The following is a 222,766-nucleotide window of genomic DNA, read 5'->3' on the forward strand; positions in this document are numbered from 1 at the left end:
CGCAATAGGTAATGCTGCCGCCCTTCGGCGCGTCGGGGTTGACGTAGTTGAAATGCTTGTAGTCGGCCGGCAGCGCCGGCTCGCCCTGCATGGCAAGCGCGTGCTTCGGTTCCGACAGGGCCGGTTGCAGGGAAAGGCCGACAAACAACATTGTGGCGATCAGCCAAATGACAACGCGGCCCATGACCGTCCCCTTCCCGATTCGATGCGCAGCATACATGAGCCGGTCGTGCACCGGCCAACCCCCTGAGCCAATCCTTCGGCCAAGATTCGCGAGGCTCGGGCTGGATTCGGCATCGCTTGCAGTGTAACACGCCGTCCGAAGTCATTCTGTTGCCTCATTTCGGCAACAGGTAGCTGGACCACACGGCGCGAAAAAGCCGGTTCCGGGATCATTTGAGAGGAATGCACGACATGACCAGCCTGAACAGCAACGCGTACCGCCTGTCGGTCATGGCCGCTGGCGTGGTCGGCATTCTCGGCGCCGGGATTCCCGCTGCTTCCGCGCAGCAGCAACAGCAGATTCCGCAAGGCTGGTTCAAGGCCTGCACCAAGCAGGAAGACGTCGACATCTGCAATGTCCAGAACATCACCACCGCCGGCAACGGCCAGCTCATCACCGGCGTCAGCCTGATCGAATTGAAGGGCAAGGTGAACCGCAAGGTGTTCCAGGTGACGGTTCCGACCGGCCGGCTGGTTCCTCCCGGCATCGGCCTCCAGATCGACGGCGGCAAGGCGCAGAAGCTCGACTATGTGATCTGCTTCCCGGACCGCTGCGTGGCGGAAGTGCCGCTGACCGATCAGCTCGTCGCATCCTTCAAGAAGGGATCGGCGCTGACACTGACCTCGATCAATTTCCAGAACCAGCCGAATCCGATCAAGATTGCGCTGACCGGCTTCAGCGGCGCCTTCGACGGCCCGCCGCTGCAGCAGTCGGACATCGAGGACCGGCAGAAGAAGCTCCAGGAGTTCGTCGCCAAGAACAACCAGGATTTTGCCAAGAAGCTCAAGGAAGAGCAGGAAAAGGCGAAGGCCGCCAACTGATCGACTGCCGCCAACTGATCGACGGGTTTTCGAACAAACAAAAAGCGGGGTTCATGCCCCGCTTTTTTTGCTGAACCGGCTGATTGTCGGGTCCAGCCATGTCTCAAGCCGGCCAAGTCCTAGCTAAGTCATCAATGTCTCGATTGGTGCTTCGGTTCGTAGCGCCCGTCCGGCCTCTTCTCGAACATCTCACCTATCTGTGGATGCCGGACCGGTTCGCCCGACCGGTCCTCGAGCAAATTCTGCTCGGACACGTAGGCGATGTATTCCGTTTCCGAATTCTCGGCGAGCAGATGATAAAAGGGCTGGTCCTTGCGCGGCCGCACGTCAGCGGGGATCGCCTCGTACCATTCGTCGGTGTTGGCGAATTGCGGGTCGACATCGAAAATGACGCCGCGGAACGGAAACAGCCGGTGGCGAACCACCTGTCCGATCGAGAATTTGGCTGTCTTCATCGCACTCACCACTTGAACTTCTTGGACGCCACGCATCCTGGAACACGCAAGGAACGCTCCAAGACTTCAGACTCTAACGCATCGGTCCGGCAAAGATTGGTCCAGACCTTGCCGTCGACATGTTCGTTATTTGGCGCAGACTCTGCGTCAATTCAATCCCGAAGCGCGTGACGCCGGGTTGAGTTCGCAAGATGCGGAGCAAGGGCCGTACCCAAGATCGCTAGCTCTCAGCCGGTTTTCGCAATCCACCAAAAAATGCCGCAAAACCGCTGCCGGGTCGCAGACCCTCGCGCATAAAAAATGCCCGCAACGGCGCAAACCCTTCAAGCACGCCAAGACCAGCGCTGCGCGCCAACTGGGCCGGCAGCATGTCGGAAAGCAACGACATGTTGAGCAGGTTGACCGCGCTGCTGCGCGCCAGGATGTCCGGCCGCCGCTTGAAATCATAGGTCGCAAGCGCCTTGGCGGCGCCCGGGTCCGAGCGATTTCTGCTTGCGGTACCAATCAGGTCGTCGATGTCCCTGATGCCGAGATTAAGGCCTTGCGCGCCGATTGGGGGAAACACATGGGCGGCTTCGCCGACAAGCGCCACGCGGTGCTGCGCAAACCGCCACGGGCTCACCGCTGAAAGGGGGTAGACCTGTCGGCCGGGCTCAACCGACACGCGGCCCAGCATCGATTGCATCCGCTGTTCGACCCGCGTCGAAAGCTCGGCGTCGTCAAGTGCTGCAAGGTCCCTGGCGGTATCGGGCTCGAGCACCCAGACAAGGCTGGACCGGTTGCCGGGCAGGGGAACCTGTGTGAACGGACCGGTCTCGGTGTGGAATTCGGTCGAAGTAAAGGCATGGTCGCTGCGGTGACCGAAATTGAGCACCAGCGCCGCCTGCGGATAGGATCGGACCGATGTCCGGATGCCGGCTGCCTCGCGGGCCGGCGACTGACGGCCATCGGCGGCAACCGCCAACGACGCCTCAATCTCGCTGCCGTCGGCGAGAACGGCATGGGCATGGTCGGCATCGAGGCGCCATGCCTCCACCATCGACTTTCGCCACTCGATGCCCGCATGCGCGCCGACAGCCTCGGCTAGCGCGCGGTTGAGAACGCTGTTGGGCACGTTCAGTCCGAATTGCTCTTCGTCGATCTCGCTGGCGCGAAAGGTCACTGTCGGGCCGCGGATCAGCCGGCTTGTTGCATCGACGATGCGCATCACCTTGAGCGGCGCTGCGTGCGGCCTGATTCTATCCAGGATCCCGAGCCGTTCTAACATCTTCAGGGCAGGGTTCATCAAGGCTGTCGTCCGGGCATCGGGGCCGGCTGCCTCGGGTCCGACGAGCGTCACGGGAAAGCCGGTCTCGGCAAAGCCAAGCGCCGCGATCAGCCCTGCGGGGCCGCTGCCGGCAACGAGTATCCGTGCTGTTTCCCGATGATCCAAATTCGGCTTCCCGATTGCGAGGTGAGGCCTATCCGACCTGCCGGTCCATATAGGTCAGGTGATGTCGCTTGATCAACGCGGCGATTCGGCCCATTCGGTTGCCATGACCGGCCAACAAGACGATTTCAGCCACCTGGACGGTATCGGCCGTGCGATGGCGAGCGTTGCGCGCAGCCCTCGACTGACGGTGAGCGTTGTTGCTGGCATGGGCATCGCCCTTGCATGGCTCCTTCTCGGCGCAATTGCAGTTCGTGGTGCCGTAAGCCGGCTCCCGGGCACCGATGCACCCGGTGACACTATGCTGAGATATCTGCCGCAACTGCCGCTGCCGGATTTCCTTGCGCGTTTCTTCGCCCTTTGCCTTGCGCCGGCGCCGCTTCACGCAAGCCTAGGCGCGCAAGGCGGGGCACTCACCGCGATGTGGCTGTTGATGGCCATCGCGACCATGCTGCCCTCCGCGGCGCCGATGATCCGGACCTATTGCGAGATCGCAGATACCGCCAGGATCAAGAGGGAGCCGGTCGCCCATCCGTTGGTCCTCGTCGCTGGATATTTAAGCGTCTGGCTTGCCGCCTCGGCAATGTTCGCAGCCCTGACGCTAGCAGTCGATGCATTCGCGTCACCCGGGCAGATGCTCGATCCGGCGGTTGGAATTGCCGGAGCAGCCGCGCTGTCGATCGCTGGTCTCTATCAGTTCAGCTGGCTGAAGGAAGCCTGTCTGGAGAAGTGCAGAAATCCGTTCTCGGTCCTGTTCGCCAACTGGAGCGCCAGGCCCATTCGCATTTTCCGGCTCGGCATGGAGCAGGGCCTGTGGTGCCTTGGATGCTGCTGGGCGCTGATGCTGGTAATGTTTGCCGTCGGCGTGATGAACGTGTTCTGGATGGCGCTCATCGGCCTGTTTAGCCTGGTCGAAAAACAGGCGGCAGGCAATCTGCCGACGCGGCTGGCCGGCGCGATACTGCTTGTCTGGGCAGCCACGCTGCTAGTAGTCTCGACATGAGGGGGAGAATTCGATGACAGACCAAAACTGGGCAATGAAGGGAGAGCTCGTCCTCTCCTGCAATTGCACGGTTTTTTGCCCTTGCGTGCTGTCGCTCGGCAATCATCCGCCGACGGAAGGCTATTGCCAGACCTGGGCCGGATTCCGCATCGATGCCGGCCATTTCGGCGAGGTCGACCTGTCTGGTCTCAATCTTGGGCTGATCATGGAAATCCCCGGCTATATGAGCCGCGGCAACTGGACTGCCGGCCTGTTCATCGACAAGCGCGCCTCGGTCTACGCTGTGAAGGCACTGACGAAGATATTCACCGGCAAGGCCGGCGGAACCACATCGCTGCTCTCGATCCTGGTCGGACAGTTCCTCGGCGCCGAGCAGGTGCCGATCACCTACGAGACGCGTGAGAAAACGCGCATCTTTCAGATACCGAAGATCATCGATGGCGCGGTGACGCCGATCACCGGCAAGGATCGCGACAAGGATACGGTCATCACCAATTCGGAATACTGGATCGCGCCGGAGATCATCGTCGCCAAATCCGACAGGAGCAACATGCGGGCCTTTGGCCGCAACTGGAACTTTGCCGGCCGCTCGGCCGAAATCTGCAAGCTGGACTGGCGGGGACCGTGAGCAAGAAGACGACGGCCAGGAAAATCGCCGACCGGATTCCGCGGCCGAAGAAGAAAGTCACATGGCCGCAGGCGCGGGCGTTCTCGGTCCATCTCTTGACCGCGTCGGGCTCATTCCTGGCGTTTCTGTCGCTGGTCGCAGCAAGCGAGCAGCGCTGGACGGCGATGTTCTGGTGGCTAGGGCTGGCGCTGTTCGTCGACGGCATCGACGGGCCGATCGCCAGGAAGCTCGACGTCAAGGAAATCCTACCGACATGGTCGGGCGAACTCCTCGACAACATCATCGACTACGTGACCTACGTGCTGATTCCGGCCTTCGCGCTCTATCAGCGCGGCTTCATGGGCGAGCGCCTGTCGTTCCTGTCGGCGGCGATCATCGTGGTGTCGAGCGCAATCTACTATGCCGATACCGGCATGAAGACGAAGGAGAATTTCTTCAAGGGCTTTCCAGTCGTCTGGAACATGGTGGTGTTCACGCTGTTCGTCATCGAACCCGGACAATGGGTTTCCTTCGCCGTGGTCGTGGTGGCCGGCATTCTCACCTTCGTGCCGATCCATTTCATCCATCCGGTGCGGGTGAAGCGGCTGCGGCCAGTCAATCTCGGCATGACGCTGCTTTGGTGTGCTTTCGGCGCGCTGGCGCTGGCGCAGGCCGCGCTTGCCTCCTTCTATGACCAGATCGGCGTGCTGGGCGAGCAGGTCAGCGATTTCATCAAGATCGGAATTACGGTCACCGGGCTTTACCTCGCTTGCATCGGCGCTATCATGCAGTTCTTTCCAAATCTCGGCGCCAAGCCGGACAAGAAAGCCTGATCCCAAGAGAGCCGGAAAATGTCCAAAGCGATCCGCATCCACGCCAATGGCGGTCCGGAGGTCCTGACCTATGAGGATACCGATCCCGGGCGGCCGGGCTCGGGGCAGATTCTGGTCAGGCACACCGCGATCGGTCTCAATTTCATCGACGTCTATTACCGCTCGGGCCTTTATCCGCCGCAGGGCGGATTTCCGCTGATCCCCGGCGGTGAGGCGGCCGGCGTGGTTTTGGAGGTCGGCACAGATGTCGACTGGCTGGCGCCCGGGGATCGCGTCGCCTATGCGGTGACCACCGGCGCCTATGCCGGGCAGCGCGTGATCGCCGCCGACCGCGTGGTGAAGGTGCCTGACGGCATCAGCGACGAACAGGCTGCGGCTATGATGCTGAAGGGCATGACCGCCGAGTACCTGTTGCGCCGTACGTTCAAAGTGAAGGCGGGCGATACGATCCTGTTTCACGCGGCGGCCGGCGGTGTCGGGCTGATCCTCGGCCAATGGGCCAAGCATCTCGGCGCGACGGTGATCGGCACCGCAAGTTCGACCGACAAGATCGAGCTCGCCAAGGCGCACGGCTTCGACCACGTGATCAACTATCGCGAGCAGGATTTCGTCGCCGGTGTTGCCGCCATCACCGGTGGCAAGAAATGCGACGTTGTCTACGATTCGGTCGGCAACGATACGTTCCCGGCCTCGCTCGATTGCCTGCGGCCGCTCGGCACGTTCGTCAGCTTCGGTCAATCGTCTGGGCCGATCCCGCCCTTCAGCATCTCATTGCTGGCGCAGAAGGGCTCGTTGTTCGCAACGCGGCCGACGCTGTTCGTCTATAATGCCAAGCGCGAGGACCTCGAGGCTTCCGCCGCCGCCTTGTTCGATGTCGTGCTCAGCGGTGCCGTCAAGATCAAGATCAATCAGCGTTACGCGCTCAGCGATGCCGGCAAGGCGCATTCCGATCTCGAAGGGCGCAGGACGACCGGGACAACGATACTTATCCCCTGAGCGCCCGCAGTTTCGGCCCGCCGACGCCGCGGTTCTTGCGAACTGCGCTTTACCGCTTGAGTTTCCGCTGAAATTCTTGAAGCTCTTTCAAGTCGTGAGGCGCTTACCGTCGAGAGCAGGGCGCGCATACGATGTTTGCGGGAACACAGAACATATCTGGCAAACCAGATGGAGGCACTGTGAGTGCAGATCAAGACGGCGCAAACCTGCTGGAGGTTCGCGGCCTCACCAAGATATTCGGCACGCTGACGGCGTGCGACCATGTCGATCTCAACATCGCCAAGGGCGAGATCCATGCGTTGCTTGGCGAGAACGGCGCCGGCAAGTCGACGCTGGTGAAAATGTTGTTCGGATCGCTGGAACCGAATTCCGGCGAGATTTTCTGGAATGGCCAGGCAGTCCGGATCACCAGCCCCGGCACCGCAAAAAAGCTCGGCATCGGCATGGTTTTCCAGCATTTTTCGCTGTTCGAGGCGCTGACGGCGGCGGAGAACATCGCGCTGTCGCTGGATGACGGCTCGCCGATCAGCACGATCGCGGCCAAGGCGAGGGCGCTCTCCTACAGTTATGGCCTGCCTCTCGATCCGCTATCGCTGGTCGGTGATCTGTCGGTCGGCGAGCGTCAGCGTATCGAAATCATCCGCTGCCTGCTGCAGACGCCGCAACTCATCATCCTGGACGAGCCGACTTCGGTGCTGACGCCGCAGGAAGCCGATAAGCTGTTCGAGACGCTCGAGCGGCTGCGTTCGGAAGGAAAATCCATCCTCTACATTTCGCACCGGCTGGAAGAGGTCAAACGCATTTGCGACCGCGCCACCGTGCTGCGTCACGGCAAGGTGGTCGGCCATTGCAATCCGCGCCAGGAAACCGCGTCTTCGTTGGCGCGGATGATGGTGGGCAACGAGATTCAGGCTGTGGTGCGGGCGCCGGCCGAAGATATCGAGACCGCGCCGGTGCTGCTTCAAATCCGCGAACTCACCCGCAAGCCGGCGACCCCGTTCTCGATCCCGCTCAGGAACATCAATCTCGAGGTCCGCGCCGGCGAGGTGATCGGCATTGCCGGTGTGGCCGGCAACGGCCAGGGCGAATTCTTCGAGTCCGTTTCCGGCGAGGTGCTGCAGCAGGATGCCGGCTCGGTCCGCATCCGCGGCAAGGATGCCGGAGGCCTCACCATCACCGGCAGGCGCCTGATGGGCGCTGCCTTCGTCCCGGAAGAGCGGCTCGGCCATGGCGCAGCACCCCGCATGAAGCTTTCGGAGAACCTGCTCCTGTCGCGCCACGCCACCGACGGCAAGATGCTTGTCGGCGCCGGTGGAATGGTCAAGAGCGATGCAATCTATACCGCTGCCCAGCGCATCATAAAGGTGATGGACGTGCGCAAGAGCGCGCCGGATCCGGAGGCTGCGGCTCTTTCGGGCGGCAATCTGCAGAAATTCATCGTCGGCCGCGAACTCGACCGCCGGCCAAGCGTCCTGGTGGTCAATCAGCCGACCTGGGGGGTCGACGCGGGTGCGGCGGCCCATATCCGCCAGGCGCTGATCGAGCTAGCGCGCAGCGGCTCGGCGGTGCTGGTGATCAGCCAGGACCTCGACGAGCTGTTCGAGATTTCCGATGCGATCACGGTCATGCACAATGGCGAACTGTCGAAGCCGCTGCCGATAGCTGAAGCGACATTCGAGAAGATCGGACTGCTGATGGGCGGCGCCGAACCCGGGCATGCCGAACATACGTTGGAGACGGCTTGATGCGCCTCGAACTTGTAAAACGCCCGCAGCGCTCGATGCTGTTTTCAGCACTGTCGCCTTTCATCGCTTTCGTTTTGACGATCATTGCTGGCGCCATCATGTTCGCGCTGCTCGGCGTCAACCCGTTGACCGCGTTCCGCATCTACTTCATCGAACCGATCAGCCAAGTCTGGCAGCTGCATGAACTGGCGATCAAGGCCGCCCCCCTGATCCTGATCGCGGTCGGACTGTCGGTCTGCTACAAGGCCAACATCTGGAACATCGGCGCCGAAGGCCAGTTCATCCTGGGCGGCATTGTCGGCTCGATCTTCCCCGTGCTGTTTCCGCAGTTCGAAGGCCCATTGGTGCTGCCGTTGATGCTTCTTTTTGGCATGATCGGTGGGGCCGCCTATGCCGCAATCCCGGCACTGCTGAAGACGCGCTTCAACACCAACGAGATCCTGACCAGCCTGATGCTGGTCTATGTCGCCCAGCTCTTCCTCGATTGGCTGGTGCGCGGGCCGTGGCGCGATCCGCAGGGTCATGGTTTCCCGCAGACCATCCAGTTCAACGACTCGGCTATCCTTCCGGAACTCCTCCCGGAATCCGGCAGGGCGAACTGGGGATTTGTCTTCGCGCTGATCGCGGCAGTGCTGATCTGGATTCTGATGAGCCGTATGCTGAAAGGCTTCGAGGTCCGCGTACTCGGCTCGAGCCCGAGGGCAGGGCGCTTCGCCGGTTTTGGCCTCAGCCGCATGGTTTTCTTTGCCTTTCTGCTATCGGGCGCACTGGCCGGGCTTGCCGGCATTTCGGAGGTCTCTGGCGCCATCGGGCAGTTGCAGCCTGTGATCTCGCCCGGCTACGGATTTACCGCCATCATCGTGGCATTCCTCGGCCGGCTCAATCCGCTGGGCATCGTTGCCGCCGGCCTTGTGCTGGCGCTGACCTATCTCGGCGGCGAGGCGGTGCAAAGCGCGCTCGGCATCTCCGACAAGGTGGCGCGCGTGTTCCAGGGGATGCTTTTGTTCTTCGTGCTCGGCTGCGACACGCTCATTCACTATCGCATCCGCCTGACCGGCCTTTCCGCGCCGAAACTCGAGGCAGCACCGAAGCTGGAGGAAGCCCGCTGATGGACATCACCGTCAACATCCTCTTGACCATCGCCACGGCGGCGACGCCGCTGCTGATAGCGGCGATCGGCGAACTGGTGGTCGAACGTTCCGGCGTGCTCAATCTCGGCGTCGAAGGCATGATGATCATGGGCGCGGTCGGCGGTTTCGGCGCCGGCTATCTGACCGGCTCGCCGTGGATAGGGCTGTTGGCGGCAATTGCCATGGGGGCAGTGTTCTCGCTTCTGTTCGCGGTCATGACCCTGTCGCTGGCCACCAATCAAGTGGCCACCGGCCTGTCGCTGACGCTGCTTGGCCTCGGTCTTTCCGGCATGATGGGGACGAATTTTGTCGGCCAGCCCGGCGAGAGGTTGCCTAACCTCGATATTCCCGGCCTGACCGCAATCCCCATCGTCGGCAGGCTGCTGTTCGGTCAGGATCCGATCTTCTACATCTCGATCGCGCTGACCGCCGCCGTCATGTGGTTCCTGTTCAAGACCCGCACCGGGCTCACTCTGCGTTCGATCGGCGACAGTCATGCATCCGCCCATGCGCTTGGCATCCACGTCATCCGCTACCGCTATCTTTCGGTGATTTTCGGCGGCGCTTGTGCAGGCCTTGCCGGCGGCCACCTGTCGCTGGTCTATACACCGCAATGGGTGGAGAACATGACCGCCGGCCGCGGGTGGATCGCGCTGGCTCTGGTCGTCTTCGCCTCCTGGCGGCCATGGCGGGTGTTAGCCGGCGCCTATATTTTCGGCGCGGTCTGGATCGGCCAGCTTCATGCACAGGCATTTGGCATTCCGGTCCCCTCGCAACTGCTTTCTTCGCTGCCCTATCTGGCAACCGTCGTGGTTCTCGTTCTAATCTCGCGTAACAAGCGTCTGACGATGATGAACACGCCGGCTTCCCTGGGCCAGCCCTTCGTTCCGGATCGTTGACAACAAAAAGACGGAAGCTCCAAGGCTTAACTCAGAGAGGTAACACAATGAAAAAACTGCTTATTGCCCTGATGGCGACGACGGCCGCATTGTCACTGGCGGCGTCAGCCGAGGCGGCGGACAAGTTGAAGGCCTGCTGGGTCTATACCGGCCCGATAGGCGATTTCGGTTACTCCTACCAGCACGACCAAGGCCGCCTCGAGGTGGAAAAGGCACTCGGCGACAAGGTCGAGACCGCCTATCTCGAGAACGTCTCCGAAGGCCCCGACGCCGATCGCGCCTTCGAACGCCTGGCACGCGAAGGTTGCAAGATCATTTTCGGCACGTCCTTCGGTTTCATGGACCCGGAAGTGAAGATCGCCAAGAAATTCCCCAAGGTGATGTTCGAGCACGCCACCGGCTACAAGACGGCCGAAAATCTCGGCATCTACAATGCGCGTTTCTATGAAGGCCGCTACGTGCTTGGCCAGATCGCCGCCAAGCAATCGAAGTCGGGCGTCGCCGGCTACATCGTTTCCTTCCCGATCCCGGAAGTGGTGATGGGCATAAATTCCTTCATGCTCGGCGCGCAGTCGATCAACCCGAACTTCAAGGCGAAGATCGTCTGGGTGAACTCCTGGTTCGATCCGGGCAAGGAAGCCGACGCAGCCAAGGCATTGTTCGACCAAGGCGCCGACATCATCGTCCAGCACACCGACTCGACCGCTGCTTTGCAGGTGGCGGAGGAGCGCAAGCTGCACGGCTTCGGCCAGTCCTCCGACATGATCAAGTTCGCGCCGCACGCGCAGCTGACCTCGCTGACCGACGAGTGGGGCCCGTACTACATCAGCCGGGTCCAGGCGGCGCTCGACGGCACCTGGAAGCCCGACAATGTCTGGCTCGGCATCAAGGACGGCGCCGTCAAGCTGGCGCCGTTCACCAATATGCCCGACGACGTCAAGGTGATGGCCGAGGCCACCACCAAGAAGATAGCCGACGGCTGGAATCCCTTCACCGGGCCGATCGTCAAGCAGGACGGCACACCATGGCTGAAGGACGGCGAGGTCGCTGACGACGGCACGCTGCTTGGGATGAATTTCTACGTGAAGGGCGTCGACGACAAGCTGCCACAGTAAGCAACCGGAAACACATCGAACGAAAGGGCGCCACGCGGCGCCCTTTTTGTTTTGGATTGAACGATATCAGACCGCCGAGCCGTAGAGGTCGTAAGCGTCGGCACGATCGATCTTGACCGTGACGATGTCGCCGGCGCGCAACGGCCGCCGCGACTGGATATGGACCGAACCGTCGATTTCGGGCGCATCGTATTTGGTCCGGCCCTTGGCCGAATTGCCATGTGCTTCGTCGATCAGGACCGGCAGGCGCTTGCCGATTTTCTTGGTGAGTTGCGTTGCCGAGATCTTCTGCTGGCGCTGCATGAAGCGGTGCCAGCGGGCTTCCTTGACCTCCTGAGGCACTTGCTCGAGGCCGAGCTCGTTGGCACGGGCGCCTCTGACCGGCTCGTATTTGAAGCAGCCGGCACGATCGATCCTGGCCTCGTCCAGCCAGTCGAGCAGCATCTCGAAATCGTCGTCCGTCTCGCCGGGGAAACCGACGATGAAGGTGGAGCGAATGGCGAGATCCGGACAGATCTCGCGCCAGCCGCGAATGCGCTCGAGCGTCTTCTCGCCATGGGCGGGCCGGCGCATGTTCTTCAGCACCTGCGGCGAGGCGTGCTGGAACGGGATATCGAGATAAGGAAGGATAGTGCCTTCGGCCATCAGTGGGATGACGTCGGCGACATGCGGATAGGGATAGACATAGTGCATGCGCACCCAGACACCGAGCTTACCCAGCTCTTCCGACAGATCGAGGAATTTCGCCCGCACTTCGCGATCGCCGAACATGCTGGTCTGGTATTTGATGTCGATGCCGTAGGCGCTGGTGTCCTGCGAGATGACGAGGATCTCCTTGACCCCGGCCTTGGCCAGCTTCTCGGCCTCGCGCAACACGTCGGCGGCCGGCCGCGATACGAGATCGCCGCGCAGCGCCGGGATGATGCAGAAGGTGCAGCGGTTGTTGCAGCCTTCCGAAATCTTGAGATAGGCATAGTGGCGCGGCGTGAGCTTGACGCCCTGCGGCGGCAAAAGGTCGATATAGGGATCGTGGCTCGGGGGAGCGGCCTCATGCACTGCCGCCATCACGCTTTCATAAGCTTGCGGGCCGGTGATGGCGAGGACGTTGGGATGTCTTTCACGGATGACGTCCGGTTCGGCGCCGAGGCAGCCGGTGACGATGACCTTGCCATTCTCCGAAAGTGCCGAGCTGATGGCGTTGAGCGATTCGTCGCGGGCCGAATCGAGGAAGCCACAGGTGTTGACGACGACCAGGTCGGCGCCGTCGTGCTTGCGGGCGATCTCGTAGCCTTCGGCGCGCAGGCGCGTGATGATGCGTTCCGAATCCACAAGGGCTTTCGGGCATCCAAGACTGACGAAGCTGACACGAGGGGCGGACATCAAAGCTTTTCCGGATTTTCAGGATTGGCGGCGCAGTACCACAGTTGTTGCCGCATTGGTATGGGCAGCGGCTGCAGCGAAACGCAAGCGCCCCCGAAGGCTGGCCGAAGTCGAAGTGCCGGCCGATGCGAATTCGAGTCGATGCGTCAGCTCACCGCACTGCTGACATGCGGCAAGACTTCCACCGCGCCTCGATAGATCATATCGAGCGCGACATAGAAGATGATCAAAAGGCCGATATAGGCGATCCAGCGGTGGCGGTGCAGCAGCTTGGCGATGAAGCTCGCGGCAAGGCCCATCAGCGCGATCGACAGGACCAGGCCGATCACCAGCACCTGGAAGTGATCGCGCGCTGCGCCGGCGACTGCCAGTACGTTGTCGAGCGACATAGAGACGTCGGCGATGACGATCTGCAATGCAGCCTGACCCAGCGTCTTCTTACGCGCCTTCCCGGCCACCATATTATCGCTGTTGATATCGGAATTGGACAACGCCTCGGTCGCCTCCACTTCGTCGGCATGGGAGGTGCGCAGTTCGCGATACATCTTCCAGCACACCCACAGCAGCAGGATGCCGCCGGCCAGCAGCAGGCCGACAATCTGGAGCAGAGTGACAGTGATAGCTGCAAAACCGATGCGCAGCACCGTCGCCGCCACCACGCCGATAAGGATCGCTCTCTTGCGCTGCTCGACCGGCAGGCCGGCAGCGGCAAGGCCGATGACAATGGCGTTATCGCCTGCAAGCACGAGATCGATGGCGATGACCTGGAGCAGGGCAGAGAAGCCCGCGGCGGTGAAAATTTCCATCGACTGGGAGTTCCCTTGCTGGTTGGCCGGCCGTTCGGGTTGAATGCCTGGAGGCCCTAACGTGTATGGTTCCCGCGCGTCAAGGGACTGGTTGGAACAAGGTCGGCAAACCGCCCGTCACGGCGGCAACATACAGAGTTTGCGACGATCGGCCCGAAACACCGGCGAAAATGCGGCCAGAGGTCGCGAATGCTTAGTTGTAGAGATTGTATTTGGGCCAGTCGCTTTCGGGAATTTCGTCGCCGATCCGGTAGCGGAGTTGCAGGACTTCCATATGGTCCGGCGCTGTCTCGCATTTGAATTTCAGCCGGTACCATTGTCCCTTGCTGCGAAAGGCAGCGCCCGGGCTCCTGATCGCATCGGCGCCCATTTCGGGCGTCGCGAAGGCGTAAGCGACGACGCGATCGGCTCTGTATTTGTGGTCGTCGCGGGTAATCCGGTCGAGAATTTCGGCGTCGCATCTCTGCTCCAGCCGGGTTTGCGGATCGAGTTTCAGCAGGCCGGCGCGCAATGCGCTGTCCATGGCGCTGGCCGGCCAAGCCAGCATCAAGCATGCGAGGACCGCAAGTTTATTCATGGGCGGGAGAAGCACCATATTCGGGCGCGGAAATCAACCCGATGAGGCGTCGGCTGCCGGTGGACGCTGATCGATCATCCCGAACGAAGGTGGCTCTTTTGCTGGGCTGAGCGTGTGAAAAAGGTCGCGCGGCGGAGTGCCGAGGCTAGCAAACAGCTCGGCCGGGAGGTTCTCCACACCGTCAATGGGATTGCCGAGGGCTTTCGCGAAGACAGCGAAATCGGCGGGCGGCAAGCTCGTTAGAAGCTGATCTAGATCAGTGTCCCGTTCAACTTTGATCCGCTCGATCGATGACAGGGCTAGTGGAAGCATATCGCTCAGTAGTTTGGCGTCGTTCTGCTTGTAATTCGTCCGTTGACCATAATCGACCTGTGTGAACTGGCCGTCAGCCAACTGCACGAGGAGAAGCCGGTCCATCGCCCATGTCCCATCCGCGTAGTGATCGCCGTATCCGAAGTGCGCTACCACCTTGCGCCGTAGATCGAGGAGATGTCTGTGCTTTGCGCGCTGTTCGTCGGTCCAACCGTTAGTCAATGGCATCGCGCCGCGCTGGTCATTCGAAGTCGCAACCCTCGCATAAAGCAGCAAGGCGTGCTGGAACAGTGAGCCCCCAATCGATGCTCGCTCGTCATCCTGAAACTCGGTTTCGACAATAGCACTTTCGCGCCCCACAAGACGTGCGAGCATCGCCACCTTGTGGGAAGCGGACTTTAGATCGAGAAGAGCGGAGCCTGCCTCCACACGACGACGAATCGCCTTGCCGATAGCGCGAAACGGAGCGCGGTTGGGCAGACGCTCGGCAGCGCCGCCTATGTCGAACACCTGGAGAGAAGGGGGTTTGACAGAAACCATCATGGCACAGGGTACTATCACGTAATGGCATGGCGGAGGGAGTGGGATTCGAACCCACGGTGGGCTTGCACCCACGCCGGTTTTCAAGACCGGTGCCTTAAACCGCTCGGCCATCCCTCCAAGGTGATTTTTCAATCACTTAGGATATCGCGAGAGGGCGGGTTCGAGCAGTCGGTACCGGATTGGCACCAGGACATTCCCCGACCGGTTCGCGCTTCATTCCTGTAAAGCCGCATTCAACACCAAGTCAACCATGGTGACCGCACCTTTGGGCGCGATTCAGGACGGTGAGCAGCCCGGCATGGCGACCTGTGTTTTGTGCTGAGTGTGGAAAATCGTTTTTAAAACCCGCACAGACTATTAATCGTTGTGCGCCGATATGTTGGGCGCATTAAACACATGTAAGTAAATCGTATTCCGGAGTTGATTTTGGCCGTACTTGGCGCTCTCCCGCCCGGTCTTCGCTGTAGACCAATTCGAGAAGCCGACTGGGAGGGAGTGGTCGACTGTCTGTGCAGGGGCTTTCCGGCGCGTAACCGGAGTTACTGGATACAGGCTCTGACCCGTTTGTCGCAGCGGCCCGCAGTTGCCGAGTTCCCACAATATGGCTTTGTTTTGGAGCATGCCGGTCGGATCGTCGGCGTTGTGCTCACCCTTTATGCTCGCTACCAGGGGTCGGAGGGCGACGAAATCCGCTGCAATCTTTCAAGCTGGTCAGTCGACGCAGAATTCCGTCCCTACGGCGCCATGTTGGTTGCGGCGGTTCTCAAGCGAAGGGATGTGACCTACACGAACATTTCGCCGGCACAAGCGACATTGAAAGCCAACCGGGCGCTCGGCTTTCGGCTCTTCTCCAGCGGACAATTTACCTTCGTGCCGGCTTTAAGTTCGGCGCAGCGGTCATGTCGCGTGCTCGAAGCGCGTCCCGATCTTCCGGAATTGGCGATGCTGTCCGAGAGTGAGAGATACATACTCTCTGAACACTCCACGCTGGGCTGCCTGTCGTTGATCTGCATTTGCGACGGAGCAGCGTTTCCCTTGGTGTTGATGCCGCGCCGAATGTTGCACGGTCTTATCCGATGCCATCAGATCATCTATTGCCGCTCGCTCGCGGATTTAAGCCGGTGCGCCGGTGCCGTGGGGCGCTTTCTCTTGCGAAGGGGAATCCTGGTTTGCTTTGTCGACGCCAAGGAGCCGATTCCAGGTTTGTTGGGGTGGTACCGCGCCAACAAGGGGCTGAAATACTTCAAGGGCCCCAGACCACCCGCACTTGGAGATCTGACGTTCACCGAGCTTGTGATATTCGGTCCCTGAATCTGCGCTCGGAGACATGCCAACGCCGGGCAGCAAAGCGTGCGGGCACGAATGGCGCTGGTGATCGATACGCGATGATTTTCATGCCGATCGGCGAGACGGTCGTGCCACAATCTCGCCCGGTTCCGACCACAATCGGTTAATACGGTGATAAACAATTCCTGCGCACAAAAGGATTGGGGTTGGGAGTCGCCGGCGTTTCTGGAGTGGGTGCTTTGGCACCGCCAACGTTAAAGCTGCGGTGCCTTCGTCGAGACTGTAGGGGACAATCGAAAATGCAGACTACGGCGCGCCCGCGTCTTCGTCGCGCTTCCGCTTTCGCGCTGTTTGCCTTGTCGGCAGCCTTTCTTGCGGCATGTGCCGGGCCGCAGCAAAAGGCGATGGTCAACAAGAAACCACGCTCCAAGGAATATTTTTCCGAAGCCGAATACGGTGTGAAAGCCAGCCCGCGCGTGATGTTCAAGACGTCTCGCGGACGCGATCAGCTCGGCAGACCCTATCAGGTGCGCGGCAAGTGGTACTATCCAAAGGAAGACAAGCGTTACGCCAAGGTTGGCCTCGCATCCTGGTATGGTGAGGCCTTCCACGGCCGGTTGACCGCCAACGGCGAAGTCTACGACATGGCAGATCTGACGGCGGCGCATCCGACCATGCCGCTGCCGAGCTATGCGCGTGTCACCAACATGAAGACCGGCAGCTCGGTGATCGTGCGCGTCAACGATCGCGGACCCTATCATGATGGACGCATCATCGATGTGTCTAAGCGCGCTGCTGAAATGCTCGATTATGCCAATATCGGTACGGCCGAGGTGAAGGTCGAATATGTCGGCCGTGCGCCGCTCGAAGGCAATGACGGTCAATATCTGATGGCCTCGTACCATCCCGGCAACAGGGCACCGGATCCATCGGACGGTCTGCCCAGCGGTGTCATGGTCGCCATGAATGGGCCGTCGCCGAGCCTGCCGGTAAGCGCCGCGGTGGTGCCGTTCCCCGGTCAGCTGACGAATTCCGGGCAGGCATCGGAAGCTGTCGTTGCGACGCAGGCACCGGCCTCCGGCGATGTGACGCTGCCCGAATTTGGACCGATCGTGCCGGAGCGTCCGGAAATCAACCTGCCGGCGCAATCGCCATTCACTGTGGCGTCGCTGTCCTATGCCAATGAGCGCGTGCAGCGCGCCTCCAACGCCTTCGCCGCGCTGGATGGCGTCGGCATGTCGCCCGCCGAGATTCTTCAATCCTGGAAACGGCAAGCTCCTCCAGCCGGGTCGCCCACGGACTATGTCGCGGCGGGTTCGTTCGAGGATGCCGCCGAAGCCGAGCGGGTGGCGGCCAAACTTTCCAGCTTCGGCAAGACCGAGATCCAGCGCTCCGAACTCGACGGCAAAGGCTGGTACTCGGTCAACCTCTATGCCGACGGCCATGGCAGCCTGGACGAGATGCTGCAGGCCGCGTGGTCGCATGGTGCGCCGGATGCGCTTGCCGTACGCAACTGATGGCGGGTCGCCTGGCTTTCTCGTGCGCGATTGATCCGCCGTGGAAAAGCCTGCTAGCTTCGGCCAACTTGCAAAAGAGCGCCGGCTGACTGGTCGAACCCGATGAAATTTTTCCGTCCTTCCACCGGGCTCATGACGCTCGGCCTGCTGCTGCTCTCGCTTGTGCCGGTCTCAGCACAGCTTTTCGAGACCAAGGCCGCGCAGGCCTTCATGATCGACGCCGAAACCGGCACCGTGCTGTTTTCCAAGGATGCGGACAGGTTGATCCCGCCGGCCTCGCTGGCCAAGCTGATGACGATGGAAGTGGTCTTCGACGCCATCAAATCAGGGCGCATGACGCTCGACGACACTTTCGTGGTCAGCGAGAACGCCTGGCGCAAGGGCGGCGCTCCTTCGGGGACATCGACCATGTTCGCGAAACTCAAGTCGACGATCCGGCTGGAGGACCTGATCCAGGGCGTGACCGTGCAGGCGGCCAATGACGGCTGTATTGTCATCGCTGAAGGAATGGCCGGGTCCGAAGCGAATTTCGCGGCGCAGATAACCGAGCGCGCCCGCCAGATCGGCTTGCAGAAATCGACCTTCGTCAATTCCACCGGTCTGCCGGCCGACGGGCAGCAAACGAGCGTTCGCGAGCTTGCGCTTCTGGCCCTGCATATCTGGCGCAACTACCCGGATCTCTACCGCTATTATGGCCAGAAGGATTTTAGCTGGAACAAGATTTCCCAGAGGAACCGCAACCCGTTGCTGGCCATGGATATAGGCGCCGACGGCCTTGCAGTCGGCGCCAGCGAGCAATCCGGATTCGGCATAGTCGGCTCGGTCAGCCACAATGGAACAAGGATGATTGCGGCAATGAGCGGACTGGCAAACGACCGCGAGCGCGCCGAGGAAGCGCGAAAGCTGCTCGACTGGGGCGTTCGCTCGTTCGAGAAGACGGAGATATTCGCCGAGGACGAAGTGGTTGGCGAAGCCCAGGTCTTTGGCGGCTCCAAATCCGGCGTCGCGTTAAAGGCTAATGGACCCGTGGAGATCTTCCTACCGATCGCCAACCGCGACAAGCTCACCGCCAGGATTGTCTATGACGGACCGGTGGCAGCGCCGGTGGAGGAGGGGCAGCCGGTGGGTACGCTGCGCGTCTGGATCGGCGATACGCTGAGCCAGGAGACGCCGCTTTTTGCCGCCGAGTCGATCGGTGTCGGTTCGTTGCCGCAACGCGCGCTCGATGCCGCCAAGGAACTGGCCGTCGGCTGGCTGCGTTAGCACCGTCGCGGTGGACCTTTTTTCCCGCCGGGACTATACGGTCCCCGAAGTATGGACAAAGGCTTTGGCGCGCGGATTTTTCATCACTTTTGAAGGCGGCGAAGGAGCAGGCAAGTCGACGCAGATCGGGCGGCTGGCAAAGAAGATGCGCGCCAAGAAATACGATGTACTGGTGACGCGTGAGCCGGGTGGCTCGCCGGGCGCGGAGGCGGTCAGGCATGTCCTGCTTTCAGGCGCAGCCGAGCCGTTCGGCCCCAAGATGGAAGCGCTGCTTTTCGCCGCCGCGCGTTCCGACCATGTCGAACAGGTCATCCGGCCGGCAGTCGAGCGCGGCTCGGTCGTGCTTTGCGACCGCTTCATGGATTCCTCTCGCGTCTACCAGGGCGTCACCGGAGGCCTCGACCCGGCATTCATGGACGCGTTGGAGAAGGTCGCCATCAACGGCATGGTGCCGGACATGACGCTGATCTTCGACATCGACCCCGCCGAGGGACTGAGGCGCGCTACCGCCCGACGGGGCAGCAGTGACGGCCCGGACCGCTTCGAGAAGGAAACATTGGCCATCCACCAGCGCCGCCGCGAGGCGTTTCTGACCATCGCCGCGGCTGAACCCGAACGCTGCGTCGTCGTCGATGCATCAGCAGACCCGGACACGGTGGAGGATGTCGTTACCGCCACCGTCTTCGCGGCTCTCGAGAAGATGATGCCGGCGCAAAGCAGACAGGCGGCGCCGGCATGATTTTCGAACGCATCGCACCCGAACAGCACGATACGCTGGACGGGGTGCCGGAGCCATCCGAGACGCCGCGTCTCGTCGGACATCTTCAGGCCGCCGATATGCTTGCCGCCGCCTATCGCTCGGGAAAGCTGCCGCACGCGCTGATCTTTGCCGGGCCGGTCGGCATCGGCAAGGCGACGCTGGCCTTTCACCTGGCGCATCACCTGTTGAAGCACCCGGCCTTCGGGCAGGCGCCGGAAAGCCTTGCCGTTCCCGATCCGGCATCGTCGCTGTTTCGTCAGATCGCCACCGGCGCGCATCCTTCGGTGCTGCATCTTACGCGCCCCGCAAACGACAAGACCAAGAGCTTCAAGACCGTGGTCACCGTCGACGAGATCCGCAAGGTCAGCCGCTTTCTGTCGCTGACCTCGCATGACGGCAGCTACCGGGTGGTTATCGTCGATCCCGCCGACGACATGAACACCAATGCTGCCAATGCCTTGCTGAAGAATCTTGAAGAACCACCGGCGCGCACCTTGTTCATCCTCATCGTCCATGCGCCGGGCAGCCTGCTGCCGACGATCCGCTCGCGCTGCCAGATGGTGCGGTTGGCGCCGCTCGATGCCGAGAGCTTGATGACGGTTCTGGAGGGCATCGAGCCACCGCCACCGGAGGATCCTGCGGCGCGCGCGGCGCTGGCGGAACGGGCAGGGGGCAGCGCCCGCAATGCGATCCTGCTGACGCAATATGGCGGGCTGGAAATCGCCGCCACCCTCGACGCCCTGGTGATGGCCAAAAAGACAGATGTCGCCGGCGCCTACCGTCTTGCCGAGGCGGTCGCCGGCCGCGACCAGGCGATCCCGTTCGAGATATTCAATCGCCGCGCACTTGATCTTCTGTCGGCCGGCGCCAGCCAGGCCGCGCTGGCCGGCGATTTGGCGCGGGCCAAAACGCTGTCGGATACTTGGCACGAGGCTTTGAACGCTATATCTGAAACCGAGACCTACAATCTCGACAAGAAGCAGCACGCCCTGACCATGATCGACCGCCTGAATTCTGCAATGCGAATGTGACGGCCGCTGGCGTGGCTTTGAAGCCCCTGAGTTTTGATCCCAATCAATCGCAGGAACTTCGAAGCCACCACATTGGCGTCGGATGGCAATTGCCGTTTCGATGCGATATCTCACCGCGACATCTTTCATTCAGACATTCATGACGGCTCATCCATGGCACGCGAAAAATACTACGTCACGACGCCGATTTTCTATCCGAACGGCAAGCCGCATATCGGCCATGCCTACAATGTCATCGCCAGCGACACGCTGGCCCGCTTCCAGCGGCTCGACGGCAAGGACGTCTTCTTCGTCTCGGGAACCGACGAGCACGGTTTGAAGATGCAGCAGACGGCGGACGCCGAAGGCTTAGCGCCGAAAGCGCTTGCCGATCGCAACTCGGCGATCTTCCGCTCGATGCTCGAAGCGACCGGTTGCTCGAACGACGTTTTCATCCGCACCACCGAGGAGCGTCATTACAAGGCCTGCCAGGCGATCTGGACGCGCATGGCTGAGAATGGCGACATCTACCTCGACCGCTACAGCGGCTGGTATTCGGTGCGGCAGGAAGCCTATTTCGACGAGGCCGAAACCAAGGTCGGTGACGACGGCGTGCGCCGCGAACCACTCGGCTCGCCCGTCGAATGGACCGAGGAAGAGAGCTATTTCTTCCGCCTTTCCGCCTATCAGGACAGACTGCTCGCGCTCTACGAGAACAGCCCCGAATTCGTCGGACCGGCGGAGCGGCGCAACGAAATCATCAGCTTTGTCAAATCCGGCCTGAAGGATCTGTCGATCTCGCGCACCACATTCAAATGGGGCGTGCCGGTGCCCGGCGATGAGAAGCATGTGATGTATGTCTGGGTCGATGCACTAACCAACTACATCACCGCCGCCGGCTATCCGGATCCGGCCAATGAGAGATGGTCTTTCTGGCCGGCAAACGCCCACGTCATCGGCAAGGACATCATCCGCTTCCACGCGGTCTACTGGCCGGCATTCCTGATGTCGGCTGGCATCGAATTGCCGAAGCGCGTGTTCGCGCATGGTTTTCTGTTCAACCGTGGCGAGAAAATGTCGAAGTCGGTCGGCAATGTCGTCGATCCGTTCGCGATGATCGAGCACTACGGCCTTGACCAGGTGCGCTATTTCTTCATGCGCGAAGTGCCGTTTGGCCAGGACGGCAGCTACAGTCACGATGCCATCGTCAACCGCACCAATGCCGATCTTGCCAACGATCTCGGCAATCTGGCGCAGCGCTCGCTGTCGATGATCGCCAAGAACTGCGGCGGCGTGGTGCCTAAGCGCGGCGAATTGAGCAATGCCGACAAGGCGATCCTCGATCAGGCCAATGCCGCCCTTGTCACGGCGCGCAGGACGATGGCCGACCAGGGCATCCATCTGGCGCTGGCGGCGATCTTTGGCGTGGTGGCGGAAGCCAACCGCTATTTCGCCGGCCAGGAGCCATGGGCGCTGAAGAAGACCGATCCGGCACGCATGGAAACGGTGCTGTGGACGACGGCTGAAGTGATCCGGCGTGTCGGGTTGCTGTGCCAGCCCTTCATTCCGGAGTCGGCGGCAAAGCTGCTCGACCTATTGGCGGTGCCGGCGGACAGCCGCGATTTCGCGAATGTCGCCGAGGTTCACGCGCTGGTATCCGGTACGGCGCTGCCGGCGCCGGAACCGGTATTTCCACGCTATGTCGAGCAAACGGAAACAAGCGCCTGATGCTGGTCGACAGTCACTGCCATCTCGACTTTCCGGATTTCGCCGAGGAGCGGGCGGCCATCGTCGCCCGCGCCCTTGCGGCCGGTGTCGGCCGCATGGTGACGATCTCGACGCGGGTGAAGCGGTTTCAACAAGTGCTTGAGATTGCGGAGACTTTCGATGAGGTCTATTGCTCGGTCGGTACCCATCCGCACAATGCGGCCGAAGAGCTTGATGTGACTGTCGAGGATCTGGTGCGGCTGTCCGATCATCACAAGGTGGTGGCGATCGGCGAGGCCGGGCTCGATTATTTCTACGATCATGCGCCGCGCGATGCACAGGCGCAGGGCTTTCGCACCCACATCGCCGCGGCTCGTGAGACCGGTCTGCCGCTGGTCATCCATTCACGCGACGCCGACGACAACATGGCTGATATCCTCGAAGAAGAAACAGGGAAGGGCGCCTTCCCCTTCATCTTGCACTGTTTTTCATCGGGGCGCCGGCTGGCCGAGATCGGCGTGGCGCTCGGCGGCTACGTTTCGTTTTCCGGCATCCTGACTTTCAAGAACTCCGCCGAGCTGCGCGCCGTCGCCGCCGATGTGCCGCGCGACCGTCTGCTGGTCGAAACCGACGCGCCATACCTTGCGCCGATCCCGTTTCGCGGCAAGCGCAACGAGCCTGCCTATGTCGCGCATACAGCCAAGGTGCTGGCCGACACGATCGGCGTCAGCGAGGCCGAGATCGCTGCTATCACCACCGACAATTTCTTCCGGTTGTTCAGGAAAATGCCGCGCCCGAGCGCGCCGGGCGCCTGACGCATGAGCGATCGGTTGCGTCTTACCGTCCTCGGCTGCGGCTCATCGCCGGGCACGCCACGCATCACCGGCGACTGGGGTAATTGTGATCCGACCAACCCAAAGAACCGGCGCATGCGCACCGCAGCGCTCGTCGAGCGGATCGCGGCGAATGGCGCCAGGACCACGGTCGTCATCGACACCGGCCCGGATTTTCGCGAGCAGATGCTGCTGGCATCGGTCAGGCGCATCGATGCGGTCGTCTATACGCATCCGCATGCCGACCACATCCACGGCATCGACGATTTGCGCGGCTTCGTGCTCGAGCAGCGCCACCGGATCGACATCCATGCCGATCAGGTTACCATGCTGCGGCTGAGGGAAGCGTTCCGCTACTGTTTCGAAACACCGAAAGGCAGTTCGTATCCGCCGATCGTCAACGCCCATATCATCGACCACAACAGGCCGGTGGTGATCGAAGGCGAGGGCGGCGCCCTCACCATCGAACCGCTGCCGCAAATCCACGGCGACATCATCTCGCTGGGTTTTCGTATCGGCAATCTCGCTTATTGCCCTGACATCAGCGACTTTCCGGGAGCGACAGCCGAGCGTATGCGCGGGCTGGACATGCTGGTCATCGACGCGCTGCAATACACCTTCCATCCGAGCCATCTGTCGCTTGGCCAGGCGCTCGGCTGGATCGAAAGACTGGCGCCGAAGAACGCGGTGCTGACGCATATGCATGTGCCGCTCGACTACGCCACGGTAATGGCCGAGACGCCGGCCAACGTCGAGCCTGCCTATGACGGCATGACGATCGAAATCCCTTACAAATCAGCGTAAAGGACCAAGGTTTTCATAGCTGGGTTACAGAGTTCGCTCCAAACCGCCCAGCGGCTCGCTTATGCTATCTTCGCCACGTCCTATCGGCCATGTCAGTTCCATAATCTATCTTATGCGACTGAAGCCTGTAGCGTCCACTGAAGCCTGTAGCGTCCGTTGGCAGCGAGACAGCATTTGTGGGGCAACGGCGTGCTAGGGTTGCGAATCATGAACACACTGCTTGCAAGTCTTGCCCTCACCCTCGCCTGCGCATTCACTGACGCGCGAGCGCAGGACTTTGATCGTGCGCCAGGCGAGAATGACCTGGCTTTCGCGAAACGTGTGGTTAGGTTCGCGGACAACGTTGATCCGCACACCACAGCCGTGACCTGGAACGGCCTCCAGACACTGTTCGTCGATTACCAGACCACTGAGGAATATCCGGAACGCCCACTCGTCGCACTACAGCAGCAACCCGACGGGTACCGTACAATCCAGGTCACGCTTGGCGAACACGAAGGCGGCACGCCAGAGATTACAGCGCTCGGCCTCGTCAACGCCGATCACGATCCGGCAAAGGAACTGACTGTCATGCTTGCCTGGCCTGTTTCGCACTACGACGTTTCGGGGACGCTCTACGAAGTTCGCATCTTCGACGCCCCCAAACCGGGCCAGAAGGCGCTGACGCAATTGAAAGTGAGCCAAAAGTTCGACGCCACCTGCGACTGCGGATGGCGCGACGGCACGACGAAGCGTTTCCGTTTCAAGACGATCAGGGCGGTCAAGGCTGAATTGAAGCGCTTGGGCTATTAGCCGCCGGCGAGAGCTCGCTTGCCGGATGCTGCCCCCGCCTACCCGGTGACCGGCAATCGTCACGAGCGCCGGCACAGGCTGGGTCGCTCGTCAGAATTCCATATCCCCGAAGTCACCGCCATTATCGGAGCTGGCATCGTCTGCCTGGTCGGCTTCGTCCGGCTGCGGTGCCGGCCGTTCGGCTGCCTGCGCTTCGCTGCCGCCAAACATGCCGGCGATCGCATTGCCGAGCAGCACGCCGCCTGCCACCCCCATCGCGGTCTGCGCGGCGCCGGCAAGGAACCCGCCGCCGGCCCGCTGTGACTGGTCTGGTGGCTCCTCCGCGGCAGCAGAGGCGGTGCGCCCTACCCGCGGAACCGAGCCTGAGCGCCTGCCGCCGCTGCGGCCGAAGAAGCCACTGAGCGGTCCACCGCCGGCAGGCTGCCGCGCCTGCTCCTCCAGCTCTTCGATGCGCGCCTGCGCTGCGTTCAGGGCCCGCTCCTGCACCACGATCGTCTGTGCCATGTAGTATGGCGCCCCAGGCTGCTGGGTGATCTGGTCCTGGATCAAGCGTTCCGCTTCGGCATCGCGCGGCGGCGCCTGGCGCTCGACATTTGCGAGCTTCTCGAAGAGCTGTCCGATCGCCTGCTGGTCGTTTCTGTCCATGATGTACTATTCCGGTCTCGGTCCGACGCGGCTATTCGCGCTCGCCGGTGAAGTTCAGCAACAGCTGGAAGATGTTGACGAAGTTCAGATAGAGCGAGAATGCACCAAAAACGGCGAGCTTTTGCTGTGTTTCGGCGCCGAAGTTTTCGGCGTACTGCTCCTTGATCGTCTGCGTGTCCCAGGCCGTGAGCCCGACGAAGACGGCGATGCCGATCACCGAGATCGCAAACTGCAGCGCTGTCGAACCCAGGAAGATATTGACGATGCTGGCGATCACCACGCCGATCAGGCCCATGATCAGGAAGGACGAGAACTGCGTCAGGTCGCGACTGGTTGTATAGCCATAAAGGCTGGTGGCGCCGAACATGGTGGCGGCGATGAAGAAGGTGCGGGCGATGCTGGTGCCGGTAAAGACCAGGAACACGGAAGCCAGCGACAGACCCATGACCGCGCAGAACGCCCAGAACATTGCCTGGGCCCCGGCCGCCGACATCGTCTGCATACGGAACGAGAACAGCAGCACAAAGGCCAGCGGCGCCAGCATCACCACCCATTTCAGCGGGGTGGAGAAGATCGGCACGTAAAGGGCGGGCGTGGAGGCCACCACGAGGGCGATCACGCCCGTAACGACGAGGCCAAGGCCCATGTAGTTATAGACGCGCAGCATGTGCCGGCGCAGGCCTTCGTCGTAGACGGCTCCGGCTCGGGCTCTGGTCCCAATGTATCCCAGATTGTTCATTTGGTTCTCCTTCTTAGAGGTAGTCGATCAGTAGAGTGTTTTGGCGAGCGCTTCGGCCGTGCGATCGAGGCCGCGGACATCGCTACGTGCGACGACTGCGTAGGCGACCTCGCCGATCTGGAAATAGGCCGAGGAAACCTCGCCCGACGGAACGACAGTCGGCTTGACGACGTCGAATGTTCCGGGCCGGATGGCGAACAGCGAGAGCAGCCCCATCCCTTTTGTCTCGACAGCCATCTCGACGCTCGGGCCGAACTGCGATGGGTAGATCTGCACGTCACGGACCGTCCAGTCCGTTGGCAGCGATGGCATGACGATCGCCGTGGCGGCGCGGATTTCGTCGGCATTGTAGCCGGGCGCCTCGAGTTGTGACGACATCGCCTCGCGCACGAGCGTCGTCCGATGCGCCCGGACTGCGTCCTCCACATAGGCGGGCGGATGGGTCGAAGCGACGACTTCCGTCACCGATATCGGTCCGATGAGCCCGTTCGCAAGCCAGCCGGCGGCGACGAAAACAGCGACAGCCGCCGCGCGCTGCAAAGCACCAAGGACACGGCCGCGCGCTAACCCCCGCTCCAGCCGCCGTGCCGCATCAGCCGTCGCCGGCCGCGCCATGCCTTTCGATCCGGCAAGCGCCACGCGCAGCTCGTCACGCGTCCTCAGATCAGTCATCACCCGCGCGGCCGCTTCCGGGCGAGCCGAAAGGAACGCCTCGACCTCGATGCGACGAGCAACGTCCAGCTGATCGTCGACATAGGCGTCGAGATCGGTGTCGGTGACGGGATCGCGCAGTTGGTTCATGATCCACCTCCGACGATCTTCAGATGGCTTTTCGTGCGTGCCGGTGCCGCGTCCTCCATCTCGCGGAGTGCCGCACGCGCCCTGCCGATGCGCGACATCAGCGTGCCAAGCGGCACGCCGCTAACCTCGGCCGCCTCGCTGTAGCTAAGCCCCTCGATGGCGACGAGATGCAGCGCGCAACGTTGCTCTTCCGGCAATGTGAAAAAAGCGTCGCGCACCTGTGCCAGCCGGACGGAATGTTCCTGCGGAGCCTGGACGCTGGCCTCGGTGAGATGGCCGGCCTGTTCGATGCGCACCGCTTCGGATTTGCGGGATCGCAAGCCGTCGATGAACGCATTGTGGACGATTGACAGCAGCCATACGCGAAGATTTCCGCCTGAGCGGAAGCTGCCGCGTCGCTCATAGGCACGCACCAGCGCATCATGCACCAGATCCTCTGCATCGGCGCTGTCGCGCGTCAGCGAGCGTGCGTAGCGGCGCAGCGAACCGAGCTGTCCCAGAATATCGAAGCGTGGCATCGGCCGTTTCATGTCCTGTTTACGGAGCAGGTCGGGGTTTTAATCCCGCTCTCCCCGAATTTTTTCGGCTCGCCGCGCTCTCGTCCTGGGAGATCTCGGGCCTGCCCTCGACCGGCAGATAGTATCGGCCGCCCTCGAGGCAAACCGGCGCCGAGTTGGCGCATATGAAACCGCTGGCAAAGCACGGCCGGTTTGCGTATCACTCCGCCGCCAACGGAACCTTGTCGATGTTCGAAAATCTCCAGCCCGCGCCCGCCGACAAGATCCTTGCCTTGATCGGGCTCTATCGCGCCGACCCGCGTCCCGACAAGGTCGATCTTGGGGTCGGCGTCTATAAGGATCGCGACGGCAAGACGCCGGTGATGCGCGCGGTGCGCGAAGCCGAAAAGCGGCTGCTGCGAGGCCAGGACACGAAGACCTATCTCGGCCTTGCCGGCGATACCGCCTTCAACGCGGCAATGGCTAGGTTGGTGTTCGGCCCAACCGCCGACATGACGCGCATTCGTGCGGCACAGGCGCCCGGCGGCTCCGGCGCGCTGCGGCTGGTGGCAGAGCTGCTGAAAAGGACCCGCGCCGACGCGACGGTCTGGCTATCGGATCCGACATGGCCGAACCACATGCCGGTGATGCGCGCCGCTGGCCTGCAGATACGCGAGTACCCCTATTTCGACGTTGCTTCTGGTGCGGTTCGCTTCGACGACATGCTGGATGCGTTGAGAACCGCGAATCCCGGCGACGTCGTGCTGTTGCATGGCTGTTGCCATAACCCGACGGGCGCCAATCTAGACATCTCGCAATGGGCTGCCGTTGCCGATCTCGTCGTTGAGCGTGGTCTGCTGCCCTTTGTCGACATCGCCTATCAAGGCTTTGGCGAGGGGCTTGATGCGGATGCCGCCGGCTTGCGCCTGCTGGCGGCGAAAGTTCCGGAAATGGTCGTTGCCTCGAGCTGCTCGAAGAACTTTGCCGTCTATCGCGACCGCGTTGGTGCAGCGCTGATCATGGCGAAAGACGGTGCGCAGGCGGATATGGCGATGGGCCAGATGCTGTCGGCGGCGCGCGCCATGTATTCGATGCCGCCGGACCATGGCGCGGCTGCGGTGCGCATGGTGCTCGAGGACGCTACGTTGCGGGCCGACTGGGAAGCAGAGCTTGAAGAGATGCGCCTGCGCATGCTGCGGCTGCGCGTCCAGTTCGCCGAAGCGCTGCGGCGGCAGTCCAACTCCGACCGTTTCGATTTCGTCGCCAGCCATCGCGGCATGTTTTCCCGGCTTGGCCTGTCGGAAGCGCAAGTCGAGCGGCTGCGCGCCGAGCATGGCATCTACATGGTCGGCGACAGCCGCATCAACGTTGCCGGCCTGCCCGAGGACGGCATGGACGCGCTCGCCAAGGCGATTGTCTCCGTGCTCGACTGATACTTTTTGCTTGACCATGATCTTTTCCGAAAACCGGCTTCCACGATCATGGTCTGGCCGCCGATCTGTGGACAAGGCGCCCTCACCGGCTGAAGCCGTTGGCCGCACAGCCGTGTACAGGATAGCGTTTCCCAGATGAAACCCTCGAAAGACATTTCCCGGCTGATCGAGATCATGGCAGCGCTGCGGGCGCCGGAAACCGGCTGCCCGTGGGATATCGAGCAGGACTTTTCGACAATCGCGCCATACACGGTAGAGGAAGCCTACGAAGTGGCGGACGCCATCGCGCGGGGCGACCTGGACGATCTGCGCGATGAACTCGGCGATCTCCTGTTGCAAGTGGTCTACCACGCGCAAATGGCCGAGGAGGCCGGCGAATTCTCATTCGGCGATGTGGTCGAGGCCATCACCACAAAAATGATCCGCCGCCACCCGCATGTTTTCGGCGACGAAAAGGCGCGCAGCGCCGGCATGGCGAAGGGCATGTGGGAAAAGATCAAAGCGGAGGAAAAAGCGGAGAAGCGCAGCGCCCGCCTCGTCCGAGGGCTCGACCCCGAGGACCATGGCAAGGGCTTTCTCGACAGCGTGCCGGTCGCCCTGCCCGCGCTGACCCGGGCCCTCAAACTGCAGGAAAAGGCCGCCCGCGTCGGCTTCGACTGGAGCGAGGCGGCACCGATCCTCGAAAAGATCGAGGAGGAGATCGGCGAATTACGCGAAGCGCTGGCCAAAGGCGACAGCGCACCGATCAAGGACGAGTTCGGCGACATGCTGTTTGCGATCGTCAATCTCGGCCGGCACCTCAAAATCGATTCCGAAGCGGCACTCAGCGGCACCAACGAAAAATTCCGGTCGCGCTTCCACCATGTCGAGCAGGCGCTGCAAGCGTCGGGAAACAACCTCGAAGAGGCGACGCTGGACGAGATGGAAGCGCTCTGGCAGCAGGCAAAAAGCGCGAAATAAACGCCCTACCCATTGTTTTGACGTCGCAATCGGCTTTCTATCTCTTGTCGAGCACTGTGTGTGGCCTTGAGCGCGATGGTCACGCTGCCATCCTCATTGTCATCACGCGAGACGATGTCGCCGTTGCGGTAAAGCCAGTCGACGACGCCGAGTTGGTCGGCCTTGAGCGTGACCGTGAACGTCTCCAGTTCGCCCGACATCATCGTCTCGATGATCGCCTTCAGCGCATCGATGCCTTCGCCGGTAACCGCCGATATGGCGATAGGCGGCGCCTTCCTGCCGTCAGCACCATCGGCAAGCAGCCGCGCGCGGTTGCCCTCGTCGAGCCGGTCGATCTTGTTCCACACTTCGATGACGCGCTTGCTATCGCGGGCATCAACGCCGAGATCGGCAAGGATCCGCTCGACATCTTCGGCCTGTGCGGCCGTATAGGGGTCGGAGATATCGCGCAGATGAATGACGAGGTCTGCCTCGACCACTTCCTCCAGTGTCGCCCTGAAGGCCGCGACCAGATGCGTTGGCAGGTCGGAAATGAAGCCGACCGTATCGGAAAGGATGACCGGCGTTCCGTGCGGCAGGCGCACGCGGCGCAGCGTCGGGTCGAGCGTGGCAAACAGCATGTCTTCCGCCAGCACCCCTGCTCCGGTCAGCCGGTTGAACAGCGTCGACTTGCCGGCATTGGTGTAGCCGACGATCGCCACCACCGGAAACGGCACCTTCTTGCGCTTGGCGCGGTGCAGGTCGCGGGTGCGGCGCACCGTTTCGAGCTCATGCTTCAGCTTGGTGATCTTGTCCTGCAACACACGCCGATCCGACTCGATCTGCGTCTCGCCAGGGCCGCCGAGAAAGCCGGCGCCGCCGCGCTGGCGCTCAAGGTGGGTCCAGCTCCGCACAAGGCGGCCCTTCTGGTAGTTGAGATGGGCAAGGTCGACCTGCAGCGTGCCTTCCTTGGTGCGGGCGCGCTCGCCGAAAATCTCCAGGATCAGCCCGGTGCGGTCGAGCACCTTGGCGTTCAACTCTTTTTCGAGATTGCGCTGCTGTACCGGTGTCAGCGGATGATCGACAATGACCACTTCCGCGTGCCCCTCTTTGACGATCTCGGCGAACTCCGCGACCTTGCCGCTGCCGAGCAAGGTCGCCGGGCGTGGATCGTTGACGGTCACCACTGCCGTGTGGACCAGGTCAAGGTCGATGGCGCTGGCGAGGCCGACCGCCTCGTCGCGACGGGCCTCGGCGGAACGGGTCAGGCGCGGACGATTGGTGTCGTCGTTGCCACGCGGCTGCCGGGTAAGCACCGGCACGATGACCACCGCCCGGGTCGGACCGTTGGCCTCTGTCCCGGTCTGATGTGCTGGTTTTCCGCGAACGCTGCGGTCCGCGTCTTTCTCACGTGCCAATCAGGCGCCCTGGCTTTCCTCACCATCGAACATCTGAACCGGCTGGCTCGGCATGATCGTGGAAATGGCGTGCTTGTAGACGAGCTGGGAATGGCCGTCGCGACGCAGCAGAACGCAGAAATTGTCGAACGAAGTGACCACGCCGGTCAGCTTCACGCCGTTGATGAGAAAGATGGTGAGTGGGTTTTTGCTCTTGCGAACTGAATTCAGGAACAGGTCCTGAAGATTTTGCGATCGTTCCGCCATTGTTCTTGTCTTTCGCCGATCCCCTTCGGTTTGCAAGCCAATGCGCCAAATTAGCTGGCACATGTCAAGCACGCAAACACCATCTTGCCGTCAGTAACGACAAGCAGAACGAGATATATTGATGTTCATTCCATCTGTGCGGTTATCAGGCTGGACTTTTTTCCGCAACGTCAAAAAAGGCCCGCCGTAGTGAAACTGTTATCGAGCCCGGGTGGCCGTTGGCGACGGGAGCGCCATCGATTGCCACCACCGGCATGGCGATCGTGGTCGCGGAGCTGATGAAAACCTCGCGCGCGGCCTTGGCCTCGGCAACCGAAAAGCCGCGCTCCTCGATCTTCAGGCCGAGCTTGGCGGCGACATCGAACAGTGTCGTGCGGGTGATACCGCGCAGGATGCCATGCTCGGCCGGCCGCGTCACCAGCACGCCGTCCCTGGTGATGATCCAGGCGTTCGACGATCCACCTTCCTTGACGGTGCCGTCAACATCGACGAACCACGCCTCCTGGGCGCCTGCTTCCTTGGCTTTCTGTTTGGCCAGCACGTTCGGCAACAGGCCGACCGACTTGATATCGACCCGATCCCACCGGTTCTCCGGCACCGTGATAACCCGGATCCCGCTCTCGGCCCGCTTCGCGGCAGCTGCAGGATCGGCTTTTTTGGCGGTCACCACCAGCGACGGCTTCGTGCCCGCCGGCGGGAAGAAAAACTCACGGCTGGCGACACCGCGTGTCACCTGGACATAGACCAGGCCGTCGACGACATGGTTGCGGCGCACCACCTCGCCCATGACGAGCGGCAGCACGCCGCGCGTGATCGGCCAGTCGATCGAGAGTTCGGTGAGCGAGCGGTTCAATCGGGCGAGATGGCGCGGCATGTCGACGATGAAGCCCCGCGCCACCTCGCAGACCTCGTAGACGCCGTCGGCGAATTGATAGCCACGGTCCTCGATGTGCACGGAAGCTTCGGCGTGAGCGACATAGCGTCCGTTCACATAGGCAATGCGCGGCATGGATAACCCCTGGAGAAGTCAGCGCATGAGCCCGAAAATCGGAATCGATTTCGGAAAGGATCATGCGCAAAAATCAAAATGCTACAGCCTCCTTTATGCGTCCCAAAGACGCGCGGCGCTGCAGTGCTCTTATGCGATTCCACGACCGCCGTAACCGGTAATTGCGTGGGCCACGGCTGGTTTGGCTCTCAGACGCCCAGCGACTTCAGCTTGCGGTGCAGTGCAGAGCGTTCCATGCCGATAAACTCTGCCGTCTTCGAGATGTTGCCGCCAAAACGGTTGATCTGGGCGATCAGATAGTCCTTCTCGAATTGTTCGCGTGCTTCACGCAGCGGCAGTGCCATTATGTGCTGATCGGACTTGGTTGGAGTGCGCGGCATGACGTCGCCGATCTCGGCTGGCAGGAGGTCGGCGGTGATCGGCGCATCGACATCGTCGCCGCGCGCCAGGATCATCAGGCGCTCGACATTGTTGCGCAACTGCCGAACGTTGCCCGGCCAGTTGTGCGCCTGCAGCACCGCCAGCGCGTCGTCGCCGATGCGGCGCGGCTTGATGCCGGCCTGGCGAGCGATCTGCTTCATGAAATTGTCGACCAGATAAGGAATGTCCTCGCGACGCTCGGCCAGTCCCGGCACCATGACCGGAACCACGGCCAGGCGATGATAAAGGTCCTCACGGAAACGGCCGTCGGCGATCATGGCTTCCAGGTTCTGCGAGGTCGACGAGATGATGCGTACGTCGACCTTGACCCGCTTGGTGCCCCCTACCCGCTCGAACTGCTGTTCGACCAGCACGCGCAGGATCTTGTTTTGCGTCTCACGCGGCATGTCGGCCACTTCATCGATGTAGAGAATGCCGCGATGGGCCTCCTCCAGCGCACCGACCTTGCGTTCGACGCCGTTCGATTCGGTGCCGAACAACTCGATCTCCATACGCTCAGGCGTGATGTTGGCGGCACTCAGCGTCACAAACGGTGCACTCTTGCGCGCCGACAGTGCGTGGATGGCGCGCGCCGCCAGTTCCTTGCCCGAGCCGGAGGGGCCGATAATCATGACGCGGCTGTTGGTCGGCGCGACGCGCTCGATGGTCTGGCGCAATTGGCTCATTGCCGACGACATGCCGATGAGGTCGAAAGTCTCGCCGCTGCGCAGCTTGAGATCCGAAACCTCGCGTCTCAATTTGGACGTTTCAAGCGCCCGTTCGGCAATAAGGATCAGCCTGTCGGCCTTGAACGGCTTTTCGATAAAATCATAGGCGCCGCGGCGGATGGCCGAGACTGCCGTTTCGATATTGCCGTGGCCCGAGATCATCACCACCGGCAGGTTCGGGTGCATCGTCTTGATCTCGTCTAGCAAAGCGAGGCCATCGAGCCGCGAACCCTGCAGCCAGATGTCGAGGAAGATCAGCCTGGGTGCCCGGTCGGCAACCACCGCCAGCGCGCTGTCGGCGTCAAACGCCGTGCGGGTTTCGTGACCTTCGTCGCTCAGGATACCGGCGACGAGTTCGCGGATGTCTTCCTCGTCGTCGACGATGAGAATATCAGACGCCATTACCGACCTTTTCAGTTTCTTTTTCGTGTTCCGTCTTGCTTTCGCCGCGTATCGGAACGGTGGCGGCAACCGGCAGGATGATGCTGATCATCGCACCCCGCCCATCGTGGAATTCCGCTGGTGCATCGTGCAATTCGAGTCGCCCGCCATGGTCCTCCACGATCTTCTTGACGATAGCGAGGCCAAGCCCGGTGCCTTTCTCGCGTGTCGTCATGTAAGGCTCGAGCAAGCGCTGCCGGTTTTCGCGCGGCAAGCCCCTGCCGTTGTCGATGACGTCGATTCGAATCGCGCCATTCTGACGCCCGGCTTGAATCCGGATTATGCCGTGCGGACGATCCTCTGCATCAAGTCCGTCGATAGCTTCGGCAGCATTCTTGATGACGTTGCCGAAAGCCTGCGCCATCAGGCGGCTGTCGAACGTGCCTTTGAGCGGCTCATTGCCGAAGACGCGCTCGAAGGTGATGTCGGCGCGGCTCACTTCGACCAGGAACGAGGCCTCGCGCAACGAATCGCGCAGATCGATGGCCTTCATTTCTGGTTTCGGCATGCGGGCGAACGCTGAGAACTCGTCGACCATGCGGCCGATGTCCTCCACTTGCCGGATGATGGTGTCGGTGCATTGATCGAAAACCTCACGGTCCTCGGTGATGACCTTGCCGTAACGGCGCTTGATACGCTCGGCCGAAAGCTGGATCGGCGTCAGCGGGTTCTTGATCTCGTGGGCGATGCGCCGCGCCACGTCGGCCCATGCAGAGGAACGCTGTGCCTGGACCAGATCGGTAATGTCGTCGACTGTCACGACGTAGGATTTATCCTCCGAACCGTCGTCGCCGGCTTCAATCGTGATCTGCACGTTGAAGGTCCGTTCGGTGCCGGCACGATAGAAGGTGACCTGTTCGCGATAGACCGGCTTGCCCGACTTGCGGCCGATCTCGAAGACGCGGCCGACATGCGGTAGCACGGCGGAAAGGTTCTGCCCAAGCGCCGCGGTGGCGGATATGGCCAGCATCGTTTCGGCCGAACGATTGACGATGGTGACGATGCCATATGGATCGACGCCGATGACCCCGGCGGTGACGCCGGCAAGCACAGCCTCCGAAAAGCGCCGCCGCTCGTCGATCAGATCCTTGGCCGACAGGATCTCGTTGCGCTGCGATTTCAGCTCCATCAGCATCTTGTTGAAGGTGTCGCCGAGCGAGGCGACGTCGCCATCGGAGGGGCGGACTGGCACGGCCACATCGAGATTGCCGGTAGCGACCTCGTCGGCCGCGCCGATGAGCTGACGAATCGGCCGCACCAGGCGGTCGGCCACCGCAATGCCGGTCCAGATGGCGGACAGGATAATGATCAGCGTCAGCGACAGATAGGGAAGCGCGAAAGCCACTTGCGAGGTGCGGCGATTGTCTTCGAGACCGCGATATTCTGCGGTGTTGGATTTGACGATCTGTCGTGCCTTGATCACCTCGGGATCGACGAGGCGAATGGTGTAGAGATAGAGCCCGTCGATCTCGCGCAGCTTGACGATGGCCCCCATAATGTTACGGGTGCGCGGCTCGATCAGCACCGGCTTGCCGTTGGCAGCGCTTGCCACAGCGCCCTCCGGCGGCTCCGGCATGGCAAAGTCCGCGTCGGTCTTGGCGCTCATGACGAAGGAACCATCGGGCTTGATGAGTGCTGCGTGTGCCAGGGAGCGTCCAACCGCCTCCTTGTTCATGAGGTCAAGGAAGCCGGTCCGATCGAGGCCGTAAAGCGTGCGCGAAGCGTCGAGGTCGTAAGCCATCGACAACGTCGTGCCCTGAAGATTTCGTGCGTTTTCCTGCACATAGGCGTCGGCGATCGACAACGACGAATTGACGATCGTCTTGGTGCGGATCTCGAACCAGCGGTCGAGGCCGATGTCGAGCGTGATCGACGCGATGATCGCCACCATGATCGCGGGGATGGCGGCGACCAGCGCAAACATCGCCACGATGCGCACATGCAGGCGCGACGCAGCCTTGCCGTGCCGGCGTGCCATCAGGATGCGATGCACTTCGCGGCCGACCAGCAAGATCAGAAACAGCACGAACGCGGCGTTAAGCGCGATCAGCGCCAGCGTCGTCCGCGCGTCGGGCGTGATCGGCGTGGCGCCAACCAGAATGGCGAAGGAGATCGCCGCCGTCACCAGCGCACCGGCAATGGCGACCACGCCGGGCAGCGCAAGCAGCCGGCGACCGTCTCGCGCGCCGGAAGTGCTGAAAAGCGGTTTGCTCAGTGTCGGTGCGTGCAGAGCCATGTCGCCGTCTAGAGCCAGTGATTGCGTCGGATGTATGCAACGCATTGTGGCGATTATGCAACAAGTGTGGCCGAGACGGAAATCTTTCGGCGATCGATCCCCCGGAAAGCGCTCGTAAGGGGTTCGTCTAGACCTGCCTGGAGGATTTGTAGACGTTGACGCCGAGTTCGCGAATCTTCTTGCGCAGCGTGTTGCGGTTGAGTCCTAGCAGTTCGGCGGCCTTGATCTGGTTGCCGCGCGTTGCAGTCATAGAGGCGAGGACCAGTGGATACTCGACCTCGGAGAGGATTCGCTGATAGAGGCCGGCCGGCGGCAAGTCGCCGGCAAACGAGGCAAAATAGCGCTGCAGGAAATGCTCCACCGCCTGGCCGATGGAAAGGTCGTCGGGAATGAGGTTGCCGCCACCTGGAACGACAGGCCTTTCGCCAGTCTTCAACTCCGCCTCGATGATCTCGGCGGATATCTCGTCCTGCGAATACAGTGCAGCCAGCCTGCGGATGAGGTTTTCGAGTTCGCGCACGTTGCCAGGCCATGGGTAGCGCTTCATCAGCTCGATGCCGCCGGTGGAAATGCGCTTGGTCTGCAGGCCTTCACTGGCGCCGAGCTTGAAGAAGTGCCGGACGAGGTCCGGAATGTCCTCCGATCGCTCGCGCAGCGCCGGCAGCCTGAGCGGCACAACGTTCAAGCGGTAGAACAGGTCCTCGCGGAAAAGCCCCTGATTGATCAGCGTGCGCAGGTCCTTGTTGGTGGCAGCGACGATGCGCACGTCGGTCTTGATCGGCGTGCGGCCGCCGACCGTGGTGTATTCGCCCTGCTGCAACACACGCAGAAGCCGCGTCTGCGCTTCCATCGGCATATCGCCGATCTCGTCGAGGAACAGCGTGCCGCCTTCGGCCTGCTCGAAACGGCCAGTGGAGCGGCTCTGTGCGCCGGTAAAGGCGCCCTTCTCGTGCCCGAATAGTTCCGATTCGATCAGGTCGCGCGGGATCGCCGCCATGTTGATCGCGACGAAGGGGCCACCACGACGACGGCCATATTCATGCAGCGCGCGCGCCACCAGTTCCTTGCCGGTACCCGATTCGCCTGAGATCATTACCGTCAGGTCGGTCTGCATCATCCGCGCCAGCATGCGGTAGATGTCCTGCATGGCCGCCGAGCGGCCGACCAGCGGCATCGTTTCAGGCGGCTCGTCGGCACGCGTATCGATCTTGGGCCGCCGCGGCTCGGAAAGCGCCCGATTGACGATGTTGAGCAGCTCCGTCAGGTCGAACGGTTTTGGCAGATATTCATAGGCTCCGGTTTCGGAGGCCCGGATCGCCGTCATGAACGTGTTCTGCGCACTCATGACGATGACCGGCAGTTCCGGTCGCGCCTTCTTGATGCGCGGTAGCATGTCGAAGGCGTTCTCGTCAGGCATGACAACGTCGGTGATGACCAGATCCCCCTCGCCCGCGGCCACCCAGCGCCACAGCGTCGAGGCATTGGAGGTGACGCGCACGTCGTGACCGACGCGCGAAAGCGCCTGGTTGAGGACAGTGCGGATGGCCGCATCGTCGTCGGCGACGAGAATATTGCCGCGAATGGTCATTTGCGGTCTCCTTCACCGTCGTCGTCGGCAAACTGGGTTTCTTTCCACGCCGGCATCAGGATGCGGAAGGTGGTCCCGCGCGGCGTCGATTCGCATTCAATGATGCCGCCATGCTCGCCGACGATCTTTGCGACCAGCGCCAGACCGAGACCGGAGCCGTTCGGCTTGGTGGTGATGAAGGGATCGAACAGGATCGGCAGGATATCCTCGGAGACACCCGAACCGTTGTCGCGCACGCAGAATTCCAATGGCAGCGACACCCGGTCCTGCGTTCCGGGCACGGAAACACGGATGCCCGGGCGGAAGGCAGTCGACAGCATGATCTCGCCCTGCGGATCGCTGCCGATCGCCTCGGCGGCATTTTTTACCAGATTGAGGAACACCTGGATGAGCTGGTCGCGATTGGCAAAAACCGGAGGCAATGATGGATCATAGTCCTCTAATATCTTGATCCGCTTGGCAAAACCGTTCTTGGCGATTGCTTTGACATGGTCGAGCACGACATGGATGTTGACGGGGTAGCGGTCGATCGGCCGCTCGTCCGAAAACACCTCCATGCGGTCGACCAGCGAGACAATGCGGTCGGTCTCGTCGGTGATCAAACGCGTCAGCGCGCGATCCTCATCGGACGCCGACAGTTCTAGCAGCTGCGCGGCGCCACGAATGCCGGACAGCGGGTTCTTGATCTCATGGGCAAGCATCGCGGCAAGGCCGGTGACCGAGCGCGCCGCACCGCGATGCGTCATCTGCCGGTCGATCTTGTCGGCCATTGAGCGTTCCTGGAACATCACCACGACGGAGCCTGGAAATTCCGTCACCGGCGCGACGTAGAGATCGACCACCTTCTCGATGCCGAGACGCGGCGACGACACGTCCACCCGGTATTCGTTCACCGGCGCACGGCGCTCGCGCACCTGGTCGACAAGCGTCAGCAGCGGACTGCCGAAAGGAATGAGCTTGTGCAGCGTGTTGCGGGCGAGCATCGTGGCGCTCGAGCGGAAAAAATCCTCGGCATCGGCATTGGCGAAGGTGATGAAGCCTTGCGGATCGACCATGATCACCGGCCGACGAATTGTGTTGAGCACAATATGCGCGGCGTCCGCCATGTCCGTGCTCTGTGTGACGGTGGCGTTCATGCCGCACTCCGCAGATTCGGCGCTTCGGGAGCGCTTGAAAACATGTCGCGCAGCAAGGCAATGACCCGCCCAGGCTCGAAAGACGTGAGGATGGCCTTGCGCCAGTCATCGCTTGTGACGGCATGGCGGTCGAGATACCAGCCGAGATGCTTGCGCGCCTTGCGCAATCCGCTTTCGACGCCATAGAGCGTCAGCATGTCTTCGTAATGGGCAATGACGTAGTCGGTCAGCGCTTGCGGGCTGTCCGGCATGCCGGATACTGGCTTGGCCAGCGCGGCCGCTACAATGCTGCCGGCAGTCCACGGCGCGCCATAGTGCGCACGGCCGATCATCACCGCGTCGGCGCCGGACTGGTCGAGGATCAAGGCTGCCTCTGCCGGCGAGCCGACATCGCCATTGGCAACCACAGGGATGGAGACGGCCTGCTTGACGCGTGCGATGGCACGCCAGTCGGCCTTGCCCTGATAGAACTGGCAACGTGTTCGGCCGTGCACCGTCACCATCCTGACGCCGGCCTGCTCGGCGCGTCGCGCCAGCATCGGCGCGTTGAGCGCGCTCTCGTCCCAGCCAAGCCGCATCTTGACCGTGACCGGCACGTCGACCGCGCCGACTACCGCTTCGATCAGCGACAGCGCGTGGTCGAGGTCTCGCATCAGTGCCGAACCGGCATAGCCGCCCGTCACCTTCTTGGCCGGACAGCCCATGTTGATGTCGATGATGTCGGCGCCTTCGCCGGCTGCGATTCGTGCGCCCTCGGCCATGTGCACCGCGTCGCGGCCGGCAAGCTGGACCATGTGGACAGGCAGCCCGGAATGACGGATGCGCAGGCCCGAGCCAGCCCTGCCCTTTGCAAGCTCGCCGCTCGCCACCATTTCCGATACAACCAGCCCGGCGCCATGCGCATGGGCGCGCTGCCGGAACGGTTCGTCGGTAATGCCCGACATCGGCGCGAGAAACACGCGGTTGCGGATTCTCACGCCACCCACCTCCAGCGGCGAAGCCAATTTGGTCACATCAGGCATGCACAAAAACCAAGCACCTTCGATTGCTGCACATTCTCTAGCCAGAACGACGGCAATGTGCAACGCGCAATGTCGTGACATTAAGGCGCATTTGGGAAAAATATGGATCGCCGGACGGCATCAATCCTAGGTCTTGTGAAAGCGATACCACTTTTCAGGATCATGCGCTAAGCGTCTCGGCATGAGACATGTCAGCGAAAAGCCAGCTGCCGACGACAAGGTCGCCGTGGTCATCGTTGCTGCCGGGCGCGGCGCGCGCGCGGGGCAGGCCAATGGGCCGAAGCAGTACCAGCAGATTGGCGGCGGCGCCGTTATCGCACGCACGCTCGACGCCTTTCTGACGCATCCGAAAATTGGACCTGTCGTCGTTGCTATCCATGCCGAAGACGGCGCGCTTTTCCGCCGCGCCGCCGGCGCGAACGCCGACCGTGTCGTCGCTGTGATCGGCGGTACGTCACGGCAGGAGTCCGTCCGGCTTGGACTGCTGGCGTTGAGAAGCCATGCGCCGGGCCGGGTCCTGATCCATGATGCGGCTCGGCCGTTTGTCGATGCGGAACTGATAGATCGCACGATCGCCGCCATTGAAGAGCGCCAGGGAGCGCTGCCTGCTTTGCCCGTTGCCGATACGCTGAAGCGCGAAACGGCCGAAGGCATGAGCGGCGAAACAGTGTCCAGGGCCGGGCTCCATGCCGCACAGACACCACAAGGCTTTCCGTTCTGGCCGATCCTGGCCGCGCACGAAAAGGCTCATCAATTGGGCAAGGCGGATTTCACCGACGATGCGGCAATCGCCGAATGGGCGCATATTCCGGTGAAGATCGTTCCCGGCTCGCCGGACAATGTCAAACTGACCTGGGCACGGGATATTGCGATGGCGGATCAGCGGCTTTCCAGCGCCTCACGTTTTCCGGACATCCGAACCGGCAACGGCTACGACGTCCATGCCTTCGAGCCCGGCGACCATGTCACCCTGTGCGGTGTCGCTATTCCGCACGACAGGAAATTGTCCGGCCATTCGGATGCCGATGTCGGTCTCCACGCCTTGACCGACGCCCTGCTCGCCACCTGCGGCGCCGGTGACATCGGCACGCATTTCCCGCCCTCCGACCCGCAGTGGAAAGGGGCCGCTTCACGCATCTTCGTCGAACACGCGGCGAAGCTGGTGCGCGAGCGCGGCGGGCGCATCGCCAACGCCGACATCACATTGGTTTGCGAGGCGCCGCGCGTCGGCCCGCATCGCGAGGCCATGACCGAAACGCTTTCCGCAATGTTGCGAATTTCGCGCGACCGCATCTCGATCAAGGCGACAACCAATGAGAAGCTCGGCTTCGTCGGCCGTGAGGAAGGCATAGCGGCCATCGCGACCGCCAGCGTTGTGTTTCCAGGGGATGTCCCCGAATGAGCAATAGCGATCTCGCAGATGCCCTGCTTCAGGCCTGCCAGCAGCGCGGCATCATGCTGGCGACGGCCGAGAGCTGCACCGGCGGCATGATCATCGCCACGCTGACCGACATTGCCGGCTCTTCCACTGTGGTCGATCGCGGCTTCATCACCTATTCCAACCAGGCCAAGACCGAGATGCTCGGCGTCTCGGCCGCTACACTCGAGGCGAACGGCGCAGTCTCGCGCGAGACTGCGGTGGAGATGGCGGCCGGCGCCTTGGCCCATTCGCGCGCCGGTCTTGCGCTCGCGGTGACCGGCATCGCCGGTCCGGGCGGTGGCTCAGCGGAAAAACCTGTCGGCCTGGTCTGGTTCGGCGTTGCCGTGGCTGGCCGACCGGTGGTCAGCGAATGCCAGCTGTTCGGCGACAAGGGCCGTGATTTCATCCGCCGGGAGACGGTCCGGCATGCGCTTGAACTGGGTCTGCGCGCGCTCGCTGCGGATCAGGCCGCCGATGGCGTGCCGTAGATGATTTCGGCGCGTTTCTCGAACGCCTCGGAGAACATGCGGAAGGCGCGGTCGAACATGGTTCCCATGAGCGCACCCAAAATGCGGCTCTTGAACTCATAGTCGATAAAGAAGCAGACGTTGCAACCACCACCGTCCGCCGGGTCGAAGCGCCAGACATTGCTCAGATATTTGAACGGGCCGTCGATATATTTGACGTCGATGGCGTTCTCGTCAGGCTTCAGCAGCACCTGCGTGGTGAAAGTCTCGCGGATCGCCTTGTAGCCAATGCTCATGTCGGCGATGAGCAGCGTGCGTCCGTCGCGTTCCTTGCGCGAACGAACCGTAAGTGCCTCGCAAAGCGGCAGGAATTGCGGATAGGATTCGATATCCGCGACCAGAGCGAACATCTGTTCAGGCGTATGCGCGACGCGGCGATGGGCTTCGAATTGTGGCATGAAACCAGTTTGTTAGGCGGACTTCCTGAGAAACGCTTCGCGCGCCGCGCGCAACCTGGCGAAATCGTCGCCGGCATGGTGCGACGAGCGCGTCAGCGGGCTCGACGCCACCAGCAGGAAGCCCTTGGTCCGGCCGATCGTCTCGAAAGACTTGAACTCCTCCGGTGTGACAAAGCGGATCACCGGATGGTGCTTCTTCGACGGCTGAAGATATTGGCCGATGGTCATGAAGTCGACATTGGCCGAACGCAGATCGTCCATCAGTTGCAGGATTTCGTTCCGCTCCTCGCCAAGGCCAACCATGATGCCGGACTTGGTGAAGATCGAGGGGTCGAGTTCCTTGACTCGCTGCAAGAGCCTGATCGAGTGGAAATAGCGCGCACCCGGCCGAACCGTCAGATAGTTCGACGGCACGGTCTCGAGATTATGGTTGAAAACGTCGGGCTTGGCCGCCACGACGATCTCCAGTGCGCCGTCCTTGCGCAGGAAGTCGGGCGTCAGGATTTCGATCGTCGTCAGAGGCGTTGCCGCCCGGATGGTGCGGATGACCTCGGCAAAGTGCTGAGCTCCGCCATCGGCGAGATCGTCGCGGTCGACTGAGGTGATGACGACATGGCTTAGGCCCATTTGCTTGACGGCGTGTGCGACGCGCGCCGGCTCGTCGGGATCGAGTGCGGTCGGTATACCGGTAGCCACGTTGCAGAACGCGCAGGCGCGCGTGCAGATCTCGCCCATGATCATGAAGGTGGCGTGCTTCTTTTCCCAGCACTCGCCGATGTTGGGGCAACCGGCCTCTTCGCACACCGTCACCAGCTTATGCGACTTCACGATCTCGCGCGTCTCGGCATAGCCTTTCGACATCGGCGCCTTGACGCGGATCCAGTCGGGCTTGCGCAGCACATCCTGGTCGGGCTTGTGCGCCTTTTCGGGATGCCGCAGGCGCGGCGCATTGGCGATCGTGTCGAGGACGGTGACCATATGAAATCCGGTTCATTCGCGATCGCCTGTCCGACGTTCGCTTTCCCAAGTCATCTAGGACTTTTCGCTGCAAAGAAAAAGGCCGCGGCGGCGCATGCCGCCACAGCCGTTTTCGCATGGCATGAGTTCAGCAATTAACGGCGCACCATGCGTCCTACCCAGATCAGCAGGCAGGCACCAATGAAACCGGTGATCAGATAGGCGATCCAGCCGGCGCCGAAGGCGCCGATGTTGAGCGCCTGCAGGATGGCATTCAGCACGATCGCGCCGACGATGCCAAGAATGATGTTCATCAAGATGCCGGTGTTGCTCTTCATGAACATCTCGGCAAACCAGCCTGCCAAACCGCCGATGATGATGGCTGCTACCCAGCCCACGCCGTTCACGTCCATATGCCCTCTCCTGTGGTGATGAATGCATCCGGAAACGAATTACCTTGCCGTCGAGTTCCTTGACATACATGTGTGAGTCTCGCGCAGCCAATTTATCATGCGTTCAGCGCACGGCCATAGGCGTCGAGAACACTCTCCTTCATCATCTCCGACAGCGTCGGGTGCGGGAAGATTGTGTGCATCAGCTCTTCCTCGGTGGTTTCCAGGTTCATAGCCACGACGAAGCCCTGGATCAGTTCGGTTACTTCTGCGCCAACCATGTGGGCACCCAGCAACTGGCCGGTCTTCTTGTCGAAAATGGTCTTGACGAAGCCTTGGTCTTCGCCCAGCGCAATCGCCTTGCCGTTTGCGGCGAACTGGAAGCGGCCGACGCGGATGTCCTTGCCATCGGCTTTCGCTTTGGCTTCCGTCAGTCCGACCGAGGCGACTTGCGGATTGCAATAGGTGCAGCCCGGGATCTTCAGCTTGTCGATGGCATGCACGCCGGCGAAATTGGCAATCTTTTCCACACACACCACGCCCTCATGCTCGGCCTTGTGGGCGAGCATCGGCGGTCCGGCGACATCGCCGATGGCATAGATGCCGGGCACGTTGGTCTTGCCGTAGCCGTCGACGACGATGCAACCGCGTTCGGTCTTCACGCCGAGCGCCTCGAGGCCGAGATTTTCGATATTGCCCTGTACCCCGACGGCTGAAATCATGCGGTCGGCGGTGATCTTCTCGACCTTGCCGTCCTTCATCTCGACATGCGCGGTGACCGAATTGGCGCCCTTCTCGACCTTGGTCACCTTGGCATCGAGGATGATCTTCATGCCCTGCTTCTCGAACTGCTTTTGCGCAAACTTCGACACTTCGGCGTCCTCGACCGGCATCACGGCCGGCAGCAGTTCGACCACCGTCACCTCCGCGCCCATGGTGCGGTAGAACGAGGCGAACTCGATGCCGATGGCGCCCGAGCCCATCACCAGCAGCGATTTCGGCATCTCTTTTGGCACCATCGCCTCGAAATAGGTCCAGATCAACTTGCCGTCCGGCTCGATGCCGGGCAGTGCGCGCGGCCTGGCTCCGGTCGCCAGGATGATGTGCTTGGCGGTGTAGGTGCCCTCGCCCTTGACGCCCTTTGGCGCCGGCGGCTGCGGCTCCATCGGCTTCTTCGACGATTTCGACACGACGATCTCGCCGGGTTTCGTCAGTTTGGCTTCGCCCCAGATGACGTCGACCTTGTTCTTCTTCATCAGGAAGCCGACGCCGCCGTTGAGCCGCAGCGAGACCTTTCGCGAGCGATCGACGACGGCGGCGGTGTCGACGCTGACCTTGCCGTCGATCTTCAGGCCGTAATCCTTCAGATGATCCGAATAGTGCATGATCTCGGCCGAGCGCAGCAGCGCTTTGGTCGGAATGCAGCCCCAGTTGAGGCAGATGCCGCCCAAGTGCTCGCGCTCGACAATCGCCGTCTTGAAGCCAAGCTGCGCCGAACGCACTGCAGTGACATAGCCGCCGGGGCCGGAGCCGATGATGATGACGTCGTAGTTCTCAGCCACGGCTTTTCTCCTTCACAATTCCAGCATGACACGCACGAGCGGCGCCAGCGCCTGCCCGATATTCCGCGTGTTTTCCGCGTCGAGGTGGACGCCGTCGAGCGGCGTCGTTTCGGCCACCGCGCCCGCATTGAAGAAGCCGCAGCCGGCCTCGTCGGCAAGGGCGGAATATTGCGGCGCCAGCCGCTTTGACGCGTCATCTCCGCCGGCGAACATTTCTTTGAACTCGGCGTTTTCCGTGCGGCTGACTACGGGCGGCGCGACGATCAGGATCTGCGGCGCCGGCCAATCGAACGGGTAATCATGACCGCGCACAATATCGATCAGGCGTTGCACGCCTTGTTTGGCCGCGACCGGATTGCCGTGAATCCACGGCTTCATATCGTTGGCGCCGAGCATGATGACGATCAAATCGATCGGCGCATGAGTCGTCAGGATCGTTGGCAACAGCCTTGCGCCATTGCGGTCCGCTCCGGCCAAGTGATCGTCGAAGGCGGTGGTTCGGCCATTCAGGCCTTCGGCGATGACCTCGACGCCGCTGCCCAATGCCGCCTGCAGCACGCTCGGCCAGCGATCTTCCAGCGGATGTCGGCCGAGGTTTGCCGCGTCATAGCCCCAAGTAAGCGAATCGCCGTAGCAGAGGACCGTCTTCATGTGCCTGCCCCGCCGAAACCTGGTTGCGAGCGCGCCAATCGCCAGCGCACGAAAAGCCACTGGACCAGCACCGTAGCGATGCCCGGCAGGACGAGACCCGCGACTATGGGAAGATCGCCCGACCATTGGCTCTTGCCTGGGGGCTGGGAGAAAGTCCAGCCGATCAGGGAAACTCCAACGAGCACAAAAAACGCTACCCCTATGGTCGCCGTCAGCTTTGTTGCCCGTCGTGGGTCCGACATGAATTGTGCGATGAAGAACGCGACCGTCACGAGGACGGTGACGAGAGCCGAGATCATAAACACAAGGATGTACTCTACGTCGGCATTGGTTGCGACGGCGAGCCACTGCGCCACCAATCCGCCGGCCAAACCGGAAAGAAAGAAGGCAAAAAGGCTGGTGAAGAATTTCCGCACCGCCCTGTTCCCTTCTCTTAGACCAGCATGCCCATCGGGTTTTCGACCATGCGTTTGAAGGCGACGAGCAGCTCGGCGCCGAGCGCACCGTCGACGGCGCGGTGATCGGTCGACAACGTCACCGACATGATCGTGGCGATCTTGATCTCGCCGTTCTTGACCACCGCGCGTTGCTCTCCGGCGCCGACCGCCAGGATCGTCGCATGCGGTGGGTTGATGACGGCAGAAAAATCCTTGATGCCGAACATGCCGAGATTGGACACTGCCGTGGTGCCGCCCTGATATTCTTCCGGCTTCAGCTTGCGGCTGCGGGCGCGGCCGGCAAGATCCTTCATCTCGTTGGAGATAACGGACAGCGTCTTTTCGTCGGCACGCCGGATGATTGGCGTGATCAAGCCGCCGGGGATCGACACTGCAACACCGACATCGGCATGCTTGTGCTTGACCATGGCGTTTTCTGTCCACGACGCATTGGCATCCGGCACCGCCATCAGCGCCATGGCCAGAGCCTTGATGACCATGTCATTGACGGAAAGCTTATAGGCCGGCGTTTCCCCCTTCTCGGTCTTCTTCACCGGGGCGGCCGCATTGATCTGCGTGCGCAGGGCCAGAAGTGCGTCGAGCTCGCAGTCGAGCGTCAGATAGAAATGCGGGATGGTGGTCTTGGCCTCGACCAGCCGCCGCGCAATTGTCTTGCGCATATTGTCGTGGGGGACCAGCTCGTAGGAGCCTTCGGCAAACAGTTTGAGCACCTGCTCGTCGGACATTGGCTTGGGTGCTGCTGCCGCAGGTGCCGGAGCACCGGCGGCCGCTGCTTTTGCTGCTGGTGCCGCCTTGGCGCCGCCACTGGAAATTGCGGCCTCGACATCGGCCCTGACCACGCGACCATGCGGGCCGGAGCCCGTCACCGCCGACACATCGACACCGGCTTCCTTGGCGATGCGGCGGGCCAGCGGCGAGGCGAAGATGCGGCCGTTCGCGGATTGGCTGATCTCCCCCCGTGTGGGGGAGATGGCCGGCAGGCCAGAGGGGGGCGCCTCGCTCCCTGCGGCAGGAGGGACAGCGCCCCCCTCTGTCGACTTCGTCGACATCTCCCCCACGGGTGGGGAGATTGGCGCTTTTTCCTGCTTCGCCTCAGCCTTTGCCGGCGCAGCGCCATCACCGCTTTTGGCGGCAGAAGCAGCATCCTCGCCCTCCGCCGCCAGCACCGCGATCAGCGCATTGACCTTGACGCCTTCAGTGCCGGCCGGAACCACCAGCTTGGCAACCGTGCCTTCGTCGACGGCTTCGACTTCCATCGTTGCCTTGTCGGTCTCGATTTCGGCAATCACGTCGCCCGGCGAAACCTTGTCGCCTTCCTTGACCAACCACTTGGAAAGATTGCCCTCTTCCATCGTGGGCGACAGCGCCGGCATGGTGATGTTGATCGGCATTTTGTCCTCCCGCCCTGCTCAGCGATACGTGACGGCTTTGACCGCCTCGACGACCTCGCCGACATTGGGCAGCGCCAGCTTTTCGAGGTTCGCCGCATAGGGCATCGGCACGTCCTTGCCGGCAATGGTAATGACCGGTGCGTCGAGGAAATCGAAGGCGCGCTGTGAGACCTGATTGGCGATATGGTCGCCGACCGAGTTCTGCGGAAAGCCTTCCTCGACCACCACCAGGCGATTGGTCTTTTTGACCGAGGCGATGATCGTGTCGAAGTCGAGCGGGCGGATAGTGCGCAAGTCGATGATCTCGGCATCGATGCCCATGCCGCGCAACTCCGCCTCCGCCTTGATCGCGTAGGTCATGCCGATGCCGAACGAGACGATGGTCACGTCCTTGCCGGATTTGTGAATGCGCGCCTTGCCGATCGGCAACACGAAATCGTCCATCTTCGGCACGTCGAAGGAGTGGCCGTAAAGGATTTCGTTTTCGAGGAAGATGACCGGGTTCGGATCGCGGATCGCCGCCTTGAGCAGACCCTTGGCGTCGGCGGCGGTATAAGGCATCACCACCTTCAATCCAGGAATATGGCTGTACCAGGCGGCATAGCACTGCGAATGCTGCGCGGCGACGCGGGCAGCAGCGCCGTTCGGGCCGCGAAAGACGATCGGGGCGCCCATCTGGCCGCCGGACATGTAGAGCGTCTTGGCGGCTGAATTGATGATCTGGTCGATCGCCTGCATGGCGAAGTTGAAGGTCATGAATTCGACGATCGGCTTCAGGCCGGCCATCGCCGCGCCAACACCAACGCCGGCAAAGCCGTGCTCGGTGATCGGCGTGTCGACCACGCGTCTCGGACCGAATTCCTGCAACAGGCCTTGTGTGATCTTGTAGGCGCCCTGGTACTCGGCGACTTCCTCGCCCATGACGAAGACGTCGCCGTCGCGGCGCATTTCCTCCGCCATTGCGTCGCGCAACGCTTCACGCACCGTGGTCGAGACCATTTCGGTGCCGGCCGGGATGTCCGGATCGGCGGCAATTTCCAGCTTGGGCGCGGCGGCAACAGGTGTTGCCGCTTCGCTCTTGGCCGGAGCAGCAGCGGGGGCCGGAGCAGCCGCGGGGGCCGGAGCAGCCGCGGGCGCTGCCGCTTGCGACTCGACAGCCTCCTCGCCAATGCCTTCGCCCGCCTCGTCGATGTCTTCGCCATCGAGGGCCAGCACAGCGATCAGCGTGTTGACCTTGACGCCTTCGGTGCCGGCAGGAACCACGATCTTGGCAAGTGTGCCTTCATCGACGGCTTCGACTTCCATCGTTGCCTTGTCGGTTTCGATCTCGGCAATGGCGTCACCGGCTGCGACTTTGTCGCCTTCTTTCTTCAACCACTTGGAAACATTACCCTCTTCCATGGTCGGCGAGAGGGCGGGCATGAGAATTTCGATCGGCATGTCCTTGCCCTCTCGTTAAAGTACGATATCGGTCCAGAGCTCGGACGGATCCGGCTCCGCGTCGTTCTGGGCAAATTCTGCAGCGTCGGCGACAACGTCGCGGACTTCCTTGTCGATGGCCTTGAGCTCGTCCTCGCTTGCCCATTTCTTGTCGAGCAACCGTGCCTTGACCTGTTCGATCGGGTCACGTTCGGAGCGCATTTTCTGCACTTCTTCCTTGGAGCGGTATTTTGCTGGATCCGACATCGAATGGCCGCGGTAGCGGTAGGTCTGCATTTCGAGAATGAGCGGCCCGTTGCCGGCGCGGCACCATTCGGCGGCGAGGTCGCCGGCGGCCTTGACGGCGCGCACATCCATGCCGTCGACCTGGATGCCTGGAATCTTGAAGGAGGCGCCGCGATGCGAAAAATCCGTCTCGGCCGACGAGCGCGAGACCGAGGTGCCCATGGCGTAGCGGTTGTTCTCGATGATGTAGACCACCGGAAGCTTCCATAGCGAGGCCATATTGAAGCTTTCGTAGACCTGGCCCTGATTCGCGGCGCCATCGCCGAAATAGGTCAGCGTCATATTGTTGTTGCCGCGATAGCGGTTGGCGAAGGCAATGCCGGTGCCGAGCGACACTTGCGCGCCGACGATACCGTGGCCGCCGTAAAAATGCTTCTCCTTGGAGAACATGTGCATGGAGCCGCCCTTGCCTCTCGACAGGCCGCTACGGCGCCCGGTCAGTTCGGCCATGACGCCGCGCGGCGACAACTCCATGGCCAGCATATGGCCATGGTCGCGATAGGCGGTGATCATCTGGTCGCCATCGATCAGCGCCATCTTCATGCCGGTAACGACCGCCTCCTGGCCGATGTAGAGATGGCAGAAACCGCCGATGAAGCCCATGCCGTAAAGCTGGCCGGCCTTTTCCTCGAAGCGGCGGATGAGCAGCATGTGCCGGTAGGCGGCAAGCTCCTGGTCTTTGGTGAATTCAACAGGCTTTGGGGTGGAAAGGCCCATCGTTTTGCCGTCGGATTTGGATTTGGCAGGCGCTTTTCTGGCGGCGGTGGCCATGCATCACTCCCTGTTGGCGTCTCTTGGCGGACAGCGAGGGAGATCAGTTCTCCCACCGATTTGAGGCAGGCTAACATGCAGGGAAGGCTTTCGCCATGCCGAAAACGCATGGCTGTCATGCATCTAAGCGCCTAAAATCATTGCAAATATCGCCGATTAACTGAAATTGCGTTATCTTGCGACCGGCAGCATGATGGTGATCTCGTCGGCATGGGACAGATTGAGCGCCTTGCGCGCCTGCTCGTCCAGCATGTCCTTCTCGAGCGTGCCCTCATGCATCAGCTGGACGCGGCGCTCCAGGTCGATCCGGCGTGCCTTGACGGCATCAAGCCTGCCCTGCAATTCGACAGTCTCGGCTTCGAGCCGATACTTGGAATAGATGCCGAACTCGCCATGATAGGCATGGAAGCCGAAATAGGTCAGGAACACCACGCAGAGGGAGGGGATGATCAGCCGGCCGGTGTTTCTTTGCTTGTGCTGGCGTGTCCACATGGTCCGAATCCTCTGCGCCGCCTTTGTCGCCCGATTGTGCTTAATGGACGGTTACGGATTGCTGGATTCGGAGCCCTGAAAGCAAAAGGGCGGGAATGTCCCCGCCCTCGCTCGCTCGGATTTTCTGTCGAAAATCAGCTTTTAACGATCGACTTGCCGGCATACCGCGCCTGCTTGCCGAGCTCCTCTTCGATGCGGATGAGCTGGTTGTACTTGGCCATGCGGTCCGAGCGTGACAGCGAGCCAGTCTTGATCTGCCCGCAATTGGTGGCAACGGCGAGGTCGGCGATGGTCGAATCCTCGGTCTCGCCCGAGCGGTGCGACATCACCGCGGTATAGCCGGCCTTGTGCGCGGTCTCGACGGCGTCGAGCGTTTCGGTAAGCGAGCCGATCTGGTTGACCTTGACCAGGATCGAATTGGCGACACCCATGCGGATGCCGTCGCGCAACCGCGCCGTGTTGGTGACGAACAGATCGTCGCCAACCAGCTGCGTTTGCTTGCCGATGAGGTCGGTCAGCATTTTCCAGCCGTCCCAGTCGTCCTCGGCCAGGCCGTCCTCGATGGTGATGATCGGGTAGTCGGCAGCGAGCTTGGCCAGATATTTGGCTTGCGCCTTCGGGTCGCGGGTCTTCTTCTCGCCTTCATAGACGTAGTTGCCGTCCTTGAAGAACTCGGTCGCCGCGCAGTCGAGTCCGAGTGCGACCTCCTCGCCTGGCCTGAAGCCGGCCTTCTCGATCGATTCCATGATGAAGTCGAGCGCGGCCGGCGCGCTTTTCAGGTTGGGGGCAAAGCCGCCCTCGTCGCCGACATTGGTGTTATGGCCGGCATCCTTCAGCCTCTTCCGCAGCGTGTGGAATATCTCCGAGCCCCAGCGCACGCCATCGCGCAGCGTCGGCGCGCCGATCGGCAGAATCATGAATTCCTGGAAATCGATCGGGTTGTCGGCATGCGCACCGCCGTTGATGATGTTCATCATCGGCACCGGCAGCACATGCGCCTTGGTGCCGCCGACATAACGGTAGAGCGGCAGGCCGGCCGCTTCGGCCGCGGCCTTGGCCACAGCCAGCGACACACCGAGAATGGCGTTGGCGCCGAGCCGGCTCTTGTTGGGCGTACCATCGAGCTCGATCATGGTTTGGTCGATGTGGATCTGATTCTCGGCCTCCATGCCGCCGATCGCCTCGAACAGCTCGCCGTTCACTGCCTCAACCGCCCTGAGCACGCCCTTGCCGAGATAGCGGGGGCCGCCGTCGCGCAGTTCGACCGCCTCATGCGCGCCGGTCGATGCGCCGGACGGCACCGCGGCGCGGCCCATTGAGCCGTCTTCGAGCACGACGTCGACCTCGACGGTCGGATTTCCGCGGCTGTCCAGGATTTCACGCCCGACAATGTCGATGATGGCCGTCATTGCGATGTCCCCGATTGATCGATTGAAGCGTCGCGCACCTCTTAGCCAAAGCGCTGCAAAACGCAATCGGGGCACTTGCAAATATTGCCCGTGCGCCCATTGCCGCTCTTGGGATTCACGAAGCACAAAGCGCTGTCATCATTTGTCATGCGCGGCATGCCGGTTTCTGGTTTATGGCTGTTGTCGCGCGGGGCGAAACAGGAGGAGTTTCGCCATGTCCCAGTTGAGCGGTATTGTGAGTTTCTTCCTGATTGCGGCTGCGTTCCTGACGTCGTGCGACAATCAGCAACCCCCGCAGGGATCGTCGCCTTTGCCGGCCCTGCAAATTGCGCAGTAGCATCCCGCCACATCGAAAGGCCCCCGATTTCCCGGGGGCCTTTTTGATTCCAGGAGACTTAGTCAGTGCCAGTAAGGCTCGACCTTGTAGTAGTTGTATGAGGCGTCACGTGCAGCCTCGCCGTCGGCGCCGGTCAGCTCGTTGATCGAGTAGGAAGGAGCGGCCATCAGCTGGTCTTTGGTGAACGGCACGACATAGCCACCCCTGTTCTCATCATAATCAAGGCTCGCCCACGGAATGGCGTGGTATTTCTCGCCAATGCCGAGAAATCCGCCAAAACCGATCACGGCGAACATGATTCCGTTCGACAATTTGTCGAGCATGACGTCCTCGATGTCGCCGATATGAGTGCCTTCCGTGTTGTAGACCGATGTGCCGATAACCCGCGAAGCGGCAATGGCTTCGGTGTGTCCCGTCTGGGTCGTCATGGTGTGCTCCTCGTCGTCGTTGACATTAGATTTTGACAATGAGGGCCGCGGGCTAAGGTTCCAGACAGGTTCGAAATTCTTCAAAGTTTTCTTGGCGACGCTGCTGTGGCGCAACTGCTGGTTCAACCCACGCTCTTGGCGATGCGATCGAACGCCATCAGCCGTTCAAGCAATGCGGGAAGATCCTTTAGCGGCACCATGTTGGGGCCGTCGGAAGGCGCGTTGTCGGGGTCCTGGTGCGTCTCGATGAAGACGCCGGCGACGCCAACCGCGACAGCCGCGCGCGCCAGCGTCTCGACAAAGCGCCGGTCGCCCCCAGACGAACCGCCCTGCCCGCCCGGCTGCTGCACCGAATGAGTGGCATCGAAAATGACCGGCGCGCCGATCTCGGCCATGATCGGCAGCGCCCTCATGTCGGACACCAAGGTGTTGTAACCAAAGGATGCGCCGCGCTCGGTCACCAAGACATTGGCGTTGCCGGAGCCGGTGATCTTGGCGACGACGTTCTTCATGTCCCATGGCGCGAGGAATTGGCCCTTCTTTACATTGACCACCTTGCCGGTTCTTGCCGCAGCAATCAGCAAATCGGTCTGCCGGCTGAGGAAGGCAGGAATCTGCAGAATGTCGACATGCGGCGCGACGATCGCGCATTGTTCCTCAGTGTGGACGTCGGTCAGGATCGGCAGCGAAAAATTCTTGCGCAAATCGTCGAAGATCGGCATTGCCGCTTCAAGTCCCGCACCGCGCGTGCCGCCAAGCGAGGTGCGATTGGCCTTGTCGTAGCTGGTCTTGTAGACGAGCCCGATGCCGAGCCGTTCGGTCAATTCCTTCAGCGCACCGGCCATGTCGAAAGCGTGCTGCCGCGATTCCAGCTGGCATGGACCGGCGATCAGCGATAGGGGCGCGCTGTTGCCGAAAATGACCTTTCCGATCGCAACGGAAGAATTTGGCATCAGAGGATTGAGCTTGTTCATGCGATCTCCCGGAAAATGAAGGCCGCGCCCTGCCCTGGCGCCGGCGACACGATGATATCACCGCCGCGTATGTCGTGTTCGACGGAATTGGCTGCAAGCAGCTTTGCGACGGTGTCGCAGTGCCTAATCGAAAAGACGATCCCAGCAAAGCGGAGTTCAGACGGCGCCCCGGCGGGAATGCCGAAGCGTGCCGCAAAGGCTGCAGGATCCAGAACGGTCACAGCGGCATTCGGCAGCTTATAGACAGTGCCGCTCTGCGCCTCCATCCCGGCTGCGATCGAAATCACATGGCCTTGTTCGGAAGGTTCGCGGCTGACTGCCACGACTTCGACAATGCCGGTTGCGCCATTAGCGTGGGCCTGCAAAGCGGTGCGGTCGACCTTCGGCGCATTGATCCGTTCGCAGGCGAAGAGAAAAGCGTCCGTTGCCTTGCCTAGAGCCGCGAAGGCAAGCTTGAATGATGCGGTGTCGCTCTTTCCTGTCGCATCAGCGAAGGCGCGCGAAAAGCTGAGCATGTCTCCCGCCGACAGTCCGGCTTCGATGAAGCGCGCGTGGTCCGCGGCGGCGCTTTCGGTGCCCAGCACCACGGCAGAAAATCCTTCATCACCGTTTCTTTCGCGGTAGGTGTGATCCCGCGCGACAAAGACATTGCGGTTCGCGATCGCCGTTGCCACGGCCTGTCGGTCGGCGACCGCGAGCGGCTCGAGATAGGTACCGTCGGTGAGGAAGACACAACAGTTTTCCGTTCCGAAGGGATGGATACCCGTCGGCGCAACGGTAAAGCCGAGCAAGGTCAAGCGCGCCCGCGCAACATCGAGGCTCGCGGTCGGCAACACCAGGTGATCGAGCGGATGAGGGCTTACGGGGGTGTTCTCGGTCATGTCCCGCGCGGTGTGCCTCATTCCTGAAAATGGTTCAAGGGCTTAGCCGGCACCTCGGCGGCGATCGCAGTGCCCGGCCGCGAGGAGCCGACTTGCCGCCGTCAAAAATCATCCTAGCTCATTGCCAGGGGAAGAGACCTTTTCATTGCCCTGGCCGTTATTGCGATAGCAGTTATCGCCGTGCTGATCTGGAACGCGCCAAAGCGGCCGGGCGTCGATCCGACCGAGACCTCCGCGGCTCAGACGGAATGAATCGGGCTGCGGCGCGGCCCCGCTCCGCGACGTGAAATCTGCCTTAGGGCGGTCAACTTGCCACTATATCGGCCGAATAACGCAATTCGCGCAGCGGTTTTACCCGGCTGGTGGTCTCTGCATAGAGCGGATGCGCCTTGTAGGCGGCGAGCGCTGCCTCGTCTTCGAACTCGGCGTAGACGACCACATCGATTTCATCCGAGAGCGGGTCGACCTTGGTGTTGAGCGTCACCTCGAAACGGCGCGAGTGGGGTATCTTGCCGAGCGCCAGCAGACCCGTACGCACTGCCTCGACGTCCACTTTACGACGCGCGCTGAAGAAAACGATATGCCGGATCAACCCAGCCTCCTCGACCGTTGGACCGGCGTTCTTTTGTGTCAGCGGGAGCGTGCCGTCAATCGGCAGGATGTCGCGTCGGCGAACCGTGGCGAAGAAGAGAAACTACACCATACTGGTTACATAGTGCACGACGCGGGTCACCTCCCTGATGGTCCTGTCGAGGTAGCGGCCTTGGTTGTAAATGCCGTCCCAGATCAGGAAGAAGGTGACGGTCGTGATGATGATGACATAACGCATGGCTAAAACTAGCGCATATGGGTGGTTGCAACCATAGTGATTCCGGCCCTGCTGGGACCCTCCCCGAATTTTAACGGTCTTTGGCCTGTCTGCTGCGATGCTTGCTGGCCAAACTGGCGCTACCGCTGCAGGCGGCTTGGAAAGATAACCCCGCTCGGCTTCGACGACCGCTTCAGGAATCATACCATGCGAAAACGGACGATCTCCCTCATTGCAGTTCTTGTCGCTGCAGGCGGCATCTGGCTCAACAACACTTCGCTGCTGTCGAGCCGGCCGGCCGTCACCCCTTCGGTGCTTGCCCATCGCGGCCTGGCTCAGGATTTCGACCGTACGAACCTCGGATCGGAAACATGCACGGCCGATCGCATGCTGACGCCGCGCCATTCCTTCCTCGAAAACACGATACCCTCGATGGAAGCCGCCTTCGCGCTCGGTGCGGACGCGCTCGAACTCGATGTCCATCCCACTACGGACGGCAAGTTCGCCGTCTTCCACGATTGGACGCTGGATTGTCGCACCAACGGCAAGGGAGAAACGCGCCGCCATGCGATGTCCGAATTGAAGACGCTCGATATCGGTTATGGCTACACTGCCGATGGCGGCAAGACCTTTCCGTTTCGCGGCAAGGGTGTCGGCATCATGCCGTCGCTGGATGAAGTCTTGCAGCGCTTCCCGAACCGGCGTTTCAATATCAACATCAAAAGCAACGATCCCAAGGAAGGCGAGATGCTGGCCGCCTGGCTCGCCATATTGACGCCGGCCGAGCGCGCCAATCTGACGGTCTATGGCGGCGACAGGCCTATAGAAGCAGTGAAGGCAGCGTTGCCGGACATGCATACGCTGAGCCGCGCATCCCTGACGCGCTGCATTCTTCGCTATGCTGCGCTCGGCTGGAGTGGCTACGTTCCGGATGCCTGCCGCCAGGGCACCTTGCTCATCCCCGTCAATGTCGCAAAGTGGATGTGGGGCTGGCCCGCCCGTTTTCTCGACCGTATGGACAGCGTCGGCAGCCGCGTCTACCTGCTCGGTCCCTATTCCGGCGGCGGCTTTTCACAAGGCCTCGACGACCCCGCCTCGATCGACCAACTGCCGGACGATTATTCCGGTGGGATTTCGACGGATGCGCTGGATCTGGTCATGCCTGCCGTCAAGCGGCGTTTCGCACCACCTGCCTGAAGAGGCTGCCTGCCTCAAACGGATCGGCCGTATCGGGACAGTATCTTAACGCTGAGACAGTTTCGAGCCGACGCTCAAATCCTCGCCTCAAAGAGTGATGCGGTACTTGGAAAACCCCGCTTCGCCCTCGCCCGCCGGCTCGATCTTCAGCGACTTCACTTGCGCAATAAACTCTCTCGCCTTGGCGCCGGTCTGGAACACGACGCTGGTTTCCGGCAGCGGCACAAACGACCAGTTGGCATCCGCCGACGGGTTGATGGTGCCTTTGCTGACGATATAGCGCACGATCACGTCGCGGTTGGTGTCGGGCGCTTCGTAGATGATCTTCGAGGCATTGATCTCCGGGAAATTGCCGCCGCCGCCGGCCCGGTAGTTGTTGGTTGCGACGACGAATTTCCGCATGGGATCAATTGGTTTGCCGTCGAACATCAAGTCAATGATGCGGTTCGAGCCGGCGTTCACCAGCCCGCCCTTCGAATCATATTTCGGTGGCTGCGACAGGTCGATCCGGTAGGTGACGCCGTCGATCACGTCGAAATTATAAGACGGGAAGTCGGTGTTGATGAGCGCCTGGTCAGCTTTGCCCGGCTCGATCCGGTTGAAGATGCCGGCCGACATTTCCAGCCATTCCTTCACCTCTGCCCCCGTGATTTCGACGGCGCGCACCGTGTTTGGATAGAGATAGAGGTCGGCGACGTTCTTTATGGCGATATCGCCTACCGGCACGTCGGTGTAATAGTCGGCGCCGTTGCGCCCGCCCGCCTTGAACGGTGCCGCCGCCGACAGCAGCGGCATATCCTTCCATTCGGTGTTCTTCAGGATGTCCTTCAAGTACCAGGTCTGCGCCTGGCTCACGATCTGCACCGATGGATCGTCGGCGACCAGCGCAAAATAGGAATAAAGCGGCGCCGAGGTTTTGCCGACCGGCCGACGCACATAGGCAAGCGTCGCCTCGTGGTCCTGTTTGAGCGCGTCGACGATGCGCTGGTCGTCAGCGACGGTCGGCTTGTTCGTCTTGTCGGCCCGCTCAAAGATAGGCCTGGCCTCAGAGGTCGCCGAGACGATTTTCCATGTCGATCCGTCGCGCTCCAGCAACAGATCGATCAGCCCCATATGCGAGCCCCAGAAGCCGGCCATGACGGCGGGCTTGCCTTGCAACGTGCCTTTCGCCGTATCGACGGCCTCCAGCGACTGAAAGTCCTTCTTACCAGGGAAGACCAGATGCTGGTGGCCCGTGAACACCGCATCGATACCTTCGACGCCGGCAACGAAGAAGGAGGCATTCTCCATCATGTCGCCTTGCTTCACGTCGATGCCAGAATGGGAGAGCGCAATGATGATGTCGGCGCCTTCTTCCTTCATCTGCGGCACCCACGCCTTGGCCGCCTCGACGATGTCGCGCGTCTTGACGCTGCCCTCGAGATTTTTCAGATCCCAGACCATGATCTGCGGCGGCACGAAGCCGATGATGCCGATCCTGATCGGCTGCTCGGCGCCCGACCCGTCTTTGATCTTCCTGTCGAGGATGACGTAAGGTTTGAGATAAAGCTTGTCTTCGCGCGGGTTCGCGGCAAGCTCCGTGCCGCGGATCAAATTCGCGCAGACGAACGGGAAATTGGCTCCGGCCAGCACCTTGTCCATGAACGACAGGCCGTAATTGAATTCGTGATTGCCGAGCGTCGAGCATTCGTAGCCGAGCAGGTTCATGCCCTTCATGACCGGATGCAGATCGCCGTCCTTCATGCCCCTCTCGTAGGCGAAGTAGTCGCCCATCGGGTTGCCTTGCAGAATGTCGCCATTATCGATCAGCATCGCGTTGGTTGCTTCCTTGCGCACGGCTTCAATCAATGATGCCGTTCGCGACAGCCCCATCGTGTCGTTAGGTTTGTCGGCGTAGTAATCGTAAGGAAGCACGTTCACGTGGATGTCGGTCGTCTCCATAATCCTCAGATGCGCCTGATTGGCTTGAGCCCGGGCGGAGAACGGGTGCAGCATGATCAGCGCTCCGCCGGTGGCGACGCCGGCGAGGAAATCGCGGCGTGAGACGAGGTGGCGCAATTGGGACATTCGTTTCTCTTTCTTCCACGACGTGACAAGTCCTGCCCGAAGCAAAGCTTCGCGCCGAAATCCAGCCGAGTCCAGAAGTCGATTCCATCAAGAGGAGGTGACGCGCTGATGAACGTCCGGCAGCGAACAATCAGCCCTTGTCGTCGTCGCCCTGGGTGATCAGCCGAGCGCTGCGCTGACCGGTGAAGTAGATCCATAGCCAGCTCAGGGAAACCGCAAGCCGGTTACGGAAGCCGATCAGGAAGTAGATATGCGCCAAGCCCCACAGCCACCAGGCAAGCCGGCCGGTGAGCTTGATCCAGCCGAAATCGATGGCCGCGGCGCGCTTGCCGATCGTCGCCAAATCGCCGTCATGCCTGTAGCGGAACGGACGTACCGTTGTTTCGCCGGCGAGCCTGGCCTTGATCGTCGCGGCGACGTGCCGTCCCTGCTGCTTGGCGGCGGGCGCGACGCCCGGCACCAGCCGGCCATCCGGCCGCAGGACGTGTGCTGCGTCACCGATGACGAAAATCTCCGGGTTTCCCGGCACAGTGAGGTCGGGCTCGACAAGCACCCTGCCCGCGCGGTCCGCTGCCGTGCCGAGCCATTCGGCGGCCGGCGAAGCGGCGACGCCCGCCGCCCAAAGAATTGTCCTGGCCGGCAAATGCCTGTCGCCGAAGACGACACCCTCAGCATCGCAGCGTGTAACCGCCCGGCCGAGTTCGACGGTCACGCCGAGTCGTTCGAGCGCCTTCATTGCATAAACGGAGAGCTCCGGCGCGAAATTGGCAAGAACGCGGTCGCCGGCCTCAATCAGCACCACACGCGTCTCGCGCGTGTCGATGTTGCGGAACTCGCCGCGCAGCGTGTCATGCGCCAGTTCGGCAATCGTGCCGGCCAATTCCACGCCGGTCGGCCCGCCGCCGACGATCGCCAGCGTCAGCAGTGCCTGGCGCTTGGCGGGATCGGTTTCCCGCTCGGCCTGCTCGAAAGCCAAAAGAATACGCCGTCGGATGGTGGTGGCGTCCTCCAGCGTCTTCAGGCCCGGCGCGAACGGCTCCCATTCGTCATGGCCGAAATAGGCGTGCCGCGCACCGGTGGCCAACAGCAACGTGTCGTAGGCGACCGCTCCGCCATCCTGCAGCAGCACGCGCTTGCCGGTGCGGTCGATGCCAGTCACGGTCGCAAGCAGCGTCGTCACGTCCTTGCGTTTGCGCAGGAGATGGCGGATCGGCCAGGCGACTTCGGAGGTTGCCAGCGCCGTCGTCGCCACTTGGTAGAGTAGCGGCTGAAAGAGGTGATGATTGCGCCTATCGATCATGGTGATGCGCACCGGCGCGCCAGTAAGTGCGCGGGTGAATTCGAGGCCGCCGAATCCGGCGCCTACGACGACGACGTGATGGTTGGCTGTGTTCATCTCACTCATCCCTCTCGCCAAGGCTGATGTAAGTATCCTTGTGCAGTGCAGCAATGCCTGCGCTGCACCTGCCTGGGACTCGTCGCCTGATGTCGTGAATACGCATGCTGCAGACTCATTCCCGGATATAGCCTACGTCCCAGATATGGCTTGGTCGGAACAGTATATTGCAGGTGAATCATGGCTAAGGATGAAGATGAAGGCTCGGGGCAGTACGCCTCGCCGCCTTGTTTTATGCACGAGCTCGATCCGGAGTTCCAAGCGCCGCTGTCCGAATGGACCGATGTCAGGCGCTGGCGCAAGGCCGAGCGCGAGCGGTTGATCGCATCCCGCCTTGCCGTTTCCGCCGACATGCGCACAGCCATGTCGCAGCGCATTGCCGATGGTCTCGATGCGGTGATCGGCGACATCGCCGGGCGCATGGTCAGCCTCTACTGGCCGTTTCGCGGCGAGCCGGACCTGCGCTCGTGGATGGAAACCGTTAACGCGCGGGGTGGCCGCACGGCGCTGCCCGTTGTTGTGGAGAAAGACCGGCCGCTGGTCTTTCGCGCCTATACCCACGGAGACCGGCTGGAGAAGGGCGTCTGGAATATCCCGATACCTGCCGAGGGTGATCCGGTGCTGCCCGACATCGTCATTTCGCCGATCGTCGGCATCGATCCCGGACAGTTTCGCCTGGGCTATGGCGGCGGCTTCTTCGATCGCACGCTTGCCGCGATGCCGTTCAAGCCGCTGGTCATCGGCGTCGGCTACGAGTTGCAGCGCATCGTGACCATCTACCCGCAGCCGCACGATATTCCGATGGACCGTGTGGTGACCGAGTCATTCAACGTTTAGGCGAGTTTGGGGCCTAGGCGAGTTCGGGGCCTAGGCTAGCTCAGGCTTCATTCCAACGGCCGTGCGATCGACGATTTCGCGCAAGGCAAAGGACGAATTGATCTTCGTCACATGCGGCATTGCCGAAAGCCACTCCTTGTGGATGCGTTCGTAGTCGACGAGATCCTTCGCCGCGATGCGCAAGATGTAATCATACTCGCCCGACATCAGATGGCAGGACAGGACGTTCGGGCAGCGCTTTATCGCCGCTTCGAAATCCGACAACGTTTTCTCGAACTGCCCGGACAGCGATATATGCACGATCGCCGTCATCTGGTGCCCAAGTGCGGCGTTGGACAGCCGGGCGTGATAGCCGCGGATGGTTCCGGATTTCTCCAGATTGTCCAGCCGCCGCGAACAGGCCGACTGCGACAGGCCGACCTTTTCGGCGAGCGCTGCATTGGGTATCCGCCCATCCTTCTGCAATGTCTCGAGAATGGCGATATCAATCCTGTCGAGCGGCATTTTTGCGGGTTCCTGCGATAATTCTACTGTTTCGCGCAACGATTATCGAACAGTAGTCTCTTCGGCAAGCGCATTCGCAAACACTTCCCGAACGATTCGTGGTTCACTATCTCTAGACAGGGAACAGGCCCTAAAAGGGCCGGATCAGGAGAAAAAAGATGCGCGTCGGTTGCCCCCGGGAAATCAAGAACCATGAATACCGCGTCGGCCTGACACCGGGCTCGGTCCGCGAATATGTCGCGCATGGCCATGAAGTGCTGATCGAGACCGGCGCCGGCGCCGGCATCGGAGCCGACGACAACGCGTACCGCGCCGCCGGCGCCACGATCGCCAAGACGGCGGCCGACGTGTTTGCCAAGTCGGACATGATCGTGAAGGTCAAGGAGCCGCAGCCCAACGAATGGGTTCAGCTCCGCGACGGCCAGATCCTCTACACCTATCTGCATCTCGCCCCGGATCCGGAGCAGACCAAGGGCCTGCTGGCCTCCGGCGTCACCGCAATAGCTTACGAGACCGTCACCGACGAGCGCGGCGGCCTGCCGCTCTTGGCACCGATGTCGGAAGTTGCCGGCCGCCTGTCGATCCAGGCGGGGGCCACGGCGCTGCAAAAGGCCAATGGCGGCCGCGGTGTGCTGCTTGGCGGCGTGCCCGGCGTGCTGCCCGGCAAGGTCACTGTGCTCGGTGGCGGCGTCGTCGGCCTGCATGCTGCACGGATGGCTGCCGGGCTTGGCGCCGACGTCACCATCATCGACCGCTCGATCCCGCGCCTGCGTCAGCTCGACGATATCTTTGGAGGCCGCGTCCACACCCGCTACTCGACCGTCGAGGCGCTGGAGGAAGAATGTTTTTCGGCTGACATCGTCGTCGGCGCCGTGCTGATCCCGGGGGCAGCCGCGCCCAAGCTGGTGACGCGCGAAATGCTCTCGGGCATGAAGAAAGGCGCCGTGCTGGTCGACGTCGCCATCGACCAGGGCGGCTGCTTCGAGACCTCGCACGCCACCACCCATGCCGAGCCGACCTATGAGGTCGACGGCGTCATCCACTATTGCGTCGCCAACATGCCGGGTGCGGTGCCGGTCACATCGGCCCACGCGCTCAACAATGCGACGCTGCACTATGGCCTGCAACTCGCCGACAAGGGCCTCAAGGCGCTGGTAGACGACCACCATCTGCGCAACGGGCTGAACGTCCACAAGGGCAAGATCACGAATCGCGCAGTGGCCGAAGCACTCGGTTACGAGCTGGTCGAATCAAAGGCCGTTCTCGCGGCCTGATTTCCAACCGTTTTTTCCGGATGAGTCGCCGATGCCGTCGGCGGCTTGCTTGTTCACAGGCAATTTTCACGGTCTACAGCGGATTTTTCCCGCATCTGGTGCCCGTTTGATGCAATGTGCTCTTTCTGTGGCTTTTTTGTTACAGCCGCCCTAATGACCCGATGCTAAGAAGATGCTGGGTTTATTAGGGGTAGGGCAAATGATCAGCAGAAAATCCGCTAAATCTCTTCTTCTTGGCGCAGTTTCCATTCTGGCGCTTGGGTCGGTTGCTCACGCCGCCGACGTGGTCGAACCGGTGGTTGAGACGGCGGGTTTTAACTGGAGTGGACTCTACGTCGGCTTTGGCGTTGGCGCCGGGGCGAACGTCCACGAGTTGAGCAGCGATTTCATTCCTGGGGTGTCGTTCAACGGCATTGGTGGCGAAGGCGTGTACGGTGAACTCACCGTTGGGTACGACTATATGGTGGCGCCGCGCTTCCTGATCGGAGGACTTCTAGACGCTCATGCCGGCAACATCGAAACCTCGCTCGACGTTGCTGGATTCGATGCGTCGGTCAAAGAAACCTATGGTTTCGACGCTGGCTTGCGGGCAGGCTACCTCTTCACGCCAAACACTTTGGGTTACGTGCTTGGTGGCTATTCCTGGCAGAAATACAAATTCGACACGAACGCAGGCTTTGATTTCGACTGGGACCAGAACGGCTATTTCGTCGGAGCCGGCGTTGAGACGGCCATTAACAGCAACTGGACCATCAAAACCGAATATCGTTATACCCAATTCAGCACCAACGATGATCTCCTCTCCGAGTTCGGCGCACCAGATGGCGCACTCAACCTCGACACATCGCGGCATACGTTCCAGGTTGCCGCCAACTATCGCTTTGGCGCCCAGAATGGCGGCGTTGCGTCTTTTGAAGCGCCTGCCTACAACTGGACCGGCTTCTATATCGGTGGTGCGGGCGGCGCGGGTGCGTCGGTGCATCAGATCAATGTGCCGCCGCTTGGCGACCTGGAATTCAACGGTATCGGCGGCGAAGGCGTATTTGGCGAATTGAACGCGGGCTACGACCATGATTTCGGCAGCTGGGTTGTGGGAGTCATGGTGGATGCTCGCTACTCCGGCATGACTACGGAGCTGGAAGTGCCCGGCGGATCCATCAATCTGGACACAGACTATGGCTTCGATGTGCTGGGCCGGGTCGGTTTGAAAGTCAACGAATCGACCCTCGCCTATGTGCTTGGCGGCTACAGCTGGCAGCATTTCGATCTGAACGCATCTTCACCCATCGGCGACATCATCGATTGGGGCTCTAGCGGCTTCTCGGTCGGTGGTGGTTTGGAAGCGGCCGTGACCAACAACGTAACTGTCGGTCTCGAATATCGCTATTCGCAGTTTGCCGAGAAGGATATTCTGGAGGAGTTTGGAGGGCCGGGCGATGTCCTCACCACCACTCCTTCTTTCCATACCGTCCGCATCGGTGCGAAGTATAAATTCAACTAAGGCCCTCCAGGCAAATCGTTCGAGCCCGCCGGTTAATCCCGGCGGGTTTTTTCTTTGCGGACGATGCAGGCACAAAAAAGCGGAGCCAAAGCCCCGCTTCCTCGGTTGTCGAGAATTCCCGCCGGTTCATCCGCGGTCGGCAAATCGATCGACAGTCGCTTTCTGCGGGAGTACGACAGCCTCAAGCCGGTTCAGCCGATCCGATTACACGCGGTCGATCCGACACTGATAGCAATTGTTGCGTGCAGAGCGGATGTGGACGTAAGCAATGTCGTCGCGCTCGAACAACGTCTCCGCCCGTGCCGCGATGGCATCGGTCGGAATGACGCCGCCGCTGCCATAGACGATGCGGTCGTCCTTGCCGTAGCCGCGCACGATGTAATCGCTGCTTTCGAGTATATCGGGAAGCGTTTCCCCCTCGGCGGCGCGTTCGCATTCTTCCGCATGCAGAAAGATCGGCCCGGTTTCGGCATAAGGCTGCAGCTCAGGAAAAGGCCGATAGGCCAGAACAAGATAGGCTTCTCCCACAGCAACATTCTTCAGGCAGTGGCGGCAAGGCACGTCGTCGCCGTCCGAAATCTGCCGCTCTGGCTTCAGGTCATAAGCATCAGGTCCGCCGCGCTGAAGCGCGCGAACCGCATCGGTTGGCAAGGCTTTGAATTTTAGCGTCATGGCTAAATCTCCGGTGTCGTTGACCGGAAATTATGCTCGCAAGACAGAGCTTCCCACCCGATTCCTGCCAAATGAATCAGTCCATCAACGCGTCGAGACCACGCACCAGGCCTTTGATCTGCTGTACCCGCCTGATGGCGAGCAGCGTGCCCGCCACGTAAGGCGCCGCGGACGAGCCGGCATCGTGGCGGATGGTCAGCCGCTCGTCTGGCAGGCCGAACAACGCCTCGCAGGACAGGATGTAGGACGGCAGGCGAAGCGCGTGCACTTGCACCCCCTCGCCCGCGCCGACCGCAGCACCGCGTGTAGCCGGCACGCCGGAGACCTCGGAGACCGGCTTTGCCGTCGAAGCCTTGCGGATGTCGGCCAGCGCTTCAGCAAGTTCCCGCGCGGTACCGGAGGGCGCGTCGGGCTTCTTTGCACTGGCATAATCGATGACCTCGACATCCGGCACGTATTTTGCCGCCATAAGTGCAAACCGCTTCATCAGCGTAGCGGTGATGGAAAAGTTGCCGGCGGCAACGACGCCGACGCCGTGGGCGCGCGCCGCGGCGTCGATGTCGGCATAGTCGGCAGCACCCAGTCCCGATGTGCCGATCACAGCGTGCCGTCCCTTGTCGATGGCGAGCAGCACATGGTCTTTCACGACATGTGGCTTGGTGAAGTCGACCAGTACGTCCGACGGCGCCTCCAGCGCCTCGGCCAGCGAGGCCGAAACGGAGATACCATTAGCCGGCATGCCAACCAGCAGGCCGGAATCCTGCCCCGCGCCGCTACGTGACACAGCCCCGGCCAGCGCCATGTCACCTTGCGCCCCGATCGCCGGAACCAGCGCCTTGCCGACCCAACCGGTCGCGCCGGCCATTACCACGCGAATTGCCATCGTGCGATCCTCCATCACCATCGGTTTTTAGACGACAGCGATATGGAAAGAGCCCGGCTCATTCAAGTCGGGCTCGCCTTTGAATATTGATCCAGACCCTGAACGGCTAGATCATTTTAACGGATGAAGTCGTCGAAGCGGCACAGCGTCACCCGGCGATTTCGCCAGTTCTCATTCTGCGTCTGCACGAGCAGGAACTCCTCGCCGTAGCCGACGGTTTCGAGCGCATAGCCCGGCACACCGAATTCACGCAGCAAGGTGCGCTTCAGCGAGGCGGCACGTTGTTCGGACAAAATCTGATTCGACTGGAAGGAGCCCACAGCATCGGTATGGCCTTCGATCAGCACGCGGGCACCCGGATCGCGCCGCAGAATGCGCTGAAGTGCATCGGCGATGTTTTCGATCTTGGCGTATTGCGCGGCCGAAGGCGTGGTCGCCTGGGCAACGGCAAGGGTCGGCATGGCGAGTGCCGCAACCAACACGGCGGCAAATGTGCGTCGGGTCAGCATGTCTTTTCTCCTTCGGCCCTCGGCCGCATTGTGATGCCGACAAGATGGCAAAGACTAGCTGAAGCTTGGATGAACGAGCCTGAAAATCAGGGCCGCATGACGCTGGCCGCGCGCTCGGCAAAAGGCATCGGATGTACGACCTCCTTTTTTTGCGCCACCGGCGTGAAGCCGAGTTTTTGATAAAGCGGCAAGGCTGCTGGGTGATCAAGGGTGCAGGTCTGCACCGTCACCCGCTTGGGTCCGTGCGCCCAGGCTGCGGCGATTGCCGCACCGAGGAACCAGCGGCCAATGCCTTGCCCGGTCGCGTGCTCCATCATGCCGAAATAAGCGAGTTCCACTTCCTCCGGCAGATGCGGCTTGAGGTCGAAGAAGCCGGCCGGCGCGCCGTCGAGATAAAGCACCCTGATGTCGCGGTCCTCGCGATGGATGCCCGCCGCAAGCTCCTCGTCATTCAGTCTCAGCACGTTGACCCAGTGCCATTTGCGGCCGACCCGATCCATCAAATAGCGGTAGAAATGCAGCGGAATGTCTTTGGTCTTGAGCAGCGCGATCTGGCGGTTGTACGGCAGCGGCGGCGAATAGGCAGGCGGCACATGCATTTCGAGAAATGTCACGGTGACGTCGATGTCTTCCAGCGCTCCGTTTTTCATCACCGTCGGTCCTTGCCCGTCACGACGGGCGTGTCGGAAAGCCCACCCCATTCCGTCCATGACCCGTCGTAAAGCCTGTTTTCGGCATGGCCAAGCGTCTCCAGGGCCAGCGTGATGGCTGCCGCGGTGACCCCCGAACCGCAGGAGGTGACGACCGGCTTCGACAGATCGATGCCGGCCTCCTCGATCACTTTGCGCAGCCTGTCCTTGGGCAGCAATTCGCCGTTTTCCGAAAGCGCCGAAAACGGCACGTTGTGCGCGCCCGGCATGTGGCCGGAGCGGATGCCGGGGCGCGGCTCCGGCTCGGTGCCGGCAAAACGGCCAGGCGAGCGTGCGTCGGCGATCTGGCTCTCCCCCGTCTCGACGATCCGGCGCATGTCGGCAAGGCTGGCGACGCGGGCGGCATCGAAGTTGGCATAAAACACGCAAGGCGCGATCTTCGTCGGCTCCGCCGTCACCGGCCGTCCGGCGGCTTTCCAACGATCGAAACCGCCGTCGAGTATATAGACCTGGAACACGCCCATAACGCGAAACAACCACCAGGCGCGCGGTGCAGAAAAGAACCCTGGCCCGTCATAGACAACAATCGTGTCGTCGGCCGAAATGCCCATCGCGCCGACATATTGGGCAAAATGCTGCGGCGACGGCAGCGTGTGAGGCAGAGCCGCGTCGGGGTCCGAAACCGCATCCTGGTCTAGGAAGCGGGCGCCTGGAATATGCGCTGCGTCATACTCGGCGCGCGCGTCGCGCTTTTGCGCCGGCAGATACCAGGACGCGTCGACGATCGTCAGCCCAGGCTCGCCGAGCCGCTTCTGCAACCAATCGGCATCGATGGTGAAAGGACTGTCGTCGGCCATCTTTTCTCTCCTGTCCCGCCTGTCCCAGTCCTATATCAGGCTGGCGGCATCGGGCCAAAGCGAATGCGGAAGCGCCGGTTCTCGCGGCCCTTCTTCTCGATCTTGCCGATATGGATCTCGCCGATTTCGCCGGTGCTCCTCACATGGGTACCGCCGCAAGGCTGGCTGTCGACCGAAGCATTCTCGCCGATGCAGACCAGCCTGATCTTTCCCGTGCCGGCCGGCGGCCGCACATTCTTGGATTTCACCAGGCTTGGATTGGATGCCAGCTCCTCGTCGGAGATCAGCCGGGTGAAGATCGGGTGGTCGGCCCGCACCAGTTCCATCAGCCTGGCCGTCACGTCTTCCTTGGTGAAGCCGGCATCCGGGATGTCGAAATCGATACGGCTGTCGTCCTCGGAAACCGCGGCACCGGTGATCGGGAACGGACAGACGACGGTAAGCAGATGGCAGGCCGAGTGCATCCGCATCAGCAGCTGCCGCCGCGGCCAGTCGATGGCGAGCCTCATCCGCTCGCCCAACCGTGGAACCGCCTGCTCCGGCGCCGGCACATGGATGATCTCGTCCTTGGTTTCGCCGGTGATCGTAGCGGCAATCGCAATGCCGGTGCCGTCGGTGCGTTCGAGGCTGCCAGTGTCGCCCGGCTGCCCGCCCGATGTGGCGTAAAACACGGTCCGGTCCAGAATGATGCCGCCGCGATCGTTGACTGCGACGACGGTGGCGTCGGCCGTCCCCAGATAGGCGTCGTCACGAAACAGCGCTTCGGTCTTGTGCGCCATCACGCGACCCTTTCGAACGGCACCGAAATCGTGCTCCGTTGCTCCATCCAGCCCGGCACCGGCAGCTTCTTTTCGCGCAGGAATTCAGGATTGAACAGCTTCGACTGATAGCGCGTGCCGTAGTCGCAAAGCATGGTCACGATGGTTTGGCCGGGGCCTAGCTCGCGCGCCAGGCGAATGGCGCCGGCAATGTTGATACCGGTCGAACCGCCAACGCAAAGTCCCTCCTCCTGGATCAGGTCGAATACGATCGGCAGTGCGTCCTCGTCGGGGATCTGGAAGGCAAAATCGGGTGTAAAGCCTTGGAGGTTGGCGGTGATCCGCCCCTGCCCGATGCCTTCGGTGATCGAACTGCCCTCGGATTTCAACTCGCCGCTGGTGTAGAAGGAATAGAGCGCAGCCCCCAGCGGATCGGCCAGTGCGATCTTGACCTGGCTGTTCTTGGCCTTCAGCCCGAAGCCAACGCCTGCCAGCGTGCCGCCGGAACCGACCGCCGACACGAAACCATCCACCTTGCCGCCGGTCTGGTTCCAGATTTCTTCGGCTGTGGTGCGGATATGGCCGTCGCGGTTGGCGACATTGTCGAACTGGTTGGCCCAGATCGCGCCGTTCGGCTCGGTCTTCGCCATTTGCTCGGCCAGCCGGCCCGACAGCTTCACGTAGTTGTTCGGGTTCTTGTAGGGCACGGCTGGCACTTCGATCAGCTCGGCGCCGAGCAGTTTGATCGTATCCTTCTTCTCCTGGCTCTGGGTATCGGGAATGACGATCACCGTGCGGTAGCCGAGCGCCTTGGCAACCAGTGTCAATCCGATGCCGGTATTTCCGGCCGTCCCTTCGACGATGACGCCGCCGGGCCGCAGCAGCCCGCGCTGTTCCGCATCGCGGATTATGAACAGGCCGGCGCGGTCCTTGACCGACTGCCCGGGATTCATGAATTCGGCCTTGCCCAGGATCTCGCAGCCGGTTGCTTCCGAGGCCTTGTTGAGGCGGATCAGGGGCGTGTTGCCGATCACGTCGATCACAGAACGGGGCATGGAGATTCCTTTGTGGGTGCGGCGAAACCCTAGAAACCCGACGCTTCGGTTTCAAGGCAAGAATTTGCCTGGTCCAGTCGCATTTCGCACACTGCAATTGCTGCAGCCAGGAGCGCCCGGCCGGCATTCATTTCAACCATGTACCGAAAAGCACTCTTTTCATTCGATTTCTTCACCGCTAGAGCACAGGCTAAGAAGAGCCGGCGGGGCGCAGCATGACACTCTATCGGGCCAATCCGAAGCATGGCGTCGCCTGGATTACGGGCGGCAGCAGCGGTATCGGCCGTTCGCTGGCCAAGGATCTTGCGGCTCAGGGCTATGTCGTCGCAGTAACTGCGCCCGATGACCATCCGATCGATACGCTCATCGTCGAAACGGCGCAGATGGCGGGCCGTGTCGTAGCCTTTCCCTGCGACGTGACCGACGAAAAACGCATGGCAAAGACGGTTGCAGCGATCGAGAAAGATCTCGGTCCGATCGTGTTGGCAGTGTTCAACGCGGGAAGCTATATCGCAACGCCGGGCGAGGATCTTGTCGCGCGCAATTTCCGTCGGTCTTTCGAAGTCAATTATTTCGGCATCATCAATGGCCTGCTGCCGGTCATCGAACGCATGCGCGTGCGCTCGCGCGGCCATGTCGTGCTGATCGGTTCGGTCACCGCCTATTTCGGCTGGCCCACCACCGCCGCCTATGGCGGCACCAAGGCGGCAGTCAATATCTTGGCCGAGTCGCTGAAATACGATTTCGACAAGATGAACGTCCGCATCCAGGTGATGAATCCAGGCTTTGTCGACACGCGGCTGACCGAGAAGAACTTCCTGCCGATGCCGGGCTTGATGCCGGTCAATCTGGCCTCGCGCCGCATCGCGCGAGGCATCGAATGCGGTGGCTTCGAAGTCACTTTCCCACGCCGCCTGAGCTGGACACTGAAGCTGCTCAGGATACTACCGAGGCCGTTCTGCCGATGGGTGATCAGCACCGTCACCCGCTGGAATGCGCGGCCGTTGAATTTCGACCGCAAGCCACCGGTCGAATAGGATCCGTGATGGGGCGACGGATCATGTTTGCGGTGCTGGGTCTTGTCCTCATCCTTGTCCTGGCCTTGGCGCTTGGTCCACGCGTCCTCGTCGAAACCACAATCCGTTTCGATCCCTCAGTAATCGGCGACGATCCGCAGGCCTATCTGGCGCGCCGGGAGGCGGCCGTGCCCGGCATCCGCGACGGGCTGGACAAGGAAATCATCTGGGCCGACCCGATGGTCCATGCCAAGACGCCATTCGCGATCGTTTACATCCACGGTTTTTCTGCGTCGAAGGGCGAGGTTCGTCCACTGCCCGATGAGGTGGCCGACCAGCTTGACGCCAATCTTTTCTACACGCGCCTGAGGGGACATGGACAGGATGGCGCCGCGATGACGCAAGGCAGCGTCGGTGCCTGGATCAACGACTACGAGGAAGCGCTCGCTATCGGCCGAGCGATCGGCGACAAGGTGATCGTCATAGCCACCTCGACCGGCGGCTCGCTGGCGGCGTGGGCCGCGACGCAGCCAAGCGCATCGAACAGCGTCGCGGCGATCGCATTCATCTCGCCGAATTTCGGCGTCAAGGCTTCCGGCGCCGAATTGCTGACCCTACCGTGGGGCAGACAGATCGTCGAGCTCGTCGCCGGCAAGGAGCGTAGCTTCGTGCCACGCAACGCGCTGCATGAAAGGTTCTGGACCTACCGCTACCCGATCGCCGCGACATTGCCGATGGCGGCGCTGACAGAGCTTGCCTACGGCGCGCCGGTGGAGAAGACGTCCATCCCTGCCCTGTTCATTTTTTCGGATTCGGACAAGGTGGTACGACCAGATCGCACCCGCGAAATCGCGGCTCGCTGGGGCGCCGCACATGAATTGGTGCCGGTCGACGATACCGGCGACCCCGACAACCACGTCATTGCGGGTGACGCGCTGTCGCCATCGACCACGGCTTTCCTGGCGCAGCGGATTGTCGTGTGGGTCGAGGCGGTGGTGAAGTAACCAAAGGCCTCAAAGCAAAAGGGCGACCGGAGCATCACTCCGGGCGCCCTTTTCAATCGTGAGTGACCAAGCCAAGCTTGGCCGACCGCAACACGGTCAGGCTATGCGGCCCGCGCTGCCGGCCGCTTACCGCCGAAGCGGCGCTTGTTGTTGCCCTTGAAGGGCTTGGCGCCTTCCGGCTTGCGCTCGCCCGCAAAGGCTGGCTTGTCGCCGAACCGCTTCTTGCCGAAGCCGTTGTTTGCGCCGCCGGGCCGCCTGCCGTCGCGACGGCCATTGTGGTCGTTGCGATCATTGGCCGGTTCGAAACTACGCTCGTTCTTCTCGGCGGGATTGCGCTGTGGATCGGGGCTGCCGAGATGGTCGGCAACGATCGGCAGCTTGGTGCGGATGATGCGCTCGACCTGGCGCAGCTTGCTGTTTTCGGACGGGTCGCAGAGCGTGATGGCGATGCCGTCCATGCCGTTACGGCCGGTGCGGCCGATGCGGTGGACATAGCTCTCCGCCTCGTCCGGCAGGTCGAAATTCACCACATGGCTTATGCCCGGCACGTCGATGCCGCGCGCCGCAATGTCGGTCGCCACGAGAATGCGCACCGAACCCTCGCGGAAATCGTTGAGTGCCTTCTGGCGAGCGTTCTGCGACTTGTTGCCGTGGATGACGGCGGCCTTGAAGCCGTCACGCTCGAGATCCTTTGTCACCCTGTCGGCGCCATGCTTGGTGCGCGAAAAGATGATGACGGACTTCATCGCCTCGTCGGCAAGCATGTTGGCCAGCACCTGACGCTTCTGCTTGGTGCGGGCAAAGACGACGCCCTGCACGATCTCGGCGGCCGCGGTGCTGTGAGGAGCGACTTCGACGCGAATCGGGTTCTTCAGCAGGCCTTTCGCCAGTTCGGCGATTTCGGCCGGCATGGTTGCCGAGAACAGCACCGTCTGACGGTCCGGCGCCGTCGCCCTGGCGATGCGCTTGACGTCGTTGATGAAGCCCATGTCGAGCATGCGGTCGCCTTCATCCAGCACCAGCCATTTGGTGTCGGCAAGCACGAGGTCGCCTTCACGCACCAGGTCGGTCAGCCGACCTGGCGTTGCGATCAGGATGTCGACGCCGGGCGCAACCTTCTTCACCTGGCTGAAGCGCGAGACGCCGCCAAGCACCAGCGCTGTCGAGACATGCGCGCCCTTGGCAAGCAGCTTGATCATCTCCTCGATCTGCACGGCGAGTTCGCGCGTCGGCGCCAGGATCAGTGCGCGGGCTGTCTTCGGCCGGCGCTTGGTGCCAAGTGCGATGATCTTCGACAGGATCGGCAGCGCGAACGCCGCCGTCTTGCCCGAGCCGGTCTGGGCGATGCCGAAAATGTCGCGGCCTTCGAGCTGCGGCGGGATCGCCTGGGCCTGGATCGGCTTCGGATCGGTAAAGCCGGCGGCATTCGTGGCCTTGAGCAGTGCGCCGGTAATTCCAAGTGCGGCGAAACCGTTCAGTTCCCCAGCGTCCTTACCGGTCAAAGTGTTTTCATTGGTCAAAATATTCTTCTTTCATGCGGCTCCTGGCCGCAAACATCAATGGCGGCAGGGCGCAACCTGCCGTCGAAAATTGTCATGAAACGACAAGGCGGGCGGACGTTATCGTCCGCACGGCAGCGCTGTCGTGCCCGCAGGCATCATGCCACGGGGCTTTTTCGCCACCTTGCCGATATGTCGGGAAGAGGGAAAACAGACGCAACCAGTCTCATTCATCGAGAAGGCCGGATTATCCCGGCCCAAGCGCCTATGCCGCCGCATATGGCCCAGTTCGCATCGAAATGCAAGGGGCCTGATGCTGCAGCGCAGCAAAAGCCATTAGGAAGCGGCGCTTGCGCTCTCTCCCAGGCATGATTACCACAATCAAGCTTTCCGTTTCGGGGACCGGTCATGAAGGACGTGCTGAAGGAACTCGAGCGCCGCCGCGAGGTCGCTCGCATGGGCGGCGGCCAGGCCCGCATCGACGCCCAGCACAAGAAGGGCAAGCTGACCGCCCGCGAACGCATAGACGTCTTTCTCGACGAGGGCTCGTTCGAGGAGTTCGACATGTATGTCGAGCACCGCTCGACCGATTTCGGCATGGAGAAAACCAAGATCGCCGGCGACGGCGTCGTTACCGGCTGGGGCACCGTCAACGGTCGCCCGGTCTATCTTTTCGCCAAGGATTTCACCGTGTTCGGCGGCTCGCTGTCCGAGGCGCATGCCGAAAAGGTGGTCAAGGTGCAGGAGATGGCACTGCGCAACCGCGCGCCGATCATCGGCCTCTACGACGCCGGCGGCGCCCGCATCCAGGAAGGCGTGGCGGCCCTCGGCGGCTATGCCGAGATCTTCCAGCGCAATGTACTGGCCTCCGGCGTCATTCCGCAGATTTCACTGATCATGGGCCCTTGCGCCGGCGGCGACGTCTATTCGCCGGCGATGACCGACTTCATCTTCATGGTCCGCGACACCTCCTATATGTTCGTCACCGGCCCGGATGTGGTGAAGACCGTCACCAATGAGACGGTCACCGCCGAAAGCCTCGGCGGCGCTTCCGTCCACACGACGAAGTCCTCGATCGCCGACGGAGCCTACGACAATGACGTCGAGGCGCTGCTGCAGATGCGCCGGCTGGTCGATCTGCTGCCCGCCTCCAACACGGCGGAAATTCCCGAGATCGAATGCTACCAATCGGTCACCGATCACGATCTGTCGCTCGACCGGCTGATTCCCGACAATGCCAACAAACCTTACGACATCAAAGAGTTGATCCTTAAAGTTTCCGACGAGGGTGACTTCTTCGAGATCCAGCAGAATTTTGCGAAAAACATCGTCACCGGCTTCGGCCGTGTCGAAGGCCGCACAGTCGGCTTCGTGGCCAACCAGCCGATGGTGCTGGCCGGCGTGCTCGATTCGGATGCCAGCCGCAAGGCCGCGCGTTTCGTGCGCTTCTGCGACTGCTTCTCGATCCCGATCGTCACCTTCGTCGACGTGCCGGGCTTCCTGCCCGGCACCGCGCAGGAATATGGCGGGTTGATCAAGCACGGCGCCAAGCTTCTGTTCGCCTATGCCGAAGCGACCGTGCCAAAGATCACCGTCATCACCAGAAAGGCCTATGGCGGCGCCTATGATGTCATGGCGTCAAAACATCTGCGCGGCGATATGAACTATGCCTGGCCAACGGCGCAGATTGCGGTGATGGGCGCCAGGGGCGCGGTCGAGATCATCTATCGCAAGGACATCGGCGACGCGGAGAAAATTGCAGCACACACAAAGGCTTACGAGGATCGCTTTTTATCGCCCTTCGTTGCCGCCGAGCGCGGCTATGTCGACGAGGTGATCATGCCGCATTCGACCCGCCGCCGCATCGCCCGCGCGCTCAGGATGCTGCGCAACAAGGATATGCAAAACCCTTGGAAGAAACACGACAACATCCCGCTGTGAGGGGCTGATGTCGCGCCTGGTCCTCTACATGGGAGCGCGTTTCGGCAGATTTGCCATCCTGCTCTTCGCTCTCCCGCTGTTCTGCCCAATAGTCCTGTGGTTCTGGCTCCTCGATTGGCATCCGCTCGCCGTCATCGCGACTGGTGCTGTTGCAATCCCGGCCGCGATGCTGGCCATCGTTCTGTTGATCGGAACATTGTTCGCCGGTTTTCGACCCAGCAAGGTCAAGGGGATTACTCGGGAATCAGCCCCGAAGCTGTGGGCTGTCTGGGAGAGTATTGCCGGCAAACACCGCGCCAGCCGAACGAGGATCATCCTGAGCGACGATCTCAACGCCAGCGTCGGTGAAGAGCGGCCGTTTCTAGGCTTGCTTGGTCGCAGGCCGATTCTCACCATCGGCCTGCCATTGCTCGCAGCGACCGACCAAAAGGCATTTGCGGCGATCTTGGCTCATGAGGACGCCCATCTGAAAAACAAAGATACAAATGGCGGACTCAACCTGGCCGAACTCGAGAAAAGCTTCGATCTAATCTTCGACTTCGCTCCTCCGGGGAAAACCGTTTCAGGCAGCCTGTTCTACTGGATGCTTGGTCCGCTGTCGCGCACTCTGGAGCGCGAAGAAATACGGTTGTCGCGACGAGCGGAAATTGACGCAGATCGCCATGCAGCGACGTCCGGCGACGCACATGATGCGGCCCGCGCCCTGCTTCTGATCGGTGCCGCCAGTGCGTTCTTCGATGATCAAGTCTATAGCCCGCTCCAGCGTGAACTGCTTGGCGCCATGGCTCCGCCCCGTCCACCACTCGAAAGGGTCCTGGCGGCCGCCGCTCACTTGTCGAGACTTCCCATTCTGCAGGAGTATGCTCAAAAAGCGTGGGACGCGCGAGATAACGAAAGTGCGGACCATCCGCCCTGGTCCGAACGTCTGATTGCTCTTGGATTTAGCTCGGCTCCAGAGATAGAACCAATTCTGGTTTCTGCCTTGTCGAGCCTGCTGAGCGATGCGTTCGTCGCCGAACGCGTCCGCCATTTCGACGGCGAATGGATATCGAACATCGCCGACGACCTCGATCGATAGCTATCCACCTGGAACTACTGCGGCCAATGCCTCAGTCGGTGGCCTATTCCTCTTCCGCAGCACCGAACCCGGCTCCCATCGTCGCGCGGGCAGCGCCCGACCACGGCGTGGCGTGATTGTCGATGCGCATCTGGAAGATAAAATAGGTCGGCGAGCAGAAGCCGATGCCTTTCACCTTGCCGATGCCGGGCGTATCGGGTGGCAGCGACTGGCACATGTAATCCTCGCGGCAGAAATGGTCGGCCGAGCAGGCAGGACGATTGCCGCGATTGACGGCACCGCCCAGGCACTGGTCGAAATTATTGGTCGCTACGCAGGTGTCGAATTTTTTGCCGCCGACCAACCCGCAAATCTCGTTCGGCATCGGTTTGCCCGTCTTGAAGGCGGCAAAGCTGCGATCCCGGTCGTCGCAGCCGCGATAGGCAATCCCCGCCGGCACACCGATCTTCGGCGGCCGGCAGGTGTAGGCGGCGCGCGAAATGCTTGGCGCGAACGCCGCGAACTGGCCGGTGATGGTATAGCGGTCATTGAAAGGCTGTTCCGGGTTGCTGGCGATCGAGCCGGTCAGGCATGGATGGCCGGAAAACATGTTTTCGCTGTCCTTGGGCAGCAGGCATTGCGCCAGCTTGGTGCGCACGCCGGACACGGTCGCCAGCGGCGTGCAGACGGTGCCGCCGCCGCATTGCCAAGTCGCGCCAAAGCGGGCCGCATCCGCCGGCATCAGGCACGGCATCGCCATCTCGGCCGGCGAATAGGCGATCTGTCCAGCATCGCTCCATGTCGCCGGCGGCGCGAAGGACAGCGGGCGGAAGCGGTTCGGTTCCTTGCCGTCGGCAGTCGCGTGCAGCCAGGCGACGCGACGCGGGATGTCGGCGTGGAGATGCGGCGAGATGCCGACCTCGATGCGGTTGAGCGGCGAGGTCGTCTTGTCATCGAGGCCGATGAAATGGAAACCGGCGGTCGAGCCCGCCTGATGGCAGCCTTGGCAGGCGCCGTTGTCCAGCCGCTCGACCAATGCCTCTGGCGTGCGCACCAGCTTCAGCGCAGAGAAATCGAGCCCTTCGAAATCCGCGGGCTGGAACAGCGGCGTGAACGGGTGGTTGGCCTGCCTTGCGCTGCCGAAGGTCGACCACGAAATGACCTTCCTTGCCAAAAACTCATCGGGGATTTGGTAGACGCCGAGATCGACCGCCGCAACATTGGTGCGGACATAGTCGGCAAGTCTTGCTTTCAGCGCGGCGTCTTCGGCAAGACGTGCCATGTCGGGCGTGTTTTCCAGCGGCTTTTCGCTGACAGCCGTTCCGTCGATGCCGAAAATTCGCATGAGATAGGCAGCCTGCCCGCCGAATTCGGTCTCCTGGCCGGAGGGGAAGCGGATCACTTGCGCATTGAGCTCGAGCTGTTTGAAGGTGAGCGCCGCCCTTTCCAGCGGCCCGCCGGTCAGCCAGCCGGCATCGACGCTCTCGTCGAGCTGTGGTGCCCAGCGTCCGGCGACGCCGACACAGCCGCCATCGACATCCGGCGTGGCATTGTAGACGGCACTGAAATTGAACGGCAGGCGCGAGGCCAAAACCTTGCCGTTCTTCTTGAAGCTGTAGGCGAGGCGATAGATAAAGCGCACTTCGCCGCAACTCCCGTCGCCTTTCAGCGCGGCGAAGTCGCGCCGGTCGAGCCGGTTGACCACGCCGACGAGGCGGAACCGCGCTGCGTCGGTCCTCAGCCAGCGTATGTCCATGACACGGCCAACATTGCCGTCGGTCACCTCGTACAGCGGCCGGCCGCCGGCCTTCATCTCGGTCCGCAATGCTGCGACGTCGCTTGCAATCGTTTCGACGATCGCGTGGTAAGCCGGCGCCTTGTCATAAAGCGTCTTCAAATCGCCCTTGCCGTCGACGCCGAAAATGCCGGCGAAGCCAAAGCCCTTGGCATCGAGAGCAGCAAGTACCGCTGGATCATCGACGATGGTCACCGGCTGCTCAGCGGCATTCGCCGACAGTGTCGCCAAAGCGGCCATGACGAGCGTGGTGAAAAGGAGTGCAATGCGTCTCATCGAAGGTCCGGCTGGCTTTCGATCAATTCCCGCAGCACTGGCACCAGAGCCGACGGTAGATCCTCGGCGATCAAGCCGGGCCCGAAACGACGGCCGGCCTCGGCGTGGATCCAGACCGCCGCGCAGGCAGCCTGGAAGGCCGCCATGCCTTGCGCCAGCAATCCGGCCGCGATCCCCGACAGAACGTCACCAGAGCCAGCCGTGGCCAGCCACGGCGCACCGTTGGCATTGATCGCGGCCCTGCCGTCGGGCGCCGCGATCACCGTGTCGGCACCCTTGTAGACGACAATGGCATTGGCGCGCTTTGCTGCTTCGCGCGCCTTGGTCACTTTGGACTGTTTTTTGTTCCCAGCGATATCTGGAAAAAGCCTGGCGAATTCACCCTCATGTGGCGTCAGCACCAGTGCCGGTGACCATGTCTGACGCGCTGCGTCGAACAGTGCCTGAGGCTGAAGCGCCAACGAGGTGATGGCGTCGGCATCCAGAACGATGGCACTGGCGTGAATTTCAGGCGTAGCCGCTGATGCGCGGGTCAGATCCGCGATCGCCGCAATCAACTGCAATGCGAAATCGCCGACCTTGGGTTTCGGCCCGAGCCCCGGTCCGAACACCAGCGCCTCGGGATGCCGCGCCACGAGGAATTCCTGCACCTCTTCGGGCGAGCCGGCCTCGCGCAGCATGATCGAGGTCAGATGCGCGGCGTTCACCTGCATGGCGTTTCCAGGTGAAAGCACAGTTACTGCCCCTGCCCCACTGCGAGCCGCGGCCATGGCCGACAACCTCGCTGCGCCCGTCGCACTCGGTCGGCCGGAAAAGACAGCAACATGGCCACGCTTGTATTTATGCGAATCGACAGCCGTTCTCGGGAAGTACCATCGCAGCCAAAGTTCCGGTGTGTTCTCGAACGCCGTGACCTTGAGCTGATCGATGATCCCATCCGGAATGCCGATATCGGCGACGATGATCTCGCCGCACAGCTCGCGCCCCGGCATCAGCAGATGGCCTGGCTTTTTCCGCACGAAAGTCACCGTGACCTCGGCCTGGAAGTGAGCGTTAGTCAAGCCGGTCTCGCCTGACACACCCGAAGGCAAATCGATCGAGACCACCGGGACGCGCTCAGCGCTGCTCAAGCCTGAGACGGCCAACGCATGCATCGAAATGTCCTTGGACAGTCCCGCGCCGTAGAGTGCGTCCACGACCACTTCACCCGCTTCCGGGTAGCAATGGCCAATGTGTTCCACGGGCAAGTTGCAGGCATCAGAGGCCAACGCGGCATCGCTTCCGGGTTTCTGCTTGCCTTCGGCCCAGACGGCAACGTTCATGCCGGCCTCTGCCAACAACCGCGCCACGACATAGCCGTCGCCGCCATTGTTGCCGGGGCCGCACAGGACATGGACGCGTCTCGCTTGGGGATAGCGCGCCAGGACGACGGCAGCGACCGCTTCGCCGGCGCGCCGCATGAGGCCGAAGCCATCGAGTGGCCCGGCCGCAATCGCCAGCCGATCGGCCTCGGCCATTTCAGACGGAGACAAAAGTTCGTTGCTCATGGAATATCAGGCGACATGCACATCATTTCCCCAAGCATTGTCCAGTTTTTGATCCGACGCAAACAACGAAGGTCCCTAAGCAAAGTTGGCGGCGTACCTCGTTCGGGACGACGGCGCGCAGCTGCTCATGAAATATCCGATCTGCCCAATTTTTGTGCGGACGGCAGGACCGGCGGTGTGTAGGCTCGCGGTGTTCATGGCGCATCCGACGCAGCGAATGATGCGAATGTACATTCCTGCGCGGCATGGTATCCAAATCATGTGAGGCTGCTCGGCGCCCCATCAATTGGCACAGTTCGTGCTTGATTGAGGCGCAAGCGGGGCTCACAACCCGTCTTTTTTGGCAGTGGAGGCCACTTTTTACATGAAAAAGATCGAAGCGATCATCAAGCCGTTCAAGCTAGACGAAGTGAAAGAAGCGCTTCAGGAGGCCGGGCTGCAAGGTATCACCGTTACCGAGGCCAAAGGGTTTGGCCGCCAGAAGGGCCATACCGAGCTTTATCGCGGTGCCGAATATGTCGTCGACTTCCTGCCGAAGGTGAAAATCGAGGTCGTGCTCGGCGACGATGCCGTCGAAGCCGCGATCGAAGCCATCCGCAAGGCGGCCCAGACCGGCCGCATCGGCGACGGCAAGATCTTCGTCTCCAACATCGAGGAAGTCGTACGCATCCGCACCGGCGAAACCGGCATGGACGCGGTCTGAATTTTCCCGTTAAAAGGCCATGTTCAAAACGTCATCACATAGGGAAGCAGGGACATGACGACAGCCAAAGACATCATGAAGCAGATCAAGGACAACGACGTGAAGTTCGTCGATCTGCGCTTCACCGATCCGAAGGGCAAACTGCAGCACGTTACTATGGATGTCGTCGAGGTCGAGGAAGACATGTTTGCCGATGGTGTCATGTTCGACGGTTCCTCGATCGCCGGCTGGAAAGCGATCAACGAGTCCGACATGGTGCTGATGCCCGATCCCGATACGGTGCATATGGACCCGTTCTTCGCCCAGTCGACCATGGTCATCCTGTGCGACATCCTCGATCCGATCTCGGGAGAATCCTACAACCGCGACCCGCGCGGCACCGCCAAGAAGGCCGAGGCCTACATGAAGGCGGAAGGCATCGGCGACCAGATCTTCGTCGGTCCTGAAGCCGAGTTCTTCGTGTTCGACGACGTCAAGTACAAGGCCGACCCCTACAATACCGGCTTCCGGCTGGATTCGACCGAATTGCCGTCCAATGACGACACCGATTACGAGACCGGTAACCTCGGCCACCGGCCGCGCATCAAGGGCGGCTATTTCCCGGTGCCGCCGATCGATTCGGCACAGGACATGCGCTCGGAAATGCTCACCGTGCTCGCCGAGATGGGCGTGCGCGTCGAAAAGCACCACCATGAAGTGGCCGCCGCCCAGCACGAGCTCGGCATCAAGTTCGACACGCTGGTCCGCAACGCCGACAAGATGCTGATCTACAAATATGTCGTGCACCAGGTCGCCAATGCGTACGGCAAGACGGCCACTTTCATGCCGAAGCCGGTATTCGGCGACAATGGCTCTGGCATGCACGTCCACCAGTCGATCTGGAAGGAAGGCAAGCCGACCTTCGCCGGCAACGAATATGCCGGCCTGTCCGAGAGCTGCCTGTTCTACATCGGTGGTATCATCAAGCATGCCAAGGCGATCAACGCCTTCACCAACCCGCTGACCAACTCCTACAAGCGCCTGGTGCCCGGCTATGAAGCGCCGGTGCTGCTCGCCTATTCGGCTCGCAACCGCTCGGCCTCGTGCCGCATTCCGTTCGGCTCGTCGCCGAAGGCCAAGCGCGTCGAGGTCCGCTTCCCCGATCCGGGCGCGAACCCCTATCTTGCCTTTGCCGCCATGCTGATGGCCGGCCTCGACGGCATCAAGAACAAGATCCATCCGGGACAGCCGATGGACAAGGATCTCTACGACCTTCCGCCGAAGGAATTGAAGAAGATCCCGACCGTCTGCGGCTCGCTGCGCGAAGCCCTGCAGAGCCTCGACAAGGACCGCGGCTTCCTGAAGGCCGGCGGCGTATTCGACGACGACCAGATCGACAGCTACATCGAGCTTAAGATGGCCGAGGTGATGCGCTTCGAAATGACCCCGCATCCGGTCGAATACGATATGTACTATTCGGTCTGATCTGGATCGTTGCAGCCAACAAAAAAACCCCGGCGGAGACGCCGGGGTTTTTTTTTATTGCGATGCGATCGGAGAGAACGTCACGGCGCAGACCTGAGGTCTACGCCGGGACGAATGTTCAAGCCGCGGCCGAAACCTCGGCGCTGGTCGGGACGGAGGCGATCGTCTTCAATATCTGCGAGGCAATCTGGTAGGGGTCGCCCTGCGAGTTCGGACGGCGATCCTCGAGATAGCCCTTGTAGCCGTTGTTGATGAAGGAGTGCGGCACACGGATCGAGGCGCCGCGGTCGGCGATGCCGTAGCTGAACCTGTTCCACGGCGCGGTCTCGTGCTTGCCGGTCAAACGCTTGTCGTTGTCCGGACCGTAGACGGCGATGTGATCCATCAGGTTCTTGTCGAAAGCCGCCATCAGCGCTTCGAAATACGCCTTGCCGCCGACTTCTCGCATATAGGCGGTCGAGAAGTTGGCATGCATGCCGGAGCCGTTCCAGTCGGTATCGCCGAGCGGCTTGCAGTGATATTCGATGTCGATGCCGTATTTCTCGGTCAGGCGCTGCATCAGATAGCGTGCCATCCACATCTGGTCGGCGGCCTTCTTGGAGCCCTTGCCGAAAATCTGGAATTCCCACTGGCCTTTGGCCACTTCGGCGTTGATGCCTTCATGGTTGATGCCGGCGGCGAGGCAAAGGTCGAGATGCTCCTCGACGATCTGCCTGGCGACGGAGCCGACATTGCTGTAGCCGACGCCGGTGTAGTACGGGCCTTGCGGCGCCGGATAGCCACTCTCGGGGAAGCCGAGCGGGCGGCCGTCCTTGTAGAAGAAATACTCCTGCTCGAAGCCAAACCAGGCACCCTCGTCGTCGAGGATGGTGGCGCGCTTGTTGGATGCATGCGGCGTCACGCCGTCCGGCATCATGACCTCGCACATGACGAGCGCGCCATTGGTGCGGGCGGGATCCGGATAGACGGCGACCGGCTTCAAAACGCAGTCGGAGCTGTGGCCCTCGGCCTGCATGGTCGAAGAACCGTCGAAGCCCCACAGCGGAAGCTGGTCGAGCGTCGGAAACTCGGCATAGTCCTTGACCTGCGTCTTTCCGCGAAGATTGGGAACCGGGGTGTATCCATCGAGCCAAATGTACTCGAGCTTGTATTTCGTCATTCTAGCCTCTCGTTGCTTGATCACCGAACCCTGGATGGCGCCGGGGCGAGCCGGCCTATCCAGCAGCCGACCTGCCGACTGTTAAAATGCAATTCGTGTGCCATTTGGCTGGCGACGGGTGCGGCAAAAGCGATGTAGTGTCGGCGCAAAATTGCTGAGCCGTCGTAATTGTGCGATCGGATCGCTCACAAGCATAGTTTGCATAAATATTGTGCAGCTACTGATCTTTTTATAATCATGTTGCCTAATTCGATTGCGAAACCTATCTTGGGGAAAGGTTGAATCGGCAAGGTTGTGCCGAAGAAAGGAAACCGACAATGGAAATCACTTCCACTCGTCAGTCGGCCAAAATCCTGATGTTCCCGGTGGCAGCGCGCGCTTCTGCCTCAAATTTAAGCGGAAAGGCTAAGTTCGCAGCAGAACTTGCTTCTTTGCGCAACCGAACGGATTTCGGAAGTGCCTGGTATCATGAGGCAGCGATCGAAGAAGCGAAAAACGATCGGAAGAGCTGAGCCTCCCCATCTCTCGTCTCCCTCCGATGAATCGCAAAGCCCGGCGCGATCGCTCGCGCCGGGCTTTGCTTTGAATCGGGACAGGTCGGCTATTGCTTGGTATGCAGGTCTGTTCCGAGGGTATCCCTGATGAAGATCATGCCGATGACCAGCGACATCGCCGCGATCACCACCGGGTACCAGAGACCGTAGTAGATGTCGCCCTTGTAGGCGCTGAGCGCGAACACCGTCGCCGGCAGCAGCCCGCCGAACCAGCCATTGCCGATATGGTAGGGCAGCGACATTCCGGTGTAGCGGATGCGGGTCGGAAACATCTCGACCAGGATCGCGGCGATCGGCCCGTACACCATCGTGACGAAGATCACGAGGATGAGCAGGATGCCGATCGTCATCGGCCAGTTGACCGCCGCCGGGTCGGCGAACATGGCGAAGGGACCGCCGCCCGGTATGGTGTAGACGGTGACCTCGGGAGCTCCCGCGGCCTCATCGGCACTCAGCAGCTTGTCCTTGATCGCCTGCTCGGTCGGAACCGTCGCCTTCTCGCCGGCGCGGATCGCGGCCGCGTCGAGCTTCAGCTCGGGATTGGCCGCGATGAAGGCTTCGAGCTTCTGGTCCGGCACCTTGGCCGCTGCCCGCCTCAGCGGGTAGCCACCGTCCTGAAGCGCTGTGTTGACCGCCTTGGCGAAGGCGGCGTCCTTGGCCTTGGCCTGGTCGCCGGCGGCAGTAGCGTCATACGACGCAACCGTCTCGTTGCCGATTTTGACCGACGCAGCGGTGCCGGGGGCTGCCGTGGCCACTACGTCATAAGGCACCGAGTTCTTGGTCAGGAACGAGGTGGCGATATCACAGGACGTGGTGAACTTCGCCGTGCCCACCGGATTGAACTGGAACTTGCAGTCTCCCGGTGCCGCGGTCACCGTCGCCCGGGTGTTCTGCTGCGCGGTGGCGAGCGCCGGGTTGGCTGCCCAGGTCAGCGCCTTGAACAACGGGAAAGTGCAGACGATCGCCAGTGCAAGGCCGGCCATGATGATCGGCTTGCGACCGATCTTGTCGGAGAGCCAGCCGAACACGACGAAAAAGATGGAGCCGACCGCCAGCGCGATTGCGATCATGATGTTGACCGACTGCGCGTCGACCTTGAGCACGTTGGTTAGGAAGAACAGCGCGTAGAACTGGCCATTGTACCAGACCACGGCCTGGCCGGCTGTGAGGCCGAGCAGTGCCAGCAGCGCAATCTTTGCGTTCTTCCATTGGCCGAAGGCTTCCGTCAATGGCGCCTTGGAGCCTTTGCCTTCGTCCTTCATGCGCTGGAAGGTCGGCGATTCAGAAAGCGACAGCCGGATCCATATCGAAATCCCGAGGAGCAGAAAGGAAACGATGAAAGGAATGCGCCAACCCCACGCGGCGTAGGTTTCCTTGGCCATCGACCCCTGGACGATCAGGATGACGACCAGCGACAGGAACAGGCCGAGCGTTGCCGTCGTCTGTATCCACGACGTGTAGTAGCCGCGGCGATCGTCGGGTGCGTGCTCGGCGACATAGGTCGCGGCACCGCCATACTCGCCACCGAGCGCCAGGCCTTGCAACATGCGCAAGATGATCAGGATCACGGGAGCGGCAATGCCCAAAGTCGCATAGCCAGGCAGCAAGCCGACCAGGAAGGTCGACAGGCCCATGATCGTCATCGTGACAAGGAAAGTGTATTTACGGCCGACAAGATCGCCGATGCGGCCGAACAGCAATGCGCCGAACGGACGCACGAGGAAGCCAGCGGCGAAAGCCAGAAGCGCGAAGATATTGCGCGTAGCTTCCGGGATGGTTGGGCTGAAAAAAGTCGAACCAATGAACACTGCCAACGAGCCGTAGAGATAAAAATCATACCATTCGAAAACGGTGCCGAGCGAGGAGGCGAAGATGACCTTCTTCTCCTCGCGCGTCATGCCGCGGCTTGTTTTGCCGGCGGTCGATGCCATTGCCATGAGTGTATCCTCCCGTGTGATTCCGTCGGTCCTCGATGCTGCGCGTCATCGTCCGCGTTTCCTCGGAACGCAGACTCAGTGCAGCCACCGGTGCAAAAAATGACAGAAAGCAGTGCCCAGAGGCAGACCGCCTTTGGGATTATGACTTTGGTCTAATGTGCAGTGCGAAATAGCGGCCGGTGCCGTCAGCCTTTGAGCGCTTCGAGCAGGCTGACTGCCGCCATCATGTCGCGCTTGCGGGCGGCGCGGCGGGCGACGGCCTCGGCATCATGGCCCCATTGCTCGGCCTGCCAGTCCTCGTCGACATGGCCGGCAGCCCAGGCCACCTCGCCGTCGAGCTCGCCGAAATCGACGGCCAGCGCCAGCAGCGCCGATCCGGTCAGCGAGGTCATGACGTAGATGGCAGCAAGGCGCAGCGGATCGGCACGTTGGGCTAGATGCTGGCCAAGCAGCGCGATACTCTCGCGCGGCTGCTCGACGTGGATCACGCCTTCGGCGAGCTGGAACCGGGCGCCGAGCGCGCTGCGCGCCCAGTCGATGACCGGATCCCAATGCTCGTTCTGCCGGTCGACCAGCCCCTGTGGTGTATCCGCGCGGTAGCAGAGCAGATCTGATGAGGCGAAGCGCAGGATGTCCTCCAGCACCGCCTGGGGATCACTGGCGACCCCATCGATTGCGGTGTTGACCAGACGCATCACCGGCATCGTTACCGGGTCGATGGTCTCCTCCTGTGCGGCGAATTCCTCGGCGACGAGAGCAGCCGCCTTTTCGGTCGGCAGCGCCAGCAGCGCCTTGGCCGGTGTGCGGACGGGCTTGCCATCGAGATGGACGGCAAAACCATCCTCGACCGGTGCCACCGCGACGGTCTTGTAGAAGCGTTTTGGCAGCGGCGTCTTCATCTGGATCTGGGCGCGACGCACCGGATCCGGATCGGAGAGCTGCTTTCCAGCTTCGAGGTCGTTCAAAATATCGCGCATGCTCATCCGGGGCTTTGTTTTCGGGCCGGCCGGTTGACGATGATAAGACCGGCGGCGATCAGGCCGAGTGCCAGAAAGATACGAACGGTCAACGGCTCGTTCAAGAACACGGCGCCGCAAAGCACGCCGAAGACCGGCGACAGGAAGGTGAAGCTCGACAGGCCAGATGCAGGGTAGCGCCGCAGCAGCCAAAACCACAGCACATAGGTGAAGGCGACAACGTAGACGGCCTGGAACAACAGCGCCAAGGTCGGCAGAAGGGTAAAGCTGCGGACGGGCGGCCCGGCAAAGGGCATCACCAAAATGCCGACGGCGGCGGCACCGGCCAGCTGATAGAGCAGCAGCTTTTCGGCGCTGGCCTCCACCAGTTTCGACCGCTTGATGACAATGTTGGTCACGGCCCACAGAATGCCGGCGCCGAGACTGAGCAGGTCGCCGCTCAACGTCTCGCCACCATTAGCGCTCAGTTTGTCGGAAAACACCGCGACCAGCCCGGCGAAAGCGAGCAGAAGCCCAACGAGCTTGCGTGCCGTGATGCTTTCGTCCAGCAGGAAATGGCCGCCGACCAGCATCCAGAACGGCATGGTGTTGACCAGCAAGGTGTTGCGCACGACGGTGGTGTGCTCGAGCCCGACATACAGAAACAGGAACTCGAGACCGAAAAGCGCGCCTGCCAGAATGCCGGCGACGAGAGTCTTGTCGGGCGTGAACAGCGCGATGCCGCGCCAGCGGCACCAGCCGAAAACACACAGGCCGCCGATCACCGAGCGGGCGATCGATAGGAAAACGGGATCGTAGCCGGCATAGGAGATCTTGGCGGCGACGTAGTTCAGGCCCCAGGAAAAGGTCAGCCCGACCATGATGGCGGCGGCCGCCAGATCGACCGCGTCACGGCGGTCGAGCGTATCTGTGGCGACGCCCACCGGCCCTAGTCCTCCGCGCTTGCGTCGTCGAAGCCGATCAGGTTCCAGCTCTGGCGCATGTGCGGCGGCATCGGCGCGGTGACGTCGACAAACCCCTTATCGGGATGCGGGATGACGATGCGGCGGGCGTGCAGATGCAGGCGGTTTTGCATGCCGCCTGGAAAATCCCAATTGGTGTCGGCTTCGAAATATTTGGGGTCGCCGATGATCGGGCAACCGATATGGGCGGCATGAACACGAAGCTGATGAGTGCGCCCGGTATAGGGTTCCATCTCCAGCCACGACAGGGTCTGCGCCGCCTGTTCGACGATGCGGTAATAAGACACGGCGTGGTCGGCGCCCTTTTCGCCATGCTTGGCGATGCGCACGCGATCGCCGTCGGGCGTCGGTTCCTTGATCAACCAGGTCGAGATCTTGTCCTCGCGCTTCGGCGGCACACCTTTGACCAGCGCCCAGTAGGTTTTCTTCGTCTCACGCGCCCGGAACGCTTCGGCGAGCTTCATGGCGGCGAGCCTTGTACGGGCGACAACCAGCACACCCGACGTGTCGCGGTCGAGCCGGTGCACCAGGCGCGGCTTCTCGCCCTTCTGGTTGCGCCAGGCTTCCAGCATGTCGTCGACATTGCGGGTAACGCCCGAACCGCCCTGAACCGCTAGGCCGGCCGGCTTGTTGAAGACGAAGACCTTCGGGTCCTCATGGATCAGCATCTTGGCCAAGACATCGGCATCGCCCTGGTTGCGTATCGAATGGCCGGTGAGCGGGCTTTCGCCTTTCTTGTCCACTTCGAGCGGCGGCACACGCACCGTCTGGCCGGCTTCGACGCGTGTATCGGCCTTCACCCTGCCGCCGTCGACGCGGATCTGGCCGGAACGCAGCAGCTTCTGCAGATGACCGAAACCGAGACCGGGGAAATGGGTCTTGAACCAGCGGTCGAGCCGCATGCCCGCCTCACCGGTATCCACTGTGATCTGTTCAACGCCTGCCATGATTCCAATCGCCGTTTTGCGAACATGCAACGGCATTCGCCGGCACCCGCAATCTCACTCGGTTATTCGTTGTCGGTTCCATATTGCAGAACCTGAACTTTCTCCAGCGTGATCAAGCCACTTGTCATGATTGTTTCAAGCACGGGCAGAAAAGCGGCCAATTTTTCCTCGTCGTCGACGATCTCGATGACAAGGGGAAGGTCCTCCGAGAGACGGAGGATCTTCGTGGTGTGAAGTCGGCTGGAATGGCCAAATCCCATCGCCCCGCGCAGGACGGTCGCGCCGGCAATCTGCATTTCGCGGGCCTTCACGATGACCTCATACAGCGGACGGCCATCTGCCCTGTCGTTTTCGCCGATAAATATGCGCAGCAATTGTGCCAGTGGTGGTATCTTCATTGCCTGGATCCTCTCAGCCGGTTGAGGCGCACTGCAAAGATGTGGCCAAGCCAGACGGCGGCAAGCCAGGCCACCACGGAGATCGCGATATTGAGTGCCGCCGCCACAAGCTTCCCGCTTTGCGCGAGGGTGAGTGTTTCAAGGCTGAAAGCGGAGAAGGTCGTCAGGCCACCGCAGAAGCCGGCCATGAAGAACTGGCGCTGCAGCGGACTGGCGAAGACGCGACCATCCGGTCCCGTCAATGTCGCATAGAAGCCGATGAGGAATGAGCCGACAATGTTGACGAGGAGCGTGCCGAAGGGAAATCCAGTGCCCCACCAGGCGGTGCTCGCCAATGAGGCGAGCGCCCGCAGCACGCCGCCGATCATGCTGCCAGCGGCCACGGTCGCATAGATACGAACCGTTTGGCTCGTTCGGCGCCAGCCAATGAGGCGCGCCGCACGCCCCGCCATCCCGTCGGAGCGGAGCTTCTGCGGGCCGCTCATGGCGCCCCGCTGCCAATCAGAAGACTTCCCGCGGCAAAGCCCAGCGTCACGCCGCCGAGGCTCAGGAAAACCGAAAGCAGCACATTTCCGCCGGCGCGCAGCCATTCGCCCTCACGCGCCAGCGCCAGCGTCTGCAGGCTGAATGAAGAGACCGTGGTGTAGCAGCCGAGGCCGCCGGTGACGACAAAGGCCCAAAGGGCAGGCATGCCGTCGCGCGCCACGGCATGCGCAACGACGCCGATTGCAAACGCCCCCGACACATTGACGACCATCGTGCCCCAAGGAAAGGTCTCGCCGACCCGGCGGGCGACGAAGCCGGACAGGAAGAAGCGGGCCATTGCACCGATCGCGCCACCAAGACAGACAAGCAACAGATGATACATCGTGCTCCCTCGCGCCAGTTACGCTACGGTGTCAGGCAGCTCCGACCTTCTTCGGCTTGCTGGACGCGATCATCTTCCAGTTCTTGTAGAACATGGCATTGATGCGCTCGACGCTGACCGAAACAATGGCGAGGAGCGTCGAGATCAGACCGGGAAACGGCGATGGGCGAATGATGTCCATGAACACGCAGTAGCGGCGCCCGTCATACTCGTTGACCGAGCGATGAAGCAGCGTGTCGTCGAAGATGAACAGCGGGTTCTCGTGCCAGTAATTCTTGGCGTTGCCACACTGGACGAACACTTCCGATTTCACCGGGATGAGGTTGTAGAGAATGCGCAGGCTGAGCCGGAGCGGGCCAAAGTGCCAGGAAGTCGATTCCCTGCCGCTGAACACAGAGACGGCAATCGTCTTGATGTATTTGAAATCCTTGTTGAATTCGGCGACGTTGTCTATTTTGTGCTTGCCATACCACTGATAGACATACATGCCGCGCCGGCCGCTGCCGAAATTGGCGTCGATGTCGGCGATGATCTCGTCCTTGCGTGCCTTGAAGACATCCAGGACCTCGTTGACCTCGCGCTGGTAGTCCGGAGGAAACTGGTCCAATTTCCAGACACCGCGGTTTCTATAGCACAGCAGATCCACCAGCAGATTGAAGGGCGAAAGCAGCCAGGTGAAGATGCCGTTGCCCAGGAAATAACCACTGAACAGCGCCCAATTCTTGTTGTCGTTGCGCAACACGTCGATCAGGCCGAGGACGATGAAAATCGTCGTCAGAATGGGAATGACATAGAAGCCGAGCGCCAGCAGCGGAATGGCTATGGCGAACTTCCGAAGGGTTTTGCGGGATTTTTTTGTCATTTTTCCACGCGCCAGGCGCGATTCCGTTCTGAATATCGTCGGTACGTTTCTGGCCTGCCGCCGGCCGAAGGCGCATCTTGATAGGGTTTTTTATCCCACCAGACAACGCCGATCACACCAGTGTGCGACTGGCAGCTACTTTTCCCGCTCGCTGCGCAGCTTCGCCCAATAGTCCAGCCGCTTCCTGATATCGCGCTCGAAGCCGCGCTCGGGCGGATCGTAGAATGTCTGCCTTCCCATCTTCTCAGGAAAATAGTCCTGGCCGGAAAAAGCGTCGGGCTCGTCGTGGTCGTAGCGATAGCCGGCGCCGTAATCTTCCTGTTTCATCAGCTTGGTCGGCGCATTGAGAATGTGCTTGGGCGGCAGCAGCGAACCGAATTCCTTGGCCGCCTGTGTGGCGGCCTTGAATGCGGTATAGACTGCATTGGATTTCGGCGCGGTAGCGAGATAGACGGTAGCCTCGGCGAAGGCCAGTTCGCCCTCGGGCGAGCCCAGATAGTCGTAGGCTTCCTTGGCGGCGTTGGCGACGACGAGTGCCTGCGGGTCGGCCAGCCCGACATCCTCCATCGCCATGCGCACCAACCGGCGCCCGAGATAGAGCGGATCCTCGCCGGCGTCGAGCATGCGAGCCAGATAGTAGAGTGCTGCGTCGGGGTCGGAGCCGCGCACCGATTTGTGCAAGGCGGAGATCAAATTGTAATGGCCGTCCTGGCCCTTGTCGTAGATCGGCGCGCGGCGCTGGACGATGCGCTGTAACGCCTCGGCGCCAAACACCTCACCTGATTTGGCGGCACGCCAGACCTCTTCGGCCAGTGTCAGCGCCGCGCGGCCGTCGCCGTCGCTCATGCGGATGAGCATCGCCCGCGCCTCGTCATCGAGCGGCAGCGCCCTGCCCTCTGCCTCCTCGGCCCGCGCCAGGAGCTTGGCGATGCTGTCCTCGCCGAGCGAGTGAAAGACCAGGACGCGTGCGCGCGACAGCAGCGCGGCGTTAAGCTCGAAGGACGGGTTCTCCGTGGTGGCGCCGACCAGCACGACGGTGCCGTCTTCCATCACGGGCAGAAAACTGTCCTGCTGGGCGCGGTTGAAGCGATGGATCTCGTCGACGAACAGCAGTGTCTGGCGGCCGTTGGAGCGGCGCAGCTTCGCTGCCTCGAACACTTTCTTCAGGTCGGCAACGCCGGAAAACACGGCCGAGATCTGTTCGAAAGCGAGGCTTGTCTCGCCGGCAAGCAGCCGTGCGACCGTGGTCTTGCCGGTGCCGGGCGGGCCCCAGAAGATCATCGAGCCGAGCGAGCCGGAGCCGATCAGCCGCGTCAGCGCGCCGTCGGGACCGGTCAGATGCTCCTGGCCGACGACCTCGCCGAGGTTCTTCGGGCGCAGACGGTCGGCCAGCGGCCTGCCGGGCGGCGTCTTTTCCGGTTCATCGACACTGAACAGATCGGCCATGCAACTTCTTCTGCCTGGAGCCCGACCATGCTGACGTCGGGCTTAGTAACGCAACACCTGGCGCAGTATCTGCCCGCCGCGCTCGACGGTAAAGCGCCACCAGCGTGTATCCTGCTGGGCTATCTGTTCCAGGGTCGCCGCCTTGTCGATCGTCAGGCCATTGACCTCACGCACGATGTCGCCCGGCTGGAAACCAAAATCGGCAGCGGGCGAATCGCGGTTGATATCGACGACGGTGACGCCTTTGACATCGGTGCGCAGACCAAGCCGCTGGGCAAGCCGTGGCGATAGTTCGGCAACCCTGGCACCGGAAAACGGGCTACGGCCGCGCAATGTGAGCTCCGCAGCTTTGGCGCCCTCAGGCGGCCGTTCCAGCGCGATGTCCATCGTCGCCTGCTGACCCTTGCTCAGAACGCCGAAGCTGGCATTCGTACCGATCGACAGCGTCGCCATCCGGTAGTCCAGCGCCCCGACGCTCTCGACCGGCTTGCCGTTGAGCGACAGCACCACGTCACCAGGCTTGAGCCCTGCCTTGGCAGCGGGTCCTGCCTCTTCGACCGAAGAAACCAGCGAGCCGGCCGGTTTGTCCATGCCGAGCGATTCGGCAATCTGCGGCGTCACCGCCTCGAATTCGGCACCGACATACGGCCGCTCGAAGAAGTCGAGCCCGGCCTTGGCCGCATCGGCGAAGGCGCGAACCATGTTCGAAGGGATGGCAAAGCCGATGCCAATCGAACCGCCGCTACGGCTATAGATCGCGGTGTTGATGCCGATCAGTTGACCACCCATATTGACCAGCGCTCCACCGGAATTGCCCGGGTTGATGGCGGCGTCGGTCTGGATGAAGAAGCTGGAATCGGAGACGCCGATATGGCTGCGCGCCACAGCCGAAATGATGCCGCTGGTGGTGGTCTGGCCGACACCGAACGGATTGCCGATCGCCAGCACCAGGTCGCCGACCTCGAGCGCGTCGGAATCGCCGATGGCGATCACCGGGAACGGCTTGTCGGAAGAAATCTTGAGCACGGCGAGGTCGAGCGTCTCATCCTTGAGCAGCACCTTGCTGTCGAATTCACGCCCGTCGGCAGTCGCGACCTTGACCTGGTCGGCGTCCTTGACGACGTGGAAATTGGTGACCACGACGCCGGTCGGATCGACCAGCACCCCCGAACCGAGCGAAGACTGCGCGCGCGGCTGCGAGCGGCCGAAGAATTCCTCGAAGAACGGATCGCCGTCGAAGGGCGACGTCACCTTGGCGGTCTGCGAGGCGTAGACATTGACCACGGCCGGGGCCGTCTGCTTGACCAGCGGCGCGAAGGACAGCTGCACCTCCTCGCGGCCGAACGGCACGCGCTTGTCGGGGCCGGAGGTGGCGTTTTCGCCTTCGACGCCATGCAGCAGATCGGTCAGTACGTCGGACAGACCGGGATCTGGCTTGGTCTCCTCCGCTATCGCGTGCCTCGCCGCCGGCACGACGGCCAGCGCCATCAAGGCGCAGATCAGAACAAGGGACAGCCGTTTAACGCGCATTCCGAATCCTCCAAGTCGGGCGCCATTGTCCTGACGATTGTGCAAAATGAAAGGCTAAGCCGCTGAAATCCGATTATTTTGCGCGGCAAAGCAGTTATAGGTCGACGTGACCCCGAAAGCCGCGTCAACGCTCATGAAAAAACAGCTCGTTTCATTCCGTGATTTTTTGAAGACCGGCACTTTGGGGCCCGTGTACCCCGGAATGAAGATGATCGAAATTGCCAAAGTGCTTGGTGCGCCGGACGACTGGCTAACCGAGTATGCTGAGGCGGTGCCCGAGTACTGGTTTTACGGAACGCTTGAGGCCTCATTCGACAAAGACCCGCCACATGAGCTGGATTGGTTTCAGATCGAACATGTGCATGCAATTCGCGGCAAGACCGAACGCATAACGGACCAGTTCGTCCTTTCGATGGAAGGGCTCAATGGCAGAACGAAGCCCTCGGAATTCCTGGAAGCTGGCTTGTGGGCCCCGGACGAGGTGAAGATTTTCTATGCCAAATTTTCAGACTGGGAGTTCACGCTGGATCTCTGCGCTGGCCCTGTCCATATTTTTTTTCGCGTCGATATCGACTTTATCGAGAACGGCGAAATCGAACGATATCTGAGCAAAACATCCGTCGCGCAGATCATCAGTGATATCGACCGGAGAACGGTGGTCGACAGCATCTACTCATACCGACATCCAAGTTCCGAGCAGAGGAGAATAGAACTCGACTGGAAAGTTCTGACCGGAAACGAGTACCTTGCCCTTGTTAGGCAACACATATCGCCCAAACGAAAAGGGGCCCGCAGGCCCCTTTGAACTTCTCAGCAAAACCGAAGCTTATGCGGCTGCGGCTTCCTCTTCGGTGCCTTCGGCCTCGATGCGGGCGCGGTCGCCGGCGCCTTTGGCCGAGGTGTCGCGGTCGACGAATTCGATGACGGCCATTGCGGCATTGTCACCGTGACGGAAGCCGGCCTTCATGATGCGCAGATAGCCGCCATTGCGAGTGGCGTAACGTGGCGCGATTGTGTCGAACAGACGCTTGACGACGCCCTCATTGCCGATCTGGGCAATCACTTGGCGGCGGGCGTGCAGGTCGCCGCGCTTGCCGAGCGTCACCAGCTTCTCGACGATCGGACGCAGATCCTTCGCCTTCGGCAGCGTGGTGAGGATCTGCTCGTGCTCGATAAGCGACACGGCAAGGTTGGCAAACATCGACTTGCGATGGCTTATGCTGCGGGCGAACCGGCGGCCTTTAAATCCGTGGCGCATGGCTCTTCTCCTTCATTGCGGGTTCAAGAGGCCTGAGCCTCAGTATTGATCTTCGTAACGCTTGGCGAGGTCTTCGATGTTTTCCGGCGGCCAGTCCGGCACTTCCATGCCGAGATGCAGGCCCATCGCCGCCAGGACTTCCTTGATCTCGTTCAGCGACTTGCGGCCGAAGTTCGGGGTGCGCAGCATCTCGGCTTCGGTCTTCTGGATCAGGTCGCCGATATAGACGATGTTGTCGTTCTTCAGGCAGTTGGCCGAACGCACCGAAAGCTCGAGTTCGTCGACCTTCTTGAGCAGCGCCGGGTTGAAGGCAAGCTCGGTAACCTGTTCGGCAGCGACTTCCTTCTGCGGCTCGTCGAAATTGACGAACAGGCCGAGCTGGTCCTGCAGGATGCGAGCGGCGAAGGCCACCGCGTCCTCGCCCGAGATCGAACCATCGGTCTCGATGGTCATGGTCAGCTTGTCATAATCGAGAACCTGCCCCTCACGGGTGTTCTCGACCTTGTAGGAGACCTTCTTGACCGGCGAATACAGGCTGTCGACCGGGATCAGCCCTATCGGCGCGTCTTCGGCGCGGTTGCGGTCGGCCGGCACATAGCCCTTGCCGGTGTCGACGGTGAATTCCATGCGGATCTCAGCGCCTTCGTCCAGCGTGCAGATGACGTGGTCGGGATTGAGGATCTCGACGTCGCCGACCGTCTGGATGTCGCCGGCGAGAACCGCGCCCGGTCCCTGCTTGCGCACGACCATGCGCTTGGGGCCATCGCCTTCCATGCGGATGGCGATTTCCTTGATGTTCAACACGATGTCGGTCACGTCCTCGCGCACGCCGGCGATGGACGAGAATTCATGCAGAACGCCGTCGATCTGCACGGCGGTCACAGCCGCGCCACGCAGCGAAGACAGAAGCACGCGGCGCAGCGCGTTGCCGAGGGTGAGGCCGAAGCCGCGCTCGAGCGGCTCGGCGACCAGCGTGGTCAGCGTCTTCTTCTTCGACGAGAACTCGATCTTGTTCGGCTTGATCAGTTCCTGCCAATTTTTCTGGATCATAGTGCTTTCCTTCCGTTGTCCCGCCACCATCCAATCGTGGCGGGCGACCTGGAATGCCGTGGAGGAGCGCCCTTGAGGCGCTCGCGCGGCGTTCGGTAAATTCTCTTTAGACGCGGCGCTTCTTGCGCGGGCGGCAGCCATTGTGCGGGATCGGCGTCACATCACGGATCGAGGTGATGGTGAAGCCTGCTGCCTGCAGCGCCCGCAGCGCCGATTCACGACCGGAGCCGGGTCCACAGACCTCGACCTCGAGCATGCGCATGCCGTGTTCCTGAGCCTTCTTGGCAACATCTTCGGCGGCCATCTGGGCAGCGAAAGGGGTCGACTTGCGCGATCCCTTGAAGCCCTGGGCTCCGGCCGACGACCAGGCAATGGAATTGCCCTGCGCGTCGGTGATGGTGATCATCGTGTTGTTGAAGGTCGAATTGACGTGGGCAACGCCCGACGAGATGTTCTTGCGTTCGCGACGGCGAACACGAGCGGCTTCCTTGGCCATGATAGTCCTTTCAGTTGATCTCTACACCGCCGTAATGCCAGCGGCTCCACCAGGGAGAAGGCAGTAGGGGAATATGGCAGTAGGGCAGTATGTCTGCCGTTCCTATTGCCTTACTGCCCTACTCTCTTACTGCCCTAAATTACTTCTTCTTTCCGGCAATCGACTTGGCTGGGCCTTTGCGGGTGCGCGCATTGGTGTGCGTGCGCTGGCCACGAACCGGCAGCGAGCGGCGGTGACGCAGGCCGCGGTAGCAGCCGAGGTCCATGAGCCGCTTGATGTTCATCGACACTTCGCGGCGCAGGTCGCCCTCGACCTGGTAGTCGCGGTCGATGGTCTCCCGGATCTGCAGCACTTCCGCGTCGGTCAGCTGGTTGACGCGGCGCTCGGCCGGGATGCCGACCTTGTCGACGATCTCCTGGGCGAACTTCTTGCCAATGCCGTGAATGTATTGAAGCGCAATGACGACGCGCTTGTTGGTAGGAATGTTGACGCCGGCTATACGAGCCATGTTCTTCTCTTCTCCATATAGGCCGGACGAGCCGGCGCTTCAAGTTGCCCCGCGTCCGGTGGAGGCCGGCCCTTGCGGGAGTTTCCAGTTCAAAGCGGCCTGCCTTGCCCTTGCGGACAAGCAAGCCTCATGCCTGATAGGAAGACGGGCCGCCATACCCCAGCGGACCGCTCCAGTCAAGCGCAATCGTTCGTTTCTCTAGCCGGCCGCCTGGCCAACCTGCCGGGTCGTCGCCCTGAGCACCGCCTCGATCTGCTGCGTCACCGCATCGATGTCGGCCATGCCATCGACGCCCCTGAGCTTGCCCTTGGCGTAGTAGTAGCCGATCAGCGGCGAGGTTTTCTTGTAATATTCCCTCAAGCGTTCTTCGAACACCGCTGGGCTGTCGTCCTTGCGCACCGGCAGGCCTGCGGCCTTGGCGTCCTCGGCGCGTTTGACGATTCGGCCAACCAGCGCCTTGTCGTCGACGACAAATTCGATGACCGCGTCTAGCTCCAGCCCGCGATCCGAAAGCATTTCCTCAACGGCGTCCGCTTGCACCAGGGTTCGCGGGTATCCGTCAAGGATGAAGCCGTTTGCGCAATCGGCTTGATCGATGCGCTCGGCCACGATGGCGTTGACGATAGCGTCGGACACCAGTTCACCAGCATCCATCACCGCCTTGGCTCGCCTGCCGACTTCGGTGCCGGCCTGAACAGCAGCACGCAGCATGTCCCCCGTGGAAAGCTGTGGGATGCCGTGTCTTTCTACCAGTCTCAGTGCTTGTGTCCCCTTGCCCGCCCCCGGCGGTCCAAGCAATATCAACCTCATCTGGCCTTCTTCCCCCCGCGCAGCTTCGACTTCTTGATCAGGCCCTCATACTGGTGCGCGATCAGGTGACCCTGAATCTGCGCCACCGTATCGAGCGTTACACTGACCACGATCAGGAGCGAAGTGCCACCAAGGTAGAACGGTACGCCAGTCGCTGAAATCAGGAACTCGGGCAGCAGACACACCAGCACCAGATAGATGGCGCCGACGACGGTGATGCGGGTGAGCACATAGTCGATATAGTCCGCAGTGCGCTCGCCCGGACGATAGCCCGGGATGAAGCCCGAATGCTTCTTGAGCTGGTCGGCGGTGTCCTTCGGATTGAAGACGATCGCCGTATAGAAGAAGGCGAAGAACACGATCATGGCAGCGTAGAAGGCCATATAGAGCGGCTGGCCGTGGCCGAGCGCCGCCAGGATGGTGCTCGCCCAGGCAGGCATGTTGGTCGTCTGCGAGAAGCCGGCAACCGTTGCCGGAAGCAGCAGCAGCGACGAGGCGAAGATCGGCGGAATGACGCCGGACGTGTTGAGCTTCAGCGGCAGATGCGAGGTATCGCCCTGGAACATGCGATTGCCGACCTGGCGCTTGGGATACTGGATCAGCAGGCGGCGCTGGGCGCGCTCGAAGAAGACGATCAGCGCGATGACGACGATGGCGAGCACGATGATCGCCAGGATCAGGCCGGTCGACAGTGCGCCGGTGCGGCCAAGCTCCAGCGTGCCGGAGATGGCGCGCGGCAGGCCGGCGACGATGCCGGAGAAGATGATCAGCGAAATGCCGTTGCCGATGCCGCGGGCGGTGATCTGCTCGCCAAGCCACATCAGGAACATGGTACCGCCGACCAGCGTGACGACGGTGGAGATGCGGAAGAACATGCCGGGATCGTTGACGATGCCATTGCCGCCCTCAAGCCCGACCGAAATGCCATAGGCCTGGACCAGCGCCAGAAGCACGGTGCCGTAGCGCGTGTACTGGTTGATGATCTTGCGACCCTGCTCGCCCTCCTTCTTCAGCGCTTCCAGCGAAGGAATGACCGAGGTCATCAGCTGCATGATGATGGAGGCGGAGATATAGGGCATGATGCCGAGGGCAAAGATCGCCATGCGCTGCACGGCGCCACCGGCGAACATATTGAACATGCCGAGTACGCCCTTGCTCTGCGACGAGAAGGCCTGGGCGAAAGCGTCGGGATTGATGCCGGGCAGCGGGATATAGGTGCCAAGGCGGTAAACGAGCAGCGCGCCGATGGTGAACCAGATGCGCTTCTTCAGATCCTCGGCTTTGGCGAAGGCCGAAAAATTCAGATTCGAGGCTAGTTGTTCAGCAGCCGAAGCCATGCCTGATTCTCCGCTTGGTCACGCTCGATGCCCGCAGCTCAGGCGGCGCGTGTCACCGAAGCTCACGAGATAAGCTCCGGACTGCAAACATGCAAGCGGCCGCGTTGATGCGGCCGCCACATCTGTCGGATCAAAGCACGACCGAAGGCAAAACCGAATTCCACCTTTGCCGACTGTGCTTCAAATTGCCGTTACTCGGCGGCTGCTTTCTCAGGCAACTTCACCGAACCGCCGGCCTTTTCGATCTTCTCGACCGCGGCCTTGGAGGCTCCGGCCACGTCGAAGGCAAGCTTGGCCTTGATGTCGCCGTCCGAAAGGATGCGCACGCCGTCCTTGACGCGACGGATGACGCCGGCCGCAACCAGCGCCTCGGCCGTCACAACTGTCTTAGCATCGAGCTTCTTGGCATCGAGCGCAGCCTGGATGCGGGCCAGCGACACAACGGTGAAGCTCTTGGCGAAGATATTGTTGAAGCCGCGCTTCGGCAGACGACGGTAGAGCGGCATCTGGCCACCCTCGAAGCCGTTGACGGCGACGCCGGAGCGCGCCTTCTGGCCCTTGACGCCGCGACCGGCGGTCTTGCCCGAACCGGAGCCGATGCCACGGCCAAGACGCTTCTTGGAATGCGTCGCGCCGTCCTTGTCACGCAGATCGTTGAGTTTCATCTGGGTTCTCCTGCGCTCTGGCTCAGCCCTCGTCCACGACGCGGACGAGATGCTGGACGGCAGCGATCATGCCGCGCACCGAGGGCGTATCCTCCAGCGTGCGCTGCTTGTGCATCTTGTTGAGGCCGAGGCCGACCAGCGTTGCGCGCTGCTCCTTCGGCCGGCGGATCGGCGAGCCGATCTGCTCGACGGTGATGGTCTTGGTTGCTTTCTTGGCCATGGTCAGATCCCTGGTCAGCTTCGACTATTCTTCAGCCGCAACGGCGGTGCCGCGGCGGGCCTGAAGGGTCGAATACTTGATGCCGCGCGCAGCAGCCACATCCTTCGGATGCATCTGGCTCTTCAACGCGTCGAATGTGGCGCGAACCATGTTGTAGGGGTTCGAAGAACCCATCGACTTGGCGACCACGTCATGCATGCCGAGCGTCTCGAAGACGGCGCGCATCGGGCCGCCGGCGATGATGCCGGTACCTTGCTTGGCAGCGCGCAGCAGAACACGTCCCGCGCCCCAGCGTCCCTCGACGTCATGGTGCAGCGTGCGGCCCGAGCGCAGCGGCACGAAGATCATGTCGCGCTTGGCCGATTCGGTCGCCTTGCGGATCGCCTCCGGCACTTCGCGCGCCTTGCCGTGGCCGAAGCCGACGCGGCCCTTCTGGTCGCCGACGACGACGAGCGCTGCAAAGCCGAAGCGCCGGCCGCCCTTGACGACCTTGGCGACCCGGTTGATGTGGACGAGCTTGTCGACCATGCCGTCGTCGCGCTCTTCGCGATCACGGCCGCGGCCGCCATCCCTACGTTCCTGTGCCATATCCTGTTCCTTGTTTTTTTCCGGAAGCACGGTTGATGATGATATCCGGCGCCTCTGTGGGTCGCCGGGGGCGAAAACTCTTTTTTCCTTCGCATGATCCTATCCGAAAAGTCTGCAACTTTTTGCTGCGCTGACCTCCGGTTCGGGATCACGCTTTAGAAGCTCAGACCACCTTCACGGGCAGCCTCGGCAAGCGCCTTGACACGGCCGTGGTAGATGTAGGCGCCGCGGTCGAAGACGACTTCCTTGACGCCGGCCTTCGAGGCACGCTCGGCGATCAGCTTGCCGATGGCAGCTGCGGCCGCGGTGTCGGCGCCGGTCTTGAGCGAACCCTTGAGCTCCTTCTCGAGCGTCGAAGCAGCGGCGATGGTGTGGCCCTTGGCGTCGTCGATGACCTGGACGTAGATGTTCTTCGACGTGCGATGGACCGACAGGCGCGGACGATCGCCAGCGACCTTCTTGATCTGGCGGCGGACGCGCTGAGCGCGGCGCTGGGTGGATTCTTTCGAGCCCATGATATCAGTTCCTTGCCTTCAAAAGACGGGGGCAACCATATGCGGTAGGACAAGCCTCCCGCGACCGCTCCCCGCGGCGTTAAAATTACTTCTTCTTGCCTTCCTTGCGGACGATCTTCTCGCCAGCATAGCGAACGCCCTTGCCCTTGTAGGGCTCGGGGCTGCGGTACTCGCGGATCTCGGCGGCAACCTGGCCGACCTGCTGCTTGTCGATTCCGGTCACGGTGATTTCCGTCGGCTTCGGCACCGAAATCGTCACGCCCTGCGGCGTCTCGTAGACAACGTCGTGGCTGAAGCCGAGCGCCAGCTGCAGGTTCTTGCCCTGCATGGCGGCACGATAGCCGACGCCTGTGATCTCGAGCTTCTTTTCGAAGCCGTCCTTGACGCCCTGCAGGATATTGACGATCTGCGTGCGCGACATGCCCCATTTGGAGCGGGCGGTCTTGGTCTGGTCGCGCGGCTGGACAGCGATCTCGCTGCCTTCCATCTTGACCAGCACTTCGTCGTTCACCACGAACTTCAGCTCGCCCTTCGGACCCTTCGCCGTCACGGTCTGGCCGTTGACGGTCGCGGTCACGCCCTGCGGCAGCGAAACGGGTTTCTTTCCAATACGAGACATTTTGTTGTCCTCGTCACTTCTCTTGTTTCAGGTCTCGGCCTTCGGGACTTGATCCCGAAAACCGGTTTCCAATTGGGGTGACATACCAGATCAGAAGATCTGGCAGAGGATTTCCCCGCCGACATTCTGTTCGCGCGCTTCGTGGTCGGCCATCACGCCCTTCGGCGTCGAAAGGATGGCGATGCCGAGGCCGTTGGCGACGTGCGGTATCGACTTGGCCGAAACGTAGACGCGGCGGCCGGGCTTCGAGACCCGGGCGATTTCGCGCACCACCGGCGCACCGTCGAAATACTTCAGCTCGATCTCGATTTCGGACTTGCCGTTGTCGAAGTCGGTCTGGCTGTAGTCGCGGATATAGCCTTCGGCCTTCAGCACGTCGAGGACGCGGGTACGCAGGCGCGAGGCCGGCGTCGAAACGCTCGACTTCTTACGGCCATACGCGTTGCGGATGCGGGTCAGCATATCGCCGAGAGGATCGCTCAATGACATGTTATGTCCTCCTTACCAGCTCGACTTGACCAGGCCCGGGATCTGGCCGTTATTGCCGAGATCACGAAGCGCGATACGCGATACTTTGAGCTTGCGATAATAGGCACGCGGGCGTCCGGTGACTTCGCAGCGGTTGCGGATGCGGGTCTTGGCCGAGTTGCGTGGCAGCGCCGAAAGCTTCAGCTGAGCGCGGAAGCGCTCTTCCATCGGCTTGGACTGATCCATGATGATCGCCTTGAGCACCTTGCGCTTGGCAGCGAACTGGTCCGCAAGCTTGCGGCGCCTGTTGTTCTTCTCGACTGAGCTGGTCTTTGCCATTTCAGATTTTTCCTTTTCTCGCTGCCGTTACTGGCGGAAGGGGAAGTTGAAGGCCTTGAGCAATGCCCTGGCTTCGTCGTCCGTCTTCGCAGTCGTACAAACGATGACGTCCATGCCCCAGATCTGATCAACCTTGTCGTAGTTGATCTCCGGAAACACGATGTGTTCCTTGATGCCCATGGCATAGTTGCCACGGCCATCGAAGCTCTTCGGGTTGAGTCCGCGGAAGTCGCGGACGCGCGGCAGCGCGATGTTCACGAGACGGTCGAGGAACTCGTACATGCGTTCCTTGCGCAGCGTGACCTTGGCGCCGATCGGCATCTTCTCGCGAACCTTGAAGCCGGCGATCGAGTTGCGGGCGCGGGTGACGACGGCCTTCTGGCCGGCGATCATCGCAAGGTCTTCCGCCGCGATCGAAGGCTTCTTCGAATCGCCGGTCGCCTCGCCGACGCCCATGTTCAGCACGATCTTGTCGATGCGCGGAACCTGCATCTCGTTGTCGTAGCCGAACTGCTCCTGCAGCGCCTTGCGGATGGTCTCGTTATAGACCTGCTTGAGGCGGGGCGTGTTCTGGGCAGTTGCCTGCTTGGTTTGAGCCTTAGCCATTGATGACTTCTCCCGAGCGCTTGGCGACGCGCACCTTCTTGCCGTCCTTCTGGAAGGTGAAGCCGACGCGGGTCGGCTTGCCATCCTTGGGGTCGGCCAGCGCGATGTTCGACAGCTGGATCGGCGCTTCCTTGGTGATGATCCCGCCCTCCTGGGACTGGGACTGCTTCTGGTGACGACGGATCAGGTTGACGCCGCGCACCAGCGCGGTGTCGTCCTTCGGCTGCACCGAGAGGACTTCGCCCGAACGGCCCTTGTCCTTGCCGGCCAGCACGACGACCTTGTCGCCTTTTCTAATCTTTTGCATTGGTCCGGCTCCTTACAGCACTTCAGGCGCGAGCGAGATGATCTTCATGTGGTTCTTGGCGCGGAGTTCGCGCGGAACCGGTCCGAAGATACGCGTGCCGATCGGCTCTTTCTTGTTGTCGACGAGAACGGCTGCGTTCTTGTCGAAACGGATCACGCTGCCATCCGGGCGGCGGATGTCCTTAGCCGTGCGAACCACGACCGCCTTCATCACATCGCCCTTCTTGACGCGGCCGCGCGGGATGGCTTCCTTGATCGACACCACGATGATGTCGCCCACGGAAGCATATTTCCGCTTCGAGCCGCCCAGCACCTTGATGCACATGACACGACGGGCGCCGGAATTATCCGCGACGTCGAGGTTTGTTTGCATCTGAATCATGACTGGCCGCCTTCTTCTTTTCTAACGGGACGGGTTTCTCACCCCTCCCCGGTCTGTCCAAAATTCGTTTCGTTAGCCCTGATCAGGCCTGGTCCGAAGACACCACGACCCAGCGCTTGTCCTTGGAAATCGGCTTCGATTCCTGGATGAACACCTGATCGCCGACCTTGTGGGCGTTGTTCTCGTCGTGCGCCTTGTACTTCTTGGTCATGCGCACGGTCTTCTTCATCACGGGATGCGTGAAGCGCCGTTCGACCTTGACGACAACCGTCTTCTCGTTCTTGTCGCTGACGACGGTGCCCTGCAGAATGCGCTTTGGCATGGTTTTCGTCCTTAAGCCTTCTTGGCCGCGGACTTTTCCGCAGCGATGGTCTTGATACGCGCAATGTCCTTGCGGACCTGCCTCACGCGCGCGGTCTTCTCAAGCTGGCCGGTGGCCTTCTGGAAGCGCAGGTTGAACTGCTCCTTCTTCAGGCTGGCCAGGTCGTCGGTCAGCTGGTCCTGGGTCTTGGTCCGGATGTCTTCGGCTTTCATGATCAGCCCGTCCTTATTCTGCGATGCGCTGTACGAAGCGCGTCCTGACCGAGAGCTTGGCCGCGCCGAGACGCAGCGCCTCACGGGCGGTTTCCTCGTTGACGCCGTCGATCTCGAACATGATGCGGCCTGGCTTGACGCGTGCCGCCCAGTAGTCGACCGCGCCCTTGCCCTTGCCCATGCGGACTTCGGTCGGCTTCGACGTCACCGGCACGTCCGGGAAGATACGGATCCACACGCGGCCGGCACGCTTCATCTCGCGGGTGATCGCGCGGCGGGCCGCCTCGATCTCACGCGCGGTGACGCGGTTCGGCTCAAGCGCCTTCAGCCCGAAACCACCGAAATCCAGGTTGGTGCCGCCCTTGGCGGTACCGTGGATGCGGCCCTTGAACTGCTTACGGAACTTTGTGCGCTTTGGCTGCAGCATCGTTCTAACTCCAAATTCCTAACTGTCTTACGCGTTTTCGCGACGGCGACCGCGTTCGCGCTCACCACCACCGCCATGCGCATGATCGCCCTCGGTGGCGCGGCGCTCCGAAGCCATCGGGTCGTGCTCGAGGATCTCGCCCTTGAACACCCAGACCTTGACGCCGCAAATGCCGTAGGCCGTATTCGCTTCGGCCGTGCCGTAGTCGACGTCGGCACGCAGCGTATGCAGTGGCACGCGGCCTTCACGATACCATTCCATGCGCGCGATCTCGGCGCCGCCGAGACGGCCGGCGCAGTTGATGCGGATGCCTTCGGCACCGAGGCGCATCGCCGACTGCACGGCGCGCTTCATGGCGCGGCGGAACGCGATGCGGCGCTCGAGCTGCTGGGCGATCGACTGGGCGACCAGGGTCGCGTCGATCTCCGGCTTGCGCACTTCGACGATGTTCAGATGCGTCTCGGACTTGGTCATCTCCATCAGCTTCTTGCGAAGCTTCTCGATGTCGGCGCCCTTCTTGCCGATGATCAGGCCCGGACGCGCCGCATGGATGGTGACGCGGCACTTCTTGTGCGGACGCTCGATCACGACCTTCGAGATCGCAGCCTGCTTGAGTTCCTTCTCAAGATATTTGCGGATCTTGATGTCCTCGTGCAGCAGCTTACCGTACTCGCCTGTATTCGCGAACCAGCGCGAATCCCAGGTGCGGTTGATGCCGAGACGCAGACCGATCGGATTGACTTTCTGGCCCATTATGCGGCCTCCCCTTTTTCTTCGACTTCACGAACGACGATCGTGAGGTGCGAGAACGGCTTCTCGATACGGCTGGCGCGACCACGGCCACGGGCATGGAACCGCTTCATGACGATCGACTTGCCGACATAGGCTTCCGCCACGATCAGCGCATCGACGTCGAGGTCGTGGTTGTTTTCCGCGTTGGCGATCGCCGATTCCAGCGTCTTCTTGACCGTGCCGGAAATCCGCTTGGCCGAGAATTCGAGGTCGGAAAGCGCTGTCGCGACCTTCTTGCCGCGGATCAGCGCGGCAACCAGGTTCAGCTTCTGCGGGCTGATACGGATCGTGCGCAACACGGCGCGCGCTTCGTTGTCAGCAAGCCTGCGCGGAGCTTTGGCCTTGCCCATGATTATTTCCTCTTCGCCTTCTTATCCGCGCCGTGACCGTAATAGGTCCGGGTCGGAGCGAATTCACCGAACTTGTGACCGACCATGTCCTCGTTCACCGAGACGGGAACGTGCTTCTGGCCGTTGTAGACACCGAAGGTGAAGCCGACGAACTGCGGCAGGATGGTGGAGCGGCGGCTCCACATCTTGATCACCTCATTGCGACCACCTTCACGAACCTTGTCCACCTTCTTCAGAAGGTAGCCGTCGATGAAGGGGCCTTTCCAAATCGAACGAGTCACTTGGCGTTACCTCTTCTTAGCTCTTGCGCTGATGGCGCGAGCGCAGGATGAACTTGTCGGTCGCCTTGTTGGACCGCGTCTTCTTGCCCTTGGTCGGCTTGCCCCAGGGCGAAACCGGATGGCGGCCACCCGAGGTGCGGCCTTCGCCGCCGCCATGTGGATGGTCGACCGGGTTCATGGTCACGCCGCGATTGTGCGGACGCTTGCCGCGCCACACGGTGCGGCCTGCCTTGCCGTCATTGATGTTGCCGTGGTCCGGGTTGGACACGGCACCGACAGTGGCCATGCAGGAGCCGTGGACGACACGCTGCTCGCCCGAGTTGAGGCGCAGGATCGCCATGCCCTGGTCGCGGCCGACAAGCTGGCCATAACCGCCCGCCGAGCGGGCGACCTGAGCGCCCTTGCCAGGCTTCAGCTCGATATTGTGGACGATCGTGCCGACCGGCATCGAGGCCAGCGGCATCGCGTTGCCCGGCTTCACGTCGACCGATTCACCGGCCACGATCTTGTCGCCGGGAGCCAGACGCTGCGGGGCGATGATGTAGGACAGCTCACCATCGTCATACTTGATCAGCGCGATGAAGGCGGTGCGGTTCGGATCGTATTCGATACGCTCGACCGTGCCGACGACGTCGAACTTGCGGCGCTTGAAGTCGATGATGCGGTAGGTGCGCTTGTGACCGCCGCCGATGAAGCGTGCCGTGATGCGGCCGTAATTGTTGCGGCCGCCCGATTTGGTCAGGCCTTCGGTCAGACCCTTGACGGGCTTGCCCTTGTAGAGGCCCGAGCGGTCGACGATGACCAGCTGACGGGTGCTCGGCGTTACCGGGTTGAATTTTTTCAGTGCCATTGTTCTGTCCTCGCGACCTTGCTCAGAGACCCGTCGCGACGTCGATCGACTGGCCGTCGGCCAGCGTCACAACCGCCTTCTTGACGTCGCTCTGGCGGCCGATCGTGCCGCGGAAGCGCTTGATCTTGCCCTTGCGGACAAGCGTGTTCACGGCCATCACCTTGACGCCGAACAGCGCTTCGACGGCGGCCTTGATTTCCGGCTTCGACGCCTTCTTGGCGACGTTGAAGACGACCTGGTTCTGCTCGGAAGCCATGGTCGACTTTTCGGTGATCGCCGGCGAGACGATCACATCGTAATGACGAAGGTCGGTCATTTGAAGCGCTCCTCGAGAGCCTCGACGGCGGCCTTGGAAAGGACCAGCGTGCCGCGGCGCAGAATGTCGTAGACGTTGATGCCCTGGATGGGCAGCACGTCGATGTTCGGGATGTTGGTCGCCGCCAGCTTGAAATTCTTGTCAAGCTCGGCGCCGCCGATCACCAGGGCGTTGCTCAGGCCCAGCGTCGCGAAATTCGCAATCAGTGCCTTGGTCTTGGCCTCGGTCAGCTTCAGCTCGTCGATGATGATGATCGACGCACTCTTGGCCTTGGCCGAAAGCGCATGCTTGAGACCGAGCGCACGCACCTTCTTCGGCAGATCGTGCTCGTGGCTGCGCACGACCGGGCCGTGGGCCTTGCCACCGCCGCGGAACTGCGGAGCGCGAGCCGAATGGTGACGGGCGCGGCCGGTACCCTTCTGCTTGTACATCTTGGCGCCTGTGCGGGCGATTTCAGCGCGGCCCTTGGCCTTGTGGGTGCCCTGCTGCTTCTTGGCAAGCTGCCAGCGCACGACGCGCTGCAGGATGTCCTCGCGCGGATCAAGGCCGAAAATCTCTTCGGAGAGCTTCAGCTTGCCGGCGTCCTTGCCGCCAAGCGTTGTAATCTTGAGGTCCATTATTCCGCTCCCTCTGTGGCCGGGGCCTCGTTCTTGGCGGCACCATCGGTCGCAACGGCGCGGATCGCGGCGGGCTTCGGCGCATTGGCCGGAAGCGCCACCTTGGCCGCGTCGCGGACCAGGATCCATGCACCCTTCGAACCCGGGACCGCACCGCGGATCAGGATCAGGCCGCGATCGGCGTCGGTCGAGACGACCTCGACATTCTGCGTGGTGACGCGGGTGTCACCCATGTGGCCGGCCATATGCTTGCCCTTGAACACCTTGCCCGGATCCTGGCGCTGGCCGGTCGAGCCGTGCGTACGGTGCGACACCGAGTTGCCGTGCGTCGCGCGGCCGCCACCCATGTGGTGCCGCTTGATGACGCCCTGGAAACCCTTGCCGATCGTGGTTCCCGTCACATCGACCTTCTGGCCGACGACGAAATGCTCGACGGTGATTTCGGCGCCGACATCGATCATGTTGTCGGCGGAGACGCGGAACTCGGCAACCTTGGCCTTGGGCTCGACGGAAGCGGTCGCGAAATGGCCGCGCATCGCCTTCGACGTGTTCTTCACCTTGGCAAGGCCAACGCCGAGCTGGACGGCGGTATAGCCGTTCTTCTCCTGCGTGCGCTGCGCCACGACCTGGCAGTTCTCCATCTGGAGAACAGTGACGGGAACATGTTCCCCGGCATCGTTGTAGATGCGGGTCATTCCCACCTTCTTTGCAATCACACCTGAACGCATCGGTTCAATTCCTTTAGAGTTCCCTGTCGGGGCTGTCGCCCCTCCACGCCTCTTGTTCCTTCAGAGTTCCGGGTCGCCCCGCTGACCTCTGGTTCCTTAGAGCTTGATCTCGACGTCGACACCGGCGGCCAGGTCGAGCTTCATCAAAGCATCGACCGTCTGCGGGGTCGGGTCGACGATGTCGAGCAGACGCTTGTGCGTGCGCATCTCGAACTGCTCGCGGCTCTTCTTGTCGACGTGAGGCGACCGGTTGACCGTGAACTTTTCGATCCGCGTCGGCAGCGGAATGGGGCCGCGGACGTTGGCGCCGGTGCGCTTGGCGGTCGACACGATTTCCCGTGTCGAGGCGTCGAGCACCCGGTGATCAAACGCCTTCAGGCGGATGCGGATATTCTGTCCGTTCATGCGTCACTTCCTTGTTCTGGCGCGGCGCGGGCAGCGCCCGCGACAGATCGGTTTAAGTCCAAATTACTCTTTGATGGTGACGACGATGCCGGCACCGACGGTGCGGCCGCCTTCACGGATGGCGAAGCGCAGCTTCTCTTCCATGGCGATCGGCACGATCAGCTCGACATCGACGGTGATGTTATCGCCCGGCATCACCATCTCGGTGCCTTCCGGCAGCGACACGATGCCGGTCACATCCGTCGTGCGGAAATAGAACTGCGGACGGTAGTTGGTGAAGAACGGCGTGTGACGGCCGCCCTCGTCCTTGGTCAGGATGTAGGCTTCGGCGACGAACTTCTTGTGCGGCTTGACGGTGCCGGGCTTGGCCAGAACCTGGCCGCGCTCGACGCCTTCACGGTCGACACCGCGCAGCAGCGCGCCGATGTTGTCGCCGGCCTGGCCCTGGTCGAGCAGCTTGCGGAACATCTCGACGCCCGTGCAGGTCGTCTTGGTGGTCGGACGGATGCCGATGATCTCCAGCTCCTCGCCGACCTTGACGACGCCGCGCTCGACGCGGCCGGTCACCACCGTGCCGCGGCCCGAAATCGAGAACACGTCCTCGATCGGCATCAGGAACGGCTTGTCGAGCGGACGAACCGGCGTCGGGATGTAGGCATCGACCGCCGCCATCAATTCGCGGATCGCGTCCTCGCCGATCTTCTTGTCAGAATCTTCAAGTGCGGCAAGCGCCGAACCCTTGACGATCGGAATGTCGTCGCCGGGGAACTCGTTCTTGGTCAAAAGCTCACGCACCTCCAGCTCGACCAGCTCGAGCAGCTCGGCGTCGTCGACCTGGTCGACCTTGTTCAAGAACACCACGATCGACGGCACGCCGACCTGGCGGGCCAAAAGGATGTGCTCGCGGGTCTGCGGCATCGGGCCGTCGGCGGCCGACACGACCAGGATCGCGCCGTCCATCTGCGCGGCACCGGTGATCATGTTCTTCACATAATCGGCGTGGCCGGGGCAGTCGACATGGGCATAGTGGCGGGCAGCCGTCTCGTATTCGACGTGTGCCGTCGAAATGGTGATGCCGCGTGCCTTTTCTTCCGGCGCCGCATCGATCTGGTCGTAGCGCTTGTATTCGCCAAAATACTTGGTGATCGCCGCCGTCAGCGACGTCTTGCCGTGGTCGACGTGACCAATCGTGCCAATGTTCACATGAGGCTTAGTGCGCTCGAATTTACCTTTTGCCATGTGATCTCTCCATTCCTGCCAGCCCGTGCGGGCCTTGAATTAAGTTACTGGTGCAACTCGTTTCGAGTTACGCGTATTTCTTCTGGACTTCCTGGGCGACCGCGGTCGGGACCGGTTCGTAATGGTCGAACTGCATCGTGTAGGCCGCGCGGCCCTGGCTCATCGAGCGAAGGTTGTCCACGTATTTAAACATGTTGGCGAGCGGCACCATCGCGTTGATGACCACCGCGACGCCACGGGCTTCCTGGCCCTGGATCTGTCCGCGACGGCCGTTCAGGTCGCCAATGACGCTGCCGACGTAATCTTCCGGCGTCACCACTTCGACCTTCATGATCGGCTCGAGCAACTGCACGCCCAACTTCGGCGCTGCTTCACGGAAGCAGGCGCGGCCGGCGATTTCGAAGGCCAGAACCGAAGAGTCCACGTCGTGGTAGGCACCATCGATCAGCGTCGCCTTGACGCCGATCATCGGGAACCCGGCGAACGGGCCCGAGGTCATGACGCTGTTGATGCCCTTTTCGACACCGGGGATGTATTCCTTCGGCACAGCGCCGCCGACGATCTTGGTTTCGAACTCGAATTCGCTGCTTTCCGGATTCGGCTCGAACAGGATCTTGACGCGGGCGAACTGGCCGGTACCGCCGGTCTGCTTCTTGTGCGTGTAGTCCTGCTCGTGCTTGCGAGTGATCGTCTCGCGATAGGCCACCTGCGGCGCGCCGACATTGGCCTCGACCTTGAACTCGCGACGCATGCGGTCGACGATGATGTCGAGGTGAAGCTCGCCCATGCCGGAGATGATCGTCTGGCCGCTTTCCTCGTCGGTCTTGACGCGGAAGGACGGATCCTCGGCGGCCAGGCGGTGAAGGGCGAGGCCCATCTTTTCTTGGTCGTTCTTGGTCTTCGGCTCGATGGCGATCTGGATGACCGGATCGGGGAATTCCATGCGCTCGAGGATGACCGGATGCAGCGGATCACTGAGCGTGTCGCCGGTGGTGGTGTCCTTGAGACCAGCGAGGGCGACGATGTCGCCGGCAAAAGCCTCTTCGACGTCGGCGCGCGAATTCGCATGCATCTGCAGCATGCGGCCGATGCGCTCTTTCTTGCCCTTCACGGTGTTGTCGACCGAGATGCCCTTGGTGAGCTTGCCCGAATAGATGCGGGCAAAGGTGAGCGAACCGACGAACGGGTCGTTCATGATCTTGAAGGCGAGCATCGACAGCGGCTCGTTGTCGTCGGCATGACGCTCGATCTCGGCGTCGGTCTTGGCGTCGACGCCCTTGATGGCCGGGACATCGGCCGGCGACGGCAGATATTCGACGACGGCGTCGAGCAGCGGCTGCACGCCCTTGTTCTTGAAGGCCGAGCCACAGAACATCGGATAGAACTTCACCGCGATCGTGCCCTTGCGGATGAGCGCACGGATCTCGTCATTGCTCGGCATCTTGCCTTCGAGGTAATTCTCGAGCGCCGTTTCGTCCATTTCGACGGCGGCCTCGATCATCTTCTCGCGGTACTCTTCGGCACGAGCCTTGAGGTCGGCAGGGATCTCGACGATGTCCCAGGCAGCGCCCAGCGTCTCGTCGCGCCAGACCAGCGCGTTCATCTCAACGAGGTCGACGACACCCTTGAACTCGGTCTCGGCGCCGATCGGCAGCTGCATGACGACGGCATGCGCACCGAGGCGCGAACCGATCATCTCGACCGAGCGGTAGAAGTCGGCGCCGATCTTGTCCATCTTGTTGCAGAAGATCATGCGCGGCACGCGGTACTTGTCAGCCTGGCGCCAGACGGTCTCCGTCTGCGGCTCGACACCGGCATTGGCATCGAGCAGCGCGATGGCGCCGTCGAGCACGCGCAGCGAACGTTCGACCTCGATGGTGAAGTCGACGTGGCCGGGGGTGTCGATGATGTTGAAGCGATGCATCTTGCCGTCTCGACCCTTCCAGAAGGTCGTGGTGGCGGCCGACGTGATGGTGATGCCGCGCTCCTGCTCCTGCTCCATCCAATCCATGGTCGCAGCGCCGTCATGGACTTCGCCGATCTTGTGCGACTTGCCCGTGTAATAGAGGACGCGCTCGGTGGTCGTCGTCTTGCCGGCGTCGATATGCGCCATGATACCGAAATTGCGGTAGTCTTCGATTTTATATTCGCGGGCCATGGGAGGTGCCTCTTCAGTCTCGTTCGCGCTTTACCAGCGGTAGTGCGCGAAAGCGCGGTTGGCTTCTGCCATCTTGTGGGTATCTTCACGCTTCTTGACGGCGGTGCCGCGGTTGTTGGCCGCGTCCATCAGCTCGCCGGAGAGGCGGTCGACCATAGTGGTCTCGTTGCGGTTGCGGGCGGCGGCGATCAGCCAACGGATGGCCAATGCCTGACGGCGCTCGGGGCGCACGTCGACCGGAACCTGGTAGGTGGCGCCGCCGACGCGGCGCGAACGCACTTCCACATGCGGCGCGACATTGTCGAGCGCCTGATGGAAGACGGTGACCGGTTCCTGCTTGGTCTTGGACTGGACCTGGTCGAGCGCGCCGTAGACGATGGTCTCGGCAACCGACTTCTTGCCGTCATACATGACGGCGTTCATGAACTTGGTGACGATCAGATCGCCGAACTTCGGGTCCGGATTGATCTCACGCTTTTCTGCACTGTGACGACGGGACATTTTTTCTCTGCCTCAATTCTACGCGGTGGCCTGGATCCCGGATCGTCGCTTGACGCCGCCCGGAACGACCTTGGCTACGCTTCGGTCACTTCGGACGCTTGGCGCCGTATTTCGAACGGCGTTGCTTGCGGTTCTTCACGCCTTGCGTGTCGAGCACGCCGCGGATGATGTGGTAACGGACGCCCGGAAGATCCTTGACGCGACCGCCGCGGATCATCACCACCGAGTGCTCCTGAAGGTTGTGGCCTTCGCCGGGGATGTAACCGATCACTTCAAAACCATTGGTCAGGCGGATCTTGGCCACCTTGCGCAGCGCCGAGTTCGGCTTCTTCGGCGTCGTGGTGTAGACGCGCGTGCAGACGCCCCGCTTCTGCGGGTTCTGCTGCATGGCCGGGACCTTGTTGCGCTTCACCGGCGCAATGCGCGGCTTGCGGATCAGCTGGTTGACGGTAGGCATTAAACCCTCTTGTCTCTCAATTCCGTGTCTCGCCCGGTCAGGGCCGCTCAAAGCGTCATTTCCATACGCAAATTCGGGCCACAAACCGCGCCTCGCGGTCTTGCCCGAACAAATGGCAGAGGAAGCGGAAGCCGCTTCATGCACGCCGGAAATGTCTTTTCGCTCGTAAAACGAACCCTGTTTGAGGCAAACTCCAAAGCGTGTCGCTTCGGAAGCAAGAGCCTCACATCGGTTCTGACTGGGCGGCTTCTACTCGTATGGCCACTGTCCGTCAACCCCGGAGCGGCAAATATTGCGCTGAAACCGAGGCGTGGCAGCCATGCGAAAAATGCATGTAATTTTCTTGCGCCGTTTTTCAAGAGGAAGGCAGAAAGTGACCGGCTTGCGCCTGTTTCCAGGCCGTGCTTCGTGCGAAAAGGCGGCATGAACAGCCCAAACCCCCTCGCCCGGAGGTACAAACCCGTGAATGACAATGAGGAGCGCCCGGTCACCATTATTACCGGCCGGGTGTGGAAGCGCAAAGGCGGTAAGCCGGAAGGCGTGCATCTGATGCTGGTCGCGCCGGACGACGATTCTGCGGTGCGCCGTGCTCTCGAATCGCTTGCCGCCGAAGGCTATGCCGAGGCCGAGCTCGACCAGATCGGCGACATGGACGGCGTGCCCGACGAGGAACCGCATCTGTCCGCCTATCAGGGCGCGCTCGAAGGCGAAGTGTCGATCGTGACGTTCGATGTGCCGATCTGAAGAGATCTGAATCGCGGTCGATCTCACGAGCCGGCGACAAAAGCCCGGCGACTTGCCCGCCACAACTTCTCTGCTAAGAAACGACCTCTGGCAAAACCAAGCACACTCAACCTGCGGAGCTCCCATGTCTTCTAATCCCATCAAGCTCGGCATCGTCGGCGTGGGAAAGATCGTCCGCGACCAGCATCTGCCGGCGCTGGCGAAGGACCAGGGTTATCGCCTGGTTGCCGCAGCCAGCCGCCATGGCAAAGTGGAGGACATCCCGAACTTCCCGACGATCGAGGCGATGCTCGACGCAACGCCCGAACTCGAGGCGGTGTCGCTATGCATGCCGCCGCAGTTTCGCTACGACGCCGCGCGCACGGCGCTGGCGGCGAAAAAGCATGTCTTCCTGGAAAAACCGCCCGGCGCCACGGTCAGCGAGGTCGAGGATTTGAAAGCGCTGGCGGTGGCGAACGGCGTCTGCCTGTTCGCCAGCTGGCACTCGCGCTATGCGCCGGCCGTCGAAGCAGCGCGTACATTCCTCAGCTCGACTACGATCAGGTCGGCCGCCATCAACTGGAAGGAAGACGTGCGCCGCTGGCATCCGAATCAGGAATGGATCTGGGCTCCCGGCGGCTTTGGCGTCTTCGATCCCGGCATCAACGCGCTGTCGATCGCCACCCACATCCTGCCACCGATGTTCATCAGTTCGGCAGAACTCGATTTCCCCGAAAACCGCGCGGCCCCGATCGCCGCCCATATCGTCTTCCGTACTTCGAACGGTCTGCCGGTGACGATGGAACTCGACTGGCGCCAGACCGGGCCGCAAAGCTGGGACATCCTGGCCGATACCGAGGCCGGATCGATGGTGCTTTCTGGCGGCGGCTCAAAGCTCGCCATCGATGGCCGCGTCGTTCACGAGGAGCCGGAAGCCGAATATCCGATGCTCTACAAGCGCTTCGCCGAGATCGTGCGCGCCGGCGTTTCCGACGTCGACCTCGCGCCGCTCCAGCACGTCGCCGACGCCTTCATGCTCGGCAAGCGCAATGTGGTCGAAGCTTTTTTTGACTGACACTGACCCCGGTAGAGCGACCTTGAATGTTCCGGATCATCTTGGCTTGCGGTCCAGGAATTCTCCCGGACGAGGCGCAGAAGCAACGGGAGCCGTCCGGTGTCCTTGTTCAAGTTCGCTCATGACATGTTGAACCGCCACCTCGAGATCGGCCTGCCCCCAGCCAAGCTCGGTGATTTCTCCATATCGAATGAAATTTGAGCGGCCGAAACCACCTTCAATGTCATTGTAAGAAATCACGCTCCGGCCGATCAACGCTACGACCCAGATGCGATGATCACTCCCAGCAGGAGAGTGATGCAGCCATTCTTCCGGATCGATCTTGATCAGGTCCCAAAGCCTTCGCTGCCCAAAGCTCATACGATCTCGGCCAGTGTTGATCAATTCCCAGATGGTCGCCTCGTTCAATTGCCGATTCCTTAAAAAGCCAGCCGCCGGTGGCAGCTTCAACTGACGATCGCTATTGCAAAGCCGTCATAGCCCTTGGCGCCAACAGTCTGGATCGCGGTACCTTCCAGACGCTTGTCGCTGCCGATGAACGAGAACGCCGCGCGTGCCCCTTCGACATTGGCGTCGCGACCATCTTCATTCACCACAGCGCCGTCACGGATGACATTGTCGCAGACGATGACAGTCCCCGGCCTCGAAAGACGCATGGCCCAGGACAGATAGTGCGGATTGTTCGGCTTGTCGGCGTCGATGAAGATGAAGTCGAACGGCCCGGCATTCTCGGCGCCTAACGCCGCAAGCGATTGAAGCGCCGGTCCGACCCGCAGTTCCACACGGTCCGACACCCCTGCCCGTTCAAAGTTCGACCGCGCGACACTGGCGTGGTGCGGATCAAGTTCGAGCGTCACGACCTTGCCGTCCACGGGCAACGCTCGCGCCATCCAGATTGTCGAATAACCGCCCAACGTGCCGATTTCGAGTACCTTCTTCGCTCCCTGCATTCGCGCAAGAAGTGACAGCAGCTTGCCCTGTGCCGGCGAAACATCGATCGCCGGCAGGCCGTGGTCATGGTTGGCCGCCAGAACCGCATCGAGGGCGGGATCCGCCTCGAAAAGAACCTCGACAATGTAGCCGTCGACAGAAGCCCAGATCCTCCTGCTCATCCGTTGTCCTCCGATCCGATTGGGGAACCACAATGCGAAAAGGGGCCACTTGGGCCCCTTTTCTATCTTCTCTTACTTGCGCGCTTACTGCGCGGCGGTAACCATGTCGGTCAGCATCGGCTCGGCGACCTCGACGCCGGACGCCTTGCGGCGCTCGTCGATGATCAACTCGTCGCGCGAGGTGGCGATGCGCCGGATCTGGCTCATCGTGCCGCCGGTGCCGGCCGGGATGAGCCGGCCGACGATGACGTTTTCCTTCAGCCCCTGCAGCATGTCGGTCTTGCCGGCAACCGCAGCTTCGGTCAGCACCCTCGTCGTCTCCTGGAAGGAGGCGGCGGAGATGAAGGACGGCGTCTGCAGCGAGGCCTTGGTGATGCCCAGCAGCACCGGCTGGCCTTCGGCCGGCTTCTTGCCCTCCTCGACCAGGCGCTCGTTGACCTCTTCCAGTTCGATCACGTCGACGTGGTCGCCCGGAATGTAGGTCGAATCGCCCTGCGTGGTGATCTCGACCTTCTGCAGCATCTGGCGAACGATCACCTCGATGTGCTTGTCGTTGATCGACACGCCCTGCAGGCGGTAGACCTCCTGGATCTCGTTGACGAGGTAGGAGGCAAGCGCCTCCACGCCCTTGATCGCCAGGATGTCGTGCGGCGCCGGATTGCCGTCGAGGATATAGTCGCCCTTCTCGATGACGTCGCCGTCCTGGAGATGGAACGGCTTGCCCTTCGGGATCAGGTATTCGACCGGCTCAAGCGTCGAGTCATGCGGCTCGATGATGATGCGGCGCTTGTTCTTGTAGTCGCGACCGAAGCGGATCGTGCCATCGATCTCGGCGATGATGGCGTGATCCTTCGGACGGCGTGCCTCGAACAGTTCGGCCACACGCGGCAGACCGCCGGTGATGTCCTTGGTCTTGGCGCTTTCCATCGGAATACGCGCCAGCACGTCGCCGGGGCGAACCTGTGCGCCGGGCTCGACCGAAAGAATGGCCTCGACCGAGAGCAGGAAGCGGGCGTCGCCACCCTTCGACAGCTTGCCGACCTTGCCCTTGGCATCCTGGACGACGATCGCCGGCTTGAGGTCGTTGCCGCGTGGCGTCGAACGCCAGTCGATGACCTCGCGCTTGGTGATGCCGGTCGATTCGTCGGCGGTTTCCTGAACGGAAATGCCATCGACCAGATCTTCGAACGCCACCCTGCCCTCGATTTCGGTGAGGACCGGGCGGGTATAGGGATCCCACTCGGCAATACGCTGGCCGCGCTTCACCTTGTCGCCATCGTCGACGAAGATGCGCGAACCGTAGGTGACGCGGTGCGTGGCGCGTTCCTTGCCGGCCTCGTCGAGGATCAGCACCGCCATGTTGCGACCCATGACCATCAGCTGGCCGTCGGAGTTGCGCACCACGTTGCGGTTGCGGATCTCGACCTTGCCCTCGTACGAGGCTTCAAGGAACGAGGAATCCACCACCTGCGCCGTGCCGCCCATGTGGAAGGTACGCATGGTGAGCTGGGTGCCCGGCTCGCCAATCGACTGCGCCGCGATGACGCCGACAGCCTCGCCCTGGTTGACAGGCGTGCCGCGGGCCAGATCGCGTCCGTAACAGACCGCGCAAACGCCGACCCTGACCTCGCAGGTTAGCGCCGAACGGATGCGGACAGACTGCACACCGGCCTTTTCGATCAGTTCCACGTCACGCTCGTCCATCAGCGTTCCGGCCTTGACCAGAACCTCGCCGGTGACCGGGTGAGTGATATCGTCGAGCGAGGTGCGGCCGAGAACGCGCTGACCAACCGAAGCGACGACCTGACCGGCATCGACGATCGGCTGCATGGTGAGGCCCTTGTCGGTGCCGCAGTCGAGCGAGTTGACGATGCAGTCCTGCGCCACGTCGACAAGACGACGCGTCAGGTAACCCGAGTTCGCCGTCTTCAAGGCGGTGTCGGCCAGACCCTTGCGGGCGCCGTGGGTCGAGTTGAAGTACTCGAGCACGGTCAGGCCTTCCTTGAAGTTCGAGATGATCGGCGTCTCAATGATTTCACCGCTAGGCTTGGCCATCAGGCCGCGCATGCCGGCGAGCTGGCGCATCTGGGTGGGCGAGCCGCGCGCACCGGAGTGCGACATCATGTAGATCGAGTTCATCGGCTTCTGACGGCCGTTGTCCTCGAACTCGACCGCCTTGATGCGGGCCATCATTTCGTCGGCGACCTTTTCCGAGCACTTGGCCCAGGCGTCGACGACCTTGTTGTACTTCTCGCCCTGGGTGATCAGGCCGTCATTGTACTGCTGCTCGTATTCCTTGGCCAAAGCCTCGGTGTCGGACACCAGCTTGATCTTGGCATCCGGGATCAGCATGTCGTCCTTGCCGAACGAAATGCCGGCACGGCAGGCGTGGCTGAAGCCGAGAGCCATGATGCGATCGCAGAAAATGACCGTCTCCTTCTGACCGCAATGGCGGTAGACGGTGTCGATCATCTTGGAGATGTTCTTCTTGGTCATCTCCTGGTTGGCGGTCTCGTAGGGCACGTTGACGTTCTTCGGCAGCAGCTCGCCGATGATCATGCGGCCAGGCGTGGTGTCGTGGATCTTCGATACGACCTTACCGTCGGCGTCGACCGTGCGGAAGCGCCCCTTGATCTTGGAATGCAGCGTTACCGCCTTGGTCTCGAGCGCATGCTGGAGCTCGCCCATATCGGCAAACACCATGCCCTCGCCCGGCTCGTTCTGGTTGACGATCGACAGATAGTAGAGACCGAGAACCATGTCCTGCGACGGGACGATGATCGGCGCGCCGGAAGCCGGGTGCAGGATGTTGTTGGTCGACATCATCAGCACGCGAGCCTCGAGCTGCGCTTCCAGTGACAGCGGCACGTGGACCGCCATCTGGTCGCCGTCGAAGTCGGCGTTGAAGGCCGTGCAGACCAGCGGGTGAAGCTGGATCGCCTTGCCTTCGATCAGGATCGGCTCGAACGCCTGGATGCCGAGGCGGTGCAGCGTCGGCGCGCGGTTCAACAGCACCGGATGCTCGCGGATGACCTCGTCGAGGATATCCCAGACCTCCGGACGCTCCTTTTCGACCAGCTTCTTCGCCTGCTTGACGGTCGAGGAGTAACCCTTGGCGTCGAGACGGGCGTAGATGAAGGGCTTAAACAGCTCGAGCGCCATCTTCTTCGGCAGGCCGCACTGGTGCAGCTTGAGCTCGGGACCGGTGACGATGACCGAGCGGCCGGAATAGTCGACGCGCTTGCCGAGCAGGTTCTGGCGGAACCGGCCCTGCTTGCCCTTCAACATGTCGGACAGCGACTTCAGCGGACGCTTGTTGGCGCCGGTGATGACGCGGCCGCGGCGGCCATTGTCGAACAGCGCATCGACGGCTTCCTGCAGCATGCGCTTTTCATTGCGCACGATGATGCCGGGCGCGCGCAGCTCGATCAGCCGCTTCAAGCGGTTGTTGCGGTTGATGACGCGGCGGTAGAGGTCGTTCAGATCCGACGTAGCGAAACGGCCGCCGTCCAGCGGGACAAGCGGACGCAGATCCGGCGGGATCACCGGAACCACCTTCATGATCATCCATTCCGGACGGTTGCCGGATTCCATGAAGTTCTCGACGACCTTGAGACGCTTCAGATACTTCTTCTGCTTTAGCCCGGAGGTGGTCGAAGCCAGTTCCGAACGCAGATCGCCGGCGATCTTCTCGAGGTCCATGCCGGCCAGCAGGTCGTGGATCGCCTCGGCGCCGATCATGGCGGTGAAACTATCCTCGCCATATTCGTCGACGGCCATCATGTACTCTTCCTCGCTGAGCAGCTGGTGCTCCTTCAGCGCGGTGAGGCCGGGTTCGGTGACGATGTAGTTCTCGAAGTAAAGGACCCGCTCGATGTCCTTCAGGGTCATGTCGAGCAGCGTGCCGATGCGCGACGGCAGCGACTTCAGGAACCAGATGTGGGCGACCGGTGCCGCCAGCTCGATATGGCCCATGCGCTCGCGGCGGACGCGCGACAGCGTGACTTCGACGCCGCACTTCTCGCAGATGACGCCCTTGTACTTCATGCGCTTGTACTTGCCGCAGAGGCACTCATAGTCCTTGATCGGACCAAAAATGCGCGCGCAGAACAGGCCGTCACGCTCCGGCTTGAAGGTGCGGTAGTTGATGGTCTCCGGCTTCTTGATCTCGCCGAATGACCAGGACAGAATCTTCTCAGGGCTGGCAAGCGAGATCCGGATGGAATCGAACACCTGCGCAGGCGCCTGGGGGTTGAAGAGATTCATGACCTCTTGGTTCATGCCGTTCTCCTTTTCGGGGTCCTCGAAAACCCCTTGCATCTAGCGCGGGCCAAACGCCCGCCGACTTGATCGGCCATCGGCCGAGAATTTGGTGCGTCCGGTCGCGGGAAGGCCGCGGCCGGACGTCTTGCTTACTCGGCCGCGTCGGGCAGCCGGATCGGGTTGTCGTCGAGCTTGGTGTTCTCCAACTCGACATTGAGGCCGAGAGACCGCATTTCCTTAACGAGAACGTTGAAGCTCTCGGGGATGCCGGCCTCGAATGTGTCGTCGCCTCTGACGATCGCCTCGTAGACCTTGGTGCGGCCGGCGACGTCATCCGACTTCACCGTCAGCATCTCCTGCAGCGTGTAGGCGGCGCCGTACGCTTCAAGCGCCCAGACCTCCATCTCGCCAAAGCGCTGGCCACCGAACTGCGCCTTGCCGCCCAGCGGCTGCTGGGTAACGAGCGAGTACGGCCCGATCGAACGCGCGTGGATCTTGTCGTCCACAAGGTGGTGAAGCTTGAGCATATATATGTAGCCCATCGTCACTTTGCGATCGAACGGTTCGCCGGTGCGTCCGTCATAGAGCTGCGACTGACCGCTGGTGTGCAGGCCCGCCTGCTCCAGCATGATGTTGATGTCGGCCTCGTGCGCGCCGTCGAACACCGGTGTCGCGATGGAGACGCCGCGGCGCATCTGCTCGCTGAGGCGAACGATGCTCTCGTCGTCATATTCGCGGACCGGCTCGTTGCGGTCATTGGCCGGCATGAAGCTCTCAAGCGTCTTGCGCAGCGGCTTGATGTCGCCCGCCGTCTTGTACGCATCGATCAGATCGCCGATCTTCTTGCCCATTCCGGCGCAAGCCCAGCCCAGATGCGTTTCCAGGATCTGGCCGACATTCATGCGGCTCGGCACACCCAGCGGGTTGAGCACGATGTCGGCATGCGTGCCGTCCTCGAGGAAAGGCATGTCCTCGACCGGAACGATCCGCGACACGACACCCTTGTTGCCGTGCCGGCCGGCCATCTTGTCGCCGGGCTGCATCTTGCGCTTCACGGCCACGAAGACCTTGACCATCTTCATGACGCCCGGAGGCATCTCGTCGCCGCGCTGCACCTTCTCGACCTTGTCCATGAAGCGCTGCTCGAGCGCCTTCTTGGAATCGTCGTACTGGCCACGCAGGGCTTCCAGTTCGCTCTGGAGCTTTTCGTTCTCCACGGCAAACTGCCACCACTGCGAACGCGGATACTCGTCGAGCGTGTCCTTCGACAGCTTCGAGCCCTTCTTGAAGCCCTTCGGCCCGGCAATCGCCTCCTTGCCGACGAGAACGTCGGAAAGGCGCGAATAGACGTTACGGTCGAGGATTGCCTGCTCGTCGTCGCGGTCCTTGGCGAGGCGTTCGATCTCCTCGCGCTCGATCGCCATGGCGCGCTCGTCCTTCTCGACACCGTGGCGGTTGAAGACGCGCACTTCGACGACGGTGCCGAAGGTTCCCGGAGGCATGCGCATGGAGGTATCGCGCACGTCCGAGGCCTTTTCACCGAAGATGGCGCGCAGCAGCTTTTCTTCCGGCGTCATCGGGCTTTCGCCCTTCGGCGTGATCTTGCCGACCAGGATGTCGCCCGGCTGCACTTCCGCACCAATGTAGACGATGCCGGCCTCATCGAGGTTCTTCAGCGCTTCTTCCGAGACGTTCGGGATATCGCGCGTGATCTCCTCCGGCCCGAGCTTGGTGTCGCGGGCCATGACTTCGAACTCCTCGATGTGGATCGAGGTGAAGACGTCGTCGGCGACGATGCGCTCGGACAAGAGGATGGAATCCTCGTAGTTGTAGCCATTCCACGGCATGAACGCGACCAGCACGTTGCGGCCGAGGGCCAGATCACCGAGCTCGGTCGACGGGCCGTCGGCGATGATGTCGCCCTTGTTGACCCGGTCGCCCATGCGCACCAGCGGACGCTGGTTGATGCAGGTGTTCTGGTTCGAACGCTGGAACTTCATCAGCCGGTAGATATCGACGCCGGACTTGCCAGGATCGAGATCTTCCGTGGCGCGGATGACGATACGCGTCGCGTCCACCTGGTCGACGATGCCGCCGCGGCGGGCGCCGATGGCGGCGCCCGAGTCACGGGCGACGATCGGCTCCATGCCGGTGCCGACGAACGGCGCTTCGGCGCGCACCAGCGGCACGGCCTGACGCTGCATGTTCGAGCCCATCAGCGCGCGGTTGGCGTCGTCGTTCTCAAGGAACGGAATCAGGGCCGCGGCCACCGACACCATCTGCTTCGGCGACACGTCCATCAGATCGACGTTTTCGCGCGGCGCCATCATCACTTCGCCGGCGTTACGGCAAATGACGAATTCGTCGACGAAATGACCATTCTTGTCGAGCTCGGCATTGGCCTGCGCGACGTGGTGCTTGGCCTCTTCCATAGCCGACAGGTAGACGACCTCATTGGTCAGCTTGCCGTTGACGATCTTGCGGTACGGGCTCTCGATGAAGCCGTATTTGTTGACACGCGCGAAGGTCGCAAGCGAGTTGATCAGGCCGATATTCGGGCCTTCCGGCGTCTCGATCGGGCAGATGCGGCCGTAATGCGTCGGGTGCACGTCGCGCACCTCGAACCCGGCACGCTCGCGGGTCAGGCCGCCCGGTCCAAGCGCCGACAGGCGGCGCTTGTGGGTGATCTCCGACAGCGGGTTGGTCTGATCCATGAACTGCGACAGCTGCGAGGAACCGAAGAACTCGCGCACGGCGGCAGCCGCCGGCTTGGCGTTGATCAGGTCCTGCGGCATCACCGTGTCGATCTCGATCGAGGACATACGTTCCTTGATCGCGCGCTCCATGCGCAGCAGGCCGACGCGGTACTGGTTCTCCATCAGCTCGCCGACCGAGCGCACGCGGCGGTTGCCGAGATTGTCGATGTCGTCGATCTCGCCCTTGCCGTCGCGCAGTTCGACCAGCGTCTTGACCACGGCCAGGATGTCGTCCTTGCGCAGCACGCGCACGGTATCCTCGGCCTTGAGCTCGAGGCGCATGTTCATCTTGACGCGGCCGACGGCCGAAAGATCATAGCGCTCGCTGTCGAAGAACAGCGAGTTGAACATGGCTTCGGCGGTCTCGAGCGTCGGCGGCTCACCGGGGCGCATGACGCGGTAGATGTCGAACAGCGCGTCCTGGCGGCTCTCGTTTTTGTCGACGTTGAGCGTGTTGCGGATATAAGCGCCGACATTGACGTGATCGATGTCGAGAACCTTGATCTCGTCATCGCCGGTGCCGAGAAGCACTTTCAGCGTCTTTTCATCGATCTCGTCGCCGGCTTCGAGGAAAATCTCGCCGGTGCCATAGTTGACGATGTCCTCGGCAAGGTAGTTGCCGAGCAGATCCTCGTCGGTCGCCTTGATCGCCTTGAGACCTTTTTCGCCAAGCGCCCTGGCCTGGCGGGCAGTGATCTTCTTGCCGGCCTCGACGACGACCTCGCCGGTGTCGGCGTCAACCAGGTCACCAACGGCCTTGAGGCCGCGGAAACGCTCGACGTTGAAGGGAATGCGCCAATGGTCGCCGGCGCGCTTGTAGGTGATTTTGTTGTAGAAGGTCGACAGGATCTCTTCGCCGTCCATGCCGAGCGCCATCAGCAGCGACGTCACCGGAATCTTGCGGCGGCGGTCGATACGGGCGTGCACGACGTCCTTGCTATCGAACTCGATGTCGAGCCACGAGCCGCGGTAGGGAATGACCCGCGCGGCAAACAGAAGCTTGCCGGACGAGTGCGACTTGCCCTTGTCATGGTCGAAAAAGACGCCCGGCGAACGGTGCATCTGCGAGACGATGACGCGCTCGGTGCCGTTGACGATGAAGGTGCCGTTCAAGGTCATGAGCGGCATGTCGCCCATGTAGACGTCCTGCTCCTTGATGTCCTTGATCGACTTCGCGCCGGTATCCTCGTCGATATCGAACACGATGAGGCGCAGCGTCACCTTGAGCGGCGCCGCATAGGTCAGGTCGCGCTGACGGCATTCGTCAACGTCGAATTTCGGTCCTTCGAACTCGTATTTCACGAATTCCAGCATCGAGGAGCCGGAAAAATCGGAAATCGGGAAGACCGACTTGAAAACTGCCTGCAGCCCCTCGTCAGGACGCCCACCCTTGGGCTCCTCCACCATCAGGAACTGGTCATAGGATGCCTTCTGAACCTCGATCAGGTTCGGCATCTCCGCAACTTCCGGGATCTTACCGAAAAACTTGCGTACGCGTCTGCGGCCATTGAAAGTCTGGGTCTGGGCCATCGTCGCTCCTTAGCTCAATTCTCGGGACGAGCCTCGCCGCGGCTCGCCTTGCATCTCGGGCCACCTCGGCGGCCCTGTCTTGTTGCCCGCCGCCTGTCGGCGGCTTCTTGTCTTTTCACCCACCACCAATTGGCGGTGGGCCAGAAACGGGAGAAAACCCGTTTCCTGAAGGCCGGTTTGCGGCCCTCAGGAAAGAGGTTTTCGCACTCTTCGCGCCATGAGCCTCCCCTCGACGTGAAGGGAGTGGCGGACGGCGCGACGCCGTCCGCCGGTACTCAACGCTTACTTCAGTTCGACCTTGGCGCCGGCTGCTTCCAGCTGGGCCTTGAACTTGTCCGCGTCGGCCTTGGAAACGGCTTCCTTGACCGGCTTCGGAGCCGCCTCGACCAGGTCCTTGGCTTCCTTGAGGCCAAGACCGGTGATGGCGCGAACTTCCTTGATGACGTTGATCTTCTGAGCGCCTGCTTCGGTGAGGACGACGTCGAATTCCGTCTTTTCCTCGACCGGAGCAGCAGCGGCCGCGGCGCCGCCAGCAGCGGCAACCGCCACCGGAGCAGCGGCGGAAACGCCCCACTTTTCTTCAAGAAGCTTCGACAGCTCGGCCGCCTCGAGGACGGTCAGCTTCGAAAGGTCGTCTACGATCTTTGCCAGATCAGCCATTGCAATGTTCCTTCATAAGGTTCGAACGTGTGTTTGTGATAGCGAGGAACGGCCTCATGCCGCCTCGTCCTTCCGGGCGTAAGCGCCGATGACGCGCGCGACCGAAGCCGCAGGCGCATTGACGATCTGGGCGATCCGGGTTGCCGGCGTGGCGATCATGCCAACCAGCCTGGCGCGCAGCTCATCGAGCGACGGAAGTGTGGCGAGTGCCTTCACACCGTCGGCGTTGAGCGAGGTGGTGCCCATTGCGCCGCCGAGAATGACGAGCTTGTCATTTCCCTTGGCGAAATCGGACGCGACCTTCGGCGCCGCAATCGGATCCTCCGAATAGGCGATCAGCGTCTGTCCCTTGAACAGCTCGATGATCGATGCGGAGTCCGTGCCCTGAAGAGCGATTTTGGCGAGACGGTTCTTCGCGACTTTGACGGTGCCACCGGCGGCGCGCATTTTCGACCGAAGGTCGTTCATTTGCGCGACGGTGATACCGGCGTAGTGGGCCACGACGACTGAACCAGCGCCTGAGAACGCATCATTCAGGCCCGTGACGAGTTCGCGTTTTTCCGCTCTGTCCACTGCCTATCTCCAGTTGACCCCTGCCCTCTACGAAGGACAGGCGTCGGGTTGCCTTTTGCCGGCCGGGCCATCCAGTAACGGATCTCCCGAACGACGCTCGAGGATCCTGCCCCCTTTCGCCACACCTGCCGGCAAGCCGGACGGTGCGCAGACAAAAGGCAAACACGGTTCGAACCTTTCATTGGAGCGTTCGCTCCTTTGTCCGGTCTTCACCCGTCTCATGCAGGCCCACATGAATTAAGGCCCACATCACCTAAGGCTTGGGGGCCGCCTGCAATCTCGGACAGGATGTCCGGAAGCCTTTCGACTTCCGGTACCGGGCCGCCGACAGGTCGGAGGCCCGGAATTCTTTCACGGATCAGCGTCTTAGCGGCCGATCCAATTGTTCGTATCAGGACGCTGCGAGCGTCGAGACGTCGAGCTTGAGGCCCGGGCCCATCGTCGAGGTGACCGACACCTTCTTGACGTAATTGCCCTTGGCACCAGCCGGCTTTGCCCTGGTCACCGCATCGGCGAAGGCGCGGACGTTCTCTTCCAGCGCCTTGACGTCGAACGAGACCTTGCCGACGCCGGCATGAACGATGCCGGCCTTCTCGACGCGGAACTCGACGGCGCCGCCCTTCGATGCCTTCACGGCGGCGGCCACGTCGGTGGTGACGGTGCCGACCTTCGGGTTCGGCATCATGCCGCGCGGGCCGAGCACCTTGCCGAGACGGCCGACCAGCGGCATCATGTCCGGCGTGGCGATGCAGCGGTCGAAGTCGATCGTGCCCTTCTGGACGATGTCGACCAGATCCTCGGCTCCGACGATGTCGGCGCCGGCGGCCTTGGCCTCCTCGGCCTTGTCACCGCGCGCGAACACGGCGACGCGAACGCTGCGGCCGGTGCCGTTCGGCAGGTTGACCACGCCGCGGACCATCTGGTCGGCATGGCGGGGGTCGACGCCGAGGTTCATCGCGACTTCGATGGTCTCGTCGAACTTCACCGAGGAGCGATCCTTGAGCAGCTTCAGCGCCTCACCCAAAGCGTAAGCCTTGTTGGGATCGATGCCTTCGCGGGTCTGCGATACACGCTTTGCAATCTTTGCCATGATCTCAGCCCACCACTTCCAGACCCATCGAGCGGGCGGAGCCCTCGACCATGCGCATGGCCGCCTCGACGTCGTTTGCGTTCAGATCCTTCATCTTCTGCTCGGCGATGGCGCGCACCTTGTCGCGGCCGATCGTGCCGGCCTTGACCTTGCCCGGCTCCTTCGAGCCCGACTTCAGGTTCGCGGCCTTCTTCAGGAAGTAGCTCACCGGCGGCGTCTTCATGACGAAGGTGAACGACTTGTCCTGGTAGTAGGTGATGACGACCGGAACCGGCGAGCCCTTTTCCATTTCCTGGGTCTGCGCGTTGAACGCCTTGCAGAACTCCATGATGTTGATGCCACGCTGACCAAGCGCCGGGCCGATCGGGGGCGACGGCGTCGCCGATCCCGCGGAAACCTGGAGCTTGAGCTGGCCTGCAATTTTCTTAGCCATCTCTCTTCCTGCCTTTTCTCATGCCGGTCTTGCCGGCGGTTGCAGTCTGGTGGTGCGGTCCGCGCGGCCGGCTAAAGCCGCATTCGCCTCCCACCCGTTTTGGCCGCGCGATCTCCGCGCCGCCTTCCCTGCCGCCGAAACCGGTGCAGGGATTTCGGATCAGCCCTTCTCGACCTGTCCGAATTCCAGATCGACCGGCACGGCGCGCCCGAAGATCGATACTTCCACCTTGAGCCGCGCTCGCTCCTCGTCCACTTCCTGGACGAAACCGTTGAACGACGCGAATGGTCCATCCGAAACGCGGATCGCTTCGCCGATCTCGAACGTCACCGACGGCTTCGGCCGCTCGACGCCTTCCTGAACCTGGTTCAGGATACGCTGGGCTTCGGCTTCGGTGATCGGCACCGGCTTGGAGTCGCCCAGGAACCCGGTGACCTTCGGCGTGTTCTTGACGAGCGAGAACACGGCATCGGTCAGATTGGCCTTCAACAGCACATAGCCCGGAAAGAACTTGCGCTCGGCATCGACCTTGCGGCCGCGGCGGATCTCGACGACCTTCTCGGTCGGCACCACGATCTGCTCGATGTCGGCGGACAGGCCCTTCTGCTTGGCCTTGTTCTCGATGTCCTCGGCGACCTTCTTTTCAAAGTTCGAGTAGGCGTGGACGATGTACCACCGCGCGGTCATTTTAAGACTTCTCCGTAATCGCCGGACTTACTGTCCGAGGCCGAGGATTTTTTCGACCGCAAAGCCCATGGCCACGTCTGCGGTAAAGAAAAAGATCATCGCGATGACCGCGAACACAAGGACCATCACCGTCGAGATCACCGTTTCGCGCCGCGACGGCCAAGTGACCTTGGCAGTCTCCGCGCGAACCTGCTGGAGAAAGGTGAAAGGATTTGTGGTTTTCGAAGCCATATGCCGCTCTGTCTGCAAGACCCGTTGGCCGGGTCTCCTGGATGATCCCGCTGGCCGGGACGTGCCGCTTGAGCGTGCGTTCGCGCCGAATCAGCGCAATCATTTCGCCCATGCAAATCAGACGCGTAAAGCCGGCTTCCCAGCTCCACGCGTCGCGTGTCTGTTTCGTCTACATAAAACCGATTCTTGATCCACGCAAGTGGCAAGTGTCCGCTTTATGACCAAACGCCGCCTCGGAACCATCCAGTCGTCCCGTCCCGGCTATGCGGCCCTTATGCCGCAACTTATGCTATATGGCAAGTCACAAGCCGGTTTTCAAAGGCTGCGCTGCAAAAGAATCGTTTTTTAGGTATCCATTCGTAGGAATGGCACGGGCAGCAGGGCTCGAACCTACGACCTGCGGTTTTGGAGACCGCCGCTCTACCAACTGAGCTATGCCCGTATGCGCATGTCGGCGCAGCAGGCGCTTCCTAAAAGCTTCCGCGCGCTCTGTAAAGAGCGGTGTGCGCTGCCCAGCCTTCATCTTCGAAAGTCGAGGCGTCCTCCCGGCCATTTCCCGTCGATCCGTTGATTGCTGACGACCAAACCGACCCAGGGACGCACGATTTGTGGGTCGGTCAGATTGATATATTTTCCAACCAGCCCTTTCGCACTGACGCGCCGCGCATCAATGAGCCCCTTGCGCACGCCATCATGCCAATCGAACAGTAGGTAAACTCTCTCTCCCGCCGTCGTCAGCTCGCCCCGGCCAGACTTCCATTTACCCTTGCTATCGCCTGGAATCGTGGGGTCGGCACCGCCGTTCCATCGGCTGGACCACCTGCCTTCGATGGTGTCGTTGCGGTCGCCGTCGCTTTCGGTGCCCCAGGCTTCGGCGTTTTCATCGCTTGCAGCTCCCTCCAGTTTTACGCCGGCGGCGAACGCCGACACCTCCTCGTCGTCGGGAGTGGGGACATCCATGACACCGAACGGGTTTCGGGTTCCGCGGTTGCCGTCAAAGGTGCTGCCTGAATTTTTCTTGCCTTCCGATCTCATCGCAAAGTCTCCGGTTTTCAGTGAGGCCCCGCCAGTCGACGGCGACTTTAAACCGTTAGCCTGGAGGACCGAGACCTCCATAGCCACCCGTTTTCCTGGCCGGCAGGGTTTTCGACCGATTCACGCCCGGTCAGTTTCCCGAAGGCGGCTTGTAGGGGCCGCCCGGCACGCCCCAACCCCAGACCGGCATTGGTTCCGCCTCGGGATCGCAGGTCGGACCTTTGTTGGAGTTCATCTTGGCCAGCCGCGATCCCCATTCGATATAGGCCATGAAGGCCGAGCGGAATTCGGGATCGTCAGGCAGCCCGATCTCGTCGGCGGCGTCGGCGAGGAGATTGATCCAGCGCCGGCGCTGCTCCTCGGTCAGATGCTTGCCAAGATGATGCATCACCATCTCGCGATGGCCGCCATGCTTTTCGCTGTAGGCTTTCGGTCCACCGAAAACTTCGCCGATGAAGGCCGCGACGTGGGCCGGATGGTCCGCCGACATATGCTTGAACACCGGCCCGACAATGGGATCCCGAGAGACGTTGTCGTAGAAGGTCTGGGTCAGGCGGTTCAGCGCTTCGGTGCCGCCGGCCCATTCGAACAATGTCGGGACGTCCTGGCTCATTTGCGATCCCTCGCCTGGCTGGTCTTCTACCACGCCGGACGATAGCGGAAACATCCAGCATCGCTCAACCTGTCTCGATGGCCAGCTTCCGAAACCGACGCGCCCCTACAATTTGGCGGGCGCCTCGGCCTGCGCATTGGGCGAGAGCACCACGCGGCAATTGTCAGGCTTCGGCACCGATCTGCACAGGGTGGCACCGGTCAGCTCGTCCACTGATTGCGGCCCAGTCGTCAGTCCGGCCCTCAGCATCACGTCAGGTTCGAGCTGACGCTCGACCGAAATGCGCTGAAGCGTCATGAACAGATCACGGTTGATTGCCATCTCGTCAAGGTAAGCCTTGATCAGCTGGGCTTGTCCCATCAGGTAAAGGCTGAGTAGCGCCCGTGGACCGACAAGCCGCCTGACGCCCCCAGCCAGCATCAGCGCGCAGGCCGAATCGCAGTCGCCTTTCGCATCGCTGGCCACTCCGGCATAGGCGCCATCTTTGGCCAAGCAATTCCACTCTTCCGGGTCGCAGCCAACGAAATCGGTACGGGCAACGGCGACGTCGAGCTTCTTTTCACGGATAAGTCGCCCCATCGCCAGAGCGCTGAACAAGTCGCCGCCTCGCGAGCTCACCACTATAGGCAGCCGCCGGCTGCCAAGCGTAGCGAGCAACTGGCCCAGCTTCTGCGGGGTTTGGCTCGTGATTACGCCTTGTGCCGAGATCCATTCCGGGCAGTCGGGATTGCAGGACGAATTGCTGCGGCGAACCACAACGAAGCGCATCTCGGGTGCCCCGTTCCCCGGCACTGCCACGAGCGGCCGAGCCCACATCCATTCCGGGCAGTGGGGCTCGCACATCGGATCGCTGCCGCGAACGAGTATGAAGCCCTTGTCCGGCGCCTCGTTTCCTGGCACTGCCTCGACCGGCTGAGCAGGTGCCTCCTTGGCCAGGTGAGAAAGTGGGACTTGAGCCGGCTGAGACGGTCCGGCCTTCGCTTCGATTGCTGCCACCTTGGCCGGCTTGGCATTCGCAGGGACCTCCCTGCAGTTCGGCGGCGCAGGACTCCGCTGGCATATGCCCGCCTGCGTAAGTATGTCGAGGGAGTCCCTGCTGGTGATCAGCTTCATCGTCAGCATGTCGTCGAGGGCGATCTGCCGGATGTCGCTGGCGGGCGTGGCCTTCATTCTGTCGATTACGCCCCGTCCGACACCCATGTCCCTGAGATAGGCCGAAAGTTTCCTCTCAAGCGCCTTGCTCATCTCATAGGTCTTGTAGCCGGCATTGTCTTGAGTGATGGTTTCTGTGGTGATCCTATATTTTTTGCCCCGCACAACTCGATAGGTGGTTCGATAGTGCCGTGTTGTGCGGAAATAGGTCGTAGTGATCTGATGGACGCCTAGATAGGCCCAACCGCCGACCACGCGTCCGACGCCTCCGGCAAACATCAGCGGACATGCGGAGTTGCACATGGCACCCCCGTCAGACGCAATGCCGAAATATGCTGCGCCCTTGCCGTCATTGGCCCGGCAATCTTTCATCCCGGGCCAACAATCGGAAAACTTGGTCGTACCGACGGCGATATCGAGCTTGTTTTTGCGGATTATTCGACCAAGCTGGAGCGCAGCATCGACATTGCCGCCCGGGGAATTGACGATGATCGGCAGTTTGCGGCGGCCGAGCGTCTTCAATATGCGCTTGAACTGCGCTGGCGTGCCCGCTTCGATGGCGCCTTCTGCCGAAATCCATTCCGGACAGTTAGACTCGCAGCCGGTCGCGTTGCTGCGCACGACGACGAATCGCATCGGCGAGAGATCATCGGATAAATAGCTTCGGATCGGTCCAAGTCGTCGGATCGGACCATTTCGGGAAGACATCCTCGGCCTTTGCGGCGAAGGCAGCCATCGCCATGGCAATAACCAGCAGCCCGCGCCACCACCTTGCCACGCTATCTAAACGGCGTCCCGAAACCACGCTTGGCAAAAGCCCCCTTGATGCAACCTATAATAGTTGCGGCAATGGTGGTTGCAATAGCTTTGAAACACCCGCGCAAGATTGTTCTGCCTCGAGTCAGTAAGCGAAAAAGGCGGCCCGAAGACCGCCCTTTCGCATCGACCGGCAATGCCGGCGCCGATCACTCTATAATGGTGACGACGACGCCAGCACCGACGGTGCGGCCGCCTTCACGGATGGCGAAGCGCAGCTTCTCTTCCATGGCGATCGGCACGATCAGCTCGCAGCTATCAAGCCCGCCTTACGATTTGACCGGCGTGCTGGCCTGAGCCTTGGCGCCCGAGGCTTCGCGGCAGTTCTCGGGCTGTGGCTCCGATCTGCAGATGCCGGGGCCTGTCAATTCGTCTGCCGATTGATGCCCGGTTGTCAGCCCGTATTTCAGCATCCTGTCGAGTTCGAGCTGCCGTTCGACTGAATTCAGCTGAATTGCGGTAAACAGACCGGGGCCGATGGCCATGTCCTCGAGATAGGCCTTGACCTTTTGCTCCTGCCCTACCGAATGCACGCTCAACTGTGCACGCGGGCCGACGAGGCGTTTGACACCGCCGGCGAGCATGATCGGACAGGCCGAGCCGCACGCGCCGCCAGCATCGACCGTCAGTCCGTTATAGACGCCGTCTTCGGCCGTGCAGTCGGCCTGCCGCGGTTCGCAGCCAATGAAATCTGTCCGCGCCACGGTGACGTCGAGCTTGCGTTCGCGGATCAGCCTTCCGGCCGCCAAAGCACCGAGCACATCACCACCCGGCGAGTTGATGACGATGGGCAGACGCCGGTCGCCGACGCCGTCCAGCAGTTGGCGCAGTTTTTCGGGCGTGTCGGCGGTAATTGTGCCTTCGGCCGAGATCCATTCCGGGCAGTTGGGATTGCAAAGCGGATTGCTGCCGCGGACCAGGACGAAGCGCATGTCTGCGGCCTCCTTCGGCCGCGTGGTTTCGTGCCCTGCGGGTGCAGGCTCGGCGTTCGCCACCACTTCGCCGGCCGGCTTCGCGACATTCGCCGGCGCCGGCAGCTCCCTACAACTCGCCGGCAACGGATCGGATTTGCATAGGGTTGGCGCGGTCAGCAGGTCGACGGCATCCAAGCTGGTGACGAGATTCATTTGCAGCATGTCGTAGGGAACCAGTTGCTGGATGCTGCTGGCCGGCGTGCCTTTCATGGTCTCGAGCACGCCCAGGCCGACGCCCATCTCCTTCAGATAGGCCGCCAGCTTCCGCTCCAGCGGCTTGTTCATCTCGTAGGTCTTGTAGCTGCCGGCGTTCTTCCGGCTGACGACCTTGGTGCTGAGGATCTTCTTCTTACCCTTCACCACGCGGTAGGTGGTGCGGTACAGCAATTTCGTCCGGATATAGGTCGTGGTGATCTGATGGACGCCGAGAAAGGCCCATTCCCCGACCACGCGCCGGATGCCACCGGAAAACATCAACGGACAGGCGGAATTGCAGATGGCGCCGTCGGCATAGGCATTGCCGAAATAACGGGCGCCCTTGCCGTCCTTTTCCTTGCAGTTTTTCACATCTGGCAGACAGCCGACGAACCGGGTTTTGCCGACGGCGATATCGAGCTTGTTCTTGCGGATCAGGCGACCAAGTGTCAGCGCCGCTTCGACATTGCCGCCGGGGGAATCGACGACGATCGGCAGCTTTCGGCCGCCAAGCGCCTTCAGCGTGCGTTTGAACAGGGCCGGCGTGCCGGCTTCTATCGAGCCTTCCGCCGATATCCATTCCGGACAGGTCGGCTCGCAGCCCGGCGCGCTGCTGCGGACGACAACGAACCGCATCGTCGGGCCGAGATCCGGCGTGGATTTTTCCGGCGTGGATTTCTTGGCATCGGCTGCGAAGGCAGCGTGGCCCAAGGCGAGCAACGACACCAGGCAGATCAGCCCTAACGACCACAATGCCTGACTATGCAAACGGCGCCATGGAACCATTCGGGCAGCCCCCTCGATGCAACCTATACTAGTTACGGCAGAGGCGCTTGCAACAGGATTTGAAGCAAGGCGGTTAATCTATTCGAATCAAAAAGGCGGCCCGAAGACCGCCCTTTCGCATTCGATCTCGACCGGCAACGCCGGCGTTGATTACTCTTTGATGGTGACGACGATGCCGGCACCGACGGTGCGGCCGCCTTCACGGATGGCGAAGCGCAGCTTCTCTTCCATGGCGATCGGCACGATCAGCTCGACATCGACGGTGATGTTATCGCCCGGCATCACCATCTCGGTGCCTTCCGGCAGCGACACGATGCCGGTCACATCCGTCGTGCGGAAATAGAACTGCGGACGGTAGTTGGTGAAGAACGGCGTGTGACGGCCGCCCTCGTCCTTGGTCAAGATGTAGGCTTCGGCGACGAACTTCTTGTGCGGCTTGACGGTGCCGGGCTTGGCCAGAACCTGGCCGCGCTCGACGCCTTCACGGTCGACACCGCGCAACAGCGCGCCGATGTTGTCGCCGGCCTGGCCCTGGTCGAGCAGCTTGCGGAACATCTCGACGCCCGTGCAGGTCGTCTTGGTGGTCGGACGGATGCCGATGATCTCCAGCTCCTCGCCGACCTTGACGACGCCGCGCTCGACGCGGCCGGTCACCACCGTGCCGCGGCCCGAAATCGAGAACACGTCCTCGATCGGCATCAGGAACGGCTTGTCGAGCGGACGAACCGGCGTCGGGATGTAGGCATCGACCGCCGCCATCAATTCGCGGATCGCGTCCTCGCCGATCTTCTTGTCAGAATCTTCAAGTGCGGCAAGCGCCGAACCCTTGACGATCGGAATGTCGTCGCCGGGGAACTCGTTCTTGGTCAAAAGCTCACGCACCTCGAGCTCGACCAGCTCGAGCAGCTCGGCGTCGTCGACCTGGTCGACCTTGTTCAAGAACACCACGATCGACGGCACGCCGACCTGGCGGGCCAAAAGGATGTGCTCGCGGGTCTGCGGCATCGGGCCGTCGGCGGCCGACACGACCAGGATCGCGCCGTCCATCTGCGCGGCACCGGTGATCATGTTCTTCACATAGTCGGCGTGGCCGGGGCAGTCGACATGGGCATAGTGGCGGGCAGCCGTCTCGTATTCGACGTGTGCCGTCGAAATGGTGATGCCGCGTGCCTTTTCTTCCGGCGCCGCATCGATCTGGTCGTAGCGCTTGTATTCGCCAAAATACTTGGTGATCGCCGCCGTCAGCGACGTCTTGCCGTGGTCGACGTGACCAATCGTGCCAATGTTCACATGAGGCTTAGTGCGCTCGAATTTACCTTTTGCCATAGTCTCTTTCCTTGGACGGCCTAAGGACGGCCTGGACCTTCAGTTCAGTCGAATGCGGGGCGATTAGCGACTAAGGCCGAAAAACACAAGTGCCTTGTGGCTGAGCGCGGCTCACTCGGTTCGAACCCATGATCCGATTTAGGGGATGTGGCCGATATGGGAATGGCAAGACGGAAATGTAAGATGGGCACGACCCAAGGCCGGAGGCGCCACAAACCCTTAATGACACTCCCTTAATGAGACTGGCTTAATGACACTGGAGCAGAATGGCGCCTGGGCACTTGCGGGTAAATGAGCATCATGCGGATTGCCACCATCGCGACAGGGCAGAACCTGCAACGTCTGATCTATCTGGCCATATGCGGCTTGATCTGCACTTACATCGGCGTGCTTGGCATTTCGATATTGATCGGCAGCTGGCTGTTCGACGAAAACGGGCGGCCGCTGGCGACCGACTTCATCGCATTCTGGGGGGCTGGCAAGCTTGTCCTGCAAGGCCATGCCGCCGATGCCTATAATTGGGACCTGCACAAGAGCATCGCGACCGCTGAAAGCGGTGCTACCTTCGACGGCTATTTTTCATGGCAGTATCCTCCGACTTTCCTGATCGTGACCGCCGCACTGGCGTTGCTATCCTATCCGGCTGCATTGGTTGCATGGATGGCGACCGGGATAACGCTCTACGCCGCCGCCATACGGCTGATCGGGAACACGCGCGTTGCGATTCTGGCAGCCATGGCCTGGCCCCCCGTGCTTTGGAATACCGTGGTCGGCCAAAACGGCTTCATTACCGCTGCGTTGCTTGGCGCAGCCATCGCCTCGATCGAAAAACGCCCCGCGCTGGCCGGCCTCTGCTTCGGCCTGCTCACCTATAAGCCGCAATTCGGTCTGATGATCCCGCTTGCGCTCATCGCCGGAGGCTTTTGGCGAGTGATCGGTTGGGCCGCTGTTTCCACCACCGTCATGATCATGCTTTCCATCGGCCTCTTCGGCGCCGAGATTTGGTCCGATTTCTTCGATGCCGCCGCCAAGGTCAACGGCACCATTCTCGTCGATGGTAGGGCTGACTTCTCCAAGCTTCAAAGCCTCTACGGTTTTGTCCGCGCGCTTGGGTGGAATTGGACGCTCGCATGGACCGCGCAGGGCCTGCTCATCGCAGTTCTGAGCGCCGGCATTGTCTGGATATGGCGTCAAAAAGTGGCGTTCGACGTCAAGGCAGCAGCGCTCGCAACCGTGACGATTCTCGCTTCGCCTTACGCGTTCATCTATGATTTCGTGGCTCTTGCCATCCCGCTGGCGTTTCTAGGAAAATCAGGATTTTCGGCGAAAGAAAGCGCTGTCGTGATCGCTGCCGGAATTCTGCTCGTCTCGGGCCCCTCGGACCACCTGGCCACCGCCTTTCTCTCGGCGCTGCTTGTGTCAGGCCTGGTGGTCGGCCGCGCATGGCAGGCTTTTCCGACACGCTTGGCTTCGCGGGCTGGAGCGCTCAACGTGAATTGAAGCCATAATCCGTTCGCTTGCCGCTGGAAATCCGTTCGCTTGCCGCTGGCCCATTGCCGCTGCTGCGCCGGTCTGATTTCGTCGGCCCATGCATTTCATCCCGACTGCCATCCGAGGCCCGCTGTTCATGGTCGTTTCGACCGGGTCCTACATCGTGAACGACACGATGATGAAGCTCGCAACCGCGGGACTGCCGCCCTATGAGGTGCTGTTCCTGCGCGGCGCTGCGGCAACATTGTGGGGCATTCCGCTGCTGTTCATGCTGGGCTATGGCAAGCAGATCCCGCTGATCCTCGACGCGAAGGTGTTGCGCAGGAACCTGCTCGAACTGGGTGCTATCCTTTGCTACGTGGTGGCGCTCGCCAACATGCAGATCGCCGATTCGACCGCGCTTGGGCAGATCACACCCTTGCTGATGCTGGTCGGCTCCTCGATCCTGTTTGGCGAACGGATCGGCGGGGTGCGGCTGGCGCTGATCGGCCTTGGCTTTATCGGCGCGGTGATGGTGGCACAACCGACGATGCAGGGGATTTCGGTCTACGCCCTGCTGGCGCTGGGCAATGCCGCTCTGTCCGCGGCACGCGATCTGGCGGGACGCAAGGTCGCCGCCGAGGTGCCGGGGATGGTTGTTGCCATTTCCGCGGTGGTCGTGGTGCTCGCCGGCGCTGGCGTCGCGCATCTGCTTTCCGAGCAGTGGGTCGTGCCTGAAACCCATCACCTGCTGCTGATGGCGGGGGCCGGACTGTTCCTGATCTTCGGCCACTTCTTCATCTTCATGGCCTATCGCGTCGGGCCGACCAGCGTGGTGGCGCCGTTCTACTATTGCTTCACCGTCTGGGCGGTGATTTCGGGCCTGGTGGTATTCCGGCAACTCCCGAATGCGCTGGCCATCTGCGGTATCCTGCTGGTGGTGGCCAGCGGGTTGACAATCGTCTCGCTCGACGAGCGCAAGCGCCGGTTGACTGTCGTCGCCTAGAGCGGAAGTGGAGAAGCGCATGGCAAGCCCGGAAAGCAACCAGAATGCAAGCAACCGCACGCTCACCGGAAAGTGCCTGTGCGGCGCCGTTCAGTATGCGGTGGCGGACGCGTTCATCTATGCCGCGAACTGCCACTGCTCGAACTGCCGGCGCACCACCGGTTCGGCGTTCAAGCCATTCGCCGGCATCGAACGCGACAGGCTGAGCCTGACCAGGGGCGAGGACAATCTCATGATCTTCGGCGACGAAACCGGCCATAACGCGCACTGCAAGACTTGCGGCTCGTTGCTCTATTCGGTGGTCCGCGGCGGTGCCTTCGTGCATGTCGCCATGGGAACCCTGGTCGACGAGCCGACCATCCGCCCGACGCAGCACATCTTTGTCGGCTCCAAGGCGAAGTGGTTCACGATCACCGACGACCTGCCGCAATATGAAGAACACGTGGTCGCTGGAGATGCCGACGAATAGCTGACCGTTAGAAAACGCTCAACCAAATTATCGTTTCGTTTTCCCGTCCGTCGCCAAAGAAACTATACTGTGCTCCGTCACCGAACCTATGTCGCGGGGATTTTCTGTGGCATTACCGCCCGAGTGGTTGCCCAATGTTGCGATGAGGCGCGTCATTTGCCATTGGACGGCGGGCTCGCATTCGGCCGGCGATACCGAGAAGGATGCATATCACATACTGGTCGAGGGGAATGGCCGTCTGGTCAGGGGCCGGCCTTCGATCGCGCTCAATTCCGGCCGGGTAAAACCGGGATATGCCGCGCACACGCTCAACTGCAACGGCGGCTCGATCGGGGTTTCGCTCTGTTGCATGGCCGGGGCGGAGGAAAGGCCGTTCGATGCCGGCCGCTATCCGATGACCAGGGCGCAGTGGGACGCGATGACCGCGGTTGTCGCCGAACTCTGCAAATATTACCGCATCAAGGTCACGCCCAAAACGGTGCTCTCGCACGCCGAGGTCGAAAGCAATCTCGGCATCGAGCAACGCGGAAAATGGGATTTCACCCGGCTGCCTTTCGATCCGACGATCAGCGGCGCAAGCGGCTGCGGCGAGCGGCTGCGCCGCGACGTGACGGCGGCAATGAGCTCGATGCCAAATCTGCCGGTGAGGATTGGGCGGGATGCCGTATGGCAGCGATTGCTGGAGGAACTATGGCCGATCATGGTGAGAGGGCTGGAAGCCGGCCTCAACACGCTGATCCGCGAAATCCTCAGAAGGATCAGATAGGCGGTCGGCATTCACCCGAATGCCGACGCAACTGCCGGACGGCTTCTATAGAGCCCTCTTGCCGCTGAACTGATGATAGGCCCAGAGGACAACCACGGCACCGACCACGGCTACGATCAGGCTATAGATGTTGAGCCCGGTAACGCCCGACGCGCCAAACGCGCTGAAGATGAGCCCTCCGACGATGGCCCCGACAATCCCGAGCACGATGTCGAGCACAAGGCCTTGCCCGCTTTTATTGACGATCTTGCTGCCTATGAAGCCGGCGATGACGCCGAGAATAATCCAGCTTAATATTGACATTTTTCCTCTCCGTTCCCCGCGCTCGATTACTTCCACATTATTAAGCAAAGCTCAAGCCAACTTGAAAATCATGATTACGGAAAGCTCAAACCGGCTTGAAATTCGCCATGGATGCGTCATTGTCGGAGACGGACGGGCAATTTGACATGGAGATCCACAATGGGACTGTTTGACAATGCCGTTCCCGGCGGCAACGTCGCCAAGCCGCTGATGATCGCGCTCGGCGCACTTTTGGTGGGAAAAATGCTGAGCGGTGGAAGTTCCGCCCAGCCGGAGGCAACGCAAAGCCCTGCCCCCGTCCCGCCTGATACAACAGCATCTGCCGATGGCGGCCTGCTCGGCGGTCTGGGCGGCCTGCTCGACAAACTGAAGGACGCCGGCCACGGCAACGTCGCCAATTCGTGGGTCGGTACCGGTCAGAACCAGCCGATCAACCCCAGCGATCTGGGCAGCGCTCTCGGGCCACAAATCATTCAGGAGATCGCGCAAAGGACGGGGCTGAACCAGCAGGACCTGCTCAAGCAACTGTCCGCAGCCTTGCCAGGGCTTGTCGACCAGCTGACGCCGAACGGGCAAGTGCCGCAGCAGAACCAGCTCGCGTCCATATTCAGCAAATTCGCGAGTTAAGGCATGTCGCCCAACACCCCCTGCGGTTTGGTACAACGACATGCATAAAACAACGGATTGAGGTCGTTGCGCGTCCGTCTGGACGCGCAACCAACACTTTGAATTATCGGCAAAGCGCTTCACTTGGCGGTGCCTGCTTCGGGATCGTGCGCGAGGGACGCCGCGGCTGCGGGAAATCTGGAGCGGGTAGCGGGAATCGAACCCGCATATTCAGCTTGGAAGGCTGCTGCTCTACCACTGAGCTATACCCGCGCCTTTCAGTCAAGCATCGGATACGCTCCGACGCTCGCTCTGCGTTTCAGGGCTTCCGGGCCGGCAGTGGTGGAGAGGGTTGGATTTGAACCAACGTAGGCATAGCCAACGGATTTACAGTCCGTCCCCTTTAACCACTCGGGCACCTCTCCAGTCTGCCGCCGGAGCCATGCAACGAGGCATCGACGCGTCGCGGCCGCCAAAGCAGCCCTTCCGCGAAGCGCCTTATGGCGGCAGCGCCCAAAACTGTCAACCACAACAGCCCGGCAAAAAGCGTTGAATTTCGCACCTCGCCTGACAAGCACCTTGTGCAGCTGTATCCATCGCCGGACGACACGGCTATAGAGGCCGCCATGAGCAACGATAACAAATCGAAGACCCCGAAAGATACCCACTACGCCAAGCTGCGCCGCGCGCATCGCGACGAGAAGAGCGGCGGCGCGCCGGCGTTCAGGCCACGCCAGCCGGTGCCGCCCGGCGAGAACGCGGCGGACGGGCTGGTGCGGCTTTACGGGCTGCACACGGTGCGGGCCGCACTCGACAATCCGCGCCGCAAGATCAAGAAAATGCTGGTGACGCGCAACGCTGCCGAGCGGCTGGCAATCGCCGATCTCGGCGCTTTGCCCTTCAAGGCGGAGTTGGTCGAACCCAGGGACATCGACAAGGTCACCGGCTCGGATGCCGTGCACCAGGGCGTGCTGATCGAGGCCGAGCCGCTGAAACCGAAACGCCTCGATGCGCTCGGCGACACCAGGTTGGTGCTGGTGCTCGACCAGATCACCGATCCGCACAATGTCGGCGCGATCCTGCGCTCGGCGGTGGCCTTCGGTGCCGGCGCACTGATCACCACGGCGCGCCACAGCCCGCAGGAATCCGGCGTGCTGGCGAAGTCGGCCTCCGGCGCGCTCGAGCATATCGACCAGATCGAGGTAAAGAACCTCGCCGATGCGCTCGGCCAGCTGCACGATGCCGGATTCCAGACCATCGGTCTCGATTCGGATGGACCGGCGGAGCTTGAAAAGAGTTTTTCGGGCGACAGAATAGCGCTGGTGCTCGGCGCCGAAGGCAAGGGCCTGCGCCAGAAGACGCGCGAGACGGTGACGACGCTGGCCCGGCTCGACATGCCCGGCGCCATCCGCTCGCTCAACGTGTCGAATGCGGCGGCGGTGGCGCTTTATGCGGCGAGGAAGTTTCTAGGTTAGGGAATAGGGGAATAAGGGAGTAGGGGAAAGCATATTCACGGTATTCGCTAACTGCACGTCTCTACTCCCTTATTCTCTCCTATTCCCTACTTCCCTACTTCACATCCCGCCATCCGCTCCAGCGCTCGAACAAGCGCCGAGTGATCCTCCTTGGCCCCGCCATTAGCGGCGCAGGAATTGAACAATTGCTGCGTCGTTGAGGTGTTGGGCAGCGCCACGCCGAGGGCTTTCGCGCCTTCCAGCGCGAGATTGAGATCCTTCTGGTGGAGTTCGATGCGGAAGCCGGGTGCGAAGGTGCGCTTGATCATGCGCTCGCCGTGCACTTCCAGGATGCGCGAGGCGGCCAGCCCGCCCATCAGCGCTTGCCTGACCTTGGCCGGGTCGGCGCCGGCTTTTGAAGCAAAGACAAGCGCTTCGGCGACGGCCTCGATGGTCAGCGCGACGACGATCTGATTGGCGACCTTGGTGGTCTGGCCGACGCCGTTGGGCCCGACCAAAGTGATGTTCTTGCCCATCCTCTCGAAGATGGGCCTGGCGCGTTCGAAGGCTGTTTCCTCGCCGCCGACCATGATGGTCAGCGATGCCGCTTTGGCGCCGACCTCGCCGCCCGACACCGGCGCATCGAGATAGTCGCAGCCGAGATCGTTGACCTTTCTTGCAAAGGCCTTGGTCTCGATCGGCGAGATCGAGCTCATGTCGATGACCAGCTTGCCTCTTTTCAGGCCGGATGCGACGCCGTTTTGGCCGAACAGCACGTCGGCGACCTGCGGTGTGTCGGGAACCATGGTGATGACAATGTCGGCGGCACGGGCGACAGCGTCATGGCCGGTGATGGTCTTTAATCCCCTGGTGACCAGATCCGCCGGCGGTTTCGAGCGGTGGTCGCTGGCGACGAGGTGATAGCCAGCATTGAGCAGATGCCCCGCCATCGGCGCGCCCATAATGCCGAGTCCGATGAAGCCGATGGTTTCCATGTCTTTCTCCGTTTCTTGTTAAGGCGGCGTTCCTGCGCGCCCCCCTCTGGCCTGCCGGCCATCTCCCCACGAGTGGGGAGATCGGCAGTTCGCGCTCCGGCCGTTAAACTTTCCCGACCTCGAAAATTGGCGAAAGCGGCGGTGACATCCAATCTCCCTCCTTGTGGGGGAGATGGCCGGCAGGCCAGAGGGGGCGCGCAGGAACGCGACGTGCGATACGTAGCGTCTATGCCGCCGCACTCCCCTGCCCGGCCCCGTCCCGAAACCACCCGAGCCCGGCTTCCGTTCCGCCCTTCGGCTTGTACTCCGCCCCGACCCAGCCGGGGTACCCGATCCTGTCGATGTGCTTGTATAAAAAAGGAAAATTGATCTCGCCCGTCCCCGGCTCATGACGGCCAGGATTGTCCGCAAGCTGGATATGCGCGATGCGGTTGAGGTTTGCCTCGATGGTACGGGCGAGATCCCCCTCCATGATCTGCATGTGATAGATGTCGTATTGCAGGAACAGGTTCTTCGAGCCGACGCGGTCGATCAGCGCCAGCGCCTGGTCCGAGTAATTCAGGAAGAAGCCCGGGATATCGCGGGTGTTGATCGGCTCGATCAGCAGCCGGATGCCGGCCTGCTCCAGCTTTTCCGCCGCGAAAGCCAGATTTTCGGCGAAGACGTCTTCCAGCACGGAGCGATCGACGCCCTGCGGCGCGATGCCGGCGAGGCAATTGACCTGCTCGCAACCCAGCGCGTGCGCGTAGGTGACGACCTTGGCAATGCCTTGCCGGAACTCCGGGATGCGGTCCGGCAGGATCGCGATGCCGCGCTCGCCCTTGGCCCAGTCACCGGCAGGCAGGTTGAACAGGACCTGCGTCAACCCGTTCTGCTTCAACCTTGCCGCAACGACATCCGGCGCATGGTCATAGGGACCGATATACTCGACACCCCTAAAGCCCGCTCGGGCGGCGGCATCGAAGCGGTCGAGGAAGTCGTGCTCGCCAAAGAGCATCGAAAGATTGGCTGAAAACCGTGGCATGGCAGTAATTCCTCATAAAACAGCTAGTCGAGCATGACGATCGCCGTCGGCGCGTCTTCGTGATGCTCGGCAAGCTCCTCGAACTCGGTGATCTTGTCGATTTCGGTGCCCATCGAAACGTTGGTGACGCGCTCGAGGATGAATTCGAGCACAACCGGAACCTGGTGCTCGTTCATCAGGCGCTGCGCCTCCTCGAAGGCACCGGCGAATTCCTCCGGCTTGCGCACCCTGACGGCCTTGCAGCCCATCGCCTCGGCGACAGCGACGTGGTCGACGCCGTAGCCAGCTTCGGCATCGCCCTGTCGATTGACGTTCTCGAAGGCCAGGCTGACTTCGAAATCCATCGAAAACCCGCGCTGCGCCTGGCGGATCAGGCCGAGATAGGCATTGTTCACGACGACATGGATGTAGGGCAGTCTGTGCTGCGCGCCGGCTGCCAGTTCCTCGATCATGAACTGGAAATCATAATCGCCGGAAAGTGCGACAATGGTACGGTCCGGATCGGCGGCGCGAACGCCGAGCGCCGCCGGCAATGTCCAGCCGAGCGGCCCGGCCTGGCCGCAATTGATCCAGTTGCGCGGCTTGTAGACATGCAGGAACTGCGCCCCGGCGATCTGCGACAGGCCGATCGTGGTGACGTAGGTGGTGTCGCGGCCGAACGCCTTGTTCATCTCCTCGTAGATGCGCTGCGGCTTCAGCGGCACCTGGTCGAAATGCGTCTTGCGCTTCATCGTCTTCTTGCGCTGCCGGCATTCGCCGGCCCAGCCCGACCAGTCGCGCAATTTCCCGGCCGTCCTCCATTCGGTGGCGACGTCGAGCAGCATTTTAAGCGCCGCACCGGCGTCCGAGACGACGCCAAGGTCCGGCGCGAAGACGCGGCCGATCTGCGTCGGTTCGATATCGACGTGGATGAATTTCTTGCCCTTGGTGTAGACGTCGACCGAACCGGTGTGGCGGTTGGCCCAGCGGTTGCCGATGCCTAATACGAAATCGGCTTCGAGCATCGTCGCATTGCCGTAGCGGTGCGAGGTCTGCAGCCCGCACATGCCAGCCATCAGGCGGTGGTCGTCGGGGATCGCGCCCCAGCCCATCAGCGTCGGAATGACAGGCACGCCGGTGACTTCGGCGAATTCGATCAACAGGTCCGACGCATCGGCGTTGATGATGCCGCCACCGGCGACGATCAGCGGCTTGTCGGCCGCATTGAGCATTTTCAGGGCCTTCTCCGCCTGAGCGCGCGACATTGCCGGCTTGAACGGCACCAGCGGCTCATAAGCATCGATGTCGAACTCGATCTCAGCCAGTTGCACATCGACCGGCAGATCAACGAGAACCGGCCCCGGCCGCGACGAGCGCATCAGATGGAACGCCTTCTGCAACGCCATCGGCACCAGATAGGGTTCCATGACGGTAACAGCCCATTTGGCGACGGGCGCGGCGATGGCGGCGATGTCGACAGCCTGGAAATCCTCTTTGTTGAGGCGAGCCCGCGGCGCCTGCCCGGTGATGCAGAGGATCGGGATGGAATCGGCAGCGGCCGAATAGAGGCCGGTGATCATGTCGGTGCCGGCGGGACCCGAAGTGCCGATGCACAGACCGATATTGCCCGATCTGGCGCGGGTAAATCCTTCGGCCATATGCGAAGCCGCCTCGACGTGCCGCGCAAGGATGTGGCGGATACTGCCCCTCGCCTTCAGCGCCGAATAAAGCGGGTTGATCGCAGCACCCGGCACGCCGAAGGCACAGGAAATGCCTTCTTTTTCGAGGACGAGAACCGCTGCGTCGACTGCGCGCATCTTGGCCATGTCAGCCTCCACGGAATTGTTGATGGCCGATGATGCCAGTGCGCCGACTATTTTTCAATTTTTTCAGAATATTTTTTCATTTCTAGAGAGCGGCTCTTGTGAATTGAATTGATTGGCCTTTCTGTTTTCCATGAATTCGCTTCGCAAATCGATGAAAAACTTTTTCATTGCTTGCTTGGGCGAACAGGGGAAGAATGGACCCATGGAAACCACCGAAAAACGCCAGCGCGGCCGGCCGCGCGCCTTCAACGGACCGTCCGAGGCCGCTTCGGTGCAGTCGCTGGACCGGGCGCTTCGCATCCTGGCAATCGTGGCCGACGGCAGTGGCCTGTCGCTGAGCGAGATCGCCGCCAGCTCCAGTCTGCCGGCATCCACCGCCTACCGCATGCTGACGACGCTGGAGAACCATGGCATGGTCGAGTTCGACGGCACCGACCAGCTGTGGTCGATCGGCGTCGAGACCTATCGCATGGGCGCGGCGTTCCTGCGCCGCCGCAAGCTGGTCGATCGCGCCCGCATCGTCATGCAGGAATTGATGGAGAAGACCGGCGAGACCGCCAATCTCGGTGTCGCCGAGGACGATTGCGTCGTCTTCGTCAGCCAGGTCGAGACGCACCAGGCGATCCGCGCCTTCTTCCGGCCGGGCACGCGCAGTTCTTTCCACGCCTCGGGCATCGGCAAGGCGGTGCTGGCGCATCTCGAGCCGGAGCGCGTCGCCACTATCCTGCGCCGGGCCGGGCTGGAGCGCTTCACTGAAAACACGCTGTCCGACATCTCGGCTCTCGCCCGCGACCTGGTGACGATCAAGCTGCGCGGCTGGTCAGTAGACGACGAGGAGCGGCATCCGGGCATGCGCTGCGTTGCCGCCGCCATCTTCAACGAGTTCGGCGAGCCGATTGGCGGCGTTTCAGTCTCCGGGCCGACGGTGCGGGTCACGCCGGAACGGCTGGCCGAGATCGGCCCGTTGGTGCGCGATGCAGCTGCGGAGGTGACGAGGATGATCGGCGGCCTGCCGACACCTCCCGGCCTTGGCAGCGAACCGAGCGCATGGCAGCGCTGACCAGCGCCGAATGGTGCGACATCTGCCAGGATGGCCAGAGCTAGGCCCCGGGCACCGCGCTCTTGGTCGATAGGTCGTAGAAATCAAGCAGCATCGCCAGCCCAACTCCGCAGGCGGTGAAGATGAGGCCGGCAATGAAGATGCGATTGGCGCGTTCATAAACGCGCCGTTGTAGACACGTTATGTCGAGCAGCAACCGCAGCGCTCGTATCTGCAGGGCAATGCCGATCAAAATCGGCACGACGGCGGCCAGGTGATAGATTTCCCATGGTATCGGGTTGGCGGCCCAATGCGTGATGAAGCCCAGCGAGAACGCCAGCAGGATGCCGACGGTGGTGATTGTGCCGTTGCGGAAAATCGTCTCGATCGGCTCTTCGTTCGGATCGTGCTCGCCCAAGCGCCCTCTCCCTGTTTCGGCTCGGCAGTAGATTGCTGTTCGGCTTGTAGATTAGGCTGCTGGGAAACCCCTGTACATCGGCAAGAGCCGAACGGCGGGATAAGGCAGTTTTCAGTGTTGGCGATTGGCGAAAGCCGTGCGGCAATCCAATCTCCCCCCTTGCGGGGGAGATGTCCGGCAGGACAGAGGGGGGTGCGAAGGATCGCAAATTTTCGATTTAGCCCATTCCGAACGTCTTGAGGGGGAGGCTCCGATTGCCTGGCAAGTAGTGCGGGGCAGCACCCCCCTCTGCCCTGCCGGGCATCTCCCCCGCAAGGGGGGAGATTGGCAGTTTCGTCGACGGCGCCCAATTCAAAAATGATGAGCTATGCCGACATTGGCAGTCGACCATTCGAATAGGAACTCAGACATACAGAAAAAGGGGCGGTGGGATGCCCCTTCTTCCGGTTGCCTGAAACGGTCACCTCCTCTCAAAACGGGCGGTAGTGGCTCTCAAAGGTGGCAGCGATGGCGATAACCGTCGTACCCGACATAGGTGTCCGAGTACGGGTCGTAGCTCTGGTAGCGATTGAGGCAGCGCCGGACATGCCAGGAGCCGCCGTCTTCCTCGATATAGACGGTGCGCGGCTGGGCGAGCGCGCTGCCGAGCAGGAAGCCGCCGACACCTGCAGCAATGCCGATGCCGGGTGCTTGTTGTAGTGCTTGTGATGGGCGGCCGAAGGCTGAACCGTACCAACCAGCATGGCGGCGGCGACGGTGGTGGCGACGAGGCCGGAAACGATGGTGCGTTTGAACATGACGATCTCCTTGTTGTGAGAGGCGACCCACCGCCTCTTGACCGTCAGTCGTCGCAACAAGGAAAAAGGTTCGAAGATCTTTTTGGATTTTTTCTCGAAGGGAGAAATCGCCCGGCCTGATGCGTCGGCCGCGACCACGAACAGTCGCCGGTCGACAGTTCACCGGAACAATCGGCAGACCTCAGCCCATGCCGGTGATATGGCGAAGCCAGAAGGCGAGCGCGATGAAGCCGATGATGGTGGTGACGCCGGTCCAGTCGATATTGGCGCGCTTCAGATCCCTGACGAGCTTCACCAGGAGAACCCAGGCCACGACGACGAGCGGGAGAATGATGACAAACCTGATCATGCGACAGCCTCGCTGATGCGATTGCACCTTCGGTCAATATAGGAAGCGAATTGGCCGTTTTCAGGACGCCCTGGCGGCAGAACCGGCGCGGTCGCGGCAGCCGAAAACGGAGTTTTGTCTTTACTGGCGCAGCAAATATGCTAACCCGAGCGCCGTGCCCTTGTAGCTCAGCTGGTAGAGCAGCGGTTTTGTAAACCGAAGGTCGGCGGTTCGATTCCGTCCGGGGGCACCAGTGCGGGCTTCTTGAGACCTCGGGGGCGCTTGATATCTGCTCGTCCCCGATATCCACAGGCCGGGGCCGTCAGATCGGTAGCACATCAGCTTCAACGCATATATTCCCTAGCGGAAACCATAGTTCCCTAGCGGAAAACCTAGGAGTCTTCGTTGGAGCAGAAACGCACGACCGCCCCCTTCATCAACGGTATGTTTGGCGGCCTTATCGTCTTCGCCTTCGCGCTTGGTTTCCGTTTCCTGATAAGTCCCGATCCCGATCCAGCATCAAGAGCAACGACAAGCCTTTCCGTACTGGCCTTTGCGATTTGTTTCGGCGCGGCTTTCCTCCGCGAGCATCGACGCCAGATTGCCGCCGCCAGAGAATATCTAAGCCGCCCAAGATCGTATTAGGGCGTAAGTGTCGGGACCGTCCTCGTCGGGTCACCAGAAACTTCCGTGAAATCGCTGGCAAAATCTATCGCCAGACAACGAGTTAGCATCTCGTATCTGGAGACGCTGAGCTCGGGCGTGTCGCCGCCGTTGCAGAGCCGTCGTTTCGGCCCGCTCTCCCGGCCTCGGCCATCTCGTACCATTCGATTAAATTGCCCCTGTGTATATTAGCACTCGCTCAATTAAGCGCGCCGACAATGTCGGTGCGGCGGGCCAAAAACCAAAGGGTGTTGTCATGCGAAGCGATTTCGCCGCGGCGCGCGAGCTTTTGGAGTGCGCACAAAACCGCCTCTGCGGCGCGGATGAAACGAGCCGACGCGTCAACGAGGCCCTCGACGCGCTGATTGAAGAAATAGCCATCGCGGAATTCCGCAAGGCGCCACTGACGGTCGTGCCGTTTCCGCGAGCGCGGCCACCTAAGCATATTCGGTAGAGCGTCGTGCCTGTGTTAACGAGGCCGGCGCTCGCGATCGCCTGTAACCGTTGAAGCACCAGGCCTTCAACGTATAGTTGGCGGCACTGATGCTATGAAACCACGAGCTGATCCATGTCACGCTGTGGAGATGTCTACGAGAACAAGGTGACCGGCGAATATGCCGTCATCCTGCGTGGCACAGAAGACCGCGGCCAGGGACCTGGCATCGCCCATCTGACCGCTCGGCCGGGGGCCGCAGTGGTGGGCGAGCACTTCCACCCGAACCTGACGGAACGGTTTACCGTCCTCGGCGGCCGGCTCGACGCTTGCATCGCCGGAAAGACTTTGTCTCTGGGGCCTGGCCAATCCGCCGCGATCGAAGCAGGCGTCGCACATGATTGGTGGAACAGCAGCAAAACCGAAGAAGCGCATGTCCTGGTCGAAGTCGACCGGGCACCAGGTGCGGATGATATCGACCCGAACCGTTTCGAGCTGCTGATTGGCATGCTCTTCGGCCTGGCCAATGCCGGCAAGGTGGACAAAAAAGGCAGGCCTTCGCCGCTTCAGGCGGTGGTCATCGCCAGGGAATTTGCCGACGTTATCGTCTTCACGCACCCGCCACCTGCGATTCAGCGAGTGGCGCTGGGGATCCTGGCGCCACTCGGCCATCTGCTCGGCTATCGCGCGATCGACCCCGGCTATTGCAAGCCGCACGGGCACGTCACGCCGGCGCCCGAAGCCCTCGCTCGGGCAGGTCTTTCGGCTGGGTGACTGCAGTCAAACCCCAATCGCCGCCACCAATATCCTATTCTGCCGCCGTATCGCAGTGCGCAGTTCGGCCATCCTCGCCTCCTCGCGCTTCACGAACTCGATGAACATCATGTTCATGTTGTTGAACACCAGTTCGCCGAGCGCCGTCCCGTCGATGTCGCGGCGCACCAGGCCGAGCGCCTGCAGGCGGGCGATCAGCGCACGGATCTGCTCGGTCAGTGCCCGGTCGAGCGCGGTATAGGCCTGGCCGAACGGGCTGTCGGGCAGTTGCGTCGAGATCGCCATCGCCTGTCGCCACATCTCCTTGCTGAGATAATGCAGCGAATGCTCGATATAGATGCCGAGCAGTGTGTCCAGCGCGTCGCCGACATTGGCCGGCGGGTTGGCCACCACGCCGCGCCCGGCATTGAGCACTTCGTTGACCTCCATCGAAACGATGGCGCCGAGGATGTCGCCCTTGTTCTGGTAATAATTGTAGATCGTGCCGACCGAGACTTCAGCCTGCGCGGCAATCGTCTCGATCTTGGCGCCTTCATAACCGGCATCGCGGAAAAGCGCCGCCGCCGCCTCGATGATGCGGCGGTGCCGATCCGCCTTCTGCCTTGCCCGCAATCCGCTCATAGCGGCTGTTTGCCACAAAAACAGAATTGACTCAATTTTAGAATTGGTTCAATTTTTTGCCACAAGCCAAAAAAGGCAAGGGAGAACACTCGATGTCCATCAATCCAAAGACCCCCAATCCAACTACCAGGAATACGATTTCGGTTCTGAAGAGCCATCTCCACAGCGCATGTGCCGCGGCGGCACTGCTGCTGGCGACGGGCAGCCTCGCTCAGGCGCAGGACCTCAACGCGCTGATCTGGTGCGATCACGCCGATCCGGCGCTGTTGCAGCCTTTCGAGGAGGCCAACGGCGTCAGGGTCAATGTCAAGGAGTTCGAAGGCACCGGCGCTGGCCTGGCGATCGTCGAACAATCGCAGCCCGGCGATTGGGACGTGATGGTGATCGACAGCATCGACATACCGCGCGGCGTCGAAAAAGGCCTGTTCGAGCCACTGCCGGAAGACAAGCTGCCGCTGGCCGACCTGTTTCCGCAGGTGAAGATGGATAGCTCCACCGTGGTCGACGGCAAGCGCTACGGCATCACCGAAAAGTTCGGGTACAACACGATCGGCTACAACAAGACCAAAGTCGACCCGGCCGACATGCAGTCGATGGCGGCGCTGACCGGCGATAAATACAAAGGCAAGATCGCCATCTACGACTATTACCTGCCGGTCATCGGCATGGCCGCCCTGGCGATCGGCAAGAAGACGGCGGAACTGACCGAAGCCGACCTTCCCGCCATCAAGGAACAGCTGCTCAAAATGAAGGCCAATGCCAAGCTGGTCGGCGAAGTGACCGCCAGCCAGACAGCGCTGGCGACCGGCGAGGTCGACATACTGGTCGGAGGTGGCGAATGGGTGACGGCGGGGCTGGCCAAGGAAAACCCGGCGCTCGACTTCTCGATCCCGAAGGAAGGCGCCGTGCTGTGGTCGCAGTCGCTGGCAATGTTCAAGGATTCCAAGAACAAGAACCTGGCACTTAAATTCATCCAGTACATTATGAGCCCCGAAGGCCAGGCGCGGCTCGCCACCTCGTCCTGCTATTGGGGCATGCCGGCCAACACCAAAGCGGCGCTGAGCGACGAGCAGAAGAAGATCCTGCGCTTCGACGAGCAGCCGGAATTCCTCGCCCGCGCGCAATCCTATCCGGCGCCGAATGCCGATCTCGACAAGAAAATGCAGGACGTCTGGACCGAAATGCTGCAGGCGCAATGACCGGCTGCCGGTCGTGAACTCCGCCAACAGCGGGCGTGCCCTACCCTGGGCGCTGGTCACGCCGGCGCTCGGCTGGACGCTGCTGTTCTTCGTGCTGCCCTTCGTCGCTATGGCGGTATCCAGCCTGACGGCGCATGAAGGCGGCGGCTTCACGCTGTCCAACTACAGCCAGTTCTTTGCCAATCCGTCCTACTGGCAGGCGATGGTGAATTCGCTGCAGGTCACGGCCATCGTCACCGTGATCTCGGTGCTGCTTGCCTATCCCTTCGCCTGGATCCTGGCCGAGCAGGTGCCGGAGCGCTGGCAGCGGCTGGCGTTAATGCTGGCGGTGCTGCCGTTCTGGACCTCCTATGTCGTGCGCTCCTATTCGTGGCTGCTGGTGCTGGCGCAGAACGGCGTCGTCAACCATGCGTTGACCGGCTCCGGCCTGTTCAGCGAACCGCTGCAGCTCGCCAATACGCGGCTAGCGACCGTCACCGGCTTCGTGCATTTCTTCGTCATGCTGTTGACGCTGACGATCTTCGCCAATCTGAAGCAGCTCAGCCCCAGCTACCGCAAGGCCGCAGCCGACCTCGGCGCCGGGCCGATCCGGACATTCCTGCATGTCGTTCTGCCGCTGACGCTGCCTGGCATCATGGTCGGCGCCTTCCTCACCTTTGTGCTGTGCATCGGCGACTACATCACACCGCAGATCCTCGGCGGCAACAATGAGCTGTTGATGCCGCAGCTGGTCATGATGCAGATCGGCCGGCGCGGCGACTTTCCGCTCGCCTCGGCGCTGTCGATCATCCTGATGGCGGTCGTCACCGTTGCCTATCTCGCCTGCGCCCGCTGGCTGAAGATCGAGCGGGCTTGACCATGCGCGCTCTCATCCGCCTCGTCTCCGGCCTTTACGCCATCGCCATCTACGGCTTCATCTTCCTGCCGGTGGTTGTGCTGATACTGTTTTCGCTGCAGGCGACGTCGTTTCCGATCCCGCCCTTCACCGGGCCGTCGCTGCGCTGGTACGAGGCCGTGCTCGCCGATACGCGGCTCACCTCGGCGCTGGTCAACTCGCTGCTGGTTGCCGTCCTCTCTTCGGCTGTCGCCGTCACGCTCGGCTTTCTCTCGGCCTGGGGTTTTGCACGCTTCGCCTTGCCGGGCTCGGGCCTGATGCGTGGACTGATCACGCTGCCACTGACCGTCAGCTATCTCATCATCGGCATGGGGCTGCTGGTGCTGTTCAACTGGGCCGGCGTGCCGAAGTCGCTTCTTGCCGCCGGCATCGGCCATGTCGTGATCAACCTGCCGCTGTGCTTTGCCATCGTCTACAGTCAGATGGGCGACCACCAGATCAATATCGAGCGCGCCGCGCGCGACCTCGGCGCGCCCGAATGGAAGGTGCTGCTGCTGATCACCGTGCCTGTGATGGCGCCGGCGATCTTCGCCGGTTTCTTCCTGTCGATGACCTTCTCCTGGGACGAATTCGTCATCTCGTTCCTGTTGACGCGCTTCGACACGACGCTGCCTGTCGAGATCTGGAACCTGCTGCGCTCCGGTCTCAATCCCAAGACCAACGCCGTCGGCTCGCTGGTCTTCGCCGTCTCCATCGTGTTGGTGGTATTGTTCGAGCTGATGCTGTTGCGGAGGAAGCCGGCATGACGGCGCCACTGGTCGATATAAGCTCTGTCTCGCATCGCTTCGGCCAGCACATTGTGCTGAAGAACGTCTCGCTGACGATCGAGCCGGGCAGCTACACGATCCTGCTTGGGCCGTCCGGCTCCGGCAAGACGACGCTTTTGTCCATTCTCGGCGGCTTCGTCATGCCGAGCGAAGGCAAGGTGCTGATCCGCGGCGAGGACTGCACCGCAGTACCACCGGCGAAGCGGCCGACGACGACCGTGTTCCAGGACTATGCGCTGTTCCCACATATGAGCGTCGGCAGCAATGTCGGCTTCGGGCTGCGCATGCAGGGTGTCAATGGCGCAACCCGGGCAGCAAGGGCGCACGAGGCGCTGGCGCTGGTTGGCCTCGCCACCGCCTTCGACAAGAAGCCGCACCAGCTTTCCGGCGGGCAGCGGCAGCGCGTGGCACTGGCGCGCGCCCTGGTGGTCGAGCCGGCGGTGCTCCTGCTCGACGAGCCGCTCGGTGCGCTCGACCTCAAATTGCGCCGGCAGATGCAGGACGAGTTGAAGGCGATCCAGAAGCGTGTCGGCACCGCCTTCATCCACGTCACCCACGACCAGGAAGAGGCGATGGCGCTGGCCGACCATTGCGTGGTGATGAATGACGGGCGCATCGAGGATGAAGGACCGCCCGAGCGCGTCTATGCACGGCCGGCGACGCGCTTTTCCGCGACCTTCATGGGCGAAAGCACGCTGATTTCCGGAACAGTGACCGAGGCGAAGAGCGGCAAAATCACCGTCACCACGAAGCTTGGGTCGCTCTCGCTGGCTGGCACATTGCCGGCCGGCTCGACGGTTGCGCTGGCCGTCCGGCCTGAGCATCTTGTCCTCGGCGCTGCCAGCGGCCCTGTAGCGCTTGGCATGGCCAAGGTCAGCGACGTCGTCTTCCAGGGTAGCTTCAAGCGCGTGCTGGGAACCTCCACGACCGACCCGGCGCTGCACTTCATCGCCAAGGTCCCCTCCGCATCGACCGTCCAGCCGGGCGACGTTGTCGCCGTATCGTGCGATGCTGGCGACGTCATCCTGCTTGCGGACTGAACATGAGCACGCTTCCAATCATCGACGCCGGCCACTGGTACGAAAGCATCCGCATGGGCGATGGCGTGACGCTGATCCACGAGCCGTGGATCAAGCCGTTCTTCCGCTGCAACATCTGGCATGTGCGCGGCCGCGACCGCGACCTGCTGTTCGACACCGGCCTCGGCCATTTCAGCCTGCGCCGCCACGTGCCGCTGGTCACGGAACGCAAGCTCACCTGCGTGGCCAGCCACACGCATTTCGACCATATCGGCTGCCATCACGAATTTCCCGACCGCTGCGTGCACTCGGCCGAGGCCGGGATCCTCGCCGACCCACGCAATGAATGGACGGTTGCCGACCGCTATGCCACCGAGGAGATGTTCGACGGCATGCCGCAAGGCTGGGATACGAAGCGCTACCGGATCCTGCCCGCACCAGCCGGCCGGTTGCTCGAACAAGGCGACATCGTCGATCTTGGCGACCGTACCTTCGAGGTCATCCACACGCCCGGCCATTCACCCGGCGGCATTGCGCTCTACGAAAACAGGACGGGCATCCTGTTTTCCGGCGACATCATCTATGACGGCCCGCTGATCGACGATGTCTATCACTCCGATATCGACGACTATGTCGAAACGCTGCTGCGCATGCGCGGTCTCGATGTCTCGGTCGTGCATGGCGGGCATTTCCCGAGCTTCGGCAAAGTCCGCTATCGCCAGCTTGTCGACGAGTATCTCGCGCAAAAGCGCCAGGCCGGCTGCCATCTGCTCGCCCGATAAGGACTACGCTATAGCGTCAAAGCGCCCTTTGCGGGCAGGGTGTGCCCGCCGCGTCGCCGCAGCGTGAGGCCGTGGGCTCGGGTCTAAAACTCTTTTCCTCCGACTGGCGCACCAGTTCCGCGAAAGCCAGGGCAAAACTTGCCAGCATCAGGAAGACGATAATCAAGCGTGCCAGCGGCAATAGATCGGCCTCGACTGGTTAGCCCCACGCCGCCCATCCACTGCCGGCTAACATGATCGATCCGGCTTTACGAGAGTTTAAGGCAGGTCTTAACCATCACATCATTTTGTCCCCCGACATGATGCGCGAGTGCGCCCTGTTTGGCCGCCATCTCAAGACACCTCCCTCCCTTTGCAGAAATGCCCGCCCATGCTAACCCGGCGCTGGCGCGACCCCGCAACCGGTCGCCACCAATCGGTCGTTGCCAATCGGTTGTCGTTGAGAGCCATGAGCAAAACCGCCAGCCGTTTCGCCTTCGTCTCATCCGGTACAGCCGACGCCAATGCAGCGCTGGAAAGCCTTTCGGCACGCTACGGCCAGGCATCCGTCGAGGATGCCGGGATCGTCGTGGCGCTCGGTGGCGACGGCTTTCTGCTACAGACCCTGCGCGAGACGATGAGCACTGGAAAGAAGGTCTACGGCATGAACCGTGGCACCATCGGTTTCCTGATGAACGAATACCGCGCCAGCGGCTTGACCGGGCGCATCGCAGCTGCGGTCGCCGAAACGATCCGTCCGCTGGAGATGCAGGCGGTGACGGCGGAGGGTGAGACGATTTCGGCGCTGGCGATCAACGAGGTCGCGCTCTGGCGCCAGTCCTACCAGACCGCCAAGATCCGCATCACCGTGGATGGGCAAGAGCGGCTGGAGGAATTGCACTGCGACGGCGTTATGATTGCGACGCCGGCCGGCTCGACCGCGTATAATCTGTCGGCGCACGGGCCGATCCTGCCGCTCGACGCTCCGCTGCTGGCGCTGACCCCGGTCAGCCCGTTTCGTCCGCGCCGCTGGCGCGGCGCGCTGCTGTCCAACAAGGCGATCGGGCGTTTCGACATTCTGGAGCCGGAAAAGCGGCCGGTGAATGCCGCCGCCGACCACACCGAGGTCAAGGCGGTGACGACGGTCACGGTGAGGGAATCGCCGACGGCGACGGCGACGCTGCTGTTCGATCCCAACCATTCGTGGAACGAGCGCATTCTCGCCGAACAGTTCCGCTACTGAGCCGGCGCAGCAGCCACTGCGCAAATTAAGCATCGCGATTAAGGTTACGACTTCACAATCGCGCCAATGCCGCCCGTTTGTGTTGACAAATCGTAGGCTTGCGCCTACCTGCAATACCAATCTTGCAGGCGCGCGGCGCTTGCCGCGACTGCTTATGTTGCGCCCCCGAACCAGCCAAAGACAGCCAAACTTGTCCTCAGACACCCAGATCGCTCAAGAAGCGTTGACCTTCGCAGACCTCGGCCTGTCGCCGAAGGTCCTTTCCGCAGTTACCGATGCCGGCTACACCGAGCCGACGCCGATCCAGGCTGGTGCTATCCCGCACGCCTTGCTCGGCAAGGACGTGCTGGGCATTGCCCAGACCGGCACCGGCAAGACGGCGTCCTTCGTCCTGCCGATGCTCACCCGGCTGGAAAAGGGCCGCGCCCGCGCCCGCATGCCGCGTACGCTGATCCTCGAGCCGACGCGCGAGCTTGCCGCACAGGTCGAGGAAAACTTCGTCAAATACGGCAAGAACCACAAGCTCAACATCGCGCTGCTGATCGGCGGCGTGTCCTTCGACGAGCAGGACAAGAAGCTCGAGCGCGGCGCCGACGTGCTGATCGCGACTCCCGGCCGCCTGCTCGACCATCGCGAGCGCGGCAAGCTCCTGCTCAATGGCGTCGAGATCCTCGTCATCGACGAGGCCGACCGCATGCTCGACATGGGCTTCATCCCCGACATCGAGCGCATCTGCGAGATGATCCCGTTCACCAGGCAGACGCTGTTCTTCTCAGCGACGATGCCGCCGGAGATCACCAAGCTCACCGAGAAGTTCCTGCACGCGCCGGTGCGCGTCGAAGTGTCGAAGGCTGCATCGGCCGCCACCAACATCATCCAGCGGCTGGTGAAATCCGGGCCAAAGCCTTGGGACAAGCGCGAGACGCTGCGCAATCTGATGAAGGCCGAGGATGCCGAGCTGAAGAACGCCATCATCTTCTGCAACCGCAAGGTCGAGGTGTCGGAGCTGTTCCGCTCGCTGCTGAAATATGATTTCGACGCCGGCGCCCTGCACGGCGACATGGACCAGCGCGCGCGCATGCAGATGCTGGCCAATTTCCGTGACGGCAAGCTGCGCTATCTCGTTGCTTCGGACGTCGCGGCGCGCGGCCTCGACATTCCCGACGTCAGCCATGTCTTCAACTACGACGTGCCGATCCACGCCGAGGATTATGTCCACCGCATCGGCCGTACCGGCCGCGCCGGACGCTCCGGCAAATCCTTCACCATCGCGACCAAATCGGACACCAAATACATCGACGCCATCGAACGGCTGATCGGCACCAAGATCGAGTGGCATGACGGCGACCTGTCGACGGTCGTCGTTAGCGAAGGCGGCGAGGATGAGGCCCCCCGCCGTGGCCGTGGTGCGCCACGCCGCGCCGGGCGCAAGGACGACGCCAAGGACAGGGGCGAGCGCAAGCCGCGTGAACGCCACGCCAAACGTGGCGAGGAAACGGCGCCGGAAGCGGTGAGCGAGGAACAGCCGGTCGTGGCCGAAGCCGCGGTCGCCGACATCGGCGAGCGGCGTACCCGCAAAGAGGCGATCCGCTCGGAAAACAGCGAGCGCCAAGCTTCACCTGAACGGAAGGCTTCGCCCGATCGCAGCGAGCGGCGCGCGCCGGAACGCGGCGATACCAGGCCACAGCGCGAGCGCCCTGCCCGTCAGCGCCAGGAAGACAATGACGCGACCGTGGGCTTCGGCGACGACATGCCGGCCTTCATGCGGATCGTCGCCAAGGTCTGATACCACAGCGCTCGCGCGTCCCGCCGACGCGCGAAGCACGAAGCTGGCATAAGACGGCCTCGCCTCACGCTGAGATGGCGTTAGTCCGGCAGGCCCGCCTTGCGAAGGCCTTCGATGTACCTGCTGCGATCGTCCGGTCGATAAAACGGCGGCAGCACCTCGGCAAGATTCGAAAGCCGCAGCGAGGGATCGAGCTCGCAGACCCGGGCCATCATCTGCTGCGCTTCCGACAGGCGCCCCGCAAGGGCATGACTCGCCGCCACTACACGCATCGCGCTCACGTAGTTCGGTTGGTATCGCAGCGACTTTCCCGCCCAAGTGGCGGCGTCATCGTAGTGGCCGGCACAAAAATGAGCGAGCCCGGTGTTGAATTGCCAAGCGAACAGGCGTGGATCCAATGGGCTTAGGCGCATGGCAAGCGCGGCGTGCTCGACGGCCTTGCCTGGCTCGCCAAAGCAAGCCCTGACCCAGCTGCTTAGGCCCCACGCGGCCGCTAGATTCGGGTTGAGAACGAGCGCGCGATCGATGCAAGCCGCACTGTCGTCAAGGTCGCCACCTACGTAGCCGAGCACGTATCCACCGAAGGAAAGCGCAATCGCATCGTCCCTTCCGAGTTCGACCGCTCTCCTGGCCAGTCGAGTAGCCTCGGCATTCTCTTTCGCGCGGTCGACCATCCAGCCGTTGCTTTTTCGGGTAGCGTAGCACCGCGCCGCCCGCGCATAGGCTGCGGCAAACTCGGGGTCACCGTCGATCGCCTTCATGAAGAGGCGCAAGGCATCGTCAATGGCCGACCTACTAGTGATCGTCCGGTCAAAGGCCGCCAGCCCGCGGAGATAGTAGTCATAGGCGTCGAGGCTTTCAGTCGGTTTGCGTTTGGCACGCTCGATCTCAGCCTCCTCCATTTTCGGTGTGATTGCGCCGACAATGCTCGAGGCGACCTGGTCCTGCAGATCGAAGACTTCGGCGAGCGCTCCGTCAAAACGGTCGGCCCAGAGATAGGCCCCTGTCGAGGTGTCGATGAGCTGCCCGGCGATGCGCAGGCGGTCGCCAGCCCGGCGAACACTTCCCTCGACCACATAGCGCACGCCCAGCTCACGCCCGACCTGCTCTATGTCTACGGACCGTCCCCTGTAGGTGAAGCTCGAATTCCGTGCGACTACGAACAGGTGACGAAAGTGAGCCAAGGCCGTGACAATGTCTTCCACCATACCGTCGGCAAAATATTCCTGCTCCATATCACCGCTTAGATTCTGAAACGGCAGCACCGCTATCGATGGGTGGTCGTCGCGCCTCGTCGGGGCCGCCAGAACCTGCGCCAGTGATGCGACGCCGGAGCTTGGCTCCGGCCGCGGACGTTCAGGTCGTTCACGGGACTGCAGAGAAGCCGCCAGCGAGCTTGTCCGCTCCTCAGGCTCTGCATCCAGATGTTTTTTCAAAGCTGCCCGACACAGCTCGAACTGGCGTAAGGCGGCGTTTTCGTGACCTCGATGAGCGTGGATGCGGATCAGCGCCCGATGGGCCGCCTCCGCCGTCGGATCCGGGGCGAGCAATCTCTCCGCGAGCCGTTCGCAGGCCGTCTCTTCCGCTGAGCCGGGTGCGGGCAGCGCCAGGCTCAGCCGATCGACCAACTGCAGCGCTTTGCGCTGATACTTGCTCAGATAAGGTCTGAACCACTCGTCCAGTTCGTCAGGAATGGCTTGCCCGGCAAGCAGCTCACCGCGGTACAGATCGGCGGCGAAGGCGAGATCAGTGGTCCGGCCCTCCTCCAGCTTCCGGTCGAAGATCGAGATGTCCGCCTCATCCGGACCGGCAATAAGCGCGACGGTTTCCTGATCCCCATCGATGTAGACGGTGGCATCCGAGCTGGCGGGGAACGTGCGCCTGATGTCGACCAGCGCCTGACGCAAACTATTGCGGGCCTGCCCATTGCTTCGCCCCGGCCAAAAGGCTTCGGAAAGCTGCTCGCGACGATGGCCGCGGCGGCCTGCGAGAACCAGAGCAGCAAAAAGAAGCGAAGTCTTGCGTGTGGCGAACCGGACGGGCCGGCGCTCCGGGGAAGTAACCTCCAGGCCACCAAGCAACCGGATGCGCACAAATCGTCTCCAGACTTTGACCGCGGCGACAGAATAGCATCTCGGTGGATCGATTTAACACCGATTTAACGGCGGATCATCGGACTCCTCCCAATTGTTCACACACAGCCGAACAGCCCGAAAACACCTGCGTGGCACGCTCCCATCCGCAAACTCGAAATGGGAGACCAAAACAATGGCTCACACGGAAACTCGCGCCGCCCGCGGCATGTCCAAACGCTTGCTTGGGTCTGGGTTGAAAAGCGCAGCAATGATGATCGCTGCATTCACGAGATGGCGGCGGACCGCCGCAAGACGCAGGGCACTGGCAGATTTGACGATCGATCAGCTGAACGACATCGGTCATTTGGAGGTCCATCAACCAGCACCCGACGCCGTCAAGGCAGTTCTGATCACGAACTTGATATCGATGAGGTAAGATCGGCGCTCAGTTTGGTTTGGGCCCTAAAGGTTCCTGAGCTCCAGGCGAGATGCCAACAGGTCCAGAAAAGCGCGTACTTTGGCCGAGGACGACCTGCCTTCCGGCCACACGGCGTGTATCGGCACCGGCACCGGCTCGAATTCGGTCAGAACCAGTTCCAGGCGGCCATCGTCCACCAGGTGTTTTACCTGCCAAAGCGGGGAGTAGCCCAGACCCAAGCCGTGAACCGCGGCTGCATAGATCGATATCATCAAATTGGACCGGAAGGTGCCCGCGACCTTCACCGGCCGGGGCTTGCCTTCAATCTGAAACATCCATTCGCCCGGGCGGCCGTCAACAGTTCGTACGATGCATTCATGCTCACGCAATTCAAGCGGATGGGCCGGTCGGCCGCGTTGTCGAAAGTAGGCAGGTGCGCCGAACACGACGCGCCGCAACGCCCCCAGCCGCTTCGCCCGTAGACTGGAATCCGGCAAATCGCCGATCCGGACCGCCAGATCGAGACCCACGGCATCCAGATCGACAAATTCATCGGAAAGCTGGAGGTCAACCTCAACCTGGGGATATGTCCGCATATAGTCGGCGATGACCGGCATCAGGAAATCCGGGCCGAACAGAACCGGGGCACTCACACGCAGGATGCCGGACGGCTCGGATCGTCGGTTGGCCGCCTGAAGCCTGGCTTCGTTTATTTCCTCGATGGCGGGCTTGATGCGTTGGAAAAAGGCCGCACCGGCTTCGCTCGGCGTCGAGCGGCGCGTCGTCCTGTGCAGAAGCTCGACCCCGATGGATTCCTCCAATGTCGCCAAAGACCGACTGACCGACTGCAGTGAGCGGTTCAGCCGGCGTGCGGCAGCCGTCAGGCTGCCATGCTCGACAATGGCAATGAAGGCTTCGAAATCATCTATCCGGCTCATCGCGTATTTCTCCCGAAAATCGGGATAAACTATCGCCACATCGATCAATTGTAACGCAGTTCGCTAGATTTTATCTTCCCTGCACAGGCCGAAAGGCAGACTCGAGGGAAGGAGATCGTCATGCGAACACCCAGTCCAACCGTCCTGGTCGTAGGCGCCGCAGGCCCCGTTGCCGGTTTGGTGGTGCCTGAACTCGTCCGCCGCAATGCCAGGGTTAGAGCGCTTGTTCGTGACGCCGCGGCTGCCGAAAAAGCCCGGAAAGCCGGGGCATCCGAGATCGCGATCGGTGATCTGCGCAACCATCAAAGCCTTGAACAGGCCGTCGAAGGTGTCGACGGTGTCTTCCACATCGGGCCGGCCTTTGCTCCCGACGAAGCCGCCATGGGGGTTGCCATGGTTGAGGCAGCGGCGCGAGCAGGCGTTCGGAAATTCGTCTTCTCATCTGTGATCCAGCCCACCAATACGAGGCTGGAAAACCATGCAAGCAAGGTACCGGTCGAAGCTGCCCTCTATTCGACGAACATGGAATACACCATTCTGCACCCGGCCAATTTCATGCAAAATATCGCGGCGGCCTGGCCGTCCGTCGTCGAGCATGGCGTTTTCGCCGAGCCGTTTCCAAAGACGGCGAAGCTGGCCCGCGTCGACTATCGCGACGTGGCTGAAGTGGCAGCGATCGCACTGACCGAAACGCGTTTGTCCTATGCGACCCTCGAGCTGTGCGCCGACGGTATGCACAGCCGCGAAGAGGTCGTTGCCATGATCAGCGAGGCGCTTGGCCGGCCGGTTTCAGCAGGCGAGCCGACATTTCAGGACTGGGCGGCGAAAGCCCGCCTTCCCTATACCGACCGGCAGTTGCAGATGCTGGCCAAAGTACACAGCCACTACGCCAAATACGGCCTCGGCGGGAACAGCCTGGCGTTGCGCGCCGCGCTTGGCCGCGAGCCGCGTTCGCTGCGAAGCTTCATTCGGGAATTGGCGCTGCCGGTGGCACATGCCGCCTGATCGTCCTCACAATAACGCTTACGCACACTTTCTGATTAGGAGATTTCGATGCAAGCATCACCGGACCGAGCCTTCAAATTGAGAAAGCTGCCGCCCTCCTACGGCGCGGTGGTGATGCCGTTGGTTCTTTCGATTCTGATGTCCTCGATTGTCTCGGCGGTTTCGACGGCAATCGGCGCAGGCTGGACGGACGGGTTTATTGCGGCCTGGAGCTATGCATGGGGCGCTTCATGGCTTGTTGCGTTTCCCAGCCTGCTGATTGTGCTTCCGATCGTGCGCCGGATCGTTGCCGCGATTGTCGATCAGCCGGCCCGGTCCTGATATCACAAACGCAGCGCGCCGGCGGCCGGCGGTCCGGCATAACCATTAGAGCGGCCCCGTACGGAGCCGCTCTCGGTTCATGCGCTTGCCTCAGGTGAGCGGCGACAGCTGGATCTCGACGCGGCGGTTCTGAGCCCGGCCGGCAGCGGTCGCGTTGGAGGCGATCGGACGCGTCTTGCCGAAGCCGGTGACGGCGAAGCGGCGGGAATCGACGCCCTGCCCGGACAGATAGTTGGCGACCGCCAGGGCGCGGCGCTGCGACAGGTCGAAATTGTGCTCGTCGCCGCCGGTCGAGTCGGTGTGGCCGAACACGTCGACGGTGGTCTGCCGGAACTTTTTCAGCACAAGGGCAACCGAATTCAGCACCGGATAGAACCCAGCCTTCACCGCATCCTGGTCGACGTTGAAAGTGATGTCGGACGGCATGTTGAGGATGATCTGGTCGCCGGTGCGGGTGACGCTGACGCCGGTGCCCTCAAGCTGCCGGCGCAGTTCGGCCTCGTTCTGGTCCATGGTGGCGCCGATGGCGCCGCCGGCAAGCGCACCGATGCCGGCGCCGATCAGCGCGTTGCGGCGGTCGTTGCCGCCGGCAAGCATACCGAGCCCGGCACCCGCCAGCGCTACCAGACCGGCGCCGGCAGCGGTGTTGGAAACCTTCTGCTCCCCGGTGTAGGGATCGGTGGTGCATGCGCTCACAAGCACAGCCGTCGCCACGACGGCGAGCACAATCTTTTTCATATGGTGGTCCCTCTCCATTCCACGGCCGCGCAACGGCGCACCGCATCAGCCCTTCCAGCGACTTGTAACATGAAATGCGGCGAAAAGCGGACCAGCAAAAGCCGCTGCCGCGGCTTTCCCCGGCTCAATTCCATACCCCTGCAGCGGCTCGCGCGACCACCGCAATTCGACCGGCTACCAGAGATTCTTGCCGTCGATGACCACCACTTCGACTTTGTCGAGATCGAAATCGTCGAACAGCCGCGAATTCACACTGATCTTCGGATTGTCGAAATTCGGCTCGCCTGTCGACCAGTCCGGCGTCTCGGTGAAGGTGCCGCAGCCGCAGGTGGCGCAAAAACTGTGTTTTATGGTTTTCGATCCCCACTGGTAGAACGAAACATTCTCCGGCGGGCTGGTAAGCCTGAATTGCGATGGCGTGTAATAGGCCCACAACGAACCGCGTTTCGAACAGAAGGAACAGGTGCATCGCGTCACAGTCTGCGGCGCTTGCGAAACCTCGAACGTGGTCGCCTTGCAGTGGCAGCTTGCCTTGATGGTCATGGATTAGTCCCTCACAATGCCCGCCGCCCCTACGGCAAGGCACCATAAAGAAACGCTCCTGACAACTCTCCGTCAGCAGATCTGTCGTCTGCAATGCGCAGTTTCAAAAGTGTTGTAACCCAATCGAGGGCGTGTCGATCCCAAAAACCCTGCACACCCTCGGGTCAAGCCCAAGGGCAAGCTTTTGGGGGCGACATGCATCAATAGGACGATGGCGGCACGAACAGACAGATGGTCTTTCCGTCATTGGCGCCGGCGACCGAGCACCAGTGATATGCGCCGTCGGGCGAATTCTTGATGCGCTTGTCGCTATAGGCCACGACTTCGCCTGTCCCCTTGATGACATAGCCTTCGGGGCGCTCGCCGATAGATATCGGCGCAACCTCGCGGCAGTCATAGCCCGAGCAGCAGGAGAACGGATAGCTCCAGCCTTGCGGCATCGCCGCGGTCGGCTTGGCATCATGCGCCAGAGCAGGCGCCGCGAATGGCATCGCGGCAGCTATCAAAACCACTGCCGCGACAAGGGAATTCAGAAATCGGCGCGCCGTGTGAACGGCATGGGCCGGTCTGGTTGTAAGAGCAGGCATGGGCGCAGTTCCTATCAACGGTTGTCAAGCATCTCGCTTGCCCGTTCCCGGAACGTGTCTTCCCAGTGGCCGGATCGTCAGGTCGCAGATACGCCGCGCCCGGCCATAAATGCTTTTTTCCTCCCCAGCGCTTGGATGCTGGGCTGATTCCTTGGTCGGCGCAAGGAATTGCTGTCGCAAACCGAACGCCGACCTCTGCGGCCGGAACCAGCCTGCCGGCCGGGTTGACGAGACTGGTACGATCACCCCCGGCAGCGAGGGTTGCCAATAACGGAATTCGGCTCGCAGTGGTTCCGGGCTCGGCACCGGCAGGCTCGAAGCATTCGCGTCAAAAGCGGAAATCGATTTTGGAAATTCCGATGAAAAACAAAGTTGTAGAACGACAGGTAAGTTCAAGTTGAGAACTCGTCACTCTCGCGCCGTGGCCGTAACTCTCGCGTGATGGACTGAAATTGCCGGGTTGGTGCCCGCCTTCAGTCGATGTCGGCCACCGTTTCTCCGGCGCCACCCTCGATGCGCTGCGATAGCGAGGCCTCCATGAAATCGTCGAGGTCGCCGTCGAGCACGCTCGACGGGCTGGTGCTCTCGACGCCGGTGCGCAGATCTTTCACCAGCTGATAGGGCTGCAGCACGTAGGACCGTATCTGGTGGCCCCAGCCAATATCGCTCTTCGACGCTTCGGTGGCGTTCGCCACCGCTTCGCGTTTCTTCAGCTCTTCCTCGTAAAGCCGCGAGCGCAGCATTTCCCAGGCCTTGGCCTTGTTCTTGTGCTGGGAGCGCTCCGCCTGGCAGGCAACCGCGATGCCGGTGGCGAGATGGGTGATGCGGACCGCCGAATCGGTGGTGTTGACATGCTGGCCGCCCGATCCCGAAGAACGATACGTGTCGATACGGACGTCAGATTCGGAAACGTCGATGTCGATCGTATCGTCGATGACGGGATAGACCCAGACGCTGGCGAAGGAGGTGTGGCGGCGCGCATTGCTGTCATAGGGCGAAATACGCACGAGACGATGCACGCCGGATTCCGTCTTCAGCCAGCCATAGGCGTTGTGGCCCTTGATCAGCAGCGTGGCTGACTTGATGCCGGCCTCTTCGCCGTCATGCACTTCCAGCACCTCGACCTTGAAGCGGCGGCGCTCGGCCCAGCGCGTATACATGCGCAGAAGCATCGAGGCCCAGTCCTGGCTTTCGGTGCCGCCGGCGCCGGCATGGACTTCCAGATAGCTATCGTTGGCGTCCGCCTCGCCCGACAGCAGCGTTTCGATCTGGCGCGCCTTGGCCTCGCCGCGCATCGAGCGGATCGCCGCCTCGGCCTCCGCGACGACGCCCTCGTCGCCCTCTTCCTCGCCAAGCTCGATCAGGCCGATATTGTCTTCCAGAGCCTGGGTGAGGCCTTTGACCGCGGCAATGCCTTCCTCGAGGCCCTGACGCTCGCGCATCAGCTTTTGCGCTTCCAACGGCTCGTTCCAGAGGCTCGAATCCTCGGCGCGGACATTCAGGTACTCAAGCCGCTTTATGGCCTGGTCCCAGTCAAAGATGCCTCCTCAGCAGGGTGATCGCCTGCCTGATCTCGTCGACAATATTTTGCGTTTCCGCGCGCATGGCTGGCTGTTCTGTCCTGTTGCTGAATGGCGGTTTGGTGGCGCGATACATAGGGACGGCAATGTCCCCTGTAAAGCACCGGCCCCTGTAAAGCGGGATGGGCCGGCTCGACCATGATCGTCAAGCCGGCCCGACCGGATGTAACGATTGTCAGTAGAGCCCGCCGCCGCCCGACTGGATAGCCTGGTTGGCCTGCGGCGACAGCGCCCCGCCGGTGGCGTTGGAGCCGTCCGCACCCATGCCGATCACCCAATAGCTGTCGGCGGGACCGGTACCCGGCTTGAAGGCTTCGATGATGGTTCCGGCGTCACCCTCGTTGGCCCGCATGCCGGTCTTGCGATTGATCGCAATCAGCTTCATGCCTTCGGGAACCTTGAAGTCGACATTGGGCGTGCCGTCCAGCGCTACGCGCATGAAATCCTTGAAGATCGGCGCAGCAAGGCCGCCGCCGGTCGCGCCCTTGCCAAGACCTTTCGGCTGATCGTAGCCCATATAAAGGCCGACAACGAGGTTCGGCGTATAGCCGATGAACCAGGCGTCCTTTTCGTCATTGGTCGTTCCGGTCTTGCCGGCGATGTGACGGCCGAGTTCGTTGATGGTGGCGCCGGTACCGCGTTGAACGACGCCCTCCATCATCGATGTGATCTGGTAGGCGGTCATCGGATCGAGCACCTGCTCGGAATTGTCGACCAACTCCGGCTCTGGCTGGTTCTGCCATTCTGCGGCGTTGCAGTTTGAGCAGCCGCGTTCGTCCTGCCTAAAGACGGTCTTGCCGTAGCGGTCCTGGATGCGGTCGATCAGCGACGGCTTGATCGACTTGCCGCCATTGGCCATGATCGAATAGGCCGATACCATGCGCATCACCGTCGTCTCGCCGGAACCCAGCGCCATCGGCAGATACGGCGCGAGATGGTCGTAGACGCCGAAACGCTCGGCATACTCCACGACCAGTTTCATGCCCATGTCGTTGGCAAGCCGCACCGTCATCAGATTGCGCGATTTCTCGATGCCGGAGCGCAAGGTCGCCGGACCGGCCACCGTTCCGTCGTAATTCTTGGGCGTCCAGGTCGTGTTGCCGCTCTGGATGGTGATCGGCCCGTCCATGATCACAGAGGCGGGCGTATAGCCATTGTCGAGGGCGGCCGAATAGACGATCGGCTTGAACGACGACCCCGGCTGGCGCATGGCCTGCGTCGCCCGGTTGAACTCCGACTGCGCATAGGAGAAACCGCCGACCATGGCCAGGACGCGTCCGGTATGCGGATCCATGGCGATCAGGCCGCCTTCCACTTCGGGAACCTGGCGCAAGCTGTAGCTGTTGTCCGAGCCGTCGTTCCTCTGCACGAAAATCACGTCGCCCGGCTTCAGCACGTCGGCCGGCGACTTCGCCTTGACGGTTTTGCCGTCGACCACGTGGCGCATGGCGAAGCTCATGTCTTCCTTGCTGACGGTGCCTTCGAGGCGGTCCTTGACGATTTCGCCGGAGATCTGGCGCGTCGGCTGCAGGCCGATGGACAGGCCGGTGGCCGAGCTATCGAGCACGACGGCAAGCGACCATTCCGGCACGTCCTCCAGTCGCTTGACGTTGCCCAGCGGCACGCCCCAGTCGCCGGAAACATCGATGCTCGTGACCGGCCCGCGGTAGCCGCGCAGCGTATCGAACTTCATGAGACCGTTCTGCATGGCCTTGCGGGCAATCAACTGCATCTTCGGATCGAGCGTGGTACGGACGGAAAGGCCGCCCTCGTAGAGCGCATTCTCGCCGTAGCGCCCGATGATCTGGCGACGCACTTCCTCGGTGAAATATTCCCCGGCGAAGAGATAGTTGCCGGTGCGGCGCGGCGTGACGCCGAGCGGCTCGGCCTTGGCCTTCTCGCCTTCTTCATGGGTGACGTAACCGTTCTCGACCATCTGGTCGATGACCCAGTTGCGGCGCTCCAAGGCGCGATCGGCATGCTTGAAGGGATGATAGTTGTTCGGCCCCTTCGGCAGAGAGGCAAGATAGGCAGCCTCGGCCACGGTGAGCTCGTTCACCGATTTGTCGAAATAGGTGAGCGCAGCACCGGCGACGCCATAGGCACCGAAACCGAAGAAAATCTCGTTGAGATAGAGCTCGAGAATGCGATCCTTCGAATAGGCCTGCTCGATGCGGAAGGCGAGGATCATCTCCTTGATCTTGCGCTCGTAGGTCTGGTCTGAAGACAACAGGAAGTTCTTCGCCACCTGCTGGGTGATGGTCGAGGCGCCGACCTGGCGCTTTCCCGAGCCAAGATTCTGCAGGTTGACGACAATGGCGCGGCCAAGGCCGGTCACGTCGATGCCGGGATGATTGTAAAAGTTCTTGTCCTCGGCCGACAGGAAGGCCGCCTTGACTCGATCCGGGATCGCCTGAATCGGCAGATAAAGCCGCCGCTCACGCGCATATTCGGCCATCAGCGCGCCATCCGACGCGTGGATGCGGGTCGTCACCGGCGGCTCGTATTTGGCCAGCACCTCGTAATCGGGCAGGTCCTTCGACAAATGGCCGATATAGATCGCCACGCCCGCCGCGACCAAAAGGGCCAGCGTCGTGCCGATGCCGAAGAAATAGCCAATGAGACGAATCATACCCGCTCCAGTCCTTGGTTCGGGAATTTCCTAAACGAAGCCGCCCTTCGCGCAAGCTTTCGGGACGATCCCAACCCGTAATCGCAAAAGCCATGTCGCGACCATGTGGGCAAAATACGGCAGCGTGGAATTTCGGTTTCGAATGCCGGAAATAAAAGCACAGGGTGTTGTCGCCGTGCAACGCTGCCTCAGGTTGTGGGCGCCGGCGGCATTTCAGCCTCCGGCCCCCGTTCCGCTCTTGGCCGAAGCAAACAGTGCAACGGCGTTGGTTATGCTTTGGGTCGCCTTGTTGCGCCAATCGGCGCTGAGCAACTGCGCTTCGTCCTTGGCGTTCGACAGATAGCCGAGTTCGACCAGCACGGACGGAACGTCCGGCGCCTTCAGCACCTTGAAGCCGGCAGAACGCTGCGGGTTGTTGATCAGGCCGACGCTGGTGGAAAGCTGGCCGACAAGAGTGTGCGCGAAGCTCATCGAAAAATTATGCGTCTCGCGGCGGATCAGGTCGATCAGGATATCGGTCACTTCCTTGCTGTCGTCCTTGATCTCCATGCCGGCGAACTGGTCGGAAAGATTTTCACGGTCGGCAAGCGCCTGTGCCTCGGGATCGGAAGCCTTGTCGGACACGGTGTAGACGGTTGCGCCGCGAATGCCCTTGAGGCTGATCGTGTCGGCATGGATCGAGATGAGCAGGTCGGCCTCATGCTGGCGAGCAATGCGCACGCGATCGTCGAGCCGCAGGAACTCGTCCGTTTCGCGCGTCAGGAACACGTCATATTTGCCGCTGGCGGTGAGCTTGTCGCGCAGTTCCATGGCAAAGGCGAGCGTCACGTTCTTCTCGACAGTGCCGTTCAGGCCCTCGGCACCACCGTCGATGCCGCCGTGGCCGGGATCGACGACGACGGTGAAACGATGGCCCGGATTGGAGACCGGCCCGGTACCGACCCTGCCAGCCTTGTCGGCAGAGACTGTCGAGCCGGTGGTCAGCGCCTGATTGGCGAGCGCTGCATCGAATTCCCGCTGCGACGCCGCCGACATGTCGATGGCGATGCGGTAGCCACTGCCGTCATCGTTCTTCAGCACGTCGAGATTGTCGACGGCGAACGGTCCCTTGCCGGTGAGAATCAGCCGCGATTTTCCCTCGCCGAGTCCGCCGTAACGCACGGCGCGGACAAGGCCGCGCGGCTTCACATCCTTGGCATTTAGGGCGAATCTCGTGGCCGGCAGATCGATGACCAGACGATTGGGGCCGCGCAGCAGGAACCATTTGATGTCGGGATCGCGGTCGAAATTGATGACGATGCGCATCTTGGTGGCATCGCCGGCCATCTTGTAGCTTGTGGCGCCGATCGGTACGTCGGCAGCACGCGAAAGTGGCGGAAAGACTAGGCAAGCCAGGATCAGCGGCAGCAGGCAGGCGGTGCGGAACAACCAGCCTCCATGATGACGGCCCTTGTCTGCGAAGCCTGCCAGTCGCATCTTTCTACCAGTCGCTCCTGTTTGGCGTCATGCCCGATCGTTCGTCAAAGTGCCCTATTGCTTGTCAAAGTGCCGGCAGGCCGCGAACTCGATTAACGATTGGTATCCAGAGAAGGTTAACCAAGCCTTTTCATGGAAGGCTTGGAACCTGGGCTTCCGTTGCGGAACGGCTTTTTGCCGGCGTCGGGAATCGGGGTTGCCTTCCAACCCGCCAAATCATAAAAGCGATGGTGGATCACTGCAATCCTGGAACCGTCCTCCTCCGCAGCTTCCTGCTACAGGTCAGACGCAAGACGGCTCCTTTCGCTTCAGGCGAAGAAGGCATCGGTGATCGCGACGATTTTCGCAGGCGTGCTCCCGTGGCGGGGGAATCGCCTGCGTGAGCAAAACGGCCGGGATTGTCCCGTGCCGGCTCTGTATGAGCAAACAAGCTGGTCCGGTTTTTCCCGGGCTTTGGTTCAAAAGGTTCTGCTGGTTACGATGGCTTCAAGCGCAATCATGGAAAGGTCCGCAACAAACCGCGCCACTACGGCTGCGGGCGGCACCGCCATGGCGCTCAGGCAGCGGCCGGCGGACGTTCAATTGTCCGGCACCCATGTTCCAGGTCCACGGCAGCGGGCATTGCCCCGCAAGCTGCGGCCGACGGCTGCCGGGGGGAAACGAAATAATGCCCAACAAAATGCTGATAGACGCCTCCCACCCGGAGGAAACACGCGTTGTCGTCGTTCGCGGTAACCGTATTGAAGAATTCGACTTTGAATCCCAGGACAAGAAGCAGCTCAAAGGAAACATCTATCTCGCCCGCGTAACGCGCGTCGAACCTTCCCTCCAGGCAGCCTTCGTCGAATATGGCGGCAACCGTCACGGTTTCCTCGCCTTCAGTGAAATACACCCCGACTATTACCAGATTCCGGTCGCCGACCGTCAGGCGCTGCTGCGTGCGGAAGCACAGGAAGCCCAGGACGAAGAGGACGAGGAAGCCGCCGAGGGCGACGACCGCCAGAGCCGCGACCGCGGCAAGCGCGGACGCCGGCGTGGCGGCAAGAGCCGCGACCGCGGCGAGCACAGGCGCGAGGCAGGCGCGTCCGACGGTGAGAATGGCGAGAGCGGCGAAGATGCCGTCGCAGAGAACCTGGATGCCGCTGCCGACGGCGGCGACACCATGTCCGATACTGTCGGACAGAGCGAGGATGCCGCCGGACAGAGTGATGAAGTCGCCGATAGCGGCGAGACCGAGCCGTCCGAAGGCGGATCCAGTTCCATCGCTGCCAGCGTCGACGCCGACGTAATCTCGGAAGCCGTCCCGGAAGTAGAGACAAGGGAGGTCGAGACAGGCGGGGCCGAGACGAGCGGCGAAGCGACGTCCGAAGACAATGATCGCGGCATGCTGGAGGAGGTGCAATCCTCGCATTCGGACGATCACGAGGTCGAATCGGTCGGCGCCGAAGACGCGCTGGAAGAAGTGCGCAACCGCCGCAAGCCGGTGCGCCGCCAGTACAAGATCCAGGAAGTGATCAAGCGCCGGCAGATCCTGCTGGTGCAGGTCGTCAAGGAAGAGCGCGGCAACAAGGGTGCAGCGCTGACCACCTACCTGTCGCTGGCCGGCCGCTATTCGGTGCTGATGCCGAACACGGCGCGCGGCGGCGGCATTTCGCGCAAGATCACCAATGCGCAGGACCGCAAGCGGCTGAAGGAAGTGGTCGCCGATCTCGAAGTGCCGCAAGGCATGGGCGTCATCCTGCGTACGGCCGGCGAAAGCCGCACCAAGGCAGAGATCAAGCGCGACTACGAATATTTGATGCGGCTTTGGGAAAATGTCCGCAATCTGACGCTTCAATCCACGGCCCCTGCCCTGGTTTATGAGGAAGGCAGCCTGATCAAGCGGTCGGTGCGCGACCTCTACAACAAGGATATCGACGAGATCCTGGTTTCCGGCGAAGAAGGCTACCGCGAGGCCAAGGATTTCATGCGCATGCTGATGCCGAGCCACGCCAAGGTGGTACAGCCGTTCCGCGACACGACGCCGATCTTTGTGCGCAACGGCATCGAAGCACAGCTCGACCGCATGCTGCAGCCGCAGGTGACGCTGAAGAGCGGCGGCTACATCATCATCAACCAGACGGAAGCGCTGGTCGCCATCGACGTCAATTCGGGCCGTTCCACCAAGGAGCACTCGATCGAGGACACCGCGCTTCACACCAATCTGGAAGCCGCCGAGGAAGTCGCCCGGCAATTGAGGCTACGCGATCTCGCCGGCCTGATCGTCATCGACTTCATCGACATGGAGGAGAACCGCAACAACCGCTCCGTCGAGAAGCGGCTGAAGGATCACCTCAAGAACGACCGCGCCCGCATCCAGGTCGGCCGCATCTCGCATTTCGGGCTGATGGAAATGTCGCGTCAGCGCATCCGTGCCAGCGTGCTGGAATCGACGATGAAGCCTTGCCCGCATTGCGGCGGCACCGGCCATGTGCGCTCCGATTCGTCGGTTGCGCTGATGGTGGTGCGTGCGATCGAGGAATTCCTGCTCAAGGATTCGCGCAGCCACATCACGGTGCGGACGCAGGCAGCGACCGCGCTCTATGTGCTCAATCACAAGCGTGGCACGCTGGTGGAATTCGAGCACCGCTTCGGCGTGACCATCACCATCGAAGCCGATGACACGGTCGGTGCACAACACTATGCCATCTTCCGCGGCGCGCTGGCCGAAAAGCCGGAAGGCTTTGTCGAGGCCCGCACGTTCCCGGCCTATGTCGAGCCGGAAGAACCCGAGGACGAGATCGTCATCGAGGAGGAAGAGGAGGCACCGGTGCAGGCTGAGCAGCCACGCCCTGCCCAGCAGCCGCAGCAGCCAAGGTCCGGCGAGGACGGCGAAGGCCGCGATCGCAAGCGCCGCAAGCGCCGCAGACGGCGCGGCGGCAAGGATCGCGAACACGGGGATCGCGAACACGGGGATCGCGAACACGGGGATCGTGAACACGGGGACCGCGAACAGGCCGCTGCCGGGGAAGGTGCTTCCGTTTCGGCGCCGACGGACGAGGCCCTCGTAGCCGCCGGCGATCAAGGCGCGGAAGCGGAACGTGAAGCGCCGGCCGGTGTTGCCGAAACTGCGGAAGCGGCGGACGACGGTCACGGCAAGAAGCGCCGGCGCGGCAAGCGCGGCGGCAAGCGCAATCGCCGTGAAGACGGCGAGGACGGCGTCGAAGCCAGCGCCGGCGAGCCGGCCGGCATGACAGAAGGTGCCGTGTCGGAAGCAGAGCCCGTGACTGGCGAGCCGGAAGGTGCGCCGCCTGCCGAAGAGCTTGCGGTGCGTGCTCCGGCGAACGACGACACGCCGAGCGTCGAAAAGCCGAAGAAGCCGCGCCGCGCCGCCAAGCCGAAGAAGGCCGCGGCGGAAGCAGTTGCCGAGGTTGCCGGCGCCGAGACATCGGCCGCCGAAGCCGCGGCGGTGGCTTCCGGCGAGACCGCTGCGCCGGTTCGGCAGGAGACCGAAGTGGCGGCTGCCAAGGAAACGCAGAAAGCCCGGCCGTCGCGGCGCAAGCCCGCACCGGTGGATGCTCCGGTCGTGCCGGTCGTCTCCTCGATCGTCCCTGACGAGGCAAAGACCGAGGAAGCAAAGGCCGAGGACAAGCCGAAGCGTGCCGGCTGGTGGCAGCGGAAGGGCTTTTTCTAAGCTTTTCCGTGTATTAGCCAGACTTTCTGATTAAAGAATCCCGCGCTGCCGATCGGCTGCGCGGGATTTTCTGTCCCAATTCCAGGCGACAGGCACTACGGCGCGAAGATCGACCAGTTCATCATCTTCGCCAGTTTCTCCAGCGCGATCGAACCCAGCCTTGAATTGCCATTGGCATTGAGCCCGGGCGACCACACCGCAAGCGAGGCGACGCCCGGCACGATCCCCAATATGCCGCCGCCAACGCCGCTCTTGCCGGGAATGCCGACCCGGAAAGCGAAGTCGCCGGAGCCGTCATAATGGCCGCAGGTCAGCATCATCGCGCCGATGCGGCGGGCGCGCTCGGCCGAGACGACGGAATGCCCGGTCGCCGGATTGTTGCCGCCATTGGCGAGAAAGCGCCCGGCCAGGGCCAGTTGCCGGCAGCTCATGGCGATCGCGCAATGGTGGAAATAAACGCCCAGCGCCAGTTCCGGCGCATGATTGAGATTACCGAACGATTTCATGTAATTGGCAAGCGCGAAATTGCGAAAGCCGGTGGCACGTTCGGACGCCGCGACCTCCCGGTCGATGATGATTGTGTCGTCATCGGCCAGGAACTGGATGAAGCGCAGGATCTCGCCGATCGCCTCGCGCGGCTGGTGGCCGGCGAGCAGGATGTCGGAGACGACGATGGCGCCGGCATTGATGAACGGATTGCGCGGAATGCCGTTCTCATGCTCGAGCTGGACGATCGAGTTGAACGGATTGCCCGACGGTTCGCGTCCGACCCGCTGCCATAGCGCATCGCCGACATTGCCGAGCGCCAGCGTCAGCGTGAACACCTTTGAGATGCTCTGGATCGAAAACGCCTCGTCGGCGTCGCCCGCGGTCAGCACGCGGCCGTCATTGGTCACCGCGGCAATGCCGAATTTTTTCGGGTCGATCTTGCTCAGCTGCGGAATATAGCTGGCAACGTCGCCGCGATCGGCACGCTCCGCCATTTCGGCGGCGACCTCGCGCAGTGCCTGTTCAAGCTGGGGCGCCTGTTCAAGCTGGGGCGCCTGTCCAAGTTGGAGCACCTGTCCGCGTTGCGCCGCCTGTTCAAGCTCCGGCATCGTCGTCCCCGCTACTTCAGCCAGCGTTCGATACGCGCCATCGCCTCGACCATGTCGTCGTGGCTGCCGGCGTAGGAAAAGCGCATCGTGCGATGGCCCTGCAGCGGATCGAAATCGCGGCCGGGTGTCGCCGCCACATGCGCCTCCGCCAGCATCCTGCGCGCGAACGCCATGCTGTCGTTGGTGTGCCTGGTGACGTCGCAGAAGGCGTAGAACGCGCCGTCCATGGGCGCGGCCAAAGCAAAGCCGAGCTCCGGCAGGCGTTGCATCAAGAGCTCGCGGTTCCAGGCGTAACGCGCCTTCACCGCCTCCAGCTCTTCTGTCGCCTTGAACGCTTCGATCGCGGCAATCTGGGACAGTTCGGGCGGCGAGATGTAGAGGCTCTGGGCGATGCGCTCGATCGGCCGCACCAAATCCTGCGGCAGCACCATCCAGCCAATGCGCCAGCCGGTCATGCAATAATATTTCGAGAAGGAATTGATCACCGTCACGTCCGCGCCGAAAGACAGCGCCGTCGTGTCGGGCGCCGCATAGGCCAGCCGGTGGTAGATCTCGTCTGAGATCACGGCGATGCCAAGCTCGCGCGCCGTCTCGACCAGCGCCTCGAGATCGCCGGCGGGAATGACCGCGCCGGTCGGATTGGCCGGGCTGGCGAACAGCACGCCCTTCAGCGGTTTTTCGCGGTGCGCGGCTTTCAGGTGCTCGGCATGAAGATAGGCGGCGCCGTCGAGCTCGATCTCGGCGATGTCGATGCCGAGCGCAGCCATGATGTTGCGATAGGCCGGATAGCCCGGCGCGGCGATGGCGACGCGGTCGCCCGGATCGAACATCGCCAGGAAGGCAAGGTTGAAGGCAGCCGACGATCCGGTGGTAACGGCTACCCGCTCGGGCGGCACGTCAAGCCCGTAATGCTCGCCATAATGGGCCGCGATTGCCTTGCGCAGGCCGGCGAGGCCCAGCGCGTCGGTATAGCCGATGCGGCCTGCTTTCAAGGCGCTCGCCGCCGCTTCGCGAACCCCGGCCGGTGCCGGGTCGGACGGCTGGCCGACTGCCATGGAAACGACCGGCACGCCCTTGGCCTTCAGCCGATTCGCCTCGGCCAGGATGTCCATGGCGTGGAACGGCTCGACGGCGCCGCGGCGCGAAAGCGAAACAACCATTTTTCAATCCACCACACTTGTCCGCACGTGCCGGCCATGCAGGCCGCGCCGCACAAATGCCCGATTGATGTGGGGATCACAAGTTCGGTAAGTTTTAAGGTGCCGACTTTTCATCCTTCGCCCGCTCGTCTACCAGTGGACCTGCCATGTTAAGCCGACCCAGATCGACGATCGCCAGGACAGCGCGCGCCTTCGCAACGCTTTCGCTTGCCGCGGTGCTAGCCATGGCTGGCTCGGTCAGCGCGTTTGCGCAGAATGTGCCGGTGGTACGCGATGCCGAGATCGAGGCGCTGGTGCGGGATTATGCACGGCCGATCTTCAAAGCGGCCGGCTTATCGGGCGACGCCATCAACATCGTGCTGGTCAACGACCAGAGCTTCAACGCCTTTGTTGCTGGCCGCCGCATGTTCATCAACACCGGCGCGCTGATGACAGCCGAAACGCCCAACGAGATCATCGGCGTCATCGCCCACGAGGCCGGCCATATCGCCGGCGGACACCAGCAAAAGTTGCGCGAACAGCTCGAGCGCGCCAAGACGATGGCAATCCTGGCGACGCTGCTTGGCGCCGGCGCCATGGTGGCCGGCGCCACCAGCAATAGCCGCGGCCTCGCTGGGGCCGGCATGGGCGTGATGGCCGGCGGCGGCGAGATGGCGCAACGCAGTATCCTCGCCTATCAGCGCACCGAAGAGATGACCGCCGACCGCTCGGCAATCGCTTATCTCAATGCTACCGGCCAGTCCGGCATGGGCATGCTGAAGACGTTCAGCCGTTTCCAGAATGCATTGTCGCTCTCGGGCGCCCAAGTCGATCCCTACAAGATCAGCCATCCGATGCCGCAGGAGCGTATCGCCAATCTCGAAGTGCTGGTGAAGCAGAGCCCTTACCTCGACAAGGTCGACCCACCGACACTGCAGCAGCGCCACGACATGATGCGCATCAAGATCGCCGCCTATATGCAAGGACAGGCCGCGGCGTCGCGATTGATACGCAAGAACCCCGGCAGTCTCGCCTCGCGCTATGGCGACGCGCAGATGACCTATCTCTTCGGCAATCTGGCCTCGGCGCTCACCAAGACCAACGCACTGATCAAGGAACAGCCGAAAAATCCCTATTTCCAGGAATTGCGCGGCGACATCCTGATGAAGGCGAACAGGCCGAAGGATGCGGCGGACGCCTATGCCAGGTCGGTCAGCCTCGATCCGGCGCGATCCGGGCTGCTGCCGGTCTCGTACGGCCAGGCGCTGATGGCTATCGGCACGCCGGATTCGCTGAAGAAGGCGGTGGCGCAGATCAACACGGGCCTCGGGCGGGATCGCGAAAACGCCGCCGGATACCGCTATCTGGCACAGGCCTATGGCGAACTCGGCAACATCCCGGCGGCCGAGCTTGCAACCGCCGAAGGGCATTTCTATTCCGGCGACTACAAGAATGCGAAGATCTTCGCCATGCGGGCGCAGCAGAGCATGAAGCGGGGCGAGCCGGGCTGGCTTCGCGCGCAGGACATTATAAACTACGCACCATCAGGTAAGAAGAAGTGAACCTTTCGGACGCACGCTGCGACACAGCCGAACCGAGCGGACCCGAACACAGGCTAGAGGATCGAGGATCATGACCAAGGCAATTCTGCTGGGCACTACCGGAGTGGCAGCCGCCCTCGCCATGCTGGCGTTCGGCTTCGTCGCCGGAAGTCCGCAGACGGCGAAGGCCGGCACGGCGCAGCTTGTCCAGACGGCGTCCTCGGAAACCAAGCTCGACCGCACCGAAGTCGAAGGCATCGTCCGCGACTATCTGCTGAAGAACCCGGAAGTGCTTCTGGAAGCCCAGCAGGCGCTCGAGGCCAAGCAGAAGGAAGAACAGCGCGTCGCCAGTCTCGGCGTCATCAAAGACGCCAAGGACCAGATTTTCAACTCCGCCTTCGACGGCGTTGTCGGCAATCCGAACGGCAAGGTCACCATCGTCGAGTTCTACGATTACAATTGCGGCTACTGCAAACGCGCCATCGATGACATGCGCGCGCTGACCAAGGCCGATCCGGACCTGCGTTTCGTGCTCAAGGAATTCCCGATCCTCGGCCCTGATTCGCAGAAGGCGAGCGTCGTTTCGATGGCCTTCCACTTGATGAAGCCGGAGAAATACGGCGAATTCCACAACGCGCTGCTCGGCGGCCAGGGACGCGCCACCGAGGCGGCGGCAATCAAGGTGGCGCTGTCGCTCGGCGCCGACGAGGCGGCGCTGCGCGAAAAGATGAAGGACCCGAGCATCACCGAGGCCTTCTCCAAGACCTATGACCTTGCCACCAAGCTCGCCATAACCGGAACGCCGTCCTATGTGGTCGGCAACGAGGTTGTGTTCGGCGCGCTCGGCCAGGAAGTGCTGGCCGAAAAGATCGAGGCGGCGAAGGCCGCACTCTGATTAGCGTTCGGGTTTCGATCAGGCTGCGGGTTTCCGGCGCGGGCCGTTTTCCGGCTGTTGTGGACGGCGAAAGAACGCACTTGCGCTCTTTTCGCCAGCGTCTATGCCCATTATAGAGGGTCCGGCGCGCCGGCTTAGCCGCGCCGGGAAAGGTCGGCATTTTTTGAAAACGGTTTTCGTCCTGAACGGCCCCAATCTCAACGCGCTCGGCAAGCGCGAGCCGGGCATCTATGGCGGCAAGACGCTTGCGGCGATCGCCGACGACTGCAAGCAGGCGGGTGCCGCACTTGGGCTGGAGATCGATTTCCGCCAGTCGAACCATGAGGGCGACCTCGTCGACTGGATCCACGAGGCCGCCGACAAGGCCGCCGCAATCGTCATCAATCCGGGCGCCTACGGCCACACCTCGATCGCCATTCACGATGCCATCCGCGCCGTCGCGCCGCTGCCGGTCGCTGAGGTGCATCTCTCCAACATCCACGCGCGGGAACCATTCCGCCACGTCTCCATGGTCGCGCCGGTCGCTGTCGGCATGATCTGCGGGTTCGGGCCGCTCGGCTACACGCTGGCGCTGCAGGCGCTGGCTGCACGCCTATGACCGGCCAACAAACAGAAGGCTCGAAAATGTCGATAAAGAAGAACGGTGTTGACCAGCAGCTGATCCGCGATCTGGCGGGCATACTGAACGACACCAACCTCACCGAGATCGAGGTCGAGCTGGGCGATCTGAAGGTGCGCGTCTCACGGCAGGCGCCGGCCGTCCATGCGATCGCCGCAGCGCCGCCGGCCTATGCCCCGGCAGCAGCGCAGCCTGCGGCAGCGGCCGCGCCGGCGACGCCCGACGTGTCGAAGAACGCCGTCGCCTCGCCAATGGTCGGCACCGCCTATCTGGCACCGTCGCCCGACGCCAAGCCGTTCATCGAAATCGGCCAGAAGGTCAAGGAAGGCCAGACGCTGCTGATCATCGAGGCGATGAAGACGATGAACCAGATCCCCTCGCCGCGCGCCGGCATGGTGACGGCGATCCTGTTCGAAGATGCGCAGCCGGTCGAATACGGCATGCCGCTCGTCGTGATCGAGTAGAGCCGGGAACAGGCGAAAGATGTTCCAGAAAATCCTCATCGCCAATCGCGGCGAAATTGCCCTCAGGGTGCTGCGCGCCTGCAAGGAGCTTGGCATCCAGACGGTGGTGGTGCATTCGACCGCCGACGCCGACGCCATGCATGTGCGTCTCGCCGACGAGAGCGTCTGCATCGGCCCGCCGCCGTCGCGCGACTCCTATCTCAACATCCACCAGATCGTCGCCGCCTGCGAGATCACCGGCGCCGACGCGGTGCATCCCGGCTACGGTTTTTTGTCGGAGAACGCCAAGTTCGCCGACATCCTCGCCGCGCACAACATCACCTTCATCGGCCCGACCGGCGACCATATCCGCATCATGGGCGACAAGATCGAGGCCAAGCGCACCGCAAAGCGCCTCGGCATTCCCGTGGTACCCGGCTCCGACGGCGCGGTCACCGAGGAAAAGGAGGCCAAGCGCATTGCCGCCGAGATCGGCTACCCCGTGATCATCAAGGCGTCGGCCGGCGGCGGCGGGCGCGGCATGAAAGTGGCGCATAGCGAGGCCGACCTCGAGGTGGCGCTGCAGACGGCACGCTCGGAGGCGGGCGCCGCCTTCGGCGACGACGCCGTCTATATCGAGAAGTATCTGCAGAAGCCGCGCCATATCGAAGTGCAGGTGTTCGGCGACGGCGCCGGGCGCGGCGTGCATTTCGGCGAGCGCGACTGCTCGCTGCAGCGCCGCCACCAGAAGGTCTGGGAAGAAGCGCCCTCGCCGGCGCTCAATGCCGAGGAGCGCGCACATATTGGCGGCGTCTGCGCCAAGGCGATCGCCGATCTCGGCTATTCCGGCGCCGGCACCATCGAATTCCTTTATGAGAACGGCGAGTTCTATTTCATCGAGATGAACACGCGCCTGCAGGTCGAACATCCGGTGACCGAGGCGATTACCGGCATCGACCTCGTGCACGAGCAGATCCGCGTCGCCTCGGGCGGCGGGCTTTCGGTGCGCCAGGAAGATATCCGCTTCCACGGCCATGCTATCGAATGCCGCATCAATGCCGAGGATTCGCGCACCTTCACCCCCTCGCCGGGCACCATCACCCACTTCCACACGCCAGGCGGCCTCGGCATCCGCGTCGATTCCGGCGTCTATTCCGGCTACAAGATCCCGCCCTACTACGACAGCCTGATCGGCAAGCTGATCGTGCACGGCCGCAACCGCGTCGAGTGCATGATGCGGCTGCGACGCGCGCTCGATGAATTCGTGGTCGACGGCATCAAGACCACGCTGCCGCTGTTTCGCGACCTCGTCGGCAACGCCGACATCGCCAATGGCGACTACGACATCCACTGGCTGGAAAAATATCTGGCCAAAGGCGAGTGACACAGGGGCGACGCGATGACCCGCCCCTACGCACCCGGCTATCGCATCCCGACCGACCTGTTGCTCAAAGCCTATGCCTCCGGCGTCTTCCCGATGGCCGAAAATGCCAATGACCCCGAGGTGTTCTGGGTGCGGCCGGAGACGCGCGGCATCATTCCGCTCGACGGTTTCCACATCCCGAAGAGCCTGAGGAAGACGATCCGCAAGGATCTGTTCGAATTCCGCATCGATTTCGATTTCGAGGCGACGATCGACGCCTGCGCCGAAAGACGCGAGGAACGGCGGTCGACCTGGATCAACGCACCAATCCGCGAAGCCTATGTCGAGCTGCATCGGATGGGCCATTGCCATTCGGTCGAGGCCTGGCACGACGACCGGCTGGTCGGCGGGCTCTACGGGGTGTCGCTCGGCCGGGTGTTCTTCGGCGAGAGCATGTTTGCCAGGGAGACCGACGCCTCGAAGGCCTGTCTGGTTCATCTGGTCGAGCGCCTGAAGGCGCGCGGCTTTGCGCTGCTCGATACGCAGTTCACGACCGAGCATCTCAAACGTTTCGGCGCAATCGACGTGCCACGTGGCAAGTACGAGAAGATGCTGGCCGAGGCGCTAAAGGGCGAGGCTGTGTTTTTTCCGTGATCTAGAACGGTTCATCGTTTCACGGAAACGCCGAACCGGTCTATTTTGTGTTTTGACGCAATTCCGCACGGAAAACCGTTCACACTTTTCCTGGAATTGCTCTACCGGCCGGTCAGCCCTTGGTCGCCGTCACCAGCGGTGTCTGTGCATGGAACATCATCTTCCAGCCATTGACGCGGTGGACATAGCCGGTACTGACCAGTGCTGCATAGGCTTCGCCATTTTGCCGGGTCGCACGCGCCTCGTAGGTCAGCATGACGATGTCGCTGCCGGGCTCGATGATGCCCTTGAGGTCGATGTCGAGCTCGCGCCAGCGCTTCGGCTCCGTCGCGGTTTTGGCCAGATCGGCGTTGCTCATCACCCGCGCCATCTGCGGGAAGGCCACCAGGCATTCGGTGTCGGCGTTGGCCTTGAAATAGTCGGCGTCGCCGGTCCAGAATCCCTTTTCGATGTCGAGAAGCTCGCTTTTGTTGGCCATCATCATGGCAACCTCCTCCCTAGAGAGGCCCCAACGCTCGGACAACAAGGCGGTTCCGCAAGACGCCGTATCCGCCGCGCTGACAGGTTCTAGTTGGTTTTGGGGGCAGCGGGTGCCGGCACGTCGGACTTCTGCTTGCAGCCCTTCAGCCAGATATCATAGACGGCGTGCTCGACGGCGTTGATCCCGGGGCTTTCGGCAAACATCCAGCCGGTGAAGATACGGCGGATTTTCCGGTCGAGCGTGATCTCGTCGACCTCGACGAACGAATCCGTCTTCGGCTCTTCGTTTTCCGGCCGCGAATAGCAGATGCGCGGCGTCACCTGCAAAGCGCCGAATTGCACCGTCTCGTCGATATAGACGTCGAAGGTGATGATCCGGCCGGTGATCTTGTCGATGCCGGCGAATTCAGCGACGGGATTGGTGATGCGCTCGGATACTGCGGGTGCTGCGGGTGCCACCGACGCGTCCGGCGCAGGCGGCGCCAACTCCTGCGCAGCAGCAAGCGCCACCATAGAAGCGAGAACGACCGCGGTTAATCCGCCCGTCAAAATTCGGCTGAACATGCTCATGCAAGGTCCGGTGGTTTGCGCCCGGGTGATTCTCTTAACGCCAAGGCTAGTTGCTGCTGTCGGATCAGCAAACAGCTAAACAGCAATTGTGGCGACAAAGGACCGCGCCCGTGGGGACGGTGCCTGTGGGAACCGCGCGCGTGTCGCGGCGATCGATCACGAACCGGGCGTCCAGGCGTCGTAGTCGCCCGTCACCTGCGGACGATGCTGGTTGGTCAGCACCGAGCCCTTCGGGCGATAGGCTGCGGGGCTGCCGGTGAGGTTCGGCACATGCGGCTTTTGCCAGTCGCGGGGCTTGTAGTCTTCCGTTGGCGGCGCAACGTCGACACGGTGATGGATCCAGCCATGCCAGCCGGGCGGAATCGCCGAGGCTTCCGAATAGTCGCGGTAGATGACCCAGCGGCGGGTGCGGCCTTCCGAATCGACGCCGCCCTCGTAGTAGACGTTGCCGACCTCGTCCTGCCCGACCATCTTGCCGTGCCGCCAGGTGTGGAAGCGCGTTCCCAGCGTCTGGCTGTTCCACCAGGTGAAAAACTGCAGAAGGAAAGTTTTCATCCAAATCCTCGTGGCAAGTCCTTGTAGCAAGTCCTCGCGGCGCCTGTTCCTGCTTATGGCGTCACGGCATTGCGAAGGCAAGGGTCTTGCCGCAACCGACGAGCAAATGGCTGGCGGGCAAACTATACGTTCATGCGATCCTCGCGTCCGCGCGAAGCAGATGAAATGGGTTGTTGGCAACCTTACGCAGCGTTATTCTAGGAATTGATGCTTCGTCGCCTCAAGGGCGGCAAATGAGAGGGGCTCATGTCATCGCTGGCGGGCACGGCCGGTCGCGCATTGCCGCAGGTCGTTGAGGCGATCTACGATTCGATTGCCGACGTCGGCCGCTGGCAAGCGACACTCGAGGCCATCTGCAGCCTGGCGGAAGGCCAGCTTGCCATGCTCGCCGTCATCGACACGATCAGCAGTTCCGCGCGGTTTTCGGTGTCTTGCGGCGATCCCGCAGTTCTTGAGCCGTTGAAGCATGACTACGGCTCGCAAGTGCCGTTCTATGCGGCGGTTCCCAAGATGGAGATCGACGTGCCGTTCACTGTCGATTCGATCTACGCCCTGCAAGGTCCAGATACGCGACAGAGATGGCTCGAAAGCCGCATCGTGCGCGAATGGGTGCAACCCAACCGGCTGGACGATTTCTTCTGGGTGGCGTTGATGAAGCGGCCGACCCGGATCGGCACGCTGATGGTGGTTACCGACAAGGACAGGCGCCAGATTTCCAGCGAGGACCTCGAGCTTGTCTGCCTGCTGGCGCCGCATGTGCGGCGCGCGGTGACCATCGGCGACCTGTTCGAGGCGGAGCGGCGCAAGGCCGAAATCTTCCGTTCCATCATCGAAAGCCTTGACCATCCCGTGCTGATCGTCGCCGAAGACATGACCATCATCTTCGCCAACCCGACAGCCGAAGCGCTGCTCGCCGAAAACATCTCGGTCGCTTGCGTGCGCGGACAGCTTTCCTTCACCTATTCCAACGCCAATGCCGCGATCGGCCGTGCCGTCCAGCTCGGCACGCGCGACGAATTCGCGCTCGGACCTTGCGGCATCAACATTCCGCTGGCCAAGACGGCCGTTCCGGCGGTGGCCCATGTGATGCCGCTGGCGCGGCGTGAAATCTCGGCGCGTATCTCGCAGCGCGCCGCCGCGGCTATCTTCATCGCCGCGGCCGGTTCGGCACCAATCCCGGCGCTGGACGCCATTGCGGCGCTGTTCGGACTGACCGCGGCAGAAAGGCGCGTCGCCGGTCATGTTGCCGCCGGCCTGACGCGAAAGGAAATCGCCGCGGCCGGCGGCGTCTCGGACGGCACCGTCAAGTCGCAGCTGGCGACGATCTTCGACAAGACCGGTACCGGCGATCAGCGCGAGCTCGAACTCTTGATGCGCGAATTGTCGCCGCCGTTGCGCTCCAGTTGATTTGCGCAGATCCCCCGGACCGGCCGTGGTCCAAAAGGCTCGGCCGGTAAGTTTTCCAAGCCTTTAAGAACATCATCCGCAAAATCTGCAAAACGAAACCGGCATCGTTGCAATTCGGCCAAAATCATGGTGCGGTCGTTCGCGGTCCAGAAACGCGGCACTATGCTCGGCTGGAAAGAAAATGGTTTCTGGCGCGGATCTCGATCTTTGATACCGACATCTACCGAGCGGCTGCTCCCCTACCTTTTCCTGCTTGGGCTGATCGTCATCGCGGTCGCTTTCCGGCCACTGCTGCCCGTCGACGAAACGCGATATCTCAGCGTCACCTGGGAAATGTATCTGAGCGGACAGATCTTCGTCCCGACGATGAATTTCGCGCCCTATCTGCAGAAGCCGCCGCTGCTGTTTTGGCTTATCGACCTTGTCTGGACCGTTTTCGGCGCCAGCCGGCCGGCGGCGATGCTGGTCATCTTCGCCGCCTCCTCACTCGTCATCTGGCTGACGACGGCTTTGGCAAGGACCCTGTTTCCCGGCCGCGACGACATCGCACGGCGCGTCCCCTGGCTGGTCGTCGGAAGCAGCGTGTTCGTCATCTATTCGACGCTGATCCTGTTCGACCTGTTGCTGACGGTCTTCGTGCTCGCCGCGCTGTTGTCGTTGATTGCCTTTGCCCGGAGCGGCGACCGCTGGCAGGCCGTTCTGGCCGGGTTGTTCATCGGCATGGGCGTGCTGACGAAAGGCCCGGTGGTGCTCATCCATATCGGCGCGCCCATCCTGTTCTACCCGTTCTGGCGCGACCGGCGGGCGGGACTGGCGACACCGAACTTCCTCGCTGGAGTGGGCCTGGCAGTGCTCGCCGCGCTAATTCCGGTGGCGATTTGGCTGGTGCCGGCGACCATCCTGACAAAGGGCAGTTTCGTCTATGATCTGGTCTGGAACCAATCGGCGGGGCGCGTCACCGGCAATTTGCGCAATTCGCACGGCCGGCCGTTCTATTTCTATCTGCTGCTGCTGCCGGTCATGTTCATACCGTGGATTTTTATACCTGAGGTATGGCGATTGAAGCTGCGCACGCGGATACGCAGCCTGATCGAGACGAAGTCGCCCGATCTGCGCGCCTTGCGCCTGCTGTCGTTCTCGTTCGTTGCCGTGTTGCTGGCATTCGGCGCGATATCCGGCAAGCAGCCCCACTATGTCGTGCCGATGTTGCCGTTCGTGACCATCCTATTCGGGTATTTCATGGCGGAGATCCCGCTCGCCAGGCTGAAAAGCTCGGCCGTCGTCATGCTCGTCATTTTCGGCATCGGCCACGCGGTGGCATCGGCAACCGCGTTCAAACGCTATGACCTGACGCCGCTCGCCAACTTCGTCGACGAGCGAAAGGATGCGGACTGGGCCGTGGCTTTCGACTATCAAGGCGAAGTCGGCTTCCTGGCCCGGTTGCAAAAGCCATTCGAAACCACCGACAAACCGGAAGAATGGCTTGGCTCGCATCCCAGCGGCTATGTCATCGACAAGGTTTCCAAGGATCCCGGCACCGCAGGCCAAATCGCGTTCCGGCTTCGCGTCGAACGCGGTTATCTCGTCGTGCTGAAGGGACAGCATTGACGATCGTCACCGGTACGCGAATTCATCTCCCGCGCGGGAGATGAAGGCGTTGCTGCTCCGTGGTTCCATCGCTCGATAGAACCGGGAGGTATTCATGCGCAAGCTCATCTCGACAACGCTTTTTGTCTTATCGCTCGCTGTGGCCGGCCTTGCTGCCGATCCGGCATGGAGCTTCAAATGTCAGTCGGGTACGATCGGGCAAGGCAGTTGCTCCTGCTCCGGGACCGCCGACTGCACCGACATGCGGCATTCCAAAATGTGCAAGGGCGACCTGAACTGCGGTTCGGGCAAATGCTCCTGCACGGCCGCATTGGTAGTCGACCCAGGTCCGAAAACCCCCAAGCCCAAGGTCGTCGCGCCGAAGGCGACGACCAAAGGCGTCGTGAAGCAGTAGCCATCCAATCCGAAAGGACGGCGGCTCGACGTCGCTAGGCCCGCCCGATGTTTTCGCGGTTCATCCCCCGTGCGGGCGATGAACCGCCATCGGACAAATGCTGCTGTCTAGCCGGAGGGTGGTTTCCAACGACAGAGCGAGGATACCATGTTGAAAACCTGCACGATGCTGTTCTTCGGTCTGATGGCGGCCACCGCGGCCGCCCAGCCGCCGCCTTCGGGGCCGCCGGTTCCCAGTGCGGCACTTGCCCCATGCAACCCCACACAATCGAACAGGCCCTGCAAAGCCGAACTCGGCGTGTTCCTGATCACCAACACCGTCCGCAACCTGGCGCAAGCCAAGGTCGACGCCACCAACGCACAGCTAGCCGCCCAGGGACGATCATCGCGCGCATCGATCGAATCGCTGAAGCAATGGCGGCCGTCGCGCTTTGCGACGCAGATGCTGAACCAGCCGAACAACTGGTTTGTCAAAGTTCCCTATATCCTCACCATCAAGGTCTCGATCCCGGTGACGTCCGACCGTCACACCGGCATTCCCATAGACGTCAACGTCTTCTGCAGCCGCTGGCAGACAGATTCCAGCCAGGTCATCATCCGCTCGCAACCCGGCCCGGCGAGTTTCGAAGGCGGCAACATCCTCGAAGATGTTTTCAACATCGGCAACTACATCGATGCGCAGGTACGCAGCTCGTTTTCGGCACCCCTGCCGGTGACGACGCCGGTTCCGAATTCGAAATGCTCGGCAATCGACGGGTCCGATGCCGGAACGCAAGCCACCGGCGACGATCTCATCTTCTGGACGGTGCCGCGACGCAACCTGATTGTGACGGACGCCATAGCCAAGCCGACGGTTGAAGTGACCTTCGACAGCCTCACGCGTCTGGCGGCCCGCGACTTCCACAACAATGTGGTCTATGCGGAATCCGAGGCCATTAACCTCAACGTCTACGCCAATGAGGACGGCCTTCAGAAGGCGCTGACGATGCGCGAAGGCGACGTGGCTGCGCTGAACCTTCCCGCACTCAGGCTCGACGCGCGAAAATACGACTCGCTGGTCGTCATCGGCAATGTCGACCAGCCGCCGAACGATCCCAGAGACAGCGCCTTCGCGGTAGCGGCCAAGACTGCGGGATTCGGTGCCGGTTCCAAGATCATGCAGATCCCGAAGTGGTATTCGAGGCCTCCGGACCAGTTCAATCACAAGCCTACATGGATCAGAGTTCCGGGCTACGAGCTGCGCTATACGGTGCGCTATCTCAACAGCGGCGGGCTGGCCGTCGGCGGTGGAGCCAGTACGGTCCGGCCACCAAAAGTCGCTGTTCCGATAAAGAAGCTCATCAAGCCGAAAACGCCCTGACGCGGCCACTCGCGGATGACGGCGGCGGTTCGGACCGCCGCCGCCATCCCCCGCGCGGCAGATGCGGCAGCGCCTGCTTCATGGCCTGATCCTGCGGGAACAAACGCGCCGCTTCGCCACGAGCGAGCGGCGCCATCGATGGAGACAAACGATGCTGCACCTTCCCCACACCATGCCCGCCGCCCGGATCATTGCGGCAATCTCACTGCTTGCTTTCCCGAACTTCCTGCCGCCGGTCACGAGCCCGGCGAACGCGCTGCCGGTCAGCCAATCCTGCCGGATCACCACCTACTACAAGACGGCGGCGAAGGCGACGGAGGTTGGCGTGCGCTCGACGTGCCAGGGCGTCAAAAAATGGGGCGTCACCTCGAAATATTACGAGGTCGAAAAAATCGAAGCCGCTACGCCCCCGCACACGTCGGGCGGCGGCGGCAGCCTGCCGTGCGAGTTTCTCGCCGCCGGCTGCTCCAACCTGCCTGTGAAACGCAACTGAGCGTCAGGCGAACGAGCTAGCCGATCGCCTTCTCCAAAACCAGCGCCGGCAACCCTGTGGCGCCGCCGCAATCGGCCGTGTTGCCGGCGGGCAAGAACCCTCTCGAGCGGTAGAAGGCGATGGCCGGAGCATTTGCTTCCTCGACCTCGACGCGTAGCGTTCGGGCCTCCGGAAAGCTGGCCTCGACCTCGTCCAGCAGCGCCTGGCCGATGCCTTGCCTCTGCCAGGCTGGATGCACGTAGAGCTGGTTCAGCATGACGATCCTGGCATCCGTGGTGGCGGCGGCGAAAGCCATGCCGCCGATGCTTTTGCCGTCGTCGGCGACCAGGAACTCCGAGTTCGGCCGCGTCAGCCGTGCTTTGAGCGCGGCGATCGAATGCCATTCATCGGTGATTTCGGTAACCCGCGCCGCGCCGTAGATGGCGTCATAGGTGGCATGCCATGTCTCGATCAGCAATGCGCGCACCGCCGCCAGATCGCGCTCGCCGGCGGTGCGGACGAACATCCTACTCGATCCCGAGCTTGGCCTTGACCAGCTCGTTGACCGCCTGCGGATTGGCCTTGCCGCCGGTTGCCTTCATCACCTGGCCGACGAACCAGCCGGCCATGGTCGGCTTGGCGCGCGCCTGCTCGACCTTGTCCGGGTTGGCCGCGATCACCTCGTCCACCGCCTTTTCGATGGCGCCGGTATCGGTGACCTGCTTCATGCCACGGCTTTCGACCAGCTGACGCGGATCGCCGCCCTCGTTCCAGACGATTTCGAACAGATCCTTGGCGATCTTGCCGGAGATGGTGCCTTCCTTGATCAGGTCGATGACGGCACCAAGCTGGTCGGGCGAAACAGGAGCGTTTTCAATATCCTTGCCGGCCTTGTTCAAGGCCCCCAGGAGGTCGTTGATGACCCAGTTGGCGGCGAGCTTGCCGTCGCGCCCGGCCGCCACCTTCTCGAAATAATCGGCGACCGCCTTTTCCGATACCAGGATCGAGGCATCGTAGGTCGACAGGCCAAGCGACGAGATCAGCCGCGCCTTCTTGGCGTCGGGAAGTTCCGGCAGGTCCTTTGCCAACTCATCGACATAGGCCTGGTCGAATTCCAGCGGCAGAAGATCGGGATCCGGGAAATAGCGGTAGTCATGCGCTTCTTCCTTGGAGCGCATCGAGCGTGTCTCACCCTTGTTGGGGTCGAACAGCCGTGTTTCCTGCTCGATCCTGCCGCCGTCCTCGAGGATGGCAATCTGGCGGCGTGCTTCATAGTCGATGGCCTGGCCGATGAAGCGGATCGAGTTGACGTTCTTGATCTCGCAGCGCGTGCCGAATTCGCCGCCGGGCCGGCGCACCGAGACGTTGACGTCGGCCCGCAACGAGCCTTCGTCCATATTGCCGTCGCACGTGCCGAGATAGCGCACGATGGTGCGCAGCTTGGTGACATAGGCCTTGGCTTCATCGGCGGAGCGCATATCGGGCTTCGAGACGATCTCCATCAGCGCCACGCCGGAGCGATTGAGATCGACATAGGACATCGTCGCATGCTGGTCGTGCATCGACTTGCCGGCATCCTGCTCCAGGTGCAGGCGCTCGATGCCGACCTCGATGTCCTCGAATTCGCCCTGCCGATCCGGGCCGACCGAGACGATCACCTTGCCCTCGCCGACGATCGGCTGCTTGAACTGCGAGATCTGGTAGCCCTGCGGCAGATCGGGATAGAAATAGTTTTTCCTGTCGAAGACCGATTTGTGGTTGATCTCAGCCTTCAGGCCCAACCCGGTACGGATCGCCTGCTTGACGCATTCCTCGTTGATGACCGGCAGCATGCCGGGCATCGCCGCGTCGACCAGGCTGACATTGGCATTGGGCGCGGCGCCGAAAATGGTCGAGGCGCCGGAAAACAGCTTTGCCTGCGAGGTCACCTGCGCATGGACCTCGAGGCCGATGATGATCTCCCAGTCGCCGGTGGCGCCGGGAACCAGGCGCTTGGCGTCGGGCGTGCGGGTATCGATGAGGGTCATAGTGGCCTGCATAGTGGAATTGCGGATATGCGAGAACGCATATTTTGATGTGCAACTTCGCTAGTGCAAACCGCCAAGAGAGACAAGCGCAAAGCCGCGGGCGCCGACGCGGCACAGGCCCGCACCTGCCGCGATGGACTGCTATAGCAGCTTGAAAAAATTCAATGGCCGGCAACCCGGCCGCCCTCACCTATGCCGTGGCGATATAGGCCCTGATTTCCTCGGCCTCGCGCTCGACATCCTCGATGCGCCGCTTGACCACGTCGCCGATCGACACGATGCCGTCGAGCAGCCCGTTCTTTTCCACCGGCAGATGGCGGAAGCGGCCCTTGGTCATGATCTCCATGACCTCGTTGACGGTGTGGTTCTCATTGCAGATCTTCACCTTGGGCGTCATCGCCGAGCGGATGGCAAGGTCGAGCGCCGCCGCCCCCTCCTTGGCAAGAACCCGCACCACATCGCGCTCGGAAAGAATGCCGACGATCTTGTGATCGCCGTTGGTGATGACCAGCGCGCCGATCCTGTGTTCGGAAAGCATGCGGATGGCTTCGCTGAGCTTTTCGTTCGGCCCGAGCGTCACCACGTCGTGGCCTTTTGCCTCGAGAATTGCCTTAACAGTCATGGCGTCCTCCTCTGCATTTTCCTGCCGGCTCCTGCCTTGGCCGGTTTTCCCTAGTATGAACATGGTGCGCCGCGATCGGTTTCATTTCAAGTGCGGAGCTCTCAGGTGTCCGGCTCGTCCGCCTGTTGGAGCGCCTGCTCTCGCCGATCAAAGAACCGCAGGCCGAAGAAGCCGGCAAGAAAGCCGCCAATATGGGCTTCCCAGGCGATCTGGCCGTCAATGCCGGGCGCCAGGCCGAAGAGGCCGGTCGCCAGGTTGATCACCATCCACATGGCGAGGAAGGTGACGACGCCGCGCGAGCGCAGCACCGCCGCCATCGGCAAAGGCTGGCCGGCGAAGGCGGCCTTGCCCGACGAGCGGTCGATGCGGAAGCCATAGCGCGCCGCCGCACCCATCATGCCGGAAATCGCGCCGGAGGCGCCGACCAGCGGCGCCTCGCCAAGCGGATGCATGGCCCAGAACAGCGCCACCGCCGCCAGTCCGGTCGCGGCGAAGAACAGGCTGAAGCGCAACGCGCCGAAGCGGTTGGCCAGCGGTGAGCCGAAGGCCGCGAGCCACACCATGTTGATGGCAAGATGGGCAAAGCCGCCATGCAGGAAGGCATAGGTAAATGGGCTTGAAAACGCGAAGAAATCCAGGTCGAAGCGGCCGGAATAGCGGATCGGCACAAAGGCTGCCCGGACAAGCAGTTCGAAGTCCTGGTCGTCGGTCAGCCAATAGACCCGGATCAGATGGACGGCGACGCAGACGCCGATCACCGCCAGCACAACGGGCGGCAGGTTGAACACCGGTTCACGGCGCTGCTCCGGTTCGCGGGCGGCAGGCCCACTCTCGCCCTGCTCGATCTCCGGTGGGCTTTCTGGGTCGCTCATACGGCTTGCACTCAGTCGCTGGATTGGACTTCGCGAGCATGTAGATCACGGCCAACCGAATCACAAACGGCGAATCAGCAGCTCCGAATCAAAAAAGAAGCCGTCCAAGGTTTCCCTTGAACGGCTGGTCGAGCCCCCTTGCTCCCCCTGAACTCTTGACTGAAGTGCTGCCGATCGTCGCAAAACGACCGCTTCTGGAGTGGTTTTGGTGTGCCACAGGCCTGGCCGGCGCGCAACGTAAACCAGTTGTTAACCTTAACCGCCCCGACCCGTGAACAAGTATTAACGATGCTGGCACGCATCCTGCTCCGCAACGCATGTAGGTCTTCGGAGGGCGCCCTTCTGTTCACCGATGGGACATCAGAAGACAGAATGCGCGGAGCAGCATTAGCATGAACCAGACCGGATCGATCACGCTGTTCCATTATTGGAACCGGTTGCGTGACGGACGCCCTGCCCCGAAGCGCTCGGAAGTCGAACCGGCCGACATCAAGTCGCTGCTGGCCGACACGTTCATCCTGGAAAAGGACACGCGCGGCGAAGCGGTGTTCCGGCTCGCCGGCACCAGGCTTTGCGCAGTCTATGGCCGTGAACTCAAGGGGTTTTCATTCCCTTCGCTGTGGCGCGAGAAGGACCAGCGGCTGATCTCGAAGCTGACCGATGGCGTCTTCGACCTGAAATCGGTGGTGCTCATCACCTATGAGGGTTTCAGCCGCAACGGCCGTTCCAACAGGTTCGAGCTGCTCGCACTGCCGCTCGACGGCGGTGTCGAGAGTCCGCGTTGCCTCGGCGTGATAAGCGCCGTTGAAAAGCCCTTCTGGCTGGGCGCCGACCCGGTTCTCGACGCGTTGATCGATTCGATCCGTGTCGTCGATCCCGACAAGGAGCCGATGTTCCTGAAGAACCGCCCGGCGATCGAAGTTCCCTCGCTCGCCCCATCGGAATTCGACCCGCCCGAGACGATTTCGGCGCTCGGCCAGGCCCGTCGCATCCGTCACCTGGTCGTCTTCGACGGCGGACGCGAAGAATGATGCCAAAGCTTAAAGCAACAGTGCCGGGCTTTCCCCTTTGTTAACCTGCTTTGTTGTAGTTTTCCGCTGAAATTCCCCGCATCCATGCGCGGAATGCCGAACGGGGTATGGCAGTCATGAGGTCAGCGGCGGTCGACCATGCGCCGTCCCAAGCTGAAAGGCGTAACTTTCAGCGCGTCCGCGTGAAGATTTACGGACGCTTCATGCTGGAAGACCGCACCGAACATCCCTGCCAGGTGGTCGACATGTCGCCCGGCAACGTCGCACTGCGCACCGAGCGCGCCGGCCTGCCGGGTGAAAAGGTCATTGCCTACATCGATCACATCGGCCGCATCGAGGGCGTCATCACCCGCACTTTGCAGGATGGCTTTGCGATGACCGTCATCGCGTCGGACCGCAAGCGGGACAAGCTCGCCGCGCAACTGACCTGGCTTGCCAACAAGCACGAGCTCGACCTGCCGGAAGACCGCCGCCATGAACGCGTGGCACCGCGCAACCCGACGAGCGTGCTGCAACTTGCTGACGGACGGCAGTACCAGTGCCGCATCATCGATCTGTCGCTGTCGGGCGCCGCGATCGAGATCGACGTCAAGCCGGCCATCGGCGTCCAGGTGACGCTGGGCACCATGCGCGGCCAGGTGGTGCGCCATTTCGAAGATGGCGTCGCCATCGAGTTCGCCGTCGTCCAGCGGCCGGAAACGCTCGACACCGAATTCAGCTCGCCGCGCGGCTGACGCGGAAGCTTTAGCACCATCGCGAAGATCGCCATCCTAGCTGTTCGAACGGTGCTACGAAGCATGGGAATGCACCCGGCTAGAATCCTTAAATAATTCTATACTCAATTGCATCAAATTTTATGTTTATTCTACGGGCGTTTTACTTAATGTCTACTTCGCGCTTTTGCGTCAAATAAATCCAGCCGTGTCATTGTCTCCTCAAACGGGGAGACTGAATAATGAAAAAGACGAGGGGCAAGCTGTTGCTGGCGGCAATAGCGATGCAGCTTTTCGGCTGGGGGATTGTAAGCGCGGCGGAGCCGGCGTTCATGCATACCGGCGGCCGCACCACGCAGCCGGTCGGTCACTACGAATTGTGCCGGCAGATTCCGCAGGAATGCAATCAGAGGACGCCGAACCGCGCACCGGTCGAACTCACCCGCAAGCTGTGGGCAACGATCGTCAAGATCAACAATTCGGTCAACAGCAGGGTCGCGCCACGCACCGACATGGAAATGTGGGGCAAGGAAGAAGTCTGGTCGTTTCCCAAAGGCTTCGGCGACTGCGAGGACTATGCGCTGGAAAAGCGCCGCGAACTGATGAGCATGGGCGTGCCGGCCGGCGATCTGCTGATGACGGTGGTGCGCCAGCGCAACGGGGACGGCCATGCGGTGCTGACCGTGCGCACCAGCCTTGGAGAGTTCATCCTCGACAATCTCCAGCCCAAGGTGCTGTCCTGGACCAAGACCAGTTACACCTACCTGAAGCGCCAGTCCGACCGCAATTCCGGCGCCTGGGTAACGATCAACGACGGCCGCTCCGACGCGGTCGCCAGCGTCCGCTGAGGACGCCAATGCATGTCGCCCAAAAGTGCGTAGCGGTTTTGGGATAACGACATGCATAAAACAGAGGTTAAGTGCGTCGCATGACTTCGCGCTTTAGGAGAAACCCGGTCGAGTCCCCACCCTCCCCGTCCCCAACGACCGGGTTTAGGAGCCGGCCCCGTCCCCGGGCCGGCTCCACCATTTCTGGGCTTGCGATAGGCGGCCTTCACTGCCCGGCGCTAGACCTTCTTCAGCCCCGCCCTGAACCGCCTCCCATTGGCGACATAATGCGCGGCCGAGGCGCGTAGCCTCGCGATTGCTGTCTCGTCGAGCGTCCTGACGACGCGCGCGGGCGAGCCGACGATCAGCGAATTGTCGGGGAATTGCTTGCCTTCGGTGACCAGTGCACCAGCCCCGACCAGCGAGTTGTTACCGATCTTCGCGCCGTTCAGCACGATGGCGCCCATGCCGATCAGGCTGTTGTCGCCGATCGTGCAGCCATGCAGCAAGGCACGGTGGCCGATCGTGCAGCCTTGGCCGACGGTTAGCGGAAAGCCGGCGTCGGTGTGCATGATGGTATGCTCCTGCACGTTGGTGTCGGCGCCGATGACGATCGGCTCGTCGTCGCCGCGGGTGACGACGCCGAACCAGAAGCCGGCGTTGCGGCCGATCCTGATATTGCCGATCAGCGTGGCGTCGGGCGCGATCCAGTTGCTATCGGCGTCCTCGAAGGTGGGCGCTTTTCCGTCAATCGCGTAGATCGGCATCGCTGTCTCCAGATTGTCTCACACCGACAAGGTGCCAGACCCTAGAAGCGAAGCCGCCCACGACGCAATGGCGATCACCACCATGCCCAGCGCCAGCGCCCAGATGGTCGCCGTACAGCCGCAGGAGATCAGCCCCAGCACCGAGATGCGACGCTCCCGCCAGGCGTCCAGCGCCTCGTTGACGAACATCAGCGGCCCGGCGCAAGCCGTCGCGGCGAGCGAGCGCAGCATGTGCTTCGACGATACATAGGGCTGGACGAAGGCAAGCTTGCGGCCGGCGACCAGTTCCATCGCCGATCCGGCCAGGCCGCAAGCCGTCAGCCCAGCCATAAAACTGAATATGATTTGTTCGACCGGGCTCATCTTTACCCTCCGTTTACCATGAAATCGCACAGTCGCCTGCAAAGCTGCGTAGCAAGAGCCGTGCCGCGCCGAGATGTGCCGTTCAGGCACACCGATGGCACGGCAACGAGGATCGCGATGAAGCAGGCAGCCGCCACAGAGGGCCCGCAACTCAGCGTCGTCGATTCGACGCTGATGAAGCGGGTGTTTTATGCGTTCGCGACGCTGGCGCTGCTTTCGGTGGCGATCAGCCTTGGCGGCAAATGGTTCGGCCGCTCGATCGCCATGGCCGGGTACACCGACGACACCACGGTCCACAAGGTCGTCATCGGCAACAACATCATCGCCGTGCCGGCCAATGTCATCCGCTTTGCCCAGGCCCGGCGCGACGGCATCGCCTCGCGGCTCGACCTCTATTTGCGCTATCCCGAGATGGACGGCTACAGCGAGGTTGCCCGCAACGACTTCAACCACACCGGACCCAGCAAGGACATCATTTTCCTGTCGTTCGAGCCGCAGATGATGTCGCGCGACATGAGCGGCCGCTTTGCGCCGATCTACAGCGCGCTGATCGCCAAGCCGGGTACGCCCGGCCCTGGCGGCACCACACTTTACGCTTTCAGCGAAAAATCAGGCTATCTCAACGAAGTGCTGGCGGTCGCAAACCGCCCCGGCAAGGATCCGTTCGTTGCCCGCTGCCTGAGCGGCCCGAGCGCGGACGAGTCGCTGGCGCCCTGCGAACGCGACATCCTGGTCGGCGACGATCTCAGCCTCACCTACCGCTTCCCCCGGGAATTCCTGGGCGACTGGCAGGCGCTCGAAGCAGCGATTTCTGGCGAGGCGGCACGTATGCTGAAGACCGGGCGGTAGGGCTTGATCCTTTGACCGACCCTGAAGGGCTGAGGGCTGGAGCCCCGGCCAATCGCGCTACCAATCTCCAGGGTTTGGGATTAGCTGCCCACCACGCCTTCGTCATCCTAGGGCGGAGCAGGAGCGAAGCGACGTCGCGGAGACCCTGGGATCCATGCCGTTACCTCAGTCGAAGAATGCAGCGGTTCAGAACTGCACTTGCGTCGGCACCGGCGCCAGCTACCCTTCAACCATGACCGGCTACGCCTACATGACTGCAAGCCAGAAGCGCGGCACGATCTACATCGGTGTCACCAACGACCTCGGCCGCCGCATGCCGGAGCACAAATCTGGCGAAGGCTCGCGCTTCACCAGCCGCTACGGCGTACAGCGTCTGGTCTGGTACGAGGAACATTTCGACATTCGCGACGCCATCCAGCGCGAGAAGTCGCTGAAGCGCTGGCCACGCCGGTGGAAGATCGAGCTGATCGAGAAGACCAATCCAGAGTGGTTCGAACTGTTTCGCGGGACTGGTTGGTAGAGGACGCCCAGCCGGTGCCAAGAAGCATTCGATTCTGGTCAGAGTGGAGCACTGCCGCGAGGTAACGGCATGGATCCCAGGGTCTGCGCCGCGTCGCTTCGCTCCTTGCTCCGCCCTGGGATGACGAAGGGAGGGATGCTCCAGCCAGTCTCCGACGTCTGCGCTCCGCCATCAGGCGGTCCCGCCTGCAACAAGCAGGTCCGGCCAGCACCAAACTCGCGGCTCAGGCCAGATCGATGTCGAGGATCGCCATCGAGAAATTATAGTCGCCGTCGTCCTCGTCCTTGAAGACGATGCCGAGGAACTCGTCGCCGACATAGACCTCGGCCGAATCTTCCTTGCGCGGCCGCGCCTTCACTTCGAGTTTGGGGTTCTGGAAGGTGCGCTTGAAATAGGCGTCCAGCTTTCTGATTTCGTCCGGCTTCAACAGTCTTCTCCGATCGTCGCTTGCTCAAGTGCGTCGCGTCTGAAGAGATCGATGCGACGCGCTTTAAATCTTGCTTCATGCATGTCGCTATCCCAAAACCGCTGGGCACTTTTGGGCGACATGCATTGGTGAGCGCGCTTCTGGCACGTCGACAATGGCCATGTAAAGGCAAGCCGGCATAGGGGGCAGGAATTCAGCCCCTGCCCGAGCACTCAGATGTCGAAGCTGACGACGTGGTCCATCGTCTGCGACGGCAACAGCTGGTCCATCTGCCGCGAAGGCTGGTCGCAGCCGGTCTCGCCGACGACGCGGGCCGGCACGCCGGCAACCGTCTTGTTGTGCGGCACCGGCGACAGCACCACCGAGCCGGCCGCGATCTTCGAGCAATGGCCGATCTCGATGTTGCCGAGGATCTTGGCGCCGGCGCCGATCAGCACGCCGTAGCGGATCTTGGGATGGCGGTCGCCACCGGCCTTGCCGGTGCCGCCCAGCGTGACGCCGTGCAGGATCGACACGTCGTCCTCGATCACCGCTGTCTGGCCGACGACGAGGCCGGTGGCGTGGTCGAGGAAGATGCCCTTGCCGATGCGGGCGGCCGGATTGATGTCGGTCTGGAACACCGAGGACGATCGGCTCTGCAAATACAGCGCGAAATCCTGGCGGCCCTGGTTCCACAGCCAATGCGCCAGCCGGTGCGTCTGGATGGCATGAAAACCCTTGAAGTAGAGCACCGGCATGATGAAGCGGTCGCAGGCCGGATCGCGGTCGTAATAGGCCTGGATGTCGACGCGCACCGTCGTCGACCAGTCCTTGTCGTCGGCCGCCATCGCCTTGAATGTCTGGCGGATGAGGTCGGAGCCGATGTCCTGGTGGGCGAGGCGCTCGGCCAGCCGGTGGATAACCGCTTCTTCCAGGTTTTCCTGATTGAGGATGGTCGAATAGAGGAACGCCGCCAGCAGCGGATCGCGGTTGACCGCTTCCATTGCTTCATCGCGGATCGAACGCCAGATCGGATCTACCGGCTGCACCCTGGTGGGACGGGAAATCGTAACGCTGTTCATCTGATGTCTCCGGCCATCCAATGTCTCAGGCCATCCAATGTCTCGGCTTGGCGGCTTGCCTATTCTCCGGCCGCACCTATAAGCCAGATCATAGCACGGGTGAACTCAATTTTCCTTAGTGCTTCGTCAAATGGATTTGGTTGGCGGAATTTCAAGCAGCCATGGAAAACGCAACCTTGATGGACGAGACGCTGAAGCGCGAGCTTTCCGCGCTGTATGACGCCGCGGATCGCCACTACCACGACCTTGGCCACATCGAGGCGATGCTGGCGCTAGCCAACGATTACAAGGCATTGCTGCATGATCCTGAAGCAGTCGAAGCGGCGATCTGGTTCCACGACGCGATCTACGACAGCCGCGCCAAGGACAATGAGCCGAGGAGTGCGGCACTTGCCGAGACAAAGCTCGCCGGCCGCGCCGATGCACAACGCATCAGTCGCATCGCAGCGATGATCACTGCCACCGCCAGCCACGAATTGCCGCCCCTTGGCGACCAGCATTCCGTTCGTGACGCGGCGCTGTTCCTCGACATGGACCTGGCGATCCTGGGTGCCGCGCCTGACGTGTTCGACGCTTACGAACAGGCGGTTCGCCGCGAATATCAGTGGGTCGATGAGCCGATGTGGCGGGCCGGCCGTGCCGCTGTCCTAAAGGGCTTCCTCGCGCGTCCGCATATCTTCCATAGCGAGGAATTCCGCCGGCGCTTCGAAACCCAGGCCCGGCAAAACATGGCGCGCTCGCTCAGGGCGCTTGGCGATAACCTCAGCCCAGACAAATCCTAATCCGGAAACGTCTCCATGCGCTGCGCATAGGCCTTGAAACCGGCTCGCCCGTAGACAGATCGCGCGCCCGGATGATCGTGAGTGTCGGTGTGCAGCCAGACCCTTTCAGGTTCATGCGACCAGACGGCGCGCAGCGCCCGGTCGAGCAGGTATGGCCCAAGCTTGCGGCCCTGAAGAGCCGGAACGACCCCGAAATGGGCCAATTCGACAACCGGCTGGCCGACGCCCGTGAATTCGCACAGGCCGGCTGCTTCGCCATCGACATAGATATGCGTCGATGGACTGGCGAGAAGGCGCTCGAGGTCGCCCAAGGGCATGCGCAGCCGCTGATCCCATTGTACAGGCTCGCCAACAGCGCGGTACAGGCTGATGTAATCAGCGACGCCAAGCGTTTCGCGCACCACCGCCGCGCCCGGTTCGGGAGCGGCAAAGCCGCCGCCGAACGGCGGCCCGGTCATCTCCAGATAGGTGACGAGAAGATCGACCATGGCAACTCGCGCAGATTTGAAGCTGAGGGGTCGCGTCGGTCGCTTGCCTGCCGGAGGTTTGCCGAGATCAGGTGAATGCGCCAAAAGTCGATGCCATTGCCCACAGCATGAACACCCCGGCCGCAAGCGACGCGCCATTGACGACGATGCCGGCCAGGCCGAGCACACGATTGTCGTCTGGGCGACCCACGGCCATCAAGCCGAAGACCACGCCGATAAGATGTGCCAAAGGGCCGGCCAGAAAAAATACCGCAGCGAAGAAGCCCGTCGCACTGTTCTGGAGCACTGGGGAGGCGTCGCTCGGCATTGCTATCAACGCGGTGATCGCAATCGCCCCTGTCGCCAATGCGGCCAGCGCTAGAACAACGGACCATTCGCCGAACCTGCTTTTCGCAACGACGCCCGGCAAAGCGGCGTCGCTTCTTCCCCATTGTGCCATCGTACCCCCCTGCCCTCGTTCAGCGCGTGGCGGGTTTGAACCGATCCACACGTCGCGCTTATTTACTGCTGTATCGTTGCAAAACCGCTAAGAACCCAGCTTCAGGCCCGATGGCCGCTTTTGGGAGCCATCCATCAAAGTGGATGCTCTGCATAAAACTCCAGCACACGCTGCTTGAAGGATTTGTCGCCGACCGCCAGCATGTGGTCGCGGCCTTCGATATGAAATGCCCTGGCGTTCGGCATCAAGGCAGCGAGTTCATCCGGCGAGCCGCCGATGTCGTCCTTGGTTCCCACCGCAATCAAGGTCGGCTGGGCAATGCGGGCAATGTCGGCCTCGCTCAGCAATTCGCGTGAGGTGGCGATGCAGGCGGCGAGCGCCCGGCGATCGCTGCGGGTCTGGTCGGCGAAGGCGCGGAACGAGCGGCCGCGCGGGTCGCTGGTGCCTGCGGGATCCTCGGCCAAGAGGGCGTCGGCTATCGGATCCCAGTCGCCGACGCCGTCGACCATGCCGATGCCGAGACCGCCGAAGACCAGCGTCGCCACCTTGTCCGGCTCGGAGAGCGCCAGGAAGGCCGATATGCGCGCGCCCATCGAATAACCCATGACATGGGCGCGTTCGATGCCAAGATGGTTCAAAAGCACTGCCGCGTCGGACGCCATTTTTGCCGGCGTGTAGTCTGCTTCGTCATAGCTTTTCGACGACGAGCCATGGCCGCGATTGTCGAAGGCAATCGCACGGTAGCCGGCATCGTTCAGCGTCTTGAACCAGCCGGGCGACATCCAGTTGACGTAATGGCTCGAGGCAAAGCCGTGGATCATCAGCACCGGATCGCCCTGCCCCGATGCCGGCTGGCGGTCAAGGAAAGCAAGCTCGAAACCGTCATGGGAGAAGAACTGCATCGGCCGAAGATCCTGCCCGTTCAGTCGGAATCGACATTCGACGCATCGCCCTTGTCGGGCGGCGGCATGGCCGGCCCCGGCGCCGCGCCGATGGCCGGATGGCGCAGCAGGTCGCCGTCCTTGATGCCCTTTTTGGCGGCGGTTCCTGCCTTGAGCTCGAGCACGAAGCGCACCGGTTCGTCCGGCGAAATGATCGCCTCCGACTGCGGCTCGCCTTGCTTGATCGCCCGGATCCGGCCGTCCTGGCCGACGAAGATCAGGTCGAGCCGCAGCGGCGTGTTCTTCATCCAGAAACTCACATCCTGCGGCGCACCGAAGACGAACAGCATGCCGTGATTGTCGGCCATGTGGCGGCGGAACATCAGGCCGGCCTCGCGCTCGGCGGGCGTGTCAGCGATTTCGACGGAGAAAGAACGCTCGCCCGCCTTCGTCACCGCGACTAGCGGCGCCGGGTCGACCGGAAGGATCATCGCCTTGCCGTCGGCCAAACTCGATTGCTGAAAATAGAAGAAGGCGCTTGTGGCGACGATGAGGAAAATCCCGGCGTAGAGCGCGCCCGCCGTCAGCCGGTTCCTGTGAGCCATATGAAATCCTCGGCCGGAACTAATGCGAGACCGGCAAGGTACCCATATCGGGGTGAATTTCGGCAGCCATAAGGCCTTTGTCGCCGCGTCCGAAGCGGACCAGCACCACCTGGCCCGGACGGAGTTCGGTGATGCCGTAGCGGCGCAGCGTCTCCATGTGGACGAAAATGTCCTCGGTGCCCTCGCCCCGGGTCAGAAAGCCGAACCCCTTGGTGCGGTTGAACCATTTCACCAGCGCCCGTTCGAGGCCGCTTTCCGGCGTCACTGCGACATGGGTGCGCTGCTCCTGCAGCTCTGCCGGATGCACCGCTGTGGTGACATCCATCGAGAGCACGCGGAAAGCCTGCAGCCCGCGCTCGCCCTGCTTGACCAGGCAGACGACACGGGCGCCTTCCAGGGCGGTCTGAAAACCGTCCTTTCGAAGGCACGTCACATGGAGGAGGATGTCGCCCGAAGAACCATCATCGGGAAGGATGAAACCGTAGCCCTTGGCCACGTCGAACCATTTGATGGCGCCGGCGATTTCGACGAGATCGGCCGTATCGGCGCTCTCATCCCGCTTCAACGCATCGTTACCGGCCCCGTCCCGCCCCATGAAAGAGGCCTTTTCCCCCATAAGAACGCCCCCTTTTTTCAAGAAACACCGCAACTGATTCTTGACACCAGATTAACACCGCGGCTTCCGGTGTGTGCAAGACCTGACGTGCCTTTTTTCACGGTTCCGTACAGGAATAGCGGATTTGTCGTTTGCCGGCGCCGGCAAGCGTGGCCAATTGCCCTTTGGCCGGGCCGCCCGTATGTTGCGCCGCAACGCAACATACGGAGGAAATCCATGCGCTATCTGCATACCATGGTCCGCGTCGCCGACATCGATGCTTCGCTCGATTTCTACTGCAACAAGCTTGGCCTGAAGGAAGTGCGCCGCCACGAAAGCGAGCAGGGCCGCTACACGCTGATCTTCCTCGCCGCGCCCCAAGACGAGCAAAGCGGCATCAGCGAGAAAGCGCCGCTGGTCGAGCTGACCTACAATTGGGATCCGGAAGACTACAAGGGCGGCCGCAATTTCGGCCATCTCGCCTATGAGGTCGACGACATCTACGCCACCTGCCAGCGGCTGATGGACAATGGCGTCACCATCAACCGGCCGCCGCGCGACGGCAACATGGCGTTCGTCAAATCGCCGGACGGCATCTCGATCGAGCTGTTGCAGAAAGGCCCGGCAAAGCCGAAGGCCGAGCCCTGGGCGTCGATGCCGAACACCGGAAGCTGGTAACCGATCACGCCATCTTGAGCGGACGTCGCCTGGCCCTGGTTCGGTTTCGCGTCCGCATTCCCAAGGAGAATTCATTCATGCCGACCAGCCATGTCGACGTCGCCACCGAACATGCCAGCCGCTATCTGCAGCAGCTGTGCAAACATTGGGCGCACAAATTCCCGGTCGAATTCGACACGAACCACGGCAGCATCGATCTGACGCTCGGCCGCACTATTCTCGATGCCGACCCGACGGCGCTGCATATTGCGGTGACGACCGACGAGGCCGCCTCGCTCGAGCGCCTGGAAACGGTCGTCGCCGACCACATCAAGCGCTTCGCCTTCCGCGAAGAGCTGGCATTCGACTGGAAACGCGCTCCGGCCGCGTAGACGACCTATCAACCGCCGGCCTTGGCCATCTCCAGCAGCATCAGCACGGTGCGCCAATTGCGCGCCGTGCCGGGCACCTTCAGAACGCGCGGGATGAGATTGGCAAAGACCGATTTGCCGAGCCCGTCGGGCGCATGCAGGTAAAGCACGTCGCCCTTGATCTCGAAGCGTTCGGGCCCAGTGCATTTTTCCGCCAGCCGGGCGAACTCGTCGGCGGTCGGCTGGCGCTCCAGCGCATAGGCGTGCAGCTTGGTCGGCTCGCCCGCGACTTCCGGATAGGGATTTTCCGCCGCCAGCCGCTCGAGCCAGCCGAGATCGCGCACCATGATGCGCGAGTGGAATCTCCATTTCTTTTCGAATTCCGCTTCCAACCGCCTGGTCAGCATCGCCGCATCGCCATCTGGCGACCGGAAGACGGCGTTGCCGCTCTGCACATAGGTGGCGATATCTGAGAAACCGAGCTCCTCGAAGAATGACCTGAGTTCTGCCATTTTGACGATGCGATTGCCGCCGACGTTGATGCCGGAAAACAGCGCGACAAAAACCTTTCCCTGAGTGCTCGGAAGATCGTTGCCGCTCATATGATGAACCCGGCGAGCGTCTCGTTGTCGGTAATGTCCTGATAGTGGACGCTCTCGGCGTCGAAATTCGCCTTGAGCAGGTCGAAATTGCGGCGGTCCTTGGTTTCGATGCCGATCAGCACCGAACCGAAATTGCGCGCCGATTTCTTCAGATATTCGAAGCGGGCGATGTCGTCGTCGGGGCCAAGCAATTCGAGGAAATCGCGCAACGCGCCGGGCCGCTGCGGAAAACGGATGATGAAGTATTTCTTCAAGCCCTCGAAGCGCAGCGCCCGTTCCTTCACATCCGGCAGCCGCTCGAAATCGAAATTGCCGCCGGACACGACGGCAACGATGGTCTTGCCCCTGATTTCCTTTTTGGGAAAATCTTTCAGCGCGTCGATCGCCAGCGCGCCGGCCGGCTCCAGCACGACGCCTTCGACATTGAGCATTTCGATCATGGTCGCGCAGAGCCGATTTTCCGGAATCAGCCGCACTGCGTCGGCGGCAAACTCCCTGAGGTGGCGCAGCGGCTCGCGGCCGATCTCGGCCACCGCCGCGCCGTCGACGAAATTGTCGACCTTGGCGAGCTTGACCCGCTTTCCGGCGGCGAGGCTCTCGCTCAGGCTCGGGGCGCCAGCCGGCTCGCAAAAGACGAAGCGTGTTTCACGCTGCTGGTCGGCGAAATAATGGGTGACGCCGGCGGCCAGGCCACCGCCGCCGACCGGCAGCATGACGATATCAGCCATGCGTGCGCCGGGCATCTGGCCTGATATCTCATAGGCGACGGTCGCTTGCCCTTCGATGATGTCCTTGTGGTCGAAAGGCGGCACCATGTGTGCGCCGGCAGTTTCGGTGAATTCGAGTGCGGCGCGATAGCAGTCGTCGAAGAAATCGCCGACCAGCCTGATCTCGACGAATTCGCCGCCGAACAGCCGCGTCTTGTCGATCTTCTGCTGCGGCGTCGTCACCGGCATGAAGACGACGCCCTTTTTGCCGAAATGACGGCAGACGAAGGCAAAGCCCTGCGCATGATTGCCGGCCGAAGCGCAGACAAACAGCTCGGCATTGTTGCCGGCGGCGAGCGACTTGCGGAAGAAGTTGAAGGCGCCGCGGATCTTGTAGGAGCGCACCGGCGTCAGGTCCTCGCGCTTCAGCAGCACCCGCGCGCCGGTCTTCTTCGACAGGTAGTCGTTTTCCTGCAGCGGCGTTTCCGGAAAGATCTCGCGGATCGCGGCAGCGGCGGCAGCGACGCGAGAGGAGAAACTGGTCATGGCAAGAGCACCCCACAGGCTAGCCGAATTCGGTCCCGCTATTGCATATCCGGCCTCGCGAAGCCATTGTCCGGCCACCCGAAAGGGTGTTCCCAAAACCTCGTTGGCCGTTAGGAGCGTCTGTTCATGCCTGTCGCATCGGTGGCCCGGAAAACCGTGTCGCTGCCGGAGTTCGGCGAGCCGACGGTGATGCCGCTGGTTACGCGCGCCACCTATGAGGCCCGCATCGCGGCACTGGTCGCGCGCGGCGGGTTCGATGCATTGGTCGTCTATGGCGACCGCGAACATGCGGCCAATGTCGCCTATCTCTGCGGCTACGATCCGCGCTTCGAGGAGACGCTGCTGGTCATCGTTCCCGGCAAGTCGCCGAAACTGCTGGTCGGCAATGAGGGCTGGGGCTATGCCGAAATCTGCGACGGGCCGTACGAGCGCGTGCTCTACCAGACGTTTTCGCTGCCGGCGCAGCCGCGCGACCGCTCGCAAGCGCTGGCCGACATCCTCGTCGATTGCGGCCTGAAGGCCGGCCAGCGCATCGGCGCCATCGGCTGGAAGCCGTTCGGCCCCGGCGATGCCGGTTTTGGCGAAACGACGCTCGACCTGCCGTCCTTCATCGCCGACACCTTGCGCAGCCTTGCCGGCGACAAGAATGCCGTAACGGGGGGCGTGATCGTCAACGCGGCGAACCTTTTGATGAACCCTGCCGACGGCCTGCGCGCCATCAACGAGGCCGACCAGCTGGCCGCATTCGAATTCGCCGCGACCTATTCCTCGCAAGGCCTGCGCAATGTCCTGCAAGGCATCGAACCCGGCATGACCGAATTGCAGGCGGCGCGGCTGATGGGCATCAACGGCCTGCCGCAATGCTGTCATCCGATGCTGTCGGCCGGCAGGCGTGCGGCCTATGGCCTGCCGAGCCCGCGTCTTGACGTCATCGAGCGCGGCGACCCGATCACCATGGCCTACGGCATCCAGGGCTCGCTCAACGCCCGCGCCGGTTTTCTGGTCGAGGACGCGGCCGAGCTTCCAAGGGGCATCCAGGACTATGTCGAGAAGCTGGTCGCGCCCTATTTCTGTGCCGTCGTCGACTGGTACGAGACGGTCGGCATCGGCGTTCCCGGCGGCGCGTTGTGGCAAGCGGTGCACGATCGCATCGGCGCTCCGTTCTTTGGCGTGTCGCTCAATCCCGGCCATCTCATCCATATCGACGAATGGATGCATTCGCCGATATTTTCCGGCTCCGACATCAGATTGAAGTCGGGCATGGCCTTGCAGGTCGACATCATCCCGGCGACCGGCACCGATTATTTCACCACCAACATCGAGGACGGCATCGCGCTGGCTGACGAGGCGCTGCGCGAAGAGATCGCCGCGCGCTATCCCGAAGCCTGGCACCGCATCGAGGCGCGCCGCGCCTTCATGACCGACGTGCTCGGCATAAGGCTGAAGCCGGAAGTGCTGCCCTTTTCCAACATTCCGGCCTTCCTGCCGCCGTTCTGGCTTTCGCGCAACAGTGCGATGGCAGTCGAGCGGCGCTGAGCGCATTTCGGCGCCTGCGACTTACTTCCGCCGCACTTCGGCTGTCCGGGAGATGCGGCGGAGGTGGATGGGCCTTTGGTTAGGCCGGAGTGGAATTGCTTAAGTGCCCTTGAAGACGATTTGCATCATTGTCCTTGCCGCGCTGCTCGCCGGCTGCGGCGGCCGCCAAACCGAGGAACTGCTCGGCAGCGCCATGATGGCGGTGCCGGTGACGGAAATCGCCGGCAACCACTCGATCTTCATCGCCACCACGCGCAAGCGCTCCGACGATCCCAACAAGGTCTTCGACGGCGAGCGCTCGGCGACGCTGAACTATGCCCGCGTCAACGTCACCGTGCCCGGCATCCACAAGACAGGCCAGATCGAGCGGCGCTCGCGCGGCAAGTCGGACGATCCGGCCAAATACTTCATGGCTTCCGAGGTCGTCGGTTACGACACCCAGCCGAAATTCTCCAGCGCGCTCAGCGCCGACATCGCGGCGCGCGGCGGCCGCGTCATGGTCTTCGTCCACGGCTACAACACCGGCTTCGACGCCGCCGTCTATCGCGTCACCCAGATCACCCATGATTCCGGCTATCCGGGCACGCCAGTGCTGTTTTCCTGGGCGTCGGGCGCCAAGACCACCGACTATGTCTACGACAAGGAAAGCGCCAGCGTTGCCCGCGACCAGCTGGAAGTGACGCTGAGAATGCTGGCGCAGACCGGCGCGCGGCGCATCGACATCGTCGCCCATTCGCTGGGGACCTGGGTCACCATGGAGGCGCTGCGCCAGCTCGCCATCACCGGCGACCGCGATCTCGGCGGCAAGCTCGGCGACGTCGTGCTGGCCTCGCCCGACATCGACGTCGACGTGTTCAAGAGCCAGATGCGCCGCTACGGCAAGCCGGACAAGCCGTTCATCCTGCTGCTCTCCGACGACGACCGGGCGCTGCGGCTGTCCGGCCTGATCGCCGGCGCGCGGCCGCGGGTCGGCGACTACAAGGACGCCGCCGACCTCGCCAGCTATGGCGTGTCGGTCGTCGATCTCTCCAGCGTCAAGGGCGCCGACCGCTTCAATCACACCAAATTCGCCGACAACCCGGAATTAGTGCAGTTGATTGGCCAGAAGCTGCGCGAGGATGACGGGTTTGCCAGCGACCGCGAGGTGACCGACCGCATCGCCTCGGTCGGACAATAGCTGCATTGCGCGGCAGTGATTGTTGACCATTGCCGCACCATCGGAACAGTTTGAACTGGACCGTGCCGGCCTCTGCCTCTATCGAATAGGCCAAGACGTCTCCGGCTCGACGTCGCCTTTGCGGGAGCCCGCGTGATCGTGCCTTCGAAGATATTTCTCGTTGTTGCGTTCGCGCTCGCGCTGGCAGGCTGCGCCGGCCAGAACACGCATGACCTGCTTAACAAGACGACGATCACCGTGCCTGCTGCCGATATCGCGGCGACGCATAAGATCTTCGTCGCCACAACCCGGCAAAAGGCGACGAAAGAGCCCCGGCAGGTGTTCGACGGAGACCGCTCGCCGACCACCAGCTTTGCCAGCGTCGAGGTGACCGTTCCCAAGGTCCACCAGGTCGGCGCCATCGAACGGGTCAAGGGCTCGGCCAACAGCAATCCGGCGAAGGATTTCACGGCGACCGGCGTCACCTTCTACGAAGGCGCGCCGCAATTCGCCAAGGCGGTCGGCGCCGACATCGCCATGCGCGGCGACCGCGCGCTGGTTTTCGTGCACGGCTTCAACAACGGCTTCGACGACGGCATCTACCGGCTGACGCAGATCGCGCACGACACCAAATACCCGGGCACCCCGGTGCTGTTTTCGTGGGCGTCGAGCGGCAAGACGACCGGCTACATCTACGACAAGGAAAGCGCCAATGCGGCGCGCGACGATCTCGAAGCGACGCTGCGCATGCTTGCCAAGAGCCGCGCCAAGAGCATCGACATCATTGCCCATTCGATGGGGACCTGGGTGACCATGGAAGCGTTGCGCCAGCTTGCCATCACCGGCGACCGCGACCTCGGCGGCAAGCTCGGCTACGTCATCCTGGCCTCACCCGACATCGACGTCGACGTGTTCAAGAAGCAGATGATCCGCTACGGCAAGCCAGACAAGCCGTTCGCCGTGCTGCTTTCGGGCGACGACCGGGCGCTCAGGCTGTCGACCCTGATCTCCGGCGACAAGCCGCGCGTCGGCGACTATGGCGATGCAGCCGACCTCGCCAGCTATGGCGTCTCGGTGGTCGACCTGACCAAGACCAAGGGCGGCGACCGGCTGAACCACGCCAAATTCGCCGACAACCCGTTCCTGGTGCAGTTGCTCGGCGACCGCCTGCGCGCCCCGGCCGGCCTCGCCTCCGAAGAGACCGCGCCGGCCCAGCTCGACAATCTCGGACAGGGCCTCGGCAAGGCCGTCGGATCGGTCGCCGAGATCGTCATCACCACGCCGTTCAAGGTGCTGACCATCGCCACCGGCGGGTGAAGCGGCGCGCGGGCGGCATTCAGACGAATAGATCAACCTTCTGGAACGTCGTCACGTCGATCAGGCCGACGTCGGAAATCCTGAGCTCGGGGATGACGACCAGCGCCAGCAGCGAGTGCTGCATGTAGGCGTTGTTGAGTGAGCAGCCCATCTGGCGCATGGCGTCGCTGAGTTTGTCCGCCTTGGCGGCGACGATTTCCGCCCGCTCGTTCGACATCAGCCCGGCGATCGGCATTTCGACCAGCGCCAGCTCCTTGCCGTTGGAAAACAGCACGACGCCGCCGCCGACCTCGCCCAGCCGGTTCACGGCCAGAGCCATGTCCTGCTTGTTGGTGCCGACGACGATGATGTGGTGGGCATCGTGCGCCACGCTGGAGGCCATGGCGCAGTCGCCGATATAGCCGAAGCCGGAGACGAAGGCGTTGGTGACGCCGCCCGTGCCCTTGTGGCGCTCGACCAGCGCGATCTGGCAGACATCGTTGCGGCGGTCCATGGCGACCAGCCCGTCCTCCACCGCAAGATCGGCCTCCAGCGCCCGCGTCGGCGCCTGGTTCTCGATGACGCCGATGACGCGCACCCGCACCTCGTTGGCGCCCTTGGGTGCCGCGATGTCGAAATCGCCGGCTTTGAGCTTCTTGCCGAGCTTGACGGTGTTCTTCGCCGTCCGCGGATAATTATAGGCCGGAATGTCGACTTCGAGCTTGCCGCCCTTGGCCAGCCTGACGCCGCGGCCATAGACTTCGTCGATGGTCATTTCGGCCAGGTCGGAGACGATCAGCAGATCGGCGAGCCGTCCAGGTGCGATCGAGCCGATCTCGCGTTCCAGCCGGAAATGCTGGGCGGTGTTGAGCGTCGCCATCTGGATCGCCGTCACCGGCTTCAGCCCTTGGCTGATGGCGTGGCGCACGACCCGGTCCATATGGCCTTCATGCACGAGGGTACCGGAATGGCTGTCGTCGGTGCACAGGATGAAGTTGCGCGGGTCGAGCCCGCTCTCCGTCACCGCCTTGATCTGCGAGGCGACGTCATACCAGGCCGAGCCCAGCCGCAGCATTGCCTTCATGCCCTGGCGGACGCGGGCGATGGCATCCTCGGCGCGCGTGCCTTCGTGATCGTCCTCGGGGCCGCCGGCGACATAGCCGTGGAACGGCAGGCCGAGATCGCGCGAGGCATAGTGCCCGCCGACGGTCTTGCCGGCCCTCACCGTCGCGGCGATCTCGCCCGACATCACCGGATCATTGGCGGCGACGCCGGGGAAATTCATCACCTCGCCGAGCCCGATAATGTTTTCCCAGGTCATCGCCTCGGCAACGTCGGCGACGGTCAGCTCGGCGCCGGCATGCTCCAGCCCCGGCGCCGACGGCACGCAGGACGGCATCTGCACATGCACGTTGACCGGCATGGCGACCGCCTCGTCATGCATCAGCCGCACGCCCGGCAGGCCGAGCACATTGGCGATCTCGTGCGGATCGATGAACATCGAGGTGGTGCCATGCGGGATCACCGCGCGGCAGAATTCCGTCACCGTCACCATGCCGCTCTCGACATGCATATGCGCGTCGCAAAGCCCCGGCACCAGATAGCGGCCGCCGGCATCGACCACCTTGGTGCCCTGGCCGATGGCATGGCCGGCATTCGGCCCGCAATAGGCGAAGCGGCCGCCGGCAATGGCGATGTCGGTGCCGGCGATGATCTCGCCCGAATGGACGTTGACCCAGCGCCCGTTGCGGATGACGAGATCGGCGGGTTTGCGGCCCATGGCGACATCGACCAGATGCGTCGCCATCTCGGCCCAGGGTTTTGGTTTCGTCGCACTGGCGGTCTTCGGCATCAACAGGCTCCTCTTTGCCCGACTGTGCCAAGCCGCGAGGATTTTGACCAGCGAGGAAGTAAGCGCCGACGGCGAAGTTGCAGATCTCCCCCCTTGAGGGGGAGATGTCGCCGAAGGCGACAGAGGGGGTCGGGACATCCTGACGCGAACCTTTACCGCGAACAAAACAGGCTGGCGCTCGACGCGCGACGACCCCCCTGGCCTGCCCTCTTGCCACAACTTGCCATCTCCCCCTCAAGGAGGGAGATCGATGCGCCATGGCTTTCGCCAATCGCCAAGGGCATTTTGTGCCGGCCGCAGCAACTTTGTTCTTGCTTTGTGCCGGCAGCTATGCTACTAATTTGGGTATGGTGCCAATTGGCTCCAACGACCCGTCCTCCCGAGGCGGGTTTTTTTTGTTATTGCGCCATTCATGGCAAATGGCCCAGGCGGAATACGATTCCGTTGCGGCCAATCAGCTTTTTGCCGCGTTAGCGGATCTTACTGAATCGACGGTCGCGGAGTTTGACGCACTCCATCGTTCGAGCCTTCAGCCGGTTCAATCAATTCGATCGCGAACTGTCACTTCTTGCTCGGATCGTCTGCCGGGTTGACGTAGGTGATCTTGAATGGCCCCTCGCCATGAACCTGGATGATCGTTTCGCTTGTCGTCCAGGCGAAGTGATTCATTCCGGCCGGCGCGACGCCGAAGCCGCCAGCAGTCAGTTCGACGCCTTTCGCCTCGTCGAACTTATCGCCCATTCCAACATGGAAGTTGCCGGAAAGCACCGTTACGTATTCCGTGGTGGGATGATTATGTGCGGCAATTTTGTAGCCGGCGGGTGTCTTCAACCGCAGCACAAAGGCGCCGTCCTTTGAGGGATCTCCCGCGACAACAGCCATTTCCGCCCCAGCGGGAATGGCAGCAGGAGCAGGACCCCATTTGATGTCTTTGGCGTTCATCGGCATCTCATCGGCAAACAGAGGCGCCGTCCCAACAAGCAGCAGTGCCAGGGCAGAGGCAAGCTTGAGCATGACAATCTCCCAGTGTTTGTAGAGGATGGCGTCGAGTATCGGAGCGCCGATCCACTTGCCACTTCGAGCCTTACCAGGGCAGAGCGCCCGAACGCATCCTGCGAACGGGGGACGCGCATTCGCGGTAGCCGCGGAAGCTGCCGCTAAAAACATTTCCAGGTGAAACGATTTTGTTTGTATCACTGTAGGTGATCGGCCTCGCTAGCTTCCAGTGCCAGATTTGTCGACGGCAGAAGACGGCTTGACGGCCTTTGGCTGGCGGCTGAAAAGGGCTGGCCTGCGGACGTGGCGGAATTGGTAGACGCAAGGGACTTAAAATCCCTCGATCTCTGATCGTACGGGTTCGATTCCCGTCGTCCGCACCAGATTTGGTCTCGTTTGATAGTCTCCGTAACTGGAGACCGGGCGCTCGACCCAGTTCTGGGCCCCTCACACCCCAATCGGGTTCAGCTTCAAATGCTGGATCAGCATAATGGTCTTGGCGTCGATGATCCGACCGTCGTGGATGCCGGCCAGCGCCTCGTCGAGCGGCATTTCGAGAACCTCGATGTCCTCGCCTTCGTCATGGGCGCCACCGCCGTCGGAAATGCGGTCGGCGGGCGAGTAGCGAGCGACGAAGAACCAGAGCCGCTCGGTGACGCTGCCGGGGCTCATATAGGGCGAAAACAGCCGCTGCACGTCCTTCAGCCGATAGCCGAGTTCCTCCTCGGCCTCCTTGCGGATACAGGTTTCGGGATCGTCTTCGTCGAGCAGGCCGGCGCAGGCCTCGATCAGCGGCTCCTTGTGGCCGGTTACGTAGGCCGGGTAGCGGAACTGCCGCACCAGAAGCACCGTCGAGCGCTCGGGATCGAAAGGCAGGATCACCGCGCCGTCGCCGCGATCGTAGGTCTGGCGGGTATGCGTTTCCCATTTGCCGTCGCGCCGGCGGTAGTCGAAGACGGTCTTTTTCAAAACCGCCCATTCGTCGGACAGGACTTCCTCCGAGCGGATGCGAATGCGATCTTCCATGGTGGACTCCCTGCTGCCGCGGCAAGGCGTAGCCGCGAACGGCGGTTCTTGCAATCCGGCTACCAATTGGTCCAGTGCGCCGGTTCACCCTCTCGTGTCTGGCGCTGGCACAATCGGCTGCCTAAATAGCGGCAACCCTTTCCGGAGTTTTTTATGACCTCATCTCTTTTCCAGCCGATCACCCTCGACGGCCTCACCTTCCCCAACCGCATCGCGGTCGCGCCGATGTGCCAGTATTCGGCCGAGGACGGCTCGGCCAGCGATTGGCACCTCTATCACTGGATGAACCTGGCGATGTCGGGTGCCGGCATGGTCACCGTCGAGATGACCGAGGTCGAACGGCGCGGCCGCATCTCGCATGGCTGCCTCGGCCTTTACTCCGAGGACAATGAGGCGGCGGCGCGGCGCACGCTGAATGCAGCCAAGCGCGTCGCCGCGCCGGGCACGAAATTCGGCACTCAGCTTGCCCATGCCGGCCGCAAGGCCTCCAACCGCAAACCCTGGGAGGGCGGCGGACCGCTGAATGCCGATCAGGATCCGTGGCCGATCGTGTCGGCCTCGGCAATCGCCTACGACACCGGCTGGCAGGTGCCGCGGGCGCTGGAGGATGACGAGATCCTGCAAATCATCGAACGCTTCGCCGAAGCGGCACGGCGGGCCGAGCGCGCCGGCTTCGACTTCATCGAGCTGCATGCCGCGCATGGCTATCTGATCTTCCAGTTCCTGTCGCCGCTTTCCAACCGGCGCACCGACCGCTGGGGCGGCTCGCTGGAAAACCGCATGCGTTTCGCCGTCGAGATCGCCAAGGCGGTGAAGCAGGCGGTGCCCAGGCTGATGCTGGGCGCGCGGCTGTCGATCAAGGAATGGGTCGATGGCGGCTTCGACGTCGAGGATGCGATCGAAGCGGCAAAAGCGCTGAAGGAAGTCGGCGTCGCCTATCTCTGCTGCTCGAGCGGCGGCAATTCGCCGTTGCAGAAGCTGCCGTCCGGACCCGGCTACCAGGTGCATCTGGCGGAAGCGGTGCGCAAGGGCGCCGGCATCGCGACGCGGGCCGTGGGCCTGATCGACGATCCGAAACAGGCCGAGGCGATCGTCGCCGATGGGCGCGCCGACATGGTGGCGCTGGCGCGCGCCTTCCTTGCCGATCCGCGCTGGGGCTGGCGCGCCGCGGCCACCTTCGGCGAAAAAATCCACCCGGCGCCGCAGCTTGCCCGCTCCGTGACGACGATGCAGCACTGGATGAAGGCGGCGAACTGACGGCGGGTTCGTCTCGCTGGACAGGGCACCATAGCTTCGCTTTGATCCTCTGCCGGTGTAGAGTGGCGAGGGCCGCGGCTGGGCGCGGCAGGTTGGGGGAGCAGAGACATGTCGTTCAGGGGGATTTCCATTGCGGCTGCTGCCGCGGTTTTGGCCGGGCTGTCGTTTGCCACATCGACGCCGGCCGGGGCGCAATATTGCGAAGGCACGGTGCACGGTCTTTCCAGGCACTACAATCTGGCAACCGGAAGCGGCTTTCTCGCCGTTCGGGCCCGGCCGAACTCGTCGTCGCGCATGATCGGGCAATTGTTCAACGGCGACCAAACCGAGATCTTTGACCGTCGCGGAAACTGGTACCAGGTCGATTTCGGCGGCCGCGCCGGCTGGGCGAATGCGCGCTGGCTGCGCAACGACTGCGGCTATTGAGGTATTTTCGCCTGAGCTAAAATAGCTGTTGCAACCAAATCGGCCGCTCCGCGTTGGCGGCGATGATGGACAGCAAGCCATTTGAAAAGCCGGTCGTGGTCGAACTCGGCCATGTCGGCAAATATCGGCATATCCGCAGCGCCCAGGAGGCGGCGGAGTGCCTGATGACGGTCTGGCCACTCAATCGCGGGCCGCGTCATCGTGATGCCCTCGACACTTGCCTAAAAGTGCTGGAAGGTTATCGTTCGACGGCCGATGCACGCCGGGCACTGATCGAAGCCGCCAGGGAATCGGACGTGCTGGTTACGGACGACAAGCCGCCAGACGACAGACTGGCCGACGATAGGCTGCATTGAGGCAACGGGCTTTCAACCGGAGGGTTTCATGGCGAAACTGACCTACAAGATCGTCGAGCATGACGGAGGCTGGGCCTACAAGGTCGGCTCGACATTCTCCGAAACGTTCCCCACCCATCAGGACGCGTTGCGCGCCGCCGAGATCGCTTCCGCCGAACAGCAGGTCGCCGGCAACACCGACGGCATCCAGTACGAGGACGCCGACGGCAAATGGCACGACGAGCTCGCCGACGGCCGCGACCGGCCGCAGACCGAGGTTTCGGATTAGGGTGTGTCGATATCCAGGTGATGCCGGCGTGCTTTACAGGTCGGTTTGGTAGCGCTACCGTCTCACATCGCGCGTGACCGGGGAGGAGCCTGGGCGCTGTCGCGGGCCAGGCAAGAAAGCGGTTTCCTTCGAAGTCGTTGCAGGAATCAGTCGGGAGGAGATCGATGGCGTCTGTCGCAATCGGCGATGTCTACAAGTCATTTGGGACCGTCGAGGTCCTGCACGGGGTCAGCGTCGATATAAACGACGGCGAGTTCGTCACGTTGGTCGGTCCTTCGGGTTGCGGAAAGTCGACCCTGCTCAGGATGATCGCCGGCCTGGAAAAGATCTCGCGCGGCCAGATCGCGATCGGCAAACGTATCGTCAACAACGTTGCGCCAAAAGAGCGCGACGTCGCCATGGTTTTCCAGAACTATGCGCTCTACCCGCATATGACGGTCGCCGAGAACATGGCGTTCTCGCTGATGCTCAAGGGGGTTCCCAAGACGGAGAGCGATGCCGGCGTGCGGCGCGCGGCCGAAATCCTGGGGCTGGTGCCGCTGCTCGACCGGTATCCGCGCCAGCTTTCCGGCGGCCAGCGCCAGCGCGTCGCCATGGGCCGCGCGATCGTGCGCGATCCGCAGGTCTTCCTGTTCGACGAGCCGCTCTCCAATCTCGATGCCAAGCTCCGGGTGCAGATGCGCGCCGAGATCAAGGAACTGCACCAGCGCCTGAAGACGACGACGGTTTACGTCACCCACGACCAGATCGAGGCGATGACCATGGCCGACAAGATCGTCGTCATGCACGACGGTATCGTCGAGCAGATCGGGCCGCCGCTCGAACTCTACGACCGGCCGAACAATCTTTTTGTCGCCAGCTTCATCGGCTCGCCCGCCATGAACATGCTGAGGGGCGAGATCGTAAGCGACGGCTCGCCGTCGTTTCGCGGCGCCGGAGGGATTTCGGTCCCGTTGGCCTCGGCACTTTCCATCGGCAATGGTGAGCCGGTCGTGCTGGGGATACGGCCCGAGCATTTGCGGCTATCCGACAATCAGGGCATTCCGGTCACTGTCGTGGTGGTCGAGCCGACAGGGTCCGAAGTGCAGCTCATCGGCCGAACCGCCGGCGGCGAGGAGATCGTCGCCAATTTCCGGGAACGGCATTCCTTCACGCCGGGCGAAACCATCTGGCTTACGGCCGAGCCTGGCCTCATCCATCTCTTTCACGGCAAAACCGGACAGCGGTTCGAAACACCCATCAAGCAGTAGGACGGCACGGACAATAAGCAGGAGGAAGCGAGCATGAAATTCACCAGACGCGACGTGATCCGCACCACCGCCGGCGCTGCGGCGGGAGCCTTGGGAAGCCGGCTCATCGGCTCTCCCGCCTTTGCCCAGGAGGGATTGAAGTACAAGCCCGAGGACGGCGCCAAGCTCAGGCTGCTGCGCTGGTCGCCCTTCGTGCAGGGCGACGAGGATCAATGGCTGGCCAACACCAAGCGCTTCACCGAAGCGACCGGTGTCGAGGTCCGCGTCGACAAGGAAAGCTGGGAGGACATCCGTCCCAAGGCAGCGGTCGCCGCCAATGTCGGCTCCGGCCCGGACTTGATGTTGGTCTGGTTCGACGACCCGCATCAATATCCCGACAAGCTGCATGACGTGACGGAACTGGGCGAATATCTCGGCTCGAAATATGGCGGCTGGCACGATGGACCGAAGCAATATGCGACACGGCAAGGCAAATTCCTCGGCCTGCCGCTGGCCACCATCGGCAATGCCATCGTCTATCGTGAAAGCTGGGTGAAGGAGGCCGGCTTCTCCGAATTTCCGAAGGACACGGCAGGCTTGCTCGAGCTTTGCAAGGCATTGCAGGCGAAGGGACACCCGGCCGGCTTCACGCATGGCCACGGCGTCGGCGACGGCAACAACTACGCCCACTGGCTGCTATGGAGCCATGGCGGCCAGATGGTCGACGAGAGCGGCAAGGTGACGATCAACAGCCCCGAGACGCTGAAGGCGATCGAATACGCGCAACAGCTCTACAAGACCTTCATTCCCGGTACCGAAAGCTGGCTCGACGTCAACAACAACCGCGCCTACCTGGCCGGCGAATTGAGCGTGATCGCCAATGGCATTTCCGCCTACAACACCGCCAAGATCAACAAGGACAAAGATCCGAAACTGACCGAAATCGCCAAGGACACGCGCACGACCAACCTGCCGATCGGTCCTGTCGGGAAATCCGTCGAGCTGTTCCAGGTGACCACGGCCGTGATCTTCGACTACACGCCCTATCCCAATGCGGCCAAAGCCTATCTGCAGTTCATGTTCGAGGAACAGCAAATGTCGCAGTGGATCACGTCCTCGGCGGGCTATTGCTGCCAGACGCTCAAAGCCTTCGACAACAACCCGGTGTGGACGGCCGATCCGAACAATGCCGCCTACGCCAAGGCCTCGGCGACGCTGCGGCCCAACGGCTATGCCGGCCCGCTCGGCTATGCTTCGGCGGCGACCATGGCCGACTATGTGCTGGTCGACATGTTCGCCAAGGCGGTGACAGGCCAGGCGACGCCGCAAGAAGCGATGGCAGAAGCCGAGAAGCGCGCAAACCGCTACTATCGCGTTTGAGCGGATTCAGCCGGGCAGCCATGCTGCCCGGCTTCGAATCGCGCATGGCCGCCTGGCCGATCAATGAGACTTAGAGGAGCCGACCCATGGCCGTGACCTCCGCTGCCGCTCAGCCACCCCGGTCGACGCTGTCGCGCATTTTGACGTTCGTGTCTGAAAGTCATAACGCGCTTGGCTTCGGCTTCATGCTGCCGGCGGCGGCGCTGCTGCTGGTCTTCCTAACCTATCCGCTCGGGCTCGGCGTCTGGCTCGGCTTCACCGATGCCCGCATCGGCCGCCCCGGCATCTTCATCGGCATCGAGAACTACGAATATCTGTGGGATGACGCCGTCTTCTGGCTCTCCGTCTTCAACACCTTGCTCTACACGATCAGCGCCTCGATCCTGAAGTTTGCGCTAGGCCTCTGGCTGGCGCTTATCCTCAACCAGAACCTGCCGTTCAAGTCGTTCTTCCGCGCGATCGTCCTGCTGCCCTGGGTGGTGCCGACGGTGCTGTCGGCCATCGCCTTCTGGTGGATCTACGATTCGCAGTTCTCGATCCTGTCCTGGGCGCTTATGGAAATGGGCCTGATCGACCATCGCATCAACTTCCTCGGCGATCCGGAGAATGCGCGCGCTTCGGTCATCGCCGCCAATGTCTGGCGCGGCATTCCTTTCGTGGCGATCACGCTGCTTGCCGGCCTGCAGACGATTCCGCAGTCGCTCTACGAGGCCGCCACGCTCGACGGCGCCAGCCGCTGGCAATTGTTCCGCTATGTGACGCTGCCGCTGCTGACGCCGATCATCGCCATAACCATGACGTTTTCGGTGCTGTTCACCTTCACCGATTTCCAGCTGATCTATGTGCTGACGCGCGGCGGGCCGGTGAACGCCACCCATCTGATGGCGACGCTGTCGTTCCAGCGCGGCATTTCCGGAGGCCAGCTTGGCGAAGGCGCCGCGATCGCAGTCGCCATGATCCCGTTCCTGCTGGCGGCGATCCTGTTCAGCTACTTTGGCCTGCAACGCCGCAAATGGCAGCAGGGCGGCGGAGATTGACATGACCGCGATCGAAACGAGCAAACGCCCCGAACTCGACGAAGGCGGCATGGGCTACCTGCAGAGTGTGCCGCGCCGCGTGGTGACGGTTTACCTGCCGTTGCTGATATTCGTCATCGTGCTGTTGTTTCCGTTCTACTGGATGACGATCACGGCGGTTAAGCCCAACCTTGAGATGACCGACTACGCCAATTTCAATCCATTCTGGGTGGTGCATCCGACGCTCGAGCATATCCGCTATCTTCTCTTCGAGACGTCCTATCCGGGCTGGCTGCTCAACACGATCATCATCTCGACCGCCGCCACTTTCCTGTCGCTGCTGGCAGCAGTGTTCGCTGCCTATGCGATCGAACGCTTGCGGTTCTCCGGGGCGCGGCAGGTCGGCCTCGCGGTGTTCCTGGCCTATCTCGTGCCGCCGTCGATCCTGTTCATTCCGCTGTCGGTGATGGTGTTCAACCTTGGGCTTTACGACACGCCCTTCGCGCTCATCCTCACCTATCCGACCTTCCTGATCCCGTTCTGCACATGGCTGCTGATGGGTTACTTCCGCTCGATCCCGTTCGAGCTGGAGGAATGCGCGCTGATCGACGGGGCGAGCCGCTGGCAGATCCTCACCAAGATCGTGCTGCCGCTGTCGGTGCCGGGCCTGATTTCCGCGGGCATCTTCGCATTCACGCTGTCATGGAACGAGTTCATCTACGCCTTGACCTTCATCCAGTCGTCCGAAAACAAGACTGTGCCGGTCGGCGTGCTCACCGAACTGGTGCGCTCGGACGTCTATGAATGGGGGGCGCTGATGGCGGGAGCGCTGATCGGCTCGCTGCCGGTGGTGGTGCTCTATTCGTTCTTTGTCGAGCACTATGTTTCCTCGATGACCGGAGCCGTGAAGGAATAAGTTCGGAGGTATTCCCGGCGGCCGGGATGTCCCGAGGCACCCTGCCGGCCGAGGCTGCGGCGGGTTGCACACCTTTGCGTGAGGTTCCGGGAGGGTGTCAGCTGCTGGTGTCGGACTTCGGCGCAAATGCGCGGTCGGCAATGCGTTCGATGAAAGCGACGACCCGTTCCGGCCCGACGAATTGTGGCATATGGCCAAGCCCCTCGACCGGCTCGAAATCGAGCCCGCTGATCTTTTCCATCAGCGGCCAGCCATGGATATCGATGCCCAGCACGACGTCGGAAGCACCAAACAGAATGCCAGCCGGCATGATGATCTCGCGATAGCGTTGCTCGATACGGCCAAGGTCGTGCTCGATGGCCACGACATCGGTCGACGTTGCATAGAAATGGCTTGGCCTGAGCCCGCACCAGCCGCCGCCCTCGACCATATAGTCGGCCAGCGTCGCCTGCGGCGCGAAAATGAAGGCCAGCGTGCGTTCTGCGTATCTGAGAGCCGCCGGGATCGCCACCGTGTGAGCCATGATCCGGCGCCGCAGCGGCGACTGAATGTATAGCGGGCCGAACTTCTCGCGCGCGTCCGGCTCCAGATGGGTCAGCGGCGCCAGCAAGGCGATACCGGAAACCGCCCCGGGATGCTCGACAGCCAGCGTCAGCGCGATGGCGCCACCCAGCGAATGGCCGACGATCAGCGGCTTTTGCAGTCCAAGCGCCTCGATAAAATGCCGCACGATCTCGGCCTGCTCGGGTAGCCGCCCGCTGGCGCCCCTGGCCCGCACCGAATAGCCGGAACCCGGACGGTCGAGCGCGATCAGCCGATAGTTCGGGCCGAACCGTCCGAACAGCGTGTGGCGGAATTGATGAAGCTGCGCGCCAAGGCCGTGCAGGAAGACGATCGGCCGCCCCTCGCCCATCTCGAAATAATGGATGCGATTGCCGTCGATCTCGATGAATTTACCGCTGGCCGGCACCAGCCTTTCGGCTTTCGCCGCAATCCGCAGCGTCGCCAGCACAGGATAAGCTGCCACGACGAGCGCCAGCAGAAACAGCGCGCCGGGCAGCCATAGAAGAATCGATACCGGCATGTTCTTGCTCATGGCCCCAAACCGGCGCAGCATCACCCGCCGAAGGTTCCACTGCAAGGGAGGTGGCACAGGTGGATCCGTCGTTTGGCGGCATTGCCGCCGGCCGTTCGCCGCGCTATCTCAGGCGACCCGTTGCCGGAGCCTGCCATGACCGAAATCGTCACCGCCGCCATGCTCGTCATCGGCGACGAGATTCTGTCCGGCCGCACCAAGGACAAGAACATCGGCCACCTCGCCGACATCATGACGGCGATCGGCATCGACCTGAAGGAAGTGCGCATCGTTGCGGACGAGGAAGACGAGATCGTCGCTGCGGTGAATGCGCTGCGCACCCGCTACAGCTATGTCTTCACCACCGGCGGCATCGGCCCGACGCATGACGACATCACCGCCGATTCCATCGCCAAGGCCTTCGGCGTGCCGTGCGAATACGACGCCAGGGCCTACGCCCTGCTGGAGGCAAGCTACGCTGCCCGCGGCATCGAATACACCGAAGCGCGCAAGCGCATGGCGCGGATGCCGCGCGGGGCAGACCACATCGACAACCCGGTGTCGGTTGCGCCGGGCTTTCGCATCGGCAACGTCCATGTCATGGCCGGCGTGCCGGCGATTTTCCAGGCGATGCTCGACAATGTCGTGCCGACATTACGGGCCGGCACCAAAATGCTGTCGGCAACCGTGGAATGTCCGTTCGGTGAAGGCCTGATCGGCGGCCCGCTGGGCGACATCCAGAAGGCGCATCCGGATACGATCATCGGCTCCTACCCGAAATATGGCGACGGCAAATTCTGGACGGAACTGGTGGTGCGCGCCCGCAGCCAGCAGGCGCTGGACTCCGCGCGCGCCGACGTAGAGGTTATGGTGGCGGGCCTGACCAAGGCAAGCAAGGTGGGCTGATCGGCAGGCGTGACGGAACCAAGCATCGCGCCGTGACGTTTGTCACGAGTGGGATCGCCGAAAAACTGAGGGATTGCCCATGCGCTTCAAGACCATTGTCGCCATATTGCAGAATGAACAGGACGCCGAGCGCGTTCTCGACTGCGCGATCCCGCTGGCCAGCCGGTTCCAGAGCCATCTGATCGGCATTCATGCCGAGGCGCTGCCCGTGCCCTACACCTCGGCCACCGGCTTTCCGGACACCGAGTTCCTGCAGGTTTCGGCCGACATGAACCGGGAGCGCGCCGAGAAGTTGCAGGCCGCCTTTCACAAACGCGTCGAGAATTCCGGCCTGTCGTTCGAGTGGCGCAGCCTCGAGAGTTTTTCCGGCGACAGTGCGCTGACCGGTATCTCGACCGTTCGCACCGCGGATCTGATCAT

General features: G+C 62.0%; 234 protein-coding genes, 6 tRNA genes and 2 pseudogenes (1 of these 242 cut by a window edge). 92 read left to right on the top strand and 150 right to left on the bottom strand.

The window, feature by feature from the left end; all coding sequences use genetic code 11:
• Positions 1-184 (bottom strand): annotated as a pseudogene (locus NKI22_RS10230) (ABC transporter substrate-binding protein); the annotation flags it as partial.
• A 230-nt stretch (positions 185-414) separates the two neighbouring features.
• Between NKI22_RS10230 and NKI22_RS10235 the strand changes: the two are divergent.
• Complete coding sequence (locus NKI22_RS10235) at positions 415-1,044, top strand: invasion associated locus B family protein (protein WP_023717607.1); 630 nt, start codon at positions 415-417, stop codon at positions 1,042-1,044.
• A gap of 131 nt (positions 1,045-1,175) precedes the next feature.
• Here the strand turns inward: NKI22_RS10235 and hspQ are convergent, their stop codons facing one another.
• Positions 1,176-1,499, bottom strand: coding sequence for a heat shock protein HspQ (hspQ, locus tag NKI22_RS10240; RefSeq protein ID WP_352482577.1), 324 nt, complete (start codon positions 1,497-1,499; stop codon positions 1,176-1,178).
• Between the two features lie 220 nt (positions 1,500-1,719).
• Positions 1,720-2,931, bottom strand: coding sequence for a UbiH/UbiF family hydroxylase (locus tag NKI22_RS10245; protein ID WP_352587501.1), 1,212 nt, complete (start codon positions 2,929-2,931; stop codon positions 1,720-1,722).
• A gap of 61 nt (positions 2,932-2,992) precedes the next feature.
• On the opposite strand from NKI22_RS10245, the gene NKI22_RS10250 reads away from it, so the two are divergent.
• The 8 genes from NKI22_RS10250 to NKI22_RS10285 all read left to right on the top strand — a co-directional run bounded on the left by NKI22_RS10250 (position 2,993) and on the right by NKI22_RS10285 (position 11,256).
• Positions 2,993-3,931 carry a DUF2182 domain-containing protein gene (locus NKI22_RS10250; RefSeq protein ID WP_352587504.1) on the top strand — a complete coding sequence of 313 codons (939 nt, stop codon included), beginning with the start codon at positions 2,993-2,995 and terminating at the stop codon, positions 3,929-3,931.
• Positions 3,932-3,944: 13 nt separating this feature from the next.
• Positions 3,945-4,559 carry a DUF1326 domain-containing protein gene (locus tag NKI22_RS10255; protein WP_352937975.1) on the top strand — a complete coding sequence of 205 codons (615 nt, stop codon included), beginning with the start codon at positions 3,945-3,947 and terminating at the stop codon, positions 4,557-4,559.
• Complete coding sequence (pcsA, locus tag NKI22_RS10260) at positions 4,556-5,371, top strand: phosphatidylcholine synthase (protein ID WP_023717602.1); 816 nt, start codon at positions 4,556-4,558, stop codon at positions 5,369-5,371. Before NKI22_RS10255 ends, pcsA begins: the two co-directional genes overlap by 4 nt.
• 18 nt (positions 5,372-5,389) lie before the next feature.
• Positions 5,390-6,367, top strand: coding sequence for a quinone oxidoreductase family protein (locus NKI22_RS10265; protein ID WP_352815352.1), 978 nt, complete (start codon positions 5,390-5,392; stop codon positions 6,365-6,367).
• A 179-nt stretch (positions 6,368-6,546) separates the two neighbouring features.
• Positions 6,547-8,112, top strand: coding sequence for an ABC transporter ATP-binding protein (locus NKI22_RS10270; protein ID WP_023717600.1), 1,566 nt, complete (start codon positions 6,547-6,549; stop codon positions 8,110-8,112).
• On the top strand, positions 8,109-9,221 hold the full coding sequence (locus tag NKI22_RS10275) for an ABC transporter permease (protein ID WP_031193567.1): 1,113 nt from the start codon (positions 8,109-8,111) through the stop codon (positions 9,219-9,221). The genes NKI22_RS10270 and NKI22_RS10275 overlap by 4 nt, the downstream gene beginning before the upstream one ends.
• Positions 9,221-10,141 carry an ABC transporter permease gene (locus tag NKI22_RS10280; protein ID WP_031193566.1) on the top strand — a complete coding sequence of 307 codons (921 nt, stop codon included), beginning with the start codon at positions 9,221-9,223 and terminating at the stop codon, positions 10,139-10,141. Before NKI22_RS10275 ends, NKI22_RS10280 begins: the two co-directional genes overlap by 1 nt.
• Positions 10,142-10,188: 47 nt before the next feature.
• A complete protein-coding gene (locus tag NKI22_RS10285; RefSeq protein WP_023717597.1) occupies positions 10,189-11,256 on the top strand; it encodes a BMP family ABC transporter substrate-binding protein in 1,068 nt (355 codons plus the stop codon).
• A 66-nt stretch (positions 11,257-11,322) separates the two neighbouring features.
• Here the strand turns inward: NKI22_RS10285 and rimO are convergent, their stop codons facing one another.
• The 5 genes from rimO to NKI22_RS10310 all read right to left on the bottom strand — a co-directional run bounded on the left by rimO (position 11,323) and on the right by NKI22_RS10310 (position 14,991).
• Complete coding sequence (gene rimO, locus NKI22_RS10290) at positions 11,323-12,636, bottom strand: 30S ribosomal protein S12 methylthiotransferase RimO (RefSeq protein WP_023717596.1); 1,314 nt, start codon at positions 12,634-12,636, stop codon at positions 11,323-11,325.
• 146 nt (positions 12,637-12,782) lie between these two features.
• Positions 12,783-13,442, bottom strand: a complete 660-nt coding sequence (locus NKI22_RS10295) for a TerC family protein (RefSeq protein ID WP_023717595.1) — start codon at positions 13,440-13,442, stop codon at positions 12,783-12,785.
• Positions 13,443-13,635: 193 nt separating this feature from the next.
• A complete protein-coding gene (locus tag NKI22_RS10300; RefSeq protein WP_023717594.1) occupies positions 13,636-14,037 on the bottom strand; it encodes a DUF930 domain-containing protein in 402 nt (133 codons plus the stop codon).
• 15 nt (positions 14,038-14,052) lie between these two features.
• Positions 14,053-14,874, bottom strand: coding sequence for a hypothetical protein (locus tag NKI22_RS10305; RefSeq protein ID WP_352789990.1), 822 nt, complete (start codon positions 14,872-14,874; stop codon positions 14,053-14,055).
• A 27-nt stretch (positions 14,875-14,901) separates the two neighbouring features.
• A tRNA-Ser gene (locus NKI22_RS10310) sits at positions 14,902-14,991 on the bottom strand.
• 447 nt (positions 14,992-15,438) lie between these two features.
• On the opposite strand from NKI22_RS10310, the gene NKI22_RS10315 reads away from it, so the two are divergent.
• From NKI22_RS10315 to NKI22_RS10355, 9 genes are all read left to right on the top strand, one after another.
• Positions 15,439-16,185 (top strand): hypothetical protein, encoded by a 747-nt coding sequence (locus NKI22_RS10315; protein ID WP_245278523.1) that lies wholly within the window; start codon positions 15,439-15,441, stop codon positions 16,183-16,185.
• Positions 16,186-16,460: 275 nt separating this feature from the next.
• Positions 16,461-17,678, top strand: coding sequence for a septal ring lytic transglycosylase RlpA family protein (locus NKI22_RS10320; protein ID WP_023717591.1), 1,218 nt, complete (start codon positions 16,461-16,463; stop codon positions 17,676-17,678).
• 132 nt (positions 17,679-17,810) lie between these two features.
• Positions 17,811-18,941, top strand: coding sequence for a D-alanyl-D-alanine carboxypeptidase family protein (locus tag NKI22_RS10325; RefSeq protein ID WP_352641888.1), 1,131 nt, complete (start codon positions 17,811-17,813; stop codon positions 18,939-18,941).
• A 64-nt stretch (positions 18,942-19,005) separates the two neighbouring features.
• Positions 19,006-19,680 (top strand): dTMP kinase, encoded by a 675-nt coding sequence (tmk, locus tag NKI22_RS10330; protein WP_352482558.1) that lies wholly within the window; start codon positions 19,006-19,008, stop codon positions 19,678-19,680.
• A complete protein-coding gene (locus NKI22_RS10335) occupies positions 19,677-20,732 on the top strand; it encodes a DNA polymerase III subunit delta' (RefSeq protein ID WP_352494665.1) in 1,056 nt (351 codons plus the stop codon). Before tmk ends, NKI22_RS10335 begins: the two co-directional genes overlap by 4 nt.
• A gap of 120 nt (positions 20,733-20,852) precedes the next feature.
• On the top strand, positions 20,853-22,439 hold the full coding sequence (gene metG, locus NKI22_RS10340; protein ID WP_352815389.1) for a methionine--tRNA ligase: 1,587 nt from the start codon (positions 20,853-20,855) through the stop codon (positions 22,437-22,439).
• Positions 22,439-23,233, top strand: coding sequence for a TatD family hydrolase (locus NKI22_RS10345; protein ID WP_352494666.1), 795 nt, complete (start codon positions 22,439-22,441; stop codon positions 23,231-23,233). The genes metG and NKI22_RS10345 overlap by 1 nt, the downstream gene beginning before the upstream one ends.
• A 3-nt stretch (positions 23,234-23,236) precedes the next feature.
• Positions 23,237-24,055 carry an MBL fold metallo-hydrolase gene (locus tag NKI22_RS10350; protein WP_023717587.1) on the top strand — a complete coding sequence of 273 codons (819 nt, stop codon included), beginning with the start codon at positions 23,237-23,239 and terminating at the stop codon, positions 24,053-24,055.
• A gap of 207 nt (positions 24,056-24,262) precedes the next feature.
• Positions 24,263-24,847, top strand: a complete 585-nt coding sequence (locus NKI22_RS10355) for a hypothetical protein (RefSeq protein ID WP_352815357.1) — start codon at positions 24,263-24,265, stop codon at positions 24,845-24,847.
• Between the two features lie 90 nt (positions 24,848-24,937).
• Here NKI22_RS10355 and NKI22_RS10360 read toward each other — a convergent pair whose 3' ends face one another.
• Genes NKI22_RS10360 through NKI22_RS10375 form a run of 4 tightly spaced genes read right to left on the bottom strand, consistent with a single transcriptional unit; the run spans position 24,938 to position 27,562 of the window.
• Positions 24,938-25,492, bottom strand: coding sequence for a DUF2076 domain-containing protein (locus NKI22_RS10360; protein ID WP_352815359.1), 555 nt, complete (start codon positions 25,490-25,492; stop codon positions 24,938-24,940).
• A gap of 31 nt (positions 25,493-25,523) precedes the next feature.
• Positions 25,524-26,231: a Bax inhibitor-1/YccA family protein gene (locus NKI22_RS10365; RefSeq protein ID WP_023717585.1), complete on the bottom strand. Its 708-nt coding sequence runs from the start codon at positions 26,229-26,231 to the stop codon at positions 25,524-25,526.
• A gap of 27 nt (positions 26,232-26,258) precedes the next feature.
• Positions 26,259-27,032: an anti-sigma factor family protein gene (locus NKI22_RS10370; protein ID WP_352851586.1), complete on the bottom strand. Its 774-nt coding sequence runs from the start codon at positions 27,030-27,032 to the stop codon at positions 26,259-26,261.
• Positions 27,029-27,562, bottom strand: a complete 534-nt coding sequence (locus NKI22_RS10375; protein ID WP_023717583.1) for a sigma-70 family RNA polymerase sigma factor — start codon at positions 27,560-27,562, stop codon at positions 27,029-27,031. Before NKI22_RS10375 ends, NKI22_RS10370 begins: the two co-directional genes overlap by 4 nt.
• Before the next feature lie 215 nt (positions 27,563-27,777).
• Here NKI22_RS10375 and NKI22_RS10380 point away from each other — a divergent pair, with 215 nt between their 5' ends.
• Both NKI22_RS10380 and mazG read left to right on the top strand, forming a co-directional pair.
• A complete protein-coding gene (locus NKI22_RS10380) occupies positions 27,778-28,962 on the top strand; it encodes an amino acid aminotransferase (protein WP_352587530.1) in 1,185 nt (394 codons plus the stop codon).
• Between the two features lie 135 nt (positions 28,963-29,097).
• A complete protein-coding gene (gene mazG, locus NKI22_RS10385; RefSeq protein WP_023717581.1) occupies positions 29,098-29,922 on the top strand; it encodes a nucleoside triphosphate pyrophosphohydrolase in 825 nt (274 codons plus the stop codon).
• 5 nt (positions 29,923-29,927) lie between these two features.
• Here mazG and hflX read toward each other — a convergent pair whose 3' ends face one another.
• The 8 genes from hflX to dusB all read right to left on the bottom strand — a co-directional run bounded on the left by hflX (position 29,928) and on the right by dusB (position 40,145).
• Positions 29,928-31,319: a GTPase HflX gene (gene hflX / locus NKI22_RS10390; protein WP_352815362.1), complete on the bottom strand. Its 1,392-nt coding sequence runs from the start codon at positions 31,317-31,319 to the stop codon at positions 29,928-29,930.
• Entirely contained in the window at positions 31,320-31,565 is a 246-nt protein-coding gene (hfq, locus tag NKI22_RS10395; RefSeq protein ID WP_006202172.1) for an RNA chaperone Hfq, read from the bottom strand.
• Between the two features lie 145 nt (positions 31,566-31,710).
• The gene (locus NKI22_RS10400; protein WP_023717579.1) at positions 31,711-32,574 is read right to left on the bottom strand and encodes a D-amino-acid transaminase; all 864 of its coding nucleotides are present in this window, start codon (positions 32,572-32,574) and stop codon (positions 31,711-31,713) included.
• A 188-nt stretch (positions 32,575-32,762) separates the two neighbouring features.
• Positions 32,763-34,124: a nitrogen assimilation response regulator NtrX gene (gene ntrX / locus NKI22_RS10405; protein WP_352482545.1), complete on the bottom strand. Its 1,362-nt coding sequence runs from the start codon at positions 34,122-34,124 to the stop codon at positions 32,763-32,765.
• Positions 34,114-36,399 carry a sensor histidine kinase NtrY-like gene (locus NKI22_RS10410; protein ID WP_352641853.1) on the bottom strand — a complete coding sequence of 762 codons (2,286 nt, stop codon included), beginning with the start codon at positions 36,397-36,399 and terminating at the stop codon, positions 34,114-34,116. The genes ntrX and NKI22_RS10410 overlap by 11 nt, the downstream gene beginning before the upstream one ends.
• A gap of 127 nt (positions 36,400-36,526) precedes the next feature.
• Entirely contained in the window at positions 36,527-37,987 is a 1,461-nt protein-coding gene (gene ntrC / locus NKI22_RS10415; RefSeq protein WP_023717576.1) for a nitrogen regulation protein NR(I), read from the bottom strand.
• A complete protein-coding gene (locus NKI22_RS10420; protein ID WP_352496544.1) occupies positions 37,984-39,123 on the bottom strand; it encodes a two-component system sensor histidine kinase NtrB in 1,140 nt (379 codons plus the stop codon). The genes ntrC and NKI22_RS10420 overlap by 4 nt, the downstream gene beginning before the upstream one ends.
• Positions 39,120-40,145 carry a tRNA dihydrouridine synthase DusB gene (gene dusB, locus NKI22_RS10425; protein WP_352815364.1) on the bottom strand — a complete coding sequence of 342 codons (1,026 nt, stop codon included), beginning with the start codon at positions 40,143-40,145 and terminating at the stop codon, positions 39,120-39,122. The genes NKI22_RS10420 and dusB overlap by 4 nt, the downstream gene beginning before the upstream one ends.
• Positions 40,146-40,326: 181 nt before the next feature.
• Between dusB and NKI22_RS10430 the strand changes: the two genes are divergently transcribed.
• Both NKI22_RS10430 and NKI22_RS10435 read left to right on the top strand, forming a co-directional pair.
• Positions 40,327-41,547 carry a bifunctional 2-C-methyl-D-erythritol 4-phosphate cytidylyltransferase/2-C-methyl-D-erythritol 2,4-cyclodiphosphate synthase gene (locus NKI22_RS10430; protein ID WP_023717573.1) on the top strand — a complete coding sequence of 407 codons (1,221 nt, stop codon included), beginning with the start codon at positions 40,327-40,329 and terminating at the stop codon, positions 41,545-41,547.
• Entirely contained in the window at positions 41,544-42,053 is a 510-nt protein-coding gene (locus NKI22_RS10435; protein WP_023717572.1) for a CinA family protein, read from the top strand. The genes NKI22_RS10430 and NKI22_RS10435 overlap by 4 nt, the downstream gene beginning before the upstream one ends.
• Here the strand turns inward: NKI22_RS10435 and NKI22_RS10440 are convergent.
• The 11 genes from NKI22_RS10440 to eno all read right to left on the bottom strand — a co-directional run bounded on the left by NKI22_RS10440 (position 42,029) and on the right by eno (position 52,298).
• On the bottom strand, positions 42,029-42,490 hold the full coding sequence (locus tag NKI22_RS10440) for a type II toxin-antitoxin system RatA family toxin (protein WP_023717571.1): 462 nt from the start codon (positions 42,488-42,490) through the stop codon (positions 42,029-42,031). The two genes, NKI22_RS10435 and NKI22_RS10440, sit on opposite strands and share 25 nt — an antisense overlap.
• A gap of 12 nt (positions 42,491-42,502) precedes the next feature.
• The gene (gene lipA / locus NKI22_RS10445) at positions 42,503-43,468 is read right to left on the bottom strand and encodes a lipoyl synthase (RefSeq protein ID WP_352815366.1); all 966 of its coding nucleotides are present in this window, start codon (positions 43,466-43,468) and stop codon (positions 42,503-42,505) included.
• A gap of 134 nt (positions 43,469-43,602) precedes the next feature.
• Positions 43,603-43,860, bottom strand: a complete 258-nt coding sequence (locus tag NKI22_RS10450; RefSeq protein ID WP_023717568.1) for a GlsB/YeaQ/YmgE family stress response membrane protein — start codon at positions 43,858-43,860, stop codon at positions 43,603-43,605.
• Between the two features lie 95 nt (positions 43,861-43,955).
• The gene (gene lpdA, locus NKI22_RS10455) at positions 43,956-45,401 is read right to left on the bottom strand and encodes a dihydrolipoyl dehydrogenase (RefSeq protein WP_352496542.1); all 1,446 of its coding nucleotides are present in this window, start codon (positions 45,399-45,401) and stop codon (positions 43,956-43,958) included.
• Between the two features lie 12 nt (positions 45,402-45,413).
• Positions 45,414-46,052, bottom strand: coding sequence for an SGNH/GDSL hydrolase family protein (locus NKI22_RS10460; protein WP_352641860.1), 639 nt, complete (start codon positions 46,050-46,052; stop codon positions 45,414-45,416).
• Positions 46,049-46,468, bottom strand: a complete 420-nt coding sequence (locus NKI22_RS10465) for a hypothetical protein (protein WP_023717565.1) — start codon at positions 46,466-46,468, stop codon at positions 46,049-46,051. The genes NKI22_RS10460 and NKI22_RS10465 overlap by 4 nt, the downstream gene beginning before the upstream one ends.
• Positions 46,469-46,485: 17 nt before the next feature.
• Positions 46,486-47,901: a pyruvate dehydrogenase complex dihydrolipoamide acetyltransferase gene (locus NKI22_RS10470; RefSeq protein WP_023717564.1), complete on the bottom strand. Its 1,416-nt coding sequence runs from the start codon at positions 47,899-47,901 to the stop codon at positions 46,486-46,488.
• Positions 47,902-47,919: 18 nt separating this feature from the next.
• Positions 47,920-49,341: a pyruvate dehydrogenase complex E1 component subunit beta gene (locus tag NKI22_RS10475; RefSeq protein ID WP_352482537.1), complete on the bottom strand. Its 1,422-nt coding sequence runs from the start codon at positions 49,339-49,341 to the stop codon at positions 47,920-47,922.
• 15 nt (positions 49,342-49,356) lie between these two features.
• Positions 49,357-50,397, bottom strand: coding sequence for a pyruvate dehydrogenase (acetyl-transferring) E1 component subunit alpha (pdhA, locus tag NKI22_RS10480; RefSeq protein ID WP_502895946.1), 1,041 nt, complete (start codon positions 50,395-50,397; stop codon positions 49,357-49,359).
• Between the two features lie 171 nt (positions 50,398-50,568).
• Positions 50,569-50,889: an FtsB family cell division protein gene (locus NKI22_RS10485; protein WP_023717561.1), complete on the bottom strand. Its 321-nt coding sequence runs from the start codon at positions 50,887-50,889 to the stop codon at positions 50,569-50,571.
• Positions 50,890-51,023: 134 nt separating this feature from the next.
• The gene (eno, locus tag NKI22_RS10490; protein WP_023717560.1) at positions 51,024-52,298 is read right to left on the bottom strand and encodes a phosphopyruvate hydratase; all 1,275 of its coding nucleotides are present in this window, start codon (positions 52,296-52,298) and stop codon (positions 51,024-51,026) included.
• A gap of 214 nt (positions 52,299-52,512) precedes the next feature.
• Between eno and NKI22_RS10495 the strand changes: the two genes are divergently transcribed.
• Entirely contained in the window at positions 52,513-52,635 is a 123-nt protein-coding gene (locus tag NKI22_RS10495) for a hypothetical protein (protein WP_352958416.1), read from the top strand.
• Positions 52,636-52,697: 62 nt separating this feature from the next.
• Here the strand turns inward: NKI22_RS10495 and NKI22_RS10500 are convergent, their stop codons facing one another.
• From NKI22_RS10500 to NKI22_RS10520, 5 genes are all read right to left on the bottom strand, one after another.
• Entirely contained in the window at positions 52,698-53,063 is a 366-nt protein-coding gene (locus NKI22_RS10500; protein WP_023717559.1) for a PRC-barrel domain-containing protein, read from the bottom strand.
• Positions 53,064-53,185: 122 nt separating this feature from the next.
• Entirely contained in the window at positions 53,186-54,037 is an 852-nt protein-coding gene (kdsA, locus tag NKI22_RS10505; protein WP_031193559.1) for a 3-deoxy-8-phosphooctulonate synthase, read from the bottom strand.
• Entirely contained in the window at positions 54,034-54,918 is an 885-nt protein-coding gene (locus tag NKI22_RS10510; protein WP_352815369.1) for a VOC family protein, read from the bottom strand. Before NKI22_RS10510 ends, kdsA begins: the two co-directional genes overlap by 4 nt.
• 304 nt (positions 54,919-55,222) lie before the next feature.
• Complete coding sequence (locus NKI22_RS10515; RefSeq protein WP_023717556.1) at positions 55,223-55,510, bottom strand: Dabb family protein; 288 nt, start codon at positions 55,508-55,510, stop codon at positions 55,223-55,225.
• Positions 55,511-55,612: 102 nt separating this feature from the next.
• Entirely contained in the window at positions 55,613-55,747 is a 135-nt protein-coding gene (locus NKI22_RS10520; RefSeq protein WP_023675095.1) for a hypothetical protein, read from the bottom strand.
• A gap of 186 nt (positions 55,748-55,933) precedes the next feature.
• On the opposite strand from NKI22_RS10520, the gene NKI22_RS10525 reads away from it, so the two are divergent.
• Positions 55,934-56,923: a glycerophosphodiester phosphodiesterase family protein gene (locus NKI22_RS10525; RefSeq protein ID WP_352641869.1), complete on the top strand. Its 990-nt coding sequence runs from the start codon at positions 55,934-55,936 to the stop codon at positions 56,921-56,923.
• Between the two features lie 87 nt (positions 56,924-57,010).
• Here the strand turns inward: NKI22_RS10525 and NKI22_RS10530 are convergent, their stop codons facing one another.
• Positions 57,011-58,990, bottom strand: coding sequence for a bifunctional 2',3'-cyclic-nucleotide 2'-phosphodiesterase/3'-nucleotidase (locus NKI22_RS10530; RefSeq protein WP_352641871.1), 1,980 nt, complete (start codon positions 58,988-58,990; stop codon positions 57,011-57,013).
• A 130-nt stretch (positions 58,991-59,120) separates the two neighbouring features.
• Positions 59,121-60,386 carry an NAD(P)/FAD-dependent oxidoreductase gene (locus NKI22_RS10535; RefSeq protein ID WP_352496508.1) on the bottom strand — a complete coding sequence of 422 codons (1,266 nt, stop codon included), beginning with the start codon at positions 60,384-60,386 and terminating at the stop codon, positions 59,121-59,123.
• A 180-nt stretch (positions 60,387-60,566) separates the two neighbouring features.
• Here NKI22_RS10535 and NKI22_RS10540 point away from each other — a divergent pair, with 180 nt between their 5' ends.
• The gene (locus tag NKI22_RS10540; RefSeq protein WP_352641873.1) at positions 60,567-61,223 is read left to right on the top strand and encodes a 5-formyltetrahydrofolate cyclo-ligase; all 657 of its coding nucleotides are present in this window, start codon (positions 60,567-60,569) and stop codon (positions 61,221-61,223) included.
• A 30-nt stretch (positions 61,224-61,253) separates the two neighbouring features.
• Here NKI22_RS10540 and NKI22_RS10545 read toward each other — a convergent pair whose 3' ends face one another.
• On the bottom strand, positions 61,254-61,727 hold the full coding sequence (locus tag NKI22_RS10545; RefSeq protein ID WP_023675099.1) for an Lrp/AsnC family transcriptional regulator: 474 nt from the start codon (positions 61,725-61,727) through the stop codon (positions 61,254-61,256).
• Positions 61,728-61,885: 158 nt separating this feature from the next.
• On the opposite strand from NKI22_RS10545, the gene ald reads away from it, so the two are divergent.
• Positions 61,886-63,001 carry an alanine dehydrogenase gene (gene ald, locus NKI22_RS10550; protein WP_352641875.1) on the top strand — a complete coding sequence of 372 codons (1,116 nt, stop codon included), beginning with the start codon at positions 61,886-61,888 and terminating at the stop codon, positions 62,999-63,001.
• Positions 63,002-63,200: 199 nt separating this feature from the next.
• Entirely contained in the window at positions 63,201-64,502 is a 1,302-nt protein-coding gene (locus NKI22_RS10555; RefSeq protein ID WP_352641877.1) for an outer membrane protein, read from the top strand.
• 204 nt (positions 64,503-64,706) lie between these two features.
• On the opposite strand, the gene NKI22_RS10560 is transcribed toward NKI22_RS10555, so the two are convergent.
• From NKI22_RS10560 to NKI22_RS10590, 7 genes are all read right to left on the bottom strand, one after another.
• Positions 64,707-65,174 carry a DUF1203 domain-containing protein gene (locus tag NKI22_RS10560; protein WP_352641879.1) on the bottom strand — a complete coding sequence of 156 codons (468 nt, stop codon included), beginning with the start codon at positions 65,172-65,174 and terminating at the stop codon, positions 64,707-64,709.
• Between the two features lie 76 nt (positions 65,175-65,250).
• Entirely contained in the window at positions 65,251-66,057 is an 807-nt protein-coding gene (dapB, locus tag NKI22_RS10565) for a 4-hydroxy-tetrahydrodipicolinate reductase (protein WP_023717549.1), read from the bottom strand.
• Between the two features lie 116 nt (positions 66,058-66,173).
• Positions 66,174-66,566: an OmpA family protein gene (locus NKI22_RS10570; protein ID WP_352815372.1), complete on the bottom strand. Its 393-nt coding sequence runs from the start codon at positions 66,564-66,566 to the stop codon at positions 66,174-66,176.
• An 86-nt stretch (positions 66,567-66,652) separates the two neighbouring features.
• Positions 66,653-67,216, bottom strand: a complete 564-nt coding sequence (locus tag NKI22_RS10575; RefSeq protein WP_023717547.1) for a GNAT family N-acetyltransferase — start codon at positions 67,214-67,216, stop codon at positions 66,653-66,655.
• On the bottom strand, positions 67,216-68,073 hold the full coding sequence (gene sseA / locus NKI22_RS10580; RefSeq protein WP_023717546.1) for a 3-mercaptopyruvate sulfurtransferase: 858 nt from the start codon (positions 68,071-68,073) through the stop codon (positions 67,216-67,218). Before sseA ends, NKI22_RS10575 begins: the two co-directional genes overlap by 1 nt.
• Positions 68,074-68,108: 35 nt before the next feature.
• Positions 68,109-68,852 carry an alanyl-tRNA editing protein gene (locus NKI22_RS10585; protein WP_352496515.1) on the bottom strand — a complete coding sequence of 248 codons (744 nt, stop codon included), beginning with the start codon at positions 68,850-68,852 and terminating at the stop codon, positions 68,109-68,111.
• On the bottom strand, positions 68,852-69,886 hold the full coding sequence (locus NKI22_RS10590) for a cysteine synthase A (RefSeq protein ID WP_023717544.1): 1,035 nt from the start codon (positions 69,884-69,886) through the stop codon (positions 68,852-68,854). The genes NKI22_RS10585 and NKI22_RS10590 overlap by 1 nt, the downstream gene beginning before the upstream one ends.
• 215 nt (positions 69,887-70,101) lie before the next feature.
• Here NKI22_RS10590 and NKI22_RS10595 point away from each other — a divergent pair, with 215 nt between their 5' ends.
• Together NKI22_RS10595 and NKI22_RS10600 are read left to right on the top strand one after the other, a co-directional pair.
• Complete coding sequence (locus NKI22_RS10595) at positions 70,102-70,923, top strand: SDR family oxidoreductase (protein ID WP_352482520.1); 822 nt, start codon at positions 70,102-70,104, stop codon at positions 70,921-70,923.
• Between the two features lie 8 nt (positions 70,924-70,931).
• Positions 70,932-71,906, top strand: a complete 975-nt coding sequence (locus NKI22_RS10600; RefSeq protein ID WP_352641884.1) for an alpha/beta hydrolase — start codon at positions 70,932-70,934, stop codon at positions 71,904-71,906.
• A 101-nt stretch (positions 71,907-72,007) separates the two neighbouring features.
• On the opposite strand, the gene NKI22_RS10605 is transcribed toward NKI22_RS10600, so the two are convergent.
• Entirely contained in the window at positions 72,008-73,426 is a 1,419-nt protein-coding gene (locus tag NKI22_RS10605) for a DEAD/DEAH box helicase (RefSeq protein WP_023717542.1), read from the bottom strand.
• A 387-nt stretch (positions 73,427-73,813) separates the two neighbouring features.
• On the opposite strand from NKI22_RS10605, the gene NKI22_RS10610 reads away from it, so the two are divergent.
• The gene (locus tag NKI22_RS10610; protein WP_023717541.1) at positions 73,814-75,346 is read left to right on the top strand and encodes an acyl-CoA carboxylase subunit beta; all 1,533 of its coding nucleotides are present in this window, start codon (positions 73,814-73,816) and stop codon (positions 75,344-75,346) included.
• A gap of 7 nt (positions 75,347-75,353) precedes the next feature.
• Positions 75,354-76,424: a M48 family metallopeptidase gene (locus NKI22_RS10615; RefSeq protein WP_352958419.1), complete on the top strand. Its 1,071-nt coding sequence runs from the start codon at positions 75,354-75,356 to the stop codon at positions 76,422-76,424.
• Between the two features lie 43 nt (positions 76,425-76,467).
• Here the strand turns inward: NKI22_RS10615 and NKI22_RS10620 are convergent, their stop codons facing one another.
• Together NKI22_RS10620 and NKI22_RS10625 are read right to left on the bottom strand one after the other, a co-directional pair.
• On the bottom strand, positions 76,468-78,474 hold the full coding sequence (locus NKI22_RS10620) for a hypothetical protein (protein ID WP_352643133.1): 2,007 nt from the start codon (positions 78,472-78,474) through the stop codon (positions 76,468-76,470).
• Positions 78,471-80,021 (bottom strand): NAD(P)H-hydrate dehydratase, encoded by a 1,551-nt coding sequence (locus tag NKI22_RS10625; RefSeq protein ID WP_352643135.1) that lies wholly within the window; start codon positions 80,019-80,021, stop codon positions 78,471-78,473. Before NKI22_RS10625 ends, NKI22_RS10620 begins: the two co-directional genes overlap by 4 nt.
• A 364-nt stretch (positions 80,022-80,385) precedes the next feature.
• Here NKI22_RS10625 and NKI22_RS10630 point away from each other — a divergent pair, with 364 nt between their 5' ends.
• Together NKI22_RS10630 and glnA are read left to right on the top strand one after the other, a co-directional pair.
• Positions 80,386-80,724, top strand: a complete 339-nt coding sequence (locus tag NKI22_RS10630) for a P-II family nitrogen regulator (RefSeq protein WP_019857988.1) — start codon at positions 80,386-80,388, stop codon at positions 80,722-80,724.
• Between the two features lie 54 nt (positions 80,725-80,778).
• Positions 80,779-82,188, top strand: a complete 1,410-nt coding sequence (gene glnA / locus NKI22_RS10635) for a type I glutamate--ammonia ligase (RefSeq protein WP_023717536.1) — start codon at positions 80,779-80,781, stop codon at positions 82,186-82,188.
• Positions 82,189-82,306: 118 nt separating this feature from the next.
• Here glnA and NKI22_RS10640 read toward each other — a convergent pair whose 3' ends face one another.
• Positions 82,307-83,347 (bottom strand): glutamine synthetase beta-grasp domain-containing protein, encoded by a 1,041-nt coding sequence (locus NKI22_RS10640; protein ID WP_023717535.1) that lies wholly within the window; start codon positions 83,345-83,347, stop codon positions 82,307-82,309.
• Between the two features lie 317 nt (positions 83,348-83,664).
• Between NKI22_RS10640 and NKI22_RS10645 the strand changes: the two genes are divergently transcribed.
• Positions 83,665-83,859, top strand: coding sequence for a DUF2735 domain-containing protein (locus tag NKI22_RS10645; protein WP_352643139.1), 195 nt, complete (start codon positions 83,665-83,667; stop codon positions 83,857-83,859).
• An 89-nt stretch (positions 83,860-83,948) separates the two neighbouring features.
• On the opposite strand, the gene NKI22_RS10650 is transcribed toward NKI22_RS10645, so the two are convergent.
• The 10 genes from NKI22_RS10650 to NKI22_RS10695 form a co-directional block, all read right to left on the bottom strand.
• Positions 83,949-85,838 carry an MFS transporter gene (locus NKI22_RS10650; protein ID WP_352643141.1) on the bottom strand — a complete coding sequence of 630 codons (1,890 nt, stop codon included), beginning with the start codon at positions 85,836-85,838 and terminating at the stop codon, positions 83,949-83,951.
• Between the two features lie 185 nt (positions 85,839-86,023).
• On the bottom strand, positions 86,024-86,815 hold the full coding sequence (locus tag NKI22_RS10655; protein WP_352643143.1) for an ATP12 family chaperone protein: 792 nt from the start codon (positions 86,813-86,815) through the stop codon (positions 86,024-86,026).
• A gap of 2 nt (positions 86,816-86,817) precedes the next feature.
• A complete protein-coding gene (locus tag NKI22_RS10660) occupies positions 86,818-87,675 on the bottom strand; it encodes a DMT family transporter (RefSeq protein ID WP_084642491.1) in 858 nt (285 codons plus the stop codon).
• Positions 87,676-87,743: 68 nt separating this feature from the next.
• The gene (locus tag NKI22_RS10665) at positions 87,744-88,724 is read right to left on the bottom strand and encodes an RluA family pseudouridine synthase (protein ID WP_352643145.1); all 981 of its coding nucleotides are present in this window, start codon (positions 88,722-88,724) and stop codon (positions 87,744-87,746) included.
• A 62-nt stretch (positions 88,725-88,786) separates the two neighbouring features.
• Positions 88,787-89,122, bottom strand: a complete 336-nt coding sequence (locus tag NKI22_RS10670) for a DUF190 domain-containing protein (protein ID WP_352815380.1) — start codon at positions 89,120-89,122, stop codon at positions 88,787-88,789.
• Positions 89,119-89,574, bottom strand: coding sequence for a fluoride efflux transporter CrcB (gene crcB, locus NKI22_RS10675; RefSeq protein WP_352643161.1), 456 nt, complete (start codon positions 89,572-89,574; stop codon positions 89,119-89,121). Before crcB (NKI22_RS10675) ends, NKI22_RS10670 begins: the two co-directional genes overlap by 4 nt.
• A gap of 29 nt (positions 89,575-89,603) precedes the next feature.
• Positions 89,604-89,990: a fluoride efflux transporter CrcB gene (crcB, locus tag NKI22_RS10680; protein ID WP_031193553.1), complete on the bottom strand. Its 387-nt coding sequence runs from the start codon at positions 89,988-89,990 to the stop codon at positions 89,604-89,606.
• A 31-nt stretch (positions 89,991-90,021) separates the two neighbouring features.
• Positions 90,022-90,852 (bottom strand): aspartyl/asparaginyl beta-hydroxylase domain-containing protein, encoded by an 831-nt coding sequence (locus NKI22_RS10685; protein ID WP_023717527.1) that lies wholly within the window; start codon positions 90,850-90,852, stop codon positions 90,022-90,024.
• Positions 90,853-90,987: 135 nt separating this feature from the next.
• Positions 90,988-92,298: a replication-associated recombination protein A gene (locus NKI22_RS10690; protein WP_352815382.1), complete on the bottom strand. Its 1,311-nt coding sequence runs from the start codon at positions 92,296-92,298 to the stop codon at positions 90,988-90,990.
• Positions 92,299-92,340: 42 nt separating this feature from the next.
• Positions 92,341-93,828 (bottom strand): DegQ family serine endoprotease, encoded by a 1,488-nt coding sequence (locus tag NKI22_RS10695; protein ID WP_352587578.1) that lies wholly within the window; start codon positions 93,826-93,828, stop codon positions 92,341-92,343.
• A gap of 106 nt (positions 93,829-93,934) precedes the next feature.
• On the opposite strand from NKI22_RS10695, the gene NKI22_RS10700 reads away from it, so the two are divergent.
• Positions 93,935-94,633, top strand: coding sequence for a hypothetical protein (locus NKI22_RS10700; RefSeq protein ID WP_352815384.1), 699 nt, complete (start codon positions 93,935-93,937; stop codon positions 94,631-94,633).
• 21 nt (positions 94,634-94,654) lie between these two features.
• Here the strand turns inward: NKI22_RS10700 and rplQ are convergent, their stop codons facing one another.
• The 31 genes from rplQ to rpsL form a co-directional block, all read right to left on the bottom strand.
• Entirely contained in the window at positions 94,655-95,086 is a 432-nt protein-coding gene (gene rplQ, locus NKI22_RS10705) for a 50S ribosomal protein L17 (RefSeq protein WP_023675127.1), read from the bottom strand.
• 39 nt (positions 95,087-95,125) lie between these two features.
• Positions 95,126-96,136, bottom strand: coding sequence for a DNA-directed RNA polymerase subunit alpha (locus tag NKI22_RS10710; protein ID WP_023675128.1), 1,011 nt, complete (start codon positions 96,134-96,136; stop codon positions 95,126-95,128).
• 106 nt (positions 96,137-96,242) lie between these two features.
• Positions 96,243-96,632, bottom strand: coding sequence for a 30S ribosomal protein S11 (rpsK, locus tag NKI22_RS10715; protein ID WP_006205444.1), 390 nt, complete (start codon positions 96,630-96,632; stop codon positions 96,243-96,245).
• A gap of 139 nt (positions 96,633-96,771) precedes the next feature.
• Positions 96,772-97,140 carry a 30S ribosomal protein S13 gene (gene rpsM / locus NKI22_RS10720; protein ID WP_006205445.1) on the bottom strand — a complete coding sequence of 123 codons (369 nt, stop codon included), beginning with the start codon at positions 97,138-97,140 and terminating at the stop codon, positions 96,772-96,774.
• Between the two features lie 198 nt (positions 97,141-97,338).
• Complete coding sequence (locus NKI22_RS10725; RefSeq protein ID WP_023717524.1) at positions 97,339-97,950, bottom strand: adenylate kinase; 612 nt, start codon at positions 97,948-97,950, stop codon at positions 97,339-97,341.
• Complete coding sequence (gene secY / locus NKI22_RS10730) at positions 97,947-99,287, bottom strand: preprotein translocase subunit SecY (RefSeq protein WP_023717523.1); 1,341 nt, start codon at positions 99,285-99,287, stop codon at positions 97,947-97,949. Before secY ends, NKI22_RS10725 begins: the two co-directional genes overlap by 4 nt.
• Positions 99,288-99,478: 191 nt before the next feature.
• Complete coding sequence (rplO, locus tag NKI22_RS10735) at positions 99,479-99,952, bottom strand: 50S ribosomal protein L15 (protein WP_023717522.1); 474 nt, start codon at positions 99,950-99,952, stop codon at positions 99,479-99,481.
• Positions 99,953-99,974: 22 nt separating this feature from the next.
• Complete coding sequence (rpmD, locus tag NKI22_RS10740; protein WP_006205449.1) at positions 99,975-100,172, bottom strand: 50S ribosomal protein L30; 198 nt, start codon at positions 100,170-100,172, stop codon at positions 99,975-99,977.
• A gap of 24 nt (positions 100,173-100,196) precedes the next feature.
• Positions 100,197-100,760 carry a 30S ribosomal protein S5 gene (rpsE, locus tag NKI22_RS10745; RefSeq protein ID WP_006333394.1) on the bottom strand — a complete coding sequence of 188 codons (564 nt, stop codon included), beginning with the start codon at positions 100,758-100,760 and terminating at the stop codon, positions 100,197-100,199.
• A 155-nt stretch (positions 100,761-100,915) separates the two neighbouring features.
• Positions 100,916-101,275 (bottom strand): 50S ribosomal protein L18, encoded by a 360-nt coding sequence (gene rplR, locus NKI22_RS10750; protein WP_023675132.1) that lies wholly within the window; start codon positions 101,273-101,275, stop codon positions 100,916-100,918.
• A gap of 85 nt (positions 101,276-101,360) precedes the next feature.
• Positions 101,361-101,894: a 50S ribosomal protein L6 gene (gene rplF, locus NKI22_RS10755; RefSeq protein ID WP_023675133.1), complete on the bottom strand. Its 534-nt coding sequence runs from the start codon at positions 101,892-101,894 to the stop codon at positions 101,361-101,363.
• A 90-nt stretch (positions 101,895-101,984) separates the two neighbouring features.
• Positions 101,985-102,383, bottom strand: a complete 399-nt coding sequence (gene rpsH, locus NKI22_RS10760; protein WP_006205453.1) for a 30S ribosomal protein S8 — start codon at positions 102,381-102,383, stop codon at positions 101,985-101,987.
• A 12-nt stretch (positions 102,384-102,395) separates the two neighbouring features.
• Complete coding sequence (rpsN, locus tag NKI22_RS10765) at positions 102,396-102,701, bottom strand: 30S ribosomal protein S14 (protein ID WP_023675134.1); 306 nt, start codon at positions 102,699-102,701, stop codon at positions 102,396-102,398.
• Between the two features lie 27 nt (positions 102,702-102,728).
• On the bottom strand, positions 102,729-103,307 hold the full coding sequence (gene rplE, locus NKI22_RS10770; RefSeq protein WP_023717521.1) for a 50S ribosomal protein L5: 579 nt from the start codon (positions 103,305-103,307) through the stop codon (positions 102,729-102,731).
• A complete protein-coding gene (rplX, locus tag NKI22_RS10775; RefSeq protein ID WP_023717520.1) occupies positions 103,300-103,614 on the bottom strand; it encodes a 50S ribosomal protein L24 in 315 nt (104 codons plus the stop codon). The genes rplE and rplX overlap by 8 nt, the downstream gene beginning before the upstream one ends.
• Before the next feature lie 12 nt (positions 103,615-103,626).
• The gene (gene rplN, locus NKI22_RS10780; protein ID WP_006205457.1) at positions 103,627-103,995 is read right to left on the bottom strand and encodes a 50S ribosomal protein L14; all 369 of its coding nucleotides are present in this window, start codon (positions 103,993-103,995) and stop codon (positions 103,627-103,629) included.
• An 82-nt stretch (positions 103,996-104,077) separates the two neighbouring features.
• Positions 104,078-104,317, bottom strand: a complete 240-nt coding sequence (rpsQ, locus tag NKI22_RS10785) for a 30S ribosomal protein S17 (RefSeq protein ID WP_023675136.1) — start codon at positions 104,315-104,317, stop codon at positions 104,078-104,080.
• An 11-nt stretch (positions 104,318-104,328) separates the two neighbouring features.
• Positions 104,329-104,529, bottom strand: coding sequence for a 50S ribosomal protein L29 (rpmC, locus tag NKI22_RS10790; RefSeq protein WP_006205459.1), 201 nt, complete (start codon positions 104,527-104,529; stop codon positions 104,329-104,331).
• A 13-nt stretch (positions 104,530-104,542) separates the two neighbouring features.
• The gene (rplP, locus tag NKI22_RS10795) at positions 104,543-104,956 is read right to left on the bottom strand and encodes a 50S ribosomal protein L16 (RefSeq protein ID WP_006205460.1); all 414 of its coding nucleotides are present in this window, start codon (positions 104,954-104,956) and stop codon (positions 104,543-104,545) included.
• A 27-nt stretch (positions 104,957-104,983) separates the two neighbouring features.
• A complete protein-coding gene (gene rpsC, locus NKI22_RS10800; RefSeq protein ID WP_023675137.1) occupies positions 104,984-105,709 on the bottom strand; it encodes a 30S ribosomal protein S3 in 726 nt (241 codons plus the stop codon).
• Positions 105,709-106,098 (bottom strand): 50S ribosomal protein L22, encoded by a 390-nt coding sequence (gene rplV / locus NKI22_RS10805; RefSeq protein ID WP_006205462.1) that lies wholly within the window; start codon positions 106,096-106,098, stop codon positions 105,709-105,711. Before rplV ends, rpsC begins: the two co-directional genes overlap by 1 nt.
• Positions 106,099-106,100: 2 nt before the next feature.
• A complete protein-coding gene (gene rpsS, locus NKI22_RS10810) occupies positions 106,101-106,379 on the bottom strand; it encodes a 30S ribosomal protein S19 (protein ID WP_006205463.1) in 279 nt (92 codons plus the stop codon).
• A 16-nt stretch (positions 106,380-106,395) separates the two neighbouring features.
• Positions 106,396-107,229 (bottom strand): 50S ribosomal protein L2, encoded by an 834-nt coding sequence (gene rplB / locus NKI22_RS10815; protein WP_023675138.1) that lies wholly within the window; start codon positions 107,227-107,229, stop codon positions 106,396-106,398.
• A 22-nt stretch (positions 107,230-107,251) separates the two neighbouring features.
• Positions 107,252-107,545, bottom strand: coding sequence for a 50S ribosomal protein L23 (locus NKI22_RS10820; RefSeq protein ID WP_006205465.1), 294 nt, complete (start codon positions 107,543-107,545; stop codon positions 107,252-107,254).
• Entirely contained in the window at positions 107,542-108,162 is a 621-nt protein-coding gene (gene rplD / locus NKI22_RS10825) for a 50S ribosomal protein L4 (RefSeq protein ID WP_023675140.1), read from the bottom strand. The genes NKI22_RS10820 and rplD overlap by 4 nt, the downstream gene beginning before the upstream one ends.
• Complete coding sequence (gene rplC / locus NKI22_RS10830; RefSeq protein ID WP_023717519.1) at positions 108,162-108,890, bottom strand: 50S ribosomal protein L3; 729 nt, start codon at positions 108,888-108,890, stop codon at positions 108,162-108,164. The genes rplD and rplC overlap by 1 nt, the downstream gene beginning before the upstream one ends.
• 96 nt (positions 108,891-108,986) lie before the next feature.
• Complete coding sequence (rpsJ, locus tag NKI22_RS10835) at positions 108,987-109,295, bottom strand: 30S ribosomal protein S10 (protein WP_006205468.1); 309 nt, start codon at positions 109,293-109,295, stop codon at positions 108,987-108,989.
• A gap of 63 nt (positions 109,296-109,358) precedes the next feature.
• Positions 109,359-110,534, bottom strand: a complete 1,176-nt coding sequence (gene tuf, locus NKI22_RS10840) for an elongation factor Tu (protein WP_127294065.1) — start codon at positions 110,532-110,534, stop codon at positions 109,359-109,361.
• Between the two features lie 67 nt (positions 110,535-110,601).
• Entirely contained in the window at positions 110,602-112,692 is a 2,091-nt protein-coding gene (gene fusA, locus NKI22_RS10845; RefSeq protein WP_023680448.1) for an elongation factor G, read from the bottom strand.
• Between the two features lie 30 nt (positions 112,693-112,722).
• On the bottom strand, positions 112,723-113,193 hold the full coding sequence (gene rpsG / locus NKI22_RS10850) for a 30S ribosomal protein S7 (protein WP_008875664.1): 471 nt from the start codon (positions 113,191-113,193) through the stop codon (positions 112,723-112,725).
• A gap of 85 nt (positions 113,194-113,278) precedes the next feature.
• Complete coding sequence (gene rpsL, locus NKI22_RS10855; RefSeq protein ID WP_006333356.1) at positions 113,279-113,650, bottom strand: 30S ribosomal protein S12; 372 nt, start codon at positions 113,648-113,650, stop codon at positions 113,279-113,281.
• A gap of 462 nt (positions 113,651-114,112) precedes the next feature.
• Here rpsL and NKI22_RS10860 point away from each other — a divergent pair, with 462 nt between their 5' ends.
• Positions 114,113-114,394 (top strand): transcriptional regulator, encoded by a 282-nt coding sequence (locus tag NKI22_RS10860; protein ID WP_352643661.1) that lies wholly within the window; start codon positions 114,113-114,115, stop codon positions 114,392-114,394.
• 124 nt (positions 114,395-114,518) lie between these two features.
• The gene (locus NKI22_RS10865; protein WP_352587583.1) at positions 114,519-115,448 is read left to right on the top strand and encodes a Gfo/Idh/MocA family protein; all 930 of its coding nucleotides are present in this window, start codon (positions 114,519-114,521) and stop codon (positions 115,446-115,448) included.
• Between the two features lie 36 nt (positions 115,449-115,484).
• Here NKI22_RS10865 and NKI22_RS10870 read toward each other — a convergent pair whose 3' ends face one another.
• From NKI22_RS10870 to tuf (NKI22_RS10950), 17 genes and pseudogenes are all read right to left on the bottom strand, one after another.
• Entirely contained in the window at positions 115,485-115,856 is a 372-nt protein-coding gene (locus NKI22_RS10870; RefSeq protein WP_023721673.1) for a hypothetical protein, read from the bottom strand.
• Between the two features lie 38 nt (positions 115,857-115,894).
• Positions 115,895-116,560 (bottom strand): O-methyltransferase, encoded by a 666-nt coding sequence (locus tag NKI22_RS10875; RefSeq protein WP_352643659.1) that lies wholly within the window; start codon positions 116,558-116,560, stop codon positions 115,895-115,897.
• 84 nt (positions 116,561-116,644) lie between these two features.
• The gene (gene rpoC, locus NKI22_RS10880; protein WP_352958422.1) at positions 116,645-120,841 is read right to left on the bottom strand and encodes a DNA-directed RNA polymerase subunit beta'; all 4,197 of its coding nucleotides are present in this window, start codon (positions 120,839-120,841) and stop codon (positions 116,645-116,647) included.
• A gap of 131 nt (positions 120,842-120,972) precedes the next feature.
• A complete protein-coding gene (rpoB, locus tag NKI22_RS10885) occupies positions 120,973-125,109 on the bottom strand; it encodes a DNA-directed RNA polymerase subunit beta (RefSeq protein ID WP_352496503.1) in 4,137 nt (1,378 codons plus the stop codon).
• Positions 125,110-125,391: 282 nt separating this feature from the next.
• Complete coding sequence (gene rplL, locus NKI22_RS10890) at positions 125,392-125,769, bottom strand: 50S ribosomal protein L7/L12 (protein WP_023680442.1); 378 nt, start codon at positions 125,767-125,769, stop codon at positions 125,392-125,394.
• Positions 125,770-125,823: 54 nt separating this feature from the next.
• A complete protein-coding gene (gene rplJ / locus NKI22_RS10895; protein WP_015317994.1) occupies positions 125,824-126,342 on the bottom strand; it encodes a 50S ribosomal protein L10 in 519 nt (172 codons plus the stop codon).
• A gap of 391 nt (positions 126,343-126,733) precedes the next feature.
• Positions 126,734-127,432 carry a 50S ribosomal protein L1 gene (rplA, locus tag NKI22_RS10900; protein WP_352485033.1) on the bottom strand — a complete coding sequence of 233 codons (699 nt, stop codon included), beginning with the start codon at positions 127,430-127,432 and terminating at the stop codon, positions 126,734-126,736.
• A gap of 4 nt (positions 127,433-127,436) precedes the next feature.
• Positions 127,437-127,865, bottom strand: coding sequence for a 50S ribosomal protein L11 (gene rplK, locus NKI22_RS10905; RefSeq protein WP_023680440.1), 429 nt, complete (start codon positions 127,863-127,865; stop codon positions 127,437-127,439).
• A gap of 159 nt (positions 127,866-128,024) precedes the next feature.
• On the bottom strand, positions 128,025-128,552 hold the full coding sequence (nusG, locus tag NKI22_RS10910) for a transcription termination/antitermination protein NusG (protein ID WP_006333333.1): 528 nt from the start codon (positions 128,550-128,552) through the stop codon (positions 128,025-128,027).
• 27 nt (positions 128,553-128,579) lie between these two features.
• Entirely contained in the window at positions 128,580-128,783 is a 204-nt protein-coding gene (gene secE / locus NKI22_RS10915; protein ID WP_023721668.1) for a preprotein translocase subunit SecE, read from the bottom strand.
• A gap of 366 nt (positions 128,784-129,149) precedes the next feature.
• Positions 129,150-129,225: transfer RNA gene (locus NKI22_RS10920), tRNA-Trp, on the bottom strand.
• A gap of 77 nt (positions 129,226-129,302) precedes the next feature.
• Positions 129,303-129,818: a hypothetical protein gene (locus tag NKI22_RS10925; protein WP_352792042.1), complete on the bottom strand. Its 516-nt coding sequence runs from the start codon at positions 129,816-129,818 to the stop codon at positions 129,303-129,305.
• A gap of 130 nt (positions 129,819-129,948) precedes the next feature.
• A complete protein-coding gene (locus tag NKI22_RS10930; protein ID WP_352792041.1) occupies positions 129,949-130,431 on the bottom strand; it encodes a group II truncated hemoglobin in 483 nt (160 codons plus the stop codon).
• A gap of 105 nt (positions 130,432-130,536) precedes the next feature.
• A complete protein-coding gene (locus NKI22_RS10935) occupies positions 130,537-132,219 on the bottom strand; it encodes a COG3904 family protein (protein WP_031194759.1) in 1,683 nt (560 codons plus the stop codon).
• Between the two features lie 329 nt (positions 132,220-132,548).
• A pseudogene (locus tag NKI22_RS10940) lies at positions 132,549-132,647 on the bottom strand (EF-Tu C-terminal domain-related protein); the annotation flags it as partial.
• A 21-nt stretch (positions 132,648-132,668) separates the two neighbouring features.
• Positions 132,669-134,354, bottom strand: coding sequence for a COG3904 family protein (locus NKI22_RS10945; RefSeq protein ID WP_023721630.1), 1,686 nt, complete (start codon positions 134,352-134,354; stop codon positions 132,669-132,671).
• 150 nt (positions 134,355-134,504) lie between these two features.
• On the bottom strand, positions 134,505-135,680 hold the full coding sequence (tuf, locus tag NKI22_RS10950; RefSeq protein WP_127294065.1) for an elongation factor Tu: 1,176 nt from the start codon (positions 135,678-135,680) through the stop codon (positions 134,505-134,507).
• 291 nt (positions 135,681-135,971) lie between these two features.
• Between tuf (NKI22_RS10950) and NKI22_RS10955 the strand changes: the two genes are divergently transcribed.
• From NKI22_RS10955 to NKI22_RS10970, 4 genes are all read left to right on the top strand, one after another.
• A complete protein-coding gene (locus NKI22_RS10955; RefSeq protein ID WP_051409608.1) occupies positions 135,972-137,180 on the top strand; it encodes a glycosyltransferase family 87 protein in 1,209 nt (402 codons plus the stop codon).
• Between the two features lie 88 nt (positions 137,181-137,268).
• Positions 137,269-138,156 carry a DMT family transporter gene (locus tag NKI22_RS10960; protein WP_023717516.1) on the top strand — a complete coding sequence of 296 codons (888 nt, stop codon included), beginning with the start codon at positions 137,269-137,271 and terminating at the stop codon, positions 138,154-138,156.
• A gap of 19 nt (positions 138,157-138,175) precedes the next feature.
• The gene (locus NKI22_RS10965; RefSeq protein WP_023717515.1) at positions 138,176-138,625 is read left to right on the top strand and encodes a GFA family protein; all 450 of its coding nucleotides are present in this window, start codon (positions 138,176-138,178) and stop codon (positions 138,623-138,625) included.
• Between the two features lie 142 nt (positions 138,626-138,767).
• Complete coding sequence (locus NKI22_RS10970; RefSeq protein ID WP_023717514.1) at positions 138,768-139,391, top strand: peptidoglycan recognition protein family protein; 624 nt, start codon at positions 138,768-138,770, stop codon at positions 139,389-139,391.
• Positions 139,392-139,436: 45 nt separating this feature from the next.
• On the opposite strand, the gene NKI22_RS10975 is transcribed toward NKI22_RS10970, so the two are convergent.
• Positions 139,437-139,694, bottom strand: coding sequence for a GlsB/YeaQ/YmgE family stress response membrane protein (locus tag NKI22_RS10975; protein WP_023717513.1), 258 nt, complete (start codon positions 139,692-139,694; stop codon positions 139,437-139,439).
• Between the two features lie 159 nt (positions 139,695-139,853).
• On the opposite strand from NKI22_RS10975, the gene NKI22_RS10980 reads away from it, so the two are divergent.
• Positions 139,854-140,321 carry a YidB family protein gene (locus NKI22_RS10980; RefSeq protein ID WP_023717512.1) on the top strand — a complete coding sequence of 156 codons (468 nt, stop codon included), beginning with the start codon at positions 139,854-139,856 and terminating at the stop codon, positions 140,319-140,321.
• Positions 140,322-140,499: 178 nt separating this feature from the next.
• Here the strand turns inward: NKI22_RS10980 and NKI22_RS10985 are convergent.
• Positions 140,500-140,573: transfer RNA gene (locus NKI22_RS10985), tRNA-Gly, on the bottom strand.
• 67 nt (positions 140,574-140,640) lie between these two features.
• Positions 140,641-140,725 (bottom strand) — tRNA-Tyr (locus tag NKI22_RS10990).
• Between the two features lie 201 nt (positions 140,726-140,926).
• On the opposite strand from NKI22_RS10990, the gene NKI22_RS10995 reads away from it, so the two are divergent.
• The gene (locus NKI22_RS10995) at positions 140,927-141,775 is read left to right on the top strand and encodes a TrmH family RNA methyltransferase (protein WP_023717511.1); all 849 of its coding nucleotides are present in this window, start codon (positions 140,927-140,929) and stop codon (positions 141,773-141,775) included.
• 86 nt (positions 141,776-141,861) lie between these two features.
• Here NKI22_RS10995 and NKI22_RS11000 read toward each other — a convergent pair whose 3' ends face one another.
• From NKI22_RS11000 to gcl, 3 genes are all read right to left on the bottom strand, one after another.
• Positions 141,862-142,749 carry a 2-hydroxy-3-oxopropionate reductase gene (locus tag NKI22_RS11000; RefSeq protein ID WP_352484573.1) on the bottom strand — a complete coding sequence of 296 codons (888 nt, stop codon included), beginning with the start codon at positions 142,747-142,749 and terminating at the stop codon, positions 141,862-141,864.
• Positions 142,750-142,975: 226 nt separating this feature from the next.
• A complete protein-coding gene (gene hyi, locus NKI22_RS11005; RefSeq protein ID WP_352484572.1) occupies positions 142,976-143,773 on the bottom strand; it encodes a hydroxypyruvate isomerase in 798 nt (265 codons plus the stop codon).
• Between the two features lie 23 nt (positions 143,774-143,796).
• Positions 143,797-145,578, bottom strand: a complete 1,782-nt coding sequence (gcl, locus tag NKI22_RS11010; RefSeq protein ID WP_352496178.1) for a glyoxylate carboligase — start codon at positions 145,576-145,578, stop codon at positions 143,797-143,799.
• 202 nt (positions 145,579-145,780) lie between these two features.
• Between gcl and bhcR the strand changes: the two genes are divergently transcribed.
• Entirely contained in the window at positions 145,781-146,638 is an 858-nt protein-coding gene (bhcR, locus tag NKI22_RS11015) for an HTH-type transcriptional regulator BhcR (RefSeq protein ID WP_352484570.1), read from the top strand.
• Positions 146,639-146,678: 40 nt separating this feature from the next.
• Here bhcR and NKI22_RS11020 read toward each other — a convergent pair whose 3' ends face one another.
• The 3 genes from NKI22_RS11020 to NKI22_RS11030 all read right to left on the bottom strand — a co-directional run bounded on the left by NKI22_RS11020 (position 146,679) and on the right by NKI22_RS11030 (position 148,181).
• Positions 146,679-147,035, bottom strand: coding sequence for a hypothetical protein (locus NKI22_RS11020; protein ID WP_023717507.1), 357 nt, complete (start codon positions 147,033-147,035; stop codon positions 146,679-146,681).
• Positions 147,036-147,527: 492 nt separating this feature from the next.
• On the bottom strand, positions 147,528-147,995 hold the full coding sequence (locus NKI22_RS11025) for a BA14K family protein (protein WP_352643580.1): 468 nt from the start codon (positions 147,993-147,995) through the stop codon (positions 147,528-147,530).
• 18 nt (positions 147,996-148,013) lie between these two features.
• Complete coding sequence (locus NKI22_RS11030) at positions 148,014-148,181, bottom strand: hypothetical protein (RefSeq protein ID WP_023717505.1); 168 nt, start codon at positions 148,179-148,181, stop codon at positions 148,014-148,016.
• Positions 148,182-148,337: 156 nt separating this feature from the next.
• On the opposite strand from NKI22_RS11030, the gene NKI22_RS11035 reads away from it, so the two are divergent.
• From NKI22_RS11035 to NKI22_RS11050, 4 genes are all read left to right on the top strand, one after another.
• Positions 148,338-148,413, top strand: a tRNA-Thr gene (locus NKI22_RS11035).
• Between the two features lie 152 nt (positions 148,414-148,565).
• The gene (locus tag NKI22_RS11040) at positions 148,566-148,805 is read left to right on the top strand and encodes a hypothetical protein (RefSeq protein WP_031193539.1); all 240 of its coding nucleotides are present in this window, start codon (positions 148,566-148,568) and stop codon (positions 148,803-148,805) included.
• Between the two features lie 274 nt (positions 148,806-149,079).
• A complete protein-coding gene (locus NKI22_RS11045) occupies positions 149,080-149,277 on the top strand; it encodes a hypothetical protein (RefSeq protein ID WP_352496180.1) in 198 nt (65 codons plus the stop codon).
• A 114-nt stretch (positions 149,278-149,391) separates the two neighbouring features.
• On the top strand, positions 149,392-150,030 hold the full coding sequence (locus NKI22_RS11050) for a cupin domain-containing protein (protein ID WP_352643523.1): 639 nt from the start codon (positions 149,392-149,394) through the stop codon (positions 150,028-150,030).
• A 6-nt stretch (positions 150,031-150,036) separates the two neighbouring features.
• Here NKI22_RS11050 and NKI22_RS11055 read toward each other — a convergent pair whose 3' ends face one another.
• Positions 150,037-150,651 carry a TetR/AcrR family transcriptional regulator gene (locus NKI22_RS11055; RefSeq protein ID WP_352643520.1) on the bottom strand — a complete coding sequence of 205 codons (615 nt, stop codon included), beginning with the start codon at positions 150,649-150,651 and terminating at the stop codon, positions 150,037-150,039.
• Positions 150,652-150,743: 92 nt separating this feature from the next.
• Between NKI22_RS11055 and NKI22_RS11060 the strand changes: the two genes are divergently transcribed.
• From NKI22_RS11060 to NKI22_RS11090, 7 genes are all read left to right on the top strand, one after another.
• Positions 150,744-151,850: a polyamine ABC transporter substrate-binding protein gene (locus NKI22_RS11060; protein WP_352643518.1), complete on the top strand. Its 1,107-nt coding sequence runs from the start codon at positions 150,744-150,746 to the stop codon at positions 151,848-151,850.
• 13 nt (positions 151,851-151,863) lie between these two features.
• The gene (locus NKI22_RS11065; RefSeq protein ID WP_502897692.1) at positions 151,864-152,706 is read left to right on the top strand and encodes an ABC transporter permease; all 843 of its coding nucleotides are present in this window, start codon (positions 151,864-151,866) and stop codon (positions 152,704-152,706) included.
• Positions 152,707-152,708: 2 nt separating this feature from the next.
• A complete protein-coding gene (locus NKI22_RS11070) occupies positions 152,709-153,491 on the top strand; it encodes an ABC transporter permease (RefSeq protein WP_023717499.1) in 783 nt (260 codons plus the stop codon).
• Complete coding sequence (locus tag NKI22_RS11075; protein ID WP_352643516.1) at positions 153,488-154,552, top strand: ABC transporter ATP-binding protein; 1,065 nt, start codon at positions 153,488-153,490, stop codon at positions 154,550-154,552. The genes NKI22_RS11070 and NKI22_RS11075 overlap by 4 nt, the downstream gene beginning before the upstream one ends.
• A gap of 2 nt (positions 154,553-154,554) precedes the next feature.
• A complete protein-coding gene (locus NKI22_RS11080; RefSeq protein ID WP_352643514.1) occupies positions 154,555-155,313 on the top strand; it encodes an MBL fold metallo-hydrolase in 759 nt (252 codons plus the stop codon).
• A gap of 448 nt (positions 155,314-155,761) precedes the next feature.
• The gene (locus NKI22_RS11085) at positions 155,762-156,535 is read left to right on the top strand and encodes an NAD kinase (RefSeq protein WP_352958424.1); all 774 of its coding nucleotides are present in this window, start codon (positions 155,762-155,764) and stop codon (positions 156,533-156,535) included.
• A 190-nt stretch (positions 156,536-156,725) separates the two neighbouring features.
• Positions 156,726-158,321 carry a DEAD/DEAH box helicase gene (locus tag NKI22_RS11090; protein ID WP_031193535.1) on the top strand — a complete coding sequence of 532 codons (1,596 nt, stop codon included), beginning with the start codon at positions 156,726-156,728 and terminating at the stop codon, positions 158,319-158,321.
• A gap of 80 nt (positions 158,322-158,401) precedes the next feature.
• Here the strand turns inward: NKI22_RS11090 and NKI22_RS11095 are convergent, their stop codons facing one another.
• Together NKI22_RS11095 and NKI22_RS11100 are read right to left on the bottom strand one after the other, a co-directional pair.
• The gene (locus NKI22_RS11095; protein ID WP_352958426.1) at positions 158,402-160,414 is read right to left on the bottom strand and encodes a BTAD domain-containing putative transcriptional regulator; all 2,013 of its coding nucleotides are present in this window, start codon (positions 160,412-160,414) and stop codon (positions 158,402-158,404) included.
• A 444-nt stretch (positions 160,415-160,858) separates the two neighbouring features.
• On the bottom strand, positions 160,859-161,752 hold the full coding sequence (locus NKI22_RS11100) for a LysR family transcriptional regulator (RefSeq protein ID WP_352717370.1): 894 nt from the start codon (positions 161,750-161,752) through the stop codon (positions 160,859-160,861).
• A gap of 120 nt (positions 161,753-161,872) precedes the next feature.
• Here NKI22_RS11100 and NKI22_RS11105 point away from each other — a divergent pair, with 120 nt between their 5' ends.
• Positions 161,873-162,757: an NmrA family NAD(P)-binding protein gene (locus NKI22_RS11105; RefSeq protein ID WP_352852538.1), complete on the top strand. Its 885-nt coding sequence runs from the start codon at positions 161,873-161,875 to the stop codon at positions 162,755-162,757.
• Positions 162,758-162,805: 48 nt separating this feature from the next.
• Positions 162,806-163,078, top strand: a complete 273-nt coding sequence (locus NKI22_RS11110; protein ID WP_023717491.1) for a DUF2798 domain-containing protein — start codon at positions 162,806-162,808, stop codon at positions 163,076-163,078.
• Between the two features lie 90 nt (positions 163,079-163,168).
• On the opposite strand, the gene NKI22_RS11115 is transcribed toward NKI22_RS11110, so the two are convergent.
• The 6 genes from NKI22_RS11115 to NKI22_RS11140 all read right to left on the bottom strand — a co-directional run bounded on the left by NKI22_RS11115 (position 163,169) and on the right by NKI22_RS11140 (position 170,634).
• A complete protein-coding gene (locus tag NKI22_RS11115; protein ID WP_352939439.1) occupies positions 163,169-163,816 on the bottom strand; it encodes a YiaD family glycine zipper/OmpA-like lipoprotein in 648 nt (215 codons plus the stop codon).
• Between the two features lie 174 nt (positions 163,817-163,990).
• Complete coding sequence (locus NKI22_RS11120; RefSeq protein WP_352643508.1) at positions 163,991-164,359, bottom strand: GFA family protein; 369 nt, start codon at positions 164,357-164,359, stop codon at positions 163,991-163,993.
• 200 nt (positions 164,360-164,559) lie between these two features.
• Positions 164,560-164,946: a hypothetical protein gene (locus NKI22_RS11125; RefSeq protein ID WP_023717488.1), complete on the bottom strand. Its 387-nt coding sequence runs from the start codon at positions 164,944-164,946 to the stop codon at positions 164,560-164,562.
• Positions 164,947-165,419: 473 nt separating this feature from the next.
• A protein-coding gene (gene prfB, locus NKI22_RS11130; RefSeq protein ID WP_156948021.1) for a peptide chain release factor 2 occupies positions 165,420-166,551 on the bottom strand; the annotation gives its coding sequence in 2 pieces (ribosomal slippage) (positions 165,420-166,484 and positions 166,486-166,551; 1,131 coding nt in all).
• A gap of 150 nt (positions 166,552-166,701) precedes the next feature.
• On the bottom strand, positions 166,702-169,158 hold the full coding sequence (locus NKI22_RS11135) for a penicillin-binding protein 1A (protein ID WP_352939436.1): 2,457 nt from the start codon (positions 169,156-169,158) through the stop codon (positions 166,702-166,704).
• Between the two features lie 213 nt (positions 169,159-169,371).
• A complete protein-coding gene (locus tag NKI22_RS11140) occupies positions 169,372-170,634 on the bottom strand; it encodes an N-acetylmuramoyl-L-alanine amidase (RefSeq protein WP_352958429.1) in 1,263 nt (420 codons plus the stop codon).
• A gap of 667 nt (positions 170,635-171,301) precedes the next feature.
• Between NKI22_RS11140 and NKI22_RS11145 the strand changes: the two genes are divergently transcribed.
• Positions 171,302-174,307 (top strand): Rne/Rng family ribonuclease, encoded by a 3,006-nt coding sequence (locus NKI22_RS11145; protein WP_352818008.1) that lies wholly within the window; start codon positions 171,302-171,304, stop codon positions 174,305-174,307.
• Between the two features lie 95 nt (positions 174,308-174,402).
• On the opposite strand, the gene NKI22_RS11150 is transcribed toward NKI22_RS11145, so the two are convergent.
• Both NKI22_RS11150 and NKI22_RS11155 read right to left on the bottom strand, forming a co-directional pair.
• The gene (locus NKI22_RS11150; protein ID WP_352818009.1) at positions 174,403-175,404 is read right to left on the bottom strand and encodes a glutaminase; all 1,002 of its coding nucleotides are present in this window, start codon (positions 175,402-175,404) and stop codon (positions 174,403-174,405) included.
• Between the two features lie 11 nt (positions 175,405-175,415).
• Positions 175,416-176,564: a pyridoxal phosphate-dependent aminotransferase gene (locus tag NKI22_RS11155; protein WP_352818011.1), complete on the bottom strand. Its 1,149-nt coding sequence runs from the start codon at positions 176,562-176,564 to the stop codon at positions 175,416-175,418.
• 146 nt (positions 176,565-176,710) lie between these two features.
• Between NKI22_RS11155 and NKI22_RS11160 the strand changes: the two genes are divergently transcribed.
• The 6 genes from NKI22_RS11160 to aat all read left to right on the top strand — a co-directional run bounded on the left by NKI22_RS11160 (position 176,711) and on the right by aat (position 182,058).
• A complete protein-coding gene (locus tag NKI22_RS11160) occupies positions 176,711-178,105 on the top strand; it encodes a M48 family metalloprotease (protein WP_352818014.1) in 1,395 nt (464 codons plus the stop codon).
• A gap of 70 nt (positions 178,106-178,175) precedes the next feature.
• Entirely contained in the window at positions 178,176-178,979 is an 804-nt protein-coding gene (locus tag NKI22_RS11165; protein ID WP_023717479.1) for a DsbA family protein, read from the top strand.
• 163 nt (positions 178,980-179,142) lie between these two features.
• Positions 179,143-179,577 (top strand): type II 3-dehydroquinate dehydratase, encoded by a 435-nt coding sequence (gene aroQ / locus NKI22_RS11170; protein ID WP_023717478.1) that lies wholly within the window; start codon positions 179,143-179,145, stop codon positions 179,575-179,577.
• Positions 179,578-179,603: 26 nt separating this feature from the next.
• Positions 179,604-180,062 (top strand): acetyl-CoA carboxylase biotin carboxyl carrier protein, encoded by a 459-nt coding sequence (gene accB / locus NKI22_RS11175; protein WP_023717477.1) that lies wholly within the window; start codon positions 179,604-179,606, stop codon positions 180,060-180,062.
• A gap of 19 nt (positions 180,063-180,081) precedes the next feature.
• Positions 180,082-181,425 carry an acetyl-CoA carboxylase biotin carboxylase subunit gene (gene accC / locus NKI22_RS11180; protein WP_352818017.1) on the top strand — a complete coding sequence of 448 codons (1,344 nt, stop codon included), beginning with the start codon at positions 180,082-180,084 and terminating at the stop codon, positions 181,423-181,425.
• 15 nt (positions 181,426-181,440) lie between these two features.
• Positions 181,441-182,058: a leucyl/phenylalanyl-tRNA--protein transferase gene (gene aat, locus NKI22_RS11185; protein WP_023717475.1), complete on the top strand. Its 618-nt coding sequence runs from the start codon at positions 181,441-181,443 to the stop codon at positions 182,056-182,058.
• Positions 182,059-182,170: 112 nt separating this feature from the next.
• Here the strand turns inward: aat and NKI22_RS11190 are convergent, their stop codons facing one another.
• From NKI22_RS11190 to NKI22_RS11200, 3 genes are all read right to left on the bottom strand, one after another.
• Positions 182,171-182,539, bottom strand: a complete 369-nt coding sequence (locus tag NKI22_RS11190) for a hypothetical protein (protein WP_023717474.1) — start codon at positions 182,537-182,539, stop codon at positions 182,171-182,173.
• Between the two features lie 86 nt (positions 182,540-182,625).
• Entirely contained in the window at positions 182,626-183,108 is a 483-nt protein-coding gene (locus NKI22_RS11195; RefSeq protein ID WP_352451095.1) for a DUF2155 domain-containing protein, read from the bottom strand.
• A 156-nt stretch (positions 183,109-183,264) separates the two neighbouring features.
• Positions 183,265-183,663 (bottom strand): NADH:ubiquinone oxidoreductase subunit NDUFA12, encoded by a 399-nt coding sequence (locus NKI22_RS11200; RefSeq protein ID WP_352484551.1) that lies wholly within the window; start codon positions 183,661-183,663, stop codon positions 183,265-183,267.
• A gap of 246 nt (positions 183,664-183,909) precedes the next feature.
• On the opposite strand from NKI22_RS11200, the gene NKI22_RS11205 reads away from it, so the two are divergent.
• The 5 genes from NKI22_RS11205 (at position 183,910) to NKI22_RS11225 (ending at position 188,924) form a co-directional block, all read left to right on the top strand.
• Positions 183,910-185,070 (top strand): helix-turn-helix transcriptional regulator, encoded by a 1,161-nt coding sequence (locus NKI22_RS11205; RefSeq protein ID WP_352818020.1) that lies wholly within the window; start codon positions 183,910-183,912, stop codon positions 185,068-185,070.
• 207 nt (positions 185,071-185,277) lie between these two features.
• Positions 185,278-186,678, top strand: coding sequence for an ArnT family glycosyltransferase (locus NKI22_RS11210; protein WP_352818023.1), 1,401 nt, complete (start codon positions 185,278-185,280; stop codon positions 186,676-186,678).
• A gap of 94 nt (positions 186,679-186,772) precedes the next feature.
• On the top strand, positions 186,773-187,072 hold the full coding sequence (locus tag NKI22_RS11215; RefSeq protein ID WP_352484548.1) for a hypothetical protein: 300 nt from the start codon (positions 186,773-186,775) through the stop codon (positions 187,070-187,072).
• A 147-nt stretch (positions 187,073-187,219) separates the two neighbouring features.
• Positions 187,220-188,431: a hypothetical protein gene (locus tag NKI22_RS11220; protein WP_352958431.1), complete on the top strand. Its 1,212-nt coding sequence runs from the start codon at positions 187,220-187,222 to the stop codon at positions 188,429-188,431.
• 61 nt (positions 188,432-188,492) lie between these two features.
• Positions 188,493-188,924: a hypothetical protein gene (locus tag NKI22_RS11225; RefSeq protein ID WP_023717467.1), complete on the top strand. Its 432-nt coding sequence runs from the start codon at positions 188,493-188,495 to the stop codon at positions 188,922-188,924.
• 16 nt (positions 188,925-188,940) lie between these two features.
• Here the strand turns inward: NKI22_RS11225 and NKI22_RS11230 are convergent, their stop codons facing one another.
• From NKI22_RS11230 to NKI22_RS11245, 4 genes are all read right to left on the bottom strand, one after another.
• Positions 188,941-189,429, bottom strand: coding sequence for a GNAT family N-acetyltransferase (locus NKI22_RS11230; protein WP_352818031.1), 489 nt, complete (start codon positions 189,427-189,429; stop codon positions 188,941-188,943).
• 1 nt (position 189,430) lies between these two features.
• Positions 189,431-190,930, bottom strand: coding sequence for an Asp-tRNA(Asn)/Glu-tRNA(Gln) amidotransferase subunit GatB (gene gatB, locus NKI22_RS11235; RefSeq protein ID WP_352484544.1), 1,500 nt, complete (start codon positions 190,928-190,930; stop codon positions 189,431-189,433).
• Between the two features lie 190 nt (positions 190,931-191,120).
• Positions 191,121-191,552, bottom strand: a complete 432-nt coding sequence (locus tag NKI22_RS11240) for a CBS domain-containing protein (protein ID WP_023717464.1) — start codon at positions 191,550-191,552, stop codon at positions 191,121-191,123.
• Positions 191,553-191,653: 101 nt separating this feature from the next.
• Positions 191,654-192,424 carry a rhomboid family intramembrane serine protease gene (locus NKI22_RS11245; RefSeq protein ID WP_352818034.1) on the bottom strand — a complete coding sequence of 257 codons (771 nt, stop codon included), beginning with the start codon at positions 192,422-192,424 and terminating at the stop codon, positions 191,654-191,656.
• 392 nt (positions 192,425-192,816) lie between these two features.
• Between NKI22_RS11245 and NKI22_RS11250 the strand changes: the two genes are divergently transcribed.
• The 3 genes from NKI22_RS11250 to NKI22_RS11260 all read left to right on the top strand — a co-directional run bounded on the left by NKI22_RS11250 (position 192,817) and on the right by NKI22_RS11260 (position 195,016).
• Positions 192,817-193,455 carry a PAS domain-containing protein gene (locus NKI22_RS11250; RefSeq protein WP_023717462.1) on the top strand — a complete coding sequence of 213 codons (639 nt, stop codon included), beginning with the start codon at positions 192,817-192,819 and terminating at the stop codon, positions 193,453-193,455.
• Between the two features lie 116 nt (positions 193,456-193,571).
• Positions 193,572-194,189 (top strand): PilZ domain-containing protein, encoded by a 618-nt coding sequence (locus NKI22_RS11255; protein WP_023717461.1) that lies wholly within the window; start codon positions 193,572-193,574, stop codon positions 194,187-194,189.
• A gap of 221 nt (positions 194,190-194,410) precedes the next feature.
• The gene (locus NKI22_RS11260; RefSeq protein WP_352818038.1) at positions 194,411-195,016 is read left to right on the top strand and encodes a transglutaminase-like cysteine peptidase; all 606 of its coding nucleotides are present in this window, start codon (positions 194,411-194,413) and stop codon (positions 195,014-195,016) included.
• A 218-nt stretch (positions 195,017-195,234) separates the two neighbouring features.
• On the opposite strand, the gene NKI22_RS11265 is transcribed toward NKI22_RS11260, so the two are convergent.
• Both NKI22_RS11265 and NKI22_RS11270 read right to left on the bottom strand, forming a co-directional pair.
• On the bottom strand, positions 195,235-195,762 hold the full coding sequence (locus NKI22_RS11265; RefSeq protein WP_352958433.1) for a gamma carbonic anhydrase family protein: 528 nt from the start codon (positions 195,760-195,762) through the stop codon (positions 195,235-195,237).
• A gap of 18 nt (positions 195,763-195,780) precedes the next feature.
• Positions 195,781-196,125 carry a DUF6949 family protein gene (locus NKI22_RS11270; protein WP_352817541.1) on the bottom strand — a complete coding sequence of 115 codons (345 nt, stop codon included), beginning with the start codon at positions 196,123-196,125 and terminating at the stop codon, positions 195,781-195,783.
• Between the two features lie 117 nt (positions 196,126-196,242).
• On the opposite strand from NKI22_RS11270, the gene NKI22_RS11275 reads away from it, so the two are divergent.
• On the top strand, positions 196,243-196,974 hold the full coding sequence (locus tag NKI22_RS11275; protein ID WP_352817538.1) for a hypothetical protein: 732 nt from the start codon (positions 196,243-196,245) through the stop codon (positions 196,972-196,974).
• Positions 196,975-197,206: 232 nt separating this feature from the next.
• Positions 197,207-197,494 carry a GIY-YIG nuclease family protein gene (locus NKI22_RS11280; RefSeq protein ID WP_352481307.1) on the top strand — a complete coding sequence of 96 codons (288 nt, stop codon included), beginning with the start codon at positions 197,207-197,209 and terminating at the stop codon, positions 197,492-197,494.
• A gap of 223 nt (positions 197,495-197,717) precedes the next feature.
• Here the strand turns inward: NKI22_RS11280 and NKI22_RS11285 are convergent, their stop codons facing one another.
• Positions 197,718-197,921, bottom strand: a complete 204-nt coding sequence (locus NKI22_RS11285; RefSeq protein WP_023674799.1) for a DUF3126 family protein — start codon at positions 197,919-197,921, stop codon at positions 197,718-197,720.
• Positions 197,922-198,133: 212 nt separating this feature from the next.
• Positions 198,134-198,982: a serine O-acetyltransferase gene (cysE, locus tag NKI22_RS11290; protein WP_023717455.1), complete on the bottom strand. Its 849-nt coding sequence runs from the start codon at positions 198,980-198,982 to the stop codon at positions 198,134-198,136.
• 161 nt (positions 198,983-199,143) lie between these two features.
• On the opposite strand from cysE, the gene NKI22_RS11295 reads away from it, so the two are divergent.
• On the top strand, positions 199,144-199,764 hold the full coding sequence (locus NKI22_RS11295; RefSeq protein ID WP_352481126.1) for an HD domain-containing protein: 621 nt from the start codon (positions 199,144-199,146) through the stop codon (positions 199,762-199,764).
• Here the strand turns inward: NKI22_RS11295 and NKI22_RS11300 are convergent.
• The 5 genes from NKI22_RS11300 to NKI22_RS11320 all read right to left on the bottom strand — a co-directional run bounded on the left by NKI22_RS11300 (position 199,761) and on the right by NKI22_RS11320 (position 202,793).
• Positions 199,761-200,252: a GNAT family N-acetyltransferase gene (locus NKI22_RS11300; RefSeq protein WP_352817535.1), complete on the bottom strand. Its 492-nt coding sequence runs from the start codon at positions 200,250-200,252 to the stop codon at positions 199,761-199,763. The genes NKI22_RS11295 and NKI22_RS11300 overlap by 4 nt on opposite strands.
• A gap of 67 nt (positions 200,253-200,319) precedes the next feature.
• Entirely contained in the window at positions 200,320-200,661 is a 342-nt protein-coding gene (locus NKI22_RS11305) for a hypothetical protein (RefSeq protein WP_352817533.1), read from the bottom strand.
• 164 nt (positions 200,662-200,825) lie between these two features.
• Positions 200,826-201,593 carry an alpha/beta fold hydrolase gene (locus NKI22_RS11310; RefSeq protein WP_352817531.1) on the bottom strand — a complete coding sequence of 256 codons (768 nt, stop codon included), beginning with the start codon at positions 201,591-201,593 and terminating at the stop codon, positions 200,826-200,828.
• A 20-nt stretch (positions 201,594-201,613) separates the two neighbouring features.
• Positions 201,614-202,177 (bottom strand): DUF192 domain-containing protein, encoded by a 564-nt coding sequence (locus tag NKI22_RS11315; RefSeq protein ID WP_352817528.1) that lies wholly within the window; start codon positions 202,175-202,177, stop codon positions 201,614-201,616.
• Positions 202,178-202,196: 19 nt separating this feature from the next.
• A complete protein-coding gene (locus NKI22_RS11320; protein ID WP_036244259.1) occupies positions 202,197-202,793 on the bottom strand; it encodes a cold-shock protein in 597 nt (198 codons plus the stop codon).
• Between the two features lie 216 nt (positions 202,794-203,009).
• Here NKI22_RS11320 and gloA point away from each other — a divergent pair, with 216 nt between their 5' ends.
• Complete coding sequence (gloA, locus tag NKI22_RS11325; protein WP_352481131.1) at positions 203,010-203,450, top strand: lactoylglutathione lyase; 441 nt, start codon at positions 203,010-203,012, stop codon at positions 203,448-203,450.
• A 77-nt stretch (positions 203,451-203,527) separates the two neighbouring features.
• Positions 203,528-203,821, top strand: coding sequence for a DUF2218 domain-containing protein (locus NKI22_RS11330; protein WP_352817525.1), 294 nt, complete (start codon positions 203,528-203,530; stop codon positions 203,819-203,821).
• Positions 203,822-203,829: 8 nt separating this feature from the next.
• Here NKI22_RS11330 and NKI22_RS11335 read toward each other — a convergent pair whose 3' ends face one another.
• Positions 203,830-204,402: a DUF1697 domain-containing protein gene (locus NKI22_RS11335; RefSeq protein ID WP_352641165.1), complete on the bottom strand. Its 573-nt coding sequence runs from the start codon at positions 204,400-204,402 to the stop codon at positions 203,830-203,832.
• Positions 204,399-205,655, bottom strand: coding sequence for a threonine ammonia-lyase IlvA (ilvA, locus tag NKI22_RS11340; RefSeq protein WP_352481133.1), 1,257 nt, complete (start codon positions 205,653-205,655; stop codon positions 204,399-204,401). Before ilvA ends, NKI22_RS11335 begins: the two co-directional genes overlap by 4 nt.
• Before the next feature lie 126 nt (positions 205,656-205,781).
• Between ilvA and NKI22_RS11345 the strand changes: the two genes are divergently transcribed.
• The 3 genes from NKI22_RS11345 (at position 205,782) to NKI22_RS11355 (ending at position 209,664) form a co-directional block, all read left to right on the top strand.
• Entirely contained in the window at positions 205,782-207,191 is a 1,410-nt protein-coding gene (locus NKI22_RS11345; protein ID WP_352852330.1) for a hypothetical protein, read from the top strand.
• Positions 207,192-207,294: 103 nt separating this feature from the next.
• A complete protein-coding gene (locus NKI22_RS11350; RefSeq protein ID WP_352817521.1) occupies positions 207,295-208,368 on the top strand; it encodes an alpha/beta hydrolase in 1,074 nt (357 codons plus the stop codon).
• Between the two features lie 132 nt (positions 208,369-208,500).
• The gene (locus NKI22_RS11355) at positions 208,501-209,664 is read left to right on the top strand and encodes an alpha/beta hydrolase (RefSeq protein ID WP_352817518.1); all 1,164 of its coding nucleotides are present in this window, start codon (positions 208,501-208,503) and stop codon (positions 209,662-209,664) included.
• Between the two features lie 19 nt (positions 209,665-209,683).
• Here the strand turns inward: NKI22_RS11355 and ade are convergent, their stop codons facing one another.
• Complete coding sequence (gene ade, locus NKI22_RS11360) at positions 209,684-211,495, bottom strand: adenine deaminase (protein WP_031193529.1); 1,812 nt, start codon at positions 211,493-211,495, stop codon at positions 209,684-209,686.
• A 257-nt stretch (positions 211,496-211,752) separates the two neighbouring features.
• Between ade and NKI22_RS11365 the strand changes: the two genes are divergently transcribed.
• Entirely contained in the window at positions 211,753-212,088 is a 336-nt protein-coding gene (locus NKI22_RS11365) for a hypothetical protein (RefSeq protein ID WP_352817515.1), read from the top strand.
• On the opposite strand, the gene NKI22_RS11370 is transcribed toward NKI22_RS11365, so the two are convergent.
• Positions 212,057-212,509, bottom strand: a complete 453-nt coding sequence (locus NKI22_RS11370) for a cupin domain-containing protein (protein ID WP_023717441.1) — start codon at positions 212,507-212,509, stop codon at positions 212,057-212,059. The genes NKI22_RS11365 and NKI22_RS11370 overlap by 32 nt on opposite strands.
• 279 nt (positions 212,510-212,788) lie before the next feature.
• On the opposite strand from NKI22_RS11370, the gene NKI22_RS11375 reads away from it, so the two are divergent.
• Positions 212,789-212,874: transfer RNA gene (locus tag NKI22_RS11375), tRNA-Leu, on the top strand.
• A gap of 64 nt (positions 212,875-212,938) precedes the next feature.
• On the opposite strand, the gene NKI22_RS11380 is transcribed toward NKI22_RS11375, so the two are convergent.
• Positions 212,939-213,517: an NUDIX domain-containing protein gene (locus tag NKI22_RS11380; RefSeq protein WP_023717440.1), complete on the bottom strand. Its 579-nt coding sequence runs from the start codon at positions 213,515-213,517 to the stop codon at positions 212,939-212,941.
• Positions 213,518-213,670: 153 nt separating this feature from the next.
• Between NKI22_RS11380 and NKI22_RS11385 the strand changes: the two genes are divergently transcribed.
• The 8 genes from NKI22_RS11385 (at position 213,671) to NKI22_RS11420 (ending at position 220,365) form a co-directional block, all read left to right on the top strand.
• Positions 213,671-214,774 (top strand): NADH:flavin oxidoreductase/NADH oxidase, encoded by a 1,104-nt coding sequence (locus NKI22_RS11385; RefSeq protein ID WP_352817512.1) that lies wholly within the window; start codon positions 213,671-213,673, stop codon positions 214,772-214,774.
• 108 nt (positions 214,775-214,882) lie between these two features.
• A complete protein-coding gene (locus NKI22_RS11390) occupies positions 214,883-215,200 on the top strand; it encodes an SH3 domain-containing protein (RefSeq protein ID WP_023717438.1) in 318 nt (105 codons plus the stop codon).
• A gap of 62 nt (positions 215,201-215,262) precedes the next feature.
• Positions 215,263-215,556: a DUF982 domain-containing protein gene (locus tag NKI22_RS11395; RefSeq protein ID WP_031193527.1), complete on the top strand. Its 294-nt coding sequence runs from the start codon at positions 215,263-215,265 to the stop codon at positions 215,554-215,556.
• A 28-nt stretch (positions 215,557-215,584) separates the two neighbouring features.
• Entirely contained in the window at positions 215,585-215,824 is a 240-nt protein-coding gene (locus tag NKI22_RS11400; protein WP_023674770.1) for a DUF2188 domain-containing protein, read from the top strand.
• 164 nt (positions 215,825-215,988) lie between these two features.
• Entirely contained in the window at positions 215,989-217,074 is a 1,086-nt protein-coding gene (locus NKI22_RS11405; RefSeq protein WP_352495828.1) for an ABC transporter ATP-binding protein, read from the top strand.
• Positions 217,075-217,107: 33 nt separating this feature from the next.
• Entirely contained in the window at positions 217,108-218,433 is a 1,326-nt protein-coding gene (locus NKI22_RS11410) for an ABC transporter substrate-binding protein (RefSeq protein ID WP_352495827.1), read from the top strand.
• A 185-nt stretch (positions 218,434-218,618) separates the two neighbouring features.
• A complete protein-coding gene (locus NKI22_RS11415; protein WP_376705884.1) occupies positions 218,619-219,470 on the top strand; it encodes a carbohydrate ABC transporter permease in 852 nt (283 codons plus the stop codon).
• Between the two features lies 1 nt (position 219,471).
• A complete protein-coding gene (locus NKI22_RS11420; RefSeq protein WP_023717433.1) occupies positions 219,472-220,365 on the top strand; it encodes a carbohydrate ABC transporter permease in 894 nt (297 codons plus the stop codon).
• 97 nt (positions 220,366-220,462) lie between these two features.
• Here NKI22_RS11420 and NKI22_RS11425 read toward each other — a convergent pair whose 3' ends face one another.
• Positions 220,463-221,449 carry an alpha/beta fold hydrolase gene (locus NKI22_RS11425; protein WP_352817509.1) on the bottom strand — a complete coding sequence of 329 codons (987 nt, stop codon included), beginning with the start codon at positions 221,447-221,449 and terminating at the stop codon, positions 220,463-220,465.
• Positions 221,450-221,596: 147 nt separating this feature from the next.
• On the opposite strand from NKI22_RS11425, the gene NKI22_RS11430 reads away from it, so the two are divergent.
• Both NKI22_RS11430 and NKI22_RS11435 read left to right on the top strand, forming a co-directional pair.
• A complete protein-coding gene (locus NKI22_RS11430; protein ID WP_352481143.1) occupies positions 221,597-222,346 on the top strand; it encodes a competence/damage-inducible protein A in 750 nt (249 codons plus the stop codon).
• Positions 222,347-222,425: 79 nt separating this feature from the next.
• On the top strand, positions 222,426-222,766 hold the beginning of the coding sequence (locus NKI22_RS11435; RefSeq protein ID WP_023717430.1) for a universal stress protein. It continues 493 nt past the right edge of the window; only the first 341 of its 834 coding nucleotides appear in the window; the start codon lies at positions 222,426-222,428; its stop codon lies off the right edge, out of view.

Source organism: Mesorhizobium sp. M0778 (genome assembly GCF_040320105.1).
Classification (GTDB): domain Bacteria; phylum Pseudomonadota; class Alphaproteobacteria; order Rhizobiales; family Rhizobiaceae; genus Mesorhizobium.

What these genes read in the sequence shown, in the direction of transcription:
- NKI22_RS10235 (WP_023717607.1), top strand. Translation starts at nt 415, where the DNA reads ATGACCAGCCTGAACAGCAACGCGTACCGCCTGTCGGTCATGGCCGCT.
- hspQ (WP_352482577.1), bottom strand. Translation starts at nt 1,499, where the DNA reads ATGAAGACAGCCAAATTCTCGATCGGACAGGTGGTTCGCCACCGGCTG.
- NKI22_RS10250 (WP_352587504.1), top strand. Translation starts at nt 2,993, where the DNA reads ATGTCGCTTGATCAACGCGGCGATTCGGCCCATTCGGTTGCCATGACC.
- NKI22_RS10255 (WP_352937975.1), top strand. Translation starts at nt 3,945, where the DNA reads ATGACAGACCAAAACTGGGCAATGAAGGGAGAGCTCGTCCTCTCCTGC.
- NKI22_RS10265 (WP_352815352.1), top strand. Translation starts at nt 5,390, where the DNA reads ATGTCCAAAGCGATCCGCATCCACGCCAATGGCGGTCCGGAGGTCCTG.
- NKI22_RS10280 (WP_031193566.1), top strand. Translation starts at nt 9,221, where the DNA reads ATGGACATCACCGTCAACATCCTCTTGACCATCGCCACGGCGGCGACG.
- NKI22_RS10285 (WP_023717597.1), top strand. Translation starts at nt 10,189, where the DNA reads ATGAAAAAACTGCTTATTGCCCTGATGGCGACGACGGCCGCATTGTCA.
- rimO (WP_023717596.1), bottom strand. Translation starts at nt 12,636, where the DNA reads ATGTCCGCCCCTCGTGTCAGCTTCGTCAGTCTTGGATGCCCGAAAGCC.
- NKI22_RS10295 (WP_023717595.1), bottom strand. Translation starts at nt 13,442, where the DNA reads ATGGAAATTTTCACCGCCGCGGGCTTCTCTGCCCTGCTCCAGGTCATC.
- NKI22_RS10300 (WP_023717594.1), bottom strand. Translation starts at nt 14,037, where the DNA reads ATGGTGCTTCTCCCGCCCATGAATAAACTTGCGGTCCTCGCATGCTTG.
- NKI22_RS10305 (WP_352789990.1), bottom strand. Translation starts at nt 14,874, where the DNA reads ATGATGGTTTCTGTCAAACCCCCTTCTCTCCAGGTGTTCGACATAGGC.
- NKI22_RS10320 (WP_023717591.1), top strand. Translation starts at nt 16,461, where the DNA reads ATGCAGACTACGGCGCGCCCGCGTCTTCGTCGCGCTTCCGCTTTCGCG.
- NKI22_RS10325 (WP_352641888.1), top strand. Translation starts at nt 17,811, where the DNA reads ATGACGCTCGGCCTGCTGCTGCTCTCGCTTGTGCCGGTCTCAGCACAG.
- NKI22_RS10335 (WP_352494665.1), top strand. Translation starts at nt 19,677, where the DNA reads ATGATTTTCGAACGCATCGCACCCGAACAGCACGATACGCTGGACGGG.
- NKI22_RS10345 (WP_352494666.1), top strand. Translation starts at nt 22,439, where the DNA reads ATGCTGGTCGACAGTCACTGCCATCTCGACTTTCCGGATTTCGCCGAG.
- NKI22_RS10350 (WP_023717587.1), top strand. Translation starts at nt 23,237, where the DNA reads ATGAGCGATCGGTTGCGTCTTACCGTCCTCGGCTGCGGCTCATCGCCG.
- NKI22_RS10355 (WP_352815357.1), top strand. Translation starts at nt 24,263, where the DNA reads ATGAACACACTGCTTGCAAGTCTTGCCCTCACCCTCGCCTGCGCATTC.
- NKI22_RS10360 (WP_352815359.1), bottom strand. Translation starts at nt 25,492, where the DNA reads ATGGACAGAAACGACCAGCAGGCGATCGGACAGCTCTTCGAGAAGCTC.
- NKI22_RS10365 (WP_023717585.1), bottom strand. Translation starts at nt 26,231, where the DNA reads ATGAACAATCTGGGATACATTGGGACCAGAGCCCGAGCCGGAGCCGTC.
- NKI22_RS10370 (WP_352851586.1), bottom strand. Translation starts at nt 27,032, where the DNA reads ATGAACCAACTGCGCGATCCCGTCACCGACACCGATCTCGACGCCTAT.
- NKI22_RS10375 (WP_023717583.1), bottom strand. Translation starts at nt 27,562, where the DNA reads ATGAAACGGCCGATGCCACGCTTCGATATTCTGGGACAGCTCGGTTCG.
- NKI22_RS10380 (WP_352587530.1), top strand. Translation starts at nt 27,778, where the DNA reads ATGTTCGAAAATCTCCAGCCCGCGCCCGCCGACAAGATCCTTGCCTTG.
- mazG (WP_023717581.1), top strand. Translation starts at nt 29,098, where the DNA reads ATGAAACCCTCGAAAGACATTTCCCGGCTGATCGAGATCATGGCAGCG.
- hfq (WP_006202172.1), bottom strand. Translation starts at nt 31,565, where the DNA reads ATGGCGGAACGATCGCAAAATCTTCAGGACCTGTTCCTGAATTCAGTT.
- NKI22_RS10400 (WP_023717579.1), bottom strand. Translation starts at nt 32,574, where the DNA reads ATGCCGCGCATTGCCTATGTGAACGGACGCTATGTCGCTCACGCCGAA.
- ntrX (WP_352482545.1), bottom strand. Translation starts at nt 34,124, where the DNA reads ATGGCGTCTGATATTCTCATCGTCGACGACGAGGAAGACATCCGCGAA.
- NKI22_RS10410 (WP_352641853.1), bottom strand. Translation starts at nt 36,399, where the DNA reads ATGGCTCTGCACGCACCGACACTGAGCAAACCGCTTTTCAGCACTTCC.
- ntrC (WP_023717576.1), bottom strand. Translation starts at nt 37,987, where the DNA reads ATGACCATTCGCGGCAATATTCTCGTCGCCGACGACGATGCGGCCATC.
- NKI22_RS10420 (WP_352496544.1), bottom strand. Translation starts at nt 39,123, where the DNA reads ATGAACGCCACCGTCACACAGAGCACGGACATGGCGGACGCCGCGCAT.
- dusB (WP_352815364.1), bottom strand. Translation starts at nt 40,145, where the DNA reads ATGCCTGATGTGACCAAATTGGCTTCGCCGCTGGAGGTGGGTGGCGTG.
- NKI22_RS10430 (WP_023717573.1), top strand. Translation starts at nt 40,327, where the DNA reads ATGAGACATGTCAGCGAAAAGCCAGCTGCCGACGACAAGGTCGCCGTG.
- NKI22_RS10435 (WP_023717572.1), top strand. Translation starts at nt 41,544, where the DNA reads ATGAGCAATAGCGATCTCGCAGATGCCCTGCTTCAGGCCTGCCAGCAG.
- NKI22_RS10440 (WP_023717571.1), bottom strand. Translation starts at nt 42,490, where the DNA reads ATGCCACAATTCGAAGCCCATCGCCGCGTCGCGCATACGCCTGAACAG.
- lipA (WP_352815366.1), bottom strand. Translation starts at nt 43,468, where the DNA reads ATGGTCACCGTCCTCGACACGATCGCCAATGCGCCGCGCCTGCGGCAT.
- NKI22_RS10450 (WP_023717568.1), bottom strand. Translation starts at nt 43,860, where the DNA reads ATGGACGTGAACGGCGTGGGCTGGGTAGCAGCCATCATCATCGGCGGT.
- NKI22_RS10460 (WP_352641860.1), bottom strand. Translation starts at nt 46,052, where the DNA reads ATGAAGACGGTCCTCTGCTACGGCGATTCGCTTACTTGGGGCTATGAC.
- NKI22_RS10470 (WP_023717564.1), bottom strand. Translation starts at nt 47,901, where the DNA reads ATGCCGATCAACATCACCATGCCGGCGCTGTCGCCCACGATGGAAGAG.
- NKI22_RS10475 (WP_352482537.1), bottom strand. Translation starts at nt 49,341, where the DNA reads ATGCCGATCGAAATTCTCATGCCCGCCCTCTCGCCGACCATGGAAGAG.
- pdhA (WP_502895946.1), bottom strand. Translation starts at nt 50,397, where the DNA reads ATGGCCACCGCCGCCAGAAAAGCGCCTGCCAAATCCAAATCCGACGGC.
- NKI22_RS10485 (WP_023717561.1), bottom strand. Translation starts at nt 50,889, where the DNA reads ATGTGGACACGCCAGCACAAGCAAAGAAACACCGGCCGGCTGATCATC.
- eno (WP_023717560.1), bottom strand. Translation starts at nt 52,298, where the DNA reads ATGACGGCCATCATCGACATTGTCGGGCGTGAAATCCTGGACAGCCGC.
- NKI22_RS10495 (WP_352958416.1), top strand. Translation starts at nt 52,513, where the DNA reads ATGTCCCAGTTGAGCGGTATTGTGAGTTTCTTCCTGATTGCGGCTGCG.
- NKI22_RS10500 (WP_023717559.1), bottom strand. Translation starts at nt 53,063, where the DNA reads ATGACGACCCAGACGGGACACACCGAAGCCATTGCCGCTTCGCGGGTT.
- kdsA (WP_031193559.1), bottom strand. Translation starts at nt 54,037, where the DNA reads ATGAACAAGCTCAATCCTCTGATGCCAAATTCTTCCGTTGCGATCGGA.
- NKI22_RS10510 (WP_352815369.1), bottom strand. Translation starts at nt 54,918, where the DNA reads ATGACCGAGAACACCCCCGTAAGCCCTCATCCGCTCGATCACCTGGTG.
- NKI22_RS10520 (WP_023675095.1), bottom strand. Translation starts at nt 55,747, where the DNA reads ATGCGTTATGTCATCATCATCACGACCGTCACCTTCTTCCTGATCTGG.
- NKI22_RS10525 (WP_352641869.1), top strand. Translation starts at nt 55,934, where the DNA reads ATGCGAAAACGGACGATCTCCCTCATTGCAGTTCTTGTCGCTGCAGGC.
- NKI22_RS10530 (WP_352641871.1), bottom strand. Translation starts at nt 58,990, where the DNA reads ATGTCCCAATTGCGCCACCTCGTCTCACGCCGCGATTTCCTCGCCGGC.
- NKI22_RS10535 (WP_352496508.1), bottom strand. Translation starts at nt 60,386, where the DNA reads ATGAACACAGCCAACCATCACGTCGTCGTCGTAGGCGCCGGATTCGGC.
- NKI22_RS10540 (WP_352641873.1), top strand. Translation starts at nt 60,567, where the DNA reads ATGGCTAAGGATGAAGATGAAGGCTCGGGGCAGTACGCCTCGCCGCCT.
- NKI22_RS10545 (WP_023675099.1), bottom strand. Translation starts at nt 61,727, where the DNA reads ATGCCGCTCGACAGGATTGATATCGCCATTCTCGAGACATTGCAGAAG.
- ald (WP_352641875.1), top strand. Translation starts at nt 61,886, where the DNA reads ATGCGCGTCGGTTGCCCCCGGGAAATCAAGAACCATGAATACCGCGTC.
- NKI22_RS10555 (WP_352641877.1), top strand. Translation starts at nt 63,201, where the DNA reads ATGATCAGCAGAAAATCCGCTAAATCTCTTCTTCTTGGCGCAGTTTCC.
- NKI22_RS10560 (WP_352641879.1), bottom strand. Translation starts at nt 65,174, where the DNA reads ATGACGCTAAAATTCAAAGCCTTGCCAACCGATGCGGTTCGCGCGCTT.
- dapB (WP_023717549.1), bottom strand. Translation starts at nt 66,057, where the DNA reads ATGGCAATTCGCGTGGTAATGGCCGGCGCGACCGGTTGGGTCGGCAAG.
- NKI22_RS10570 (WP_352815372.1), bottom strand. Translation starts at nt 66,566, where the DNA reads ATGCTGACCCGACGCACATTTGCCGCCGTGTTGGTTGCGGCACTCGCC.
- NKI22_RS10575 (WP_023717547.1), bottom strand. Translation starts at nt 67,216, where the DNA reads ATGAAAAACGGAGCGCTGGAAGACATCGACGTCACCGTGACATTTCTC.
- sseA (WP_023717546.1), bottom strand. Translation starts at nt 68,073, where the DNA reads ATGGCCGACGACAGTCCTTTCACCATCGATGCCGATTGGTTGCAGAAG.
- NKI22_RS10585 (WP_352496515.1), bottom strand. Translation starts at nt 68,852, where the DNA reads ATGGCGCACAAGACCGAAGCGCTGTTTCGTGACGACGCCTATCTGGGG.
- NKI22_RS10590 (WP_023717544.1), bottom strand. Translation starts at nt 69,886, where the DNA reads ATGCCCCGTTCTGTGATCGACGTGATCGGCAACACGCCCCTGATCCGC.
- NKI22_RS10595 (WP_352482520.1), top strand. Translation starts at nt 70,102, where the DNA reads ATGACACTCTATCGGGCCAATCCGAAGCATGGCGTCGCCTGGATTACG.
- NKI22_RS10600 (WP_352641884.1), top strand. Translation starts at nt 70,932, where the DNA reads ATGGGGCGACGGATCATGTTTGCGGTGCTGGGTCTTGTCCTCATCCTT.
- NKI22_RS10610 (WP_023717541.1), top strand. Translation starts at nt 73,814, where the DNA reads ATGAAGGACGTGCTGAAGGAACTCGAGCGCCGCCGCGAGGTCGCTCGC.
- NKI22_RS10615 (WP_352958419.1), top strand. Translation starts at nt 75,354, where the DNA reads ATGTCGCGCCTGGTCCTCTACATGGGAGCGCGTTTCGGCAGATTTGCC.
- NKI22_RS10620 (WP_352643133.1), bottom strand. Translation starts at nt 78,474, where the DNA reads ATGAGACGCATTGCACTCCTTTTCACCACGCTCGTCATGGCCGCTTTG.
- NKI22_RS10625 (WP_352643135.1), bottom strand. Translation starts at nt 80,021, where the DNA reads ATGAGCAACGAACTTTTGTCTCCGTCTGAAATGGCCGAGGCCGATCGG.
- NKI22_RS10630 (WP_019857988.1), top strand. Translation starts at nt 80,386, where the DNA reads ATGAAAAAGATCGAAGCGATCATCAAGCCGTTCAAGCTAGACGAAGTG.
- glnA (WP_023717536.1), top strand. Translation starts at nt 80,779, where the DNA reads ATGACGACAGCCAAAGACATCATGAAGCAGATCAAGGACAACGACGTG.
- NKI22_RS10640 (WP_023717535.1), bottom strand. Translation starts at nt 83,347, where the DNA reads ATGACGAAATACAAGCTCGAGTACATTTGGCTCGATGGATACACCCCG.
- NKI22_RS10645 (WP_352643139.1), top strand. Translation starts at nt 83,665, where the DNA reads ATGGAAATCACTTCCACTCGTCAGTCGGCCAAAATCCTGATGTTCCCG.
- NKI22_RS10650 (WP_352643141.1), bottom strand. Translation starts at nt 85,838, where the DNA reads ATGGCAATGGCATCGACCGCCGGCAAAACAAGCCGCGGCATGACGCGC.
- NKI22_RS10655 (WP_352643143.1), bottom strand. Translation starts at nt 86,815, where the DNA reads ATGCGCGATATTTTGAACGACCTCGAAGCTGGAAAGCAGCTCTCCGAT.
- NKI22_RS10660 (WP_084642491.1), bottom strand. Translation starts at nt 87,675, where the DNA reads ATGGTCGGGCTGACCTTTTCCTGGGGCCTGAACTACGTCGCCGCCAAG.
- NKI22_RS10665 (WP_352643145.1), bottom strand. Translation starts at nt 88,724, where the DNA reads ATGGCAGGCGTTGAACAGATCACAGTGGATACCGGTGAGGCGGGCATG.
- NKI22_RS10670 (WP_352815380.1), bottom strand. Translation starts at nt 89,122, where the DNA reads ATGAAGATACCACCACTGGCACAATTGCTGCGCATATTTATCGGCGAA.
- crcB (WP_352643161.1), bottom strand. Translation starts at nt 89,574, where the DNA reads ATGGCGGGGCGTGCGGCGCGCCTCATTGGCTGGCGCCGAACGAGCCAA.
- crcB (WP_031193553.1), bottom strand. Translation starts at nt 89,990, where the DNA reads ATGTATCATCTGTTGCTTGTCTGTCTTGGTGGCGCGATCGGTGCAATG.
- NKI22_RS10685 (WP_023717527.1), bottom strand. Translation starts at nt 90,852, where the DNA reads ATGACAAAAAAATCCCGCAAAACCCTTCGGAAGTTCGCCATAGCCATT.
- NKI22_RS10690 (WP_352815382.1), bottom strand. Translation starts at nt 92,298, where the DNA reads ATGGCCGATCTGTTCAGTGTCGATGAACCGGAAAAGACGCCGCCCGGC.
- NKI22_RS10695 (WP_352587578.1), bottom strand. Translation starts at nt 93,828, where the DNA reads ATGCGCGTTAAACGGCTGTCCCTTGTTCTGATCTGCGCCTTGATGGCG.
- rplQ (WP_023675127.1), bottom strand. Translation starts at nt 95,086, where the DNA reads ATGCGCCACGGATTTAAAGGCCGCCGGTTCGCCCGCAGCATAAGCCAT.
- NKI22_RS10710 (WP_023675128.1), bottom strand. Translation starts at nt 96,136, where the DNA reads ATGATCCAGAAAAATTGGCAGGAACTGATCAAGCCGAACAAGATCGAG.
- rpsK (WP_006205444.1), bottom strand. Translation starts at nt 96,632, where the DNA reads ATGGCCAAGGAAGCCGCTCGTGTTCGCCGTCGCGAACGCAAGAACATC.
- rpsM (WP_006205445.1), bottom strand. Translation starts at nt 97,140, where the DNA reads ATGGCTCGTATAGCCGGCGTCAACATTCCTACCAACAAGCGCGTCGTC.
- NKI22_RS10725 (WP_023717524.1), bottom strand. Translation starts at nt 97,950, where the DNA reads ATGAGGTTGATATTGCTTGGACCGCCGGGGGCGGGCAAGGGGACACAA.
- secY (WP_023717523.1), bottom strand. Translation starts at nt 99,287, where the DNA reads ATGGCTTCGGCTGCTGAACAACTAGCCTCGAATCTGAATTTTTCGGCC.
- rplO (WP_023717522.1), bottom strand. Translation starts at nt 99,952, where the DNA reads ATGAAACTCAACGATCTGCGTGACAAGGACGGCGCGACGCATTCCAAG.
- rpmD (WP_006205449.1), bottom strand. Translation starts at nt 100,172, where the DNA reads ATGGCCAAGAAAGCAACCAAGACCATCACCGTCGAGCAGATCGGCTCG.
- rpsE (WP_006333394.1), bottom strand. Translation starts at nt 100,760, where the DNA reads ATGGCACAGGAACGTAGGGATGGCGGCCGCGGCCGTGATCGCGAAGAG.
- rplR (WP_023675132.1), bottom strand. Translation starts at nt 101,275, where the DNA reads ATGGGCTCGAAAGAATCCACCCAGCGCCGCGCTCAGCGCGTCCGCCGC.
- rplF (WP_023675133.1), bottom strand. Translation starts at nt 101,894, where the DNA reads ATGTCTCGTATTGGAAAGAAACCCGTTTCGCTGCCGCAGGGCGTGACC.
- rpsH (WP_006205453.1), bottom strand. Translation starts at nt 102,383, where the DNA reads ATGTCATTGAGCGATCCTCTCGGCGATATGCTGACCCGCATCCGCAAC.
- rpsN (WP_023675134.1), bottom strand. Translation starts at nt 102,701, where the DNA reads ATGGCAAAGACCAGCTCAGTCGAGAAGAACAACAGGCGCCGCAAGCTT.
- rplE (WP_023717521.1), bottom strand. Translation starts at nt 103,307, where the DNA reads ATGGCTAAGGCTCAAACCAAGCAGGCAACTGCCCAGAACACGCCCCGC.
- rplX (WP_023717520.1), bottom strand. Translation starts at nt 103,614, where the DNA reads ATGCAAAAGATTAGAAAAGGCGACAAGGTCGTCGTGCTGGCCGGCAAG.
- rplN (WP_006205457.1), bottom strand. Translation starts at nt 103,995, where the DNA reads ATGATTCAGATGCAAACAAACCTCGACGTCGCGGATAATTCCGGCGCC.
- rpsQ (WP_023675136.1), bottom strand. Translation starts at nt 104,317, where the DNA reads ATGCCAAAGCGCATTCTGCAGGGCACCGTCGTCAGCGACAAGAACGAG.
- rpmC (WP_006205459.1), bottom strand. Translation starts at nt 104,529, where the DNA reads ATGAAAGCCGAAGACATCCGGACCAAGACCCAGGACCAGCTGACCGAC.
- rplP (WP_006205460.1), bottom strand. Translation starts at nt 104,956, where the DNA reads ATGCTGCAGCCAAAGCGCACAAAGTTCCGTAAGCAGTTCAAGGGCCGC.
- rpsC (WP_023675137.1), bottom strand. Translation starts at nt 105,709, where the DNA reads ATGGGCCAGAAAGTCAATCCGATCGGTCTGCGTCTCGGCATCAACCGC.
- rplV (WP_006205462.1), bottom strand. Translation starts at nt 106,098, where the DNA reads ATGGGCAAGGCCAAAGCTCCGCGCAGGCTTGCTGACAACGAAGCGCGC.
- rplB (WP_023675138.1), bottom strand. Translation starts at nt 107,229, where the DNA reads ATGGCACTGAAAAAATTCAACCCGGTAACGCCGAGCACCCGTCAGCTG.
- NKI22_RS10820 (WP_006205465.1), bottom strand. Translation starts at nt 107,545, where the DNA reads ATGACCGACCTTCGTCATTACGATGTGATCGTCTCGCCGGCGATCACC.
- rplD (WP_023675140.1), bottom strand. Translation starts at nt 108,162, where the DNA reads ATGGACCTCAAGATTACAACGCTTGGCGGCAAGGACGCCGGCAAGCTG.
- rplC (WP_023717519.1), bottom strand. Translation starts at nt 108,890, where the DNA reads ATGCGTTCAGGTGTGATTGCAAAGAAGGTGGGAATGACCCGCATCTAC.
- rpsJ (WP_006205468.1), bottom strand. Translation starts at nt 109,295, where the DNA reads ATGAACGGACAGAATATCCGCATCCGCCTGAAGGCGTTTGATCACCGG.
- tuf (WP_127294065.1), bottom strand. Translation starts at nt 110,534, where the DNA reads ATGGCAAAAGGTAAATTCGAGCGCACTAAGCCTCATGTGAACATTGGC.
- fusA (WP_023680448.1), bottom strand. Translation starts at nt 112,692, where the DNA reads ATGGCCCGCGAATATAAAATCGAAGACTACCGCAATTTCGGTATCATG.
- rpsG (WP_008875664.1), bottom strand. Translation starts at nt 113,193, where the DNA reads ATGTCCCGTCGTCACAGTGCAGAAAAGCGTGAGATCAATCCGGACCCG.
- rpsL (WP_006333356.1), bottom strand. Translation starts at nt 113,650, where the DNA reads ATGCCTACCGTCAACCAGCTGATCCGCAAGCCGCGCATTGCGCCGGTG.
- NKI22_RS10865 (WP_352587583.1), top strand. Translation starts at nt 114,519, where the DNA reads ATGTCTTCTAATCCCATCAAGCTCGGCATCGTCGGCGTGGGAAAGATC.
- NKI22_RS10875 (WP_352643659.1), bottom strand. Translation starts at nt 116,560, where the DNA reads ATGAGCAGGAGGATCTGGGCTTCTGTCGACGGCTACATTGTCGAGGTT.
- rpoC (WP_352958422.1), bottom strand. Translation starts at nt 120,841, where the DNA reads ATGAACCAAGAGGTCATGAATCTCTTCAACCCCCAGGCGCCTGCGCAG.
- rpoB (WP_352496503.1), bottom strand. Translation starts at nt 125,109, where the DNA reads ATGGCCCAGACCCAGACTTTCAATGGCCGCAGACGCGTACGCAAGTTT.
- rplL (WP_023680442.1), bottom strand. Translation starts at nt 125,769, where the DNA reads ATGGCTGATCTGGCAAAGATCGTAGACGACCTTTCGAAGCTGACCGTC.
- rplA (WP_352485033.1), bottom strand. Translation starts at nt 127,432, where the DNA reads ATGGCAAAGATTGCAAAGCGTGTATCGCAGACCCGCGAAGGCATCGAT.
- rplK (WP_023680440.1), bottom strand. Translation starts at nt 127,865, where the DNA reads ATGGCTAAGAAAATTGCAGGCCAGCTCAAGCTCCAGGTTTCCGCGGGA.
- nusG (WP_006333333.1), bottom strand. Translation starts at nt 128,552, where the DNA reads ATGACCGCGCGGTGGTACATCGTCCACGCCTACTCGAACTTTGAAAAG.
- secE (WP_023721668.1), bottom strand. Translation starts at nt 128,783, where the DNA reads ATGGCTTCGAAAACCACAAATCCTTTCACCTTTCTCCAGCAGGTTCGC.
- NKI22_RS10925 (WP_352792042.1), bottom strand. Translation starts at nt 129,818, where the DNA reads ATGAGATCGGAAGGCAAGAAAAATTCAGGCAGCACCTTTGACGGCAAC.
- NKI22_RS10930 (WP_352792041.1), bottom strand. Translation starts at nt 130,431, where the DNA reads ATGAGCCAGGACGTCCCGACATTGTTCGAATGGGCCGGCGGCACCGAA.
- NKI22_RS10935 (WP_031194759.1), bottom strand. Translation starts at nt 132,219, where the DNA reads ATGCGATTCGTCGTCGTGCGCAGCAACGCGACCGGCTGCGAGTCTAAC.
- NKI22_RS10945 (WP_023721630.1), bottom strand. Translation starts at nt 134,354, where the DNA reads ATGGTTCCATGGCGCCGTTTGCATAGTCAGGCATTGTGGTCGTTAGGG.
- tuf (WP_127294065.1), bottom strand. Translation starts at nt 135,680, where the DNA reads ATGGCAAAAGGTAAATTCGAGCGCACTAAGCCTCATGTGAACATTGGC.
- NKI22_RS10955 (WP_051409608.1), top strand. Translation starts at nt 135,972, where the DNA reads ATGAGCATCATGCGGATTGCCACCATCGCGACAGGGCAGAACCTGCAA.
- NKI22_RS10960 (WP_023717516.1), top strand. Translation starts at nt 137,269, where the DNA reads ATGCATTTCATCCCGACTGCCATCCGAGGCCCGCTGTTCATGGTCGTT.
- NKI22_RS10965 (WP_023717515.1), top strand. Translation starts at nt 138,176, where the DNA reads ATGGCAAGCCCGGAAAGCAACCAGAATGCAAGCAACCGCACGCTCACC.
- NKI22_RS10970 (WP_023717514.1), top strand. Translation starts at nt 138,768, where the DNA reads ATGAGGCGCGTCATTTGCCATTGGACGGCGGGCTCGCATTCGGCCGGC.
- NKI22_RS10975 (WP_023717513.1), bottom strand. Translation starts at nt 139,694, where the DNA reads ATGTCAATATTAAGCTGGATTATTCTCGGCGTCATCGCCGGCTTCATA.
- NKI22_RS10980 (WP_023717512.1), top strand. Translation starts at nt 139,854, where the DNA reads ATGGGACTGTTTGACAATGCCGTTCCCGGCGGCAACGTCGCCAAGCCG.
- NKI22_RS10995 (WP_023717511.1), top strand. Translation starts at nt 140,927, where the DNA reads ATGAGCAACGATAACAAATCGAAGACCCCGAAAGATACCCACTACGCC.
- NKI22_RS11000 (WP_352484573.1), bottom strand. Translation starts at nt 142,749, where the DNA reads ATGGAAACCATCGGCTTCATCGGACTCGGCATTATGGGCGCGCCGATG.
- hyi (WP_352484572.1), bottom strand. Translation starts at nt 143,773, where the DNA reads ATGCCACGGTTTTCAGCCAATCTTTCGATGCTCTTTGGCGAGCACGAC.
- gcl (WP_352496178.1), bottom strand. Translation starts at nt 145,578, where the DNA reads ATGGCCAAGATGCGCGCAGTCGACGCAGCGGTTCTCGTCCTCGAAAAA.
- bhcR (WP_352484570.1), top strand. Translation starts at nt 145,781, where the DNA reads ATGGAAACCACCGAAAAACGCCAGCGCGGCCGGCCGCGCGCCTTCAAC.
- NKI22_RS11030 (WP_023717505.1), bottom strand. Translation starts at nt 148,181, where the DNA reads ATGATCAGGTTTGTCATCATTCTCCCGCTCGTCGTCGTGGCCTGGGTT.
- NKI22_RS11045 (WP_352496180.1), top strand. Translation starts at nt 149,080, where the DNA reads ATGCGAAGCGATTTCGCCGCGGCGCGCGAGCTTTTGGAGTGCGCACAA.
- NKI22_RS11050 (WP_352643523.1), top strand. Translation starts at nt 149,392, where the DNA reads ATGTCACGCTGTGGAGATGTCTACGAGAACAAGGTGACCGGCGAATAT.
- NKI22_RS11055 (WP_352643520.1), bottom strand. Translation starts at nt 150,651, where the DNA reads ATGAGCGGATTGCGGGCAAGGCAGAAGGCGGATCGGCACCGCCGCATC.
- NKI22_RS11060 (WP_352643518.1), top strand. Translation starts at nt 150,744, where the DNA reads ATGTCCATCAATCCAAAGACCCCCAATCCAACTACCAGGAATACGATT.
- NKI22_RS11070 (WP_023717499.1), top strand. Translation starts at nt 152,709, where the DNA reads ATGCGCGCTCTCATCCGCCTCGTCTCCGGCCTTTACGCCATCGCCATC.
- NKI22_RS11075 (WP_352643516.1), top strand. Translation starts at nt 153,488, where the DNA reads ATGACGGCGCCACTGGTCGATATAAGCTCTGTCTCGCATCGCTTCGGC.
- NKI22_RS11080 (WP_352643514.1), top strand. Translation starts at nt 154,555, where the DNA reads ATGAGCACGCTTCCAATCATCGACGCCGGCCACTGGTACGAAAGCATC.
- NKI22_RS11085 (WP_352958424.1), top strand. Translation starts at nt 155,762, where the DNA reads ATGAGCAAAACCGCCAGCCGTTTCGCCTTCGTCTCATCCGGTACAGCC.
- NKI22_RS11100 (WP_352717370.1), bottom strand. Translation starts at nt 161,752, where the DNA reads ATGAGCCGGATAGATGATTTCGAAGCCTTCATTGCCATTGTCGAGCAT.
- NKI22_RS11105 (WP_352852538.1), top strand. Translation starts at nt 161,873, where the DNA reads ATGCGAACACCCAGTCCAACCGTCCTGGTCGTAGGCGCCGCAGGCCCC.
- NKI22_RS11110 (WP_023717491.1), top strand. Translation starts at nt 162,806, where the DNA reads ATGCAAGCATCACCGGACCGAGCCTTCAAATTGAGAAAGCTGCCGCCC.
- NKI22_RS11115 (WP_352939439.1), bottom strand. Translation starts at nt 163,816, where the DNA reads ATGAAAAAGATTGTGCTCGCCGTCGTGGCGACGGCTGTGCTTGTGAGC.
- NKI22_RS11120 (WP_352643508.1), bottom strand. Translation starts at nt 164,359, where the DNA reads ATGACCATCAAGGCAAGCTGCCACTGCAAGGCGACCACGTTCGAGGTT.
- NKI22_RS11125 (WP_023717488.1), bottom strand. Translation starts at nt 164,946, where the DNA reads ATGCCTGCTCTTACAACCAGACCGGCCCATGCCGTTCACACGGCGCGC.
- NKI22_RS11135 (WP_352939436.1), bottom strand. Translation starts at nt 169,158, where the DNA reads ATGATTCGTCTCATTGGCTATTTCTTCGGCATCGGCACGACGCTGGCC.
- NKI22_RS11140 (WP_352958429.1), bottom strand. Translation starts at nt 170,634, where the DNA reads ATGCGACTGGCAGGCTTCGCAGACAAGGGCCGTCATCATGGAGGCTGG.
- NKI22_RS11145 (WP_352818008.1), top strand. Translation starts at nt 171,302, where the DNA reads ATGCCCAACAAAATGCTGATAGACGCCTCCCACCCGGAGGAAACACGC.
- NKI22_RS11150 (WP_352818009.1), bottom strand. Translation starts at nt 175,404, where the DNA reads ATGCCGGAGCTTGAACAGGCGGCGCAACGCGGACAGGTGCTCCAACTT.
- NKI22_RS11155 (WP_352818011.1), bottom strand. Translation starts at nt 176,564, where the DNA reads ATGGTTGTTTCGCTTTCGCGCCGCGGCGCCGTCGAGCCGTTCCACGCC.
- NKI22_RS11160 (WP_352818014.1), top strand. Translation starts at nt 176,711, where the DNA reads ATGTTAAGCCGACCCAGATCGACGATCGCCAGGACAGCGCGCGCCTTC.
- NKI22_RS11165 (WP_023717479.1), top strand. Translation starts at nt 178,176, where the DNA reads ATGACCAAGGCAATTCTGCTGGGCACTACCGGAGTGGCAGCCGCCCTC.
- accB (WP_023717477.1), top strand. Translation starts at nt 179,604, where the DNA reads ATGTCGATAAAGAAGAACGGTGTTGACCAGCAGCTGATCCGCGATCTG.
- accC (WP_352818017.1), top strand. Translation starts at nt 180,082, where the DNA reads ATGTTCCAGAAAATCCTCATCGCCAATCGCGGCGAAATTGCCCTCAGG.
- aat (WP_023717475.1), top strand. Translation starts at nt 181,441, where the DNA reads ATGACCCGCCCCTACGCACCCGGCTATCGCATCCCGACCGACCTGTTG.
- NKI22_RS11190 (WP_023717474.1), bottom strand. Translation starts at nt 182,539, where the DNA reads ATGATGGCCAACAAAAGCGAGCTTCTCGACATCGAAAAGGGATTCTGG.
- NKI22_RS11195 (WP_352451095.1), bottom strand. Translation starts at nt 183,108, where the DNA reads ATGAGCATGTTCAGCCGAATTTTGACGGGCGGATTAACCGCGGTCGTT.
- NKI22_RS11200 (WP_352484551.1), bottom strand. Translation starts at nt 183,663, where the DNA reads ATGAAAACTTTCCTTCTGCAGTTTTTCACCTGGTGGAACAGCCAGACG.
- NKI22_RS11205 (WP_352818020.1), top strand. Translation starts at nt 183,910, where the DNA reads ATGTCATCGCTGGCGGGCACGGCCGGTCGCGCATTGCCGCAGGTCGTT.
- NKI22_RS11215 (WP_352484548.1), top strand. Translation starts at nt 186,773, where the DNA reads ATGCGCAAGCTCATCTCGACAACGCTTTTTGTCTTATCGCTCGCTGTG.
- NKI22_RS11220 (WP_352958431.1), top strand. Translation starts at nt 187,220, where the DNA reads ATGTTGAAAACCTGCACGATGCTGTTCTTCGGTCTGATGGCGGCCACC.
- NKI22_RS11225 (WP_023717467.1), top strand. Translation starts at nt 188,493, where the DNA reads ATGCGGCAGCGCCTGCTTCATGGCCTGATCCTGCGGGAACAAACGCGC.
- NKI22_RS11230 (WP_352818031.1), bottom strand. Translation starts at nt 189,429, where the DNA reads ATGTTCGTCCGCACCGCCGGCGAGCGCGATCTGGCGGCGGTGCGCGCA.
- gatB (WP_352484544.1), bottom strand. Translation starts at nt 190,930, where the DNA reads ATGACCCTCATCGATACCCGCACGCCCGACGCCAAGCGCCTGGTTCCC.
- NKI22_RS11240 (WP_023717464.1), bottom strand. Translation starts at nt 191,552, where the DNA reads ATGACTGTTAAGGCAATTCTCGAGGCAAAAGGCCACGACGTGGTGACG.
- NKI22_RS11245 (WP_352818034.1), bottom strand. Translation starts at nt 192,424, where the DNA reads ATGAGCGACCCAGAAAGCCCACCGGAGATCGAGCAGGGCGAGAGTGGG.
- NKI22_RS11250 (WP_023717462.1), top strand. Translation starts at nt 192,817, where the DNA reads ATGAACCAGACCGGATCGATCACGCTGTTCCATTATTGGAACCGGTTG.
- NKI22_RS11255 (WP_023717461.1), top strand. Translation starts at nt 193,572, where the DNA reads ATGAGGTCAGCGGCGGTCGACCATGCGCCGTCCCAAGCTGAAAGGCGT.
- NKI22_RS11260 (WP_352818038.1), top strand. Translation starts at nt 194,411, where the DNA reads ATGAAAAAGACGAGGGGCAAGCTGTTGCTGGCGGCAATAGCGATGCAG.
- NKI22_RS11265 (WP_352958433.1), bottom strand. Translation starts at nt 195,762, where the DNA reads ATGCCGATCTACGCGATTGACGGAAAAGCGCCCACCTTCGAGGACGCC.
- NKI22_RS11270 (WP_352817541.1), bottom strand. Translation starts at nt 196,125, where the DNA reads ATGAGCCCGGTCGAACAAATCATATTCAGTTTTATGGCTGGGCTGACG.
- NKI22_RS11275 (WP_352817538.1), top strand. Translation starts at nt 196,243, where the DNA reads ATGAAGCAGGCAGCCGCCACAGAGGGCCCGCAACTCAGCGTCGTCGAT.
- NKI22_RS11280 (WP_352481307.1), top strand. Translation starts at nt 197,207, where the DNA reads ATGACCGGCTACGCCTACATGACTGCAAGCCAGAAGCGCGGCACGATC.
- cysE (WP_023717455.1), bottom strand. Translation starts at nt 198,982, where the DNA reads ATGAACAGCGTTACGATTTCCCGTCCCACCAGGGTGCAGCCGGTAGAT.
- NKI22_RS11295 (WP_352481126.1), top strand. Translation starts at nt 199,144, where the DNA reads ATGGAAAACGCAACCTTGATGGACGAGACGCTGAAGCGCGAGCTTTCC.
- NKI22_RS11300 (WP_352817535.1), bottom strand. Translation starts at nt 200,252, where the DNA reads ATGGTCGATCTTCTCGTCACCTATCTGGAGATGACCGGGCCGCCGTTC.
- NKI22_RS11310 (WP_352817531.1), bottom strand. Translation starts at nt 201,593, where the DNA reads ATGCAGTTCTTCTCCCATGACGGTTTCGAGCTTGCTTTCCTTGACCGC.
- NKI22_RS11315 (WP_352817528.1), bottom strand. Translation starts at nt 202,177, where the DNA reads ATGGCTCACAGGAACCGGCTGACGGCGGGCGCGCTCTACGCCGGGATT.
- NKI22_RS11320 (WP_036244259.1), bottom strand. Translation starts at nt 202,793, where the DNA reads ATGGGGGAAAAGGCCTCTTTCATGGGGCGGGACGGGGCCGGTAACGAT.
- gloA (WP_352481131.1), top strand. Translation starts at nt 203,010, where the DNA reads ATGCGCTATCTGCATACCATGGTCCGCGTCGCCGACATCGATGCTTCG.
- NKI22_RS11330 (WP_352817525.1), top strand. Translation starts at nt 203,528, where the DNA reads ATGCCGACCAGCCATGTCGACGTCGCCACCGAACATGCCAGCCGCTAT.
- NKI22_RS11335 (WP_352641165.1), bottom strand. Translation starts at nt 204,402, where the DNA reads ATGAGCGGCAACGATCTTCCGAGCACTCAGGGAAAGGTTTTTGTCGCG.
- ilvA (WP_352481133.1), bottom strand. Translation starts at nt 205,655, where the DNA reads ATGACCAGTTTCTCCTCTCGCGTCGCTGCCGCCGCTGCCGCGATCCGC.
- NKI22_RS11345 (WP_352852330.1), top strand. Translation starts at nt 205,782, where the DNA reads ATGCCTGTCGCATCGGTGGCCCGGAAAACCGTGTCGCTGCCGGAGTTC.
- ade (WP_031193529.1), bottom strand. Translation starts at nt 211,495, where the DNA reads ATGCCGAAGACCGCCAGTGCGACGAAACCAAAACCCTGGGCCGAGATG.
- NKI22_RS11365 (WP_352817515.1), top strand. Translation starts at nt 211,753, where the DNA reads ATGGCTTTCGCCAATCGCCAAGGGCATTTTGTGCCGGCCGCAGCAACT.
- NKI22_RS11370 (WP_023717441.1), bottom strand. Translation starts at nt 212,509, where the DNA reads ATGCTCAAGCTTGCCTCTGCCCTGGCACTGCTGCTTGTTGGGACGGCG.
- NKI22_RS11380 (WP_023717440.1), bottom strand. Translation starts at nt 213,517, where the DNA reads ATGGAAGATCGCATTCGCATCCGCTCGGAGGAAGTCCTGTCCGACGAA.
- NKI22_RS11385 (WP_352817512.1), top strand. Translation starts at nt 213,671, where the DNA reads ATGACCTCATCTCTTTTCCAGCCGATCACCCTCGACGGCCTCACCTTC.
- NKI22_RS11390 (WP_023717438.1), top strand. Translation starts at nt 214,883, where the DNA reads ATGTCGTTCAGGGGGATTTCCATTGCGGCTGCTGCCGCGGTTTTGGCC.
- NKI22_RS11395 (WP_031193527.1), top strand. Translation starts at nt 215,263, where the DNA reads ATGATGGACAGCAAGCCATTTGAAAAGCCGGTCGTGGTCGAACTCGGC.
- NKI22_RS11400 (WP_023674770.1), top strand. Translation starts at nt 215,585, where the DNA reads ATGGCGAAACTGACCTACAAGATCGTCGAGCATGACGGAGGCTGGGCC.
- NKI22_RS11405 (WP_352495828.1), top strand. Translation starts at nt 215,989, where the DNA reads ATGGCGTCTGTCGCAATCGGCGATGTCTACAAGTCATTTGGGACCGTC.
- NKI22_RS11410 (WP_352495827.1), top strand. Translation starts at nt 217,108, where the DNA reads ATGAAATTCACCAGACGCGACGTGATCCGCACCACCGCCGGCGCTGCG.
- NKI22_RS11415 (WP_376705884.1), top strand. Translation starts at nt 218,619, where the DNA reads ATGCTGCCGGCGGCGGCGCTGCTGCTGGTCTTCCTAACCTATCCGCTC.
- NKI22_RS11420 (WP_023717433.1), top strand. Translation starts at nt 219,472, where the DNA reads ATGACCGCGATCGAAACGAGCAAACGCCCCGAACTCGACGAAGGCGGC.
- NKI22_RS11425 (WP_352817509.1), bottom strand. Translation starts at nt 221,449, where the DNA reads ATGCCGGTATCGATTCTTCTATGGCTGCCCGGCGCGCTGTTTCTGCTG.
- NKI22_RS11430 (WP_352481143.1), top strand. Translation starts at nt 221,597, where the DNA reads ATGACCGAAATCGTCACCGCCGCCATGCTCGTCATCGGCGACGAGATT.